223 protein-coding genes, 3 tRNA genes and 1 riboswitch (1 of these 227 cut by a window edge) are annotated in these 221,887 nt (G+C 62.9%); of the genes, 110 read left to right on the top strand and 116 right to left on the bottom strand.

Annotated features, from left to right (window positions below; all coding sequences use genetic code 11):
* On the bottom strand, nt 1–233 hold the beginning of the coding sequence (locus tag PGB28_RS06710) for an NAD+ synthase (protein ID WP_271420724.1). The gene continues 1,426 nt to the left of window position 1, outside the view; only the first 233 of its 1,659 coding nucleotides appear in the window; it begins with the start codon at nt 231–233; its stop codon lies off the left edge, out of view.
* Nucleotides 234–436: 203 nt separating this feature from the next.
* On the opposite strand from PGB28_RS06710, the gene PGB28_RS06705 reads away from it, so the two are divergent.
* Both PGB28_RS06705 and parA read left to right on the top strand, forming a co-directional pair.
* Entirely contained in the window at nt 437–1,885 is a 1,449-nt protein-coding gene (locus PGB28_RS06705; RefSeq protein ID WP_271420723.1) for an MORN repeat-containing protein, read from the top strand.
* A gap of 223 nt (nt 1,886–2,108) precedes the next feature.
* Complete coding sequence (gene parA, locus PGB28_RS06700) at nt 2,109–2,747, top strand: ParA family partition ATPase (RefSeq protein ID WP_271420722.1); 639 nt, start codon at nt 2,109–2,111, stop codon at nt 2,745–2,747.
* 44 nt (nt 2,748–2,791) lie between these two features.
* Here the strand turns inward: parA and PGB28_RS06695 are convergent, their stop codons facing one another.
* Nucleotides 2,792–4,318: a cryptochrome/photolyase family protein gene (locus PGB28_RS06695; protein WP_271420721.1), complete on the bottom strand. Its 1,527-nt coding sequence runs from the start codon at nt 4,316–4,318 to the stop codon at nt 2,792–2,794.
* On the bottom strand, nt 4,315–4,980 hold the full coding sequence (locus PGB28_RS06690; protein ID WP_271420720.1) for an SDR family NAD(P)-dependent oxidoreductase: 666 nt from the start codon (nt 4,978–4,980) through the stop codon (nt 4,315–4,317). The genes PGB28_RS06695 and PGB28_RS06690 overlap by 4 nt, the downstream gene beginning before the upstream one ends.
* A 287-nt stretch (nt 4,981–5,267) precedes the next feature.
* Here PGB28_RS06690 and PGB28_RS06685 point away from each other — a divergent pair, with 287 nt between their 5' ends.
* Nucleotides 5,268–6,857: a 2-isopropylmalate synthase gene (locus PGB28_RS06685; protein ID WP_271420719.1), complete on the top strand. Its 1,590-nt coding sequence runs from the start codon at nt 5,268–5,270 to the stop codon at nt 6,855–6,857.
* Between the two features lie 73 nt (nt 6,858–6,930).
* Entirely contained in the window at nt 6,931–7,203 is a 273-nt protein-coding gene (locus tag PGB28_RS06680) for a hypothetical protein (RefSeq protein ID WP_271420718.1), read from the top strand.
* A gap of 298 nt (nt 7,204–7,501) precedes the next feature.
* On the opposite strand, the gene PGB28_RS06675 is transcribed toward PGB28_RS06680, so the two are convergent.
* Both PGB28_RS06675 and PGB28_RS06670 read right to left on the bottom strand, forming a co-directional pair.
* The gene (locus tag PGB28_RS06675) at nt 7,502–8,062 is read right to left on the bottom strand and encodes a hypothetical protein (RefSeq protein WP_333908225.1); all 561 of its coding nucleotides are present in this window, start codon (nt 8,060–8,062) and stop codon (nt 7,502–7,504) included.
* An 18-nt stretch (nt 8,063–8,080) separates the two neighbouring features.
* Nucleotides 8,081–9,067 carry a 2-hydroxyacid dehydrogenase gene (locus PGB28_RS06670; protein WP_271420717.1) on the bottom strand — a complete coding sequence of 329 codons (987 nt, stop codon included), beginning with the start codon at nt 9,065–9,067 and terminating at the stop codon, nt 8,081–8,083.
* A gap of 139 nt (nt 9,068–9,206) precedes the next feature.
* On the opposite strand from PGB28_RS06670, the gene PGB28_RS06665 reads away from it, so the two are divergent.
* Nucleotides 9,207–9,692 carry an SH3 domain-containing protein gene (locus PGB28_RS06665; RefSeq protein ID WP_408636225.1) on the top strand — a complete coding sequence of 162 codons (486 nt, stop codon included), beginning with the start codon at nt 9,207–9,209 and terminating at the stop codon, nt 9,690–9,692.
* A 4-nt stretch (nt 9,693–9,696) separates the two neighbouring features.
* Here PGB28_RS06665 and PGB28_RS06660 read toward each other — a convergent pair whose 3' ends face one another.
* The 3 genes from PGB28_RS06660 to PGB28_RS06650 form a co-directional block, all read right to left on the bottom strand.
* Complete coding sequence (locus tag PGB28_RS06660; protein ID WP_271420716.1) at nt 9,697–10,596, bottom strand: inositol monophosphatase family protein; 900 nt, start codon at nt 10,594–10,596, stop codon at nt 9,697–9,699.
* 95 nt (nt 10,597–10,691) lie between these two features.
* Nucleotides 10,692–13,208 (bottom strand): ABC transporter permease, encoded by a 2,517-nt coding sequence (locus tag PGB28_RS06655; RefSeq protein ID WP_271420715.1) that lies wholly within the window; start codon nt 13,206–13,208, stop codon nt 10,692–10,694.
* Nucleotides 13,209–13,262: 54 nt separating this feature from the next.
* Nucleotides 13,263–13,955, bottom strand: coding sequence for an ABC transporter ATP-binding protein (locus PGB28_RS06650; RefSeq protein ID WP_271420714.1), 693 nt, complete (start codon nt 13,953–13,955; stop codon nt 13,263–13,265).
* A 17-nt stretch (nt 13,956–13,972) separates the two neighbouring features.
* Here PGB28_RS06650 and PGB28_RS06645 point away from each other — a divergent pair, with 17 nt between their 5' ends.
* Nucleotides 13,973–14,638, top strand: coding sequence for an arylesterase (locus PGB28_RS06645; RefSeq protein ID WP_271420713.1), 666 nt, complete (start codon nt 13,973–13,975; stop codon nt 14,636–14,638).
* Nucleotides 14,639–14,920: 282 nt separating this feature from the next.
* Here the strand turns inward: PGB28_RS06645 and PGB28_RS06640 are convergent, their stop codons facing one another.
* From PGB28_RS06640 to PGB28_RS06620, 5 genes are all read right to left on the bottom strand, one after another.
* Nucleotides 14,921–15,127 carry a cold-shock protein gene (locus tag PGB28_RS06640; protein ID WP_271420712.1) on the bottom strand — a complete coding sequence of 69 codons (207 nt, stop codon included), beginning with the start codon at nt 15,125–15,127 and terminating at the stop codon, nt 14,921–14,923.
* Nucleotides 15,128–15,323: 196 nt separating this feature from the next.
* Nucleotides 15,324–15,830 carry a histidine phosphatase family protein gene (locus tag PGB28_RS06635; protein WP_271420711.1) on the bottom strand — a complete coding sequence of 169 codons (507 nt, stop codon included), beginning with the start codon at nt 15,828–15,830 and terminating at the stop codon, nt 15,324–15,326.
* A gap of 59 nt (nt 15,831–15,889) precedes the next feature.
* Nucleotides 15,890–17,065, bottom strand: coding sequence for a geranylgeranyl reductase family protein (locus PGB28_RS06630; RefSeq protein ID WP_271420710.1), 1,176 nt, complete (start codon nt 17,063–17,065; stop codon nt 15,890–15,892).
* 80 nt (nt 17,066–17,145) lie between these two features.
* On the bottom strand, nt 17,146–17,703 hold the full coding sequence (locus PGB28_RS06625) for a L,D-transpeptidase (protein WP_271420709.1): 558 nt from the start codon (nt 17,701–17,703) through the stop codon (nt 17,146–17,148).
* Nucleotides 17,704–17,817: 114 nt separating this feature from the next.
* Complete coding sequence (locus tag PGB28_RS06620) at nt 17,818–18,036, bottom strand: hypothetical protein (protein WP_271420708.1); 219 nt, start codon at nt 18,034–18,036, stop codon at nt 17,818–17,820.
* A gap of 130 nt (nt 18,037–18,166) precedes the next feature.
* Here PGB28_RS06620 and trxC point away from each other — a divergent pair, with 130 nt between their 5' ends.
* Nucleotides 18,167–18,592, top strand: coding sequence for a thioredoxin TrxC (trxC, locus tag PGB28_RS06615; protein WP_271420707.1), 426 nt, complete (start codon nt 18,167–18,169; stop codon nt 18,590–18,592).
* 87 nt (nt 18,593–18,679) lie between these two features.
* Here the strand turns inward: trxC and PGB28_RS06610 are convergent, their stop codons facing one another.
* On the bottom strand, nt 18,680–18,886 hold the full coding sequence (locus PGB28_RS06610; RefSeq protein ID WP_054002685.1) for a cold-shock protein: 207 nt from the start codon (nt 18,884–18,886) through the stop codon (nt 18,680–18,682).
* Nucleotides 18,887–19,140: 254 nt separating this feature from the next.
* Here PGB28_RS06610 and PGB28_RS06605 point away from each other — a divergent pair, with 254 nt between their 5' ends.
* Together PGB28_RS06605 and PGB28_RS06600 are read left to right on the top strand one after the other, a co-directional pair.
* Nucleotides 19,141–20,250: a hypothetical protein gene (locus PGB28_RS06605; protein WP_271420706.1), complete on the top strand. Its 1,110-nt coding sequence runs from the start codon at nt 19,141–19,143 to the stop codon at nt 20,248–20,250.
* 66 nt (nt 20,251–20,316) lie between these two features.
* Complete coding sequence (locus PGB28_RS06600) at nt 20,317–20,793, top strand: DUF2938 domain-containing protein (RefSeq protein ID WP_271420705.1); 477 nt, start codon at nt 20,317–20,319, stop codon at nt 20,791–20,793.
* 32 nt (nt 20,794–20,825) lie between these two features.
* Here PGB28_RS06600 and PGB28_RS06595 read toward each other — a convergent pair whose 3' ends face one another.
* From PGB28_RS06595 to PGB28_RS06580, 4 genes are all read right to left on the bottom strand, one after another.
* The gene (locus PGB28_RS06595) at nt 20,826–21,302 is read right to left on the bottom strand and encodes a hypothetical protein (protein WP_271420704.1); all 477 of its coding nucleotides are present in this window, start codon (nt 21,300–21,302) and stop codon (nt 20,826–20,828) included.
* A 281-nt stretch (nt 21,303–21,583) separates the two neighbouring features.
* The gene (locus PGB28_RS06590; protein WP_271420703.1) at nt 21,584–21,955 is read right to left on the bottom strand and encodes a hypothetical protein; all 372 of its coding nucleotides are present in this window, start codon (nt 21,953–21,955) and stop codon (nt 21,584–21,586) included.
* A 58-nt stretch (nt 21,956–22,013) separates the two neighbouring features.
* Nucleotides 22,014–23,669: an energy-dependent translational throttle protein EttA gene (gene ettA / locus PGB28_RS06585; RefSeq protein ID WP_271420702.1), complete on the bottom strand. Its 1,656-nt coding sequence runs from the start codon at nt 23,667–23,669 to the stop codon at nt 22,014–22,016.
* Between the two features lie 74 nt (nt 23,670–23,743).
* Complete coding sequence (locus tag PGB28_RS06580; RefSeq protein ID WP_271420701.1) at nt 23,744–25,021, bottom strand: reverse transcriptase family protein; 1,278 nt, start codon at nt 25,019–25,021, stop codon at nt 23,744–23,746.
* A gap of 304 nt (nt 25,022–25,325) precedes the next feature.
* Between PGB28_RS06580 and PGB28_RS06575 the strand changes: the two genes are divergently transcribed.
* Both PGB28_RS06575 and PGB28_RS06570 read left to right on the top strand, forming a co-directional pair.
* The gene (locus PGB28_RS06575; RefSeq protein WP_271420700.1) at nt 25,326–26,222 is read left to right on the top strand and encodes an endonuclease/exonuclease/phosphatase family protein; all 897 of its coding nucleotides are present in this window, start codon (nt 25,326–25,328) and stop codon (nt 26,220–26,222) included.
* Between the two features lie 82 nt (nt 26,223–26,304).
* Entirely contained in the window at nt 26,305–26,904 is a 600-nt protein-coding gene (locus PGB28_RS06570) for a nicotinate-nucleotide adenylyltransferase (RefSeq protein WP_271420699.1), read from the top strand.
* On the opposite strand, the gene PGB28_RS06565 is transcribed toward PGB28_RS06570, so the two are convergent.
* Nucleotides 26,851–27,711: a DMT family transporter gene (locus PGB28_RS06565; RefSeq protein ID WP_271420698.1), complete on the bottom strand. Its 861-nt coding sequence runs from the start codon at nt 27,709–27,711 to the stop codon at nt 26,851–26,853. The two genes, PGB28_RS06570 and PGB28_RS06565, sit on opposite strands and share 54 nt — an antisense overlap.
* A 194-nt stretch (nt 27,712–27,905) precedes the next feature.
* Between PGB28_RS06565 and dacB the strand changes: the two genes are divergently transcribed.
* On the top strand, nt 27,906–29,408 hold the full coding sequence (gene dacB / locus PGB28_RS06560; protein WP_271420697.1) for a D-alanyl-D-alanine carboxypeptidase/D-alanyl-D-alanine endopeptidase: 1,503 nt from the start codon (nt 27,906–27,908) through the stop codon (nt 29,406–29,408).
* A 12-nt stretch (nt 29,409–29,420) separates the two neighbouring features.
* On the opposite strand, the gene PGB28_RS06555 is transcribed toward dacB, so the two are convergent.
* Entirely contained in the window at nt 29,421–29,849 is a 429-nt protein-coding gene (locus tag PGB28_RS06555; RefSeq protein WP_271420696.1) for a L,D-transpeptidase, read from the bottom strand.
* Nucleotides 29,850–29,991: 142 nt separating this feature from the next.
* Complete coding sequence (locus tag PGB28_RS06550; RefSeq protein ID WP_271420695.1) at nt 29,992–30,417, bottom strand: tellurite resistance TerB family protein; 426 nt, start codon at nt 30,415–30,417, stop codon at nt 29,992–29,994.
* Nucleotides 30,418–30,519: 102 nt separating this feature from the next.
* Here PGB28_RS06550 and PGB28_RS06545 point away from each other — a divergent pair, with 102 nt between their 5' ends.
* The 4 genes from PGB28_RS06545 to PGB28_RS06530 all read left to right on the top strand — a co-directional run bounded on the left by PGB28_RS06545 (nt 30,520) and on the right by PGB28_RS06530 (nt 35,714).
* Nucleotides 30,520–32,169, top strand: a complete 1,650-nt coding sequence (locus PGB28_RS06545; RefSeq protein ID WP_271420694.1) for a lysine--tRNA ligase — start codon at nt 30,520–30,522, stop codon at nt 32,167–32,169.
* A 125-nt stretch (nt 32,170–32,294) separates the two neighbouring features.
* Nucleotides 32,295–32,711 carry a DUF4864 domain-containing protein gene (locus tag PGB28_RS06540; protein ID WP_271420693.1) on the top strand — a complete coding sequence of 139 codons (417 nt, stop codon included), beginning with the start codon at nt 32,295–32,297 and terminating at the stop codon, nt 32,709–32,711.
* Between the two features lie 190 nt (nt 32,712–32,901).
* Nucleotides 32,902–35,187: a glycosyl hydrolase family 28-related protein gene (locus PGB28_RS06535; RefSeq protein ID WP_271420692.1), complete on the top strand. Its 2,286-nt coding sequence runs from the start codon at nt 32,902–32,904 to the stop codon at nt 35,185–35,187.
* Between the two features lie 41 nt (nt 35,188–35,228).
* The gene (locus PGB28_RS06530) at nt 35,229–35,714 is read left to right on the top strand and encodes a HugZ family pyridoxamine 5'-phosphate oxidase (RefSeq protein WP_271420691.1); all 486 of its coding nucleotides are present in this window, start codon (nt 35,229–35,231) and stop codon (nt 35,712–35,714) included.
* A 13-nt stretch (nt 35,715–35,727) separates the two neighbouring features.
* Here the strand turns inward: PGB28_RS06530 and PGB28_RS06525 are convergent, their stop codons facing one another.
* Complete coding sequence (locus tag PGB28_RS06525) at nt 35,728–37,146, bottom strand: COG3904 family protein (protein ID WP_271420690.1); 1,419 nt, start codon at nt 37,144–37,146, stop codon at nt 35,728–35,730.
* 50 nt (nt 37,147–37,196) lie between these two features.
* Nucleotides 37,197–37,859 (bottom strand): hypothetical protein, encoded by a 663-nt coding sequence (locus PGB28_RS06520; protein WP_271420689.1) that lies wholly within the window; start codon nt 37,857–37,859, stop codon nt 37,197–37,199.
* 146 nt (nt 37,860–38,005) lie between these two features.
* On the opposite strand from PGB28_RS06520, the gene PGB28_RS06515 reads away from it, so the two are divergent.
* From PGB28_RS06515 to PGB28_RS06500, 4 genes are all read left to right on the top strand, one after another.
* The gene (locus PGB28_RS06515) at nt 38,006–38,848 is read left to right on the top strand and encodes a DUF6206 family protein (RefSeq protein ID WP_271420688.1); all 843 of its coding nucleotides are present in this window, start codon (nt 38,006–38,008) and stop codon (nt 38,846–38,848) included.
* A gap of 18 nt (nt 38,849–38,866) precedes the next feature.
* A complete protein-coding gene (gene tmpT, locus PGB28_RS06510; RefSeq protein ID WP_271420687.1) occupies nt 38,867–39,505 on the top strand; it encodes a thiopurine S-methyltransferase in 639 nt (212 codons plus the stop codon).
* An 83-nt stretch (nt 39,506–39,588) separates the two neighbouring features.
* The gene (locus PGB28_RS06505) at nt 39,589–39,909 is read left to right on the top strand and encodes an antibiotic biosynthesis monooxygenase family protein (RefSeq protein WP_271420686.1); all 321 of its coding nucleotides are present in this window, start codon (nt 39,589–39,591) and stop codon (nt 39,907–39,909) included.
* Between the two features lie 30 nt (nt 39,910–39,939).
* Nucleotides 39,940–40,485: a hemerythrin domain-containing protein gene (locus PGB28_RS06500; protein ID WP_271420685.1), complete on the top strand. Its 546-nt coding sequence runs from the start codon at nt 39,940–39,942 to the stop codon at nt 40,483–40,485.
* Nucleotides 40,486–40,488: 3 nt separating this feature from the next.
* On the opposite strand, the gene PGB28_RS06495 is transcribed toward PGB28_RS06500, so the two are convergent.
* Nucleotides 40,489–40,869, bottom strand: a complete 381-nt coding sequence (locus tag PGB28_RS06495; protein WP_333908224.1) for a YbaN family protein — start codon at nt 40,867–40,869, stop codon at nt 40,489–40,491.
* 129 nt (nt 40,870–40,998) lie between these two features.
* On the opposite strand from PGB28_RS06495, the gene PGB28_RS06490 reads away from it, so the two are divergent.
* Nucleotides 40,999–42,192, top strand: a complete 1,194-nt coding sequence (locus PGB28_RS06490) for an alpha/beta fold hydrolase (protein ID WP_271420684.1) — start codon at nt 40,999–41,001, stop codon at nt 42,190–42,192.
* Between the two features lie 96 nt (nt 42,193–42,288).
* Here PGB28_RS06490 and PGB28_RS06485 read toward each other — a convergent pair whose 3' ends face one another.
* On the bottom strand, nt 42,289–42,708 hold the full coding sequence (locus PGB28_RS06485) for a hypothetical protein (protein ID WP_271420683.1): 420 nt from the start codon (nt 42,706–42,708) through the stop codon (nt 42,289–42,291).
* 93 nt (nt 42,709–42,801) lie between these two features.
* On the opposite strand from PGB28_RS06485, the gene PGB28_RS06480 reads away from it, so the two are divergent.
* Nucleotides 42,802–43,074: a DUF5665 domain-containing protein gene (locus PGB28_RS06480; protein WP_271420682.1), complete on the top strand. Its 273-nt coding sequence runs from the start codon at nt 42,802–42,804 to the stop codon at nt 43,072–43,074.
* Nucleotides 43,075–43,093: 19 nt separating this feature from the next.
* Here PGB28_RS06480 and PGB28_RS06475 read toward each other — a convergent pair whose 3' ends face one another.
* From PGB28_RS06475 to PGB28_RS06460, 4 genes are all read right to left on the bottom strand, one after another.
* Entirely contained in the window at nt 43,094–43,927 is an 834-nt protein-coding gene (locus PGB28_RS06475) for a 2OG-Fe(II) oxygenase (RefSeq protein WP_271420681.1), read from the bottom strand.
* Nucleotides 43,928–43,997: 70 nt separating this feature from the next.
* Nucleotides 43,998–44,378 (bottom strand): VOC family protein, encoded by a 381-nt coding sequence (locus PGB28_RS06470; protein ID WP_271420680.1) that lies wholly within the window; start codon nt 44,376–44,378, stop codon nt 43,998–44,000.
* A gap of 4 nt (nt 44,379–44,382) precedes the next feature.
* Nucleotides 44,383–45,159 carry a DUF6782 family putative metallopeptidase gene (locus tag PGB28_RS06465; protein WP_271420679.1) on the bottom strand — a complete coding sequence of 259 codons (777 nt, stop codon included), beginning with the start codon at nt 45,157–45,159 and terminating at the stop codon, nt 44,383–44,385.
* Nucleotides 45,146–45,439, bottom strand: a complete 294-nt coding sequence (locus tag PGB28_RS06460; RefSeq protein WP_271420678.1) for a DUF1330 domain-containing protein — start codon at nt 45,437–45,439, stop codon at nt 45,146–45,148. The genes PGB28_RS06465 and PGB28_RS06460 overlap by 14 nt, the downstream gene beginning before the upstream one ends.
* 170 nt (nt 45,440–45,609) lie before the next feature.
* Here PGB28_RS06460 and PGB28_RS06455 point away from each other — a divergent pair, with 170 nt between their 5' ends.
* Nucleotides 45,610–46,203: a rhodanese-like domain-containing protein gene (locus tag PGB28_RS06455; RefSeq protein ID WP_271420677.1), complete on the top strand. Its 594-nt coding sequence runs from the start codon at nt 45,610–45,612 to the stop codon at nt 46,201–46,203.
* 82 nt (nt 46,204–46,285) lie between these two features.
* Nucleotides 46,286–46,831, top strand: coding sequence for an REP-associated tyrosine transposase (locus PGB28_RS06450; protein WP_271420676.1), 546 nt, complete (start codon nt 46,286–46,288; stop codon nt 46,829–46,831).
* A gap of 54 nt (nt 46,832–46,885) precedes the next feature.
* On the opposite strand, the gene uvrB is transcribed toward PGB28_RS06450, so the two are convergent.
* Entirely contained in the window at nt 46,886–49,084 is a 2,199-nt protein-coding gene (gene uvrB / locus PGB28_RS06445; protein WP_271420675.1) for an excinuclease ABC subunit UvrB, read from the bottom strand.
* Nucleotides 49,085–49,557: 473 nt separating this feature from the next.
* Here uvrB and PGB28_RS06440 point away from each other — a divergent pair, with 473 nt between their 5' ends.
* From PGB28_RS06440 to PGB28_RS06405, 8 genes are all read left to right on the top strand, one after another.
* Nucleotides 49,558–49,869, top strand: a complete 312-nt coding sequence (locus tag PGB28_RS06440) for an ETC complex I subunit (protein ID WP_271420674.1) — start codon at nt 49,558–49,560, stop codon at nt 49,867–49,869.
* A gap of 20 nt (nt 49,870–49,889) precedes the next feature.
* Nucleotides 49,890–50,162: a GNAT family N-acetyltransferase gene (locus PGB28_RS06435; RefSeq protein ID WP_271420673.1), complete on the top strand. Its 273-nt coding sequence runs from the start codon at nt 49,890–49,892 to the stop codon at nt 50,160–50,162.
* A 41-nt stretch (nt 50,163–50,203) separates the two neighbouring features.
* Nucleotides 50,204–50,280: transfer RNA gene (locus PGB28_RS06430), tRNA-Arg, on the top strand.
* 477 nt (nt 50,281–50,757) lie between these two features.
* Nucleotides 50,758–54,693, top strand: coding sequence for an Ig-like domain-containing protein (locus tag PGB28_RS06425; protein WP_271420672.1), 3,936 nt, complete (start codon nt 50,758–50,760; stop codon nt 54,691–54,693).
* Between the two features lie 79 nt (nt 54,694–54,772).
* Nucleotides 54,773–56,122, top strand: a complete 1,350-nt coding sequence (locus PGB28_RS06420; protein ID WP_271420671.1) for a TolC family protein — start codon at nt 54,773–54,775, stop codon at nt 56,120–56,122.
* A 29-nt stretch (nt 56,123–56,151) separates the two neighbouring features.
* Entirely contained in the window at nt 56,152–58,341 is a 2,190-nt protein-coding gene (locus PGB28_RS06415) for an ATP-binding cassette domain-containing protein (protein WP_271420846.1), read from the top strand.
* Nucleotides 58,338–59,525 carry an HlyD family type I secretion periplasmic adaptor subunit gene (locus tag PGB28_RS06410; RefSeq protein ID WP_271420670.1) on the top strand — a complete coding sequence of 396 codons (1,188 nt, stop codon included), beginning with the start codon at nt 58,338–58,340 and terminating at the stop codon, nt 59,523–59,525. The genes PGB28_RS06415 and PGB28_RS06410 overlap by 4 nt, the downstream gene beginning before the upstream one ends.
* A 110-nt stretch (nt 59,526–59,635) precedes the next feature.
* Entirely contained in the window at nt 59,636–60,124 is a 489-nt protein-coding gene (locus PGB28_RS06405; protein WP_271420669.1) for an alkylphosphonate utilization protein, read from the top strand.
* A 3-nt stretch (nt 60,125–60,127) separates the two neighbouring features.
* Here the strand turns inward: PGB28_RS06405 and dtd are convergent, their stop codons facing one another.
* The 3 genes from dtd to PGB28_RS06390 form a co-directional block, all read right to left on the bottom strand.
* Nucleotides 60,128–60,571: a D-aminoacyl-tRNA deacylase gene (gene dtd / locus PGB28_RS06400; protein WP_271420668.1), complete on the bottom strand. Its 444-nt coding sequence runs from the start codon at nt 60,569–60,571 to the stop codon at nt 60,128–60,130.
* A complete protein-coding gene (locus PGB28_RS06395; protein ID WP_271420667.1) occupies nt 60,568–61,488 on the bottom strand; it encodes a carbohydrate kinase family protein in 921 nt (306 codons plus the stop codon). The genes dtd and PGB28_RS06395 overlap by 4 nt, the downstream gene beginning before the upstream one ends.
* Before the next feature lie 284 nt (nt 61,489–61,772).
* Nucleotides 61,773–62,900 carry a TFIIB-type zinc finger domain-containing protein gene (locus PGB28_RS06390; protein WP_271420666.1) on the bottom strand — a complete coding sequence of 376 codons (1,128 nt, stop codon included), beginning with the start codon at nt 62,898–62,900 and terminating at the stop codon, nt 61,773–61,775.
* A 187-nt stretch (nt 62,901–63,087) separates the two neighbouring features.
* Between PGB28_RS06390 and PGB28_RS06385 the strand changes: the two genes are divergently transcribed.
* The gene (locus tag PGB28_RS06385; protein ID WP_271420665.1) at nt 63,088–64,917 is read left to right on the top strand and encodes an AAA family ATPase; all 1,830 of its coding nucleotides are present in this window, start codon (nt 63,088–63,090) and stop codon (nt 64,915–64,917) included.
* 126 nt (nt 64,918–65,043) lie between these two features.
* On the opposite strand, the gene PGB28_RS06380 is transcribed toward PGB28_RS06385, so the two are convergent.
* The 7 genes from PGB28_RS06380 to PGB28_RS06350 all read right to left on the bottom strand — a co-directional run bounded on the left by PGB28_RS06380 (nt 65,044) and on the right by PGB28_RS06350 (nt 71,255).
* Nucleotides 65,044–66,168, bottom strand: coding sequence for an SPFH domain-containing protein (locus PGB28_RS06380; RefSeq protein WP_271420664.1), 1,125 nt, complete (start codon nt 66,166–66,168; stop codon nt 65,044–65,046).
* Nucleotides 66,169–66,190: 22 nt separating this feature from the next.
* The gene (locus PGB28_RS06375) at nt 66,191–67,126 is read right to left on the bottom strand and encodes a DUF2927 domain-containing protein (RefSeq protein WP_271420663.1); all 936 of its coding nucleotides are present in this window, start codon (nt 67,124–67,126) and stop codon (nt 66,191–66,193) included.
* Between the two features lie 28 nt (nt 67,127–67,154).
* Entirely contained in the window at nt 67,155–68,354 is a 1,200-nt protein-coding gene (locus PGB28_RS06370) for a toxic anion resistance protein (protein ID WP_271420662.1), read from the bottom strand.
* Nucleotides 68,355–68,388: 34 nt separating this feature from the next.
* Nucleotides 68,389–69,270: a 5-bromo-4-chloroindolyl phosphate hydrolysis family protein gene (locus tag PGB28_RS06365; RefSeq protein ID WP_271420661.1), complete on the bottom strand. Its 882-nt coding sequence runs from the start codon at nt 69,268–69,270 to the stop codon at nt 68,389–68,391.
* Nucleotides 69,270–69,458, bottom strand: a complete 189-nt coding sequence (locus tag PGB28_RS06360; RefSeq protein ID WP_271420660.1) for a hypothetical protein — start codon at nt 69,456–69,458, stop codon at nt 69,270–69,272. Before PGB28_RS06360 ends, PGB28_RS06365 begins: the two co-directional genes overlap by 1 nt.
* 55 nt (nt 69,459–69,513) lie before the next feature.
* Nucleotides 69,514–70,332: a TerC family protein gene (locus PGB28_RS06355; RefSeq protein ID WP_271420659.1), complete on the bottom strand. Its 819-nt coding sequence runs from the start codon at nt 70,330–70,332 to the stop codon at nt 69,514–69,516.
* Nucleotides 70,333–70,430: 98 nt separating this feature from the next.
* Nucleotides 70,431–71,255 carry a pseudouridine synthase gene (locus PGB28_RS06350; protein ID WP_271420658.1) on the bottom strand — a complete coding sequence of 275 codons (825 nt, stop codon included), beginning with the start codon at nt 71,253–71,255 and terminating at the stop codon, nt 70,431–70,433.
* A gap of 52 nt (nt 71,256–71,307) precedes the next feature.
* Here PGB28_RS06350 and PGB28_RS06345 point away from each other — a divergent pair, with 52 nt between their 5' ends.
* On the top strand, nt 71,308–71,757 hold the full coding sequence (locus PGB28_RS06345; protein WP_271420657.1) for a nucleoside deaminase: 450 nt from the start codon (nt 71,308–71,310) through the stop codon (nt 71,755–71,757).
* The gene (locus PGB28_RS06340; protein ID WP_271420656.1) at nt 71,754–72,293 is read left to right on the top strand and encodes an rRNA large subunit pseudouridine synthase E; all 540 of its coding nucleotides are present in this window, start codon (nt 71,754–71,756) and stop codon (nt 72,291–72,293) included. The genes PGB28_RS06345 and PGB28_RS06340 overlap by 4 nt, the downstream gene beginning before the upstream one ends.
* Nucleotides 72,294–72,344: 51 nt before the next feature.
* Here the strand turns inward: PGB28_RS06340 and PGB28_RS06335 are convergent, their stop codons facing one another.
* The 5 genes from PGB28_RS06335 to clpS form a co-directional block, all read right to left on the bottom strand.
* Complete coding sequence (locus PGB28_RS06335) at nt 72,345–73,253, bottom strand: AEC family transporter (protein WP_271420655.1); 909 nt, start codon at nt 73,251–73,253, stop codon at nt 72,345–72,347.
* Between the two features lie 6 nt (nt 73,254–73,259).
* Nucleotides 73,260–74,156 carry an oxygen-dependent coproporphyrinogen oxidase gene (hemF, locus tag PGB28_RS06330; protein WP_271420654.1) on the bottom strand — a complete coding sequence of 299 codons (897 nt, stop codon included), beginning with the start codon at nt 74,154–74,156 and terminating at the stop codon, nt 73,260–73,262.
* Nucleotides 74,157–74,225: 69 nt separating this feature from the next.
* Complete coding sequence (locus PGB28_RS06325; RefSeq protein WP_271420653.1) at nt 74,226–75,026, bottom strand: SDR family NAD(P)-dependent oxidoreductase; 801 nt, start codon at nt 75,024–75,026, stop codon at nt 74,226–74,228.
* A 23-nt stretch (nt 75,027–75,049) separates the two neighbouring features.
* Nucleotides 75,050–76,039, bottom strand: a complete 990-nt coding sequence (locus tag PGB28_RS06320) for a class I SAM-dependent methyltransferase (RefSeq protein WP_271420652.1) — start codon at nt 76,037–76,039, stop codon at nt 75,050–75,052.
* 19 nt (nt 76,040–76,058) lie between these two features.
* On the bottom strand, nt 76,059–76,400 hold the full coding sequence (clpS, locus tag PGB28_RS06315) for an ATP-dependent Clp protease adapter ClpS (RefSeq protein WP_408636221.1): 342 nt from the start codon (nt 76,398–76,400) through the stop codon (nt 76,059–76,061).
* 337 nt (nt 76,401–76,737) lie between these two features.
* Between clpS and PGB28_RS06310 the strand changes: the two genes are divergently transcribed.
* Nucleotides 76,738–78,249: a D-alanyl-D-alanine carboxypeptidase family protein gene (locus PGB28_RS06310; protein WP_271420651.1), complete on the top strand. Its 1,512-nt coding sequence runs from the start codon at nt 76,738–76,740 to the stop codon at nt 78,247–78,249.
* Nucleotides 78,250–78,643: 394 nt separating this feature from the next.
* Here the strand turns inward: PGB28_RS06310 and PGB28_RS06305 are convergent, their stop codons facing one another.
* Nucleotides 78,644–79,702, bottom strand: coding sequence for a quinone-dependent dihydroorotate dehydrogenase (locus PGB28_RS06305; protein ID WP_271420650.1), 1,059 nt, complete (start codon nt 79,700–79,702; stop codon nt 78,644–78,646).
* Nucleotides 79,699–80,037, bottom strand: a complete 339-nt coding sequence (locus PGB28_RS06300) for a DUF952 domain-containing protein (RefSeq protein ID WP_271420649.1) — start codon at nt 80,035–80,037, stop codon at nt 79,699–79,701. The genes PGB28_RS06305 and PGB28_RS06300 overlap by 4 nt, the downstream gene beginning before the upstream one ends.
* Nucleotides 80,038–80,223: 186 nt before the next feature.
* Between PGB28_RS06300 and PGB28_RS06295 the strand changes: the two genes are divergently transcribed.
* Nucleotides 80,224–81,783, top strand: a complete 1,560-nt coding sequence (locus tag PGB28_RS06295; RefSeq protein WP_271420648.1) for a bifunctional metallophosphatase/5'-nucleotidase — start codon at nt 80,224–80,226, stop codon at nt 81,781–81,783.
* Between the two features lie 59 nt (nt 81,784–81,842).
* Here the strand turns inward: PGB28_RS06295 and PGB28_RS06290 are convergent, their stop codons facing one another.
* Nucleotides 81,843–82,613 (bottom strand): hypothetical protein, encoded by a 771-nt coding sequence (locus tag PGB28_RS06290; RefSeq protein ID WP_271420647.1) that lies wholly within the window; start codon nt 82,611–82,613, stop codon nt 81,843–81,845.
* A gap of 116 nt (nt 82,614–82,729) precedes the next feature.
* Here PGB28_RS06290 and PGB28_RS06285 point away from each other — a divergent pair, with 116 nt between their 5' ends.
* Nucleotides 82,730–83,035 carry a DnaJ family domain-containing protein gene (locus PGB28_RS06285; protein ID WP_271420646.1) on the top strand — a complete coding sequence of 102 codons (306 nt, stop codon included), beginning with the start codon at nt 82,730–82,732 and terminating at the stop codon, nt 83,033–83,035.
* Here PGB28_RS06285 and PGB28_RS06280 read toward each other — a convergent pair.
* Nucleotides 83,026–83,607, bottom strand: a complete 582-nt coding sequence (locus tag PGB28_RS06280; RefSeq protein WP_271420645.1) for a flavodoxin family protein — start codon at nt 83,605–83,607, stop codon at nt 83,026–83,028. The two genes, PGB28_RS06285 and PGB28_RS06280, sit on opposite strands and share 10 nt — an antisense overlap.
* Nucleotides 83,608–83,655: 48 nt before the next feature.
* Here PGB28_RS06280 and PGB28_RS06275 point away from each other — a divergent pair, with 48 nt between their 5' ends.
* Nucleotides 83,656–84,852 (top strand): class I SAM-dependent methyltransferase, encoded by a 1,197-nt coding sequence (locus PGB28_RS06275; protein WP_271420644.1) that lies wholly within the window; start codon nt 83,656–83,658, stop codon nt 84,850–84,852.
* 4 nt (nt 84,853–84,856) lie between these two features.
* Nucleotides 84,857–85,516, top strand: a complete 660-nt coding sequence (locus PGB28_RS06270; RefSeq protein WP_271420643.1) for an SOS response-associated peptidase — start codon at nt 84,857–84,859, stop codon at nt 85,514–85,516.
* Nucleotides 85,517–85,637: 121 nt separating this feature from the next.
* Here PGB28_RS06270 and PGB28_RS06265 read toward each other — a convergent pair whose 3' ends face one another.
* Complete coding sequence (locus PGB28_RS06265; RefSeq protein ID WP_271420642.1) at nt 85,638–86,315, bottom strand: GntR family transcriptional regulator; 678 nt, start codon at nt 86,313–86,315, stop codon at nt 85,638–85,640.
* A gap of 104 nt (nt 86,316–86,419) precedes the next feature.
* On the opposite strand from PGB28_RS06265, the gene PGB28_RS06260 reads away from it, so the two are divergent.
* From PGB28_RS06260 to PGB28_RS06240, 5 genes are all read left to right on the top strand, one after another.
* Nucleotides 86,420–87,448 (top strand): AbrB family transcriptional regulator, encoded by a 1,029-nt coding sequence (locus PGB28_RS06260; protein ID WP_408636220.1) that lies wholly within the window; start codon nt 86,420–86,422, stop codon nt 87,446–87,448.
* A gap of 117 nt (nt 87,449–87,565) precedes the next feature.
* Nucleotides 87,566–87,639: transfer RNA gene (locus PGB28_RS06255), tRNA-Gly, on the top strand.
* Nucleotides 87,640–87,761: 122 nt separating this feature from the next.
* Complete coding sequence (locus PGB28_RS06250) at nt 87,762–89,801, top strand: caspase family protein (protein WP_271420640.1); 2,040 nt, start codon at nt 87,762–87,764, stop codon at nt 89,799–89,801.
* A 69-nt stretch (nt 89,802–89,870) separates the two neighbouring features.
* On the top strand, nt 89,871–91,664 hold the full coding sequence (locus PGB28_RS06245; RefSeq protein WP_271420639.1) for an ABC transporter transmembrane domain-containing protein: 1,794 nt from the start codon (nt 89,871–89,873) through the stop codon (nt 91,662–91,664).
* A gap of 134 nt (nt 91,665–91,798) precedes the next feature.
* Entirely contained in the window at nt 91,799–93,682 is a 1,884-nt protein-coding gene (locus PGB28_RS06240; protein WP_271420638.1) for an acyl-CoA synthetase, read from the top strand.
* Between the two features lie 212 nt (nt 93,683–93,894).
* On the opposite strand, the gene PGB28_RS06235 is transcribed toward PGB28_RS06240, so the two are convergent.
* The 4 genes from PGB28_RS06235 to PGB28_RS06220 form a co-directional block, all read right to left on the bottom strand.
* On the bottom strand, nt 93,895–94,269 hold the full coding sequence (locus PGB28_RS06235) for a DUF2237 family protein (RefSeq protein ID WP_271420637.1): 375 nt from the start codon (nt 94,267–94,269) through the stop codon (nt 93,895–93,897).
* 16 nt (nt 94,270–94,285) lie between these two features.
* Nucleotides 94,286–95,455, bottom strand: coding sequence for a serine hydrolase domain-containing protein (locus PGB28_RS06230; RefSeq protein ID WP_271420636.1), 1,170 nt, complete (start codon nt 95,453–95,455; stop codon nt 94,286–94,288).
* The gene (gene pth / locus PGB28_RS06225; RefSeq protein WP_271420635.1) at nt 95,455–96,138 is read right to left on the bottom strand and encodes an aminoacyl-tRNA hydrolase; all 684 of its coding nucleotides are present in this window, start codon (nt 96,136–96,138) and stop codon (nt 95,455–95,457) included. The genes PGB28_RS06230 and pth overlap by 1 nt, the downstream gene beginning before the upstream one ends.
* A 115-nt stretch (nt 96,139–96,253) precedes the next feature.
* Nucleotides 96,254–96,904, bottom strand: a complete 651-nt coding sequence (locus PGB28_RS06220; protein WP_271420634.1) for a 50S ribosomal protein L25/general stress protein Ctc — start codon at nt 96,902–96,904, stop codon at nt 96,254–96,256.
* Nucleotides 96,905–97,022: 118 nt separating this feature from the next.
* Between PGB28_RS06220 and PGB28_RS06215 the strand changes: the two genes are divergently transcribed.
* A complete protein-coding gene (locus PGB28_RS06215) occupies nt 97,023–98,222 on the top strand; it encodes an MFS transporter (RefSeq protein ID WP_271420633.1) in 1,200 nt (399 codons plus the stop codon).
* Nucleotides 98,212–98,892: a GNAT family N-acetyltransferase gene (locus PGB28_RS06210; protein WP_271420632.1), complete on the top strand. Its 681-nt coding sequence runs from the start codon at nt 98,212–98,214 to the stop codon at nt 98,890–98,892. The genes PGB28_RS06215 and PGB28_RS06210 overlap by 11 nt, the downstream gene beginning before the upstream one ends.
* Here the strand turns inward: PGB28_RS06210 and PGB28_RS06205 are convergent.
* Nucleotides 98,853–100,586, bottom strand: coding sequence for a di-heme-cytochrome C peroxidase (locus tag PGB28_RS06205; RefSeq protein WP_271420631.1), 1,734 nt, complete (start codon nt 100,584–100,586; stop codon nt 98,853–98,855). The two genes, PGB28_RS06210 and PGB28_RS06205, sit on opposite strands and share 40 nt — an antisense overlap.
* Nucleotides 100,587–100,725: 139 nt before the next feature.
* Complete coding sequence (locus tag PGB28_RS06200) at nt 100,726–101,892, bottom strand: alpha-hydroxy acid oxidase (RefSeq protein WP_271420630.1); 1,167 nt, start codon at nt 101,890–101,892, stop codon at nt 100,726–100,728.
* A gap of 138 nt (nt 101,893–102,030) precedes the next feature.
* Here PGB28_RS06200 and PGB28_RS06195 point away from each other — a divergent pair, with 138 nt between their 5' ends.
* Entirely contained in the window at nt 102,031–102,576 is a 546-nt protein-coding gene (locus PGB28_RS06195; protein ID WP_271420629.1) for a heme NO-binding domain-containing protein, read from the top strand.
* A gap of 5 nt (nt 102,577–102,581) precedes the next feature.
* Nucleotides 102,582–103,961: an ATP-binding protein gene (locus PGB28_RS06190; RefSeq protein ID WP_271420628.1), complete on the top strand. Its 1,380-nt coding sequence runs from the start codon at nt 102,582–102,584 to the stop codon at nt 103,959–103,961.
* Here PGB28_RS06190 and trpA read toward each other — a convergent pair.
* Entirely contained in the window at nt 103,949–104,740 is a 792-nt protein-coding gene (gene trpA / locus PGB28_RS06185; RefSeq protein WP_271420627.1) for a tryptophan synthase subunit alpha, read from the bottom strand. The genes PGB28_RS06190 and trpA overlap by 13 nt on opposite strands.
* 148 nt (nt 104,741–104,888) lie before the next feature.
* Between trpA and ychF the strand changes: the two genes are divergently transcribed.
* Nucleotides 104,889–105,986 carry a redox-regulated ATPase YchF gene (ychF, locus tag PGB28_RS06180; protein WP_271420626.1) on the top strand — a complete coding sequence of 366 codons (1,098 nt, stop codon included), beginning with the start codon at nt 104,889–104,891 and terminating at the stop codon, nt 105,984–105,986.
* Here ychF and PGB28_RS06175 read toward each other — a convergent pair.
* The gene (locus PGB28_RS06175) at nt 105,983–107,302 is read right to left on the bottom strand and encodes an aspartate aminotransferase family protein (protein ID WP_271420625.1); all 1,320 of its coding nucleotides are present in this window, start codon (nt 107,300–107,302) and stop codon (nt 105,983–105,985) included. The genes ychF and PGB28_RS06175 overlap by 4 nt on opposite strands.
* 115 nt (nt 107,303–107,417) lie before the next feature.
* On the opposite strand from PGB28_RS06175, the gene PGB28_RS06170 reads away from it, so the two are divergent.
* The 4 genes from PGB28_RS06170 (at nt 107,418) to PGB28_RS06155 (ending at nt 112,430) form a co-directional block, all read left to right on the top strand.
* Nucleotides 107,418–108,281, top strand: a complete 864-nt coding sequence (locus PGB28_RS06170; protein WP_271420624.1) for a MurR/RpiR family transcriptional regulator — start codon at nt 107,418–107,420, stop codon at nt 108,279–108,281.
* A 37-nt stretch (nt 108,282–108,318) separates the two neighbouring features.
* On the top strand, nt 108,319–109,287 hold the full coding sequence (locus tag PGB28_RS06165) for a TAXI family TRAP transporter solute-binding subunit (protein WP_271420623.1): 969 nt from the start codon (nt 108,319–108,321) through the stop codon (nt 109,285–109,287).
* Between the two features lie 102 nt (nt 109,288–109,389).
* Nucleotides 109,390–111,999 carry a TRAP transporter permease gene (locus tag PGB28_RS06160; RefSeq protein WP_271420622.1) on the top strand — a complete coding sequence of 870 codons (2,610 nt, stop codon included), beginning with the start codon at nt 109,390–109,392 and terminating at the stop codon, nt 111,997–111,999.
* Entirely contained in the window at nt 111,996–112,430 is a 435-nt protein-coding gene (locus PGB28_RS06155) for a universal stress protein (protein ID WP_271420621.1), read from the top strand. The genes PGB28_RS06160 and PGB28_RS06155 overlap by 4 nt, the downstream gene beginning before the upstream one ends.
* A gap of 122 nt (nt 112,431–112,552) precedes the next feature.
* On the opposite strand, the gene PGB28_RS06150 is transcribed toward PGB28_RS06155, so the two are convergent.
* Nucleotides 112,553–114,316 carry a PQQ-dependent methanol/ethanol family dehydrogenase gene (locus tag PGB28_RS06150; protein ID WP_271420620.1) on the bottom strand — a complete coding sequence of 588 codons (1,764 nt, stop codon included), beginning with the start codon at nt 114,314–114,316 and terminating at the stop codon, nt 112,553–112,555.
* A gap of 203 nt (nt 114,317–114,519) precedes the next feature.
* Here PGB28_RS06150 and PGB28_RS06145 point away from each other — a divergent pair, with 203 nt between their 5' ends.
* Nucleotides 114,520–115,062 (top strand): hypothetical protein, encoded by a 543-nt coding sequence (locus PGB28_RS06145; protein WP_271420619.1) that lies wholly within the window; start codon nt 114,520–114,522, stop codon nt 115,060–115,062.
* Nucleotides 115,063–115,279: 217 nt separating this feature from the next.
* Here the strand turns inward: PGB28_RS06145 and PGB28_RS06140 are convergent, their stop codons facing one another.
* A complete protein-coding gene (locus PGB28_RS06140) occupies nt 115,280–115,699 on the bottom strand; it encodes a c-type cytochrome (protein ID WP_271420618.1) in 420 nt (139 codons plus the stop codon).
* Between the two features lie 160 nt (nt 115,700–115,859).
* On the opposite strand from PGB28_RS06140, the gene PGB28_RS06135 reads away from it, so the two are divergent.
* Together PGB28_RS06135 and PGB28_RS06130 are read left to right on the top strand one after the other, a co-directional pair.
* A complete protein-coding gene (locus tag PGB28_RS06135; protein ID WP_271420617.1) occupies nt 115,860–116,834 on the top strand; it encodes an ABC transporter substrate-binding protein in 975 nt (324 codons plus the stop codon).
* Nucleotides 116,824–117,471 (top strand): ABC transporter ATP-binding protein, encoded by a 648-nt coding sequence (locus tag PGB28_RS06130; RefSeq protein ID WP_271420616.1) that lies wholly within the window; start codon nt 116,824–116,826, stop codon nt 117,469–117,471. Before PGB28_RS06135 ends, PGB28_RS06130 begins: the two co-directional genes overlap by 11 nt.
* On the opposite strand, the gene PGB28_RS06125 is transcribed toward PGB28_RS06130, so the two are convergent.
* From PGB28_RS06125 to cbiE, 7 genes are all read right to left on the bottom strand, one after another.
* Nucleotides 117,468–118,325, bottom strand: coding sequence for a DNA/RNA non-specific endonuclease (locus PGB28_RS06125; RefSeq protein ID WP_271420615.1), 858 nt, complete (start codon nt 118,323–118,325; stop codon nt 117,468–117,470). The two genes, PGB28_RS06130 and PGB28_RS06125, sit on opposite strands and share 4 nt — an antisense overlap.
* 400 nt (nt 118,326–118,725) lie before the next feature.
* The gene (gene cobF / locus PGB28_RS06120; protein WP_271420614.1) at nt 118,726–119,469 is read right to left on the bottom strand and encodes a precorrin-6A synthase (deacetylating); all 744 of its coding nucleotides are present in this window, start codon (nt 119,467–119,469) and stop codon (nt 118,726–118,728) included.
* A complete protein-coding gene (cobA, locus tag PGB28_RS06115) occupies nt 119,462–120,190 on the bottom strand; it encodes a uroporphyrinogen-III C-methyltransferase (protein WP_271420613.1) in 729 nt (242 codons plus the stop codon). Before cobA ends, cobF begins: the two co-directional genes overlap by 8 nt.
* Nucleotides 120,187–121,497, bottom strand: a complete 1,311-nt coding sequence (locus tag PGB28_RS06110; RefSeq protein WP_271420612.1) for a cobyrinate a,c-diamide synthase — start codon at nt 121,495–121,497, stop codon at nt 120,187–120,189. The genes cobA and PGB28_RS06110 overlap by 4 nt, the downstream gene beginning before the upstream one ends.
* 153 nt (nt 121,498–121,650) lie before the next feature.
* Nucleotides 121,651–122,451: a precorrin-4 C(11)-methyltransferase gene (gene cobM / locus PGB28_RS06105; RefSeq protein ID WP_271420611.1), complete on the bottom strand. Its 801-nt coding sequence runs from the start codon at nt 122,449–122,451 to the stop codon at nt 121,651–121,653.
* A complete protein-coding gene (locus PGB28_RS06100) occupies nt 122,448–122,840 on the bottom strand; it encodes a cobalamin biosynthesis protein (protein ID WP_271420844.1) in 393 nt (130 codons plus the stop codon). Before PGB28_RS06100 ends, cobM begins: the two co-directional genes overlap by 4 nt.
* On the bottom strand, nt 122,837–124,048 hold the full coding sequence (gene cbiE, locus PGB28_RS06095) for a precorrin-6y C5,15-methyltransferase (decarboxylating) subunit CbiE (RefSeq protein WP_271420610.1): 1,212 nt from the start codon (nt 124,046–124,048) through the stop codon (nt 122,837–122,839). The genes PGB28_RS06100 and cbiE overlap by 4 nt, the downstream gene beginning before the upstream one ends.
* Here cbiE and PGB28_RS06090 point away from each other — a divergent pair.
* A complete protein-coding gene (locus PGB28_RS06090) occupies nt 124,047–124,802 on the top strand; it encodes a cobalt-precorrin-6A reductase (RefSeq protein ID WP_271420609.1) in 756 nt (251 codons plus the stop codon). The genes cbiE and PGB28_RS06090 overlap by 2 nt on opposite strands.
* On the opposite strand, the gene cobJ is transcribed toward PGB28_RS06090, so the two are convergent.
* The 7 genes from cobJ to PGB28_RS06055 are packed head-to-tail and all read right to left on the bottom strand — an operon-like array spanning nt 124,775 to nt 132,918.
* The gene (cobJ, locus tag PGB28_RS06085) at nt 124,775–125,527 is read right to left on the bottom strand and encodes a precorrin-3B C(17)-methyltransferase (protein ID WP_271420608.1); all 753 of its coding nucleotides are present in this window, start codon (nt 125,525–125,527) and stop codon (nt 124,775–124,777) included. The genes PGB28_RS06090 and cobJ overlap by 28 nt on opposite strands.
* Nucleotides 125,524–126,255, bottom strand: a complete 732-nt coding sequence (gene cobI, locus PGB28_RS06080; protein WP_271420607.1) for a precorrin-2 C(20)-methyltransferase — start codon at nt 126,253–126,255, stop codon at nt 125,524–125,526. The genes cobJ and cobI overlap by 4 nt, the downstream gene beginning before the upstream one ends.
* Nucleotides 126,252–126,881 (bottom strand): precorrin-8X methylmutase, encoded by a 630-nt coding sequence (locus tag PGB28_RS06075; RefSeq protein ID WP_271420606.1) that lies wholly within the window; start codon nt 126,879–126,881, stop codon nt 126,252–126,254. Before PGB28_RS06075 ends, cobI begins: the two co-directional genes overlap by 4 nt.
* Before the next feature lie 5 nt (nt 126,882–126,886).
* The gene (locus tag PGB28_RS06070; protein ID WP_271420605.1) at nt 126,887–128,011 is read right to left on the bottom strand and encodes a cobalamin biosynthesis protein CobG; all 1,125 of its coding nucleotides are present in this window, start codon (nt 128,009–128,011) and stop codon (nt 126,887–126,889) included.
* Nucleotides 128,008–131,412, bottom strand: a complete 3,405-nt coding sequence (cobN, locus tag PGB28_RS06065; protein WP_271420604.1) for a cobaltochelatase subunit CobN — start codon at nt 131,410–131,412, stop codon at nt 128,008–128,010. Before cobN ends, PGB28_RS06070 begins: the two co-directional genes overlap by 4 nt.
* A 46-nt stretch (nt 131,413–131,458) precedes the next feature.
* Complete coding sequence (gene cobW / locus PGB28_RS06060; RefSeq protein ID WP_271420603.1) at nt 131,459–132,514, bottom strand: cobalamin biosynthesis protein CobW; 1,056 nt, start codon at nt 132,512–132,514, stop codon at nt 131,459–131,461.
* A complete protein-coding gene (locus PGB28_RS06055) occupies nt 132,511–132,918 on the bottom strand; it encodes a DUF1636 domain-containing protein (RefSeq protein WP_271420602.1) in 408 nt (135 codons plus the stop codon). The genes cobW and PGB28_RS06055 overlap by 4 nt, the downstream gene beginning before the upstream one ends.
* A 95-nt stretch (nt 132,919–133,013) precedes the next feature.
* A riboswitch (cobalamin riboswitch) is annotated at nt 133,014–133,222 on the bottom strand.
* 38 nt (nt 133,223–133,260) lie between these two features.
* On the opposite strand from PGB28_RS06055, the gene cobO reads away from it, so the two are divergent.
* The 4 genes from cobO to PGB28_RS06035 all read left to right on the top strand — a co-directional run bounded on the left by cobO (nt 133,261) and on the right by PGB28_RS06035 (nt 136,154).
* Nucleotides 133,261–133,884 (top strand): cob(I)yrinic acid a,c-diamide adenosyltransferase, encoded by a 624-nt coding sequence (cobO, locus tag PGB28_RS06050; RefSeq protein ID WP_271420601.1) that lies wholly within the window; start codon nt 133,261–133,263, stop codon nt 133,882–133,884.
* A 141-nt stretch (nt 133,885–134,025) separates the two neighbouring features.
* Nucleotides 134,026–134,364 carry a Lin0512 family protein gene (locus PGB28_RS06045; protein WP_271420600.1) on the top strand — a complete coding sequence of 113 codons (339 nt, stop codon included), beginning with the start codon at nt 134,026–134,028 and terminating at the stop codon, nt 134,362–134,364.
* Nucleotides 134,364–134,702 (top strand): Lin0512 family protein, encoded by a 339-nt coding sequence (locus PGB28_RS06040; protein ID WP_271420599.1) that lies wholly within the window; start codon nt 134,364–134,366, stop codon nt 134,700–134,702. Before PGB28_RS06045 ends, PGB28_RS06040 begins: the two co-directional genes overlap by 1 nt.
* A 3-nt stretch (nt 134,703–134,705) precedes the next feature.
* Complete coding sequence (locus PGB28_RS06035) at nt 134,706–136,154, top strand: cobyric acid synthase (protein ID WP_271420598.1); 1,449 nt, start codon at nt 134,706–134,708, stop codon at nt 136,152–136,154.
* 558 nt (nt 136,155–136,712) lie between these two features.
* Here PGB28_RS06035 and bluB read toward each other — a convergent pair.
* From bluB to PGB28_RS06015, 4 genes are read right to left on the bottom strand one after another with little or no spacing between them, the layout of a single operon-like run.
* A complete protein-coding gene (gene bluB / locus PGB28_RS06030; RefSeq protein ID WP_271420597.1) occupies nt 136,713–137,336 on the bottom strand; it encodes a 5,6-dimethylbenzimidazole synthase in 624 nt (207 codons plus the stop codon).
* Nucleotides 137,333–138,328, bottom strand: coding sequence for a threonine-phosphate decarboxylase CobD (cobD, locus tag PGB28_RS06025; RefSeq protein WP_271420596.1), 996 nt, complete (start codon nt 138,326–138,328; stop codon nt 137,333–137,335). The genes bluB and cobD overlap by 4 nt, the downstream gene beginning before the upstream one ends.
* Nucleotides 138,329–138,334: 6 nt before the next feature.
* Complete coding sequence (cbiB, locus tag PGB28_RS06020) at nt 138,335–139,273, bottom strand: adenosylcobinamide-phosphate synthase CbiB (RefSeq protein WP_271420595.1); 939 nt, start codon at nt 139,271–139,273, stop codon at nt 138,335–138,337.
* Nucleotides 139,270–140,064 (bottom strand): propanediol utilization protein, encoded by a 795-nt coding sequence (locus PGB28_RS06015; protein ID WP_271420594.1) that lies wholly within the window; start codon nt 140,062–140,064, stop codon nt 139,270–139,272. The genes cbiB and PGB28_RS06015 overlap by 4 nt, the downstream gene beginning before the upstream one ends.
* A gap of 44 nt (nt 140,065–140,108) precedes the next feature.
* On the opposite strand from PGB28_RS06015, the gene cobU reads away from it, so the two are divergent.
* Nucleotides 140,109–140,633 carry a bifunctional adenosylcobinamide kinase/adenosylcobinamide-phosphate guanylyltransferase gene (cobU, locus tag PGB28_RS06010; protein WP_271420593.1) on the top strand — a complete coding sequence of 175 codons (525 nt, stop codon included), beginning with the start codon at nt 140,109–140,111 and terminating at the stop codon, nt 140,631–140,633.
* Between the two features lie 12 nt (nt 140,634–140,645).
* On the opposite strand, the gene PGB28_RS06005 is transcribed toward cobU, so the two are convergent.
* On the bottom strand, nt 140,646–141,218 hold the full coding sequence (locus PGB28_RS06005) for a histidine phosphatase family protein (RefSeq protein WP_271420592.1): 573 nt from the start codon (nt 141,216–141,218) through the stop codon (nt 140,646–140,648).
* A 99-nt stretch (nt 141,219–141,317) separates the two neighbouring features.
* On the opposite strand from PGB28_RS06005, the gene cobT reads away from it, so the two are divergent.
* Nucleotides 141,318–142,343, top strand: coding sequence for a nicotinate-nucleotide--dimethylbenzimidazole phosphoribosyltransferase (gene cobT, locus PGB28_RS06000; protein WP_271420591.1), 1,026 nt, complete (start codon nt 141,318–141,320; stop codon nt 142,341–142,343).
* Nucleotides 142,340–143,098, top strand: coding sequence for an adenosylcobinamide-GDP ribazoletransferase (cobS, locus tag PGB28_RS05995; protein ID WP_271420590.1), 759 nt, complete (start codon nt 142,340–142,342; stop codon nt 143,096–143,098). Before cobT ends, cobS begins: the two co-directional genes overlap by 4 nt.
* A gap of 128 nt (nt 143,099–143,226) precedes the next feature.
* Here cobS and ureG read toward each other — a convergent pair whose 3' ends face one another.
* The 8 genes from ureG to PGB28_RS05955 all read right to left on the bottom strand — a co-directional run bounded on the left by ureG (nt 143,227) and on the right by PGB28_RS05955 (nt 148,593).
* Nucleotides 143,227–143,862 (bottom strand): urease accessory protein UreG, encoded by a 636-nt coding sequence (gene ureG, locus PGB28_RS05990; protein ID WP_271420589.1) that lies wholly within the window; start codon nt 143,860–143,862, stop codon nt 143,227–143,229.
* Nucleotides 143,859–144,497: an urease accessory protein UreF gene (locus tag PGB28_RS05985; RefSeq protein ID WP_271420588.1), complete on the bottom strand. Its 639-nt coding sequence runs from the start codon at nt 144,495–144,497 to the stop codon at nt 143,859–143,861. The genes ureG and PGB28_RS05985 overlap by 4 nt, the downstream gene beginning before the upstream one ends.
* Nucleotides 144,487–144,927, bottom strand: a complete 441-nt coding sequence (locus PGB28_RS05980) for an urease accessory protein UreE (RefSeq protein ID WP_271420587.1) — start codon at nt 144,925–144,927, stop codon at nt 144,487–144,489. Before PGB28_RS05980 ends, PGB28_RS05985 begins: the two co-directional genes overlap by 11 nt.
* Before the next feature lie 150 nt (nt 144,928–145,077).
* Nucleotides 145,078–146,838: an urease subunit alpha gene (ureC, locus tag PGB28_RS05975; RefSeq protein ID WP_271420586.1), complete on the bottom strand. Its 1,761-nt coding sequence runs from the start codon at nt 146,836–146,838 to the stop codon at nt 145,078–145,080.
* Nucleotides 146,813–147,145, bottom strand: coding sequence for an urease subunit beta (locus tag PGB28_RS05970; RefSeq protein WP_271420585.1), 333 nt, complete (start codon nt 147,143–147,145; stop codon nt 146,813–146,815). Before PGB28_RS05970 ends, ureC begins: the two co-directional genes overlap by 26 nt.
* Complete coding sequence (locus PGB28_RS05965) at nt 147,142–147,303, bottom strand: hypothetical protein (protein WP_271420584.1); 162 nt, start codon at nt 147,301–147,303, stop codon at nt 147,142–147,144. Before PGB28_RS05965 ends, PGB28_RS05970 begins: the two co-directional genes overlap by 4 nt.
* A gap of 39 nt (nt 147,304–147,342) precedes the next feature.
* On the bottom strand, nt 147,343–147,645 hold the full coding sequence (locus PGB28_RS05960) for an urease subunit gamma (protein WP_271420583.1): 303 nt from the start codon (nt 147,643–147,645) through the stop codon (nt 147,343–147,345).
* A 3-nt stretch (nt 147,646–147,648) separates the two neighbouring features.
* Nucleotides 147,649–148,593, bottom strand: coding sequence for an urease accessory protein UreD (locus PGB28_RS05955; protein WP_271420582.1), 945 nt, complete (start codon nt 148,591–148,593; stop codon nt 147,649–147,651).
* A gap of 285 nt (nt 148,594–148,878) precedes the next feature.
* Between PGB28_RS05955 and urtA the strand changes: the two genes are divergently transcribed.
* The 5 genes from urtA (at nt 148,879) to urtE (ending at nt 154,871) form a co-directional block, all read left to right on the top strand.
* Nucleotides 148,879–150,162: an urea ABC transporter substrate-binding protein gene (gene urtA / locus PGB28_RS05950; protein ID WP_408636218.1), complete on the top strand. Its 1,284-nt coding sequence runs from the start codon at nt 148,879–148,881 to the stop codon at nt 150,160–150,162.
* A gap of 72 nt (nt 150,163–150,234) precedes the next feature.
* Nucleotides 150,235–152,178 (top strand): urea ABC transporter permease subunit UrtB, encoded by a 1,944-nt coding sequence (gene urtB / locus PGB28_RS05945; protein ID WP_271420580.1) that lies wholly within the window; start codon nt 150,235–150,237, stop codon nt 152,176–152,178.
* Nucleotides 152,179–152,181: 3 nt separating this feature from the next.
* Nucleotides 152,182–153,432 carry an urea ABC transporter permease subunit UrtC gene (gene urtC, locus PGB28_RS05940; RefSeq protein WP_271420579.1) on the top strand — a complete coding sequence of 417 codons (1,251 nt, stop codon included), beginning with the start codon at nt 152,182–152,184 and terminating at the stop codon, nt 153,430–153,432.
* Nucleotides 153,429–154,169 carry an urea ABC transporter ATP-binding protein UrtD gene (gene urtD / locus PGB28_RS05935; RefSeq protein WP_271420578.1) on the top strand — a complete coding sequence of 247 codons (741 nt, stop codon included), beginning with the start codon at nt 153,429–153,431 and terminating at the stop codon, nt 154,167–154,169. The genes urtC and urtD overlap by 4 nt, the downstream gene beginning before the upstream one ends.
* Before the next feature lie 3 nt (nt 154,170–154,172).
* Complete coding sequence (gene urtE / locus PGB28_RS05930) at nt 154,173–154,871, top strand: urea ABC transporter ATP-binding subunit UrtE (protein ID WP_271420577.1); 699 nt, start codon at nt 154,173–154,175, stop codon at nt 154,869–154,871.
* Between the two features lie 134 nt (nt 154,872–155,005).
* On the opposite strand, the gene PGB28_RS05925 is transcribed toward urtE, so the two are convergent.
* The 5 genes from PGB28_RS05925 to PGB28_RS05905 all read right to left on the bottom strand — a co-directional run bounded on the left by PGB28_RS05925 (nt 155,006) and on the right by PGB28_RS05905 (nt 159,912).
* Nucleotides 155,006–155,080: transfer RNA gene (locus PGB28_RS05925), tRNA-Glu, on the bottom strand.
* A 138-nt stretch (nt 155,081–155,218) separates the two neighbouring features.
* Complete coding sequence (gene recJ / locus PGB28_RS05920; RefSeq protein WP_271420576.1) at nt 155,219–156,955, bottom strand: single-stranded-DNA-specific exonuclease RecJ; 1,737 nt, start codon at nt 156,953–156,955, stop codon at nt 155,219–155,221.
* 2 nt (nt 156,956–156,957) lie between these two features.
* Entirely contained in the window at nt 156,958–157,527 is a 570-nt protein-coding gene (locus PGB28_RS05915) for a cysteine hydrolase family protein (protein WP_271420575.1), read from the bottom strand.
* Nucleotides 157,524–158,489, bottom strand: a complete 966-nt coding sequence (gene glpX, locus PGB28_RS05910; RefSeq protein ID WP_271420574.1) for a class II fructose-bisphosphatase — start codon at nt 158,487–158,489, stop codon at nt 157,524–157,526. Before glpX ends, PGB28_RS05915 begins: the two co-directional genes overlap by 4 nt.
* Nucleotides 158,490–158,625: 136 nt before the next feature.
* Nucleotides 158,626–159,912: a homoserine dehydrogenase gene (locus PGB28_RS05905; RefSeq protein ID WP_271420573.1), complete on the bottom strand. Its 1,287-nt coding sequence runs from the start codon at nt 159,910–159,912 to the stop codon at nt 158,626–158,628.
* A gap of 245 nt (nt 159,913–160,157) precedes the next feature.
* On the opposite strand from PGB28_RS05905, the gene PGB28_RS05900 reads away from it, so the two are divergent.
* Nucleotides 160,158–160,646, top strand: a complete 489-nt coding sequence (locus tag PGB28_RS05900) for a GFA family protein (protein ID WP_271420572.1) — start codon at nt 160,158–160,160, stop codon at nt 160,644–160,646.
* A 30-nt stretch (nt 160,647–160,676) separates the two neighbouring features.
* On the opposite strand, the gene PGB28_RS05895 is transcribed toward PGB28_RS05900, so the two are convergent.
* The gene (locus PGB28_RS05895) at nt 160,677–160,967 is read right to left on the bottom strand and encodes a hypothetical protein (RefSeq protein ID WP_271420571.1); all 291 of its coding nucleotides are present in this window, start codon (nt 160,965–160,967) and stop codon (nt 160,677–160,679) included.
* 87 nt (nt 160,968–161,054) lie between these two features.
* On the opposite strand from PGB28_RS05895, the gene PGB28_RS05890 reads away from it, so the two are divergent.
* A complete protein-coding gene (locus PGB28_RS05890; RefSeq protein WP_271420570.1) occupies nt 161,055–161,642 on the top strand; it encodes a TetR/AcrR family transcriptional regulator in 588 nt (195 codons plus the stop codon).
* Between the two features lie 72 nt (nt 161,643–161,714).
* On the opposite strand, the gene PGB28_RS05885 is transcribed toward PGB28_RS05890, so the two are convergent.
* Entirely contained in the window at nt 161,715–162,731 is a 1,017-nt protein-coding gene (locus tag PGB28_RS05885) for an extracellular solute-binding protein (protein WP_271420569.1), read from the bottom strand.
* A gap of 127 nt (nt 162,732–162,858) precedes the next feature.
* Nucleotides 162,859–163,731 carry a LysR family transcriptional regulator ArgP gene (locus PGB28_RS05880; RefSeq protein ID WP_271420568.1) on the bottom strand — a complete coding sequence of 291 codons (873 nt, stop codon included), beginning with the start codon at nt 163,729–163,731 and terminating at the stop codon, nt 162,859–162,861.
* A gap of 91 nt (nt 163,732–163,822) precedes the next feature.
* Between PGB28_RS05880 and PGB28_RS05875 the strand changes: the two genes are divergently transcribed.
* Complete coding sequence (locus PGB28_RS05875) at nt 163,823–164,419, top strand: LysE/ArgO family amino acid transporter (RefSeq protein WP_271420567.1); 597 nt, start codon at nt 163,823–163,825, stop codon at nt 164,417–164,419.
* 39 nt (nt 164,420–164,458) lie between these two features.
* Nucleotides 164,459–165,361 carry a DMT family transporter gene (locus PGB28_RS05870; protein ID WP_271420566.1) on the top strand — a complete coding sequence of 301 codons (903 nt, stop codon included), beginning with the start codon at nt 164,459–164,461 and terminating at the stop codon, nt 165,359–165,361.
* On the opposite strand, the gene PGB28_RS05865 is transcribed toward PGB28_RS05870, so the two are convergent.
* Complete coding sequence (locus PGB28_RS05865; RefSeq protein ID WP_271420565.1) at nt 165,358–166,215, bottom strand: helix-turn-helix domain-containing protein; 858 nt, start codon at nt 166,213–166,215, stop codon at nt 165,358–165,360. The genes PGB28_RS05870 and PGB28_RS05865 overlap by 4 nt on opposite strands.
* A gap of 106 nt (nt 166,216–166,321) precedes the next feature.
* Between PGB28_RS05865 and PGB28_RS05860 the strand changes: the two genes are divergently transcribed.
* From PGB28_RS05860 to PGB28_RS05850, 3 genes are read left to right on the top strand one after another with little or no spacing between them, the layout of a single operon-like run.
* A complete protein-coding gene (locus PGB28_RS05860) occupies nt 166,322–166,525 on the top strand; it encodes a DUF2061 domain-containing protein (protein WP_271420564.1) in 204 nt (67 codons plus the stop codon).
* Nucleotides 166,518–167,411 carry a fatty acid desaturase gene (locus PGB28_RS05855; RefSeq protein ID WP_271420563.1) on the top strand — a complete coding sequence of 298 codons (894 nt, stop codon included), beginning with the start codon at nt 166,518–166,520 and terminating at the stop codon, nt 167,409–167,411. The genes PGB28_RS05860 and PGB28_RS05855 overlap by 8 nt, the downstream gene beginning before the upstream one ends.
* Nucleotides 167,412–167,431: 20 nt before the next feature.
* On the top strand, nt 167,432–168,331 hold the full coding sequence (locus tag PGB28_RS05850; protein ID WP_271420562.1) for a DMT family transporter: 900 nt from the start codon (nt 167,432–167,434) through the stop codon (nt 168,329–168,331).
* Nucleotides 168,332–168,340: 9 nt separating this feature from the next.
* Here PGB28_RS05850 and PGB28_RS05845 read toward each other — a convergent pair whose 3' ends face one another.
* Nucleotides 168,341–169,042, bottom strand: coding sequence for an NUDIX hydrolase (locus PGB28_RS05845; RefSeq protein WP_271420561.1), 702 nt, complete (start codon nt 169,040–169,042; stop codon nt 168,341–168,343).
* Between the two features lie 27 nt (nt 169,043–169,069).
* Complete coding sequence (locus PGB28_RS05840) at nt 169,070–169,543, bottom strand: DUF983 domain-containing protein (protein WP_271420560.1); 474 nt, start codon at nt 169,541–169,543, stop codon at nt 169,070–169,072.
* A 219-nt stretch (nt 169,544–169,762) separates the two neighbouring features.
* On the opposite strand from PGB28_RS05840, the gene PGB28_RS05835 reads away from it, so the two are divergent.
* From PGB28_RS05835 to PGB28_RS05820, 4 genes are all read left to right on the top strand, one after another.
* On the top strand, nt 169,763–170,335 hold the full coding sequence (locus PGB28_RS05835; protein ID WP_271420559.1) for an EF-hand domain-containing protein: 573 nt from the start codon (nt 169,763–169,765) through the stop codon (nt 170,333–170,335).
* A 134-nt stretch (nt 170,336–170,469) separates the two neighbouring features.
* Nucleotides 170,470–171,066, top strand: coding sequence for an RNA polymerase sigma factor (locus PGB28_RS05830; RefSeq protein WP_271420558.1), 597 nt, complete (start codon nt 170,470–170,472; stop codon nt 171,064–171,066).
* A complete protein-coding gene (locus PGB28_RS05825) occupies nt 171,053–171,442 on the top strand; it encodes a hypothetical protein (RefSeq protein ID WP_271420557.1) in 390 nt (129 codons plus the stop codon). Before PGB28_RS05830 ends, PGB28_RS05825 begins: the two co-directional genes overlap by 14 nt.
* A 2-nt stretch (nt 171,443–171,444) precedes the next feature.
* Nucleotides 171,445–171,960 (top strand): periplasmic heavy metal sensor, encoded by a 516-nt coding sequence (locus tag PGB28_RS05820; RefSeq protein ID WP_271420556.1) that lies wholly within the window; start codon nt 171,445–171,447, stop codon nt 171,958–171,960.
* Nucleotides 171,961–171,964: 4 nt separating this feature from the next.
* Here PGB28_RS05820 and PGB28_RS05815 read toward each other — a convergent pair whose 3' ends face one another.
* The gene (locus tag PGB28_RS05815; RefSeq protein WP_271420555.1) at nt 171,965–173,401 is read right to left on the bottom strand and encodes a diguanylate cyclase domain-containing protein; all 1,437 of its coding nucleotides are present in this window, start codon (nt 173,399–173,401) and stop codon (nt 171,965–171,967) included.
* A gap of 94 nt (nt 173,402–173,495) precedes the next feature.
* Here PGB28_RS05815 and PGB28_RS05810 point away from each other — a divergent pair, with 94 nt between their 5' ends.
* From PGB28_RS05810 to PGB28_RS05800, 3 genes are all read left to right on the top strand, one after another.
* Entirely contained in the window at nt 173,496–173,780 is a 285-nt protein-coding gene (locus PGB28_RS05810; RefSeq protein WP_271420554.1) for a DUF3572 domain-containing protein, read from the top strand.
* Nucleotides 173,777–174,469 carry an HAD family hydrolase gene (locus PGB28_RS05805; RefSeq protein WP_271420553.1) on the top strand — a complete coding sequence of 231 codons (693 nt, stop codon included), beginning with the start codon at nt 173,777–173,779 and terminating at the stop codon, nt 174,467–174,469. The genes PGB28_RS05810 and PGB28_RS05805 overlap by 4 nt, the downstream gene beginning before the upstream one ends.
* Nucleotides 174,470–174,716: 247 nt before the next feature.
* Complete coding sequence (locus PGB28_RS05800; RefSeq protein ID WP_271420552.1) at nt 174,717–176,279, top strand: trimethylamine methyltransferase family protein; 1,563 nt, start codon at nt 174,717–174,719, stop codon at nt 176,277–176,279.
* A gap of 73 nt (nt 176,280–176,352) precedes the next feature.
* Here the strand turns inward: PGB28_RS05800 and PGB28_RS05795 are convergent, their stop codons facing one another.
* Complete coding sequence (locus PGB28_RS05795) at nt 176,353–177,039, bottom strand: hypothetical protein (protein ID WP_271420551.1); 687 nt, start codon at nt 177,037–177,039, stop codon at nt 176,353–176,355.
* A gap of 123 nt (nt 177,040–177,162) precedes the next feature.
* On the opposite strand from PGB28_RS05795, the gene PGB28_RS05790 reads away from it, so the two are divergent.
* The 3 genes from PGB28_RS05790 (at nt 177,163) to PGB28_RS05780 (ending at nt 180,631) form a co-directional block, all read left to right on the top strand.
* On the top strand, nt 177,163–178,938 hold the full coding sequence (locus tag PGB28_RS05790) for a DUF4153 domain-containing protein (protein ID WP_271420550.1): 1,776 nt from the start codon (nt 177,163–177,165) through the stop codon (nt 178,936–178,938).
* A 65-nt stretch (nt 178,939–179,003) separates the two neighbouring features.
* Complete coding sequence (locus PGB28_RS05785; protein WP_271420549.1) at nt 179,004–179,600, top strand: heme NO-binding domain-containing protein; 597 nt, start codon at nt 179,004–179,006, stop codon at nt 179,598–179,600.
* A gap of 17 nt (nt 179,601–179,617) precedes the next feature.
* The gene (locus PGB28_RS05780) at nt 179,618–180,631 is read left to right on the top strand and encodes a diguanylate cyclase domain-containing protein (RefSeq protein WP_271420843.1); all 1,014 of its coding nucleotides are present in this window, start codon (nt 179,618–179,620) and stop codon (nt 180,629–180,631) included.
* A gap of 15 nt (nt 180,632–180,646) precedes the next feature.
* Here PGB28_RS05780 and PGB28_RS05775 read toward each other — a convergent pair whose 3' ends face one another.
* Complete coding sequence (locus PGB28_RS05775; protein WP_271420548.1) at nt 180,647–181,999, bottom strand: cytochrome-c peroxidase; 1,353 nt, start codon at nt 181,997–181,999, stop codon at nt 180,647–180,649.
* Here PGB28_RS05775 and PGB28_RS05770 point away from each other — a divergent pair.
* Nucleotides 181,998–182,459 (top strand): tetratricopeptide repeat protein, encoded by a 462-nt coding sequence (locus PGB28_RS05770; protein WP_271420547.1) that lies wholly within the window; start codon nt 181,998–182,000, stop codon nt 182,457–182,459. The two genes, PGB28_RS05775 and PGB28_RS05770, sit on opposite strands and share 2 nt — an antisense overlap.
* 36 nt (nt 182,460–182,495) lie before the next feature.
* On the opposite strand, the gene PGB28_RS05765 is transcribed toward PGB28_RS05770, so the two are convergent.
* On the bottom strand, nt 182,496–183,203 hold the full coding sequence (locus PGB28_RS05765; RefSeq protein ID WP_271420546.1) for a phytanoyl-CoA dioxygenase family protein: 708 nt from the start codon (nt 183,201–183,203) through the stop codon (nt 182,496–182,498).
* Between the two features lie 102 nt (nt 183,204–183,305).
* Here PGB28_RS05765 and PGB28_RS05760 point away from each other — a divergent pair, with 102 nt between their 5' ends.
* Together PGB28_RS05760 and PGB28_RS05755 are read left to right on the top strand one after the other, a co-directional pair.
* Nucleotides 183,306–184,157: a sugar phosphate isomerase family gene (locus tag PGB28_RS05760; protein WP_271420545.1), complete on the top strand. Its 852-nt coding sequence runs from the start codon at nt 183,306–183,308 to the stop codon at nt 184,155–184,157.
* A complete protein-coding gene (locus tag PGB28_RS05755) occupies nt 184,154–184,984 on the top strand; it encodes a ChbG/HpnK family deacetylase (RefSeq protein WP_271420544.1) in 831 nt (276 codons plus the stop codon). The genes PGB28_RS05760 and PGB28_RS05755 overlap by 4 nt, the downstream gene beginning before the upstream one ends.
* Before the next feature lie 70 nt (nt 184,985–185,054).
* Here the strand turns inward: PGB28_RS05755 and PGB28_RS05750 are convergent, their stop codons facing one another.
* From PGB28_RS05750 to PGB28_RS05740, 3 genes are read right to left on the bottom strand one after another with little or no spacing between them, the layout of a single operon-like run.
* Nucleotides 185,055–186,101, bottom strand: coding sequence for a TRAP transporter substrate-binding protein (locus PGB28_RS05750; protein WP_271420543.1), 1,047 nt, complete (start codon nt 186,099–186,101; stop codon nt 185,055–185,057).
* A gap of 38 nt (nt 186,102–186,139) precedes the next feature.
* Complete coding sequence (locus tag PGB28_RS05745; RefSeq protein WP_271420542.1) at nt 186,140–187,615, bottom strand: TRAP transporter large permease; 1,476 nt, start codon at nt 187,613–187,615, stop codon at nt 186,140–186,142.
* Between the two features lie 6 nt (nt 187,616–187,621).
* A complete protein-coding gene (locus PGB28_RS05740) occupies nt 187,622–188,200 on the bottom strand; it encodes a TRAP transporter small permease (RefSeq protein WP_271420541.1) in 579 nt (192 codons plus the stop codon).
* 210 nt (nt 188,201–188,410) lie between these two features.
* On the opposite strand from PGB28_RS05740, the gene PGB28_RS05735 reads away from it, so the two are divergent.
* From PGB28_RS05735 to PGB28_RS05680, 12 genes are all read left to right on the top strand, one after another.
* Nucleotides 188,411–189,175 (top strand): DeoR/GlpR family DNA-binding transcription regulator, encoded by a 765-nt coding sequence (locus PGB28_RS05735; protein ID WP_271420540.1) that lies wholly within the window; start codon nt 188,411–188,413, stop codon nt 189,173–189,175.
* Nucleotides 189,176–189,328: 153 nt separating this feature from the next.
* Nucleotides 189,329–190,234, top strand: a complete 906-nt coding sequence (locus tag PGB28_RS05730) for a carbohydrate kinase family protein (RefSeq protein WP_271420539.1) — start codon at nt 189,329–189,331, stop codon at nt 190,232–190,234.
* Nucleotides 190,231–191,262: a tagatose 1,6-diphosphate aldolase gene (locus tag PGB28_RS05725; protein WP_271420538.1), complete on the top strand. Its 1,032-nt coding sequence runs from the start codon at nt 190,231–190,233 to the stop codon at nt 191,260–191,262. Before PGB28_RS05730 ends, PGB28_RS05725 begins: the two co-directional genes overlap by 4 nt.
* A 3-nt stretch (nt 191,263–191,265) precedes the next feature.
* Nucleotides 191,266–192,642: an L-fucose/L-arabinose isomerase family protein gene (locus PGB28_RS05720; RefSeq protein WP_271420537.1), complete on the top strand. Its 1,377-nt coding sequence runs from the start codon at nt 191,266–191,268 to the stop codon at nt 192,640–192,642.
* Nucleotides 192,643–192,644: 2 nt separating this feature from the next.
* The gene (locus PGB28_RS05715; protein ID WP_271420536.1) at nt 192,645–193,721 is read left to right on the top strand and encodes a Gfo/Idh/MocA family protein; all 1,077 of its coding nucleotides are present in this window, start codon (nt 192,645–192,647) and stop codon (nt 193,719–193,721) included.
* A 9-nt stretch (nt 193,722–193,730) separates the two neighbouring features.
* The gene (locus tag PGB28_RS05710) at nt 193,731–195,182 is read left to right on the top strand and encodes an NAD-dependent succinate-semialdehyde dehydrogenase (RefSeq protein WP_271420535.1); all 1,452 of its coding nucleotides are present in this window, start codon (nt 193,731–193,733) and stop codon (nt 195,180–195,182) included.
* Nucleotides 195,179–196,099, top strand: coding sequence for a hydroxyacid dehydrogenase (locus tag PGB28_RS05705; RefSeq protein ID WP_271420534.1), 921 nt, complete (start codon nt 195,179–195,181; stop codon nt 196,097–196,099). The genes PGB28_RS05710 and PGB28_RS05705 overlap by 4 nt, the downstream gene beginning before the upstream one ends.
* Nucleotides 196,100–196,400: 301 nt before the next feature.
* A complete protein-coding gene (locus PGB28_RS05700) occupies nt 196,401–197,279 on the top strand; it encodes a LysR family transcriptional regulator (protein ID WP_271420533.1) in 879 nt (292 codons plus the stop codon).
* A 149-nt stretch (nt 197,280–197,428) separates the two neighbouring features.
* Nucleotides 197,429–198,880 (top strand): aldehyde dehydrogenase family protein, encoded by a 1,452-nt coding sequence (locus tag PGB28_RS05695; protein WP_271420532.1) that lies wholly within the window; start codon nt 197,429–197,431, stop codon nt 198,878–198,880.
* The gene (locus tag PGB28_RS05690; RefSeq protein WP_271420531.1) at nt 198,877–199,860 is read left to right on the top strand and encodes a membrane dipeptidase; all 984 of its coding nucleotides are present in this window, start codon (nt 198,877–198,879) and stop codon (nt 199,858–199,860) included. The genes PGB28_RS05695 and PGB28_RS05690 overlap by 4 nt, the downstream gene beginning before the upstream one ends.
* A 4-nt stretch (nt 199,861–199,864) precedes the next feature.
* Nucleotides 199,865–201,559, top strand: a complete 1,695-nt coding sequence (locus PGB28_RS05685; RefSeq protein WP_271420530.1) for a hypothetical protein — start codon at nt 199,865–199,867, stop codon at nt 201,557–201,559.
* Nucleotides 201,556–202,131 carry a DUF3726 domain-containing protein gene (locus PGB28_RS05680; RefSeq protein ID WP_271420529.1) on the top strand — a complete coding sequence of 192 codons (576 nt, stop codon included), beginning with the start codon at nt 201,556–201,558 and terminating at the stop codon, nt 202,129–202,131. Before PGB28_RS05685 ends, PGB28_RS05680 begins: the two co-directional genes overlap by 4 nt.
* A 47-nt stretch (nt 202,132–202,178) precedes the next feature.
* Here the strand turns inward: PGB28_RS05680 and PGB28_RS05675 are convergent, their stop codons facing one another.
* Nucleotides 202,179–203,375 (bottom strand): ROK family transcriptional regulator, encoded by a 1,197-nt coding sequence (locus PGB28_RS05675; protein ID WP_271420528.1) that lies wholly within the window; start codon nt 203,373–203,375, stop codon nt 202,179–202,181.
* A gap of 172 nt (nt 203,376–203,547) precedes the next feature.
* On the opposite strand from PGB28_RS05675, the gene PGB28_RS05670 reads away from it, so the two are divergent.
* The 3 genes from PGB28_RS05670 (at nt 203,548) to PGB28_RS05660 (ending at nt 206,504) form a co-directional block, all read left to right on the top strand.
* Nucleotides 203,548–204,567, top strand: a complete 1,020-nt coding sequence (locus PGB28_RS05670) for a sugar ABC transporter substrate-binding protein (RefSeq protein ID WP_271420527.1) — start codon at nt 203,548–203,550, stop codon at nt 204,565–204,567.
* A 105-nt stretch (nt 204,568–204,672) separates the two neighbouring features.
* Nucleotides 204,673–205,740, top strand: a complete 1,068-nt coding sequence (locus PGB28_RS05665) for an ABC transporter permease (protein WP_271420526.1) — start codon at nt 204,673–204,675, stop codon at nt 205,738–205,740.
* A complete protein-coding gene (locus tag PGB28_RS05660) occupies nt 205,740–206,504 on the top strand; it encodes an ATP-binding cassette domain-containing protein (protein ID WP_271420842.1) in 765 nt (254 codons plus the stop codon). The genes PGB28_RS05665 and PGB28_RS05660 overlap by 1 nt, the downstream gene beginning before the upstream one ends.
* A gap of 9 nt (nt 206,505–206,513) precedes the next feature.
* Here the strand turns inward: PGB28_RS05660 and PGB28_RS05655 are convergent, their stop codons facing one another.
* The 9 genes from PGB28_RS05655 to PGB28_RS05615 form a co-directional block, all read right to left on the bottom strand.
* Nucleotides 206,514–207,623 carry an NAD(P)/FAD-dependent oxidoreductase gene (locus PGB28_RS05655; RefSeq protein ID WP_271420525.1) on the bottom strand — a complete coding sequence of 370 codons (1,110 nt, stop codon included), beginning with the start codon at nt 207,621–207,623 and terminating at the stop codon, nt 206,514–206,516.
* Nucleotides 207,620–208,645 carry a histone deacetylase family protein gene (locus tag PGB28_RS05650; RefSeq protein WP_271420524.1) on the bottom strand — a complete coding sequence of 342 codons (1,026 nt, stop codon included), beginning with the start codon at nt 208,643–208,645 and terminating at the stop codon, nt 207,620–207,622. Before PGB28_RS05650 ends, PGB28_RS05655 begins: the two co-directional genes overlap by 4 nt.
* A gap of 3 nt (nt 208,646–208,648) precedes the next feature.
* Complete coding sequence (locus PGB28_RS05645; RefSeq protein ID WP_271420523.1) at nt 208,649–209,125, bottom strand: GNAT family N-acetyltransferase; 477 nt, start codon at nt 209,123–209,125, stop codon at nt 208,649–208,651.
* 1 nt (nt 209,126) lies between these two features.
* Entirely contained in the window at nt 209,127–210,053 is a 927-nt protein-coding gene (locus PGB28_RS05640; RefSeq protein WP_271420522.1) for a BKACE family enzyme, read from the bottom strand.
* Nucleotides 210,054–210,060: 7 nt separating this feature from the next.
* Entirely contained in the window at nt 210,061–211,401 is a 1,341-nt protein-coding gene (locus PGB28_RS05635; protein ID WP_271420521.1) for an aminotransferase family protein, read from the bottom strand.
* Nucleotides 211,398–212,471: an ABC transporter ATP-binding protein gene (locus PGB28_RS05630; protein WP_271420520.1), complete on the bottom strand. Its 1,074-nt coding sequence runs from the start codon at nt 212,469–212,471 to the stop codon at nt 211,398–211,400. Before PGB28_RS05630 ends, PGB28_RS05635 begins: the two co-directional genes overlap by 4 nt.
* A 67-nt stretch (nt 212,472–212,538) precedes the next feature.
* Nucleotides 212,539–213,708: an ABC transporter substrate-binding protein gene (locus tag PGB28_RS05625; RefSeq protein WP_271420519.1), complete on the bottom strand. Its 1,170-nt coding sequence runs from the start codon at nt 213,706–213,708 to the stop codon at nt 212,539–212,541.
* A gap of 25 nt (nt 213,709–213,733) precedes the next feature.
* Nucleotides 213,734–214,525: an ABC transporter permease gene (locus PGB28_RS05620; protein WP_271420518.1), complete on the bottom strand. Its 792-nt coding sequence runs from the start codon at nt 214,523–214,525 to the stop codon at nt 213,734–213,736.
* A 9-nt stretch (nt 214,526–214,534) separates the two neighbouring features.
* Complete coding sequence (locus PGB28_RS05615) at nt 214,535–215,407, bottom strand: ABC transporter permease (RefSeq protein WP_271420517.1); 873 nt, start codon at nt 215,405–215,407, stop codon at nt 214,535–214,537.
* An 88-nt stretch (nt 215,408–215,495) separates the two neighbouring features.
* On the opposite strand from PGB28_RS05615, the gene PGB28_RS05610 reads away from it, so the two are divergent.
* The gene (locus tag PGB28_RS05610; protein WP_271420516.1) at nt 215,496–216,461 is read left to right on the top strand and encodes a LysR family transcriptional regulator; all 966 of its coding nucleotides are present in this window, start codon (nt 215,496–215,498) and stop codon (nt 216,459–216,461) included.
* A gap of 211 nt (nt 216,462–216,672) precedes the next feature.
* Here the strand turns inward: PGB28_RS05610 and PGB28_RS05605 are convergent, their stop codons facing one another.
* Nucleotides 216,673–217,350 (bottom strand): cupin domain-containing protein, encoded by a 678-nt coding sequence (locus PGB28_RS05605; protein ID WP_271420515.1) that lies wholly within the window; start codon nt 217,348–217,350, stop codon nt 216,673–216,675.
* A 631-nt stretch (nt 217,351–217,981) separates the two neighbouring features.
* Here PGB28_RS05605 and PGB28_RS05600 point away from each other — a divergent pair.
* The 4 genes from PGB28_RS05600 to PGB28_RS05585 all read left to right on the top strand — a co-directional run bounded on the left by PGB28_RS05600 (nt 217,982) and on the right by PGB28_RS05585 (nt 221,452).
* Nucleotides 217,982–219,535 carry a sensor histidine kinase gene (locus PGB28_RS05600; protein ID WP_271420514.1) on the top strand — a complete coding sequence of 518 codons (1,554 nt, stop codon included), beginning with the start codon at nt 217,982–217,984 and terminating at the stop codon, nt 219,533–219,535.
* Nucleotides 219,532–220,140, top strand: coding sequence for a response regulator transcription factor (locus tag PGB28_RS05595; RefSeq protein ID WP_271420513.1), 609 nt, complete (start codon nt 219,532–219,534; stop codon nt 220,138–220,140). The genes PGB28_RS05600 and PGB28_RS05595 overlap by 4 nt, the downstream gene beginning before the upstream one ends.
* Before the next feature lie 89 nt (nt 220,141–220,229).
* Nucleotides 220,230–220,712, top strand: a complete 483-nt coding sequence (locus PGB28_RS05590; protein ID WP_271420512.1) for a GlcG/HbpS family heme-binding protein — start codon at nt 220,230–220,232, stop codon at nt 220,710–220,712.
* A 65-nt stretch (nt 220,713–220,777) separates the two neighbouring features.
* Nucleotides 220,778–221,452 carry an ankyrin repeat domain-containing protein gene (locus PGB28_RS05585; RefSeq protein WP_271420511.1) on the top strand — a complete coding sequence of 225 codons (675 nt, stop codon included), beginning with the start codon at nt 220,778–220,780 and terminating at the stop codon, nt 221,450–221,452.
* Nucleotides 221,453–221,887: the final 435 nt, after the last annotated feature.

Raw genomic sequence — 221,887 nt, 5'->3', positions numbered from 1 at the left:
GCGCAATCCCTGGCAAGCTGCTGTACCGCCTCGATGGCTGCGGTGTGAAAGGCCGGTTTCATCACAAGGTCCTGGGTGTTGTAGCCGGTGATGAACATCTCGGGCAGCGCAACAAGGTCTGTACCCGCGTCGCGCCCGGCCTCCCATGCCTTGCGCGCCAAAGCTGCATTGCCGGTGATGTCACCGACCGTGGGGTTGAGCTGCGCCAGCGTGATGCGGAATGTCTCGGCCATGTCCGTGCCCTTTTTGCCTTTCGCCCTGACTTAGCAGATCATGCGGCAGGGGGAAGGGCAGAGCGGCAAAGCGGCGCTCATTATGCTCCGTCAAGATGACATGTCCCGTCAGATCATGGGCTTGTCATCAAAAGGCATTGTCTGTGACCTTATGCTCCATTACCTTCGCTGCAAACGAGAACCCCGGGGGCACGATCAGCAGAATGAAGCACACAATGCGCATCCTTGGTCCCGCGCTCGCAATGGCGCTGGCCGCACCGGTTCTGGCACAGGATAGCGAAGTCCTGACCAAGCAATATGATGATGGCGGCGTCTATGAGGGCACGTTCGAAAACGGGCTCCAGCATGGCGAGGGGACCTACCGGCTTCCCAACGGGTACGAATATCAGGGCGAATGGGTCGAAGGCGAGATCAAGGGTGACGGCGTGGCACGCTTTCCCAATGGCTCGATCTACGAGGGCGAGTTCGCCAAGGGCAAGCCGCACGGACTTGGCAAGATCACCTTTACCGATGGCGGCACCTATGAGGGGTCGTGGGAAGACGGCCAGATCACCGGACAGGGCGTGGCGATTTACGCCAATGGCGTGCGCTATGAAGGCGCGTTCCGTAATGCGCTGCACCACGGGCGCGGCGTGATGACCAGCCCCGGCGGCTATGTCTATGACGGCGACTGGGTCAATGGCGTCAAGGATGGCAGCGCCACGATCACCTATCCCGACGGCTCGGTCTATGAGGGCCGGGTGGCCGACGGGTTGCGCCACGGCACCGGCAAGCTCGTGATGACCGATGGGCTTGTCTATGAGGGCAACTGGAGCGAGGGCCAGATCAACGGGCAGGGCACGCTGACTCAGCCCAATGGCGATGTCTATGAGGGCGATCTTGTCGCTGGCCGCCGCGAAGGGCAGGGCCGCGTGACTTATGCCAATGGCGACATTTATGAGGGTGAATTCCGCGACGACCAGCGCAATGGCACGGGCGTGTTCAACGGCGAGGACGGCTATCGCTATGAGGGCGACTGGGTCAATGGCAAGATCGAGGGCGTGGGCACAGTGACCTATCCCGATGGCTCGATCTATGTGGGCGAGTTCCGCGATGATCTGGCCCATGGCAAGGGTAATATCACCTATCCCGATGGCGCGACCTATGAGGGCGATTGGGTCGATGGGGTGATCGAAGGCGAAGGCCGCGCCACCTATCCCAACGGGCTGGTCTATGAGGGCGGGTTCAAGAACGCCCGCAACCACGGTTTCGGCATAATGACCTATACCGATGGCTATCGCTATGAGGGCGAGTGGGTCAACGGCCAGCGGCAGGGTAAAGGCACAGCGACCTATCCCGACGGCACGGTTTATATCGGTGAATTCCGCAACGGCCAGCGCGATGGGCAGGGCGAGATCTCCATGCCTGACGGATTCAAATATATCGGCGACTGGAAAAACGGCGAGATCAGCGGACAGGGCGTGGCGACCTATGCCAATGGCGATGTGTATGAAGGCACGTTCGTTGCGGGTAAACGGCAGGGCGAAGGCACCATGCGTTATTCAGAGGGTCAGCAGGCCACTGGGAACTGGAAAAACGGCGCGCTGGTTGAACCGACATCGGTGGTTGATCCAAATGCCGAAGAGCCAACCGAAGAAGCCCCTGCCGAATAGCAGGGGCGGAATCGCGTCAGCGGCTTAATACTCATGAAATCAAGTCCTTCACCCTCAAGCGGGGGGAGGGGTATGGCGCGGTACAGTGCGAGGTGCTGCGCTCAGCCAATCTGCACGTATTTTGCGCAGAGCCCCATCGCAACGCGACCCTTTCGCGAAATGCCGCCTTTACATCCCCCCGTTAGCATGCTGCGCTACGCGCGTATTCCGGGAGGCCTGCCAAATGAGCAGTCAAATCATCTGTGTGGCACAGCAAAAAGGTGGCGCGGGCAAGACAACGCTTGTCTCCAACCTTGCGATTGCGTTTCTGCAGGCCGGAAAAAGTGTCGCGCTGCTGGACACCGACCCCCAGGGCAGTCTTGGGAAATGGCTGGATGTTCGCGAGGAAGCTTTGGGCGTGAACGACAGGCTTCAGTTCGCAACGGCCACGGCATATGGGATTTCGCGCGCCATCCGGGGCTTCAGTGACAAAGCTGATATTATTCTGATCGATACCCCGCCCAAGGCGGACAGCGATGTGCGCTGGGTCTTGCGCGACTCCGATCTGGTGCTGGTGCCCGTATCTGTCAGTCAGGCAGATGTCTGGGCCACGCATGATCTTTTGGATCTGGCCGACCGCGCGGACAAGCCGACTTACCTGGTCATGAACCGCACCCGGGCAGGCACCCGCGTGGGCGAACAGGTGTCGAAATCGGTGGCTGAACTGGAGACAGCGAAACTGCAGGCCTCACTGGCCAACCGGGTGATCTATGCAGAAGCCCTGGGTAATGGTTTGGGCGTGTTGGAAGCGAAAAGCACCAAGTCAGCCAAGGACGAAGTGCGCGCGCTTGCAGATGAGGTGTTTGCACTTCTGGAGCCCTAGACCCCGGGCTGCACAGCCGTTGCTCGCGAGATCTCGCCCTTTTTCTAGACGATTTTCCCATCGCTCAAACGGGTCAGAAACGCCTCGGCCTCCTGCAAGACAGTTTCGCGCTTGTCCTCATCCATCCGGTCCCACGTGCGGTACATGTTGCCCATTCGGGGATTGCCTTCGAACCGATCGCGGTGCCGGTCGAGGAAATGCCAGTAAAGCAGGTTGAACGGACAGGCCCCGTCACCGGTTTTTGTCCCCACCTGATAGTGGCAATTCTTGCAGTAATCGGACATTCGGTTGAGATATGCACCGGAAGACACATAGGGCTTGGACGCGATGATCCCACCGTCAGCGAACTGGCTCATGCCCACCGTATTGGGTGCCTCGACCCATTCGAATGCATCGGCATAGACGCTGAGATACCATTCGTGCAATTCGGTGGGGTTCACCCCCGCCAGTAGCGCGAAATTGCCGGTGACCATGAGGCGTTGAATGTGGTGCGCATAGGCCTCTTCCCGTGTCTGTTCAACGGCTTTGGCGATGCAGTTCATCCGCGTTTCGCCGCCCCAATAGAGCCATGGCAGTTTGCGTTGATGGTTCAGCGCGTTGCGGCGGGCATAGTCGGGCCCTTCACGGAAATAGATCCCGCGCACATATTCGCGCCAGCCGATGATCTGGCGGATGAAGCCTTCGACCGCGTTCAGCGGCGCATCGCCCGCGCGATAGGCATCCTCGGCGGCATGACAGACCTCCAGCGGCTCCAGTAGCCCGATATTGAGATAGGGCGAGATCAGCGCGTGATAGAGAAAGCGATTGTCGTTGAGCATCGCGTCTTGATAGTCGCCGAATTTCGGCAGCGCGCCGGTGATGAAGTGGCTCAATGCACGGCGCGCCTGTGTTCGGTCGGTTGCGAAAGAAAAGGGGCGTAACGCCCCGAAATTGCTATCAAACCGCGCCTCAACCAAATCGAGAACCTCTTCGACCGCCGCGTCGGGCGTAAACTGAATCGGTCCGCCGAACTCCACGTCATCAGGGGCGGGTTTGCGGTTCTCGTGGTCGAAATTCCATTTGCCGCCCTCGGGCTGATCCTCGTCCATCAAAAGCCCGGTCTTGCGCCGCATCTCACGGTAGAAATACTCCATCCGAAGCGTCTTGCGCCCGCTGGCCCAGCGGCTGAAGTCCTCATGGCTGGCGAGAAACCGGTCATCCTCGATCTGCCGTATCTTCAGTGGCGCATCGTTCAGTGCCTCGATCAACCGCCATTCGCCCGGCTCGGTGGCGACCACCTCATCCGCGCCGGTCTCCTCCGCGCGGCGCAGCAATTCGCCAGGGATCGAACCGGCGTTTGCCGTATCGTCCAGCTGCGTATAGCGCACATCCCAGCCGTCATTGCGCAGTTCTCTGGCGAATTTGCGCATCGCGGCAAAGATCATCGCGATCTTCTTGGGGTGGTGGCCGACATAGCTGGCTTCCTCTGCGACCTCGGCCATGACCACGGTATCGCGGGATTTCTCGGCTGCTTTCAGGGCGGCGATATCCGGCGAAAGCTGATCCCCCAGCACAAGGATCAGGCGGCTCACCAGTCGATCTCCTTGCCTGCCCAGTCAAAGAACCCGCCAGAATCGGCAGATGTCAGATCGCTGATCACGCTCAGCAGGTTCTGTGCCGCCTCCCGCGCCGGGACCGAAGGGTGCCGCCCAAGGTATTTTTCCGTGAAGGGCGTCCGCACCGTTCCCGGATGCAGTGCCACGCAGATCGCCTGCTTGTGGGTGCGGCCAAGTTCTATCGCTGCGCTGTGCACGATCTGGTTCACCGCCGCCTTGGCCGTTCTGTAGGAATACCAACCGCCCAAACGGTTATCGCCGATGGAGCCCACCCGTGCAGACAGCACTGCCACGACCGCGCGCCGGTCACGCGGAATCAGAGGCCAGGCATGTTTCAGAACCATGGCCGGACCAATCGTGTTCAGCGCAAACTGATCGGCCATGGCGGCGGGGGTCAGATCGCGGATGGTCTTTTCCGGCTGCGCGCCCCGGACCTCCAGCGCACCGGTCGCGACCAGGATCAGGTCAAACGCCCCTTCAAGCGCGCCCAGATGATGTGCGACGCTGGTCTCTTCGGTCACGTCCAGCCCGCCGCCCGAGCGCGACAGCCCGACGACCTCAAATCCACGCTCCGTCAAAGCGGCGGCCACAGCCGATCCGATCCCGCCCGATGACCCAATGATAAGCGCGCGTTGCATGGTCTCTCCGTGTTGTTCACCCGGGACCTAGCGGTGTCCGCGATCGCTTCAACCGGAGATCAATGTCAAAAAACCCCGGCATCCCTACTTTTCATTCAGAATTTCACGCGTATAGTCAGGCGCATGATGACCTTGGGCCATATCGCATCCGCTACACGCGCCACCGGCGCGGTGCTTGCGCTTGGCCTGCTTCTCCTAAGCCGCCTCTGAGCGTGCCGTTCGGCGCGACCGCTCAGAGGAGGATTGTTCGCGCCCGGACATTCAGGAGAAATTGAAAGAGACCCGACATGACTGAACAGACCAAACCGACCGCGCCTGTCGACAAGGACCGAGTCGTCATTTTCGACACCACATTGCGCGATGGCGAACAAAGCCCCGGCGCGACCATGACCCATAACGAGAAGCTGGAGATTGCCGAGCTTCTGGACGACATGGGCGTCGACATTATCGAGGCCGGTTTCCCCATCGCCTCCGAGGGGGATTTCCGTGCTGTGTCCGAGATTGCCGAGCGCTCCAAGCAATCGGTGATCTGTGGGCTGGCCCGCGCGCAACTGCCCGATATCGACCGCTGCTGGGAAGCGGTGCGCAACTCGGAACGGCCGCGCATCCACACCTTCATCGGCACCTCGCCGCTGCACCGCGCCATTCCCAACCTGACACAGGACGAAATGGCCGACCGTATCCATGAAACGGTCACCCATGCGCGCAACCTGTGTGACAATGTGCAATGGTCACCGATGGACGCCACGCGCACCGAGTGGGATTATCTCTGCCGGGTGATCGAGATCGCGATCAAGGCGGGTGCCAGCACGATCAACATCCCCGACACCGTCGGTTATACCGAACCGAATGAATCCGCCGATCTGATCCGCCGGTTGATCGCAACCGTTCCGGGGGCCGATGAGGTTGTGTTTGCCACTCATTGCCACAATGACCTTGGCATGGCGACGGCCAATTCGCTGGCCGCCGTTCTGGGCGGCGCGCGCCAGATCGAATGCACGATCAACGGGTTGGGCGAACGCGCGGGCAACACCGCGCTGGAAGAGGTCGTCATGGCGCTCAAGGTGCGTGGCGATGTCATGCCGTTCTACACCAATATCGACACCAAGAAGATCATGCATATCTCGCGTCGCGTCTCGACCGTGTCGGGCTTTCCGGTGCAGTTCAACAAGGCCATCGTGGGCAAGAACGCATTCGCCCATGAAAGCGGCATCCATCAGGACGGGATGCTGAAAAATGCCGAAACCTTCGAGATTATGCGGCCTGAGGATGTGGGCATTGCCGGAACCTCGCTGCCGCTTGGCAAGCATTCGGGCCGCGCAGCGCTGCGCGCCAAGCTGGGCGAATTGGGCGTCGAGGTGGGCGACAACCAGCTCAAGGATATTTTCGTGCGGTTCAAGGAACTGGCCGACCGCAAGAAAGAGGTGTTTGACGATGACATCCTCGCGCTGGTCACTGCCACGACCGATGGCGGGGAAAAGCTGCAGCTGATCAATCTCAAGGTGGTCTGCGGCACCGGTGGCCCGGCCGAGGCGACGCTGGAAATGGAAGTCGACGGCAGGGACCACAGCGCCACCTGCCATGGCGACGGCCCGGTGGATGCCACGTTCAAGGCGGTGCGCGAGTTGCACCCCAACGCCGCGCGGCTGCAACTTTATCAGGTCCACGCCGTGACCGAAGGCACCGATGCGCAGGCCACGGTCAGCGTGCGTCTGGAAGAGGACGGCATGATCGCCACAGGGCAGTCAGCCGATACCGATACGGTGGTGGCCTCTGCCAAAGCGTATATTCAGGCGCTCAACCGTCTGGCCATCCGCCGCGAAAAGGTAGGTCCTGGGGCCGACAAGCGCGAGATCAGCTATAAAGAGCTGGGGTGAGTTACCGGACATATCTCCAGGCTAAAGGTGGCTTTAGCCTGGCAGTAAACCCGCAAAACACCGAGGATCTGAATTGGCGAACTGGCGTGACAACATCCTTGAAAAACTAGAACAGTACACGGGTTTCACCGTCGATGTGCACGAGGATAGCATTTCCGTCACGTGCCAAAATCCCGAAAGCTTTGACGTCTCCATTGTCGCCGATGGGGACGTCTATCAGGTGAACTTTGACGGCTGGCACGAACATTTTGATGCGGAGCAGGGCGCACTCAATTGCTTTGCTTTTGGTCTTTCCAAAGAATGCCGATTGAAGGTCGTTTCGCGCGGGCAAATGGATTGCAACTAGACTATGCAAGCTTGGAGCAACGGAAGCTGGGTTGACGTCTCCACCACAGGGCTGATCTTTTTCCTATTGGCGACGTTCTCGCGTGAGTTACTGTCGAAACGTCCTAAATAGAAAACCGAGCAAGAGTTAGTGTGAAGTTGTGCGTGCTGGCCGTGTGGCGTGATTTCTGACGTTCTCCGCAATTTGGGCCAACCGATGTGTTGCGCGAGCAGCCAGAATATCCGAACCCATGGCTAAGTTGAAAGGCAAGGCCGACTGACGCGCCCTTGCGCCAATTCCCCTAAGAAATTGTGTCTCATCACCTGCTCTCCCGCGCGCGCCTCTCCCTCCGGATGCGGAACACCTCCTCACGCGGGATCCAGTCATAGCGCGGGTCCTCAAGCGTGGGCACCCAGGTCAGATCACCCCCCTTGCGCCACGGGTCCAGCACGATGCCCTCATACATGCCGTCCCCCCGGGCGCTGATGATCACCGTGCTGTGCTCAAGGCGGATCCGGTCGAAATTGGCCACCGCGCGGTGCAGGGACAGCGTTTCGAACCCTTCCTGTTTCAACCGCTTCTCCAGATCATCGGCCCAGTGATAGCACAGTCCACGCGGCTTGATCCCGAGATTGACCTTGGTGTTATGGACCAGCGGGTGATCTTCGATCTCGTAGAGCACGGCCAGACGGGCGCTTTCGGAATAGGCCACCTGTGCGGCGCGCGCGGCCTCTTGCGGAGAGATGTTGCGACCAAGGCTCTGGATCGCCCATGCTAGGTCGTTGACCTTGTCAGGGCGCGGTGCCGTCGTTTGGGGCGCGGAACACGCGAACAGCCAGAGCGAAACCAGCAAGACAAGGCTGCGTTTCAACCACTGCACGGGTCACGCCCCCATCGCTTACAGCATCGACGGCACGACCTGGTCCGGTGGCCTGTGCCCGTCTTCAAATGTCTTGATATTGAGCAGTACTTTCTCGCCCATCTCAATCCGGCCTTCCACCGTGGCCGATCCCATATGCGGCAGAAGCACCACGTTTTTCAACTCGCGCAGGCGCGGGTTGATATCGGTGCCGTGTTCATAGACATCCAGCCCCGCCCCGGCAATCTCGCCCGCGCGCAGCATCCGGGTGAGCGCGTTTTCGTCGATCACCTCGCCGCGGGAGGTGTTCACGATCACCGCGCTGGGTTTCAAAAGCTTCAGCCGCCGCGCGTTCATCAGATGGAAGGTAGAGGGTGTGTGCGGGCAGTTCACGCTGATCACGTCCATCCGTGCCACCATCTGATCGAGGCTTTCCCAGTAGGTCGCTTCCAGCGCCTCTTCGGTTTCGGCACGGAGCCGCCGTCGGTTGTGGTAATGCACCTGCATGCCAAATGCGGTCGCGCGCCGTGCCACCGCCTGACCGATGCGACCCATGCCCAGAATGCCAAGGCGCCGTCCGGCGACGCGCCCGCCGAGAAGTGCTGTGGGCGCCCAGCCGTCCCAGTCCCCGGCCTGCATTCTGGCAAGCCCTTCGGGAATGCGCCGCGTCACGGCGAGGATCAGTGCCATGGTCATATCGGCAGTGTCATCGGTCACCACGCCGGGCGTGTTGGAGACAAGAACGCCGCGCTGCCGCGCGGTTGCCACGTCGATATGGTCGACCCCGGCCCCGTAATTGGCAATCAGCTTGAGCCGCTCGCCCGCCTGGCTGATCAGGCCCGCGTCAATTGCGTCCGTGACCGTGGGAACCAGAACATCATTGTCCTGCATCGCCGCGGCCAGCTCGTCGCGTGTCATCGGCGTGTCATCGTCGCGCAGGCGCACGTCGAACAGCTCTTTCATCCGGGTTTCGACCACCTCGGGCAAGCGTCGCGTCACAACAACACTCAGACGTTTTGATGGCATAATCACCGGCTCCTTCTTTCACAGACAGGCAGATGCTGGCACAGTGCATGACAGCACGCAGAGGCACAAGAACTTCGCGGCAAAAAGAAAAGCAGACAGGCAACCAAAGGTGACAGCGATGATGTCTCGCAGGCAGGCGATGGCGGCGTTGGCGGTTTCCGCCCTTCTTTCAGCAGGCAGTGCGCAGGCCTCGGAAACGCGCGGTCCGGTGACCAATCTGCCGCTGCCGCGCTTCGTGTCGATGAAGGCCAGCGAAGGCAATGTGCGGCGCGGGCCGTCGCTTAGCCATCGCATCGACTGGGTATTCAAACGCCGCGACATGCCGTTGGAAATCACGGCGGAATACGGCCATTGGCGCCGCGTCCGGGACCGCGAAGGGGCCGGGGGCTGGGTGCATTATTCGCTGTTGTCGGGCGCGCGTACGGTCATCGTCGAGGCGGAATTGCTTGAGCTGCATGTCCGCCCCAAGGAGGGCACGCAGGTCACCGCCAAGCTGGAAAGCGGCGTGATTGCCCGGCTTGGAGATTGTGATCTGGAATGGTGCCGTCTGACCTCGGGCGGCTACAAGGGCTGGGCGCGCAAATCCGCGCTGTGGGGCGTGCGCCCGGACGAAATCCGCGACTGAGGGATCAGTCTTCTTTCGTGTCCGCCTCGGGGTCCGCCTCGGTCTCGGTCAGGAAACCGAGTTTTGTGGCCACCGTGTTCCACGTTTCTTCATTGGCGGCCGAGAGCAGATAGCCGTCACGAATACTCGTCGAATATTCGCGCCCATCGAGAAACGCCACGTGCCCGCCTGCCTGTTGGCAGAGCAGCGTGCCCGCCGCGTGATCCCAGGGCGTCATTTTCGGCGATAGCACGAAATCGCAATGACCCTGTGCCAACAGTCGGTATTCATGTGCCGAACAGCGCAGCGCCGTGGGTTGGCCGATCTCGGGGTAGAGGGCGGCGACCTTGGGCTGGGTCTCGGCATCCATCAGCTTGAGGTGGATATAGCCGATCATCTGGTCCAGGGGCCGGGTTTCGCGGGTCACGAGGCTGCGGCGACGTCCGCGCGGGCCTTGCCAGAAGGACGGCGTGGCCTCGTCGGCGGTGACATAGTCATCATTGAGCGGATCATAGATCAGCCCATAGACCGGTTTGCCGAACCGGGTGACGGCAACCATGGTGCCAAAGACCGACAGCCCGTTGGCGAAATTCCACGTTCCATCGACCGGGTCGATGAGAAAGCCCATTTCGGCCTCGGCCAGCTTGTCGAGGATATCCGGATGCCGCGAAGCGGCTTCCTCTCCGACGATTACAGCAGAGGGAAAGGCCATCTGCAGCCCGCGCGTGATCATCGCCTCGGCCATTTCATCGGCATCGGTGACAAGGTCCAGCGCGCTGGTCTTTTCCGAGATATCCGTCGGATCAAGCGTGCGGAAGCGGGGCAGGATCTCAGAGCGGGCGGCGCGGCGGACGAGGTTGATGAGTGAGGTCTTCTGCGCGCGTGTCAACGGCGCGGAAATGGGCATGGGCAAATTGTCGGTCATAAGATGGCTCCGATTCCAAATGTCTTGGCAGGGATGTGCCAGCCGGGGCAGGGCGGTTCAAGGGAAGGATTGGCGCAGGCTTCCCCGTCCGGGGGTTACTCGCGCGCGCGCAGGACCCGTGCCGGACGCGCCGCCAGCGGACCCCATGCAAAGCCCAGCCCGGCGAAAAGCGTGGCCAATACCCCGCCTGTCACGATGGTCAGGGCGGACGCCCATTGCACGGCGAACTCGGCCTCCATGATGAAGGTCATCACCCCCCAGCCTCCTGCGATGCCAAATCCAAGAGCCACCAGTCCGGCGGCCGCCCCCAGAAGCCCGGAGCGCAAGGCAAAGCTTTGCAGGATGCGCGCGCGTCCGGCCCCCAGTGTTTTCAGCAGCGCGGCCTCGTAAGTGCGTGCGCCCACACCCGCCGCAGCCGCGCCGATCAGCACGAGGAACCCCGTGAGCAACGTGGCCGCAGCCCCCCAGGAGGTGGCGCTTGCGATCCCGCCAAGAAGCTCGGCCACCCGGTCCACCGCATCGCGCACGCGAATGGCGGTAATGTTGGGGAATTTCGCGGCCAGATCGCGCAGGATCACGGCTTCGGCCTCTTCTTCGGCATAGACGGTGGAGATGAAGGTATGCGGCGCCGCCTGCAGCGCGGCGGCGTTCATGGTCATGACAAAGCCGATGCCCGCGCTGGAGAAATCCACTTCGCGCAGGGAAGAAATGGTGGCGGTGATATCGCGGCCAAGGATGTTCACGGTGATCTCATCGCCGAGCGTCAGCCCGATCTCATCCGCCTCTTCCTGCGCAAAGCTGATCAGCGGCGGGCCGGAATAGTCCTCGGGCCACCATTCGCCGGCGGTGATTGTGGTGTTGTCCGGCATCTCGGCGGCATAGGTGATGCCACGGTCGCCGCGAATAACCCAGTGATCGCCTGCCACCTCGCGGGCGGGGGTGCCGTTGATTCGGGTGATCACACCGCGCAGCATCGGCGCGCTGTCCACGCGGCTGACCGCCGGGTCATTGTCCAGCCGCTCCATGAAGCCCGGCATCTGGTCTTTCTGGATATCGACGAAGAAATAGGATGGTGCCACATCAGGCAGTTCGGTCTGGATCGCGGAGCGCAGGTTGCCGTCGATCTGGCCTACAGCGGCCAGCACCGACAGGCCAAGTCCCAGCGAGAGCACAACCGAGGCCGCGCCTTCGCCCGGGCCGGAGATGGCTGAAAGCGCCCATCGCAGGGCCGGGCGGTGGCGCGCGGCGCGTTGGCCGCGTTTGGCAATGAAGCGAATGAGCAAGGCCGAGACAGCCAGTGCTGCCAGCGCCGTCACGATCCCGCCAGCGGTCCAGAGCGTCAGCCAGGTCGATCCGGAAAACAGCGCCGCCGTGGCCAGCAGGATGGCCGTCAGTGCCAGTGTCGCGAGGAGGTAGGGCCAGCGCGGCAAAAGGCGGCCCGCCCCCAGCGCATCGCGGAACAGGGTTGCGGGGCGGATGTCTTCGGTGCGGGCCAGCGGCCAGAGCGTGAAGATCAGCGCCGTCAGCGCGCCGTAGATCGCGGCCTCAAGCAGGGGGATGGGGTGGATGGCAAAGACCGCCGGTACCGGCAGGCTTGCCGAGATCAGCGGCGCCGCCAGCAGCGGCACCACCGCGCCAAGGATCAGACCCAATGTGATGCCGATCACGCTGAGCACGCCGATCTGCAGGAAATAGGTCAGGAAGATCACCCGCCGCGCCGCGCCCAATGTGCGCAGTGTGGCGATGACGGAGGTTTTGGAGGCCAGATAGGCCCGCACGGCCGCTGAGACGCCAACGCCGCCCACGGCAAGACCTGAAAGCCCCACGAGGATCAGGAAATTGCCCAGCCGGTCCACGAAACGCGCCACGCCGGGCGCACCATTGCGTGCGTCACGCCAGCGCCCGCCCACATCGGTAAAACGCCTCTCGGCCTCGCCCTCCAGCGCGTCCAGATCGGTGCCGGGCGGCAGGGTGATACGGTAATGGGTTTCAAACAGCGTACCGGGCTGCAACAGGCCCGAGCCGTCAAGCGCCTTGGTCCGGACCAATGTGCGCGGCCCAAGAGAAAAGCCACCGCCGGCATCGTCGGGTTCATGGGTCAGGACAGCGCTGAGCGTGAAGTCCTTGGAGCCAAGCCGGAACGTGTCGCCCGGGCTTAGCCCCAGCCGGTCGGCCAGTACCGGGGCCATGAGCGCGCCATTGCCTGCCAGCGCTTCATCCAGCGGCATGGCCGGTTCGATCTGAACCTCGCCCAGAAGCGGATAGGCATTGTCTACCGATTTGATCTGGGTGAGGCCACGTTCCGTGGTTCCGTCCCGGTCCACCACCGCCATGGAGCGGAAATCGGTGATCTCGGATACTTCGAGCGCGCGCTCTTCCAGCCATGCGCGCTCGTCAGCTTCGGCGAAACGATAAGTAAATCGTAGCTCTGCATCGCCGCCCAAGAGCCGCGCGCCCTCGGCCTCCAGTCCAGCCTGGATGGCGGTGCGCACCGATCCAACCCCGGCGATGGCGGAGACGCCAAGCGCAAGACAGGCGAGAAAAATGCGGAACCCGCGCAGGCCCCCGCGCAATTCGCGACGGGCGAAACGGGCGGCTGTTTTCAGGGCCATGGGCGTTCCTTCGGATCGGGGAGGGGCGGTGAGCAGGATTGCCCACGCTACGGGTTATTCAGCGGCGGCGCGGGCGGGGGCGTCGATGCGGCCATCGCGCAGGCGGATCACCTGATCGCAGCGCGCGGCGAGCGCATTGGAGTGGGTGACCAGAACCAACGTCGCCCCGTGCCGGTCGCGCAACCCGAAAAGCAGGTCCATGATCGCACTGCCATTGGTTTCGTCCAGATTGCCAGTGGGCTCATCCGCCAAAAGGATCGCCGGGCGCGGAGCCGAGGCGCGGGCCAGCGCGACGCGCTGTTGCTCGCCGCCTGACATCTGCGACGGGTAATGCCCCGTGCGATGGCCAAGGCCCACGGCTTCCAGTTCGGCCTCGGCGCGCTCGAACGCATCGCGATGACCGGCAAGCTCCAGCGGCGTCGCGACATTTTCAAGCGCGGTCATCGTCGGGATCAGGTGAAAGCTTTGGAACACCACGCCCATGTGATCGCGTCTGAACCGGGCCAGCGCATCTTCGTCCATGGCGCTCAGGTCCTGGCCCAGCGCGGTGATGGTGCCGCCGGTGGCGCGCTCCAGCCCGCCCATCAGCATCAACAGAGACGATTTGCCCGATCCGGACGGCCCGATCAGGCCAATCGACTGCCCCTTGGCCACGTCCAGCGTGATCCCGTGCAGGATCTCGACCCGTCCGGCATTGCCATCCAGCGCAAGATGCACATCTTTGAGAGAGAGGACAGGATCAGCCATAAGGAGCCTTTCGGGCAATGTTGCAGTTTTTCACATATGGGCGTGCAGGGCATTTCGGCAAGGCGCTGGCGTTGGTTTTCACCCTGACAGGTGCCGCACAGGCAGAGCAAGTCGATATTCTGGCGCTGGGCGACAGTCTGACCCAAGGCTACGGGCTGATGGACCATGAAGGCTTTGTCCCGCAGCTGCGGGAATGGCTGGAAGAGCGCGGGCACGAGGTGCGTGTGGTCAATGGTGGCGTGTCCGGCGACACGACCGCCGGAGGGCTGTCGCGCGTGGAATGGAGCCTCACGCCCGAGATCGACGCCATGATCGTGGCGCTGGGCGGCAATGACGTGCTGCGCGGTATTGCGCCCGAGGTGGCGCGCGCCAATCTCGACGGGATCATGAAAGTGGCCGAGGCGCAGGGGATCGAGGTGCTCTTGGTGGGCATGCAGGCACCGGGCAACTATGGCCCGGACTACAAGGCGGAATTTGACGCGATTTACCCCGAGCTGGCCGAAAGCTATGGTGCGCTACACGCGCCAAGCTTTTTCGAAGGGATCATGACCGAGGGGGAGGATATCGCGGCAGCCGGGGAGTTCATGCAGGATGACGGCATACATCCCAATGGCGAAGGTGTTGCCCGGATCGTTGATGCGCTGGGCCCCTATGTGGTGGAGTTGATCGGCCGGGTGGAGTGACGCAAGGGCCCTCGCAGGTTGCTTGAGCTTCCGTATGATCTCGAACGCCCGGGCTGTAATTCGATCAGAACAAGACAAATCCCGTCGCTGTCGAGTACATGAGCCTCAATGCTCAAATTCGCTATTGTACGTGTATTTCTCTCTGGTGATGTCGCGGCGTTAATTGCCGTCGCTTACACCCTGTCACTGAACGACGAAGACAAGGCGGTCGAACCGGACACCGTTATCAAAAAGCCCCGCCTGAACCAGACGGGGCTCTTGGTCTTCGATCGTACACCAATATCACGCCAGCGCGATATTCTCGGCGGCTTCGCGGCCGTCGCGGCCCGGTTTAATGTCGAAGGTCACTTTCTGATTGTCGGCCAGGCCGGTGAGGCCCGAACGCTCGACGGCGGAAATATGGACAAAGATGTCCTTGCTGCCGCCATCGGGCGCGATAAAGCCGTAGCCTTTGGTGGTGTTGAACCATTTGACGGTGCCAGTGGCCATGCGTCTACTCCTTTTATGTCCTGCCCACGGGATTGTGGCAGGCCGGCTTAGTCAGTGCAGATCGAGAGACTGAGCCGTGGGTAGGAGCAGTGGTCGATAGATAACTTCGCACCCAAAGATATGCGTAGGGGTATGGGGTATTTCAAGAAAAATCCGCACCCGGCGCGTGGGATTTGCGCCGGATGCAAAACGCCTGTTACGGCCCCCAGGAACGGCGGTCCACGCTCAGTGCGCCGTTGGCATCTGCGGTGATGATGAACAGATCCCCATATTCCAGCGGTGGCACGCCGGGCAGGTCCAGATCGTCCCAGATGCTTTGCAGATTGCCCTTGTTGCCGACCCAGATCACGGACTTGCCGCGGCTTCGGCGGGCGATGATCGGGGCGGGGCGCTCTTGCGGGATGCGCGTGATCTCCATCCCCCGGGCTGTGGCCAAGGGGGCTGCGGTGTCGAGATTGCGCTGGATGCCGGGGCTGTAGATTGTGTCGAGCGGGATGCCCTCCAGAGCCTCAGGCAATGCCGTGGCGCGGGCGATGCCCAAGGCGCTCAGATCAGAGCCGTCCCGGTCCGCATGGCGCACCATGATCAGGCGGGTTCCAGGAGCAAGCCGAACCGGCCCGCCCCCCATAAGGCCCGCGGTGCTGCCACAAGCGGCGAGACTGGCAAGGCCCGCGCCAAGAAACAAACGACGGGTCACAGTCATGGCAAAACCTTTCTTTTGAAATATCAGTGATCCGAGTGTCCCGGCCCGTTTCCCAAAGGTCAAGTATCGCTTTGGACGGTCTGTTTCAGCCCGCTCGCCCGGAGCAGATAACCGGGCAGGCGACGGAACAGGCGACGCATCAGGTCGCTGTATTCGATCTCTCCACCCAACAGGCGCATGTAGTCGTGGCGCAGGTGGCCCGATCCTCTGGCCGCGCGCACGAAGCCGCGTTGCAGCGGCCCCCAATAGATCAGCAGTCGCACCAGATTGGCATGGCGCATGGCCTGCGTGATCGGGCGCAGCCGGTGGCGATAGAGCATCAACGCCGCCCCCGGTTCATGCCGGGCCAGCGCGTCGCGCGCGGCAAGGGCCGCCTGTTGCCCGGATTTCATGGCATAGGCGATGCCTTCGCCCGTCACCGGGTCCACGAGCCAGGCCGCATCTCCGGCCAGCAGCACATTGGCCCTTCCGGGGCGTTTGCGGGCGCGGCCAAAGGGCAGGTATTGGCCTTTGATCCGCATGTCGGGAGCAATGTCGAACTCGGTCATGTAGGCGCGCATGATGGCTTTGAGATCGGGGTTGCGGCTATGCACCCCGCCCACGCCGACCGTGTGGCTTTCGGCTTTCGGAAAGGACCAGCCATAGCCCCATTCCGCCGCACCCATGTCGATGCGAAGAATGGCGTCCGGGTCCACCGGCGGTGCCTCGCATTCCAGCGCAAAGCCTACTTCTTCGGGGTCAAAGGGCCGTCCGAACAGCGCGCGCGCTGTCGGGCTGTTGATCCCGTCTGCGCCGATGACTACAGGCGCGCGCAGTTCCGTATCGTTCAGGACCACGCGCCCGGTCTCGGGGGCCATGTGGACAATGCGCTGGCCTGTAAAGTCTTGCGCCCCGGCCTCGGTTGCCAGGCGAAACAGGAGATCATCCAGAGTGAAACGCATGGTCAGATAGACCGGCGGGATATCCGCGATCACGCCCAGTTTTTCCCCGAACCCGTAAAGCGCGACAGCCGTCTTGCTGTCGAATTCCGGGGGGAGGTCGCGTTCGAAAATCTCGCGGAAATAGCGCGCCGCGCGTCCGGTAAAGCCGCCGCCGCAGAGCTTGTCGCGGGGAAAGCGCGCTTTGTCGACCAGAGCCGTGCGCAGCCCTTGGGCTGCCGCTGTGCGGGCGGCGGCGGACCCGGCAGGGCCCGCGCCAATCACGATCAGGTCAAAGTATTGGATGGCGGGCGTCATAACGCATCCCGTAGCAGAGAGGTCGGGACATGCAAGCCTCGGCAGGCGCTTGCCCGGGGCCAAGACCCCGGGACACAGGATCAGATTACCGTGACGGTGGTCCCGATCGGGATGCGGTTATACAGGTCGGTCACATGCTCATTTGCCATGCGGAAACAGCCATTGGACGCGGCTCGCCCGATGGAGCGCAGCGCATTGGTGCCGTGGATCCGCGCATAGGTGTCGCGCCCGTTCTGGAACAGGTAGAGCGCGCGTGCCCCCAGCGGATTGCCCGGGCCGCCCGGCTGGACATAGTCGTTATCCTTGAATTTACCGTAGAGATGCGGATCACGCTCGATCATCTCGTCGGTGGGGCGCCATGTGGGCCATTCCTTTTTGACCTGGATGACCGCGGTGCCGGAAAACTCCAGCCCGGCCTTGCCAACGGAAATGCCATAGCGCAGGGCCTTGCCCTGTTCCTCGATGAAATACAGGAACCGCGCCTTTTGCAGCACGACGATCTGTCCGGGAGCGAGGTCGGCGCGGACGCGGACGTATTGGGGGGTGAACTTCGGGTCCAGCTGGAACTGGGCGTTGGCCAGGGCGGGCATCGCCAGACCGGCGGCAGCAGTGCCGAGGAATGAACGGCGCGTGAACATTGGCAGAATCCTTCTCGTGAGCAGCGGTATGATGTTAAGATATAAGCGCGCCTCGAAGGAGTCAGGAATTCGTGACCTCTGCGGGCCTGTAGACTCTCTGCAACGATTGGAGTGTCAGGCGGTGTGCGCGTGATTTTCCGAAATCTGCGATGTGCGGGTTGCGTCACGCCCCGAGAGAATGGCCGCCAGCGTCATGACGATCAGCGGGAGAAACAGCCCGAGGCCCAGATACAGCAGAAACGCCTGCGATCCCGAAAGACCAAAGAGCAGCCAGCCAAAAACCCCGCCAAGGGTTCCCAAAAAGCTCCCGCCGATAAGTGCCGCCATTGCCATGACCGGTCTCCCCGTTCTCGTCTCACAAGGTCACAATTGAAGGTTAATGTGGCGTGAATGGGGCAAGGGTGGTGCATATTCCTGACGGATGCCTACATATGCGAAAAGGAATATGTAACGGAGAGCGCTGATGAGCGGCAAGAAACTGACCTGTCTGGACTGCGGGCAACTCAACCGCGTGCCTGCGGAGAAACTGGCCTCGGGGCCGAAATGCGGCACCTGCGGGGCGGGTCTGGTGACCGGCAAGGTGGCCGAGGTTGACCTTGCGACGCTGCAGAAGGCCGCGCGCAATGACGATCTGCCCCTGGTGGTGGATTTCTGGGCCCCTTGGTGTGGGCCATGTCGGATGATGGCGCCCGAATTCGCCAAGGCTGCAGGGCAGGTGGCGGGGCGCGCGCGGCTGGTCAAGCTGAATACCGAGGAACACCCGCAATCCGGTTCAGCCTATGGCATTCGCGGCATTCCCACGATGATCCGCTTTGACCGGGGGCGGGAAGCGGCCCGTCAGTCCGGCGCAATGCGCACCGAACAGATCGTCGGTTGGCTCGGGGTATAAGGGACGGAACGCCCATCCCGTTAAACGCAAAAGGCGCGCCGCAGGGGCGCGCCAATCAATCTTGTTCGACAGAAGCCGAAAGCGGGCTTATGCCAGCGCCAGGTTGGTCGCGCTTTCGCGACCGTCGCGGCCTGCTTCGATGTCGAAGGTCACTTTCTGGTTGTCGGCCAGACCGGTCAGGCCCGAACGCTCAACGGCGGAGATGTGGACGAAAACGTCCTTGGAGCCGCCATCGGGTGCGATGAAGCCGAAGCCTTTGGTGGTGTTGAACCATTTCACTGTGCCAGTGGCCATGTGAGTATTCCTTAGTTTTCATTGCCGTCCACACAATGCGACGGCCCGGCGAAGTCACGTCTGGATCGAAGACTGTGTGCCGGTAAGGGAAAACAGAAGGTCGAATAGAAGATCGTTAGCAGTGCCGCGTATGACAGAGGCGCGGCGCAATAGCAAGCGATCTGTGACCTGTGTCCTAGTCCGGAGACAGAAGGATGTGCCACGATCCCGGCGCAACTGTTACGTGTTCATGTCCCGTCCGAAAGGTGCTCTTCATGCGTTTTGTTACCCATTCCTTCCGATTGTCGCGAATTTGCTCCGGGATCATGCTGTCCCTTGCCTGGGCTTTCACACCCGCCGCGGGCCTGGCCGAAAGCATTGCGCCATCCTGCTCCGCCGCGGCGGATATGTTGAACACGCGTTTCATCACGGTGAAAGCCCTGCAATCCAACGACAACATTCCCGAAGATTCGGGCATCCTCGTGCACACGATTCACGGTCCGGGTGCCAATCCGGGAGCGGCCGGATACCTTGACTTTGGCGCATTGGACGCGCTGACGGCCAAGATGCAAACCGCCTGTACCAATCCGCAAAGCCAGTCCTGCAGGTCCTATCTCGACAAGACCTGTGGTGCGTATCTGAGCGAAGGCACGTTCCTGCCCTGGTGCGGGTCGAATCATGTGCCGAACAAACAGACACTGAGCGATGCGTCGTCCTGGACCTTTGTGCGGGCGGATACGGTGATTCAGGGGGCGCAGCCGGGTGTCGATGACGAGGTCGTCTGCGCGAAAGAGAGCGACTATGACAAACGCTACGGCCTGATCTTCAGCAACGGCTACATGAACCAGACGGTGAATGGCATAGAGAACCTTGGCTGCATGTACCCGATGGATGGCGATACCGGGTTTCGCAAGGATCAGGGCTGCGGCATCTCGGTGCGGGGATTTGCCAATCAAGGGCAAGCTGAAGCGCAATGCCCGCTGAGCGAGACGTCCGAAGACTACGAGAGTTATTTCGAAACGTTGATCGAGACCCGTGGGTCCGTGGCCGGGTCGCTGACCTGTTCTCTGGCCAAGTCGCAATTCAACACCTGGGTGGATGTGCGCAAACGTGTGGATCTGAGCAAGACGATCTGGCCGGTCAACGAATTCGTGCTGTGGAACTGGGACAGCTATACTGCGGATGATATCGCTCAGAACGGATTCCTCATCGGCATCTACTATCTGTCGGGCTGTGAACGCGCGCCCAATGCCCCCGGCGATCCTCAGGTCGCACAACGTATCGCGGGACTTTACAAGGATTGGACCGGCGTAGACCTGCCGGTTGTCAAGCTGGACAACGCAGCGATTCGCAACCGGACGGACACGCCATTCGCCTGCCAGTGATGCGCCACCTCTTGCCGCGAGGCCACAGACCGGTCAGGCTTGGCCCAAGTCAGAAGGGAACAGGGCATGGGCGAATTGATCTGGGCGGGCGTGTTGATGGGGCTTGGCGGTACTATGGCGATGGATATCTGGGCCGAGTTGCTGGCGCGTGGCTTTGGCCAGCCCCGGCCCAATTGGGGCAATGTCGGGCGCTGGTCGGCGCAGGTGCCGCGCGGACGGGTGTTCCACAACGATATCGCAGCGGTCGCGCCCGTGGCGGGTGAGGTCGGGATCGGCTGGGCCGTACATTACGGGGTCGGCGTACTCTATGGGGTCATCTGGGCGTTTCTGGCGGGCAGCGCCTGGTTGGCCGCGCCGACATTCCTGCCTGTATGGTTATTTGCGCTGGTGACGATCGCTGCTGGCTGGTTCTTGTTGCAGCCGGGGATGGGGCTGGGATGGGCTTTGTCGCAGACGCCGAACCCGTGGAAGGGCCGGGCGATGGGTCTTGTGGCGCATACGGTGTTCGGGTTGGGCATGTATGCGGTGGCTGTGATCGGGTGAGCGGCGCGCTTGTTTCGCGCCGCCCGCTGGTATCAGTTCATCGTCAGGTCACCAGTGACCATGTTGGTGTAGTCCGCGCCTTCGCCACCCGCGTCGAAATTGCCGCCCCCGCTGATAGAGGCCCATTTCCCGGTGCCGCCCTGCACCATCCAGTCGCCCAGCGTGCGCCCGTCGGCAGACATGCCCGTGGCCATCCACTTGACCACGGCCACATCGCCATCGCCATCGGTATAGTGGCACAGGCCCTCGCCAGATACGGCCCCCTTGTCGATCAGGACCGCCCCGAAACAGGGACCGGAGGCGGCGGCAAAAGGATTGTCAGGGTTTTCGGTCTCAAAACGCTCATACATGGACGTGGCATGCACGATCACGAGTGAGTCCGAGACGGGCATCGGCGTGGCTGTCGTGGTGCCATAACCAGTGCCATTGGCGCTGACCGTTTCGGAAAAGACCGGGCTGGCCAACAGAGCAAAGACCGCCGCGCTGGCGGAAATACGAATATGTGACATGAAAAACTCCTCCTGAATCTGTCCCTGGAAATGACGGGACGTGTGGGGAGTGTAGCACATTTCTACAATGGAATACGGGCGTCTTGCGAGACGCCCGGGATGACAGGGTCAAAGCGCGGCCCAATCGGTGAAACGCCATGTCTTGGGCGGTGTCGGTCCGGGGCGCGGCTGGGTCGGCGGGGTTTTGTCGGTTTGCTTGGTCATCGGATTGTCCTCCTGCCCTTTAATCTGGCGCAGGCGAGCGGTTCACGGTAGTCCGGGATTCCGGACGGGGGAAATCCTTACCTTTGGCTCACGAGCCACGCCGTTGCCGTGTAGAGCAGCGCCGCCAATGCCGCCGGTGCTGCGATCCAGCCCAGGTACCAAAGCTGGCCTGCTTGGGCATCATCGCCATAAGAGGCGGCGAATTCTCTGCCCCCGACCTGCGCCGCCCAGATGAAGAACCCGGACAGGACAGTAAAACCGAGGATGCGGAAAAACGCTGGCCCCGGCAGGAACCCGGCGGCAAAGGCTGTGGCGATCCCCAGCGCGCCGCCGATCAGCAGATTGGTCAGCGCCCATTGCGGATGCGCGCCGAACTGGGCGGGGGCGTTGGTGGCATAGGCGAGGGCCGCGACCAGCAGGGTGAGGAGAAGGGGAAGGGCTTGGCGCATGGGGGGCCTCGGCTTGCATCAGGTTTTCGGGTGCGCAATACATGCGCGCCCGACGGCATCACCGGCTGAACTTCTTATGCTTCAACCGCTTCGGCTCCAGCGCATCGGCCCCGAGGCGACGTTTCTTGTCTTCCTCGTAATCCTCGAAATTGCCCTGGAACCATTCCACATGCGCCTCACCCTCGAAGGCGAGGATATGGGTACAGATCCGGTCAAGGAAGAAACGGTCGTGCGAGATGACCACGGCGCAACCGGCGAAATCGACCAGCGCGTCTTCCAAGGCGCGCAGGGTTTCCACGTCCAGATCGTTGGTCGGTTCGTCGAGAAGCAGCACATTGCCGCCCTCTTTCAACAGCCGCGCCATGTGGACCCGGTTGCGTTCACCGCCGGAGAGCAGGCCGACTTTCTTCTGTTGATCGCCGCCCTTGAAGTTGAAGGAGGAGCAATAGGCGCGGGAATTGACCTGCGCGTCGCCCAATTGGATGATCTCGGCCCCGCCGGTGATCGCCTCCCAGACCGTGTCGTCCGGTTTCAGGTCATCGCGGGACTGGTCCACGTATGACAGATCGACGGTGTCGCCATAGGTCACCGAGCCCGCATCGGGCTGTTCCTGACCGGTGAGCATTTTGAACAGCGTCGATTTACCGGCGCCGTTCGGGCCGATCACGCCGACGATGCCGCCGGGGGGGAGGCTGAACGTCAGGTCTTCGATCAGGAGCTTGTCGCCCATGGCCTTTTTCAGGCCCTCGACCTCGATCACCTTGCCACCCAGGCGTGGGCCATTGGGGATGACGATCTGCGCGCGGGCGATTTTCTCGCGCTCGGACTGGTTGGCCATTTCCTCATACGCCTGAATCCGCGCCTTGGACTTGGCCTGGCGGGCTTTCTGGCCCTGCCGCATCCATTCCAATTCGCGCTCCAGCGTCTTTTGCTTGGCCTTGTCTTCGCGGGCTTCCTGCTGCAGGCGCTTGGCCTTCTGCTCCAGCCAGGCCGAATAGTTGCCCTCGTATGGGATGCCGCGGCCACGGTCCAACTCAAGGATCCAGCCGGTGATGTCATCGAGGAAGTAACGATCGTGGGTGACGATCAGAATCGTGCCCTTGTAGTCGATCAGGTGCTGTTGCAGCCAGGCGATGGTCTCGGCGTCCAGATGGTTGGTCGGCTCGTCGAGGAGCAGCATGTCGGGCGCTTCAAGCAGCAGCTTGCACAGCGCCACGCGGCGCTTTTCACCGCCCGAGAGCGAGGTGACGTTGGCATCATCGGGGGGGCAGCGCAGCGCCTCCATGGCGACGTCGATCTGTGAATCCAGATCCCAGAGGTTTTCGCTGTCAATCTGGTCCTGAAGCGCAGCCATTTCGTCGGCGGTTTCATCGGAATAGTTCATCGCCAACTCGTTGTACTTGTCGAGAATGGCTTTTTTCCCAGCGACACCGAGCATCACGTTGCCACGCACGTCGAGTGATGGGTCCAGTTCCGGCTCCTGCGGGAGATATCCAACCTTGGCGCCCTCGGCAGCCCAGGCTTCACCGGTGAAATCGGTGTCGAGCCCGGCCATGATCTTCATCAGGGTGGATTTACCGGCACCGTTGACACCGACCACACCGATTTTCACCCCGGGCAGGAAGGACAGGTGAATGTTCTCGAAACATTTCTTGCCGCCGGGATAGGTCTTGGAGACGCCCTGCATGTGGTAAACGTACTGGTAAGCGGCCATGTCTGTCCTCTGGGTGCTTGGAAAATCGGGTCAGAGCGTGTGATAGCCGAGGCGGCGGGCGGGAGCAATCGGGATCAGGGCCGGGAGAGGCGTTTGTCGAGCTGCGCGCGCAGGCGGGCGGCTTTGGCCGGATTCAGCGTCTCGACCCAGGCGATGCGGCCCATGAGGCGATGGAGCGTGTCGGTGCTGGCGTCCCGGGGCAATTGGTGGATCTCGGCCTTGAGCCGGTCGAAATCGCGACGGGGAAGGTTCAGGTGACGGTTGACCACGATGCCCGTGACGCGCTGCTGCTGGTAGGCCCGGCTGAGGCGGGTTTTGGCTGGGGCGAGCGCGAACCTCTCTTCCCGGACGATCTGCGGCACGGCGCGCAGGAGCGGCGGGCCGATATCGGCATCGCCGGAAAATGTCAGGTCGTCGGCGTAGCGGGAGTAAGTGGCGTCGAGACGGCGAGCCAGCCCCGCGAGGCGGCGGTCGAGCCCGAAGGCGCAGAGATTGGCCAGCGCGGGCGAGCTTGGCGCGCCTTGGGGCAGATGGCGGTTGGCGTAGCGCGGGTCGGCGTTGCGGCCGAGCTTTTGGCGGATATGTGACGGGGTACGCAGGGTGCAGAGACCGGTCAGGAGACGTGCGACATCCGCCGGGTAGCCCAACGTGCGGAACAGGCCGAAGACGCGGGGCGCGGTGATGGACGGGAAGAAGCTGCGCAGGTCGAAGCTCACCACCAGCGCCTCGCCGCAATGGCGGCTGGCGGCTTCGGCGCAACTGCGCCCGGGCGTGAACCCATAGGCGTGGGGGCTGGGCGGGACCGCGTCGAGAAGCCCATGCAGCAGGCGGCGCTGCAGGCGTTTGAGCAGCGGTTTGGGCTCTTCGATCAGCCGCAGCGTGCCGTCGCGCTTGGGGCGGGTGTGAAAGAGGTAATGTGGGGCGAAGGCGTTGTCCGTCCGGTTGGAGAGCCCTAGCTGATCGGCGAAGCGGGTGAGTTGATCAGGGGTGAGGCCCAGCCAGAAGGCGAGATCATCGGAGCTGGTCAGGGGCGGCAGGGCCGCGGTGGCGAAGGCATGGGCAGGCAGGAACTCCGCCGAGTCGCAGTCCGGCGCGGGCAGCACGCCGTGTTTCAGCGCGTATTTCAGCGGCAATTCGCATTCCGGGATCTCCCGGAGTGCCGCAGCGATGCGCGCAGCGGGAGGCCCGACCGGGGCCTTGAGCCGGTTGCAGAGTTGCAGCGCGATGGGGTGGGCCAGGCCGGCCAGTTCGGTGGGCAGGAGAGCGCGGAGCCGGGCGGCGAGCGCATCGGGGCGCCAGGGCTGTCGGGAGAGCGGATCGGCGAGGCGGTGGAAAAACTGCTCTGCCGTCATTGGGGGGCGGGTCGCCTTTCAACCGAACTCTGCTCTGCGCGACCGTGCCTGGGCAAGGCCCAGTGACGGTCGTGCGCCGAATGGTGCTGTTCTTATCTGACCGAGGGGAAGCCCCAGGGTATATGCGGTCGCCCGCGATGCTTGAACGGCGGCCCGTCCCTTGTGCGCATTGAACGGGTGGCGCGGCTGGGCGTCAACCGGGAATTGCACCAATACCTATGCGCTGGCTCACAGTCGGGGGCAGGCATGTCTGTCAGGCTGGGTGGGGTCGCGCGTTCTGCGGCGCAGATCGGGAAGCAACGCCATGCGCATCATAACCATACTATCCGCCATTTTTCTGGCCTTCACCGGCGGCGGTGTCATCGCCCAGGAGCCGCTGACCGTGATGAGCTATAATGTGTGCTGGCAATGCATGTCACCGGGACGCGCGGGGCTGGGTGGGCAGTGCCGCGATACGACGGTGAATGACGGCGGCGCGGCGCGTTCGGTGACCAGTTGTTCGCAGGCGATGGGCCGCGCGATTGACGGCTATGCGGAGCGCTACGATTTCATCGGCATGCAGGAAGCCAGCAACTGGCAAGACTTCCGGTTTCTCGCGCCAGAGACGATTGGCCGGATGCAGGCCATTACCCGGCCGCCTTCGGGGCATGAGGAGATGGTGATCTTTTACGATCCCGAGCGGTTTACCCATCGCTTCAGGTCGATCAATGGCGATATCGGGCGCGGGCGGCCGATCATGGTGAACCTGTTCACCGATCAGGAGGGCGGGGCCTATACCTTTGTGAATATCCATAATTGTCACGGTGGCTGTAGCCTGACCCGGCTGGAACAGGCGATTGACGATGCGCTGCGGGTGCTGGATGCGCCGGACTATGCCGAAGTCTCCGCCTTTGTCAGCCGCTCACGGATCATCTTGACCGGGGATTTCAACGAGGCCTCCTATCGCCGGACCGGGACCGGGCCGGTGACCTGGCGGCCCTTTGGCGATGCGGGGATCGGGACGGAGGCCGGGGTGCGCGATGCGCCGACGAGCTGCTGTTCGACCGTGATCCCGTGGAACTGCAGCGGGCTGGAGCCCTGGTGTCGGCCCGGCGACTACGTATTCGACAGCGCAGGGGCGGCAGTGCCCAGAGTGCCGGAGCGCTATGACGTGTCGGTGCCACAATCCGATCACAAGCCGGTCATCGCAGTGCTGCCCTGAGACGGGCCGCCCCGATTGACAAGTCCCGGCCAAAGCCCTGATATGCCTTGGGTTTGGCAGGGGCTTGGTGATGGGAGCAGGCATGGCGTATCGGGGACAGGTGATCGGCCTGCTGGGCGGCTCGTTTGATCCGCCGCATGAGGGCCATGTGCATATCACCCGCGAGGCGCTCAAACGCTTTGGGCTGGACCGGGTTTGGTGGCTGGTCAGCCCCGGCAATCCTCTCAAGGAAAACGGCCCCGCGCCGATGGCCGAGCGGATCGCGGCGGCGCGGGCGATCATGGATCATCCACGGGTGGAGATCAGCGATTTCGAGGCACGCGCAGGCACGCGGTATACCGCACAGACCATCAGGGCGCTGATGAAAACCTATCCGCAGGCGCGGTTCGTCTGGCTCATGGGGGCAGACAATCTGGTGCAATTTCCGCAGTGGCAGGATTGGCGCTGGATCATGGAGACCGTGCCGGTCGGCGTGCTGGCCCGTCCCGGCGATCGCATTCGCGCGCGCAATTCGAGGGCCGCGCGCATGTACCGCGCGGCGCGGATCAAGGGCAAGCGGTCGCATGAACTGGCCGGTGCGGAGGCACCCGCCTGGTGCTTTGTCAACGTGGCGATGCGCGACGACAGTTCAAGCGCGATCCGCGCGCAGGGCGGTTGGTCTTCCGGGGCGGAGGAGCGCTGAGGCGATGCCGCTGCCCAGGATCATGGCCAGCCCGGCCCAGGTCAGCATGTCGGGCAGGTCCCCAAAGATCATCCAGCCCAGCACCGTTGCCGCGACAAGCTGGAAATAGACCAGCGGGGCCAACCGGCTGGCCAGTTCGATGCGATAGGCGAGGATCAAAAGACCGTTGCCCAGCATCGAGCAGATGGCCGAGGCCAGTGTGAGCCACGCGATCTCAGCCGTCATTTCAGGGATATGGGGCAGGGCGAACGGTACCGTGACCACCGCGCTTAGCGCGAGTTGTGAAAACAACAGCACTCGGGGCGCGACCACACCACCCAGCCAGCGGGACGCGGTCAGGTAGGCGCCATAGAATGTTCCGGCCAGTACCGCGTATTCCAGCCCCGGCGCGGCCTCAAACCCCGGGCGAACCACCAGGAGAACGCCGCCAAAGCCAAGTCCCAGCAGAACCGTGCGGCGCAGGTCCAGCGGTTCACGCAGCAGTAAGATTGCCAAGACAGTCGAAATGGCCGGGCCGATGAAAAACGCGGCAAAGACATCGGCCAGTGGTGCCGTCTTCAAGGCAACCTGAATCGACACGATCCCGCCGGTCAGCATCAGGCCACGCAACCAGAGACGCCAGTCGGAATAGATGCGCCACCCGTCGCGCAGGACAAAGGGCAGCACGATCAATGCCCCGATCAGGAATCGCGAGGCGGCAATGAAGATCGGGGACGCCCCATGCACAGAGGACAGCAGCTTGCCTGCGCTGTCCCCGGCGGGGATGAACGACATGGCGATGAACATGATGGCCGCAGCTTTCCACATGCCGATCCCCTATGGCCTTAAAGGCGTGGGGACAAGATGCCATGGAATCAACGGGATTTGACCCGGTCTTGGCAAAGCGCTGTCGTAAATCCGTCAGAAAGCCATGCAAGACAGGATCAATTCAGCGTTATGTTCCCCCTGTTCAGGCATATGAGATGCTTGTTCCGGACCCAGACCTGCGGTTTAATCACGCCATGACCAAATCATTTTCGAGACGTTTTTTTCTTGGCTCGGCGCTGGGCGCAATTGCGAGCCCGGCTTTCGCCAACCCACCGGATGTATCGCTTCGGCCCGTCGCAAGACCGGGCAGCGCGAGCAAGGTTGTTCAGCCTGTTCCCAGTGCGGATGAACTGGTCCGCAAGGCGGGGCTTTCGGGTGACGTGGGCTATGCGGTGATGGACTTGAGCGAAGGTCGTATGCTGGAAGAGGGCAAGGCCGCTCTGGGATTGCCTCCGGCCAGTGTGGCCAAGGCGATGACGGCGCTTTATGCGCTTGATGCGCTGGGCGCGGGATACCGTTTTGCCACCTCGCTTCATGCCAAAGGCGCGATCAGCAATGGTATCCTGCAGGGCGATCTGATCCTTGCTGGGGGTGGTGACCCGACGTTGGACACGAATATGCTGGCCGATCTGGCCGCCGCGCTGAAACGCGCTGGTGTGCGCGAGGTGCGCGGCGATTTCCTTGTCTGGGGCGGCGCCCTGCCGTTCTCACGCGGGATCGACCCGGAACAGCCCGATCACGTGGGCTATAACCCGGCGGTGTCGGGTTTGAACCTGAACTATAATCGTGTGCATTTCGAATGGCGCAAATCCGGCAGTTCGTACACGGTCAGCATGGATGCGCGCAGCGAGAAATACCGACCCGATGTGCGCTTTGCCCGCATATCGGTCCAGAACCGCGACATCCCGGTCTATACCTATGCCGACGCGGGCGGGCGCGACAACTGGACCGTGGCGCGTGGTGCCTTAGGCAATGGCGGGGCGCGATGGCTGCCGGTGCGCAAGCCGGAAATCTATGCCGGCGAAGTGTTCCAGACCTTTGCGCGGTCGCATGGCATAACGCTCAAAACCGCGAAAGTGGCCAGGTCCGCGCCGGGTGGGGCGGCGATCGCGCAGGTCAGGAGCGAACCGCTTAGCGAAATTCTCAGGGGGATGCTCAAATATTCCACCAATCTTACCGCCGAAGTGGTGGGTATGGCGGCAACCCGAAAACGCACGGGCCGGGTGAGCGATATCGTTGCGTCAGCGCGGGAGATGAGCCAATGGGCGCAAAAGTCCTATGGGCTGGACGTCGGGACGCGGTTTGTCGATCACTCGGGTCTGGGCGACAAATCCCGGATCTCGGCGCGCGATATGGTGCTGGCGCTCAAGGCGGCGCGCGGGGCCGGGCCGATCCGGAGCTTGCTCAAAGAGATACCGATACGCGATGAAGACCGCCGCAAAATCCCCAATCATCCGGTCAAAGTGGACGCCAAGACGGGGACGTTGAATTTTGTATCGTCCCTGGCGGGCTACTGCACCGCGGAGGATGGGCGCGAGATGGCGTTTGCGATTTTCACCGCAGACATTCCGCGACGATCCGCATTGACGCGGGCGCAACGTGAACGTCCCGAAGGCGGGCGGGAGTGGAACCGCCGCTCGAAATTGTTGCAGCAAAGGTTGCTGCAACGCTGGGGGCGGGTTTTTGCCAATTCCTGAGCGTGTAACGCGTCAGTTGTGAATGACGACCTTCATGTTATCCAGCCCGACCTGTTTTGTCTTGGCGAACAGGATCGCGGCGTGATCAGGATGCAAGCGGACGCAACCGGCAGAGGCAGGACTGCCAAGGCGGCTGACCTGGTTGGTGCCGTGGATGGCGTAATGCCCGTTGAAAAAGATCGAAAACGGCATGGGCGCATTGTTGTAGCGGCTGGATTTATGGTGCCGTGACAGCCACTTGGCTGTCCAGGTGCCACGCGGTGTCACCTTGCCCCGGCGGGCGGTGGAGACGGCCCACTGATAGGTGGGTTTGCCGTTTTCGTAAACGGTCATGGTCTGGGACGAAATGTCGATCTTGGCCACGAGCGGTGCGGCAGATCCAATCACGGGCAGCGAAAACAGAACAAGTGCTGCGAGAAGGGTGAAGACATAACGCGTCATGTGAAATCCTCCGGGCAGAAAGCACAGGCAGAATAGCCTGCGCGTTCACTCTAGCAGAATTCCGCTTACCCGAGAGTAAGGGAATCCTGACCGCAAAGGGTTTTTCACGTTGGATTTTCGCCGAATTGAGCGAAAATACGGTTCAGGCGGGCATATGACGGGCGCGGGCGCTGCGTTCGATGGCGGCGGCATGAAGCCGGTCGATATTCAGCTCATAGCGAATCTCTTCCAGCAGGCGCAGTTCTGCCTCGCGCAGTTTGCCATCCGCCACGGCCACATCGCAGGACAGCGCATAGGCGGTCTCGAACAAACGTTCCGGCAGGTTGTCGCGGATCAGCCCGAACAATGCGTCCAGCCCATCCTCTTGTTCGAACAGGTCAAACACGGTTTGCGCGATCACGTTCATGCGGTCGATGTCGTAATCCGCGAAAACCGGCAGGTTGTTCACCGCGCTTTCGATCTTGACGAGTTCGGCGGTGCGCAGGTTTTCATCCGAGGCGGACACGGCAATCATCAGGCCGACAAGACAGTCCTGCGGGCTGAGTGAATGGGGGATTTCTTGGTTCATGGGGGTCTCCTGTTGCAGTGCAGAATATTGACCCCGCGCCCCGCCCGCAATAGGGAGAGCGGGTTCGCGCGCATGGGGCGTGCGGAAACTCGGAGAATACACATGTCTGATCTGCGCGACGCCGCAATGAGCTCGAAAGCCTGGCCTTTTGAAGAAGCGCGCCGGCTGCTCAAACGCTATGAAAAGGCACCGCCGGAAAAGGGGTATGTGTTGTTCGAGACGGGGTATGGCCCGTCGGGCCTGCCACATATCGGGACATTCGGCGAGGTCTTGCGCACCACGATGATCCGCCGCGCGTTTGAGGTGATCTCAGATATTCCGACCAAGCTGATCTGTTTCTCGGACGATCTGGACGGGATGCGCAAGGTGCCGGGCAATGTGCCGAACCAGGAAGAATTGGCCAAGCATCTGCAGAAGCCGCTGACATCCGTGCCTGACCCGTTTGGCACCCATGAGAGCTTTGGCCATCACAACAACGCCATGCTGCGCCGGTTCCTCGATACATTCGGGTTCGAATACGAGTTTTATTCGGCGCGTGAATTCTATCGCTCCGGGCAGTTTGACGAGATCCTGCTGCGCTGCGCGGAGAAATACGATGATCTCATGAAGATCATGCTGAAATCTTTGCGCGAAGAGCGTCAGCAGAGCTATTCGATCTTCCTGCCGCTGCATCCCGAAACGGGCCGGGTGCTCTATGTGCCGATGAAGCATGTGGATGGGGTGAAGGGCGAGATCACCTTTGACGACGAGGACGGCCGCGAATGGACGCTGCCGGTTACGGGCGGCAATGTGAAACTGCAATGGAAGCCGGATTTCGGCGCGCGCTGGGCGGCGCTGGGCGTGGATTTCGAGATGTATGGCAAGGAACATGCCACCAACGAGAAGATCTATGACGCGATCTGCCGGACGCTGGGGGAACGCCCGCCGAACCATTTCAGCTATGAGCTGTTCCTTGATGACAAGGGGCAGAAAATTTCCAAGTCGTCGGGCAATGGTATCTCGATCGACGAATGGCTGACCTATGCCTCGACCGAGAGTCTGAGCTATTTCATGTATCAAAAGCCGAAAACCGCCAAGCGGCTGTTCTTCGACGTGATCCCGCGTGCGGTGGATGAATACCACCAGCAGCTGCGCGCCTATGAGGGGCAGGACGCGGCGGGACGGGTCAACAACCCGGTGTTCCATATCCACAATGGCGATGTTCCGGTATCGGATATGGTTGTGACCTTCTCGATGCTCCTGAACCTCGCCAGCGCGTCCAGCGCCGAGGACAAGGCGGTGCTGTGGGGGTTCATCAACAAATACGCGCCGGATGCCACGGCCGAGACCCATCCCGGCATGGACGCGGCGGCGGAACATGCGGTGCGCTATTTCCAGGATTTCGTGAAACCGACCAAGACGTTCCGCGCGCCCACGGATCAGGAGCGCGCGGCGCTGGAGGATCTGGGCAAGGCGTTGAAGGATGCCGAATTCGCGCTTGATCTGATCGCACGCAAGAATGCGCTGGTCGGCAATGAGGATCCGCTGCCCGAAGTGGATTACGGTGACGAAGAGTTCCTGCAAAGCATCGTTTTTGCGGTGGGCAAGGTTCACGGGTTTGAGCCGCTGCGCGATTGGTTCACCGCGATTTACGAGGTGCTTTTGGGTGCGTCGCAAGGTCCCCGTTTTGGCGGTTTCGTGGCGCTTTACGGCGTCGCGGAAACCTGCGCCTTGATCGAAAAGGCGTTGGCGGGAGAGCTTTCTGTAGGGTGACCCCCGAGGGACGTCAGTAACGGATAATGGGGGCCGTCGCGCAAAACGCGGCGGCCCCCTTTGTTTGACGGGACGGGGCCGCGGGCTACCTCATATCCGTCAGCTTTTTTGCAAAGGTGGTTGTCATGCGCCATTTCTTGAGTGGACTGGTCATAACCCTGGCATTTGCCGCGACGGCGATGGCGCAGGAGGTCCAGCCCGAAAACAAGGACATCCAGAGCGTGATCCAGGGCCAGCTGGATGCCTTTCTGGCCGATGATGTGAGCACCGCATTTACATTTGCCGCGCCCAATATCAAAGGCATATTCGGCACGGCCGACAACTTTGGCCGCATGGTCGAAAATGGCTATCCCATGGTCTGGCGACCCGGCGATGTGCGGTTTCTGGAACTGCGCCGTTTCCCGGGAGGTCTGTTTCAGCGTGTTGAGATCATTGACCAATCGGGGCAAGCGCATTGGCTGGATTACCGTATGAGCCAGACGGAGAACGGCTGGCAGATCAGCGGTGTGCAGATTTTGCCGAAGCCGGATGTGTCGGTCTAGGTGAGGGGCCGGTGGGCAGAATTGCCCACCCTACGCCTGTGCACCGTACGGTCGTCTCAGCGCCGCTTAACCCTTTGTTGATACCTCTTTTCCGTCGGCGGGCTGATCCCGCTTTCTCGTGAGTTGACGACGACAGGCCGTCTGCGCCGCATGCAGCGCGTGGGGGTCAGCGATGTGGAAAGGGACCTTCATGAACAAGGCAATTACCGATGGCGTGGTGTTCATGCCGACGCCATTTGCGGATGGGCTGGATGTCTGGTCGAGCCAGAATGGCCGGCCGGGTGACGATACTTATGACGGGGCGGTGAACGCGGCCTTCGTGCCAGCCGACCAGGATTTCGGCGGTTGTCTGGAATTGCAGAAATCTCAATCGGTGCAAAAGTTGCGTTACATGGGCGAAACCCCGTGGTTGCCCGGGACCTATCTGCGCGTAACGGCGCGGGTCAAGGCGATCAGCGGCAACCTTCCATCGGTGCGTATTGCGGGGTATCCGGCGCAAGGCAATGGCGCGGTTGTGAGCGGGCTGACCCAGCAGGCACAGTCGGTGGCGCTGACCAGCTATGGGTCTGTCGTGGAGGTGTCAGCCATTTTTGGTCCCGGCGCGCGGAGCGGCGTGGACCTGCAATGGGGCACCGACCCGGTTTTTGCGCATCTGGGTCTGGACCTGACAGGGGCCAATGGCGGCATTGTCCGGATTGATGATCTGGTCGTCGAGGATGTGACCCATGTGTTTCATCGGGACATGATGTCCTGGGTGGATGTGCGCGACTATGGCGCTGTGGGCGATGGGGTGACGGACGATTCCGCCGCCTTTGAGGCGGCGGACAGCGCGGCGAACGGGCGGCGCGTTCTGGTGTCGGAAGGGACCTATTTCCTCGGCCAGAACGTCACGATCAATTCGCGGGTGCAGTTCGAGGGAACGGTGACGATGCCCGATAACCGCATCCTGTCGCTGACCAAGGATTTCCACCTTGGGCCTTATATTGACGCCTTTGGCAATGAGGAGTTGGGCTTCAAGAAAGCGTTCCAGTCGCTGCTGAACAATTCCGATCACGAGAGCCTTGATATGGGCGGGCGGCGCATTTCGATCAGCGGGCCCATCGACATGCAGGCCGCCGTGGCCAACAAGGACAATTACGCCCAACGCCGCCACATCGCCAATGGCCAGTTCTACGCCGAGGGCAGCACCGTCTGGGACCCCGAGGTCGTCACGTCTCAGGCGACCTATTCGGCGAGTGCGGACAAGACGCTGACCGGGGTGACGAATGTCGCGAATGTTCCGATCGGTGCATTGGTAGAGGGCAACGGTGTTGGGCGAGAGGTCTATGTCCGGGACAAAAACGTGGCGGCGGGCGAGATCACTTTGTCACAACCGCTGGGCGCGGCCACCGGAACGCAGGTCTTTACCTTTACCCGGTTCAAGTACCTGCTGGATTTCAGCGGGTTTGAAAAACTGTCTTCGTTCTCGATGTCGGATATCGAGTTCCAATGCAACAACAAGGCCAGCGGCATCATGCTGGCCAAGACCGGTGTCGTGTTCCAGGTGCGGGATTGCTATTTCACCCGCCCCAAGTATCGCGGCATCACATCGATCGGGTACGGCTGTCAGGGGCTGTTGGTGGATCATTGTCAGTTCATCAGTGCCGAGGGTGGTACGCCGTCACAGGACCGGGTGTCGATTGCGATCAATGCCAATGCCAATGACGTCAAAATCCGCAACAATCGCGCCAGCCAGTTCCGTCACTTCTGTATCCTGAGCGGGTCCAATTCGGTGATTTCCGGCAACCATTTCTTTCAGGGCGACGGGCAGGTCAACGGTGTGCGCCTTGCCGGTCTGGTGCTGGCGCTGCGGGCGTGCAACGCTACGGTGGTGGGCAACTATGTCGACAACTGCACCATTGAGTGGACCAATGAGCGCGAGGTGAACCCGGATTATACAGGCGGGTTCGGGTTTGCCGGATTGTCCATCACCAACAACGTGTTCCTGTGTGGTGACCTGCTGCCATCCTTCGGGTGGATCGTTGTCAAACCCTATGGCACCGGGCATTTCATCAACGGGCTCAATGTGACGGGCAATATGTTCCGTTGTGTGGATGGCAATATCGACCGGGTGGAAAAGGTCGATACCTCCTTTGCCGATCTGGACATGACGCGGATGAAGAAGGTCTATTTCTCCAACAACACCTTCAACAATATCGAGTACCGGACCGAGAACCCGGCGCTGGTGTCGCACAGCGAGAATACGGTTTCGTCCACCTGGCGGGTGGATGGGGCCAATTGGCTGGCATTTGGTGGGCGCGCGCGCGACGTGGTGTCGGTTGTGGCGACGCAGAAGATCGAGAATTCCAGCAACGTGGCGCAATGGGGCATGCCCTATGCCCGGCTCGAACAGGGGCCGAATGGCGACAAGGTCGACCTCGTGTGGGAAAACGCGGTGCGCGGGCAGGTCAATGTGCTGATGCGCATGGATACATAAAGGGAGTTGTCCGGAGCGCGCCGTGACACCATGGTGATGCCATGGCGACGTCTCCGGTTCAGATACCCGATGACAAGGCCCGCGGTCTGGCGCGGGCCTTGCTGCGTGACGCCCGGTTCGCGGCGCTTGCTGTGCGTGATCCTGAGGATGGGTGGCCTTCGGTGTCCCGCATCGCGCTGGCGATGACAAAGGATGGTCGTCCTATGTCGCTGATTTCGGACTTGTCGGCCCATGCAAGGGCCTTGCAAGTCAATCCCAGCGGTGCGCTGCTGGTCGGAGAGCCGGGTGAGAAGGGTGATCCGCTGACCCATCCCCGGCTCAGCCTCAAGGCACGGGCGCGGTTTGTCCGACACGGCGAGGCCGAACATGCGTCGCTGGCCGCAAGGTATCTGGAGCAGCGGCCCAAGGCGAAGCTGTATATCGGGTTTGGCGATTTCTCGATCGTGGTTTTTTCGCCGGTGTCCGGTCTGCTCAATGGCGGGTTTGGCAAGGCTTTTGCGTTGACGCCCGGCGATCTTCTCGACTGAGCGCTCTGTTTCCTCAGCGCAGGTACTTCGCGCTCATCCAGCCGGTCGTGCCATCGGGCAGTTTCATGTGCCACCACAACTCATTCGACCATTGGCAGGCGGAGACCCGGCGCAGGTCGGCGGGGCGAAGCGTGCCGCGTTGCGAGACATCGCAGGCAGAGATGCAGCGGGGTGCCGCTGTGAAATACCCCTGTCCACCGGGGGAGACCGAGGCATCGCGCCGGACCTCGCGCAGCACGGGCGCATCGAAATTAGGGGCGGCGCGCAGGGTTGCGAAGTTTTTCACGCCGCTCACGCGGTAGCTGTGGCGCAGGGGACGGCAGGTGACAGTGTCGGTGCGCAGGCGGCTGACGCCGTGATGCGGCCCCTGAAGGTCGCGAAGGCGCGTGCCCGCAGGCAGGCCCAGCAGTGGCGAAGGACGGAAGAAACTGCCACGGTTGTTAATGACGAAACCTGCGATTTCGCTCTGCGTCGGTGGGGTAGGGTCGTCGAAGCGGCCGGTGTCGTCGCTCACAAAGGGTTCTGCGATGACCTCGACCGATACTGCGGGCTCTGCGCCGCCTGTCCAGCGCACGTTGCACACATGCCATTGGCGGAACCCTTCGACCGTCCAGCCCAGGACAAAGGCGCGGGACCCTTTCGTATATCCCGGCTGCGGTGGCAAATCGTAAGTGGCAGTGTTGAGAACCTGATGCTGGTTATGGGCTGCGCTGAAACGCGCGGGATCGACCTTGGGGCTGACAAAGGCGCAGATCTGGCGCAGCCCGTCATCGGACAGACGCTCGGGGAGGGCGGCCACACCTTCGAGCGCGGCCCCAAGCTGGGCAAGTCGGGTCGTGGTGTCGATCTCGTAGAATGCATTGCCTTCGACGGCAAAGAAATCCAGCGCGAAATTCCGGGTGATGCGCAGTTCGTCGAGCCGGGAAAAGGTCAGCGCCGCGGAGCGCATCGCGATGGTAAAGGCGCGCTGCACCTCGGCGCGGTTAAAGCTGGCATCCGGCACGTCAAGCTGGGGCGCGTGAAAGCCCAGCCGCGCGGTGCTGTGCAGACTGCGATCGCGCATGTCGATCAGCGCATCTTCGAAATTCCGGGCCGACCCGCCCAGAAAGGCAATGGCGCAGGCGCTGAGGCAGCTTGCGTCGCGCGGCACATGGGCGGCGATGCCGGTGTCGCGCAGATGGCGTGCAATGGCCAGCCCTTCGACAAAACTGCCGCCGGGGCTGTCGAAACACAGGCGCGGGGTGTCGGTGACATATTGGCTGTATTCCGCATCCCCGGGAAGGATCGCGCGCAACCTGTCCGCGTCGCCGGGCTGGATCGGGCCGGTAGCGGTGACCATGCAGCCCTCGGGGTGATCGCCGTGCAACCGGAACTCCATGGCGGAGCTCAGGGTCGGCAGCAAGATCAGGGCGGCAAGCAACAGGCGCTTCATGGCCCCAGCATAGAAAGCCAGTGGCGTTATGGGAATGCTGAACCGGTGATTCAGAATTCCTGCCACAGCCCGAGTTTCAGGCCGGGCGCATTGCCGCGCGTCATGTCGAGCAATAGGCCCGCCTCAAGCGTCGCTCGACGCCATAGCGGGACCGCGACGCCCGGGGCAAAGCTGGCATAAATATCGCCGTCCGTTTCGGTGGCAAAGAGCTGCGCCATGGTCTTGAGCCCGTTGGGATGGGTCAGCCCGAGGGTCACGTCCAGCTTGCCTTGCCGGTAATCCATGCCACGTTCCTCGGACAACATGTCAACGCGCCCTTCGACGGTGATCCAGCCATTGCGTTCAAACAGGGTAAAGCCGCGCCCATATTGTAGGCCAAGCCCGACATATCCGGTATCGCCCGCCATTCCGGCGTTGAGTTCAAAGGCAAAGCGGTGCGGGTCGGTCTGGCTGAGCGGGACACGCAGGAAGGCGCGGGCGTCAATCTCGGCTGATGACCCGTGCCCTACATGCAGGCCGATGGTCAGGGAGCGGGACAGGCCATATTCGATGTAGGTGCTTGAGAAATAAGGCGTCTGCATCAGGTCCCGGTCAAGACGGAACCCGGACAGTTCAATGGAATTCGCGGTAAAGACCCGGCCCTTTTCACGCGGCCATGGTCCGGCATCGGCCAGTGTGGCAAGCAGACAGAACAGGCAGGCAAGGCGAAGCATGGGCATCCCCGAATGGGCAGGGCTTCAAGTTTCGGAAAGCTTGGTAAAGACCGGGTTAACGCGGGGGTGACTTGGGGGGACGCGGGGCAAGCTGGCCAAGCCCGGCGCGACGCGCTATAGCGCGCGGGCCAGCAAGGGAGCGCAAGATGACGGATCTGAATGCATTGGCGGAGGTGATCCGCGCCGACAGTGCAAGGCGGGGCACCACCGTGTCCAAGCTGGGTTATTTCTGCGCGCCTTTCCGTCCCGCCGATGGCCCGTTCTCCGACAAGGTGATCAAGGTCTATCAGGCGGTAGGCAACCGGGCCGTCATGGACCGGCTGGCGCGCTGCCATCACGATTACGTCGATGCGCTGACCCGTACCGGTGTGCCGGTGCCCGAGACCGCGTTTCACCTGTTGGAGATGGACGGCGCGCAGGTGCCCGTGATCGTACAGGACGCGCTGCCGCCCGAGACCATGATGCGCCCGCAGATGCAGGGCGCGCCGGTGGATGAGGCCGTTGCGTTGATGGAGGCGGCGGGGCAGGTCATCGCGCGCTTCTGGAACGCCGCTGAACAGTTCGACACGCGCATCGGCTTTCACCCCTCGATCCGCAACTTTGCCATTATCGGGGGCGAGGCGGTGTTTTTCGATACCTTCCCGCCGCTCATCCACTATTCGCGCGACGAGATGGGCAAGATGCTGCTGCTGTTCTCGGAAAGCCGTCTGATGCGCATGGTGGGACCACTGTTCAAGGCACGGGTCACCGGCATTCAGGACGAATGGTATTCCGCGCCGGAAACGCTTGTGGGGCTGGTTGGCTCGGCCTGCCGGTTGCGCCCCGACGATGCCGAGGCGTTCCTGAACTGGGGGCGGGACTTCGTGTCGCGCGAGATGCCGCGCTGGGAGGCCGAGGCGCTGCCAGAGTTGCAGGAGCCGCCGCGCCTGCCCGGCTACTGGACGGGGATGCGCAAGCTGTTGGGGCTTCAGGGCGAGCCGAACGTGTAAAACGGGGCAGAGGCGCAGATGGACAAGGCATTCTGGGACGAACGTTGGCGCGAGAACCGCATCGGCTTTCACAAGGCGGCGGCCAATCCGTTGCTCACCGGGTATTTTGATCGATTGCACCTGTCGCCGGGCGGGCGGGTTTTCGTCCCGCTTTGTGGCAAGAGCTTTGACTTGGACTGGCTCCTGTCCCGTGGACATGCGGTGGTGGGGATCGAGCTTTACGAACCGGCGGTTGCCGAAGTGTTTGACCGGCTGGGTTTGCGGCCCCGGATCGACGCCCTGTCCGGGCTGCGGCGCTACTCGGCCGACGAGCTGGTGATTTTCGCGGGCGATCTCTTTCACCTGACGTCGGAGCTTTTAGGCTCTGTTGATGCCGTTTACGACCGCGCGGCGCTGATCGCTTTGCCGCCTGACATGCGCGCGCGCTATGCGGCCCATGTGACCGCGATATGCGGGGCGGTGCCGCAACTGCTGATCACGCTCGACTATGATCAGAGCCTCACCGATGGCCCGCCTTTCTCGGTCCCCGGGGATGAGGTCCGGGCGCTTTACGGGGCGTCGCATTGGACCGAAAAGCTGCACGTGCAGCCCATCACGGGCTCTGTGGCCAAAAGTGCCAAGGGCGAGGAAACCCTCTGGTCCCTCAAACCGTTGTAAGCCGTTTCACGTTCGAGGGTGACAGGTTCAGGGGTGACAGGGCGCGGGCAGCTGCCTAAGCTTGACGCACAGGAGGAGTGCCCATGCCCAAGATCAGCCCCGACAATTCCTATCAGACCGTCATCACCACCTTTGAAATGACGCCGGGCACCTGTCAGGACCTGCTTGATGCGCTGACCGATGCCTATGAGAATTTCATCTCGAAACAACCCGGTTTCATTGCCGCCGGGCTGCATGTGAATGACGCTCAGACCCGGATCGCCAATTATTCGCAATGGGCCCGACGCGAGGATTTCATGGCCATGCTGCGCACCGAAGAGATGCGTGAACGCAACCGCGAGATCAATGAGCTGTGTCGGTCATTTGAGCCGGTGATGTACGAGGTCGCGGCAACTTTCGGTTGACGCGGCTGGCATCCGTGCCAGATGTCCGACATGGAAAAACTGACGCTTGAGACCCGAACCGGCCTGCCCGACGCGTTGCGCGTGCTTTTGGCCGAGTACCCGCGCGCCGATTGGCCCGCGCATGACAATTTCCACGGTCTCGTCAGCTTCTGGCTGGAGCGGCATCTGATGTTTCGCAAATTGCTGGAGGCTCTGGCCAGCGATTGCGAGGCGGTGATGGATGTACAGATGGACCCGCGCCAGCATGGGCAGAGGTTGCAGCGCTACGGCTCCATGCTGGTCAGCCAGTTGCACGGCCATCACCAGATCGAGGACATGCACTACTTTCCCAAGCTGGTGGGGATGGAGGCACGGCTTGAGCGTGGCTTTACCCTTTTGGATGCGGATCACCATGCGCTTGACGGGCTGCTGGCGCGCTTTACTGAAGCTGCGAATGGCGTCTTGCGGGGCGGTGAGCCGGGACGGTTCCACACCGAACTGAAGGGGTTTGCCCAGTTGATCGACCGGCACCTGGTGGATGAGGAAGAGTTGATCGTGCCGGTGATTCTGAAACACGGGGTCGGCGGGCTGGAATGAGTGTCAGTCGCCCGGCGGGGACGGGCGCGACAGGATGAATATGGCAACCCCGGTCAGGACGACAGCCTGAATGATCAGGATACGGGGGCTGAGCCCAAAGACCAGCCCGCCGACCAGCAGCACCACCATTGCTGTCAACGCCGTGATCTTGGCCCGGCGGGAGATAGCCCGGTATTCGCGCCAGTTCACGATGGGCGGGCCAAAGGTCGGATGTTCGACCAGCCAGTCATGCAGCGCGCGCGACGAGCGGGCAAAACAGAACGCGGCCAGCAGGAAAAACACCGTGGTTGGCAGGAGCGGAAGGACGATGCCCAGCACGCCCAAACCGATGGCCAGAAACCCAAGGGCGATCCAGACGCCACGGATAAGAAGAGACAGGGACATGAAGCTCAAGTTAGGCGGGCGCGGGCAAAAGGAAAACCGCTCCGGGTCTATTTCGGCGCGGCGTGTCCCGCTTGCCCTGACGCGGGGTCAGCGCGTAGGCTGTGTTCAGGCCCAAGGGGATTTGCGGCGATGAAGTATTCTTTTGCGGGATTGGAGCTGGATTGCGCGCGGTTCGTGCTGACGCGGGATGGCGCGGATATCCCGATAGAGCCGCAGGTCTTTGATATCCTGAAACTTCTGGCCGAACATGCCGGGGATGTGGTCAGTAAGGACCAGATGATCAACGAGGTCTGGGGCGGGCGGATCGTGTCGGACGCCACGGTCTCGGCGCGGATCAACGCGGCGCGCGCGGCGGTCGGTGATACGGGCAAGGATCAGGCGGTGATCCGCACCGTGCCGCGCCGGGGTTTCACGATGGTGGCGTCCGTGGACACGCCATCAGCCGATGCAACGCCCGAGGCGCTCCCGGCGCGCGAGATCCGCCAGACGATCCGCTATACGGCTGCCCCGGACGGCACCAGCATCGCGTGGTCGCGGGCGGGCAAGGGGCCGCCCGTGCTCTTTGCGTGGCATCACCTGTCGCATCTGGAACAGGACTGGGCCAGTGGTCTGGTGCGTGACGGGTTTCAGGATTTTGCCCGGCATCACGAAATGATCCGCTATGACATTCGCGGCGCGGGGCTGTCCGATCCGATCCGCCCTGATGACAGGCTGGATGCCCATGTCGCCGATATGCTGGCGGTGGCCGATGCCGCCGGGCTGGAGCGGTTTCCAATCGTGGGGTTGCTGCAGTCGGCGCCAGTCGCCATCCGGCTTGCGGCGCGCCATCCCGAACGGGTTTCGCGCCTCGTGCTGCATAATGGCTATGCGCGCGGCCGCGCCAAGCGGGAACAGGCCCCTCCCGATCCCGACAGTGACCCGTTTATCGCCCTGCTCAGAAGCGGCGGCTGGGGCGATCCGGAGAACGGTTTCATGCGGGCCTGGACCACCATGGTGCTGCCCATGGCGACGGCAGACGAGATCACCGAGTTGATCCGCCTGATCGCGCATTCCGGCTCGCCCGAAGAAGCGCTGATCCAGCGCAACCTGATCGACGTTCTGGATGTGACCGCAGATCTGGCGCAGGTACAGGCGCCCACATTGGTCATCCACGCGCGGCTGGGCGCGGTACATCCGGTGGCCGAAGGCCGGCGGCTCGCGGCGGGGATACCGGGCGCGGAGTTTCTGGAAGTGGACAGCTCCAACACGTTTTTCATGCCCAGCGATCCGGTATTTGAACGCGTGCAGGAGGCGACGCTGGAATTTCTGGCAGGGGACGGTTAGCGGCGGGCAGGACAAATTCTGTCGACAGAATTTGCAAATTCCTTGGAAGGAATTTGGGCACGGTATGTCGCATGTTTTGCCCGATGGCCGATTTGGTCACACGGAAGGTGTGCCGGGACAGTCGCGGAACGCCCTGACCGGGTCCGCCGCACCGCTCAGGTCGATCGGGACCGCCAGATCGCCGATCAGCGCTGTGGCCGTGTGGTTGAATTGCAGCCCGCTCAGCACATTGCCAAAGCCTCGGTCCGTCACGGTCAGGGTGGTGCCGTCGATCACATGGCGCGAGGTCGAGATGGTCAGCGGTGCCGCGCCCTCGAACCGGATCGCAAAGACCGGGGCAGTCGGCCAGCCGTCTGCGCGGGTGAGGTGGATGGCATAGAGCGTGCCGTCATAGGTGACCTCGGTCGCCACATTCCCGTCATTGCGCAGAATGCAGATCGGTGTTGGGGAAAACTCCCAGGCAATAGCGGGCGTGGCAAGCAAGGCCAGGAGGCAAAACAGGCGCATGAGGGACATTTAGCGTCTCTTGGCCATATTGCCAGCGGGTTGATCCGGCTCTGGTGGATCCGGCTCTGGCCCTTCGCCGAAGGCTGCGCTAGCCTCGCCCCCATGTCAGACGATCTCGTACAGGAAATCCGCGCTTTGCGTCAGGAAGTTGAGCGGCTCAACAATCACCGGTTTTTCCGGATACATGATAATTTCTGGAGCATGTTGGGGGCCGCGCTGGCGCGCGGGCTGATGATGGGGCTTGGGACTGTGGTGGGCGCGACGCTGCTTTTGTCCCTGCTGGTCTGGACCTTGGCGCAGATCGAATTCATTCCCATTGTCGGTGAATGGGCCAAGGAAATAGCCAACATCGTGCAGGGCGGTGGTGCGCAGTGAATGCGCACCCTACGGGACCTTAGAACCCCAGCCGTCTGAGTGGTCCGATAATCCGGCGGAACACAATCGGCGGCACCAGATCCTGCAGCAATTCCAGCCGCCGCACCTCTTTGTCCACCTGATCATGGGTGCCGGGGCGCGGGCGGAACAGTGTCGTGTGTGAGCGTTTCGTGCCGTCCCAGGTCGCGGTGTAATAATAGAGCGCCATCGACATACGCGGCTCTCCTCCGGGGTGGTTCACCGTTTCGGGGTTGCCATGCCAGGTATCCGAGCCGGTGTTGAAACAGCACATGCGGTTATATTCCGGCACGAAGCTGGCGACCTTTTCGGTCATATCGGTGTTCCAGACCTCGAAAGAGCCGCCATATTCCGCTTTCCACCCTTTGTTGAGGTAGATCAGGATATTGAGCCGGCGCTCAAGATTGAGCTTCTGATTGTGGTTGAAATCCGCGTGGATATCGAGATGCCCGCCATTGGCCACCACATGCACCCCGCCGCCGGCGAAATAAGGGTCGGGGATCAGCCCGTTGATGCCGGTCAGTTCCTCAAGAAACCGCACGAAAGGGCGGGAATTGAGCACGTAGAACAGGTTGCGGGTATAAGGCGGAAGGCGCTCGGGCAGGTATGAGGTTTTCAGCTTTTCCTGTGGCCGGTCAAAGGCGCTTTCCGCCTCGGGGAGCTGTTTCAGCTCTTCAATAACCTTGTCCAGAACCGTTTCGGGCAGGAAATCGGTAAAGGTGCCATAGGGATAGGGTATCGTGCCCTGATATTCCGCCGCCGCCGCCTTGCCCGCCGCCGCAGCAGCCTTGCTGTCGATCTCAAGCGTGTCGGGGTTCATTGGAATGACGGACATGGGGCGGGCACCTTGCACAAAGACGTTTGGCTGCGGATAGCAGCGGATTTAGGCAAAAATATGAAGGATTTTATGCCTCATCCGCGAGGTCGAAATCCACATGGATGTGATTGCCGTCCGGATCGTGGAAATTGACCTGAACGATGGTGATGCCGGGCACCGGATCGACGGAATAGGGGATATCGCGGGCATCAAGGCTGTTGGTGAAATCCTTCATGCCCGTGGCACGAAAAGAGAAATGCTCAAGCGTTAGATTGGGTGTGGTGGCGGGCTGATAGTCGATATCGACAAGGTGGATATAGGGCTGATCACCCAGATAAAGCCACGCGCCGCCAACCCTGAAATTCGGCCGCCATCCGGGATGAAGGCCAAGGATTTCGCCGTAAAAAGCGACCATCTCGTCAAGTTTGCTGGTGCGGATGTTCACGTGGTCAAAGGCTGTCAGGGGCATCGTGTCAATCTCCGGTTTCCGGTCGGTTACAGTCATAAGAGGTGCCATCGGGCAGCCGACAAAGGGAGCTGTAGAAAGACGGTCCAAGGCTTTCGTAGCGCGGCAGGAGATGGTCCCGTTCAAGCTGGTCAAGGTAATCGAGACAGGCCGAAACATAATAGGTCTGCCGTCGGATGGGGTCTTCGTACCAGGCATCAAAGGCGGTTGAAGCGGCTTGAGCGATGTCGCCCGTGTCGCGAAGGGCGGTGTCATAGGCTATTGCGATGTCGGCCTGCATTGGCCATCCGGCCAGCGCCTGCCACATCTCGTCATGACCGGTGTTGCGCATGAAATCAGCAACGACCAGCCCGGCAACGCTGGCATCAGCCTCCATCGCAAAGATGGCTTCGGCATAATCCGCCATGGCAAGATCCGTGCCGGGGCAGATACCCGTGGCGTATTGCGCCGCATGGCGCAGCTCATGCACAAGGATCGCTTGGGCAAGACCGACGGGCTGGCCTGCGCGCAGAACGATGCGGCGGGTGTCGGGTTCAAAATACCCCTGTGCCTCGCTGGGCCCGTGGAGCAGGCAGATTTCGGAGATATCGCTGGTGAGCCCGGCGTTCAGAGTGGGAAAACCCCGGAACACAGGTTCAAGCGCCGTGATCAGCTCTTTCAGATCCTTCGGTTCCGAAAACGGGGCTGCAGCGCAATCCATCCCCGTCTCGCCCATGGCCGGGGCCGCGAACACCACGGACAAGGCGCAGGCCAGCGCGCCGAGGTTGAGATCAGGCAATCCCATCGACCACCACAAGATTGGTGCGTGCGGTCCGATGCCGGATCTTTGCAAGCTCGACATAGTCGGGATCGCTGTGCCAGGCCTTCGCATGGGCGACACTGGGAAAGCGCATGATCACGGTGCGGGGCAGGGACCAGCTTCCCTCGATCACCTCGGTTGCAGCGCGGGAGGTGGCCAGAAGCTCGCCGCCATGGCGTTCGAAACTGGGCAGAAACCCGTCGAGATAGGCCTGGTAGGCGTCGGGGTCGTGGATGTCGAGCTGTCCGATGACATAGGCCGGCATGGGCGTCTCCTGACTCTGTGGGGAAAGCGTAGCAGGGGGGCGGAGATACGTCGAGTTTGGCCGAGGGTGCACACGCGGTGATTGCGCTGTCTGAAATCACATGTGAATACCAGTATGTGAATCATCAAAGGGCCGGGCCTCTGCCCGCCCGTCGTTGCAGGAGACAGGTTATGAAGCGTTTCGTTCTGGGGTTGGGGGCCGTCGTTCTGGGCGGGGCCGTGCAGGCGGCGGATGTACAGATCACCAAGGATATGGCGTCCGTCACGGTGGACACGCCGTCGGGCCCCGTCGAGATCATGCGGGAACAGGATACAAGCGCGGTGATCGAGGGCGATTTCGCCCGGATCGCGCGTCCCTGCCCTGAGTTTTGCATCCAGCCGATGACCCCGGCTGAGGGGGTGACGATGGTGGGTGAGTTGGAGGTTCTGGCGGCGTTACAGGACCCTGACACACTGGTCGTGGATGGCCGCGTGCGCCCGGATTGGGAGACCGGAACGATCCCCGGTTCGATCTCCATGCCCTATACGGAAATGGCCGACCGGCTGCATGAGCTGGGCTGCGAGCCGGATTTCGAGGGGTTCGACTGCGATGCGGAGGTGGTGCCGAACCTTGTGATGTTCTGCAACGGCCCGTGGTGCGGGCAATCCCCGGAGGCGATTCGCCGGATCATTGAGGCAGGCTATCCGGTGGAGAAGATCAGCTATTACCGCTGGGGCATGCAGGGCTGGCGGATGCTGGGGCTGACCGTGGCGGGCGGGTCCTGAGGCGACTGTAGGGTGGGCAGTTTTGCCCACCTTTCGCGGGGAATTAACCTGACATCAACCATGACCGGCCCAAAGTGCAGTCATGTCCTGCTATCGTCGCATACGCCTCCCCGGCGCCAGCTATTTCTTCACACTGGCGCTGGCGGAGCGGGGGGCCACAATTCTTGTGGATCACGTGGAAGAGCTGCGCCGCGCCTTTCACGCGACAATCCGAACTTTGCCCGTGCATTGCGACGCCATCGTCATCCTGCCGGACCACTTGCACGCAGTCTGGACGTTGCCGCCGGGGGACAGCGATTTTCCGGAGCGTTGGCGCAAGATCAAATACCGGTTTTCCCGGGCGGTTCGGTGGACGGTGGGCAGAACTGCCCACCCTACATATCGCTCCATAAGCAAACGGCGCAAACGCGAGGCCGGGATATGGCAGCGGCGCTATTGGGAGCATTGTATCCGGGATGCGGCGGATTACAGGGCCCATGTGGAGTATTGTTGGGGCAATCCTGTGAAACACGGATATGTCGCGCGAGCGGTGGATTGGCCCTATTCGTCGATCCATCGCGATATTCGCCTTGGGCAGGTCGATCCGGAATGGGCCGGGGCTTTGGTCGACGGGGAATTCGGGGAGTAGGGTGGGCAGTCCTGCCCACCATCCTTGCGCCAAAGGTGGGCAGGACTGCCCACCCTACGACGATTTTCGCCGACGCTTCACGCCGCCCCTTTGCCCCGGCCGTCCCGCCGTAGACCGCCCCTTGGATTTCACCGCCGCATCGGACGCCGCCTCCACCGCCGATTGCCGCGCCAGCGGGTCATCGGCGACGGCCAGATCCACCGCTTCCAGCCGCTTGATCTCGTCGCGCAGCCGCGCGGCTTCTTCGAATTCGAGGTTCTCTGCCGCCTTGCGCATATCGGTGCGCAGCCCCTCCAGCACCGCCTGAAGGTTCGACCCGGCCTGTTCGGCATCAATCACCGCCGTCACGCGGTTCATATCCACATCGCCCTTGTAGAGGCCGGCGAGGATATCCTCGACATTCTTCTTGACCGTTGCGGGCGTGATGCCGTGTTCCTCGTTATAAGCGATCTGCTTGGCGCGGCGGCGGTCGGTCTCGGCCAGCGCACGCTCCATCGAACCGGTCACCCGATCCGCATACATGATCACCCGGCCTTCGGCGTTCCGCGCGGCGCGGCCGATGGTTTGAACCAGCGAGGTTTCCGAGCGCAGGAAACCCTCTTTATCCGCATCCAGAATAGCCACCAGCCCGCATTCGGGAATATCCAGCCCCTCGCGCAACAGGTTGATGCCGATCAGCACGTCAAAGGCGCCGAGCCGCAAGTCGCGCAGGATTTCGATCCGTTCAATGGTGTCGATATCGGAATGCATGTAGCGCACCTTGATACCTTGCTCGTGCATATATTCGGTCAGGTCCTCGGCCATGCGTTTGGTCAGCGTGGTGCAGAGCGTGCGGAAGCCGTCCGCCGTGACCTTGCGCACCTCGTCCAAGAGGTCGTCCACCTGCATCTCCACGGGGCGGATTTCCACCTCGGGGTCCAGAAGGCCAGTGGGGCGGATCACCTGTTCGGTGAAGACGCCGCCGGTCTGCTCGATCTCCCATTTCGCAGGCGTGGCCGAGACAAAGACCGATTGTGGGCGCATGGCGTCCCATTCCTCGAATTTCAAGGGGCGGTTGTCCATACAGGAGGGCAGGCGGAAGCCATGTTCGGCCAGCGTGAATTTGCGGCGATAGTCGCCCCGGTACATGCCGCCGATCTGCGGCACGGAGACATGGCTTTCATCGGCAAAGACAATCGCATTGTCGGGGATGAATTCGAACAGGGTGGGGGGCGGCTCACCGGGGGCGCGGCCGGTGAGATAACGGGAATAGTTCTCGATCCCGTTGCAGACGCCGGTGGCCTCCAGCATCTCAAGATCGAAATTGGTGCGTTGCTCCAACCGTTGCGCTTCGAGCAGCTTGCCTTCGCCGACCAATTGATCAAGCCGCTGGCGTAACTCCTTTTTTATGCCGATGATCGCCTGCTGCATCGTCGGGCGGGGCGTCACGTAGTGGGAATTGGCGTAGATACGCACCTGTTCGAACGTGTCGGTTTTCTGCCCCGTGAGCGGGTCGAACTCGGTGATCGCCTCCAATTCCTCGCCGAAAAAGCTCAGCCGCCATGCCCGGTCATCAAGGTGGGCGGGCCAAACCTCCAGCACGTCACCGCGGACCCGGAACGAGCCGCGCTGGAACGCCTGATCATTGCGGCGGTATTGCTGGGCCACCAGATCGGCCATAATCTGGCGCTGGTCATACTCATGTCCCGACTTCAGATCCTGTGTCATCGCGCCATAGGTTTCGACCGAGCCGATACCGTAGATGCAGGAGACCGAGGCGACGATGATCACGTCGTCGCGTTCCAGAAGCGCCCGCGTGGCCGAGTGGCGCATGCGGTCGATCTGTTCGTTGATCTGGGATTCCTTCTCGATATAGGTGTCGGAACGCGCGACATAGGCCTCTGGCTGATAGTAATCGTAATAGCTGACGAAATACTCGACGGCGTTGTCGGGGAAGAAGCCCTTGAACTCGCCATAAAGCTGCGCCGCGAGCGTCTTGTTGGGGGCGAGGATGATGGCGGGGCGCTGGGTTTCCTCGATCACCTTGGCCATGGTGAAGGTCTTGCCCGTGCCGGTCGCGCCCAGAAGAACCTGATCGCGGTCACCGTCGTTGATGCCCTGGGTCAGCTCGGCAATTGCCGTGGGCTGGTCGCCGGCGGCGTTGAACTCGGTCTGCATGACGAAACGCTTGCCGCCTTCGAGTTTTTCGCGGGCGCGCACATCCGGTGCGGAGGCGTGCAGGACGGGCATGTGTTCGGGCGAATTGTTGTGCATGAATGGCTCCCCAGAGAGCGTCTACACTTGGGGAAATCGCGCTCTGTTTCAAGGGCAGGAGGCCCAACACCCTGACAGGTTATGTCGGGAGGTCTTTCATGACATCGAGACCGCGTGCGGGACCTGTCATATGCGTCAGTATGCCGCTTGATACGGAGCATGCCGATAAAACAGGGAAATACGCCTGTTTTTAAAGGCGCATTTGCCATGCATCATGTATTTTGTGCGAGGCGATTAAAAATGCGCCATCGCGCAATTTCATTTTCCGAATCCATGCCATCTGTGTCACAATACTGTTGCAAGCAGCGGGCTTGGTTGCTGTTGCGTCGCATTACCCACCCCTCGCTCCCCGCGATGTATGTGGTAGCCAAGCCCTGCTTGCGGCATCTCCGCAATTCTCAACCCCCGACGTCACGCCCTTGCGCGTGGCGTGGTTTTCCCGGATAACACGGTCAGATTCCGGAGGATTCATCATGCGCGCACGCATTTACAAACCGGCCCGTAACGCCATGCAGTCGGGCACCGCGAAAACCCGGCAATGGGTGCTGGAATTTGCGCCCTCGTCGCCGCGCGAAGTGGATCCGCTCATGGGCTGGACATCCAGCTCGGACACCCAGGCGCAGGTGCGGTTGAAATTCGACAGCAAAGAGGCCGCTCTGGACTATGCCAAGGATCATGGCATCGACGCGCAGGTGTTCGAGCCGAAGACCCGCAAGCCCAATATCCGCGCGCGCGGCTATGCCGAGAATTTTGCCGTCGACCGGCGCAGCCCCTGGACACATTGAAGGGTCCCGATATTTTTCGCGTGACCGATGGACCCCCCGAGGTGTCCGGACTTTTGCGGCACCATCACGCGTTGATGCGCGCCAGCAGTCCCGAGGAAAGCTGTCACGTTCTGACTGAGCATGAATTGATCGCTACCGGATGTACCGTGCTGGCCTGCAGGACCAGGGCGCGGATCGTCGGCGTTGGCGCGATCAAGGCGCTTGATGCGGATCATGCCGAGCTGAAAAGCATGCATTCCGCCGAAGAGGCGCGTGGCGCGGGCGTAAGGCGCGCGCTTTTGAATGCGCTTTGAGACTTGCCCCGCAGCGGCGGATTGGGCAGATAGAGTCCAGCGGTCCCTTAGCTCAACTGGATAGAGCAGCTGACTTCTAATCAGCAGGTTGAGGGTTCGAGTCCTTCAGGGATCGCCAGCCAGCTATGTCCCGCCAACGTTGCGCAGATGCCACAACCCCCTCTGCTTAAGGGGGCGTTGCCGGGTGTCTTGGCGAATATCCGGAAATCCGTGAGGCGCAATCTTGGCGTCGATGTGATGCGCTTCCGCGTCCTTGTTTTAATGGCGAAACGCAATTCGCGCCGCGTGAAAATCCAAAGCTGTCCACATCAGTTCTGCGGCGGATGTCACTGGATTCCCCGCGAAAAATGGCATTTTCAAGGAATTTAGACTTTTTTGGGGCGGGGAAATCGAGTATCCCGAAAACAATCAAAACGAAGCGGCCGCACAGAATGGCCGCATTGGGTAGAGCGGTGTAGTTATGAATGCGATAGATTATGTCGTCCGCACTCCTGCGGGCGTGGCTGGGCGTGATGTGGTACAGGCGGGCGCCGAGCAGACGACGATCATTATGTCGTCAGGGGCTGAAGTTTCCTTCAACTTGTCTCAATCTGATATGCGCGGATACAGCCGGGTTGGTGATGATCTGCACATGGTGCTGGCCGACGGGCGCATTATCGTCCTGGAGGGCTATTTCTCGGGGCAGGGCGAAGAGCCTCGGCTGTTCATCAGCTCCGATGGAACCCTGCACGAGGTTTTCTTTGCCGAAGGCAGTGACGGCGTCCTGTTTGCCGAATACGGCCAAAGCGCGGAATGGGGCAAATGGAGCCCGGATGATGCGCTGATCCATTACGGGCGCCCGGAAGTGGTGTCCGCGGAAACGGTTGCCGCCGGTGACAATGACGTGTCGATGCTGGCCGCGGGTCTTTTGGGCGGCGGTTCGATGCTTGGCGCTGCGGGCGCGGCGGGGGCCGCTGCGGTCGGCGCTGCTGTCGTTGGCGGCGGTGGCGGTGGCTCTGGTGGGTCTGGCGGTGGCGGCGATGACACGACGCCCGGTGGCGGTGACGATACCACCCCTGGCGGTGGCGGCGATGATACCGGACCGGGTGACGACACTGAACCGGGTGATGACACCGGGCCGGGCGACGATACCGGACCGGGCGACGATACCGGACCGGGCGACGACACTGGACCGGGTGATGATACCGGACCGGGCGATGACACTGGACCGGGTGATGACACTGGACCGGGTGATGACACTGGACCGGGTGATGATACCGGACCGGGCGACGATACAGGTCCCGGCGACGACACCGGACCGGGCGACGATACGGGGCCGGGTGACGATCCCTGGACCCAGCCGACCGTGGACGATACTGCCGTCACCATTGGCGGTGACGATGCGATCGAGGTGATCACCGTCACCGGCACCGGCGATCCCGGTGACGAGGTCAATGTGACCATTGGCGGTATCACCGTATCCACCATTATTGATGCGGATGGAAATTGGACCGCCACCTTTGAGGGCGCTGATTTCCCGGCGGACGGGTCTTATACCGCCAGCGTGACCGTGACGGATGGCACCAACACCGCCACCCTGACCGGGCCGGAGGTTCTGATCGACCTCACGCCGCCAAATGTCGACGTGACCGAAGGCACAGCCGAGGTTGGCGATCTCGTGAACCTTGAGGCGCATCCCGATGGTGTGACCGTAACTGGCACGGGCGAGGCGGGTGCATCCGTCTCGGTCACCATTGATGGCGTGACCCACGACACGGTTGTCGATGCAAACGGCGACTGGAGCGTCGATTTCTCCTCCTCCGAGATCGCGACCGGCGAATACACGACCGATGTCACGATTGTCACCGCCGATAGCTTTGGCAACACAACGACGATCACGCAGACGCTCGAAGTCGACACGGTTCCCAACGATCTCAGCATCGCAACCGCCGCTGTGGCCGGTGACGGCGTTGTCAACGATGCCGAGGCGGGCGGCGTAGTGACGATCACTGGCACCGCAACCCCGGGGGCCGATGTGGCCGTCACCGTTGCCGGCGTCACGACAAACGTTGTCGCGGATGCGTCCGGCAACTGGTCCTTCGATCTGGCCGCAGACAGCTTTGCGGATGCCGAATATGACGCCGAGATCACCGCCACCTCCGTCGATGCGGCGGGCAACGCAAGCTCGACCAGCGGCACGATCCGCGTCGACACGGTTGCCGAGATTGAGATCGTCAGCGGCCTGACCGGCTCGGGCGAGGTTCTCAACGAGCAGGAACTGTCGCAGGGCGTGACCCTGACCGGGACCACGCAGCCCGGCTCCACGGTCGAGGTGCAGGTGGGCGATGTATCCCATACGGCCACGGTCGATGCCAATGGCAACTGGAGCGTGACCTTTGCCGCGTCCGAGATCCCTGGCGGTACGCATACTCTGGAAGTCACGGCGACAGCCACCGATGCGGCGGGCAATACCAGCACCCAGACCGGTGATCTCAATATCGATACCGAGGGCTATGTCACCGTCAATGACGACACGGTTGAAACCGACGGTGTGGTCAATGCCGACGAGCGCAGCGATGGTGTGCAACTGACCGGGACGGCAGAGCCCGGATCGTCGGTGGCGGTCACCATGGCCGGTGTCACCGTCACGACCATCGCGGATGCGGATGGCAACTGGGTTGCGACATTCGCAGCCAGCGACGTGCCGACCGGCGAGACGGATATGGCCGTCAGCGTCACCGCAACGGATGCGGCGGGCAATGAAAGCACGACCACCGGATCGGTTGATGTGGACACATTGGTCAATGATCTCACCTCGACCAGCACCCCGGGCGGTGCGGATGGCGTGGTCAACGCCGAAGAGGCGGCGCAGGGTCTGGTTCTGACCGGGACGGTGGAACCGGGCAGCCAGCTGGTCGTCGATCTGGACGGTGTGAGCCGCACGGCCACCGTGGATGCCAATGGCAACTGGACCGTGAGCTTTGATGCGGCGGACCTGCCCAGTGGCGAGGTCACGGCGACAATGACCATGACCGCGACCGACGCGGCGGGCAACACGCGCGTCGAGACGCAGGATGTGGAATTCGACACGGTTGCGGGTACGCTGACCCTGTCCCCCGATCCCATCGAGGGCGATGACATCGTCAATGCCGAGGAAGCCGCCGATGGCGTGGTGATCTCGGGCACCTCCGATCCGGGGGCCGTGGTTACGGTGACGCTGGGCGGTGCCACGCGCACCGCGCTGACCGATGCCGATGGTAACTGGTCCACGACCTTTGCCCATGGCGAGATTCCACCCGGCACCTATGACGCTGATATCACGGCGCAAATCACAGATGCGGCGGGCAACACGCTTGAGGTCAGCGACACGGTCCATGTGGACACGCAAGTCGATAACTTTGCCATCAATGATGTGGCGGTGGGTGTCGACGATGTGATCAACGCCGACGAAGCCGCAGCAGGCGTTACCGTCACCGGTACGACCGAACCAGGGGCCACCGTCTTTGTCACCATCGAAGGCGTGACCCAGGAAGCCACGGTTGCCGCGGATGGCAGCTGGACTGCCCTGTTCCCCGATGGTTCCATTGCCGCCGGTGAATATGACACCACGGTTGAGGTCGTCAGCACCGATGTCGCGGGCAACGTCGCCACGACAAGTCAGGACGTGCGCGTCGACACCTTTGTGAACCAGATCGACGTAAGCGGCTCGTCGGCAGGTGCCGATGGGGTTGTGAACGCGGATGAGCTGTCATCGGGCAATGCGCTGACCCTGACCGGTATGGTCGAGGCGGGATCGTCGGTGGTGGTGCGCTTCAATGGCGCGGATTACACCGCGAGCGTTGCGCCGAACGGCAGCTGGACGCTCGATATCCCGTCGGCTGATGTGCCGCGCGGCGACTATGACGCGGTGTTCGAGGTCACGGCAACGGATGCGGCCGGCAATACCGACACGGTGACCGAGACCCTGCGCATCGATACCGAGGCACCGGAATCCCCCACCGTGGAAAGCTTCACCCGCGACGATGGCGGCCTGCGCGGCATCTCGACCGCTCTGGTCGATGATACGCAGGACATCCTGCAGGTGTCGGCGGGCGGTGTGATTTCGGATGTGCCCATGTCGGTGGTGGATGTTCCGGCGATTGGCGAGACGAACTATTACTTCTCGCAGAATGTACCGGATGGGTCCGACCTGATCGTGAGCGGCACGGATGACGCGGGCAACACGCGCTCGACCTATCTTGTGCTGGATGACGAGACGCCGGGAACGCATGTCGACATGAGCAACCCGGGACTGGGCGCGCATAATGTCGAGACCATCGACCTTGAGTTTGCGGAAGAGGCTGATCTGACCCTGACCGAAGAGGACATCATCGCCCTGTCGAGCGAGACCGATACAGTTACGGTTTACGGCGGTGCGGATGACAGCGTCACGATCACCGGCGCAACCCGCGTGGGCACCGTCACAAACGAAGATGGAGAAAGCTTTGTTGAATACAGCCTCGGCGATGCCACTGTGCTGGTCGACGAGGACATCACCACTGTGGTGATCTGAGCATAACGCCGAGTGGTGTCGCGGCCCTGCAAAGGCCGCGACATCCCCAATAATGATAAGCGCGAAAGGCGAAGCGCAAATGAGGCGGACAGCAAAACGGGCGGTACATTTCGCGGGCATGATCCCGGCGGCGCTGGTGCTTGCAGGTTGCATGGGCGCGGAGACCGGAGGGGACAACGCGGTGACCCGGTTCATGCAATCGGGACCCAGCGGGAAACTGATTCAGGACAGCGAAACACAGCCGCGCAAAACCGCGATGGCCAGGCGCGAAGCGGCGTCAGACGTTATCACGACATTGCAGAGCCGCCGTTCGGTGCTGCATCCCGAAGGGGCCTATGGCCGCGTGGCCGCTGCCGTGATGGCCAGCTCTGCGCGCACCGCCGAGGCCGAGCTGCGCGGCGCGCGGCTCCGGGCCGAAGCGGCGTCCAAGAACTGGCTGCCCCGTATCGGACCGAATATTTCCCTGAACTCTCTTGGCGAATTCGTGACCTCGCTGCTGATCGAACAGGTCTTGTTCGACAATGGCCGCAAAAAGGCCGAGCGCGACTACGCCGCGCATGACGTCGAACTGGCCGCCGTCGCGCTGTCCGAGGACAGCAACAACCGTGTGCATGACTCGCTGACCCTCTATCTCGCCGCCGAGGAAGGGCGCGAAAAGATCGCCGTGGCGGACAGGTCGCTGGAAGACATGAGCCATTTCGAATGGATCATGAACGAGCGGGTGAATGGCGGCGTCTCGGACCGCTCTGACCTCAATATCATTCGCCAGAAACTGGCCGAGATCCGCGCCGAACGCGACGCGGCGGCAGGGGAGCGCAAGGCCGCGCATGCGGAACTGGCGGCGATGGCCGGGCGTCCTCTGGATGGGTTGCACGGTGTGCCCGCGATGGATGTCAATGGGCGCGGGGCGGAACCGCTGTCGGTGCTCAAGGCGCAGGCCGAGCGCGACCGCACGGTGGCACAGGTGCGTATTGAACGCGCCTCCCACCTGCCGGGGCTCAGCGCCAGCGCGTCGGTCACCGGCGACGGCGTCGATTATGGTGCGGCGCTGAAAGCCGACCAGATGCTGGGGCTTGGCACCGTGTCCAGTCTCAAGGCCATCGAGGCCGCCAAGGAAGCGGCGGGCCGCAAGGTCACGCAGGCGAAGGAAGACGCCAATCGCCAGATCGCATCGCTGCGCGAACGCGAAAGCGCGCTGGCCATGCAACTGGTCGAGGCCAACAAGCTGGCCCGCGCGGCCAAACGCAACCTTGATCTGTTTCAGGCCCAGTACAAGGGCGGCGCGCGGCAGGTCATGGATGTGGTCGGCGTCTATGAGACATGGGCCAAGCAGACCCAGACCGCGCTGCGCCTGAAATACGACCTTGCCCGGGTCCAGATCGCGATTGCCCGTGATCTTGGCCTGCTGGCCGATGGGCGAGACGTGTGAGCAGCTGGCTGAAATCCATCGCGCCCCGCATGGCGGCGCAGGGCGGGCTGAGACCCGTCAAGGGCACGCCGCAACCTGCCAATGACCCTGTGCTGGTCTCCAAACGCGATCAGCGTGTGCATCGCCGTGCCGAGCTGGCCCGCACCTATGCCGGGCTGCTGGGCAGTGATGTGCTGGTCTCTGATCTGGAACAATCGCTGCTGCTCAATGCCGATGGCGAAGGGTTCGTGGACGCGGCCAGTCTGGCCGAGGCCATTGCGGCAACAGGGCTTTTGTCCGTCGTCGAGCCGGTGAAAAAGCTTGAAAGCAGCCTCTGGCCCGCGCTGGCGGAAATGACCAGCGGGCAATGGGTGCTGGTTCTGGCGCAAAATGGCGACACGCTGATCATCTATGACAGTTCACGCGCGGACAAGCGCGCCGAGGTCGACCTGTCTGAATTCCGCCCTTATTTCACCGGCCAGATCGTGCGCGCCGAGGCGAGCCTCTCTGAGGTGGAGCGCAGCCACGACACGGGCAGGCGCCGCAAGCATTGGTTCTGGGGGCAGTTCCCGAAATTCTCGCGCTATTTCGCCGAAGTGGCGTTGGGGTCGATGGTCGCCAACCTCCTGGCGGTGGCCGTGGCGTTATTTTCGCTTCAGGTCTATGACCGGGTGATCCCGCATCAGAGCCAGGCGACGTTGTGGGTTCTGGCGGCCGGCGCCGGGCTGGCGCTGCTTCTTGAAGCCGCGCTCAAGATCGCGCGGGCGCGGCTCATTGACGGGGCCGGACGGCAGATTGAATTGAAAGTCCAGAGCCTGCTGATGGACCGTATTCTGGGCATGCGCTCGGACCTGTCCGGGCGCTCGCCATCGCAGCTTTTCTCCTCTATGCGCGAGTTTGGCTCGGTGCGTGAGTTTTTCACCGCGTCCACCGTGGGGGCAGTGGCCGATATTCCCTTTGTTTTCATCTTCCTGCTCATCGTGGCTTCCATCGCGGGCAACGTGGTCTGGGTTCTGGTGCTGGGCGGCGTGCTGATGGTGCTGCCGTCGTTTTTCCTGCAACGCAAGATGATCCGTCTGACGCAGGAGATGCAGGGGGCCTCGACCAAATCCTCGCGGCTGTTGCACGAGGCGGTGTCGGAGCTTGATACGATCAAAACCCAGCGCGGCGAAGACCGGTTCCGCCGGGTGTGGCAGGAGCTGACCGCGCTGCAGGCGCTGAAATCCTCGGATCAACGCAGGCTGGCCTCGACCCTGACCTTCTGGAGCCAGGGCGTGCAGCAGGCCACCTATGTGGGCGCGGTGATCGCCGGGACCTACCTCGTGTTTCAGGGGCAGTTCACCGTGGGCTCGATCATCGCCACGGGCATCCTGACTGGTCGCACGCTCGCGCCGCTGACCCAACTTGCCGGGACCATGGCGCGCTGGGGCAATGTCAAAGCGGCGCTGGATGGGCTGGACGGCGTGGCCGGGGCCGAGCAGGACGAGGCCGAGGGCCGCAGCTACCTGCGTCGCGAAAAATTGCAGGGCGGCTATGAGCTGCGCGAAGTGACCTTCCGTTATGACGAGGACGCGGCGGCGGTGCTGGACATCTCTGGCATCGCGATCCTGCCGGGGCAGCATGTGGCGGTGCTGGGGGCCAACGGCTCGGGTAAATCCACGCTGTTGAAGCTGCTGACCGGGCTCTACGCGCCGCATACGGGCCGGGTGCTGATGGATGGCACGGATATGGGACAGATCGCGCCGCGCGATATTCGCCGCATGGTGGGGTATCTGGGGCAGGAGGTGCGGCTGTTTTCCGGCACGCTGCGCGACAACCTGAACCTCAACATGCTGGAGCAGGATGACGACCGGCTTTTTGATGCACTGGATTTCGCGGGGCTTGGGCAATTCGTGAAGACCCACCCCAAGGGGCTGGATCTGGAGATTCGCGACGGCGGGGCGGGCCTGTCGATTGGTCAGCGGCAATCCATCGGCTGGGCGCGGCTGTGGCTGCAGGACCCGGTGGTGTGCCTTTTGGATGAACCGACGGCGGCGCTGGACCAGACGCTTGAGAAAACGCTGATCTCGCGGCTGGAGCGCTGGCTTGAGGGGCGCACGGCGGTGATCGCCACGCACCGGGTGCCGATCCTGTCGCTGACCTCGCGCACCATCGTGCTGCAGAACGGGCGCATGGCGGTGGACGGACCGCGTGACAAGGTTCTCGAACATCTGACCAATGCGCGGGAGGTGCGCGGATGACAAGCGCCACGACAAACCTGGCCGGGCAATTGGGCAAATCCATGCGCGGGCCGTCGCTGACCGTTTGGCTCTGTGCGATCACGGTCTGGGTGTTCATCATCTGGGCGGCTTACGCGTGGATTGACGAGATCGTGCGCGCCGATGGCGAGATCATCTCGTCCTCGCGTCCGCAGATCATCCAGAACCTTGAGGGCGGCATTCTGGCTGATCTGCAGGTCAAGGAAGGTGATGAGGTGATGCGCGGTGATATCCTGGCGCGGCTGCACGGGACACAGTTCCAGTCGGCGGTGGATGACCTGCGCGACCAGATCACCGCGCTGGAAATACGGCGGTTGCGGATCGAGGCGGAGATGGCCGGGGCCGATGATTTTCGCGTGCCGCAGGCGCTTTTGGCGCGCACGCCAGATATCGTGGCCTCTGAGCGCGCGCTGCTGCTGGCGCGGCAGAGTGATTACGCGAGCCGCAAGAGCGGGGCCAAACAGGTCATGGACCAGTCCGCCAGCGAATTGCGGCTGATGGAGAATATGTTGGCCAAGGAGGTTGTCGCGCTGATCGAGGTGACCCGCGCGCGAAAGGCCCATGCGGATGCGCAGATCAAATATGATGAGGTGGTCACCCGGACCGAACTGGCCCGGGCCGAGGAGTATTCGGAGACGCTCAAGGAACTGGCGACGCTGAAACAGAACCTGACCGCGGCGCAGGACCAGCTCAATCGCACGGTGCTGCGCTCGCCCATGCATGGGGTGGTGAACAAGCTGCATGTGACGACGATTGGCGGGGTTGTGCGGCCCGGCGAGGAGATATTGCAGATCATTCCGCTGGATGAGGAACTGTTTGTCGAGGCGCGGGTGCCGCCCGAGGACATCGCCAATATCCGCCGCGGGCAGGAGGCGACGGTGAAACTGTCGGCGTATGATTATACGATCTATGGCACGCTCAAGGGCCGGGTGGATTTCATTTCCGCCGACACGTTCAAGGATGAGCGGGTGCGCGAGGCGGAGCAGGAACCGCATTACAAGGTCACGCTGCGGGTTGATATGGCCTCGATGACGGACCGGCAGGCGCGGATCGAGATCAGGCCGGGGATGCAGGCGCAGGTGGAATTGCATACAGGCGAGAAGACCGTGCTTCAGTACCTGATGAAACCGCTCTACAAGAGCCGCGAGGCGCTTCGGGAACCGTAGGCGTTTTCAGATTGAGCGCCTGCGGCGCGCTGGTTTGAGCCCCTGCGGGGCGCGTCTTGGGGCTCTGCCCCAAACCCCGAGGTATTTTCAAACAGAAGAAGGGGCAGGACATGACCTGTGATCTATGTGACGCGCCAGAGGCCGAAACGGTTGGCGATCTGGAGCTTTGTGCGAAATGCCGGGAGGGTGTTGAGGGTGCTGTCCAGGACGGCCCGCATTGGCAATGTCTGCATGGCGCGGTCTGGTCCGAGCGGCGTGAAGTCCAACTGGCGGCGGCGCAGGTCCTGATGAAGCTGGGCGTGCCTTGGGCGCTGGAGGTGCTGGAGATGGGTGCCTTGCCCGAGGATGTTTTGGCCGAGGCGCGCGGTGCGGGAGAGCCGGAGGTCGTACATCGCGACACCAACGGCGCGGTGCTGTCTGCGGGCGATACGGTTGTGTTGATCAAGGACCTGCCGGTCAAGGGCGCGGGGTTCACCGCCAAGCGGGGCACGGCAGTCCGGGGCATTTCTCTGGTGCCCGAGAATGCAGGGCATATCGAAGGCCGCGTGGACGGGCAGCGCATTGTGATCCTGACGGAGTTCGTCAAGAAGCAGGGGTGAGGATCACTCCGCAGTATCCAGCCAGATCGTGACCGGTCCGTCATTGATGAGCGAGACCTTCATATCGGCACCGAACTGGCCTGTTTCCACATTGAGGCCGTGGCCGCGCAACGCGTCAGCGAAGGCAAGGTAAAGCCTTTCACCATCGGCGGGCGGTGCGGCATGGGAAAATCCGGGGCGATTGCCGCGTTTGGTGTCGGCGGCCAGCGTGAACTGGCTGACCACCAGCGCGGCATTGCCCGCCTGGGTCACGTTCAGATTCATTTTGCCCGCGTCATCGGTGAAGATGCGCAGCTTGGCGATTTTTGCGGCGAGTTTTGTGGCCTCGGTTTCTGTGTCGCCCTGCATGGCGCAGATGAGGATCATCAGCCCGGGCCCGGTCTGGCCGATCACCGCACCATCGACACGGACGGCGGCCTCGGAGACCCGTTGCAGAAGCGCTCTCATGCCAGTTCTTCGGCCCAGGGCGGATTGGCGCCTGCGCGGCTCACCGTGACGGCGGCGGCGCGCATGCCAAGGGTGATGGCGGGGGCCAGCGCGTCGAGATCGGCGGCGGCAAACGTGCCCTTGGTGGCGAGCCCCGCCTGATGCAGCCCCGCAAGGAAACCGGCGTTGAACGTGTCGCCCGCGCCGACCGTATCCACCACTTCGACCTTGTTGGCGGGCAGGTTCCTTGTGCCATGGGCGCTGACCGCTGTGACGCCTTCGGCACCGCGGGTCATGAGCACCAGCTTGACCCCATGGGCGATCAGCGCATTGGGATCGGTGGTGCCGGTGATCCAGTCGAGATCCTCGTCCGAAACCTTGACCACATCGGCAAGCGCCAGCATGCGCTCCAGCCGGGCGCGATACCGGGCCTCGTCCCGGATGAAACCGGGGCGGATATTGGGATCGAGCATGATCAGGCGTTTGTCCGCCTCACGCGCGGCAAGCGCGGCAAAACTGTCGGCGCAGGGCTCCGAGACCAGCGAGATGCCACCAAAAAACAAGGTCGTGACGGTTTCGGGCAGGGCGGGCAGGTCATCTTCGGACAGCATGCGCCCGGCGGTGTTTTCGTCATAGAAGGCATAGGTTGCATGCCCGTCCCTGAGCGTGACAAAGGCCAGCGTGGTGGGCGCGTCGCTGCGCGGGGCTAGCCCGGCCTCGACGCGGGCTGCATTAAGGTCCTCTTCGAGCAATTGACCAAAGAGATCGCGGCTCAGCCCGCCGAAATATCCCGCAGGTGCCCCCAGACGGCCCAGCGCGATAGCGGTGTTATAGACCGCGCCGCCCGTATGGGGGGCAAAGGCCGACTCACCCTGTTCGGATATCCGCGGCAACATGTCGATCAAAGCTTCGCCACAGCACAAAATTTCGGCAGGCATGGTCAGTTATCCTTGGAATGTTTGCGGTAACATGCGCGGTTTTCCGTCCAGTCACAAGCCAGTTTAGCGGCAATTCGACCCGGTTTGGATATTCCGTAACGGATTTGCCGCTCTGATATGCTAGCTCAGACCACCGAAGATTGTGCCAATCGGTGGGAACCGGGAGCAATTGGCCCTTTCTGACCGGCGGTTTCCGGAAGATTGCGGCCAATAACTGCACTGTTTCACAACCATCGGATATGGTGGGGCTGGCGTGTCTTGTCCGATACGTCAGCCATCCGGGGCTATTGCTGCGACTGCGCCCAGAGATAGCCCACCGCTCCGGCCACAATCAGCCCCACAACTACGGCAAAGGCAATCTTCCATGCCGACCAAGGGCGTTCGCCCTGGACCCGCCCCGTGCGCCCGTTCACGACGAAACGATAGGATTTGCCGCGGTACTTATAAGCGGCCAGCCAGACCGGCAGCAGGATGTGCTTGAAGGTGATATCGCTGATATCGGTGTCGATATTGTGGATGCGCTGGCGGTCGCCGCCAATGTCGAATTTCACGTCCCGCTCGATCATGCGGTCCATGTAGTGGCGCGCCTCGGAGAAGCCCTCGGCCAGTTCCACCTGATAGCCCTCGGCGCGAAACCCAGCGAGGAATTCGGGCCGGTAGGGTTCCAGCGCCGACAGGTCCCAGGGTTCCAGGTTGTCGGTGTATTTCTTGGGCAGGGACCGGGATGCCAGCACCAGAACATCGTCAAAGAACCGCGCCACGCGCCCCGAAACGGAGCGCCAGCGGATTTTCTGGACCCTTTGCTGGGTGGCTTTGCCGTCGCGCATCACGGTGCGGGTCTCATAGTAAACCGTGCCGCGTTGGCCGGAATAGCGGGATTTCGTATCCGCATCAAAGGTCCAGTAGGGGACATAAATGCCCTCCATCTTGCGGCCCTTGCGCGCGTAGTCCTGCAATCCGTTGGGGGCGAACCACAGCTTGCCCAGCCAGTCGGTCATTGCTTTGTGGGCGTCACGTTCCTCCATCGCAAAGGGCAGCAATCCACGCGGCTTGATATGGCGGTGCGTCCCGGTGTCCACCACGACGGGTGTGGCGCAGAACGGGCATTCGCGTGCGTGGATATTGGCGTCGAACTCGACCTCGGCCGCGCAATTGGGGCATTTGGAAACACGGGTTTCCTCGATGTCTTCCGACGGCAGTTGGTTGGCGATGGCGCGGTCGAAATCCAATTCCTTCAGCGCCGCTCCGCCCCAGGGGCCGGTCTGAATGTCCGAGCGGTTGCCACAATGATCGCAGGTCAGCCCGCCGGTGCAGGGATCAAACCGGAAATCCGCGCCGCATTCATCGCAAGGAAAGCGATGTTCGGCTTCGGGGGTGTCGGGCAAGGGCGGGGGCGAAAACGGATCGGTCATGAAATATCATCAAACTTCTTTTGGTTCACATGCACCATAGGGCGGGCATGGATGTTGGAAAAGAGGCTCTGACCCTGCCTTTCACACCGGATGACAGATTGCCAATCGCAAAGTCATATGGTGAATATCGCATATATTCAGCGGTCATGGACAGTGTCCGGAGCAGCCAGCCAAGGGGGGCACAGTTTTGAATTCGCCACAGTTTGGTGAGACCCATGAACCACCCGTCTGGTTCGAAGAATTTGCCTCGTGTCAGGACTATGCGGATCATCTCGTTCTGTCCGGAAATATACGCGATGTCTTTCCCTGCCAGGTATCGGGACGCCTGGAATTCCGTGATATCGTCAACGCTATCGCCGAGCAGCTGCGCAGCCGGGGTGTCACGACCTGCTTGCGATATGATCCGATCGGGGGCCTTTGCGTTGTGGGTGCGCTCACCGAGGACCAGAACACGGCGCTTCGGGATGCGGGGATTGCGCTTGGCAAGCCGGAGATGGGATTGGCTGACCTGGCTGAGGCTCAGACCACGTTGGCGCGCCATCCCGAATGGGGCATGGCCCTGGTGGTGGACTATGCCTCGCATTTGCCGGACGCCGCGTCCGAGACGTGGGACGCCTTCTTTGTTCGCATCCACACTGCGACGCGCGAAATCGGCGCAGGCACCGGTTCCGCCGCGCAGGCGGCGCCGACTATTTGGCTGGCGGATGCGGTCACTGACCTGCCCGAGTGGTTCGTGTTCGGTAATGATCTGCTGCGCCAGATCCATGTAGGCCTGCCGAGTCTTGAAGACCGGTTTCTTTTCGCCGGCACCATGTCGGGCGCGCTGGAGGACAGCGCAGAGTATGATACCCGGACAAGTGCCGGGCATTTGCAGGAATTCGCACTACTCTGTGATGGCGAGACGCTTCTGGCCATGCGCTCCATCGTTCAGGTAGCGCGGGCGGATCAGATCCCGCTGGCACGCATCCGCGATGCGGTGCGCATTTACCGGACCGGGCTGCGCCGGAACCCGTGGAATTCCAAGGTTCTGTTCAACCGCGTGCGCAAGGCACGCGATTTGCTGCACCATCGGATCAAAGGGCAGGATGTGGCGCTGGACCAGACGCTGGATATTCTGGCCCGATCGATCATCGGGCTGTCAGGGTCGCAATCGGGGGCGCGTCTGAGCAAACCGCGCGGCGTGCTGTTTCTTGCCGGACCGACGGGTGTGGGCAAGACGGAACTGGCCAAGGCGATCACCGAATTGCTGTTCGGCGACGAGTCCGCTTGCCACCGGTTTGATATGTCGGAATTCATGGAGGAAAATTCGGTCTCTCGTCTGCTCGGCGCGCCACCGGGCCACCCGGGCCATGAGCGCGGAGGCGAGTTGGTGAACGCTGCCAATCATCGTCCCTTCAGCGTGTTCCTCTTCGACGAGGTGGAAAAGGCGCATCCGCGCATTCTGGATGTGTTTCTGCAAGTGCTGGACGAAGGACGGTTGACGGATTCGCGCGGGGCAACGGCCTATTTCTCCGAGGCGCTTATCGTGTTCACATCGAATATCGGAATGTCCTCGGGTTCCAGTAAAACCAATCTGGGGATGAATGTGCTGCCATCTGACAGCCACGCGGAATTGCAGAGCAAGATCTCCAGCGCCATTCATGAGCATTTCGTCTCGGAGCTTCGGCGCCCTGAATTGCTGAACCGGATCGGTCAGAATGTGGTGGTCTTCGACTTCTTGTCCACAGAGGCCACACAGCAGATTTTTGACGCCATGCTGCAGCGGGTTCTGGACACGGTGCGCGCCGAGCAGGGGATCACAATCGAGATTCCCGAGCCTGTGCGCGACCGGTTCAGGGGCTTGTGTACCTCGGGCTATTTCGAGGGCGGTCGTGGAATCGGAAACAGGATCGAGCGCTACGTGATAAACCCACTGTCGCGGCGGATTTTCGACGATGGCATCACAGTGGATTTCAGGGTGACCGAAGTGATCATCCGGGGCGAGAAAACGGATCTGGAGATCGAGATATCCAGCTAGTCAAAGCGTCTTGCCCGGCAAACGCCGCGAGCAAAGCATCACGCGCCCGATAGCGCGACATTGCACGTATCCGGTCGAGGCCGAACGCCCTGCAGAGCGATGGTCTCGCCGGTCGTCAGATGCGGTTCACATACCCGGCGGGGGGGGCGGCAGGATGGTGAAAAGCTGCGCCAGTTCCTGCACGTCCTCGGCCCGCATCCAGCCGTCCTGACCGGCGGTCCAGACATAGGTTTCGCGGGTGATTTCACCGGCCTGCGCCATGCGCCCCAGCTTGGCCTTGGAGAACGGGCCTTTGGTGGCGCCGTTTTCGGCGATGTGCCAGACATGTTCGACAGGTGGCGGGGGCGGCGGCGCGGCATGCGCGGCGGCGGGCGCACTATTCTGTGCGCCCCATGGCCCTTGATTTGCCATCTGGTTGGCCATCGCCATGCCCATCCCCATGCCAAGCCCGGCCCCCATGCCGCCGCCGCCGTTGGGATTGCTGGCGGCTTTGGTCATCGCCTCGGCGGCGGAATATTGCGTGAACTTGCCCAGATCGCCGGCCAGCCCCATCGACGTACGCTTGTCCAACGCTTCCTCGACCGCGGGCGGCAACGAAATATTCTCGATATAGAATTCCGGGATCGACAACCCGTAGCCCGCCACGATCTGGCTGATCTCGGCGGCGATCATCTTGCCCAGATCGGCGGTGTTGGCGGCCATGTCCAGAACGGGAATGCCAGAGCCTGCGATCACGCGTGAGAATTCCTGCACGATGATGTTGCGGATCTGAAAGCTGATCTCGTCCATGGTGAATTCACCATCGGTGCCGACGATCTCGGTCATGAAGAGCGCGGGGTCCTTCACCCGCACCGAATAGGTGCCATAGGCGCGGATGCGGGTGGGCCCGAACTCCGGATCGCGCAGCATGATCGGGTTCTTGGTGCCCCATTTCAGATCGGTGAAACGGGTCGTGTTGACGAAATAGATCTCGGATTTGAACGGGGATTTGAACCCGTGATCCCAGTGCTGCAGCGTCGTCATGATCGGCATGTTGTTGGTCTCAAGCATGTAGAGACCGGGGGTAAAGACATCTGCCAACTGCCCCTCATGCACAAACACCGCCGATTGCCCCTCGCGCACGGTCAGCTTGGCGCCGTACTTGATCTCATGGCCCTCTCGCTCAAAGCGCCAGACCATTGTGTCGCGCGTGTCATCCACCCAATGAATGACGTCGATAAACTGTCCGCTGAGAAAATCGAAAATACCCATTGGGTGTCTCTCCCTTGTTTCTTTAACTCGGCCCGCCCATCACCTCATCGGCGATGATTTCCACGATCGGCTCTGCCTGTGGCCAGGCCATGCCAACGCTCAGCCGACGGTCGTAAAGCATTTTGAGCAGCAATTCGTCATGGTTGGTCAATAGTGCAAACTCGTCGTCATCATTGAAGATCGACGGCCGCGCGCGCGGGCTGTCATTGGCAAGCCCAAGCCCCTGCGCCAGTTCCTCGTGAATGCAGGATTTGCGCATGAGCGACGGATGTTCTGCCCGGATCAGCGCGATGGCCTTGGCATATTCATGCCCGCCCGGTTCGCTGGAAAACGCGATGACAAGACAATGGATCGACCGCGGCAGGCTGCGGAAGATATCGAGCGCGTTTTCGTTGATATTGGGCACGATCCGCTGGATCCGTCCGGGCAGCGTGTCGCGGTCATCCTCGGACATGAACATCACGTGGTAGTTCGGGTTTGCGTCGCTCATCGTGATCGGATGGCCCGTCAGACGTGCCAGTCGCGCAACATAGCGGCGCACTTCGCCGGTGTCCGTGGCGCGCTGCTCGTCGGACACGCTTGCGCCGAATTCCACGGTCATGCGCACCGGCACTTCCCAGCGTTTCAACCGGCTCTTGCCGCCAAAGGAGGAGCGCAAGCCGGTGCCGCGTTCGTATTCGTCGTAAAACGCGATGCGTTCGAAATTGTCGATCAGCATGCGGCGGCTGAACTGCGTATCGGGTCCGCCGCCATCGGTGCGCATCAGGCCTTGTGCGACCAGCTGCGCCTCGACGCGGGTATAGTAATTGGCCAGTTCCCGGCTGCGCTCGGACGGTCCCGAGGGCGCAGGTAGCGCGGCGGGCGTCGGGCGCAGGTTGCCCGGCCGTTCCGGGGGCACGGGGACCGGTTCGACAAACAGATTGCAGGCGCTCAGCGCAAGAGCGCTGAGGGCAAGCATGGAGGTGAACCGGACCCTGCGCATGGTCTCAGTTGGCCGGAACAGAGGTGGCGGCGATATCGCCTGTGCCGGTTTTGCGCGCCTTGGCCGAAGCAAGCGTGTCGCGCAGTTCCTTTTCCATTTTCTTGAGCTCTTCCTCGGCCGCCGCGCGCCGGGCCTTGCCCTCGTCCGCGATCTGGAGGCTTTCCTCGATGGTGCCGATCAGGTCGGCATTGGCCTGTTTGACCGCTTCGATGTCGAACACGCCGCGCTCCATTTCCTCGCGGATCATCTTGTTCGATTCCCGCAGGTTCTTGGCGTTCGCGGTCAGAAGCTCGTTGGTCAGATCGTTGGCATCGCGCACGGCGGCGGCTGCTTCGGCGGAGCGTTGGATGGTCACGGCCTGTGCCAGCTGGGTTTCCCAAAGTGGCACGGTGTTGACCAGCGTCGAGTTGATCTTGGTGACCAGCGATTTGTCGTTTTCCTGCACCAGACGGATCGAGGGCAGCGATTGCATCGTGACCTGCCGCGTCAGCTTGAGATCATGCACCCGGCGTTCCAGATCGTCACGCGCGGCGCGCAGGTCGCGCAATTCCTGCGCCTTCATCACCTGATCGCCCTCGGCGGCAGCCTGCACCTCGGCCTCCTTGGCGGGGATGTCATTCTCGTCCAGTTCTTTGAGCTTTTCCTCGCCCGCCGCGATATAAAGCGCCAGCTCGTCGTAGAAATTCAGCGTCTTTTCATAAAGCAGGTCGAGCGATTTGATGTCCTTGAGTAGCTTGTGTTCATGCTCCAGAAGATTGTCCGTCACGCGGTCGATCTGGCCCTGCACCTCTTCGAACCGCGCGGTGAACTTGGCAAAGGGTGCGGCGCGGCCCAACAGTTTTTCCCACCAGGTCCGTTCGCGGCGCACGTCCAGTTCCGAGACCGAAAAGCCCCGGATCGTCGTGACGATACCACGCAAGCTGTCACCGGCAGGGCCCACATCCTTGTTGCGCACATCGGTCAGCATGGCCTGCGAGATTTCCTGCAATTCGGCCTGTGCGGCAGAGCCGAAGGAAACGATGGAATTGGTGTCGCCCATGTCGATCTCGTCCATGCGCTGACGGATCTCTTCGCCCACTTCGGGGCTGGCCTCGGACAGGGGCACAATTGCCGTGGCCTTGCCGGGTTCTGGCAGGATCACCGCGTTTACCTCTTCAACCATGGCCAATGCCTGTTCGGCCTTTTCTCGTACTTGTTGCGACATGGGTATACCCTTCCCCGTTTCAAAAATTTCCGGCTCAGTCGAGCCTGACACCCTCGCGTTGCAGACGGTCCCGCAACACATCAATTTCCACCGCCAGATCGGAATTGCTGTCTTTCAGCAGTTTCCTTGTCTTGGCGGTATAGTTTTCTTCCAGATCGGTGAGCAGCATCATGTAATCCGATTTGGCGCCCGCATCGCGATCGCGGGCATAGATATCGGCGAACTTGATCGTCGCGTCGCGCGCACCCATCAGATAGACACCCAGATAGCGGCGCGCGGCGGTCAGGTCGCGCGGGTCTTCCTCGACCGTGCGGAGCATCTCGCGCACCTGTTGCTGGAACCGTTCCACACGGGCTTCAAGCCGCGGGTCCTGTGCCCGGCGGATCGCGCCCATCATGGATTGCAGATGCGCTTCGGCCTCGTCCACGACGCGGGCGACGCGGTCCTGCTGGAATTCGTCCACGCCTTCGAGAGACTTGTTCTTCAGCGGGTCGATGCCAAAGGCGGTCATGTGCAGCGCGGCACCGATCACGGCGTATAGCCCCGAGGCCGTCAGCCCCATATCGCCGGACAAGCTAGCCAGCACGGTGCCCGCGCCCACCAGAAGCGAGCCCAGCATCTTGCGCGGCAGGGCCGGGCGACGCGCCACCTTGCGGGCGTGATAGGCGGCCTCGGCCTTGAGCCCTTCGCGTGTGAGCCATGCGGCCAGCGTCCAGGTGCCCGCCCCGGCAAGGCCAAGCGCCAATGCCTCGGGACCACCGCCGAAAGACGTGAAGGCAAGGATCAGGCCCGGAACGAAGAGCAGGTTGGACCGTGCGCCAGTGGGGCTGACCTGCGCCTGAAACGGGCGCGGGTCCACGTTGTCTGCCTCGACCTTGCCGGTCGGGCTATAGGTGCCGCCGTAGCGTTTTGCCATCACTCAGCCCCCAGAAACCCGGTGGCTACACCGGTCATCACAGCAAAGAGGCACAGATAAGCCACCTTTTGCACATTGTTGAGCTTGCCCTCGCGTGCGCCATCGCCCGAAGACCAGACGGCCACCGCAATCGCGCCGACGGCGACGACCACCGCCACCAATGCCAAAAGCATGATCAATCTTGCCATTCGGGGCCCCTCTCGCTCCGCTTGTGTTCAAGATAGGCGATGCGCTCGCGCTCCGCTAGTGCCGCGCCGCAGTGCGACGCTCGGCGTTGAGCTTGCGGGCATAGCCGGATTGGATGATTTCCACCGCGACCAGCACCAGAACACTGAAATAGAAGGTCGTCTTGGACATCGGCACGATTTCATAGCCGAAAACGCGCAGCGCCAGCTCCGGATCATGCATGGCATGCGCGGCCGCCTGACCGGATTCGCCCAAGAGCACCACGCCGACAATCAGCAGGATGAACAGGCCCAGCACCTCGTACATGCGGTTTTTCTCAAGAAACCGCGTCACCCCATCGGCCAGCGCCAGCATGGCCAACCCCGACAGGATGATCGCAAAGGCGAGGATCGGGAAAACATCGGTGATGGCGATGGCCGACAGGACCGAGTCGAAGGAAAAGATCAGGTTCATCGTTACGATCAGCATGATCACCTGCGCGGCGGATTTGCCTGATTTGCCTTCAACATCCGTGTTCAAATGCTCAATGGACAGCATGTGACCGATTTCCTTCACCGCCGTGTGGATGATGAAGATACCACCAATGATAAAGACCAGCGTGGCAAAATTGACCCCGCCGGTCAGCACGCCCTCCCAGTTCAGGACCACGAACGGTTCGGCCAGAGCGTCGATCAGTTGCACCATGGTGAACAGCAGGATCACCCGCAGCACCACGGCAATGATGATGCCCCAGAAGCGCACCGCCTTTTGCTGCGCCACGGGGGCGCGTTGGCTTTCGATCGAGATGTAGAGCAAGTTATCGAAACCCAGAACCGCTTGCAGGAAACAGAGCATGAGCAGGTTGCCCATATTCTCGATGGTCAAAAGGTCGGCCATGGTACTGAAATCCCCCTGAAAAAATACCGCTGCACCTGCTTAACGCAGGTTTTCACGAAAGAACAACGACAGGCAGGGGGAAAATGGCGAAGCTTTGCTCAGGGCCTGGGTTTGCGGCGGGTGCGCTGCGGTTTTGGGCGGTCCTTCTTCGCCGCGTCCGGTTTCGCACCATCCAGACCCAACTGGTCGCGCATCACCTTGGAGCGTACCTCTTCCACCGCGCCCGCCTTGAGCTGGCCCAGCTGGAACGGGCCATAGGAGACCCGGATCAGCCGGTTCACCGAAAGCCCGATGCTTTCCATGGCGCGGCGAATCTCGCGGTTCTTGCCCTCGCGCAGCCCCACGGTGAGCCAGGCATTGGCCCCCTGTTGTCGGTCGAGCGAGACGATCATCGGCTGATAATCGGTTCCGTCCACATGGGTGCCCTTGCGCAGGGGCTCCAGCATCTCGTCGCTGGGGCGGCCCTTGACGCGCACCCGGTAGCGGCGCAGCCAGCCGGTCGAGGGCAGTTCAAGCTTGCGCTTGATGCCGCCGTCATTGGTCAAAAGCAGCAGACCCTCGGAATTGAGGTCGAGCCGTCCCACGCTCATCACGCGCGGCATATCCTCGGGCAGGTCGTCAAAGATCGTTGCGCGGCCCTGTTCGTCCTTGTGGGTGGTCACGAGGCCGGTGGGCTTGTGATAAAGCCAAAGCCGGGGCGGTTCCGGCGCATCCAGCGGCTTGCCGTCGACGGTGATCTTGTCCTTGTCGGTGACATTGAGCGCGGCGCGGGTGATCTGTTCGCCGTTCACGCTCACGCGGCCCGCCTCGATCATGCGTTCCGCTTCGCGGCGCGAGGCAACGCCCGCGCGGGCCAGCACCTTGGCGATACGGTCGCCGTCTGGTGTTTTGGTTTGGGCTTTGGGGGGCGTTTTCTGAACCATGCCCCGTGCCTTAGAGCGTTGATCAACGCCGCGCAAGCAGGCAAGAGGGGGCATGGTGTTTCGATCTCATATGGAATTGGCGCTGGAAGAGGCGCGCGCCGCTGCCGCGCGTGGTGAGGTTCCGGTGGGGGCTGTGATTGTTGCGCCCTCGGGTGAGGTGGTGGCACAGGCGGGCAACCGGACGCGCGAGTTGAGCGATCCCACGGCCCATGCCGAGGTACTGGCGATCCGCGCGGCCTGCGCGGCGCTCGGCTCCGAGCGGCTGGTGGGGCATGATCTCTACGTCACTTTGGAGCCCTGCGCGATCTGCGCTGGCACGATTGCGGCGGCGCGCATCGCGCGGGTGTATTATGGCGCGGCGGACCCGAAATCGGGCGGCGTGGCGCATGGCGCGCGGGTGTTTTCGCACCCGCAGGCGCATCACATGCCCGAGGTCTATGACGGCATCCGGGCGGAGGAGGCGGAAGCGCTGCTCAAAGACTTCTTTGCGGGGCGCCGATGAGCCGGGTGATCCTGTTTCACAAGCCGTTTGGCGTGCTCTCGCAATTTACCGATGAGGGTTCGGGTCATCCGACCTTGGCGGAGTATATCGACGTGCCGGGGGTCTACGCGGCCGGTCGGCTGGACCGGGACAGCGAGGGGCTTCTGGTTCTGACCGATGATGGCCGGTTGCAGCATCGCATCGCCCATCCTAAATCGAAACAGCCCAAGACCTATTGGGTGCAGGTCGAACGCGTCCCCGATGAGGCCGCGCTGGAGGCGTTGCGGCGCGGCGTGACGCTCAAGGATGGCAGGACACGGCCCGCGAAAGTGAAACGTATCGACGCGCCCAGCCCGCTGTTCCCGCGCGATCCGCCGGTGCGGTTTCGCAAATCGGTGCCTGACTCCTGGCTGGAAATGGTGATCACTGAGGGTAAAAACCGGCAGGTGCGGCGCATGACGGCGCATGTGGGGCATCCGACTTTGCGGCTGATCCGCGCGCAAGTGGGTGAGTGGCACTTGGGCGGCTTGCGTCCGGGTGAGTGGAGGGACGCGTGACATTGGGGGCTCTGCCCCCAAACCCCCGAGGTATTTTCAAACAGAAGAAGTTCAGGCGAGGAGCGCCAATGTGCCGAGCGTCAGCACGTTGGTGTAGACCATGACCTGCGCAATCTTGTCCGTCTGCACGCCATGCAGCAGCGCGAGGCTGAGCGACATGGCCCCGGCGGGGCCTGCGGCGGCTAGCAGGAAGAGATCATGCGCGGGGTCATTGTCGGTCAAGACATACAGCCCGAGGGCAACGGCAGCCGGGAATAAAAACAGCTTGATCAGGGTAAAGCTGACCACCGCGCCATCGGGCCGGAAGGAGGTGGCCGACAGGATCACGCCAAGGGCAAAGAGCGCCATGGGGGCGGCCGCCGCGCCGTTGAACTGGGTGAAGGTCTCGACCGGGCCGGGCAGGGTGAACCCTGCCAACGAGACGATGACACCGATCACGATGGCAATCAGCATCGGCGTGCGGGCAAAGCTGCGCAGGATGGCACCGGGCGAGACGCGGCCCGCCTCCATCAGTTGCATGGCGATCATGGCCGCGCCGAAAGTCACCGTCGCGTCCCATGTCACGATGGTGGTCACCGGCAGCACGTTTTCCGTGCCGTAGAGCAGAACCGAGAGCGGCAGGATATAGAGTGCGTTATTGGCAAAGACCGCCCCAAAGGCGATCAGCACCGATTCCCGGGGCCCGATGCCAAACAGCTTGCGCGCCAGCAGAAAGCCAAGTGAGAAGATCGCCGCCTGCGCGCCCGCGTAGATCAGCACCGGGACCAACGCGAAATCGCGGATCGGGGCATGGGCGATCACGCCGAACACCATGAGCGGCAGGAAAATCGTCATGACCACGCGGTTGATCATCCGCGCGTCCGTATCGCTGACAAAGCCTGCGCGGCCCATCACAAAACCCAGTGCCATGATGGCAAAGACCGGCAGGATCGGGTCTTGCAGGACGGTGAGGGTTTCCACCGGGGATCAGACCCACTTGGCCATGGGCGGCAGGGACATCAGCACGGCATTGGCGTCATGGCCTGTGGCGAGGCCAAACTTGGTGCCGCGGTCATAGACAAGGTTGTATTCCGCATAGAGGCCGCGATGGACCAGTTGCGTGTCCTTGTCGGCCTCGGAGAATGCCTGCACCCGGCGCTTTTCCACCAGCGGCGTGAAGGCGGGCAGGAAGGCGCGGCCGATATCCTGGGTCAGGGCGAAATCGGCCTCCCAATCGCCGGAGCAGCGGTCATCCATGAAGATGCCGCCGACGCCCCGGGCGCGGTTGCGGTGGGGGATGTAGAAATATTCGTCCGCCCATGCCTTGAGGCGCGGATATTCGTCCTCCCCATGCGGATCGAGATGGGATTTCTGGACGGCGTGGAAATGCGCCGTGTCTTCGTCATATTCGATGCAGGGGTTCAGGTCCGAGCCGCCGCCGAACCACCACGCATGCGGGGTCCAGAACATGCGCGTGTTCATATGGACCGCCGGGACATGCGGGTTGCGCATATGCGCCACAAGCGAGATGCCCGACGCCCAGAAGCGCGGGTCGTCCTTCATGCCCGGAATGCCCTTGCGTGCGGCCATGGCGTTTTGCGCGGCCTCGCCCAGCTGGCCATAGACCTCGGAGACATTGACGCCGACCTTTTCGAACACGCGGCCCCCGCGCATCACGCTCATCAACCCGCCGCCCGCGTCCGAACCGTCATCAGAGGCGCGTTTGGTTTCCGTCACCTCGAAACGGCCCGGCTCCATATCGGTAAACGGGCCTTCGGAATGGCTGTCTTCAAGCGCTTCAAAGCTTGCCACGATTTCATCCCGGAGCGCGCGGAACCATGCGGCGGCGCGGGTTTTCTCAGTGGTGAAATCGGTTTGGGTCATGGGGCGCTCCTCAACTCTGGTGCCCCGATCTAACCTGTCCCGGGGGCAGAGCCAAGCGCCGGACGCGCGTCAATGTGCCGGTGCGGTTACCGGGTCCAGCAGCGTCCGCCCGCCATCGACGGTCATGATCTGGCCCGTGACAAAACCAGCCCCCTCGGAGGCCAGCCATTGCACCGCCTCGGCCAGTTCCCGGGGCGAGGCAATCCGGCCCAGCGGCGTGTTGTGCTCGATCTCTTCACGATAATCCCGGTTTTCCTTGAGCGCGCCCTTGAGACTGGCCGACATGACCGAGCCAAAGGCGACCGCGTTGACCCGAATGCGATGCGGGGCCAGCGCCACCGCCATGGAGCGGGTCATCTGGTCCAGCGCGGCATTGGAAACGGAATAGCCCAACAGTTCCGGCTGGGTGCGCCGTGCCGCGATGGAGGAAATATTGACGATGGCGCCAAGCTGCCCCTCTTCCTGGCCCTCACCCTGTTTGATCATCCGATTGGCGACAAGCTGGGTCAGCCGGAGCGACGCCATGAGGTTCTGCTCCAGCAGCGTTTCAATCGACTGATCGTCAGGGTCCAGAGGGTCCGAGGGCAGCATCTGGCGGCTGCCATTGACGAGGATATCCACCCGGTCAAAGGCGTCGATGGTGGCGGACAGCAGGTTGGCAATGGTCAGCTTTTCGCGCAGATCGCCCGCAAAATAGCGTGCCGGGCTGTCATCGGCGGTTTCTCCGATCTCGTCGGCCAGCCGCGCCTCGTCCATATCCGCGAACATCACGTTTGCGCCCCGGTCGAGGAAATGCCGCCCAACGGCCAGCCCGATCCCGTTGGCCGCACCGGTGACGATGGCGGTCTTGCCTTCGATAGAGAAACCCATGTCTCGCTCCTGATTCCCTGCCGTTACCCTAGCGATGCGCGGGCCTTGCCGCGAGTGGGGCGTTGCCCAGCCAGGATTTTGAATCTTTTGTCGCCGCCAATCTCGTCGGTTTTGGCAAAACACGCGGCCAGTGTCGCCTCGTAGGGGAGATGCCTGTTTGCGACCAGAACAAGCTGCCCCGAGGGTTTGAGCAGCCTTGCGGCATTGGTGATGAAGCGCTGGCCCAGATCCGGCGCGCCCTTGCGGCCCTGGTGAAAGGGCGGGTTCATGATCACGCAATCCAGCGGCTCCGGCGCTTTCCATGTTGTGGCATCAGCCCAGTGGAACACGGCACGCGGATCATCGATATTGGCGCGGGCGCAGTCCAGAGCCGCTGCGTCGCTTTCCACGAGATGCAGGTTCTGGATGTCCGGGTTGCGCAGGATCTGAGCGGCGAGATAGCCCCAGCCCGCCCCCAGATCGGCCACGGTTGCACCGGGTTTGGCGGGCAGATGCTGTGCCAGAAGCGCCGAGGCCGGGTCGATCCCGTCGGCAGAGAATACACCGGGCACGGTCTGAAACCCGTCCACCGATTGCGGGGCTGCGCGCCAGTCGTCAAAAGCGGGGTGCGATGCGAACCAGAAGGCGCGCCCATGCGCCTTGGTCATCTGTCCGGCGATATCCACCCGCGCCCGGCAGGCTTTGAACAGCGGGTCCACGCCGTCGGTCTTTTGCCCGTCGACAAGGATGAGCCCATCGGGGCAGGCTGCGACCGCTTCGGCAATCAGCGCCTGCGCCAGCGCCTTGGCGCGGGGCACGACCACGATTGCGGTGGCAAGCGGAGGGGTTGGCGCGCGCTGACAGGCGAACCCAGGAAAGGCGTCCTGCGTGGTGATGTGGCGGGTGATGATCTGCACCCGGTCAGCGGGTAGAGCGCTCAGGTCGGTCTCAGCTGTCGGTTCAAACACCGCGATGCCGCCCGTGTCGGGCAGCGCAAGTTCGCCAAGGGCGAGGGACAATCGGGACACAGCCATGATAGTCAGGCGCGGGCGCCTATTCCTTTTCCATGGTGCATTGCAGCGGGTGCTGGTGACGGCGGGCAAAATCCATCACTTGCCCCACCTTGGTCTCTGCAATCTCGTGGCTGAAGACGCCGACGACGGCCACGCCCTTCTTGTGCACGGTCAGCATGATTTCAAAGGCCTGTGCATGATTGAGGCCAAAGAACCGCTCCAGCACGTGGACCACAAACTCCATGGGCGTGTAGTCGTCATTGAGCAGGAGCACCTTGTAAAGCGGGGGGCGCTTGGTCTTGGCACGGGTTTTGACGGCGACGCCGGTATCGGTGTCGTCCTCGTCATTCGCCATGGCGACGGTGCGAATTCTGCTGGTCATATCGCTGCTATTGGTCAAAGCGTGCGTTTTTCCGTTCCCGTGTTGAGAGTCTATATAACGCCCCTAGCCATGGTGAAAAGAGGGTGCAGTTGGAGGGGGCTCAAAATTGACCGACCCGGTCGGTGTTTGTCTTGCGAGTCGCCGCCACATTCCTGCCACAATCGCCGGTCTTGGGGGCTGTTTGCCACAAGCCGCAATATGTGGCGTCCGAGAATGCGAAGCTAACGGGAAATTCCTTTAAAAATGGGGGTTTGAAGGGGGAAGCTGATATGATAAGGTAACCTTAATAATAAGCTGACCAGAATACTGGCAGCACGAGGCAGAAGGCAGTGTAATCGTGAAGGTCCGGAACGTGGAGTCCGCCCGCTGGGGCGTATTGATATTGGCGCTCCTGTGGCTCTGTGTGGTTGTCCCGCTCAGCGCCGCTGCAGCCCCCTATGCAGCAATGGTGATGGATGCCCGATCGGGCAAGGTGCTGCATTCCGAGAACGCCAATACCCGCCTTCATCCTGCATCCCTGACAAAGATGATGACGCTCTATATCGTGTTCGAGGCGGTTCAGCGTGGCGAATTGACGATGGACACCTATGTACGCGTGTCGAAAAAAGCGGCGAGCGAGCCGCCGTCGAAGCTGGGCCTGCGTGCGGGGCAAAAGATCAAGATGCGCTATCTCGTGCGCGCCGCCGCCGTGAAGTCCGCCAATGATGCCGCGACCGCGATTGCCGAGGCAATCTCCGGCTCCGAGGCCGCCTTTGCCCGCCGCATGAACCGCACCGCCAAGTCGATGGGGATGACCCGGACCACGTTCAAGAATGCGCATGGCCTGACCCAGTCGGGCCATCTCAGCACGGCACGCGACATGACGATCCTGGGCCGTCACATGATCTATGATTACCCGATGTATTATAACCTGTTCTCGCGCCAGACGGCGGATGCCGGGGTGCGCGAGGTGTCGCATACGAACCGCCGCCTGCTGCAAAGCTACAAAGGCGCGGATGGGATCAAGACAGGCTATACCCGCGCTGCCGGTTTCAACCTCGTGGCCTCCGCCGAGCGGGGCCGGGAACGTGTGATCGCCACTGTGTTTGGTGGGCGTTCGACCACGACGCGCAATGCGCGGGTTGCCGAATTGCTGGACCTGGGTTTCCAGCGCGCGCCGACGCGGGTGGCGCTGTCGCGACCGAAGAAGCCTCGTTATCAGGGGAATCGCGGGCTCTTTGACGGTGATACGCAGGTGGCCGCCGCTTCGACCGCCCCGGTGCCAAGCTCGGGTGGCAGCCGCCCGGCAGCGGGCAAGACGATTGCAGTGAAGCTTGCCGTGACCCAGAGCCTCCGCCCTCGCTCACGTCCGGCCAGGGATGTGCCGAAAGAGGTGATTGTCGCACTGCAGGAAGATATCAACGATGCGGTGACTGAGGCGGTGGAAGCCGAACTTGCACTGGCCTCGTTGTTCGAGGGTGGCACTGTCGCAGAGGCCCCCAAGACCACACCCCGCCCTGCGGCGCGACCCGAGGCGCTTGTTCTGGCCAGCACCGCCGCTCCGGCCAAGACGCCCGATCCGGTGATCCGCGAGCAGGTGCAGGAAATCATTACTCGCGTCTCGACTTCGGGCGGGCGGCATTGGGGCATCAATGTCGGACGCTACGGGTCTCAATTCGCGGCGGAAAAGGTGCTCTTGAAAACCGCGCTGAACGAGTTGGCTACGCTGGATGGGGCCCTGCGCAAAGTGGTCAAGCGCAAGACCGGCTATGACGCGAATTTCATGGGGCTGACGCGGGAAACCGCCGATCTGGCCTGTCGCAGATTGCAGGCGCGCAATGTGACCTGTTTCATGATCGGACCATCCTGACCACGAAATGGCATCTCAGGCTGTGTGCAAACCTGTGAATAAGTCGATAGCCTGCAAAGTATCAGATATTTGCATCTGAATATTGATGCGATTTGATTGCCTGCGGTTCTGCCCTTCCGACCATCGAGGCATGGCTGTTCGGACGGCATGAAAAGGTTTGTCTGGATTGTCTCTTTCAGACATTTTGCAGCGAGTTATCCTCAGCGATCCCGCAATACTTCAAGATTCCGAAGATTAGCGAACGTTACCCACAGGATGACTTTGGGTCATTTCCGGCTGCATGTGCATTTGGGCAAAAACCGCTGACCGCTGTGGCAATGGCTAAGATGCATGTGGTTGGAATGACTCGGGAAATTCCCCCATCAACCGCGCGAAGCCTTTTTGAATCAGCGCGTTATATCCAGTCTTTCACGCTTTTTCCGACCGCGTCCGACACGGTTTCAAACCCGTCCCGCGCCAGCAATTTGTCGAGCCCGGTCACGATCTCCTGCACGAGCGAAAGGCCGCCAAACACCATCGCGGTGTAGAGTTGTACCGCCGACGCACCCGCGCGGATCTTGGCATAGGCCTGTTCGGCCGATCCGATCCCGCCAACCCCGATCAGGGGCATGTCACCACCGGTCAGATCGTAGAGGCGGGCGAGCACACGGGTTGAAGGCTCAAACAGCGGCGCGCCGGACAGCCCGCCCTGTTGCCCCTTGTGTTCCGACGTCAAGCCGTCGCGGGAAAGCGTTGTGTTCGTGGCTATAATTCCACTTATCCCCACGGTGCCCGAAACCTCGGCAATCTCGGCCAGAGCTGCATCGTCCAGATCGGGAGCGATCTTGAGGAAAACCGGGATCTCCCGGTCCAGACCCGCACGTGCCTCCATCACACCACCCAGCAGCGCCATGAGCGCATCGCGCCCCTGAAGATCGCGCAGCTTCTCGGTATTGGGCGAGGACACATTCACCGTGGCGAAATCGACGAAAGGACCACAATGGGCCAGCACGCGGGCGAAATCGGCGGCGCGGTCTTCGCTTGTCTTGTTGGCACCGAGGTTCAGCCCGATCACCGCGTCACGGGGCCGGGTTTTCAGCCGGTCTGCAATGGCCTCCATCCCGTCATTGTTGAACCCGAAGCGGTTGATCGCCGCGCGGTCCTCGGTCAGCCGGAACAGGCGCGGCTTGGGGTTGCCCGGCTGGGGTAGGGGCGTGGCGGCCCCCACCTCGATAAAGCCGAATCCCGCCCGGGAAAGGCCAAGAAGTGCGGTGGCATTCTTGTCAAACCCGGCGGCCAGCCCGACCGGATTGGGCAAGCGCAGCCCGGCGACCTCGGTGCGCAGCCGCTCAGAAGTCAGAAGCCCCGGCGACGGAGCCACACCAAGTTGCAGCGCCTTGATCGCCAGCCCATGGGCGGTTTCGGGGTCGGTCCGGTAAAGTGCGCTGAGCCCGATCTTTTCCAGAAAATTCATCCGAAATTCTCCGGAAATACATGTCCGTCCGGACCAAGCGGCAGCGGTTGGCACCATGTGACATGTGCCAGTGTCAGAGGGCCGTAGTAATGTGGAAACTCCGCCCCGCCCCGGGACACTTCCCATTTGAGCGCATCACCCATGCGGTCGGTGTCCAGTTCGGCAAGAAACAGCCCGACTTCGCCGGCAAAGTGCTTTGCGGCGGTTTCGCGGGCTTGCTCAGCGGTGGAAAAGTGGATGTACCCGTCGGCCACATCCACCGGCGCGCCCGCGGTTTCGCCCTTGAGCTTCAGCGCTGCCCATTCATTGGCGCGCATTATCTTGTAAATCAGCATGGGCGCTTGTTGCCGCCTGAACCGCCCATGGTCAAGCCCAATGCTCTGTCACGCTCCTGTTGCACGGCGCGGTTAATCGGCAGGCGATGCGCTGCCGTCTGGTGGACTTCTCCTCGGGTAATCTTTGACTCGTGCCCGAACCCGTTGCAGCATCTGCACCATAACAACCGACAGAGAGGACTAAGAATGTCTGTTCGCCTTTTGACAAGCGCGGCTGCCCTTGCACTTTCCACAAGCGTGGCCAGCGCCGATTATTCGCTGACAATTCTTCATACCAACGATTTCCACGCCCGTTTCGAGCCGATCAGCAAATATGACAGCGGCTGCTCGGTCGAGGATGATGCCGCGGGCAAATGCTTTGGTGGTTCCGCGCGTCTGGTCACGGCGGTGAACGAGGCCAAAAAGCGCTCGAACAACTGGATCCTCGTGGATGGCGGTGACCAGTTCCAGGGCACGCTGTTCTACACCTATTACAAGGGCAAGCTGGCCGCCGAGATGATGAACCTCATGGGTTACACGGCGATGACCGTGGGCAACCATGAGTTTGATGACGGCCCCGAAGTGCTGCGCGGGTTCATGGATGCGGTGGAATTCCCGGTCCTGATGTCGAACGCCGATGTGAGCCGCGAGCCGCTTTTGGCCGATGTGCTGAAGAAAAGCACCGTGATCGAACAGGGCGGCGAAAAGATCGGGCTGATCGGTCTGACCCCTCAGAACACCGATGAGCTGGCCAGCCCCGGCCCCAACATCATCTTTACCGATCCGTCCGACGCGGTGCAGGCCGAGGTTGACGCGCTGACAGAGATGGGCGTGAACAAGATCATCGTGCTCAGCCATTCGGGCTATGCCGTGGATCAGCGGGTTGCCGCGAACACCACCGGCGTTGACGTGATCGTGGGTGGGCATTCCAACACCTATCTCGCCAATAATGACGACAATGCTGACGGGCCTTACCCGACGGTGGTCAATGGCGTGCAGATCGTGCAGGCCTATGCCTATGGCAAATACTTGGGCGAGTTGAATGTCACCTTTGACGATGCGGGCAACGTGACCGAGGCCACCGGCGATCCGCTTCTGGTGGATGCGGCGATCCTGGCCAATGAAGAGGTGGCGGCGCGCATCAAGGAAGCGGCCAAACCGCTGGACGAGATTCGCAACAAGGTGGTGGCCAGCGCCGCCGAGGCGATCGAGGGCGACCGTTCGGTCTGTCGCGCGGTGGAATGCCCGATGGGCAATCTGGTGGCCGATGCCATGCTTGCACGGGTCAGGGACCAGGGCATCGAAGTGGCGATTGCCAATGGCGGCGGGTTGCGCGCATCCATTGATGCGGGTGACGTGACCATGGGCGAGGTGCTGACCGTGCTGCCGTTCCAGAACACGCTGGCCACCTTCCAGGTGACCGGTGAAACGCTGGTTGCGGCGCTGGAAAACGGTGTAAGCGAAATCGAAGAGGGCGGCGGCCGCTTTCCGCAGGTGGCGGGGATGAGCTTTGTTGTTGATCCCGCCGCAGAGCCGGGCAGCCGCGTCTCCGGCGTGATGGTTGGTGGCGCGCCGGTGGAAATGGACCGTGTCTATGGCGTGGTGTCCAACAACTTCGTGCGCAATGGCGGGGACGGTTACAAGATGTTCCGCGATGCGATGAACGCCTATGACTACGGCCCGGACCTTGCCGATGTGACGGCGGAGTATCTGGCCGAAAACGCGCCTTACCAGCCCTATACGGACGGTCGTATCACGATGAAATAATTCCGGGTTCACCCTGTGGTCAGGCCCCCGGACTTCCGGGGGCCATTCTCTTTCCTGGTTCAGGGATGGAACACATCCCGGATATACATCGGAATGCTGACGATGGCCTGAACCTCTTCGCTCCCGTTGAGAAGCGGCGACAAGCCCTTGAGATTGCTGGAATAAGACAGCTCTCCATTCAACGGCTTGCCGAGGGCCTCACTGGAGACAAGCTCTGCAAGCTGTTGATAGGTCTGAGAGACGGCGAAATCCGGATCAGCGGCAGAAAAGGCCGCCGATTTGCCCAGGCTCCAGCCGGGTGTGCCCATTTCGTAACTGAGCGACAGGGTCAGCGCAGTGTCGCCTTCGCTCACCGTCCAACTCTCGGAGGCACTGCGCGCCGTGCCGCTGGTGCCACTCAGGCCGCGCTCGCGCTGCACCTGTGCGGTGATGGTATTGCCATAAGGGTTGGCGTCGGGATCATCTGTATAGACCACAAGCACGAATTGCCGGATGCCCTTGCCGCCCGTTTCCTTGCCAAGGCCGAGAATGGCGGCGGTGGTCCGGGTGGCGGGATCTGCGGGTTTGCCTTCGGTGTCCAGCACCAGATGCGCATCCAGCAGCGCAAGGATCGCGTTGGACCCGGTCATTGGCCCCTTGGGATAGGGGATCGCCACCCAACCCGCGGGCATCATGTCAGTCACCGCGTCAGCGTCGGTTTTGATCCCGACCAGTAGGCGGCTTTCGATGACCGATCCCATCGGGGTTTCGGCTTGGGCAGAAAACGGCAACAGGGTAAGGCACAGGGCCAGCGCAAGGCTGGCGAAATATGACAGGTGTCTGCGTGTCATGGTCACTCCTCCCTTGGAAAGGACGGTAGTCTAGCGCCGTTGAGACGGGTGGGGTTTGATCTGGCGCAAGTCGCGCGGGTCTTGCGGTGCCGGGCAGGCTGGGTCACTCTTGGGGCATGGACCATCCGCTCATCGACCTGATCAATGCGCGCATCCGCGAGGCGGAAGAGGCGGGCGCGTTCGACAACCTGCCGGGCGCGGGCAAACCCCTGCCACCCGAGGATGATCCGGAAAACGCGCTGCTCAATCGGTTGGTCAAGGAGAATGGCGGCGTGCCGGAGTTTGTCAGCCTGAGCCGGGAACTGGCCCGACTGCGTGAAGAACTGCGCGACACCGGGGACCGGACCCGGCGGCAGGATATTCTCAAGGACATGTCTATGATGGAGGCGCGGATCGAACTGGCCCGCAAGGCTTATCGCTGACCCCAGCGGTCTGCCGCCGCCGCGATGCGCTTGCCAAAGCGTCGTGCGGTTTCCAGATCATGCGCTTCGATCAACCGGCTTTTGTCGCGCGAGGATGTGGCCATCAGCCCCAGCCAGCTGCCATCACGGTTGATGCCCACCTGCTTTGGCTTGACCGGCGCGCCAATGGCGGCCTGTCCGACCCAGATCATGCCCATCTGCGCGGAATAGACCGCCATGCGCTGCAGCGCTGCCAGCTTGTCCCCCGATCCATGGGTGGCCACGGTAAAGCCCGCGGCGATCTTGTCGGTCCAGCCATGGCTGTCCCAGCGCGATGCCGCGTCTTCGAGAAACATGTCGAAGCGCGCGGCGGTGGATCCCATGTAGGTGGGCGCGCCAAAGACAATCGCGGGCGCTGCATCCAGCGCGTCCCAGTCCTCGGATGTCATCTCTGTCACGTCGATCAATCTCGGCGCGCCGATGCCCGCGGCGATGCCCTGTGCCAGCCGCGCCGTGTGCCCCGCGCCGGTGAAATAGGGCAGGCAGATCGGGGCCGGTTCTAATGGAACCGGTTCCAAGGGGTCTTGTGTCATGGCCAAAGACTGGGGCAAACCCGGGACAGGAGCAAGCGGGGAAAGACGATGGTCTCGGTCAAGCAACAATACGAAGCCTTCCCCTATCCCGAACGCGACCCCGAGGATGAGCGCACGCGTTTGATCACCGGTTCGCCTTCGCATCCGGTGGAGATGGATCATTACCTGTTCGGGGGGGCGCGGGACTGGTCGCAGCCGCTGCGCGTCTTGGTGGCGGGCGGTGGTACAGGGGATGGGTTGATCCAGTTGGGCCATTACCTGAAGCTGACCGGCAAACCGCATGAGATCACCTATGTCGATCTGTCCGAAGCCTCGCGCGCGGTGGCCGAGGCACGGGCCCGGGTGCGGGGGCTGACGGAGATTTCCTTTCACACCGGCTCCCTGCTGGATGCGGCCGAGTATGGGCAATTCGATTACATCGACTGTTGCGGCGTGCTGCACCACCTGCCGGACCCAGATGCCGGGTTTCGCGCGCTGCGCGCGGCGCTGGCCCCGGGCGGTGGGCTGGGCTTCATGGTCTATGCCCCGTATGGCCGCTCGGGTGTCTATCCGTTGCAAGAGGCGTTTGGCGCGCTCTTTGCCGATCTGCCCGCGAAGAAACGGCTCAAATCGGCCAAGGCGGCCTTTGAAAAGCTGCCAGAGGGGCACCCGTTCAAGCGCAACCCGCATTTGGGCGATCATCGCGCTTCGGATGCGGGGTTCTATGACCTGCTGCTGCACGGGCAGGATCGGGCCTATGACGTGGCATCGCTGGTGGAGGTGCTGGAGCGCACGGGCTGGGCGCTGTCCTCTTTCACCACGCCGCTGATGTATGATCCGTCGCGCTTTGCCGATGTGCCAAAAGATATGGACCCCGTGACGCGCATGGCGCTGGCGGAAAAGCTTTGTGGCACGATCCGGGTGCACATTGCCTATGCTGTGGCCGAGGGAGAAGAGCGGGGGCGCATCGCCGATCCCCGGAACCCGGACCTCGTGCCGCATCTCATTGGCGTGGCCCCGGCGGCATTGGCCAAAGCGGTGGCAGAGGGCCGACCGATCCCGGTCAAACAAGGGGGCGAGACGATCCCGCTGCGTCTCCCGCGTGAGGCGGCACCGCTTCTGGGGCGGGTCACGGGCAAGAACAGCTTGCGTGAGATCGCCGGGGCCAACGGTATGGACGGGGACCGCTTTGCCGCGCTCTGGACCCCAGCGACGCGCGATCTGACGGGATGGGGCTTGCTTCTTTATTCGTCCTTCCTACGCTAGGGGCATGTGTGGACGTTTCGCAGTCACCTTGCCCCCCGATGCGATGGCGCAGCTTTTCGCGGCGACGCCGGCCAATGACCTTCCGGATGTGCCCAATTACAATGTCTGCCCCACCACACAGATCCATGTGATCCGGGCCGGTGAGGGACAGCGCCACCTGCAATCCATGCGCTGGGGGTTCCTGCCGCATTGGTACAAAACGCCCACCGATGGCCCGCTGCTGATCAATGCCCGGGCCGAGACGATTGCCGAGAAACCGGCGTTTCGCGCGGCCTGTCGCGAGCGGCGCTGCCTGATCCCGGCGACGGGGTTCTATGAATGGACCAAGGATGGCGAAGGCAAGCGCCTGCCATGGTATATCCACCGCTCTGACGGCGCGCCGCTGGCCTTTGCGGCAGTCTGGCAGGATTGGGCGCGCGGCGAAGAGGCGTTCCGGACCTGTGCCATCGTGACGACCGGGGCGAATGACCGGATGCGCCAGATCCATCACCGTATGCCGGTCATTCTTGAGCCAAGGGACTGGGCCTTGTGGCTGGGCGAAGAGGGTAAAGGGGCCGCAACGCTGATGCGGGCGGCCAATGAGGACGTGCTGGAATTTTACCGGGTTGATCCCAAGGTGAATTCCAATCGCGCCCGGGGCGAGGACTTGATCGCGCCGATCTGAACGCGTAGCCCCCGGATGCCGATGCCTGCCTTTTACGGTTTTGGTATCAGAGGGGCGGGCGGCAGCACGGTCTGTTCCATGGGCTTTGAGGACGGTCAGTATGTGAGCGCTGTCGGGCCGGTCACAGCAGGTCTCCGTCATGGCTCTGGCCCGACAGCGCCCGCAAGGCGCGCACACGGACCCGCTGTGCCGCCTCGATATGGGCGCGCATGGCGGTTTCGGCGCAGGCTCCATCGCGCGCCTTGATCGCGTCGAGAACGCGGGCATGTTCGCGGACGGCCTTCTCGGCGCGGTCGGATTGCGTCAATGTCGAGGGACCAAGGATCAGCAGCGATTTTTGCAGCGCCTGAATGGAGCGGGTTAGAAAACGGTTGCGCGCCGCTTCCAGAAGAGCGCTGTGAAACCGGCGATTGAGCTGGAAAGCCTCGGGCACATTTCCCAGCGCGCCAAGCTGTTGGTTCATGTCTAGGAGTTCTACGATTTCGATATCCGACGCGGCGCGCGCGGCCAGACGCGCGGCGGTGCCTTCCAGAACGGCGCGCATTTCATAGAGCTCCATGACCTCGGCATAGTCCAGCCTGCGGATGCTTGCCCCCTGACGCGGCACATGGGTGACGATACCGTCGGCCTCCATCTGGCGGATCGCTTCGCGCACCGGCGTGCGCGACATACCCAACCGCTCCGCCAGTTCCGTTTCGCGCAGCCGGTCGCCGGGGTGCAACCTGCCTGCACGCAGGTCTGACATGAGCCGCGCATAGGCGGCGTTCCCCTGTGGGGTGCTGTCATTATCTGCGGTCATGGGGATCTCCGGAAACATCTTGTATCCAAATGGATACAATCGTAGACCTAAAGCGTCAAGACACGTGGGAGGCGGGTTTGCGCGTATCTGTTCCTGAAACGACCTTGGTCCGCCGTGGCCTGACGTTTCTTCTGGCAAGCGCCGGGGGAGGGCTGTTTTGGGTGCTTGGCCTGCCATTACCCTTCCTGTTTGGTCCAATGGCCTTCTGTCTGGCCGCTGCGCTGGCGCATCTGCCGATCACCGGATTCGGGCAGGTGTCCGTCGCGGCGCGGACAATCCTTGGGGTGGCGGTGGGCGCGTCCATCACTCCGGACGTTATCGCGGAATTGCCGCGTATGGCGCTGTCCGTGGCGCTGATCCCGGTTTTTATCGCGCTTATCGCGCTGGTTGGCGTTCCGTTTTTCCGCAGGCTCTGGGGCTTCGACGCGCCCACCGCTTATTACGCGGCGATGCCGGGTGGCTTGCAGGACATGGTGATTTTCGGCACCGAAGCGGGGGGCAATCCACGCGCGCTGTCGCTGATCCATGCGACGCGGGTTCTGATCATCGTCACGCTGGCACCGTTCATCCTGAGCCAGTTCTATGGCGCGGCGCTGACCAACCCGATTGGCGATCCCGCGGCAAGCCTGCCATGGCATGAGATGGCGATCATGGTCGTCGCGGCCTGGGTCGGCTGGAAGGGCGGAGTGCGGCTGGGCCTGTTCGGCGCGTCGATCCTTGGCCCGATGATCGTGACGGCGGCGCTGTCGCTCACCGACGTGATCCATTCGCGCCCACCGGCCGAGGCCATCGTCGTGGCGCAGTTTTTCATCGGCTGCGGAATCGGGGTGCATTTTCTGGGCGTGACATGGAAAGAAGTCACGCGCGTGGTGGCGGCAGGCGTGGCCTATGTGCTGGTGCTGGCCACTCTGGCGGCAGGATTCACGGGGCTGGTGACCGCCTTGGGCCTGGGCGATCCGGTGCCCGTCTTCCTTGCCTTCGCGCCGGGCGGACAGGCCGAGATGACCGTTCTGGCCATCGTCACCGGGGCGGACCTTGGGTTCGTGATCACCCACCATCTGACGCGCATCGTCATCGTGATCGTCGGCGCGCCGGTGGTGGCGCGGATCATCGCCCGTGGGCGCCCGGGTTGATCATGTGGATCGGTACGCCCGGAGATGAAAACCCGGCGACGAATGGCAGAAGCCCAACCCTTCGGGAGAACGTGCTTGACCCCGAAAACGCCATATCCTATCACCCGTTTCTGCCGAGCGGGCGTTGTGTAATGGTAAGACCTCAGCCTTCCAAGCTGATGATACGGGTTCGATTCCCGTCGCCCGCTCCAGATTTCCTTTACCGAATGATCCGTTAACGATCCCTGCGGCGGCATTGGGCTCGGATATGACCTTTGCGTTTGTCCCGAGCATAATCTGGACAAACCCGGTTCGCTGGGTCAGATTTCGGCGTATGAAATTTCATATATTTGCCGCCGTTTTCATTGCCCTTTCTGCGCTTCCCGCTGTCGCCGCGAAACAGGCGCTTGTGATTGGCAACGCCGCCTATACCTCACTGGATCCGTTGCAGAACACGATCCCCGATGCCCAAGGCTATCGCGCGGCGTTCGAGGCGCTGGGATACGCCGTCCAGTATCACACTGATCTGGACGAGTTGGCGCTGGAAGAGGCGGTGATCTCATTTGTGGACGGGATCGAGCCGGGGGACGAGGTTGCCTTTGTCTTTTCCGGCCATGGCTGGAGCGCGGAGGGGATCAATTACCTGATTCCCACGGACGCGCCGAAACAGGGGTCTGAACGGCTTCTGGCGCGGCGGTCCCTGCCGTTACAGAACGGGGTCAACGGCGTGCTGGACGATATCGAGGCGCAGGGCGCGGCGCTGAGCCTGGCCATCATCGACGCCTGCCGCGACAACCCGTTCGAGGGCAAGGGCACACGGTCGGTGGGGCGCACGCGCGGGCTCAGCCGGATCGAGCCGATGCAGGGCTCTTTCGTGATCTATTCCGCAGGCGCGGGGCAGACGGCGCTGGACAGGCTGCGCGGGGACGGGGCGGATCAGAGATATTCGGTTTTTACCCGGCATTTCCTGCCACTGCTGACCTCGGACATGTATCTGGAGGATGCGGTGATCGTGGCGCAGGAACAGACCGCGCGCGCCGCGCGGCAGGACGATCACCTGCAGATCCCGGCCGTCTATCGCCAGAAGCTGGGCAAGACCTGTCTGAGCGGGGCCTGCAGCGATCAGGTGGTGCCCGCCGTGGCGCAGGAGCCTGCGCCCTATGACGGGTCGGGCTGGTTTACCGATATTCCCGACAATGACATCGTCTCCCTCATGTCCCAGAGCTATGTCGCCGGGCATCCGGACCTGCATGCGTTCATGTATTACAAGCGCGACAAGAGCGGCCGCCGCGGGGTTGCGCAACATATGCTGGCAACGCTGGAGCGCGACGGGACCCCGCGCTGGGCCATCGCGGTCGAGGGCGGGCGGGCGGTTGCGATGCGAGATGGGTTTGTTGTCTTATCGGATGAGGGCTTTCAGCTGTTTGACGCGGATGGGCGGTCCACGGGCAGGCGCGGCTACAAGGGCTGGAAACGCGTGGTCGTTCAGGATGCGCGCGTCGCCCCCGATGGTCGGTTGCTGGTGTTTGCCAGCCAGCGGGAATGGGGAACGCCGGATGTGCGCGCACCCGATGCGGGGTTGTTTGAACTGGATATCAACACTGGCGCATTGAGCGAAATCTATACCGTTGCTCCGGATGACTGGACCAAGGCAGACGGCCTTGAGCGCCGCCGTTTCATTCTGGGGATGATAGGACCGGACGGCAATTCCGCGGTTCTGGTCAAGAACCTTGCGACCAAAGTCACCGAGGTCAAGGAGACGGATGGCGGGACCCGGTGGGACTATGAGGATATCAGCAATGTCTCGACCGTGGAATTCCGCGACGCGTCTGGCGGGATCACCGGGACTGTGCCCTATGCCGGAAATCCCTTTCAGGCCGAAGTGAGACAGAAATTATTTGCCTCGCATCTTGCGTCTGTCTCACGCACGAAGGGCGCTTTCGGAGAGCCTCAGATCCTTACCGCAACGGGGGCGAGGACCCTGCCGGGAGTGCTTCCGGAGGCACCGCTGTGTTCGGACGCGTTCCGCTATCAGTGGCAGCCGGTCTGGTTTGGGTTGGGCGAAGACGCAAGCTATGTAACCACGGCGACCCGGACACACCCGAATGGGGAACTGTTGATGGTGTCGAATGAGACAAATGATATCCTTGGTCGCGTGGCGTTGCCCGGGCATGACGAGGATACGTGCTACTGGAGGTCATTATTGGGCGAGTTCAAGGGCTTCTCCTATGATCCGACCATTTATGAGCTTGATGACGGTAGTCTTTTGATGCTGCGCTGGGGCGGGCAGTTGCTGATGGGGGACCGCCCGTGGCCCGAGGACGCTTCGGCGCGGGTTCAGGTCCTGCACATCCCGGCTCCGACGAAAGACTGACGCGACCGCACGCCGCTTGCCCCCAAGGCCCGGTTTCCGTAAACCACTCCGGAACAGACGGAGACGCGCATGCCCAGAGGAATTGGGAAACCCCAGGAAGAGCGGGAAAAGTCGAAACAGATCGGATCGCTGCGCGCGCTCTGGCCGTTCCTGCGGCCCTATCGGGGGCTGATGGTGGCGTCGGTTCTGGCGCTCATTCTGACGGCCTGTGTGTCACTGACATTGCCGCTGGCGGTGCGCCGCGTGGTGGATAATTTCAACACCTCCGATGGCGCGCTGCTGGATCTCTATTTTACCGCCGCATTGGTCATTGCCGGGCTTCTGGCGATTGGTACGGCGCTGCGTTACGCGCTGGTCACGCGGCTGGGCGAACAGGTGGTCACCGATATCCGCAAGGCGGTGTTTGACCGGGTGCTGGGTCTGTCGCCCGCATTCTACGAGAAAATCATGACCGGCGAGGTGGTGAGCCGGATCACCACCGACACCACGCTGATCCTCTCGGTGATCGGCTCTTCCATCTCCATCGCGCTGCGTAACCTATTGATTTTCCTGGGTGGCATGGTGCTGATGCTGGCCACGTCACCCAAGCTGACGGGGCTGGTCCTGCTGATCGTGCCTGCGGTTATCATTCCGATCATGACGCTGGGGCGGCGTTTGCGGGTGCTGAGCCGGGAGAATCAGGACTGGATCGCGGCGTCGTCGGGCAACGCCTCCGAAAGCCTGGGCGCGGTGCAGACGGTGCAGGCCTTTACTCATGAGCTGCTGACCCGCCGCGCCTTTGGCGAGGTAACGGACAAATCGCTGGTTGCCGCCAAGAAGCGGATCACCACGCGGGCGGTGATGACGGCCATCGTGATCCTGCTGGTCTTCACCGGTGTCGTGGGCGTGCTCTGGATCGGCGCGCGGGATGTGCGCGCGGGCGAGATGAGCGCCGGGACATTGGTGCAGTTCGTGATCTACGCGGTCATGGTGGCGGGCTCTGTCGCCGCGCTGTCCGAAATCTTTGGCGAGCTGCAGCGCGCGGCGGGTGCGACCGAGCGGCTGGTGGAACTGCTCCATGCCGAGGACGCGGTGACCGATCCCGTCGAACCATTGCCGTTGCCTGCGAATGTGACCGGGGCAATCGCGTTTGAAGATGTGGAATTTGCTTATCCGCAGCGCCCGGACGTGTCTGCGCTGGATGGGGTGAGCCTGAATATTGCGCCGGGTGAAACCGTGGCTCTGGTCGGCCCTTCGGGTGCAGGCAAGACCACGATCATCCAGCTGCTGCTGCGGTTTTATGATCCGGCCTCGGGGCGGATCACGCTGGACGGGGTGGATATCGCCGCCATGCGCCGGGACGTGTTCCGCCAGTCCATCGCGCTGGTGCCGCAGGACCCGATGATCTTTGCCGCTTCGGCGCGCGACAATATCCGCTTTGGTCGTCCCGATGCGTCGGACACCGAAATTGAGGCTGCCGCGCGGGCCGCTGCCGCGCATGAGTTCATCGCCGCGCTGCCCGATGGATATGACAGCTTCCTCGGCGAACGTGGCGTGATGCTCTCGGGCGGGCAGAAACAGCGCATTGCGATTGCCCGCGCCATCCTGCGGGATGCGCCGGTCCTGCTGCTGGACGAGGCGACAAGCGCGCTGGATGCCGAAAGCGAACGCGCGGTGCAGGCGGCTGTCGATGCGCTGGCCGAGGATCGCACGACGATCATCGTCGCGCATCGTCTGGCTACGGTGAAAAAGGCCGACCGTATCGTTGTGATGGATCAGGGTCGCATCGTTGCCATGGGGCCGCATGATGAATTGGTGGCGCAGGGCGGGCTCTATGCGCGGCTGGCACGGTTGCAGTTCACCGACGGGATCGCAGCAGAGTAATTCCGGGCCCGCGTTTTGCGACGCGGCGTCTTATTGCGCTCTCTCCCTGCGTCACTCTTGCGCGGTGGCGCAAAGCCACGCATCCTGTCGCGCAATGCAAGGCCCCGGAAAGCGGGCTCAGGGAGGAGATGTTCATGAGTTTTGCGTCCATGGAAGACCGCAATGCCATTGAAAACGAAATGCCTTGGGAGGCGCGCGACGTTCCGGTCACGCTGCATGGCATGCTGGCGCGCACCGCCGGACGTTTCCCGGACCGGCCCGCGATCAGCTACCAGATCACCTCGGGCCCGACGGACAAGGCCGAGACGCTGAGCTGGCGGGAGTTGCACGAAAAATCCTGTCAGGCGGCCAACCTGTTCCGTTCGCTCAAGATCGGACCCACGGATGTGGTGGCCTATATCCTGCCCAACTGTAACGAGACGGTCGTCACGCTTTTGGGCGGCGCGATGGCCGGGATCGTGAACCCGATCAACCCGCTGTTGGAAGCTGAACAGATCGGTGCCATCCTGCGCGAGACCAACGCCAAGGTTGTTGTCACGCTCAAGGCGTTCCCCAAGACCGACATCGCCCAGAAAGTGGCCGAGGCCGTGCGCCATGCGCCGCCTGTGCACACGGTGCTCGAGATCGACCTCAACCGCTATCTGACCCCGCCTAAAAGCTGGATTGTGCCGCTCATTCGCCCGAAGAACCCGGGCAACCATCATGCGGATGTGAAAAGCTTCCATTCCGAGTTGAAAAAGCACAACACCACGCTGGATTTCGAGGATGCGCAGGAGGACCGGGTCGGGGCCTATTTCCACACCGGCGGCACCACCGGCATGCCCAAGGTGGCGCAGCATCTCTATTCCGGCATGATCTATAATGGCTGGCTGGGCGATACGCTGCTGTTCACCGAAGAGGACAATATCATCTGTCCGCTGCCGCTGTTCCATGTCTTTGCCTGCCACGTGATCCTGATGGCGGCGCTGAGTTCCGGCGCGCATGTGGTGTTCCCCACGCCCGCAGGTTATCGCGGCGAGGGGGTATTCGACAATTTCTGGAAACTGATCGAGCGCTGGAAAATCTCGTTCATCATCACCGTGCCCACCGCAATTTCCGCGCTGATGCAGCGCAAGGTGGATGCGGATATCTCGACCGTGAAAAACGCGTTTTCCGGCTCTGCCCCCCTGCCGCTGGAGCTGTTCAAACGGTTCGAGGCGGCGTCGGGCGTGCAGATCGTTGAGGGCTATGGCCTGACCGAGGCGACCTGTCTTGTGTCCTGCAACCCGATTGAGGGGCAGAAAAAGGTGGGTTCCATCGGCATCCCCTTCCCCTATACCGATGTGAAGATCATCAAGCAGGCGGGCAACGGGGCCGAAGAATGCGCCGTGGACGAGGTGGGCGAGATCTGTGTCGCCAATCCCGGCGTCTACGCGGGCAATACCTATACCGAAGCCGAGAAAAACCGCGATCTGTTCTACCATGACCGCTACCTGCGCACCGGCGATCTTGGGCGCGTGGACAGCGACGGCTATCTGTGGATCACCGGACGGGCCAAGGACCTGATCATTCGCGGCGGCCACAATATCGACCCGGCGGATATTGAAGAGGCGCTGCTGGCCCATCCGGCGGTGGCCTTTGCCGGGGCGATCGGTCAGCCCGATGCGCATTCGGGGGAATTGCCCTGTGCCTTTGTGGAACTGGTGGATGGCGGCTCGGTAACCGAGGAAGAGCTACTGGAGCATTGCAAGGTCCATGTGCATGAGCGCGCGGCCCATCCCAAGCATATGACCATCCTTGATGAACTGCCCAAAACCGCCGTTGGCAAGGTTTTCAAGCCGGACCTGCGCAAACACGCCATCACCCGGGTCTATAACGCGGCGCTCGATGAGCGCGGGGTCAATGCCTATGTGGCCGAGGTGATCGACGACAAGAAGCGCGGACTTGTGGCGCGGATCGCCAAGTCAGGTACCGCGCGGGAAGAGGATGTGACCCATGTGCTGGGGGCCTATACACGTCCCTGGGAATGGGCGGAGTAGGCAACGATTTATTTTGAATAAATCGGACCGAAATCTTGTGAAGATTTCGTGTAGCTGGGCGCGCATCGATGCGGCGAGGCGTTTTGCGGCGATGTGGCGCGTCGCAACTTTCTTGCCTCCGGCGGGGATATTTCAGAGCCAAAGAAGGACCGGGTTGCGCTAAAGCATGTCGCGCAAAAGTGGGAACCGGTTTTGCGCTCCTCCGACACGCTCTAGGTCGTGTGGGCGTTCTGCTTCAGAACCTCCAGCGGGACGATGTCTAGCGCGGCTTTGTGCGTGGCCCCGAGATCAACCCGCGGCGCGCAGCCTTCGTCATGGGCCTGCAGGAAGCGCGCGGCGCAGAGGCACCAGTGATCGCCGGGTTTCAGCCCGGGGAACTGGAACTCGGGCCGAGGTGTCGAGAGGTCATTGCCGACATATTTCGAATAGGCGAGGAATTCCGCCGTCATCACCGCGCAGACTGTGTGGCTGCCCTGATCGGCCGCGCAGGTGTTGCAATGCCCGTCACGGAAAAAACCGGTGAGCGGATCGGTGGAGCAGGGCGCAAGCGCGCCGCCCAGCACATTCACAGACGGGTCTTTTTCCATGGTCGGTCTCCGGTGATCAGTTTTTTAAAGATGTAGCGATCCTGCGGAACATCTCAACATTTTGATCATCCACCCCGTCATCGCGGAACTGCCGGTCGGCGGCATTCACAGCGATCACCACGTCGCGGGCGCGGTCGATATAGACATATTGGCCATAGATGCCACGCGCCATGACCTCGCCCTCTGACGCGCCTTTGGGGATCCACCATTGATAGCCATAGCCCAGCTTGCCGGGTTTCGTGGGGGCGCTGGGCGCAGTGGAGGCGGCGATCCAGTCGGCGGGCACGATCTGTTGCCCGTTCAGGCGGCCGTCCTGTGCCACCATCAGCCCCATCCGCGCATAATCCCGCGTGGTCAGGTTCAGACCGCCCAGCACAAAGGCCACGCCTTCGCCATCGGTGAGATAGTAGGGCTCGGCCTCAAGCCCCATGGGCTTGATGATGCGCTCGGAGAGCAGGTCCGCGATATCCCGCCCGGTCGCGCCCCGGATCACCATGCCCAGCACATGGGTGTCAATCGAGGTATAAGCCCAGTTCCCGCCCGGGGTGGCCTCGGTCTCGGTCAACCCGGCGGCGAACCCGTCCATCGTGCCCCCCAGCGCCAGCACCCGGCCCATGCGGTTGATATCGGAATTGTAGTCGAGATAGTCCTCGTCGAATTCCACACCGCTGGTCATCTGCAGCACATTGAGGATCGAGGCCCCGTCATAGGCCCCGCCTTTGAGCGCCGGGGCGTATTTCGTGACTGGATCGTCCAGCGCGGCGATGTCGCCATCTGCCAGAACGAGCCCAAAGAGCATGGACAGGTAGCTCTTGGCCATCGACCACGAGATGCGCCGGTCCTCGGCAGTGGTGCCTTGGTAGTAGCTTTCATGCACAATCTGCCCGTTGTGCAAGACCACCAGTGCGGTGACCGCGCGCGTCTTGATCCACCCCATGGTGCCGTCGGGCAAAGCCATCTCTGGCCCGTGGGGCAGGGCGCTGACCCGCCCGTTCCCGCGCGGCACGGGGCGGTGCAGGAACAGCCGGTCCATGTTGGAGAAATTGGCAACGATCCGGTCAGCGTCAAACAGCGTGTTGACGGCGAGCAGGCGGGTGATTTCCTCGCGTTTGACAAAGGCCACGGCGGCAATGGCCAGTCCCAGTACCAACGTGACGCGCAAACTCCATTTGATCCAGCCAGGCATCAGCGAAACTTGTCCATGAGTTTCTGCATCGGGCTGCGCGTGTCCTCTTGCGGGGGTGGGGGGCTGTCTGTGGCTTTGGTCGCCGGATTTGCCTTGGCCGTGGTCGAGCTGCGCGGCGGCGCGACCTTGAGCGCCACGGCATTGAGGAATTTGCCGCTGTCACCCGCGGCCAGATCCGCCGCGCCATTGGCGATCCCGTCCATCAGAGGCCCTAGCCAGTCCTCATCCGCGCGCGGGAAATCATGCAGCACATAGCCCGACACGGCATCCTTGTGGCCCGGATGGCCGATGCCAAGGCGCACGCGCTGATAGGCCTCGCCGATATGCCCATGGATCGAGCGCAGCCCGTTATGGCCCGCATGACCGCCACCCTGTTTCACGCGGCACTTGCCGGGGGCAAGGTCCAGTTCGTCGTGAAAGACGGTGATGTCGTCCGGCTCCAGCTTGTAAAAGCGCATGGCGTCACCGACTGATTGGCCGGAGCGGTTCATGAAGGTTTCGGGTTTCAGAAGCAGCACCTTTTCGCGCCCAAGCATGCCCTCGGCGATCTTGCCCTGAAATTTGGATTTCCACGGGGAAAACCCGTGATCCTCGGCAATGCGGTCGAGCGCCATAAAGCCGATATTGTGCCGGTTGCGGGCGTATTTGCTGCCCGGATTGCCGAGGCCGACAAAGATCTGCATGGCGCGCTCCCATTTCCAATTCAGCGTCTTTGTGCCTTGGATCGGGCCAACGCTTCAATGCAAAAAGCCCCGGGAGGGTATCCCGGGGCTTTGAGATTTCAGCGTTGCGCGAAAATCAATCTTCGGCTTGCTCGGTGGCCGGGACCTCATCGGCGGCCGCCTCTTCGCCCTCATCCTCGTCTTCCGCAGCCTTGAGGCCGGACGGTGCCGAGATGTTGGCGATCACGAAGTCGCGGTCGATGGTCGGCTTGGTGCCTGTGGGCAGCGTGATGTCGGTGATCGTCACGGTGTCGCCGATATCCAGACCCGACAGGTCGACGGTCAGCTTTTCCGGGATGTCACCCGCAGTTACAACCAGTTCCACCTCGGGGCGAACTGCGGTCAGAACGCCGCCTTTCTTGATGCCGGGGGCCTCTTCTTCGTTGATGAACTCAACCGGGATGAAGAGGTTGATCTTGGTGGTGCGGCGCAGGCGCATCAGGTCCAGATGCGTCGGCAGGTCCTTGACCACGTCGCGCTGCACATCGCGGCAGATCACGCGCACATCGTCATGACCGTCGACCTTGAGGTTGAACAGGGTCGACTTGAAGCGGCCTGCTTTCAGTTTCTTCAGCAGTTCATTGAACGGGATCTGGATCGGAAGCGGGTCAACGTCGCCACCAAAAACGATGCCCGGAACCATACCGGCGCGACGCGCCTGACGAGCGGCGCCCTTGCCTGTCCCCGTGCGTTCCTGGGCGTTAAGATCTGGGATCTCACCAGCCATGTCTGTTCTCCTAAGCTAAGGCGGGGACCCTCCAAGGCTGTATCCCCGCGTGAAGCCGCGCGTATAGACCGGAATGTGTCGATTTGAAAGAGCCTTTCTGCGCGCCCCTGTACGGCTTTTGTCGATTGCCAACGCGCGGGCGTCGTGGCACGGCTTGGCGATGATTTCCAGTGACGATATCCGCGCCGCACGTGCGCCGCTGGCCTGTTTTGCCACGATTGGCATGGTCTGGGGGGCTTTTGCCGCGCAGGTGCCGGTGATCAAGGCACAGATCGGGGCGTCGGACGGGGTGTTTGGGTTGTCGCTGCTGGTGGCGTCTTTTGGCGCGGTTGGTGCGATGTGGACAGCGCCGCGCATGGATGGCTGGCTGGGGCGGTGGACCCTGCCGGTACTGGCGCTGGTGCTGGGATTTGCCTTTGTGGTGCCGTCACTTGCGGGGGCGCCGGTGGCGTTCACGCTGGGCATGTTGTGCTGCACATGCAGTGCCGGCACGCTCGATGTGGTGATGAATGCGCGGGTCTCTTCGGTCGAGGCGCGGCGCCGTCGACCGCTGATGAATTTTGCCCATGGGCTGTTCTCGCTGGCCTATGGGCTGTCGGCGCTTTTGGTCGGGCTGTTGCGCGAAGCCGGGTTTTCGCCTTTGACGGTCTTTGCGCTGCTGGGCGTGCTCAATCTTGTTTTGGTGCGCGAGGCGCTGCGCGATCACGGTGAGCCGCTCGATGAAGATGACGTGTCACACACCGATGCCGCGCCGGGGCTTCTGATCGTAGCCGGGATGGTGATTCTCATTGCTTTCATGGCGGAGCAGGCCACCGAAGGCTGGTCGGCGCTGCATATCGAACGCAGCCTTGGGGGTGGCGCGGCCGAGGGGGCGATGGGGCCCGCTTTGCTGGGGTTGACCATGGCGGCGGGGCGGTTCGGCGGTCAGGCGCTGGTCAAATCCTTCTCCGAAATTGCCGTGCTGGCGGTGGCCGCCGTGCTGTCGGCCGCGGGTGCATTCATGGCGGCCATGGCCGAGGGGTTGTTTCTGGCCTATGCCGGGTTTGCGGTTCTGGGACTGGGCGTGTCCGTGGTGGCGCCGATGGCGTTTTCGTTCGTCGGACGCCATGTGAGCAACCGGGCGCGCACGGCGGCCATCGCACGTATATCGGTGATCGGCTATGCCGGGTTCTTCATTGGCCCGCCCATTATGGGGTTTGTCTCCGAAGGGTTCGGTCTGAGCACATCCTTTGCGGTGATGGGGGTGGCGCTGTTGCTTGTCACCTTTATTCTTGCGCCGATGCTGGCGTCACATCAGGGGAGATCACATGCTGAGTAACGGCTTTCACGACGTGCCACCGGGCAAGGTGGCGGCAGTGGTCACGCATCTGGAGATGCGCGCACGCCCCGACGCGCGGCCCGCGCCAGAGGCCGCCGCATGGCCCATTCGCCGGGTCGAGGCACCCTCGCTGGACTGGTACCGCGACTTGTTCCTGCGCGTGGGCGGGCAGGACTGGCTGTGGTTCTCCCGCATGGGCATGGGGGACGCAACGCTCTCTTCGATCCTCTCGGACCCCAACGTACATGTTTATGCGGTGGAAAAGGACGGTCAGGCAGAGGGATTGCTGGAACTGGATTTCCGCGAACCGGGGGACTGTGAACTGGCCTATTTTGGGCTGACCCCGGCGCTGGTCGGGCAGGGGGTGGGGCGCGCTTTGATGAATTTCGCGACAGACGCCGCATGGTCCGCCCCGATCCGCCGCTTTCATGTGCATACCTGCACGCTCGACAGCCCGCAGGCGCTTGGGTTTTACATCCGGTCTGGATTTACGCCGTATCGTCAGCAAATCGAGATTGCCGAAGACCCCCGTCTAACCGGGGATCTGCCGATGGAGGCCGGGCCGCATGTGCCGCTGTTCCTTCCGTCAGCGGTGCCCCCGGGATCAAAGCCCCGGGGGGCCGAAACGGCTCAGATCGACTTGAGATATTCCAGCAGAGCCTTCTTCTGATCTGCCGACAGATCCGTGCCGTATTCATGCCCGCAGCGTGAATTGCCCGAGGTGAGATCATCGCAGCCGGTGGTTTCGATCACATGGTCGAACGCGGTTTGTTCAGTGGACATGCCGACCTTGTCGATGTCGTAATTCGGCCCGGGCGTGAAGCTGGCCGGGCGGTTCTCGGATTTCTCCAGCAGATCGGCCAGTGTCGGGACAGAGCCGTTATGCAGGTATGGCGCGGCGGCCCAGATCCCGTGCAACACGCGGGATTCGTATTTGCAGCCCTCTGCCGGTCCCACATCCTTGGGCGCGGCGTCGTCGGTGACCGGGAAGGCCCCGCGCAGGTCGTCGAACTCGTTCAGGAAGTCGTTGTTGGCATCCGGCGAGGCCACGTCACGCGCTGCGGCCAGCTTGTCATCGCTGAGAAACGAGGTGGAATGCTGGATGATCGCGCCCAGAACCGAGGTGGCCAGCACCTCGAATGCCGGAGCCTCTGCGCCCAGCGGCTTTTCGATCAGCGGGATGGACGCCCCTTCGAGCACGCCGGTTTTCACCACGCGCGTCAGGATCTGGCATTCGCGCACATCCGTGCCCGCATCAAGGATCGGCGTGGCCCATGTGGAATGGAAGAGCGAGCGGAACTCCCCCGTCTTGACGCCGTGACAATCCACGCAGCCGCCGTTTTCCTCGGACAGATTGAAAATCTCTTCGCCCTGCTTTGCGAGGTCCCGGTTGATCTCCCACGGCCATTTCGGCGCGCCGATATCCCAGATCCAGTCTTCGAGCTCTTTGAGCCCTTCGAAATTCGCCGAGTTGACCGAGATATAGTCGCGATTGAAAAACAGCCCCGATTTGGGCTGGGGGTGGAACTCGCCAAAGACGCCGTAAACCTCGCCCAGATTGCGCGACAGGCCCAGAAGCTCATTGCCGTTCTCGGCAAAGCCCGGCCATTGCGTATAGTCCTGACGCGCGGCGTTCCACAGGAACGGGTAGCGCGTGGGGGCATCGGCCACGGCGATATTGTCGGCGATGATGTAGTCGTCGCTCTCCTCGCCCAGATCGAGCCCCGCCAATCGGTTGAAAATCATCGACACCGCGTCAAGCCGCGCAGGCCCCCAGGCCGGATCGGGCAGGGAGCGGGTGATCAGCGTGTGATAGCGGTTCGCCCAGACCTCCAGATCGGCCTTGAGCGCGTTGATCTGGGTCTCGCTGGCGTTGGAGCCTAGAACGCCTGTGGCGAAGTCTTCGAACGTGGTCTCATCGCTCAGCAGCGCCTGTGTCGCGTCGTCCAGATCTTTGAGAAAACTCTGAAAATCCACGATCCCCGGGCCGCCATCCAGCCGGTAGGGCGTGCCACTCACCTCGATCTGCCTTGTGTGGCAGGCGGCGCAGGTCATGCCCACCGCTTCCACATTTCCGTAGGTGTTCGTGGTAAAGCCCACTGGCAGGTCGGCCTCGCCATGATGGGGTAGAGGGAGATAGCCGTAACGCGCCAGCGCGTCATGCAGGAAGGGCTGGCCATCGGGTGCCTTCAGCGCCCGCATCCAGGCGATCGGCATGATGCGCGAGCCCTGATCCTGTGTGTAGAACTGGTCGCGCAGGGACGGGGTCCAGTCGGCCCCCTGATCGACAAAGACGGTCTGCGCGGCAATCGGTGCGCTCAGGCAGGTGGACAGGGCAAAGGCGGCGAGGATGCGGGCGGACATGGCTGGCTCCTGTTGGTGTGAACCAGCCCAGTATACACCCTATGCGAGTGTTTTGTGTGATTTATCTCACTTTTAGAAGAGTCCGGCTGGCGGGCGCTAGTTTGGACACTGGCGGGCATCCGCGCGCCAGTGTTCGATTTCACGCTTGCCAACGGCCTTCGAAATCCTCGGGCACCAGCAGGATATTGCGGTCCACATCCTTCAGGTCGCGTTTGCCGCAGAGCGCCATGGAGGTATCCAGCTCCTTATGGATCACTTCCAGTGCCTTGGTCACGCCCGCTTCGCCCATAGCCCCCAGACCATAGACAAAGGCCCGTCCGATCATGACGCCCTTGGCCCCCATCGCAATGGCCTTGAGCACGTCCTGCCCCGAGCGGATGCCGCTGTCGAGATGCACCTCGAGCCGGTCGCCCACGGCGTCGAGGATGGGCTTGAGCATGCGGATGGAACTCAGTGCACCGTCCAGCTGCCGCCCGCCGTGGTTGGACACAATGATCGCATCGGCCCCCAGATCGGCGGCTTTCACAGCATCCTCAGGGTCCAGAATACCCTTGAGGATCACCTTGCCGCCCCACATGTCCATGAGTTGTTTGACCCGGTCCCAATCCAGCGCATGGTCGAATTTCTCGGCGGTCCAGGAGGACAGCGACGCCGGATCTGTGATCCCCTCTACATGGCCCACCACATTGCGGAAGGTACGCCGCTTGGTGCCCAGCATGCCCAGACCCCAGCGCCATTTGGTCGACAGGTTGATCATATTGGCCAGCGTCGGTTTCGGCGGGGCGGAGAGCCCGTTTTTCAGGTCCTTGTGCCGCTGGCCGAGGATCTGCAGGTCCAGCGTGATGACCAGCGCCGAACAGCCTGCGTCCTTGGCCCTGTTGATCAGACGACGCATGTAGTCGTCATCGGTGAGCGTGTAGACCTGAAACCAGAACGGGGCCGAGGTGTGTTCCGCCACATCCTCGATGGAACAGATCGACAAGGTCGAAAGCGTGAAGGGTACTCCGAATTTCTCCGCGGCCTTGGCGGCGAGAATTTCGCCATCGGCATGCTGCATCCCTGTCATGCCTACTGGCGCAAGCGCCACGGGCATCGACACGTCCTGACCGACCATCTGGCCCGCGGTGGTGCGGTTGGTCATGTCCACCGCCACGCGCTGGCGCAGACGGATCTTGTCGAAGTCCGAGATGTTTTCGCGGAAGGTCTGTTCCGTCCAGCTGCCCGATTCGCAGTAGTCGTAGAACATTTTCGGCGCGCGCGCTTTATACAGGCGCTTGAGGTCTTCGATGCAGGTGATCACAGGCATAGGGCGACTCTTTCGGTGAATTGGTAAAAAAGCTTTACCAATATTGCGGTTTGTCCGCAAGCCTCACGATTGCGGCACTTAAGCGCTGCTTTACTTCTCTGGGCTATGCCGGGGGTACGCAAGCAAAGGAGCGGGCCGATGAAGGGCATGGTTTTCACCGAATTGCTGAGCATGGCAGAGGCTGTCATCGGCGAAGATGCGGTGGACGACATTCTTGATACGCTCGATCTGGACAGTGACGGGGCCTACAGCGCCGTGGGCAATTATCCCTGTGCGGAACTGCTCAGGATCGTCGATGCGATCAGCGCCCATACCACTGTTCCGGTGCCGGAACTGGAACGGCAGTTCGGGCAGTGGATTCACGGCAGGTTCGTCGAAACATATCCGGCGTTCTTCAAGGACAAGCCCAATGTTCTGGCCATGCTGGACGCGATCGAGAACGAGGTGCATGTCGAGGTGCGCAAGCTTTATCCCGATGCTGAATTGCCCACCTTCGAGACCAAGTGGCAGGGCGAACGCGCGCTCAGGATGACCTATCGCTCGGATCGGCCGCTGGTGCCCTTCTGCCATGGCATGATCGAGGCGTGTATCGCCCATTTCGGTGACCCGGCCGAGGTCACGGTGACCCAGATCGGCGACGAGGCGGGCAAGGCGGCGGAATTCCAGGTCCGGCTGACGGGGTAAGCAGGATGGCGGGCGAGCCGATTGCTCTGGCCGAAGGTCCGGTATCGCGGCGGCGGTACAATCGCGAGAGGCGCGCCCGCGAAGAGGCCGAGCGCCTGCTGGATCAGAAAAGCCGCGAACTGTTCGAGGCCAATGAGGCGCTCAAGGCTCAAGCCGCCTCGCTTGAGGATCAGGTGCGGACCCGCACCGCCGCTCTGGACCGTGCCAAGCGGCAGGCGGAGCAGGCAAGCGAGGCCAAGACCGCCTTTCTTGCTATGATGAGCCATGAAATCCGAACGCCGCTCAACGGTGTCATGGGCATGGCCGACGCGTTGCGCGACAGCGGCCTGACCGAGGCGCAGATGGAATTGCTGGACGTGATGAGCTCGTCCGGGCAAGCGCTTTTGTCAATCATCAATGACATACTGGACCTGACCAAGATCGAAGCCCAGCAGATGGAAATCGAGGCGATCGAGTTCGACCTCGTGGAGCTTCTGGACGCGGTGACACGGCTCTACGCGCTCAGCGCGGCGGACAAGGGGCTCGGGTTCGAGGTGCAGATTGACCTTGGTGGACGAAGGCGCATCGTCTCCGATCCCACCCGCCTGCGACAGGTGATCTCGAACCTGCTTTCCAACGCGATCAAGTTCACCGAAACCGGCGGGGTTGGGTTGCATGTCCGTCTTTCGGATGAAAAGCCGATGCAGCTTGCGCTTGCCGTATCAGACAGCGGTCCGGGCGTGCCCGAGGGCAAGCAGGAACGACTGTTTCAGCCTTTTTCACAGGTCGATGCCTCGGTCACGCGCCGCCATGGTGGCACCGGGCTGGGCCTGTCGATTGCACGCAAGATGTGCCGCCTGATGGGCGGCGATCTGAGTTTTACACCCGGCGTTCCCCGGGGATCAACCTTTACGGCCAGGGTCGAGGTGGCAGCGGGGCAGTCAAAACCGTGCAGCCCACCCGTTGCGCTTCCCGAGGCAGAGGCGGTGCTGATGGCGCGGGCATGGCGGATTCTGGTGGCGGAGGACAACAAGACCAATCGCCTCGTTCTGCATCACCTGCTCAAGAAATACAGCCTGAGCATCACCATGGTCGAGAACGGCGCCGAGGCAGTTGCAGCATGGCGGTGCGGCAGCTTTGACCTTATCCTCATGGATGTGAACATGCCGGTCATGGGCGGGTTGGAAGCGGTGGCGCTGATCCGTGCCGCAGAGATGGACCGCGCGTCAGAGCAGCGCGTCCCGATCATTGCCCTGACCGCAAATGCGATGACCCATCAGGTCGAGGAATACCTGCGGTGCGGTGTCGATGGCCATGTCGCCAAGCCGGTGAAACGCGAGCGGCTGGTGCAATGCATGGCACAGCTGTTGACCGCTGGCGATCTCGGGCGCGCTCAGGCGGAATGAGCCCCGTCCGCCAGCGATTTGACGAAGCTCAACACCTCGTCCGGGGAAGATCCGTCCCCGAGTTTCTTGACGATGGCCGAGCCCACAACGCAGCCATCCGCGACCGAGGCAATGGCCTGCGCCTTGTCCGGGGAATTGACGCCAAAGCCCACGATGATCGGCAGGTTGGTCGCGGCCTTGATCCGCGCCACCTCGGGGCCGACATCGGTTGCACTTGCTTCGGCGGCGCCGGTGATGCCGGTGATCGACACGTAATAGACAAAGCCGCTGGTGTTCTGCAGCACCTTGGGCAGGCGTTTGTCATCGGTGGTGGGGGTGGCCAGACGAATGAAGTTCATCCCCGCGGCCTGAGCCGGGATGCAGAGCTCTTCATCCTCTTCGGGGGGCAGGTCCACGACGATCAGCCCGTCGATCCCGGCCTCTTTCGCCTGCACCAGAAAGGTATCAACGCCGCGCGAATAAATCGGGTTATAATAGCCCATCAGCACGATGGGCGTCGTGTCGTCCCCTTCGCGAAACCGGCGGGCAATCTCCAGCGTCCGGTCCAGCGTCATGCCCCCCTCCAACGCGCGCTGCCCGGCCAACTGAATGGTCGGGCCGTCGGCCATCGGGTCGGTAAAGGGCAGGCCCAGTTCGATCACATCCACACCCGCGCCGGGCAGCCCTTTGACGACCTCGAGCGAGGTGTCGAAATCCGGATCGCCCGCCATGACATAGGCGACAAAGGCTTTCTTGTTCTCGGCTTTCAGCGCGGCGAATTTGGCGTCGATGCGGGTCATGTGGGCGTCCTTTGAACTGGCCTTCGAAACGGCTCTGCCCGATTTGCCCAATTTGCGCGCCAAAGGCAATGGGGCGTGGGCCATGGATGCTTGCACTTGGCCCCCGCGCGAACTAGGGAAGCGGCAGATTTTGCGAAGGGATGCCGCCATGGGTTTCAAGATGGGGATTGTGGGTCTGCCGAATGTGGGCAAGTCCACGCTGTTCAACGCGCTGACCAAGACGGCTGCGGCGCAGGCGGCGAATTTTCCGTTCTGCACCATTGAGCCCAATGTCGGCGAGGTCGCCGTGCCCGATCCGCGGCTGGACAAGCTTGCGGCCATCGCCCAGTCGAAACAGATCATCCCGGCGCGAATGACCTTTGTGGATATCGCGGGCCTTGTGAAAGGTGCGTCCAAGGGCGAAGGGCTGGGCAACCAGTTCCTGGCCAATATCCGCGAGGTGGATGCCATCGCCCATGTGCTGCGCTGTTTTGAAGACGGTGATGTGACCCATGTGGAGGGCCGCGTTGATCCCGTGGCCGATGCCGAGGTGATCGAAACCGAACTGATGCTCGCCGATCTCGAAAGCATCGAAAAGCGCCGCGCGGGTCTGGTGCGCAAGCTCAAGGGCAATGACAAGGAAGCGGCGCAGCAGGATCGTCTGCTTGCCGCTGCACAGGCCATGCTGGAAGAGGGCAAGCCCGCGCGTCTGGTCGAGGTGGATGCCGAGGACCGCAAGGCATGGAAAAACCTGCAACTGCTGACCTCCAAGAAGATCCTCTATGTCTGCAATGTCGATGAGGGCAGCGCGGCAGAGGGCAATGAACATTCCGCCCGCGTTGCCGAAATGGCGGCAGAGCAGGGGGCTGGGTCCGTGGTCATTTCAGCCCAAATCGAAGAAGAGATCAGCCAGCTGGACGCCGAAGAGGCCGAGATGTTCCTGTCAGAAATGGGCCTGGAAGAGGCCGGGCTCGACCGGTTGATCAAGGCGGGTTACGCGCTTTTGCATCTTGAGACCTATTTCACCGTCGGCCCGAAAGAGGCGCGCGCCTGGACCATTCGCGAAGGCACCATGGCCCCGCAGGCCGCAGGCGTGATTCATGGCGATTTCGAAAAGGGCTTCATCCGCGCCGAGACCATCGCCTATGACGATTTCATCGCCAATAACGGTGAACAGGGTGCCAAGGAAGCGGGCAAGATGCGCGCCGAGGGCAAGTCCTACATGGTCAAGGACGGCGACGTGTTGCACTTCCTGTTCAACAACTAAAGCGTTTCTGACAGGCTTTTCGACAATTTGCCGATCAGCTCGTCAATCTGGGCCTCGGTACAGATAAAAGGCGGTGCCAACAGCACGTGATCGCCGCGCCGCCCGTCAATCGTGCCGTTCATCGGATAGCAGATCAGCCCGTTTTTCATCGCGTTGGCCTTGAGTCGCGCGGCGATTTTCAGGTCGGGATCAAAAGGCTCTTTCGTGTCACGCTCGGCCACGAATTCCAGTGCGCGGAACATACCGCGCCCCCGGATGTCGCCGACATGCGGATGCTGGCCGAACTCGGCGGCAAGCGCGTCGGCGAAATACGCCCCGATACGTGCGGCGCGATCCGTCAGCCCGCCGGTCGTCAGCTTGGTCACCACCGCATTCGCCGCCGCACAGGCGACAGGATGACCCAGATAGGTATGCCCGTGCTGAAAGAACCCGGTGCCGGATTCAATCGCGCCGTAGATTTCGCCCGAACACAGCATCGCCCCGATGGGCTGGTATCCCGCGCCCAGCCCCTTGGCGATGGTGATGATATCAGGGCGCACCCCGTCCTGTTCGCAGGCAAAGAACGTACCGGTGCGGCTCATACCGCACATCACCTCGTCGAGGATCAGCAGCACGCCATACCGGTCACAGATCTCGCGGATGCGTTTGAAATATCCCGGCACCGCGGGCACCGCGCCCGCCGTGGCCCCGACCACCGGTTCGGCCAGAAATCCGATCACCGTGTCGGGGCCGACGCGCAGCAATTCCGCTTCCAGTTCGTCGGCGACGCGCTGGCCGTACTCCTCAAGGCTCTCACCCTCCGCGCGGTCCCGGTATTCGTAGCAGGGCGCGATATGGCTGGCCGAGACCATGACCGGATCGAACGGCGCGCGCCTCCACATGTTGCCGCCGGTGCCAAGCGCGCCCAGCGTATTGCCGTGGTAGCTTTGGCGGCGCGCGATAAACCGGGTGCGTTCGGGCTGGCCAATTTCCAGCATGTATTGCCGGGCCAGTTTAAGCGCCGATTCGACTGCCTCGGACCCGCCGGACACCAGATAGACCCGCTCGATTCCCTCGGGGGCGTGGGCCACCAGACGGTCTGCCAACGCCTCGGCAGGGGCTGACGTAAGGAAACCCGTATGGGCAAAATCCAGCGAATCAAGCTGTGACTTGATCGCGGAAATCACGTCCGGATCACTATGGCCAAGGCAGGACACAGCCGCGCCACCAGAGCCGTCCAGGTAAGATTTCCCAGTTGAATCATAAAGGTAAATGCCTTCGCCCCGAACGGCGACGGGCATGGTGCCCTTGGTGTGGCGGGGGAAAACATGAGACATGTGGCACCCTCACAGCGGTGTTTCTGATCTCAATGAAACAGATGAAGCAACCGTTGACAACGAATGAAACAAAACGGACAGTTCGGGGGTGCGGTGAGCGACCGGGGGGTATCGTTTGAGTTCGACGTTCGAAGTTCGGCTGGCAGAGCGCTATGGTGACCTGAGCGGGGCACTGCGGCAGGCTGCGGACTACCTGACCGAAAACCCTGTCGATCTTGCCACGCGGACGCTGCGCACCGTGTCGCGCGACAGCGGCATTTCACCGGCGGCCTTTTCGCGACTGGCGCGGGCCTTGGGCTATTCCGATATCGAGGAATTGCGCGAAGAGGTGCGCACCAAGATCGGCCAGCGGGTGAACAATTTCGCCGAACGGGCGGAACGTTTGCACAGTGACCCCAAGAACCAGAACGCCGGCTTTGTCGATGCGCATCTGGCGGCCTGTCAAAGCAATCTGCGCAGCTTCACCGATGATCTGGACCGGGCCATGCTGGACCGCGCGGTGGACCATATCGCGGCGGCGCGCAAAGTTTTGTTGCTGGGCGCGCTGGGGTCGACGGGCGTGGTGGAGTACCTGTCCTACATGGCCAATTTCTGCACCGACACCTGGTCGATGGCCAGCCGCATGGGGGCGTCGCTGGGCGGCGGGATCGTGGGGCTGGGGGCGCAGGATGTGCTTCTGATCGTGACCAAGCCGCCGTTTGCGGGCCGCGCGATCCGGGCCGCGAAAATGGCGCAGGAACAGGGCGTGTTTGTCATTGTCATCACCGACACGCTGAGTTGTCCGGCACTAAAGCACGCATCGGCGCATTTCATCGTGCCCACCGACAGCCCGCATTTCTTCTCGTCCTATGTCGTTACGATTTTCCTCGTCGAGTCCCTGATTGGCGTGTTGGTGAGCCGCTCCGGCCCCGCCGCGCGGGCAAGGATAGCCGAGGTCGAAAGCGCAAATCGGGTGCTGGCCGAAGTCTGGGACCTTTGAGCATCACAACCAACAACCAACCAAGAGGGAGAACAAAATGTTCAACAAACTGAAACTCACAGCCGCCTTTGCGGTGTCGGCCACGATGATGGCGCCGATGGCCCATGCCGAAGAGTTCATCACCATCGGCACCGGCGGTGTGACGGGTGTGTATTACCCGACCGGCGGCGCGATCTGCCGTCTGGTGAACAAGGGCCGCCGCGATCATGGCGTGCGCTGCTCGGTCGAATCCACCGGTGGCTCGGTCTACAACATCAACACCATTCGTGAAGGTGAGCTTGAGTTTGGCGTGGCGCAGTCCGACTGGCAGTACCACGCCTATAACGGCTCGTCGCGCTTTGAAGAGGCGGGCCCGTTCGAGGGCCTGCGCGCTGTGTTCTCGGTGCATCCGGAACCCTTTACCGTGGTGGCCCGCGCGGATAGTGGCATCACCAACTTCGAGGACCTCAAGGGCAAGCGCGTCAATATCGGCAACCCCGGCTCCGGCCAGCGCGGCACGATGGAAGTGCTCATTGAAGCGCTGGGCTGGACCACCGATGATTTCGCTCTGGCGACCGAGTTGAAGGCGGCGGAGCAATCCGCGGCGCTTTGCGACAACCAGATCGACGCCATGGTCTATACCGTTGGCCACCCCTCCGGCTCCATTCAGGAAGCGACGACAGCCTGTGATTCCGTGCTGGTGAACGTGACCGGTGAAGCGGTGGACAAGCTGATCTCGGAGAACTCGTTCTACCGTTCGGCCACCATCCCCGGCGGCATGTATCGCGGCAATGACAGCGACACCACGACCTTTGGTGTGGGCGCGACGTTCGTGACATCGGCGGATGTCTCTGAGGATGTGGTCTATACGCTGGTGAGCGCGGTCTTTGACAATATCGAGGACTTCAAAGGCCTGCACCCGGCTTTTGGCGTGCTCAAGCCGGAAGAAATGGCCACCGCAGGTTTGTCCGCTCCGCTGCATGATGGCGCGGCCAAATACTACAAGGAAAAAGGCCTGATCGACTGATCATTGCCTTGTGATGTGGCCGGGGGCGGGTGACTGCCCCCGGTTTGCCCGTACGGAACCAAAACCATGTAAGGCGCCGGGAAAACGGCAGCAGGGGGTCAGATGTCCGATTCAAACAAACGCGCGTTAAGCGAAGAAGAACTTCAGGAACTGGTCGCCGCCAGCGACAGCGGGGCGCGCAGCCCGGTCGGCGCGGTCGGCACGTTCATTGCCGCTGTCGCGCTGATCTGGTCGGTGTTTCAGGTTTTGCTGGCCTCGCCGGTCGCGCCCTATATCCTGCCCGGCGATTTGATCAACAATTCGCGCCAGATCCATCTGGCCTTTGCGATTTTCCTGGCCGCCATGGCCTATCCGTTGTTCAAATCCAGCCCGCGTGACCGCATTCCTTATTACGATTGGGCGTTGGGCATCGGCGGCGCGTTTCTCGCGCTTTATGGCTATTTCTTCTACGAAAAGATCGTCGGCAATGGCGGGCTGGCGGATGCCACCGACGCCTATTTTGCGCTGGCCGGTCTGATCCTTTTGTTCATTTCTGCTTACCGCGTTCTGGGTCCTGTCATGGTGATCCTTGCGGTGGTCTTCCTGTTTTACGTCTTCTTCGGCTCGTCCGAGGCTGTGCCGGACCAGATCCGCTGGGCCGGGGCCAGCCTGCGCAAGGCGATGAGCCATATGTGGATCACCTCCGAGGGCGTGTTCGGCATCGCGCTGGGTGTGTCGACGAAATTCGTCTTCCTCTTCGTGCTGTTTGGCGCGCTGCTGGATAAGGCGGGTGCCGGCAACTATTTCATCAAGATGGCGTTCGGCGCGCTTGGCCACCTGCGTGGCGGCCCGGCCAAGGCGGCTGTGGTCGGCTCTGCCGCTACCGGTCTGATTTCGGGCTCGTCCATCGCCAATGTGGTCACCACCGGCACCTTTACCATCCCGCTCATGAAACGGGTGGGTTTCTCGGCGGAAAAGGCGGGCTCGGTCGAGGTTGCGTCCTCTGTGAACGGTCAGATCATGCCGCCGGTGATGGGGGCAGCAGCGTTCCTCATGGTGGAATATGTGGGCATCTCCTATGTCGAGGTGATCACCCATGCCTTCCTGCCCGCGGTGATTTCCTACATTGCGCTGGTCTATATCGTTCACCTTGAAGCGGTGAAAAACAACATGCCGACGCTCGGCAACCGGGTCGTGTCCATGGGGCGCACCATCGGCGGGATGTTCGCGTTCTTCGCGGGCTTCGCACTATTGTGCTATGCCACCCAGTTCCCGGTCAGTTGGATCGTGGCGCTGGTGCCGAACGGCTCGGGCTGGATCCTTGGCGCGCTTTTGTTCGCGATCTACGTGGGGCTCGTCTATCTCGCGGCGCAATCGCCGGATCTGGAGCCGGACGACCCCAATGCGGAAGAGGTCGAGCTGCCGGTAGTGGCCGAGATCTACAAGACCGGTCTTTATTATCTGCTGCCGATCATCGTGCTGGTCTATTTCCTGATGATCGAACGCAAATCGCCGGGTCTGTCGGCGTTCTGGGCGACCTTCCTGCTGTTTGGCATCCTGCTCACGCAAAAGATGCTCAAAGCGATGTTCCGAGGCGAGGTGAACGCCGTGAACCGGCTGCGTGACGGGGGCGTGGACCTGATCGAAGGTATGATCGACGGGGCGCGCAACATGATCGGGATCGGTCTGGCCACAGCCACCGCCGGGATCATTGTGGGTACCGTGTCGCTGACCGGGATCGGTCAGGTGATGGCCGATTTCGTCGAGTTTCTGTCGGGCGGCAACCTGATCCTGATGCTGATCTTCGTGGCGATCCTGTCGCTGATCCTTGGCATGGGGCTGCCGACCACGGCGAACTATATTGTTGTGTCCTCGCTTATGGTGGCTGTGGTGGTCGAACTGGGCGCGCAATCGGGGCTGATCGTTCCGCTGATCGCGGTGCATCTCTTCGTGTTCTATTTCGGGATCATGGCGGATGTGACGCCGCCGGTGGGTCTCGCCTCCTTCGCGGCGGCGGCCGTTTCTGGGGGCGACGCGATCCGCACGGGGTTCACGGCGTTCTTCTATAGCCTGCGGACCGTGGCGCTGCCGTTTGTGTTCATCTTCAACACGGATCTGCTCTTGATCGATGTGACATGGGTGCAGGGCATCATCGTCTTCATCGTGGCGACCGTGGGCATCCTTGTGTTCACCGCAGCGACCATGGGCTGGTTCCTGACCAGGAACCGCATCTGGGAAACCGTGGCCATGCTGCTGATTGCCTTCGCGCTGTTCCGGCCCGGCTTCTTCATGAACCAGATCCAGCCGCCGTTCGAAAACATCGCACCCGCCGCATTCAGCGAAGCGCTGGGTAATGCGAAACCGGGCAGCGAATTGCGGGTGGTGATCTCGGGCCCCGATTTCGACACTTTGGAGATCAAGGATGTGACCGTTCCGCTCACCGTGCCGGATGCCGAAGGATCGCAGGCGCGGCTGGATGCGCTGGGCTTTATCCTTGTGCCCGAGGGCGAGGTGATGCGTCTGGATGAGCCAATGTTTGGTAGAGACCTGGGCGATGCGCTATCCAGCTTTGATTTCTACGCCGACGACCCGGTGCAGATCGCAAGCGTGCAAGCCACGGCGGACCAGATGCCCAAGGAGCTGATCTTTATCCCGGCGCTGCTTTTGCTGGCCCTTATCGCGTTCCTGCAAAGGCGGCGCGCTCAACCCATCCTCCAAGGAGAACCGGCATGACGCTTTCCGTAGTCCTCTGTGCCATCGACACCAACCGCCCCGAGGAAGAAACCCATGTGCTGCAGGCCGCCCAGCGGCTGGCGGCAATGGACGGGGCACAGCTTGACGTGATCACGGTTGTGCCCGATTTCGGAGCGACGGTGGTGGGCGCGTACTTTCAGGACCATCACGTGCGTTCGGCGCGCGATGGTGCGGCCAAGGCGCTGAGCGATTTTGCGGAAAAGGTGTTGGGGGCTGAAGCCAACGCAAAAATCCGGCATATCGTAGCGGTTGGCAGTGTCTATGAAGAGGTGCTGAAGGCGGCGAAAGTCTCGGAGGCCGACCTGATTGTCATTGGTGCGCATCGTCCGGATCTCAAGGACTACCTGCTCGGACCGAATGCGGCGCGGGTGGTGCGCCATTCCGATTGTTCAGTCTATGTGGTGAGGTAGAAAACGATTACTTCAAAAGAAATCGTTCCGAAATCTTTTGAAGATTTCGTTTTTGCCTTCCCCGGAAACGAAAAACGCGCCCCAAATTCGGGGCGCGTTTCACATTTTCAACGGCGTGCAGCTTACTCCATGGACGCCAGCTGCTTGGGCAGTTTGAATGTCCAGATCATGCCACCCTGGTTGAGGTAGTTGACCTTCTTGGCCACTTCACCACCCCAGAGCGGAACCGCGCCACCCCAGCCGGATGCGATGGCTACATATTGCTCGCCGTCCATCTCCCAGGTGATGGGCTGACCAACGATGCCCGAGCCGGTCTGGAAGGACCACAGCTTTTCACCGGTTTCGTCATCCAGAGCGATGAACTCGCCCTCGGGGGTGCCAAAGAACACCAGACCGCCAGCGGTGGTCATCACGCCCGACCACAGCGGAGCGTCGTTCTTGTATTCCCACTTCCATTCGCCGGTATCGGGGTCAATCGCCTTGAGCGTACCGATATGGTCTTCGTAGTTCGGCTTGATGGTAAAGCCCGCACCGAGATAGGCCGCACCTTTCTTGTAGGTGATCGGCTCGTTCCAGATATCCATGCCCCATTCGTTGGAGGGAACATAGAAGTTGCCGGTGCGCTGCGAGAACGCCATCGGCATCCAGTTCTTGCCACCTAGGAAAGAGGGCGAGGCAAAGATCACGTCGCCTTTCTTGCCGTCGGCAGCCGCTGTCGGATCGCCGGGACGGTTGTCTTCGTTAAAGATCGGGCGACCGTTCTCATCGAGACCCGAGGCCCAGGAGATATCCTTGACGAACGGAACGCCGCGGACGAATGCGCCGTCTTCACGGTTCAGAACATAGAAGAAACCGTTCCGGTCAGCGGTTGCATACCGCATCTCGCCAGCGCGGTTGGTGTAGGCCACGACCTCGTTCACACCGTCATAGTCCCAGCCCTCACGCGGGGTGGTCTGGAAGTGCCACTTGATCTCGCCGGTGGACGGGTCGATGCCGATACGGCTTGCGGCGTAGAGGTTGTCGCCCTTGCCAGTGTTGTCCTGACCTGCATCGCGCAGCCAGGAGTTCCAGGGCGCCGGGTTGCCCGCGCCAAAGACCAGCGTGTCTGTGTCAGCGTCATAGGAGCCACCGAGCCAGGTCGCACCACCGCCGGTTTTCCACATGTCGCCCGGCCAGGTCGCGTTGAGCGTGCCGGTCATGGTGGACGGTTCGCCGTTCAGCTCACCCATATGGCCTTCGATCACCGGACGTTTCCACACCAGATCACCGGTTTCAGCGTCGCGCGCTTCCACCGCGCCCACGATGCCGAACTCGCCGCCGGAGTTGCCGGTCACGACCAGCCCGTTCACGATCAGGGGGGCCGCCGTGTAGGAATAGCCCGCCTTGTAATCGTCGATCTTCTTGCGCCAGACAACGTCGCCGGTGTCCTTATTCAGCGCGACGATGCGGGCATCGAGCGTGCCAAAATAGATGTTGTCGCCATAGATCGCCGCACCGCGGTTGATCACGTCGCAGCAGGGCAGGATGCCTTCGGGCAGACGTGCGTCGTACTGCCAGAGTTCCTTGCCGGTCATGACGTCGATGGCATAGACGCGGCTGTAGGAGCCGGTGATATACATGACACCGTCATGCACCAGCGGTTGCGTTTCCTGACCACGCTGCTTCTCGCCGCCCATGGAGAAAGCCCATGCGGGGACGAGGTTTTTCACGTTGTCCTTGTTCAGTGTTTCCAGCGGCGAATAACGCTGCAGGTGACGGCCCATGCCGTTCGTCAGCACGTCGCCGGCGCTGGCCTGGTCATTGGCCAGATCGGCCTCGGTCACTTCAGCGTGTGCCACGCCTGCGGCCAGAATGGCAGCCGTCACGGCGGTGATAAACCGGTTCATTGGGGTCCTCCCGTTTGTCCTCTCCCAGCGTCACACGCCGACAGGGGAGTCGGGTTTTGACGCATGGCCGGATTATTGTGAGATTGCTTGGCGACCGGTATTGAACATTGGTCGTAAGACCCTGAACTGCTTGACAGCAGTGTGAACAGGACGGTTCGCTGGCTGCGCTAAAGTGACTGAAATACGTCTCGGGAGGGTTTGAGGTGACACGCATAAACGCTCTGGGCGCGGCGATACTTGCGCCAATGATCATATCCGGCGCGTCTCAAGCATCGGACCGGGAAATGCGGGCCTTTCTCGAAGATGCGACGGGCGCGCGCATTCACGTCGCGGATATCATCATGCAACCGGACGGGCAGTATGAGCTGTCCTATGTGGACGCGCCATTCGGTGATTATTTCCTGTCCATGCGGCCGTTCCGGTGCATTGCGGGCAACGAAAAGCATTGGTGCCATCTGCCTTACCCATATGAAAACCGCCGCAATGTTGCGGCTGATCCCACCGATCTGGAATATGATTTCCTGTTCATCTGGAAAGATGCCACCGAGTACGGGATCGACACCTGGAACGGCGTCTACTACCAGCTCGAACCGGAGGGCGAGGGATGGCGCGGGGCGCTGAACGAGATCGACATGGATATTCTCGCTGTTCCGCCGGAGGCGGGAAATTTCCGGCCTGTGCAGGCCAAACATCTTGAACCGGGCGATCCCCAAGGCCATTGGCTGCCTTGGCTGGTGATCGAGTAATCGAGCAAATGAACAACGGGCTACGCCCTGAAACCCAGGTTTCAAGGCGTAGCCAGCCGTCTCAGAATTGGAGCGCGGTGTCCGCAGGGAAGGAGGCGGACACCGCAATGAGGAAGGGACACCAAGAAACTGGTGGCCCCTCCCGTGAAATCAAGTCAGCTGGGCGCAAAAAAAAACGCCGGATGATCGTGGCGGATTGCGTGTCATCCCGCCGTTGTCAGTCGTTCAGCTTCTCCGTGGGCTCGGCCATGTTGTCGGCCGTGATGCTTTCGAGATAGGCAAGGATGAAGTCCTGCACCGTGCGGTCGGCAATGCCCACATGGCGCATTTTGGTCCCGGGCATGAAGCCTGCATTGTCCTCCATCCACGCACGCAGCGCGGCGGGGGTCCAGACGATACCGGACGCCTCAAGTGCGATGGAATAATCGTAATCCTGGACCGATCCCGCGGCACGTCCCACGATATTGGTCAGCGGCGGACCATAGGAGTCGTCGGACGCATTGTCCGCGTGGCAACGGTGGCATTCCTTGTCGAACAGCTTTTGACCGGCTTCGATCTTGATATCGTCAAATGCATCGGCAAATGCCGCGCCTGATGTGAATACGAGTGCGCAGGCGGCGAGAAGTTTGTGGGCCATGACAGGTCTCCGTTGGAATTTCGCGCCAATTGTCGCAAAGGGTGCGTTGGGCCACCTTGATGCAGGACAAAAATCATCCTTTGGTCGTATCCATGCTTTGGTCGTAGTTTGCGAGCGCACCGGTATTGATACAGTCGGCCCAGATTTGGGAGGATCAGATATGACATTCGTGAAAGCACTTGTCGGTGGCGTGGTCGCCGTGACGCTGAGCGCGACCGCGGCTCTTGCCGACACACCGGTTCTGCGCGCGGCGGTGCTCAAGTTCGGCACGGTCAACTGGGAGCTGGACGTGATCAAGCGTCGCGGGCTGGACGCGGCCAACGGGTTCACGCTGGACGTGCAGGGCGTGGCAGGCGGTTCGGCGGCGCAGGTGGCCTTTCAGGGCGGTGAAACGGACGTGATCGTGTCGGACTGGCTCTGGGTTGCGCGGCAGCGTGCAGCAGGCAAGGACTATGTCTTTATCCCCTATTCCAAGGCGGTCGGCGGCGTGATGGTCCCGGCGGACAGCGCCGCGAAGACGTTGGCGGACCTGGACGGCGGCAAGATCGGCATCGCGGGTGGCCCATTGGATAAATCCTGGCTGATCTTGCAGGCCTATGCTGCGCAGGAACATGGCATGGACCTCAAGGCGCAGACCGAACAGGTGTTTGGCGCGCCGCCGTTGATCTTCAAGACCGCGCTGGGCGGCGAATTGGCGGGGGCAATTAACTTCTGGCACTTCATGGCCAAGATGGAAGCCGGCGGCATGCGCAAGCTGATCGACGTGGCCGTCGCCGCCGAAGCGCTGGGACTGGACCCGGAAACGCCGCTTCTGGGCTATGTGGTCAAGGGCGAGATGCTGCGCGACAATCCCGAGCTGGTGCAGGGGCTGGCGGCTGCATCGCGCGGGGCCAAGGAGATCCTGGCTACGGATGACGCCGAATGGGAGGCGCTCCGCGGCCGCATGAAACCCAAGGACGAGGCGGAGTTTCAGGCGCTTGTCGCCGGGTTCCGCGCGGGCATTCCGGCGGCGGGTCCGGTGGACGAGGCCGCAGCGGGCAAGATGCTCAAACTGATGGCCGAACTGGGCGGTGAAGAGCTGATTGGCAAGGCCACCGAATTGCCCGAAGGTGTGTTCTTTCAGGATGGCAGCTGACGGGTCGGCATACAGGATGGCGATGATGCAGGGGCAGGGCGCGAATGTTCTGTCCCTGCATCTGCGTGGCTGGTCCGTGTCGGGCCGCGCCGTGCTGGGCGAGATCGCGCTGTCGCTCGGGCCGGGCGAAACCGTGGCGCTGGTTGGGCCATCCGGCATCGGCAAGACATCGCTTTTGCGCATCATCGCCGGGCTTGAGCCGGGATATGACGGTCAATGCACCGTCTCGGGCCGTCTGGCGATGGTGTTTCAGGAACCAACGCTGCTGCCCTGGAAGACGCTGACACAGAACCTGTGCCTCACTGCGCGATGCTCTGAGCGCGAGGCCGAGACATGGCTTGCCCGCGTTGGTCTGGCTGGACGCGGAGCAGATGTGCCCGGGCAATTGTCACTGGGCCAGCAACGGCGCCTGTCTCTGGCTCGCGCCTTTGCGGCGGAACCGGCGCTGCTCTTGCTCGATGAGCCCTTTGTCTCGCTCGACCCGGCGCTCGCAGATGAAATGATGAGCGTATTCGAGACCCTTCGGGAAGGCTCCGGTGTCGCGACCTTGCTCGTAACCCATGTCGAGGCCGAGGCGAAACGCCTGTCAGATCGGGTGATCCGTCTGGCCGGATCACCGGCGCGGATTGTCGGCTAGCCCGTTTCGCGCGCCAGCGCGGCCAACAACCTGTTGGGCGCAGGTGGCGGCGCTGCGGTCCGGCCGCCGACCCCCGGCGCGCGCAGAACGGTGCGCGGTGCGCTTTGCCATCCGGGCATGAAACGCAGCCCCGTGGCGGCCTCCACATCCTCCAGATCAACCAGGAAATCGGTTAGCGGCGCCCCTGCCGCCACATCCTGCGGGATCATGAAACAGGCGATGGTCTGGTTGCCGGGACGGTCCCACGGGTAACGATGCGGGTCGATGGTGATGCAGAAAAACGCGTCGGCAATCGGCACCTGCTTGCCGTCTGAGCGGGTGATGAGCGCGGGATTGTCGCCAAAGACCGGGCCGACAATGGCCCAGACATGGTCACGCTGGCCGGGCATGTCCTCGATATCGCGAATCGCGTTTTCCAGCCGAAGCCATGCGCCACGATTCAGCCCGCGTGCCTGCGGGCACATGTTGGACATGAAAAACGTTTCCATCTGGGCAAGCCGCCCGAATTGCACATTGATCACCTCGTTGGGGACCATATGCCCAACATCATAGGACACGCCGTTCAGGCTGCCGAAGGTGCTGTTGTCCAGGCGCTCTGTATCAGGCAGGCGGGTATCCGCATAATACAGATGCGGTCGGTCGAAATCGGCGGTGTTGTCGGCCTTGGCCACCCGATAAGCCGACCAGAGCGGTTGCAGGCGCGACGGCGCGTAGCCCACGGCATAGCCATGGTTCACCAGAATCTGCACCGGATGATTCGAATCGGTGTTCTTCGGAGCCCCCTTGAACAGGAAGATATCGATCAGATGCGCCAGCGCGCGGCTGTCGGCGTGAATCGAGGAGAAATCGTCCATAGTGAGAACTCCGATGGAAGGGATACAATCAATGGGGGAAAATTAACCAGAAAACCCCTTGATTTCAAAGCAACTTGGTGAACGTGACCTGAAAAATCACGAAACATCCCGGCAAAATCACAGTGAAATCACGACGCTTGATTAACCTTGGGTCATCTCTTGTCCTGGCACGGTTGCCACGGCAGTCACGAAGTGAAGACCTGTTTTTTTCATCCCCGGCCGCGTGTATTTGGCCTGTACCATTCCATTGACCCCGGAGCGGAGCATTGACCGTTTCGATATGGGTCAAGTCTTCCCGGGGTAAGGGATCTGACGGTTTGAGTGGCCGTTTGCTTTGGTCCGTCATGTTCAACTCCCGAACATGGCGGACCTTTTGCGTTCAGCGCAGGGCACAGTGGTGTCAGCCCGCCTCAATGCGCTGCAACAGATATGTGTCCATGATCCAGCCATGGCGCTCCCGCGCGGCGGCGCGGGTGTCGATAATCTCCTGCGCGACGTCCCGGGCAGGCCCCTGAACAAGAATCTGGTCCGGGCTGCCCAGATAGGCCCCCCACCAGATATGCAGGTGGGTCAGGTCCAGACCGGTAAAACTGGTCTCGCCGTCCAGCATGACCACGATAGTATCGCTGCCCTCTGGCCATCCCTCATCGCGCAGGCGTCGCCCGGTTGTGATCGTAACCGGCCCGTTGACCGTGTTGAGCGGGATGGCATGGGCGGCGGTCAGCGCCTGAATGGCGGTGATCCCCGGCACCACGCGCAGCTGTGGCGCGGGCGACAGCCGCCGCGCAATGCGGATCGTGCTGTCATAGAGCGATGGATCGCCCCAGACCAGCAGCGCCACCGGCCCGGTGACGCCGGCCTTGGTAAGCGCGTCCTGCCAGCGTCTGGCAATCTCGTCATGCCAGGCCTCGACCCGCTCCAGATAAGGCAGGGCAGGGTCCCGCACCGGATAGTCGAACGGCAGCACCACCGCCGTGCTGCCCGAGGCCGCAAGAATGGCATGGCGCAGATCGGCCAGTTCTTCCTTGCCCGCGCCTTTGTGTGGCACAAGGATCGCCGCCGCATCGCGCAGCGCGGCCTGCCCCTCAAGCGTGATGTGGCCCGGGCTTCCCGTACCAATTCCGATGAGCCAGAGGTCAGTCACAGCTGCTCTCCGCCAGGGGGCCATAGAGGATCAAAGCGGGCTTGTCGCTGATCTCTTGGGACAGAGCTTCGGCCAGAGAGGCCATTGTATGCCGGGTGATGTGCTGCGCGGGCGTGCTGACCCCTTCGGCAAGAATCGCGGGCGTGTCACCGGGCAGGCCATGGTCCATCAGCAGCGCCAGAAGTTTGGGAAAGGTGCGTTTGCCCATGAAAACGACTGTGGAGGCGGTGGCATCGGCCAGCGCGGCGAGGTTCATGTCCTCGGGCAGTTGGCCGGTCACGTCATGGCCTGTGACAAACTGCACCCGCCGCGCCGTGAGCCGCCGTGTGAGCGGGATGCCCGCCGCCGCCGCCGCCGCACAGGCGGACGGCACGCCGGGGATGATCTCATAGTCGATGCCCGCGTCGCGCAGGGCGGTCAGTTCCTCTTCCAGCCGTCCGAAAATGCCGCCATCGCCGGATTTCAGCCGCACGATGCGCCCGCCCTCCTGTGCGTAATCCACCAGCAAACGGCTGACATGGTGCTGCTTGGGAGACGGACGCCCGGCGCGTTTGCCCACGCCCACAAGATCCGCGCCGGGGCGCGCATGGCTCAGGATCGGGCCCGAGGACAGGTCGTCGAACAGCACCGCATCAGCGCATTTGAGCCGGTCCACCGCCTTGAGTGTGAGCAGCTCGGGATCGCCGGGGCCGGAGCCTACGAAGCTGACGAAACCACTCATGGCGCTGGCTCCTCTGCGGTGATGAGGTGAAAGAAGGTGCCGGTGACGTGGCCCTTGTGAGAGCCGGTCTCCGGCACGGGGTTGCCATCGGCGTCCATCACGCGGGCCAGCGGCGCGTCGGGTTGGTCGAGGATGGTGGAATAGTGGAACTCATGACCGCGCAGCGCCGCACCGGGGGCATGGCCGGGCAGCGGTGCATCCAGCAGAGCACGGCGATAGCCGAGGTGGAATTTGCGCTTCTCGTAAGAGGTCACGAGGCCCAGCAGTCCGGCCATTTCGTGCCGCGTGCCGTCCTTGTCGATCAGCGCCGCACCCAGCGCCATGTAGCCGCCGCATTCGCCATGCACGGGCCTGGTCTCGGCATGTTTGCGCAGGCCCTTCAGGTAAGTCTGTGCAGCGGCAAGCGTGCCCGCATGCAGTTCGGGATAGCCGCCGGGAAGCCAGACAAGATCAGCGTCGGGGACCGGGGCTTCATCGGCGAGCGGTGAGAAGGGCAGGATCTCGGCCCCGGCCGCGCGCCAGCCTTCGAGCAGGTGCGGATAGGTGAAGGAAAACGCCGCGTCGCGGGCCAGCGCGATGCGCTGCGCCGGGGGGGTGGGCAGGGGCGCAGCGGCGGGCAGCGGCAGGCCAGTGGCGCAGGCGCGGATAGCGTCGAGATCGACATTTTCGCGCAGGAAGGCCGCATAGCCCGCGATGGCGGCGTCGAGGTCGGGGTGTTCCACCGCTTGAATGAGGCCCAGATGCCGCTCGGGCAGGGCCAGGTCGCCGCGCCGGGGCAGGCTTCCCAGCACCTTGATCCCGGCCTTCTCCATGCCCAGCCGGGTCAGCCGCTCATGCCGGGGCGAGGCAACGCGGTTCAGGATCACGCCCGCAAAAGGCAGGTCGGGGTTATAGGCTTTGAAGCCCAGCGCCGTAGCGGCCGCCGATTGCGCCTGTCCCCCCACATCGACCACCAGTACCACGGGCCAGCCCATGCGCTGCGCGGTCTCGGCGGAGGAGCCAAAACCCGACTGGCCGCGCGTGGCGACCCCGTCGTAGAGCCCCATGGACCCTTCGCCGATACAGATATCAGCGCCCGCGGCCTGCGCGGTGACGGCGTTCAGAAGGGTTTCGCCCATGGCCCATGTGTCGAGGTTGAAGGACGCACGACCACAGGCGGCGACGTGAAAGGCCGGGTCGATGTAGTCCGGCCCGGATTTAAAGGGCTGCACGGTCAGCCCGTCCTCGGACAGGGCGCGCAAAAGGCCCAGCATCACGGTGGTCTTGCCCGTCCTCGAGGACGGGGCGGAGATCATCAGGCCGGTCATCTGCTCTGCCCTCGCTTGCAGTGTCTGTCACTGGTGTCAAAGCGCCCGCCCGGCGGGACGCCGGGCAGCCCCCGACCGCCCCCCCGGGCGGGGGCTTCACCCCCACCCGCGGTCGGGGTCAGCCCGGCTCTGAAGTCGTCTGATTGCATCCTGTCAGCCATTTTCGCTCTCCGGGGTCCAGGAGGCCCAGGGGCTGTCCGCCGTTTGCGGACGGTAGCGGCGGTCGTAATCCACCGCGTAGAGACAGCTTTCGTCAAACCCCTCACCCGCCAGCGCTGGCCCGACAAGGATCAGCGCGGTGCGGGTGATGCCGTCATCCAGCTTGCCCGCGATATCGCCCAGCGTGCCACGGATGATCCGCTCATCCGGCCAGCTCGCGCGGAACACAACGGCGACCGGGCACTCGGCACCATAGGCGGGGGAAAGGTCCGCGACCACGCGGTCGATATTCTGGATCGACAGGTGAATGGCCAGCGTCGCGCCGGTGGCGGCAAAGTTGGTCAGCGTCTCGCCCTCGGGCATCGAGGACGCACGCCCCGGCGTCCGGGTCAGCACCACCGATTGCGCCAGCCCCGGCAAGGTCAGCTCTGCGCCGAGCGAGGCGGCGGCGGCGGCGAAAGAGGGCACGCCGGGGGTGACCGAGACGGGAATGCCCATCTCGCGCAACCGGCGCATCTGCTCGCCCATGGCGGACCAGACCGAGAGGTCGCCGGAATGCAGCCGCGCGACATCGTGGCCTGCCTCATGGGCGGTTTGGATCTCACCCATGATCTGGTCAAGGTTCATGGGGGCGGTGTTGATGATCGTTGCGCCATTGGGGCAATGGTCCAGGATCGCCTCGGGGACCAGCGACCCGGCATAGAGGCAGACCGGGCAGGACGCGATGATGTCGCGCCCGCGCAGCGTGAGAAGATCGGGCGCGCCGGGGCCTGCGCCGATGAAATGGACGGTCATGAGGCGTCTCCTGTTGGGGTGGATTGCGCCGCGGATTGGGCCATGGATTGGGCAAGGGCGCAGGTGGCCATGCGGTCGGATGAGTTTACGCGCGGGGCAAGAAGCCGCGCGCCGGGGCCTGCGGCGGCGAGTGCACAGGCCTCTGCGACCGAGCCTGTCTGACGCGCAGCAAGCGAATGATTAGAGTGGGTTAGGGTTTCAATCTCATGCAATGCATCAGGATTAACGCTTATGATAGGATGGTCGGCGGCAAAGCGCAGAAACGCGTCCGTTGCGGCCTTGTCGGCCAGCGTGGCGAAGCGGTCGGCCTGACCGCCCGCGCGGGTAAACGCGTCGCGCAGGCTCTCGGGGGTCGCCCCGGAGCGGAAGCCAAACCCGGCGACGATCATAGCGTTACGCTCCATTGCACGATGGGATAGGCCGCTTTCCAGCCGCGTTTCGGACCCAGCGGCGCGGCGCTGGACAGTTCCGCGCGGAGCAGCTCGCCACCCAGTTGCGCATGGGCGTTGATCAGCAGCGCCTCAGACTCCAGCGTCACGGCATTGGCGACAAGCCGGGTGCCGGGGGAGAGATTGGCGGTCAGCCAGTCGAGCAGGGCCTGCGAAAGCCCACCGCCGATAAACACCGCATCCGGAGCGGGCAGGTCGGCCAAAGCCTCGGGGGCCTGACCTGTGATCACATCCAACCGGTCCACGCCCAGCCGGTCGGCATTGGCGCGGATATTGACGGCGCGGCTCTCGAGCGGCTCGATGGTGGTGCAGCGCAGCGTTGGGTGGCTGAGCAGCCATTCGATACCGATAGAGCCGGAGCCGCCGCCGATATCCCAGAGATGTTCGAAAGGTTGGGGCGCCAGCGCCGAGAGGGTCAGCGCGCGGACCGGGCGTTTGGTCATCTGCCCGTCGCTCTGGAACCAGTCATCGGCGCGGCCGGAGGCAAGCGGCAGGGCAGCGCCGTCCCCTGCAACCTCGATAGCGGCGCAGACCGGGTGTTGGAAAGCGGTGTCGGGCAGGGCGTTGGCCCTGGCCTTTGTGATGCGTTCGCGGGGACCGCCAAACGCTTCCAGCACGGTCAGGGCAGAGGGCCCAAAGCCTTCGCTTGCGAGGTAGTCGGCAAGCTGGCGCACCGCAGCGCCGTCGCGGAGCAAGACGATGAGTTTTTGTCCCACGGCCAGCGCGGGTCGCAAACGGGTAAGCGGCGCGGCGTGCAGCCCGAAACAGGGCGTCGCCTCCAGCGGCCAGCCCATGCGCGCGGCGGCCAGCGAAAAGGTCGAGGCGCCGGGAAAGGCGTGCCATTCGTCGGGGGACAGGCGCCTGGCCAGCGTGGTGCCCGCGCCGAACCAGAACGGATCACCTGAGGCCAGCGCCACCACGCGCGACGGTTTGAGCGCGAGCAGTTGCTCCACCCCATTGGCAAAGGGCACGGGCCATGCGATGCGCTTGGCTTTGAGATCGGGCAGAAGGTCCAGATGCCGGGGCGGGCCCATGACGATTTCCGCCTCCGCCAGCGCGGATCGGCTTGCAGGCGACAGCCCGTCCGGTCCATCTTCGCCCAGACCGATGATGGTGAGCCACGGCAATTCTTTGGGAGCCTCAGACATGACCCACAACCTGCTCGTTCTGGGCGGCACGACAGAGGCGACGGCGCTGTGCCGACGGCTGGCCGAGGACGGCATCGCCGGGACGATCTCCTTTGCCGGTCGGGTGGAGCGCCCGGTGCGCCAGCCCCTGCCGCAGCGGGTGGGCGGCTTTGGCGGCGTGGCGGGGTTGGTAACTTATCTGAAAGAAGCGGGTGTTACCCATGTGGTCGATGCGACTCATCCCTTTGCCGCACAGATGAGCGCACATGCCGTCGCCGCCTGTCAGGAGGCGGGTGTGCCTCTGATTGCGTTGACCCGCGCGCCCTGGGCCGCGCAGGAGGGCGATCAATGGCAGCATGTGCCGGATATTGCGGGCGCAGTGGCGGCGCTGGACCGGCCTGCCAGCCGCGTCATGCTGGCCGTGGGGCGCATGCATCTGGCCGAATTCGCGCCCAATCCGCAGCATGTCTACCTGTTGCGGTTGGTGGACCCGCCGAAAGAAGATTTGCCCTTTCCCGACTGCCATGTGGTCGTGGACCGGGGGCCGTTCAGCGAGGATGGCGATCTGGCGCTGATGCGCGAGCACGGGATCGAGCTGGTCGTGAGCAAGAACGCGGGCGGCACCGGTGCGGCGGCCAAGATCAGCGCAGCCCGCAAGCTGGGCCTGCCGGTGATCATGATCGACCGGCCCGCCATCCCGCCGCGCGCCGAGGCGCATGGGGTGGATGAGGTGCTGCGCTGGCTGGATCATGGGGCGACCGACCGCGGCGTGTAGATGATCGGCGCGCCATCGCGGGGGATGATCCGCGTGGTGGAAGAGCCGACGATCACCATGGTACGCATATCGGCCATCTCTGGCGTGCAGCGCGACAGAGGCACGACCTTGATCTCTTCCTCTGGTGTCGAGACCGCGCGGGCAAAGATCACCGGGCGGTCGTCGCCGCAGGCGTCCTTCAGAATATCCAGCGTCTTTTCAAAGCCCTCCGGGCGGGACTTGGAACGTGGGTTATAGAAAGCCATGGCAAAATCGGCCTCTGCGGCAAGGCGCAGGCGCTTTTCGATCAAGCCCCAGGGCTTGAGATTGTCGCTCAGGTTGATGGCACAGAAATCATGGCCCAACGGCGCGCCCGCCCGGGCGGCGGCGGCCAGCATGGCCGTAATGCCGGGCAGAACGCGGATATCCAGATTGCGCCAGTGGTCGGGGCCGGCCTCTACCGCTTCGAACACCGCTGCCGCCATGGCAAAGACGCCGGGATCGCCCGACGAGACGACAACGACGCGCTTGCCCTCGGACGCCATCTCCAGCGCATGACGCGACCGGTCGATCTCGACCCGGTTGTCCGAGGCATGCAGCGTCAGGCCGGGGCGTTCCGCAACGCGGGCCACATACGGGATATAGCCCACCACATCCGTGGCCTGCGCCAGCGCATCGCGCACCTCGGGCGTGACGAGCGCCTCTGAGCCGGGACCAAGCCCGGCGATCAGGACCGAGCCGCTCATGGTCTGCGCCCCTGTCCATGCACGACGATGATCGAGAAATAGGGCGTGACCTTGCCCTCCGCCTCGGAAAGCTTCTGCACCGTCTGCCCCGGCATGGCGGCGAACTCCACCAGCCAGGCGCGGTCATATTTGCCCGCCTTGCGCAAAGCCCCACGCACCTTGTCGATATTGCGCCCGATCTTCATCACGATGAGCGCGTCGGAGCGGGTCATATGCGCCACCATCTCATCCTCGGGCAGGGTGCCCATCACGGTTGAGAGCACGTCGTCCCCCCAGGTGATCGGCGCGCCGGTGGCGGTCCAGGCGGCGGACATGCCGGTGATGGCGGGGACGACATCGACCGGGACATTGCCGTTGAGCCGCGTATAGAGATGCATGAAGGAGCCATAGAAAAACGGATCGCCTTCGCACAGCACGACCACATCCTCGCCCTTTTCCGCCAAGCTGCGCAGATGGGCGGTACAGTCGGCATAAAATCCCGACAGGATCTCGTTATAGCGCGGATCGGTGAGCGGGATTTCCGTGGTGACGGGGTACTCCATGGGGAATTCCACCGCCGTCTCGGGGATCATCCCGTTCACGATCTGGCGCGCCTGTCCCTTGCGGCCCGCCTTGCGGAAGAACGCCACATGGCGCGCGCCCCGCAACAGCCGGTCGGCCTTGACCGTCATCAGATCCGGATCGCCGGGGCCGAGGCCGAGGCCGTAGATTGTGCCGGGCGCGGTCATTCGGCGCGGCTCGCGATGGCATTGATGGCCGCCACGGTGATGGCGGAGCCGCCCAACCGCCCCTGCACGATGCAGGATGGCACCGGCTGCGCCTCCCACAGCGCGTCCTTGCTTTCCACCGCGCCGACAAAGCCCACCGGGCAGCCGATGATCGCGGCGGGGCGGGGGCAGTCAGGATCCTCCAGCATGTTGAGCAGGTGAAACAGCGCCGTGGGCGCATTGCCGATGGCCACCAGCGCGCCATCGAGATGCGGCCGCCACAGCTCCAGCGCGGCAGCGGAGCGGGTGTTGCCCATTTCGCGGGCCAGATCGTGGATGCCTTCGGCATGCAAGGTGCAGATCACCTCGTTATCTGCGGGCAGGCGGGGGCGCGTCACGCCCTCGGACACCATGCGCGCGTCACACAGGATCGGCGCGCCGGCTTCCAACGCAGCGCGTGCAGCCTGTGCAAAGCCCGGGGAGAAGCGGATATGCTCTTCCAGCCCCACCATTCCGGCGGCATGGATCATGCGCACGGCGATCTGTTCCTCATCCTTTTCAAAGCGGGCAAGGTCAGCCTCGGCCCGGATTGTGGCAAAGGACTGGCGGTAGATGGCGGCGCCATCGGTTTCGTATTCATAGGGCATGGCGGTTACAGATCGGCTCCGGCAAGGATGGTGTCGGGGGTCAGCCCGGTCAGGGTCGGGGCATCCCACGGGTGCCCGTTTTTCACAAGGTCAAATGCGCCGTCGCGGCCCGTGAGCGTCATGTCGGCGGGGCTGCGGCGGGCGCAGGATTTGGCGCAGCCCGAGACATGCAGGCTGCCATTGATGCGCGGGGCCAGTTCACGGGCGAGGGCCCGCGTCTCGACGCTGGCCTGCGGGCAGAAGGGCGCTCCGGGGCAGGCGTCGGTGGTGAGCAGCGGGTCATCGGGCGCGGTGATGAAATCGCTCTGCGGCATCGAGATCCCTTCGAGCAGGAAGAGCCGCCAAGGCGTGACGCGCAGGGCGGGGGCTTCGGTCTCTTGCAGCAGGGAATGCAGCGCGGCGGCGTCAATCTGGCCAAAGGGCGCGCCGAGCATCGGGCCAAGCGCGGTGTCGCCGGGGCCGGGGCGTGGCCCGCGCGGGCGGGGTGCCGTGCTGGCCCATTCTTCGGGCAGGTCGTGCCGGGCAAGCACGCTGGTCATGCGGCGGCGGGTCTCGCTGCGATGGGTATCGAACCACTCGGCCAGTTCGAGCAGCGCGTCCATCGCCGTGTCTTCCGTCATGGGGCGGCCACGGGCGCAGCCATCAGCGCGCAGGATGATCCCGTCGGCCGAACGCTCAAAGCGGAAATCGGCGCTGTCCTCGACCAGCACAGGCGCGGGGCCGGTATCCACCGCAAACCCCACCTTGGCGGGCATGTCCGGCAGGTTGGACAGGCTGTTCAGGATGGCACGGGCCAGTCGCGCGCTTTTGTCACCGCGCTGCCAGAGGGGTGTCATCAGGATATTCCGGCGGCTCTCCAGTGCTGGATCTGCATCCAGCAGGTCAAGCGCGTTGAGCGCCTGCAGGAGCGGTTCATGCGCGTCCTCGGCCACGCCGCGAATTTGCAGATTGGCGCGGTTGGTGAGGTCGATGAACCCGCTGCCAAAGCGCTGCGCCAGATCGCAGAGGCCAAGCGCCTGTTCGGCGCTGAGCCGGGCGAGCCGGGGTCGGATGCGCACCACCAGCCCGTCGCCGGACATCATCGGGCGATAGGCACCTGGGCACCATCCCTTGATCTCGGGATCGCTCATGTCCCTGTCTCCAGTCCCGCGAGTATCGAATTGCGCCGCGTCTGCCAGAGCCCGGCCTCCAGCAGCGCATTGAAGCGGTCGCGCATCGCGGCCAGCGCCTCGGGGTTTTGCTCTTGCAGAAAGGCTTCCACCTCGGCGTCACCCAGCGTGGCGTCATGGTAGAGATCGAAGAGATGCGGGCTGACCGCCGCCGCAAGATGCGCGAAGGCCGCCATATGGTCCAGCGTGGCGGCAATCTCTGCCGCGCCGCGGAAACCATGCGCCTGCATCCCCTTGATCCAATTGGGATTGGCGGCACGGGCCTGGACCACGCGGGCGATCTCCTCGGGCAGGGCGCGGGCGCGGGGGCGCGCGGGATCGGTGCTGTCGAGATGATAGAGCGCGGCCTTGCCGCCGGTGATGGACTGCGCGGCGGCGAACCCGCCCTCATGCGCGGCATAGTCCGCAGCCAGCAGCAGATCGGTTTCCGGCAGGTCCTGAAGATGAACAAAGCTGTCGGCCTCGGCCACGCGGGCGCGTATTCCCTGATCATGCCGGGTGGCGGCCTCGCCATCCAGCGCCCAGGCGGAGGCAGCAAGCCAGGCTTCGCCCGCGCGGGCCCGACCTTCGGCGCTGTAATCCTCGATCATATGCCCCATGCCGAGACCAAAACTGCCCGGTGCCGGGCCATAAACGCGCGCAAGGTCCTGCTTGCCCGCGTAAGGGTTCCAGTCCGGGGCTTCATCGCGATCCGCTAGGGCGCGGACGGCTTGGGAAAACAGTGCCGACAGGGTGGGGAACACATCACGGAACAACCCGGAGACCCGGAGTGTCACGTCGATACGCGGGCGATCCAGTTCGGCAATGGGCAGAACCTCGATGCCGCTCACCCGTTCCGAACCCTTGTCCCAGACCGGGCGCACACCCAGCAGGTGCAGCGCCATGGCGAATTCCTCGCCCGCGGTGCGCATGGTCGCCGAGCCCCAGAGATCGACGATCAGCCCTTTGGGCCAGTCGCCCTCGTCCTGCAAATGGCGGCGCACCAGTTCCTCGGCCAGCGTCACGCCCTGCGCATAGGCCGCGCGGGTGGGGACGGAACGGGGATCGGTGGTGTAGATATTGCGCCCTGTGGGCAACACGTCGGAACGCCCGCGATAGGGCGAGCCGGAGGGGCCAGCGGCAATGCGCTTGCCGTCCAGCGCGTCGAGCAGCAACCGGCGTTCCGCCTCGACCGAGGCACGCCTGTCGAAGCCGGGCTGATTTTTCGACGAAAAATCGACGGCACGGCCCCAGATATGCAGACCCTCGCCGAACTGGCTTTCCTTGATGTCACAGACAAAGCGGTCGATCCGGGTGATCGCTTCGGCGGTGCTGCTGGCGCGGTCCAGCCCCAGATCCTGTTCCACCCCAAGGCTCTGCGCCTCCGTGCGGATGTCCGCTTGCAGCCGGTCGCGGCGCTTCGGGTCCAGCCCGTCGGCATTGGAGAACTCGTCCAGCAACGCCTCCAGCCGCGCCAGCCTGTCGGGCGTCTCGGACGCGCGCAGCGGCGGCGGGATATGGCCCAGCGTGACCGCGCCGATGCGCCGCTTGGCCTGCGCGGCCTCGCCGGGGTCATTCACGATGAACGGGTAGATCACCGGCAGGGTCCCGGTCAGCGCCTCGGGCCAGCATGCGCCCGAAAGCGCCACGGATTTCCCCGGCAGCCATTCCAGCGTGCCATGCGCGCCGATATGGATCAGCGCATCGGCCCGGCTTTGCAGCCAGAGGTAAAAGGCGACATAGGCATGGCACGGGGTGCGCGACAGGTCATGATAGTCGTCGTCGCGGGTCTCTGGCGTGCCGCGTTCGGGCTGTAGCGCCACAAGCGCATGACCGAGCTGACAGGCGGCAAAGCGGAATGCGCCATCTTCCGCCTCCTGCGCCGGTTCGCCCCATACTTCGGCCAGGTCATCGCGCAGCACCTTCGGCAGTTGCGCCAGCGCGGCGCGATAGTCTTCCAGCGGCCATGTCACATCGCGGGCAAGCAGCGCCTGCTCCAGCGCCTCCGGCGCCTCTGGGATCGCATAGCCCGCCTCGCGCAGATCGCCCAGAATGGCCCGGGCCGAGGCGGGCGCGTCCAACCCCACCGCATGACCCATGTTCCAGTCCTTGCCGGGATAGGTGGACAGGATCAGCGCAGGGCACCGGTCGCAGGCAGGGCGCTGTGCCAGCGCCAGCCAACCACAGACGCGGCTGACAATCGCCTCGATCCGCTCCGGCTCAGCCCGGTGGGCATAACGCGCAAACTGCAGATCGGGATCGCGTTCGCCCGGCTCCTTGAACGATGCCACGCCCCCCATGATCCGTCCGTCCACCTCGGGCAGCACCACATGCATGGCCAGATCGGCGGGCGACAGCCCGCGCTCGGCCCCGGCCCAGGCCTCGCGGGTCGAAGTGGCCAATGCGACCTGAAACACTGGCACGCCGCCCGCATCGAGTGGCGAGGCACCGCCCTCGCCCTTGCCGGAAAAGGCGGTGGCGTTGACAATCGCGTCGGGGGCAAAGGCCGCCACCTGCCGCGCCAGCCAGCCCGTGGCATCGGGCGCTTTCAAAGACGGCGCAAACAGCGCCTGCACCACATGTCCGCGCGCCTCAAAGGCGCGGATCAGCGCATCGACAGGCTCCAGATCGGCCGCCACCAGATAGGACCGGTAAAAGCTCAGGAGAATTCTGCTCTTCTTCTGTTCAGAAATACCTTCGGGGGGGAGGCCGCAGGCCGGGGGGGGTGAGGCGGAACGAGCGAAGCCTCCACTGGAGGGTTCGCCCGCCGAACGCCCCCCTGCAACATTCGACAAACACGCAACGGCGGGGCAGATTACCCCCTGCTCTGGTGACCACGCCCCCACCACCGGCAGGGTCTTGGCCCCGCGCACCGGTCCGGCGTAAAGCCCCGCCGCCAGCGCCATCTGCGCCAGCGCCGCCTGCGCGGCGACCACGCCGCCGGTATCGCACAGATGCTGCAAGCGGCGCAGGGTCGAGACGGGGAGGGTGGAATGCGCATCCAGTCGCGGATCGGCGCGGCCATCGGCGGGCAATACGGCCAGCGCAATCCCCTTGGTCTCGGCCAGCGCCTTGACCTGTTGCAGCCCGTAGGCCCAGTAAGGCACCCCGCCGATCAGCCGGATCAGGATGCCCTCGGCCCCCGCCAGCGTCCGTTCCACATAGGTATCGACAGACAGCGGATGTTTCAGCGCCGCCAGATTGGCCAGGCGTAGGGTGGGCAGTTTGCCCACCGTTCCCCCGCCACGCCGCCAGGCCTCGGCAAAAGCACCGAGGTCAGAGTCGGAAAACGACAACACAACCAACTCCCCCGGGCTCTGGCCCAGATCGGTGGGGGTCTCGGTTTCCTCTAACCCGTGGCTTTCGCGAAAGATGACATGCATTGGCGGGATCCGGGGAGAAGGTGGGCAGAAATGCCCACCCTGCGGGTTATTCTGCGGCCTGCGCCGTGGCACCCAGCGCGGCGTGGATCACGTCGGCGCGGATATCGTCGTGTTCGGCGATGACGACAAGACGGCCCTGCCGCGCCTCACCCGCGTTCCACGGGCGGTCATACTGGTGACGCACCCGCGCGCCCACCGCCTGCACCAGAAGACGCATGGGTTTGCCCGCGACGCTGGCATAGCCTTTGATGCGCAGGATGTTGTGCTCGCGCGCCAGCCCTTCGATGGCGCTGACCAGTTGGGCGGGGTCGGCCAGTTCCGGAATGTCCACGACGATTGACTCGAAATCGTCGTGATCGTGGTCATGGGGTTCATCATGGTGGCTGGGCCGTGCGTCCATGTCATCCTCTGCCGCCGCTTCCAGTCCGAGGATCACGCGCGGGTCCACCTCGCCCTCGGCGACTTCCACGACGGGCAGCGGGCGGGGGGCCTCGGCGGCGATGATCTCTTTTGCCTTGGCCACACCCTCGGGACCGGCCAGGTCGGGCTTGGTCAAAAGGATGATATCGGCGCAGGAGATTTGATCCTCGAAGACCTCCGAGAGCGGCGTTTCATGGTCGATGGACTCGTCGGCGAGGCGCTGGGCGTCTACCGCCGCCACGTTGGGCGCGAAACGGCCCGCCGCCACGGCCTCGGCATCGGCCAGCGCGATCACCCCGTCCACCGTCACGGCAGAGCGGATATCGGGCCAGTCAAACGCCTTGAGCAGCGGTTTGGGAAGCGCCAGGCCCGAGGTCTCAATGAGGATATGATCGGGGCGCGGATCGAGCGCCATGAGCGCCTGAATGGTCGGGATGAAATCATCGGCCACGGTGCAGCAGATGCAGCCATTGGCCAGTTCCATGATGTTTTCCGCCGGGCAATCGGGGATCGCGCAGCTTTTGAGGATCTCGCCATCGACGCCCACATCGCCGAATTCATTGACCACCACGGCCAGCCGCTTGCCGCCGGGATTCTGCATCAGATGGCGGATCAGCGTGGTCTTGCCGGAGCCGAGAAAGCCGGTGATCACGGTGACGGGGAGCTTGGCGAGATCGGTCATTGTTGGTCAGCCTCCGGGGCGGTGTCGAGTGTCATGGGGGGAATGCGGGCCACGCAATTGCGCTTGAAATGTTCGGGCCGTTCGCGCCACGGGATCAGCCCGTCCCCTGTGGCGTGATAGCGCGCGGCCCCGTCGAGAATCACGTCTGGATGCGACACTTCATCGACATTGCCGTACACATAGGTCCAGCGGTCGCCGCCGCGCAGCGCCACGGTGCAGCCGTGATCGCAGTTTTGCAGGCATTCGACCGCGGTGATGCGGACGCCCTCGGGCATCTCGCGCGCGCTCAACTCGTCATAAAGCCTTTGGCCGGGGCGGCGGTCATCCTCGGGGATGTCCTGCCCCTTGCGGCATTTGACGCAGATCAGCAGTTCGGTCGCTGCCGCGTGATGCGTGTCTTTCATGTCCTCGTCCCATCCTTGGGGCGCGGGGAGGATGGCGGGAAATGCCCCTCTTGTCGAAGGGCTTCGATCCCGACACCGGAACACCCCGTCCGGTTGCAAGTCGTCTCGTGCTGGCAGGTCTCCCGGCTTGCGGATGTCAGGGTGGTCTGTCCCTGTCGGCGGCCCGGCCTTCCCGACATTGCGCGTCAGTGGCGTGGGGCGACCTCTCCGGTCACGGTCGCGGGGGCGGCTGTGCTTGTCGCTTCTCGCGTGGCACATTCCCTTTTCACCTGTTTACACAGGCACCAGCAGGATGGCAGATGCACTGAAAGCCTTTCACGAGTCAAGCGCAAGGACAGCCCCATGAGCAACGAGACGACGCAAGACGAGAACACCCGCCACGCCGAGAAGATGAAGAAGATCAAGGCCGCGCGCGACCGGATGATGGAGACCAAGACCGAAGAGAAAGGTCTCATCATGGTGCATACCGGCTCGGGCAAGGGCAAATCCTCGTCAGGGTTCGGGATGATCATGCGCTGTATTTCGCATGGCATGCCCTGTGCCGTGGTGCAATTCATCAAGGGCAACTGGGACACCGGGGAAAAGACATTTCTGCGGGAACGCTTTGCCGAGGAATGCCGGTTCTTCGTTTCGGGCGAGGGGTTTACCTGGGAAACGCAGGACCGTGAGCGCGACATTGCGGCGGCGCAGAATGGCTGGCGGATTGCAAAAGAGCAGATTTTGGACCCGGAGGTGCAGTTCGTGCTGCTGGACGAGATCAATATCGCGCTGCGCTACGATTACCTCGATATCGACGAAGTGGTGGACTTCCTGCTCCATGAAAAGCCGCGCATGACCCATGTCTGCCTGACCGGGCGCAACGCCAAGCCGGAACTGATCGAGGCCGCCGATCTGGTGACCGAGATGACGCTGGTCAAGCATCCGTTCCGCGATGGGGTCAAGGCGCAGAAGGGGGTGGAATTTTGAGCGTCTGGTTTCGCCGCGCTGGCGCGCGTCGACCGTTTGGGGGGCCAGCCCCCCAAACCCCCCGGGATATTTTCGAGCCAAAGAAGGACCGGGTTGGGACATGTGGACAGGTTGCGCCTTGAGTGGTGAGGGGGAAGTTCTGTGAAACGTTTGTTGACAGAGTTCGGCATGGGCACATCGCTGCGCCGTCAGGACTATACCGAAGCGGCGGTGCGGGCGGTGCGCGACGCGCTGTGGCACAATTCGATCAATCTGGCCGAGCTGTTTGGCAAGGACAAGACGGACATGCGGATCACCGTGGATGTTGGCGTTCAACAGCCCGACAAGGTTGATGCAGAGGTGGTCGCAGGCGTCTTCCCCTATGGTCAGGTCCGTGTGACCGTCACCCATGGCGGGCTGGACGTGCCGCGCCCGGATGGGGATGGCAACCCAACCGTGATGGCCAATGTGGCGATCTCCGTCGCTTTGGAGGGTGTGTGATGCAGCGTTTCATCATCGAGATGGGCATGGGCAATGATCTGCACGGTCAGGACTATACCAAAGCCGCCGGGCGGGCCATCGAGGACGCTTTGCGCCATTCCTCGATTCCGATGTTCGGTGCGCTGGGGCTGAGCCATGACGAGATGCAGGTGAAGGTGACGGTGGCCGTGGCCGACCCCGATGCCGTGGATTGCGCGGCTTTGGCCGAACGCCTGCCACGGGGGCGGGTTGAGGTGCGGGCCGTCAGGGGCGGGCTGAACGTGACCAATCCCGATACCGGCGAGGTGACGGTGGTGGCGCAGGCGGCGGTGGAAGCGTTTCTGCCCAAGCAGGGCTAACCCATGAGCCGCGCACTGATGATCCAGGGCACCGGCTCGAATGTCGGAAAATCCATGCTCGTGGCGGGGCTGTGCCGTGCGGCGGTGCGGCGCGGGCTGTCGGTGGCGCCGTTCAAGCCGCAAAACATGTCCAACAATGCCGCCGTGACGGTGGATGGTGGCGAAATAGGCCGTGCGCAGGCCTTGCAGGCGCGGGCCTGCGGGCTGGACCCGCATACGGATATGAACCCGGTCCTGCTCAAGCCGGAAACCGATGTGGGTGCGCAGGTGGTGGTACAGGGCAGGCGGCATACCACCGCCCGCGCACGGGACTATGCGCGGCTCAAGCCCACCCTGATGGGGGCTGTTCTGGAGAGTTTTGGGCGGCTCAAGGCGGCGCATGATCTGGTGATCGTCGAAGGCGCGGGCAGCCCGGCCGAGGTCAACCTGCGCCCCGGAGACATCGCCAATATGGGCTTTGCCGAGGCCGCGGATGTGCCTGTGATCCTGTGCGGGGATATCGACCGGGGCGGGGTGATTGCCCAGATCGTCGGCACGCAGGCGGTGATGGATAGGGGCGACGCTGCGCGTGTGAAGGGCTTCCTGATCAACAAGTTTCGCGGCGATCCAAGCCTTTTCGATGACGGCTATGCCATGATTGAGCAGCGCACCGGTTGGCCCGGCTTTGGTGTCGCGCCGTGGTTTGTCGAGGCGTGGAAGCTGCCCGCCGAGGACGCGCTGGATATCGGTGCACCGGTGCGCGCGGGCGGGTTTCACATTGTCTGCCTGCGGCTCAGCCGGATTGCCAATTTCGACGATATCGACCCGTTGGCACAGGAACCCGGCGTGCGGCTGACCATGCTGGGGCCGGGGCAGGCGGTGCCTGCGGATGCGGATCTGGTGATCCTCCCGGGGTCCAAATCCACGCGCGGCGATCTCGACTATCTGCGCGCGCAGGGCTGGGACATCGACATTCTGGCGCATCACCGTCGGGGCGGGCATGTGCTGGGCATCTGTGGTGGTTACCAGATGCTGGGTCGCGTGGTGGCCGACCCCGACGGGATCGAAGGCGCACCGGGCGAGACGCCGGGGCTGGGGCTTCTGGATGTCGAAACACGCATGGGCGGCGACAAACACCTTACGCAGGTGCGCGCGCAACATGTGGCCAGCGGCGAGGCGTTTTCCGGCTACGAGATCCATATCGGTCAGACCGAGGGACCGGACCGGGCGCGGCCCTTTGCGCAGGTGGACGGGCGGGCCGAAGGGGCCATGTCGGGCGACGGACGCGTGGCGGGCAGCTACCTGCACGGCATGTTTGCCGAGGACGGGTTCCGCCGTGCCTGGCTCGGCGGGTTCGGCGCCAAGGTCTCGGATACGGGATATGATGCCGCCGTCGAGGCCACCCTGGATGCGCTGGCCGATCATCTTGAGACCCATCTGGACGTGGCGGGATTGCTGGGCGTGGCGCGGTAGCGGACTGCATCTGACACAGGCTGGCTGTGTGGGCGCGGGCAAACGGCCGGGCGGCAGGCTGTTCCGGCGGGAGCCTCGCATGACGGGTGTCGGGCCGGAGCGGACATGACTGGTCGGCGCGTTGGGCGGGAAGCTGAAGATCGCTGCAGCGCGCCCCAATGTCGGCAGTTGGGACGGAATTGCCATTGCGCGAGCCGCTCATTGACGGGCCTCGGTGCGGCGATCCTGCGTTTGTGGGGCAGAGCTTTATGCCTGCAAAATCCGAAAAAGGTCAGATCAATGCGCTTGCAGCAGCCAAATGGCCGTGCCGGGGGGCGGTCGCCATTGGAGCGCCATTGGTCCGAGCGACAATGGCGACGCGATGCGCGGCGGGCTTCGCCCTTGACTCCGCGCAAGGGATGTCCGCACCGGGCTCTAAACCGGCATTGGCCGCACACACCAGGAACGTCCACTCAGGGCCTTTCACGCAACTTTTCACCCGCCCCTCCCTGCCGCTCGGACATCGCAGGCGCGTCAATTGCAATGGGCAAGCCTGTCTCGCGATTCAAACACCAGAGCCTAGCGGATCACCCAACGCGTGCTCTTGTTCCTTTGCCAGCCTTTCCGGTGCAGCAAGGGGGTGTCATCATCAAACTCCGGGTACCCCACGCAGAGATAGGCCGTGAAGCGCCACGTGTCCGGCACCCCGAACAGGCGGCACATCGCCTCCGGGTCGATGATTGACAACATGCCAACGCCGATATTGCGCGCCCGCGCCATCAGCCAAAGCGCGTGGATCGCCATGGCCGTGGAGTGTTCCAGCGTTTGCGGCATGGTGCGGCGGCCCAGCCCGCGCCCCTCGTCCGGGGCGGTTTCGGTAAAGATGGCCAGATGCTCTGGCGCCTGATCCAACCCGGCGAGTTTGAGGCGCAGGTATTCTGCGCGGTCGCGGTCGTCATAGGTTTTGGCCGCCGCCCCGTTGCAGCGTTCGAAATCCGCGCGCACCCGGGCACGCAACCCTGGGTCACGGACCTGCAGCACGCGCCACGGGCGGGCATTGCCGACTGAAGGGGTGCAGTCCATGGCAGCGCGCAGGTGGTCCAGCTCAGCCTCGGGCAGCGGATCGGGGCGGAAATGGCGCATGTCGCGACGCCATGTCAGAATGTCCTGCAAGGCGGTCTGATGGGTTTCGGTCAGTTTCATGCAAGCTCTGACAGGGCGCGGTCCAGCCGCAGCCAATCCGTCTCGGGTCCGGCCAGGCCCAGTCGCAGCCAGGTTCGGGAATAAGGGAAGATGCGCGACCAGATGTGATGACGCGCCAGATGCGTCTGCGCGGCGGTGGCATCGCCGGTTTCATAGGTCCGAAACAGCGGCGTCCCGCCCACCAGCGACCAGCCCGCGCGCGTGGCCAGCGCATCCAGCCGCGCGGCATCGCGTGTCAGCCGCGCGCGTGTCGCCTGCGTCCAGTCCCGGTCTTCAAGCGCCGCGCATCCCGTGACAATTGCGGGTCCGTTCACCGCCCATGGCCCGGCCAATGTGCGGATCCGGTCGATATGGGCGCGTGATCCCAGCGCGAAGCCAAGTCTGAGCCCCGCCAGCCCGTAGAATTTCCCAAAGGAACGCAGAACCAGAATATTGCGATGATCGCTCAGCTTGGGGGCCAGCGACAGGTCGGAGCAGGGGTCGGCAAAGCTTTCATCGACCACCAGAAGATCGACCGCGCCTGCAAGCTCCGTCAACGCGCCGGGTGCCCAGCATTGCCCGTCGGGGTTGTTGGGATTGACCACCACGGCCAGCGCCGCGCCCCTCAGCGCCTCGAAACGATCAACGGTCGTGACATCCCATCCCTGCGCCGTAAGTGCGGCGGCATGCTCGTTATAAGTGGGGCCAAGCACCCGCGCGTCGCGTCCGTTTCCAATCCGCGGCACTAGCTGGATGGCTGCCTGTGCACCAGCCAGCGCGACAATCTCTGCCGTGGTGCCATAGGCTCGGGAGGCGGCGTCCTCCAGGGCCTTGACGGCATCGTTCGTCGGCAATGTGGACCAGGCGTGGGGCGGGATTTCGGGCACCGGGTAGGGCAGGGGATTGATCCCGGTGGACAGGTCGATCCAATCCATGCGGGACCCGCCAAAGGCTGCAATCGCCGCGTCAAGATTGCCACCGTGATCGCGCGTGGTTTGGGGCTTTTGAGTCATGCGGCCTTAGAACAAGGAAAGCGCCAGAAGCGCAAGCGCCAGACACGCCATGGCGCGACGGTAAAGCGACAAGGCGCGGCTCAGGTCCTGCGGCGTGGGATCGGGCATTCCGGCGTTCAACCAGGGGTCTTCGACCCGTTCTGTACCATAGATGCGCGGTCCGGACAGGCGAATGCCCAATGCGCCCGCCATCGCCCCCTCGGGCCAGCCCGCATTGGGCGAGCGGTGTTGGCCCGCGTCGCGCAGCATGACGCGCAGCGCGCGGGGCATGTGGCGGAGGGCTGCCAATGCAAACACCCCCCCGGTCAGCCGGGCGGGAACCAGATTGACCAGATCGTCAAGCCGCGCGGCGACTTTACCGAACTGCTCATAGCGGTCATTGCGGTGCCCGATCATCGAATCGAGCGTGTTGATCGCCTTGTAGGTGGCAATGCCGGGCAGGCCCGCCACGACCCCCCAGAACACCGGCGCGACGATGCCGTCAGATGTGTTCTCGGCCAGGCTTTCGGTGGCGGCGCGGGCAATCGCGGGCGTGTCAAGCTGCGCCGGATCGCGCCCGACGATCATCGACACCGCATGGCGCGCGCCGGGCAGATCACCCTGTATGAGCGGGCGCGCCACGGCGGCCACATGGTCATGCATCGCGCGGGTGGCGATCAGGGGCCAGGCGAGCGCTCCGCCAATCAGCCAGCCAAGCGGCCCGTCCGGCAGGGCCCATTGAAGGGCCACCGAAGGGATCAGGGCGGCCAGAATGCTGAGCACGGTACAGGTCGTTCCGGTCAAGAACCGTCTCTGGCCGGTCCCGGTATTCAACCGCGTCTCCAGCCACGAGATCACCGCCCCCAGCCATGTCACCGGATGGCCGATCCGGGCAAACAGCGCGCGTGGCCAGCCGATGCAGAGATCAATGACAAACCCCACCAGCATCATGGCTGCAAAACTCATGCCGCGCCCCCGGTGGCAAAGCGGATCACGTTGCGAAGCCCAGCCGCGCGCAGCCGGTCGCCCGCGTCGTCGGGCGCCGTGCCGGGCGCAAAGATCAATGCGCGGGCCGAGCCGGTATGCGCGCGCGCGTGCCCCAGGGCTCCAAGCGAGGCGGCAAGTTCGGGCATCGGGTCCTCCGGGCCGCGCAGCGCGGTGCAGCGCGCGGCGGACAGGCTGGCAACGCCTGCCGCCATGGCCAGATCACCCTGTGATGTCGCGGCTTTCCAGTCGTCGACCAGGTCGCCAATATCGGGAAAATGCGTATCGGCAGGATCGGTGCGTTGTGATGGTCCCCAAAGCCCGCCCACCACCTCGCAGGCCGGGGGTGGGGACATCTGGTATAAGACGGTGCCGACGCGTGATGCCCAGAGCAGCCGGTCTGCCGCATCGAACATCAGCGGATCGCTGGCACCCTCGGTGGCCAGACAGGCGCGGGCCAGCGCCTCGTCCGACCCGTCAAACCCCGCCCCACGCGCCGCGGCGACAAGACAGGCGGTCGAAGCCCCCGCACCCGCGCCCAGCGGGATGTCACAGGCCACCGCGGGCCAGGGGGACGTGATGCCAAGCGCATCCCGAAACGTCTCAAGCTGAGACGTTGAAAACAGCTCGGTCACGTGCAGGCCGTGGCCCGCCACACGCACGCTCATCACCGGACAGGCCATGGTGACCAGTGCCACAGGCCCGTCCGGGCCGATCCGGCCCTGCAGCCATTCACCGAAATGGCCCTGAACGATGATCCCGGGTCTGTGCACGTTGCGCTTTCCTTTTCCTCGGTGACCTGCTTTTTCATGGCCCCATGGAAAAGTCGATACTCATCACCGGTGGCGCGCGCTCTGGCAAGTCAGCGTTCGCCGAAAAAATGGCGCTGAGCGTCTCGGGGCGGGCGGTCTATATCGCCACGTCCGAAGTCTATGACGACGAAATGGCTGCGCGGGTCGCGGCGCACAGGGCGCGGCGCGGGCCGGAATGGTCTGACATTCACGCGCCGCTGGACTTGGTGGATGCGCTGACGCACAGCGATGGCGGCGACCCGCGTCTGGTGGATTGCCTGACGCTGTGGCTGACCAATCTGATGCTGGGCGGGGCGGATTGGCGGGCCGAGGGGCAGCGTCTGGTGGACGCGCTGCCCGCGCAACGCGCGCCTGTGGTGTTTGTCACCAACGAGGTCGGCATGGGCATCGTGCCGGAGAACAAGCTTGCCCGCGAGTTTCGCGATGCGGCGGGATGGCTGAACCAGACCGTGGCCGGGGTTTGTGACGAGCTCTGGCTCTGCGTGTCGGGCTATCCGATACAGGTCAAACCGGGGGCCTCGCCGGTCTGAACCTGCCAGTCGCTACGCCGTTTCATTCACGCTGCGAATGATAAGCGTGCCATCGGACAGCATGCCAAGCCGGGTGATGGACAGTGGCGCAATCTCAAAGGCCAGCGCCGCCGCCTGTGCCTCCAGCGCCAGCCCCAGCGCCGCGCGGATAGTCCCGGCATGGGCGATGATCACCGCCGACCCACCCTGCGACGCCGAGTTCAGCGCCGGGGCAACGCGGGCGCAGAGATCGTCAAAGCTTTCGCCATTCTCAGGGCGATAGGCCGCCAGTGCCGCGCGCGACAATGGCCCCAGATCGGGCAGGTCGGCATAGGGGCGATCTTCCCAATCGCCCAGATCCTGTTCCCAGAAAGCCGCCTCCGGTGTGCCCGCCGCATCGGGCCAGATCGCCTGCAGGGTCTGAACACAGCGGCGCGCCGGGCTGTGCAGAACGCGGCCGGGCGGGCCAAGGCGGGCGCGCATCGCCTCAAACCGCGCCGCGTCGCTGCAATCCGCGTCGACATCGCGCCGCCCATAGGCGCGGCCATCGCTTTTGACAGGCGCATGGCGGATCAGGGTCAATTCGGTCGGTTGCGGGCCCGTCATGGCCGGTTTCCCTCTTTCACACTGACCCGATATCTGCTTTTTCTGCCGCCCAAGAGCAAGCCCCGGGCTTGCGCCGCAGATATCAGAGAAAGACCTCGCATGGCCCATACTCCCTTTCACCTGACCGATTTGTCCGATCTTGTTGGGCTTGCGCCGACGCTGCCCGTGCTGGACGCTGCGGCGCGTGATGCTGCAACCGCCCGTCAGACCACGCTGACCAAGCCGCCGGGATCTCTGGGCCGGCTTGAGGCGCTGGCGATCTTCATGGCGGGCTGGCGCGGGGCGGAAAAGCCGGTGATCAAGCGGGCGCAGGCGCTGGTTTTCGCGGGCAATCACGGCATCTGCGCGCAAGGGGTGAACCCCTATCCGCAGGAAGTCACCGCTCAGATGGTCGGCAATTTTCAGGCCGGCGGCGCGGCGATCAATCAGCTGTGCCGGGCCAATGGGGCCGAGCTTTCGGTTGTGGCGCTGGATCTTGAAACGCCGACCGCCGATTTCACCACAGGTCCCGCCATGACCGAGGCCGAAACGCTGGAGGCGCTCAATCGCGGGGCCGCCGCTGTCGATCCGACGGCCGATGTGCTGATCCTCGGTGAAATGGGGATCGGCAATTCCACGGTTGCGGCGGCGCTGGCGGCGGCTGTGTTTGGTGGCGATGTGGCGGAGTGGGTCGGGCCGGGCACCGGATCGGACAGTGACGGCATCGCGCGCAAGGTGGATGCGATTGCCCGTGGCCTCGCGCTGCACGCGGACGAATTGAACGATGGTGGCGCGGTGCTGGCGGCGCTGGGCGGTCGGGAACAGGCGGCGATCTGTGGTGCGGTGCTTGCGGCCCGCGCGGCCCGTATCCCGGTCATTCTGGACGGGTTCATCTGTACTGCCGCCACCGCGCCGCTTCATCACGTCGATCCTGACCTGCTCGCGCATTGCCTTGTCGGCCACCTGAGCGCCGAGCCGGGGCATCGCCGTCTGCTGGATGACATGGGCAAGGAGCCGGTCCTGTCCTTTGACATGCGTCTGGGCGAAGGGTCCGGTGCCGCCCTCGCGCTGGGCGTTCTGCGCGCGGCGCTGGAATGCCACAACGGCATGGCCACCTTTGCCGAGGCGGGGGTCTCCGACGCATGAACCTGCGCGCGCGTCTTGCCGAGCTGCAAATCGCGGTGATGCTGCTGACGCGGCTGCCTGCGGGGCGGATCGGTGGCGACGCGCCCGCAATGGCGGCAACGGTCTGGGCCTGGCCCCTGGTGGGGGCGCTGGTCGGCGCGATTGCAGGTGCGGTGTATTATGCGGCCTGGTTGCTGGGCTTGCCGTCCCTCGTCGCGGTTTTGATGGCGATCTGCGCGCTGGCACTGGCCACTGGTGCCATGCATGAGGACGGCCTGGCCGATCTGGCCGACGGGTTCGGCGGCGGTCCGGACAAGGAGCGTAAGCTCGAGATCATGCGCGACAGCCGCATCGGCACCTATGGGGTGCTGGCGCTTGTCCTGTCCGTGGCGCTGCGCGTGTCACTCATCGCGGCGCTGCCTGATCCCGGCATTGCCATTGCGGGCCTTGTCGCCATGGCGATGGCAAGCCGCGCCGGCATGGCGCTGTGGCTTTGGGCGCTTCCACCAGCGCGCGACAATGGGCTGGGGCGCAGCGCGGGCGGCGTCTCGGCACTGGCGCTTGCCATCGCGCTGATGCTCGGACAGGCGGGTGGGCTCATCCTCGGCGGAGTTCTCTGGTTGCCCATCGGTGCCGCCGTGCTGGCCGGTGGCGGGTTCATCGCGCTGCTCGCCAAACGCCAGATCGGCGGCCAGACCGGCGATGTACTTGGCGCCAGCCAGCAGAGTGGCGAGATCGCCGGGCTTTTGGCTCTGAGCGTCTTCGTAGCCACCTGACCTCGCCCCGCATCTTCTTCTGTTTGAAAATACCTCGGGGGCTGAGGCGCGCCCGGAGATTGATCCGGGGGATCAATCTCAGCGCCGAAGGGTCGGAGACCTGCACGAAGCGACGGGGGTAGAGCCCCCTAAACCTGTTCCAACGCAGGCATCTGCAAACCGGCCGTGTCACAGATTGCCGATACAACCTCTTGCACGCCGTCCCCTTTGCGCAGCGCAGTAAACACAAAAGGTCGTCCCGACCGCATCCGCGTCGCATCACGCTCCATGACCTCCAGAGAGGCCCCGACATGGGGGGCAAGATCGGTCTTGTTGATAATGAGCAGGTCCGAACGGGTGATCGCCGGCCCGCCCTTGCGCGGGATTTCCTCGCCCGCCGCCACGTCGATCACGTAAAGCGTCAGGTCCGCCAGTTCCGGGCTGAACGTGGCCGACAGGTTGTCGCCGCCCGACTCGATCAGTACGATTTCCACGTCCGGGTGCCGTTCCACCATCTCGGCCACGGCGGCGAGGTTGATCGAGGCATCCTCACGGATCGCCGTATGCGGGCAGCCGCCGGTTTCCACCCCGATCACGCGGGAGCCCGGCAGGATCTGCATGCGCATCAGCGCCTCGGCGTCTTCCTGCGTGTAGATGTCATTGGTGATCACGCCGATGGAAAAGTGATCCTTGAGAGCCTCGGCCAGCCGGGCAGTGAGCGTGGTCTTGCCCGCGCCAACCGGTCCGCCGATGCCGATACGAAGAGGGCCGTTCATTTTGGTCATGACTGAAAAAGCCTTGGTTCGAGGGTTTCATGTTTCATTGCCGCGATGTCCGACAGGAACGCGTTGGACCAGAGCGCACCACCGCGTGCTTCCTCTGCGGTCTGCCCGCAAATTGGGCTGAGCCGCGCCAGCACCGCCTGAGCCTCGGTCTGGCCCAGCGGCATGAGACGCTGGGCGGCTGAGACGAGATTGCAGCAGAAGCTTTGCAGATAAAGCGTGATGGTGGTGTCGAGCGGCAGGTCCACGAGTTTTGCCGCCCGGCCCAACGCTACCGGCATAAGCAGGTCGGGCAGGTCGAGTTCCCACACTTCGCGCGTCACCCGGGCAAAGGCCGCGCCCTGCCGCTCCGCCTCGCGCAGCCGTTCGCGCGACGGGGCAAAGGCGCGGGCCTCGGCGTCGATTGCACAAAGCGCCTCGTCGCCCTCGGCCTCAAAAGCTCGCGCGATCCAGATCGCCTCGCCCCGGCCCGAGCCATCGCAAAGCACATCAAAAAGCCAGTCATAAAGGCTGTTCCCGTCCCGCACCCAGCGCTCGGCCACCGCCTGTTCCAGCCCGTGCGACCAGACGAAGGCCCCGGTCGGATAGGCCGGAGACAGCCATTGTGTGAGCGTCAGAAGACGGGGGTCAATGGGCATGAGAATGGGTCCGTCCATGACCATAGGCCCCGCCCTCGGGGGTGAAAGGTTCGACCACATCGGTCAGCTCCGCCCCCAGCTTCTCCAGCATGTCGCGGATCACGTGATCGCGCTGGATCAGCAGGCGGTCCGCTTCGATCTGACAGGGCATGTGGCGGTTGCCGATATGCCAGGCCAGCCGCAACAGATGCGCGCCCTTCACTTCGGTCAGCGGCTCGGCCGCGGCCACGATGGCAATACAACGCGCATCGTCGAGCCTCAGCGCATCGCCGTGATTGAGCGATGTGGTCTGCTCCAGATCGACGACAAAGCTTTCGCCGGTTTCGGTGGTCAGTTTGCTGCGACGCAGGAAACGGTCCTCATAGGTCAGGGTGACGCGATCTGTCGTTTCGCCATGATGGTGGCGCAGGATTTCCTGGGAGATGTTCATTTCAAATCCTCTGTCATGACGGTGGAACGCAGCGCTGAGCGTCCGACCGGGTGGGCGCGGAACGCGCCCGCCATTGGGCGGGCGGACGCGTGCCCGATACTGGCGTATCGGGCGGGGTAGGGGGCCAGAACGGCGCTGCCATCCGACCCCTCAAAACAGGAAATACCGCTGTGCCATCGGCAGTTCCTCGGCCGGCTGGCAGGTCAGCAATTCGCCATCGGCGCGCACCTCGTAGGTCTCGGGATGCACCTCGATCTGCGGCAGATGGGTGTTCAGCTTCAGATCACGCTTGCCGATCTCGCGGGTGTTCTGCACCGCCAGCGTCTGTTTCGCCAGCCCCAGCGCATCACCGATCCCCTCGGCCTGCGCTGCGGCGCTGACAAAGGTGACGGCGGAATGTTCCACCGAGCGGCCATAGGCTCCGAACATGGGCCGCGAATAGACTGGCTGCGGCGTGGGGATGGACGCGTTCGGATCGCCCATCTGGGCCATCGCAATCGTTCCGCCCAAAAGCACCATCTCCGGCTTCACCCCGAAAAACGCCGGGTTCCACAGCACCAGATCGGCGCGCTTGCCCACTTCGATCGAGCCAATCTCTTGGCTGATCCCATGCGCAATCGCCGGGTTGATGGTGTATTTGGCGATGTAACGGCGCACGCGCATATTGTCGTTATCGCCGGTCTCCTCCGGCAACCGCCCGCGCTGCTTCTTCATCTTGTCGGCGGTTTGCCAGGTGCGGATCAGCACCTCACCCACCCGGCCCATCGCCTGACTGTCCGACGCGATGATCGAAAACGCGCCCATGTCATGCAGGATATCCTCCGCCGCAATCGTCTCGCGTCGGATACGGCTTTCGGCAAAGGCCACATCCTCGGGGATCGACTTGTCCAGATGGTGGCAAACCATAAGCATATCGAGATGCTCTTCGATCGTGTTCACGGTAAATGGCCGCGTCGGGTTGGTGGAGGAGGGCAGCACATTCGCATCGCCGCAGATCTTGATGATATCCGGCGCATGGCCGCCGCCCGCGCCCTCGGTATGGAAGGCGTGGATGGTCCGACCCTTCATCGCCGCGACGGTATTCTCCACGAAACCGCTTTCATTGAGCGTATCGGTATGGATCATCACCTGCACATCCATGGCATCCGCCACCGACAGGCAGCAATCAATCGCGCCCGGCGTCGTGCCCCAATCCTCGTGCAGCTTGAGCGCACAGGCCCCGGCCTTGACCTGTTCCTCCAGCGCGGCAGGCAACGAGGCATTGCCCTTGCCCGCAAAGGCCAGGTTCATCGGAAAGGCATCCGCCGCCTGCAGCATCCGCCCGATATGCCAGGGCCCCGGCGTGCAGGTGGTGGCCAGCGTGCCATGCGCTGGGCCGGTGCCGCCGCCCAGCATGGTGGTCAGCCCGGAATGCAGCGCATCCTCGATCTGCTGCGGGCAGATGAAATGGATATGGCTGTCAAAACCCCCGGCGGTGAGGATACGGCCCTCGCCTGCAATCGCCTCGGTCCCGGGGCCGACGATTATATCCACGCCGGGCTGCGTATCCGGGTTACCCGCCTTGCCGATCCCCACGATGCGGCCGTCTTTCAACCCCACATCGGCCTTGATGATCCCGGTATAGTCCACGATCAGCGCATTGGTGATCACGGTATCCACCGCGCCGCCCGCGCGTGTGACCTGAGACTGGCCCATGCCGTCGCGGATCACCTTGCCGCCGCCGAACTTGACCTCTTCGCCGTAAACCAACTCGCGATGGCCGGTCTCGCTGAACTGCGCCGCGGTGGCGCGCTCCACGATCAGGTCCTGTTCGACCTCGATGATCAGGTCCGTATCCGCCAGCCGCACCCGGTCGCCGACGGTGGGGCCGAACATGGCGGCATAGTCACTCCGTGCGATCTTGCCAGGCATTCTGGAGCTCTCCCATGATATGTTGGTTAAAGCCGTAGATGTGCCGCCGCCCCATATAGGGCACCAAGGTCACCTCGCGCCGCTGACCCGGTTCAAAGCGCACGGCGGTGCCTGCCGGAATGTCCAGCCGCATCCCCAGCGCGGTATGCCGGTCAAAGTCCAGCGCCGGGTTGGCCTCGGCAAAATGGTAATGCGACCCCACTTGCACGGGGCGGTCGCCGGTATTGGCCACCATGACCCGCCGTGCGGTCCGCCCCGCATTAAGCGTCAGCATGCCCTCCGCCGGAAGGAGCTCTCCGGGGATCATTTGCGCACCCAGATCGCCGCCGCCAGGGCAATCAACCCCAGCGCCAGAGCAACGGTGAGCCAGTCACCGGAGCCATGCGGGTGCAGATGCGCCCCGGAATGGGCGAGGGCAGGCGTGGCGGAAACAGCGGCCATCAGGCCCAGAATCTTGGGTGTCATCGCTCTTTGTCCTTCTTCTCTTTTTCAAATAGGCAAAATTCAACGGATCGGGTTGTGCACCGTCACCAGCTTGGTGCCATCGGGAAAGGTCGCCTCGACCTGTACCTCGTGGATCATCTCGGGGATGCCTTCCATGCATTGATCGCGGCTGATGACCTGCGCCCCAGCCTCCATCATGTCGGCCACGCTGCGCCCGTCGCGCGCGCCCTCGACCACCGCATCGGTGATCAACGCAATGGCCTCGGGGTGGTTCAGCTTCACGCCGCGTTCCAGCCGCTTGCGCGCCACTTGGGCGGCCATTGCCACCAACAGCTTGTCCTTTTCTCGGGGGGTCAGGTTCATGTTTCAAAGTCTCCAGGAAACGGGAAGCGTGTCATCCGACAACAGGTCCAGTACGGGCAGCAGGTGCTGGCGCAGCGCGTGGCTGTCTTCGGCCAGCAGGCGAAGGGTCAGAACATCGGCGGCCAGCAGGCTCGCGCCGCCGGTCTCGGGCATCATGTCCCGAATGCGCGGCAACAGCGCCTCGGCGCGCGGATCGACAAAGAGCAGGCTCGCCATGGCCTTTGCGCCACTCGCCACGGCGGGACGGGCGAGCCGCGCTGTGATATCGCCGCTCAGCCGGGTTGCATCGCGATAAAGCTGCCGCCCGGCGCGGCGCACGGTGATATCGTCATGGAATGCACCGGAGGTCACGACCTCGCCCATGGCGACCCGGCCAAAAATGACCGGTTCCACCATGAGGAGGCGGGAGGACAGGGTCAGGTCGATCTCAAGCGTTCGCCTCAGTGCGCAGCCCTCATAGAGGATAAGCTCCTGCGGCAGCCAGTGGAGCAGCGCCTCGTCTCCCACCGTGATCCGGCTGCAGACCTGTCCCGGTGATCCGTCCAGGGACCGATAGGCGCGCTCCGCCGCTTGCGTGGTCAGGCTGAGCGCTGCACCGACGCCGACCCCGGCCTCAAGCGCCAGCCTGTCGCCGCCGGTCACGCCGCCGGAGGTGTTGATCAGGATCGATTGCAGCATGTCGCCCGTGCGCGGGAACAGCGCCTTGTAAGAGCCCGACTGGCGCAGCCCGTCGATGACGCTGCGCGGACCCAGCCGTTTGGCGGACAGGGTGACCGTGCCACGGGTCCGGGGCTGGACCGGGGTGGCGGCAATCGGCGTATCGGGGCTCAGAAGGGTGATGGCGGGTCTCCGCAGAAAGCTGTGTTCTGCAGCGCTTTGAGCATGAGCGCTTAAAAGATGGCCAGATTCGCCAGCCCATCTGTGCTGAGACTCGGGTCGTGAGATCAATTATTGGGCATTGTGCGCAGTTAATGCTTAACGATTAGGCAATTGTCTGGAAAATTCGTTAATTCAGGTCGTCTGAATTGATCCCTACGCCGCAATGCAGAATTTCTGAGCCTGCCCATGCCAACCCGGGGGGACCCAATCGGCAACAGGGTGTGTGACGACCGAATTGAATTGGCCTTCGCTCCGGCCGCCACACGATTTGCAACACTTATGTTGCGGGGATGGACCCTAGGCTCAGGCGCAGTGCTGCGCAATGCCGGGACGCCTCGCGGGAGACAAAGAGATATGACCCGTTTCACAAAAACCATGACTAGTATCGCAGCGCTTGGCATGTTTGCCGCCGCGCCCGCCTTTGCCGCCGATTGCCCGATCAAGGTGGGTGTGCTGCATTCGCTGTCCGGTACTATGGCGATTTCCGAGACCACGCTGAAAGACACGATGGAAATGCTGGTCGAGCAGCAAAACGCCAAGGGCGGCGTGCTGGGCTGTGAGCTTGAGGCGGTTGTCGTCGATCCGGCCTCGGACTGGCCGCTCTTTGCCGAGAAAGCCCGCGAGCTTCTGACCGTGCATGAAGTCGACGTGATCTTTGGCAACTGGACCTCCGTGTCGCGGAAATCCGTCTTGCCGGTGATCGAAGAACTCAACGGCCTGCTGTTCTACCCGGTGCAGTATGAGGGCGAGGAAAGCTCCAAGAACGTGTTCTACACCGGTGCCGCCCCCAACCAGCAGGCGATCCCGGCCACGGATTACTTCCTTGAGGAACTGGGCGTCGAGAAATTCGCGCTTCTGGGCACCGACTATGTCTATCCCCGCACCACCAACAACATCCTTGAAAGCTATCTGAAATCCAAGGGTATCGCCGAAGAGGACATCTTTGTGAACTACACGCCCTTTGGTCATTCCGACTGGGCCACTATCGTGGCGGACGTCGTGGCGCTGGGCGAAGATGGCAAGCAGGTGGGCGTGATCTCGACCATCAATGGCGACGCCAATATCGGCTTCTACAAGGAACTGGCGGCTGCGGGCGTGTCTGCGGACGATATCCCGGTTGTGGCGTTCTCCGTGGGTGAAGAAGAGCTGTCGGGTCTCGACACCTCGAACCTCGTCGGCCATCTCGCGGCGTGGAACTACTTCCAATCGGCTGAAACTGACGCCAATGCCGAATTCATCGCCACTTGGAAGGCCCGCATGGGCGAAGAGCGCGTGACCAATGACCCGATGGAAGCCCACTATATCGGCTTCAACATGTGGGTGAACGCGGTCACCGATGCCGAGACCACCGATGTCGATGCCGTGCGTGACGCCATGTATGGCCAGACCTTCCCGAACCTGACCGGCGGCACTGCCGAGATGCTGGTAAACCATCACCTGTCCAAGCCGGTCCTGATCGGTGAAATTCAGGCCGATGGCCAGTTCGACATCATCTCCCAAACTTCGGAAGTGCCGGGTGATGCCTGGACCGACTTCCTGCCGGAATCGGCAGTGCTCAAATCCGATTGGAAAGAGCTGGGTTGCGGGATGTACAACACCGAAACCGAAAGCTGCGTGCAGATCAAATCCAACTACTGATCCGCGACTGACAGACCGGGGTCCGCGGTTTCGCGGGCCCCATCCCCCAAAGTTTTTGAATGAAAGCCGGTCATGCTCCGTGTGCTCTTCACGGTCCTGATGCTCTTGTGCCTGCCGGTGGCGGGTCTGGCCCAGGATCTCCAATCGCTTCTTCAGGTCCACAAGGACGAGATTGCCAAGCCCAAGCGGAAATCCGTGGGCCCGGTGCTGGATGCGCTGGTGGCCTCGGGTCATCCGGCCCTGTCGCAATTCCTGCAAAACTGGCAGGAAAAAGAGGTCTATCAGCGCACTGGTGATGAGATGTTCTTTTACGTTCAGGAAAGCGGCGATGCGCTGACTCTTCTGGATATCGAGACCCGAGAAATTGTCACAGAAGGCGTCGCCGAGGACGCGATGGCGCAGATCAAGCCCAATGGCGGCGTGCGCAAGGCCATTGGCGAGGCGCTGGTACAGTTCCAGCTCTCGGACCCTGATCCGGCCCGCCGCGCCGATGCGCTGGACGCCATTTCCCGCAATCTCGATGCGTCCCAGCTTGAGCCGCTCAAACGCTCTATCGAAGGCGAAACCGGACCCTCCCTGCGCCTGCGCAAGGAGCGGCTGGCGAATTACCTGGTTGCGCGGTTTGGCAAGACGACCGGGGACCGCGTGACAGCGATTGAAAACCTGTCCGATGATCTGAGCGTCGATGGCCGCGCCGTGCTGTCGCAGATCCTGCGCACCAAACTGGTGGCGACGCAGGAGCCGACCGACAGCATGAACCTCGCGCGGATTGTGACTCCGGGCGAGGACGAAGAGCTGAGTGTACACGCCGCCTATGAAATCCTCGTGGACGAGGCGGGACTTCCCCCGATTGTGACGCAAGAGGACGTGCTGGCCATCATCGGGGCCAATGTGGACGGGGGTCGCGCGGGCGGTATCGCGCTGGCCGCCATGGACAATTGGGACATGCGGTATCGTGCCTATGACGCGCTGGCCGAACAGGGTGTTGCCCCGCCACGCGCTACTGATGTCCCGGCGCTGGTGTCCGAATGGACCTTTGCCGAGGTTTATGACGAGAAAGACAGCGACGTGACCGATGCGGCCAAGGCGACGCAGGAGACGGTCGAAACCCGCGTTGCGATGAGCCAGGCCGCTGACCTTGGTCTGGACGCCATTTCACTCGCCTCGATCTATTTTCTAGCGGCCATCGGCCTTGCCATCACCTTTGGCGTGATGGGGGTCATCAATATGGCCCATGGCGAGTTCATCATGATGGGTGCCTACACCGGATATGTGGTGCAGCTCTTCATCCCCGATTACACGCTCTCGCTCATTGTAGCGCTGCCGCTGGCCTTTGCCGTGACCTTCGGCGCAGGCGTGGCGATGGAGCGGCTGGTGATCCGCTGGCTTTATCACCGCCCGCTTGAGACGCTTCTGGCCACCTTCGGCATCTCCATCGCGCTGCAACAGCTGGCCAAGAACATCTTTGGCACACAGGCACGCCCGCTCACCTCGCCGGGCTGGCTTGATGGGGCCTGGGTGATCAATGACGTGATCCAGATCGCCTATATCCGCATCGCGATCTTTGTGCTGGCGGTGCTGTTCCTTGGCCTGCTGCTCTTCATCCTCAAGAAAACCCGGCTGGGACTTGAGGTCCGTGCGGTCACCCAAAATCCGCGCATGGCGTCCTCCATGGGGATCAACCCCGACAAGATCAACATGCTGACCTTTGGTCTGGGCTCCGGCATCGCGGGCATCGCCGGTGTGGCCATCGGGCTTTACGCTAAAGTCACCTCCGAGATGGGCTCGGACTATATCGTGCAGAGCTTCATGACCGTGGTTGTGGGCGGTGTCGGCAATGTCTGGGGCACGCTGGCGGGGGCGGGCATGATCGGCACGCTGCAGAAATGGATCGAATGGCTGAACCCGTCCAACACGCTGGCGGCCCAGACCTACATGATCCTCTTCATCATCCTTTTCATCCAGTTCCGGCCCAAGGGCATCGTCGCCCTCAAAGGCCGCGCGGCGGGGGATTAATCCATGAGTGACGCAAGCCTGTCCAAGGAAACGATTTCTTCAAAAGAAATCGGTCCGAAATCTTCAAAAGATTTCGCGACCACGCCCAAACGCCGGTCCTTTATCGCGCAAAATCCCTCGGTCCTGTGGTTCCTGCTGGCGCTCGCCGCATTTACCCTCGGCGTTACGCTCCTGTCCGAGGCCGCGGGCAGCGCCGTGATCTCAACTTCTTTCGTCAAGACACTGGGCAAGACGCTCTGCCTCTGCCTCGTGGCCATCGCCATGGATGTGGTCTGGGGCTATTGCGGCATCCTGAGCCTCGGCCATTTCGCCTTTTTCGGCATCGGTGGATACGCGGTGGGGATGTGGCTCATGTATGCGCGGACCGAGGCCATCGTAGCCGAGAACCTCGCAGGTCAGATCATCCCGCCCACGCAGGCCGAGATCAGCGATGCCATCGCCAGCCAGATTTTCGGTGTGGTCGGCGCCTCGGAATTCCCGCTGATCTGGGGGTTTTCCCATTCGCTCATTCTGCAGCTTGCCATGGTCATCCTGATCCCGGGGCTGCTCGCGTTGGTCTTTGGCTGGCTGGCCTTTCGCTCCCGCGTGACCGGCGTCTACCTGTCGATCCTGACGCAGGCGATGACGCTGGCGCTGGCGCTCTACCTGTTCCAGAACGACAGCGGGTTGCGCGGCAACAATGGTCTCTCGGGCCTGCAGAACATCCCCGGCTTTGAACAGGTGCCGCAGGCGCAGATCTCCATCGCCTTCTTCTGGGCCTCGGCGCTGGCGCTGGGGCTGGGCTATGTGCTCTTTGCCTGGGTGCTGCGCGGCAAGTTCGGCAGCGTGATCCGCGCGATCCGGGATGACGAAGCGCGGGTGCGCTTCCTTGGCTATCACGTGGAAAGCTACAAGCTCTTTATCTTCACCCTGACCGCCGTGATCGCGGCGATTGCCGGTGCGCTGTATTACCCGCAGGCGGGCATCATCAACCCGGGCGAAGTGGCCCCCATCGCCTCGATCTACCTTGCGGTCTGGGTCGCCATCGGCGGGCGTGGACGGCTGTACGGCGCGGTGATCGGTGCCGCATTCGTGTCGCTCTTGTCCAGCTGGTTCACCGGCGGCGGCGTGCCTGCCATCGACCTTGGTTTCTACACGATCCAATGGACCGATTGGTGGCTAGTGCTTCTCGGCTTTTCCTTTGTCGCCGTCACCCTGTTCCTGCCCGGGGGCATCAGCAGCCTGTTTGACCGGCTCGTGAGGAAAGAGACATGAGCACGCTTCTTGAACTTTCTGGCGTCTCCGTCACCTTTGACGGCTTCCGCGCCATCAACAACCTGTCCTTCCAGATCGGCGAGCCGGAATTGCGCGCCATCATCGGTCCCAACGGCGCGGGCAAGACCACCTTCATGGATATCGTGACGGGAAAGACCAAACCGGATGAGGGCCGTGTGCTCTGGGGGGACAAGGGGATCTCGCTCATTGGTCTGAGCGAAAGCCGCATTTCGCGCGAAGGGATCGGGCGGAAATTCCAGAAACCCACCGTGTTCGAGGCGCAATCGGTGCGCGATAACCTTGCCATGGCGCTGCGCAACCCGCGCGGGCCGCTGGATGTGCTGTTTTATCGCAAATCCGCCCAGGGTGCCGCCCGGATCGAAGCGGTAGCGGAGCAGATCGGGCTGACGGATGCGTTGGAGCGCACAGCCGGTGAGCTGAGCCATGGCCAGAAACAATGGCTGGAAATCGGTATGCTGCTGGCGCAGGAACCGCGGCTTTTGCTGGTGGATGAACCGGCGGCGGGCATGACCCCGGCGGAACGGGAGAAAACCACCGACATCCTTGTCGAGGCCGCGAAAACCCGCGCTGTCGTCGTGGTGGAACACGACATGGAGTTCGTGCGGCGGCTGAATTGCAAGGTCACGGTGCTGAACGAGGGCTCGGTTCTGGCCGAAGGCTCGCTGGATCACGTGACGAAAAACCCCGACGTCATCGACGTCTACCTTGGGCGCTGAGATATGTTGAGAATCAATGACCTGACCCTGCATTACGGGCACTCGCAAATCCTCTACGATATCTCGCTGGAGGCGCAGGCCGGGGCCGTGACCTGTCTCATGGGCACCAATGGCGTGGGCAAGACCAGCCTGCTCAAGGCAATCTCGGGCACTCATGCGCGATCCGGGGGCGAGATGATGCTGGACGGACAGTCCGTGCCCCGCACCGCGCCTGCCCATGCGCTGGCGCGGATGGGTGTCGGCTATGTTCCGCAGGGGCGCGATGTGTTCCCGCTGATGACCGTGCGTGAGAATCTTGAGACCGGCTATGCCTGTCTCGACCGGTCCGAGCGTATGGTGCCGGACGAAATTTATGAGCTGTTCCCCGTGCTGGCCGAAATGAAGGGCCGACGCGGTGGCGACCTCTCCGGCGGGCAGCAGCAACAGCTGGCCATTGGCCGGGCGCTGGTGACCAAGCCCAAGCTTTTGCTGCTGGATGAACCGACCGAGGGCATCCAGCCCAATATCATCAAGCAGATCGGCGACGTGATCGCATACCTGCGCGACCGGGGCGACATGGCGATCCTGCTGGTCGAGCAATTCTTTGATTTCGCTTATGATCTGGGTGATCACTTCGTGGCGCTGACACGCGGGACCGTGACCCATAATGCCCCGCGCGCAGAGACGGGACGCGAAGAGCTGCTGTCGCGCGTGTCGGTGTGAGTGGGCGCACGGGCAAGAGACGTCAAATATATATCAGGGAGACGCGGTTAGGTTGCATGCTTCGCCGTCCAAACGGGCGACGCGAACTTCACCATCCACTTGCGATGGATCATGGATCAAACTGCGAGGAAAAGTGGCAGCCCGTAGGGGAATCGAACCCCTCTTTCCAGGTTGAAAACCTGGCGTCCTAACCGATAGACGAACGGGCCAGCGCCGTGGCGTGAGGCGGGTTCTAGGCAAACAGGCGGTGGGGTGCAAGAGAAAAAATGCAGAAAAATTCACGCCGATGCAGATTCTTTTTGTGCCGGAGAACCGGGCCTATGCAACCCGCTTGATCGGGCCGGTTTTCAGGCCTCCGCCGCATCATCAAGGCGCAGTTGCACCTTGGTGCGCCCGCCCCATGTGTTGGTATCGAGCTTGCCCGCCAGATGGAATCGCTTGCCGCCGTGTTGCTCCAGCGCAGTGCCCAGCGGGCCGTCATAGGCGCCAAAGGCAATGGCGTCGATGGGTGCGCTCAGCCCGTCGGAAAAGCTCAGTTTGAGGTGGCTTTCGCCGACGCGTTTCGCGAATCTGATCTGCATGTCCGGAAAGGCAAAGCGCGGGGCAGGGGCCGAGGCGCCGTAGGGCCCGGCCTCTTCCAGTTGCGCGACAAGTTCCGGTGTCGCCGCGCCGGGCATCAGCGCCCCGTCAAGGCGCAGGTCCGCCGGGCCAGCCTCGCCCGCGCCCTGTTTGGCGAGCAATTCGCTCAGGCGCTCCATGGCGGCGTCCAGCTGGTCCCGGGCCACGGTCAAGCCAGCAGCCATCTTGTGCCCGCCGCCTTTGATCAGCAGCCCCTCGGCGGCCAGCCGCTGGATGGACGCGCCAAGGTCCACGCCTGTGACCGACCGGCCCGAGCCTTTGCCCTCGTCCTCCTCAAGCCCGATCACGATGGCAGGGCGGTTGGTCAACTCTTTCAGACGCGAGGCAACGATGCCCACCACACCCGGATGCCATCCTTCGCCCGCCGCCCAGACCAGCGGCGTATCCAGGCCCCGCGCCTCGGCCTGATCCAGCGCGGCGGCGCGCACGGCGGCTTCGACCTCGCGCCGTTCGCGGTTCAACTCGTCCAGCCGTTCGGCGATGGACTGCGCCTCTGCCGGGTCATGGGTGGACAGGAGGCGCGCGCCCAGATCGGCCTTGCCGATGCGCCCGCCCGCATTGACGCGTGGCCCCAGCACATAGCCCAGATGATAGGAGGTCGGCGCGGTGTCCAGCTTGGCCACATCTGCCAGCGCCACCAGACCGGGACGGGCGCGCCGGGCCATGATCTTCAGCCCCTGCCGCACCAGTGCCCGGTTCACCCCGATCAGCGGGGCCACATCGGCCACCGTGGCCAGCCCGACCAGATCGAGCATGGACATCAGGTCCGGGCCGGTTTTGCCCGCCTCGCGCAATTGCCGACCGGCCTCGACCAGCGCGAGGAATACCACAGCCGCAGCGCAGAGATGGGCAAGCGCGCCATCCTCGTCCTGGCGGTTGGGGTTCACCACGGCCAGCGCGGGGGGCAGGGTTTCGCCGCCGAGGTGGTGATCCAGCACGATCACATCCGCGCCCCTGGCGGCGGCGATCGGGCCATGGGACTGCGTCCCGCAATCGACGCAGATGATCAGGTCATGATCGCGCGCTAACGCTTCCATCGCCGGTTCATTGGGGCCATAGCCCTCGTCGATCCGGTCGGGCACATAGAGCGTTGCATCGCGTCCCAAAGCCCGCAGCCACGTGATCAGCAGGGCCGCCGACGATCCGCCATCCACGTCGTAATCGGCAAAAATCGCGATGCGCTCCTTGCGTGCGACCGCCCGGAGCAGGCGGGTGGCGGCCGTTTCCATGTCGCGCAGGCAGCGCGGGTCGGGCAGCAGGTCGCGCAGCTTGGGATCGAGAAAGGCCGGGGCGTCCTGCGCGCTGACCTGACGCCGGGCCAGCACCAGCACAAGGGCCCGGGGCAGCCCCGTGGCCTGCTCCAATGCGTCGGCCTGCCGCTCTGTCTCAAGCCCTGGCCCGATCCAGCGGCGGCCTGTCAGCGATGTCTCAACGTTGAGGAACATGCTCAGCCGGTCTCCGCAATGAGATCGGCGCTGGCCCGCGCGGTGACAAATTCGCCATGCAGATGCGCGATGGCCACATCATGGATCACCTCGGGCGAAAGCGCATCCGCATCGGATTTCCAGCCCATCGACGCATTTGCGTAAAACGCCGCGCAGGCATCATGCGCCAACGTCACGTCAAATCCCAGATTGGCCGACATGCGACAGGAGGTGGAGACGCAATGCGGCGTGGTCAGGCCGCAGATGATCAGGCGCGTGAGGCCCTTCGCGCGCAGGTCCGCCTCCAGCCCGGTGCCGATGAAGGCAGAATTCACGGATTTCTCATAAATCGGTTCACCCCCGGAAGGTTCCAGCCCGGGCAGGAACGCAGTGCCGCCGGTATCAGGCCCCAAAGGCGAGCCCGGCTCTGAGCTGATATGGCGGACATGAAACACCGGCAGGCCCGCGTCGCGGCAGGCCTCCAACAGGGACTGCGCATTGCGCTCTGCATCCGGATTGTTTCGCGCGCCCCAGACCGGGCTTTGAAACCCGGTCTGAAAATCAATCAGGATCAGCGCGCGATCCGCGCTCATTTCGTCGGGTTGCGATAGGTCATGCGCCGGACCGAGCCGGTCTTGGAGCGCATCAGCAGCGTCTCGGTGGTGACATAGCCCACCTCGCGCTTGATCCCGGGCAGGAGCGAGCCGCCGGTCACGCCGGTGGCGGCAAAGATCACGTGGTCGGTCACCATGTCATCGCGGGTATAGATGCGGTCGAGATCGGTGATTCCGGCCTTGGCGGCGCGGCCGCGCTCGTCATCATTGCGGAAGGTCAGACGGCCCTGCATCTGCCCGCCCATGCATTTCAGAGCGGCAGCGGCCAGCACGCCTTCGGGCGCGCCGCCGCGGCCCATATACATGTCGATGTCGGTCACATCCGGTTCGGCGCAATGCATGACACCGGCCACGTCGCCATCGGTGATCAGCCGGATCGCCGCACCGGTCGAACGGACCTCGGCGATCATCTCCTGATGGCGGGGGCGTTCGAGGATGCAGACGGTGATATCCTTGGGCTCACAACCCTTTTCCGTGGCCAGCGCCGAAACCCGCGTGGCGGGCGGCATGTCCAGCGTCACGATGCCTTCGGGATAGCCAGGGCCAATGGCCAGCTTGTCCATGTAGACATCCGGCGCATGCAGCATCGAGCCGCGCGGACCCATGGCGATCACGGTCAGCGCATTGGGCATGTCCTTGGCGGTCAGCGTCGTGCCTTCCAGCGGGTCAAGCGCGATGTCCACGCCGGGACCGTTGCCGGTACCCACCTCTTCGCCGATGAACAGCATGGGCGCTTCGTCGCGCTCGCCTTCGCCAATGACCACGACACCGGCGATATCCAGAAGGTTGAGCTGTTCACGCATGGCGTTCACGGCGGCCTGGTCCGCGGCCTTCTCGTCCCCGCGCCCGATCAGGTCGGCGCTGGCAATCGCGGCCTGTTCGGCAACACGGGCCAGCCCGAGGGAAAGCATGCGGTCATTGAAATCGAGCGTTTTGGACATCAGGTCATCCTTCAAGAAAAGCGTTTGACCCGTCCTAGCCCTTAGCAGTGGGGCGCTGCAAGGCAGATAGCGCTACCTTCGGCACCGCCCGACGGCGGATCGCGTGGTTGTAGGCTGACACCGGAGTGATGCCGTCTCAGACCTCTTCAATGCGCAGCGACACCGGATCGCCCAGCATGACGCCGGTTTCGCGCATGGCGATCACCGCCTCGTTCAGCGCTGTGCGGCGGGTCTTGTGCGTCACGATCAGCACCGGTGCGGCGGTGTCGGCATGGCCGTATTGGCGCATCCGGTCGATGGAGATGCCCGAGGCGCCAAGCGCGGTGGCAATCTTGGCCAGAGCGCCGGGTTTGTCCTCAAGCGTCATGCGGATGTAATAGGGCGCGGGCGCGGCGCTTTGGGCCGGTTTGGTTTCCACCAGCGTTGCCGCGGGCTGGCCAAAGGTGCTCAGCCGTGTGCCGCGTGCGATGTCCAGCACATCGCCCATCACCGCGCTGGCGGTCGGGCCTTCGCCCGCGCCGGGGCCGCGCAGTACGATCTGTTCCACCGCGTCGCCTTCGATTACCACCATATTGGTGCCGCCCTCAAGCTGACCCAGCGGCGAGGCGGCGGGCACAAGGCAGGGCGACATGCGCTGCTCCAACCCGCGACCGGTCATCTGCGCCACGCCCAGAAGCTTGATGCGGTAGCCCATATCGGCGGCGGCGTGTATATCTTCAATGGAGATCTGGCCGATGCCTTCCAACTCGACACCGTCGAAATGAACCTGCGTGCCAAAGGCGATGGAGGACAGCAGCGACAGTTTATGCCCGGCGTCGATGCCGCCCACGTCCAGATTGGGATCGGCCTCCAGATAGCCAAGTTGGTTGGCCTCTTCAAAGACCTCCTCATAGGGCAGACCGGCATTTTCCATGCGGGTCAGGATGTAGTTGCAGGTGCCGTTCATCACGCCCAGAACGCGGGTGATTTCATTGCCCGCCAGCCCCTCGGTCAGGGATTTGATCACCGGGATGCCGCCCGCGACCGCCGCCTCAAAGCGCAGCACGCGACCATTGGCCTCGGCGAGTTCGGCCAGCGCCTGACCATGCAGGGCGAGCATCGCCTTGTTCGCAGTCACCACGTCCTTGCCCGCCTTGAGCGCGGCCTCGGTCGCGGCCTTGGCCGGGCCGTCGCTGCCACCCATCAGTTCGACAAACACGTCCACATCGTCGCGCGTTGCCAGTGCCACGGGATCGTCTTCCCACGCGTAAGAGGACAGGTTCACGCCCCGGTCCTTGTCGCGGGTGCGCGCGGACACGGCGCTGATCTCGATCTTGCAGCCGGTGCGTGCCTCAAGCAGCGCGGCTTTCTGGCGGATGATTTTCACGGTTCCGGTCCCGACCGTCCCCAGCCCGGCAATTCCAAGGCGCAAAACTGTGGTCATGATCGGGTCCTCCGGTTCGGGCATCAGTTCCGCCGCGATGTACGCGCAACGAGAGGTGGGTGCAATGTCCGTAAGGGTGGCCGGAGCCCGAAAAACCTTGGCTGCATGAGAAAAGGGCACAGTCACACAGCAATATCGTCAGTTGGCCGGGAGCCCTGGCACCGTGTTGGCAGAATTGTGCGAATATTACGGTGGCAGTATGCTGTTCAGAGCAAGGATGTCAGACCCTAGGAAAGGATTGGGACATGTCGACCGGGTACAAGGGGCGTTGTCTTTGTGGCAATGTGGAATATGACACCGGGCAGGATCCGCTTTGGGTCACCGTCTGTTACTGCCGGTTTTGCCAGCGAGCGACAGGCTCTGACAGAATGATCGAGCCGATTTTCGAGCGCGACGGCTTTTCATTCACCAAGGGCACTCCGGCTGTATATACGCTGCCGTCGGAGGGCAGCGGCCAAGACGTGAACGTGCATTTTTGCGCCGATTGCGGCACAAAGCTGGCGCTGACCTTTGCGCGCTGGCCGGATCGGCTGGGCGTTTATATCGGGACGCTGGACGATCCCGGTGCGATTTCGGTCACGCCCGAAAACAGCAAGCACATCTTCCTGTCCGAAGCACGGCAGGGAACCATTGTCCCGCCGGGTTTCAAGTTTTTTGAACGGCATGCGGCGGAAAACGACGGCACCCCGATCGAACCGACCATTCTGCAAAAGCCCTACGTCGTGGGTGGCTAAGCGCGGTCTTCGGATCAGTGCGCCAGTGGCTCAGCGCACGCCGCGTGCCATGCGCGCACGTGTCTGCCGGTCAATCACCGGGCCACTCAAACGGGCGGCGCGGGCGCGCAGCGCGGCGACACGGTCCAGAACCGCGGCCTGAAGATCAAGCGTTGCAGAGCTGGCCGGAATACCGCGCAGTTCATCCACGGTCAGCAGCCGGGGATAGGCCGCATCGGCCACGCCGGGGCCTTCGGCATCGTCGAGGGCCGGGAACTGCGTGCAGGCGCCAAGACATACACAAATGAAAAGCCTGTTGATCCGCATGGTCCGTTCCGTCACATTCCGGATACCCTCATGCCGTACTCCGCGCGCAAGAGCAAGGATTGCCGATTGAACTGAACGTATGTTCAGTTTTAAACTGCCGCCATGGCGCGTACCGCAGGTTCACATTCCGATATTACCGGCCCCCGTGTCCGCGAGGCGGCGCTGCGGCTTTTTGCGCGCCACGGCTTTGCCGCCGTCTCCATGCGCCAGATCGCGGGCGAGGTGGGGGTGCAGGCGGGGGCACTTTACAACTACACGCCGGACAAGCAGAGCCTTTTGTTCTCGCTGCTCAAAGGGCATATGGACGAGCTTCTGGCGGCTTGGACCGCTGAAAAGTCCGCGGGCGACCCGGCGGCGCGGCTGGAACAATTCACCCGGTTTCACATCCGCTTCAATGTCGAACGCCCCGAGGCGATCTTCATCTCCTACATGGAACTGCGCAATCTGAGCCCCGAGAATTTCGAAGTGGTCGAAGCCCTGCGCCGCGCCTATGAGAACGAATTGGAAGCCATCCTGCATGACGGGGTCACGGCGGGGCAGTTGGAAGTGCCCGATACCAAGATTGCGACGCTGGCGGTGATTGCCATGCTGACCGGGGTCAATACCTGGTATCGTGCCGGTGGGCGGCTGTCGCTGGCAGAGGTGGAACAGATTTACTGGGACATGGTGCGCCGGGCGGTCGGCGGCTGACATCGGTCATGTTCAATAGAAAACACCCCATCGATGGATCGACGGGGTGTTCGTGTGTTTTGGAAGGACGCGTTACTTCCAGCCAACCTCGTTGAAGATTTTCTGCGCCTCGGGCACGTTCTTGGCCACGGCAGAGAGGTCCACGTCATCGGGCTTGAACATGCCAAGCTGCGCGACGGAGGGCGACAGGCTCACACCCGGAACCGCCGGGTATTCGTCATTGCCGGCCGAGAAATACTGCTGTGCCTGATCCGAGGCGAGGTATTCGAGGAACTTGATGGCGTTCTCCTTGTTCGGCGCATGCGCGGCCACGCCGCCGCCCGACAGGTTCATATGCGCTCCTTCACCATCCTGGGCCGGGAAAACCCAGCCGATATTGGCCATCGCCTCGTCGTCCAACCCGCTGACATCGGTGCGGATGGCGCGGGCGAAGTAATAGGTGTTGGAGATCGAGATATCGCATTCGCCCGAGACCAGACCGCGCAGTTGGTCGGTGTCGCCGCCCTGCGGGTCACGGGCGAAATTGTCGACCACGCCCTGCGCCCAGGCCTTGGCGGCCTCGGCCCCGTGGTTTTCGATCACGGCGGACAGTAGCGTTTGGGAATAGACATTGGTCGACGAGCGGTGACAGACCATGCCCTTGTAGGCCGGATCGGCCAGATCGACATAGGATTTCGGCGGGTTTTCCACATCCGTCTTGTCGTAAAAAATGATGCGCGCACGCTGCGAGAAGCCGAACCACTGGTTGTCGGCGTCCTGCAGGTAAGCGGGGATGCGATCTTCGAGCACGGCACTGTCGATGGCCTGCAGCACGCCCGCGTCCTTGGCGCGTTCCAGACGCGAGGTGTCCACGGTCAGCAGGATATCGGCGGGCGAGTTCTGGCCCTCGGCCTGCATACGCGCGACCAACTCGTCGGCATTGCCTTCGATACGGTTGATGGTGATGCCGGTCATCTCTTCGAAATCCGAATAGAGCCGTTCATCGGTGTCGTAGTGACGCGAGGAATAGAGGTTCAGTTCTCCGTCAGCCAGCGCTGCGGTGCCCGCAATCGAGAGGGCGAGGATCGAGGTCATTGCCTTGATGGGCATGGAAGACTCCGCTGTTCATGTTTCTGATAATTTTTGTCAGTAATTGAGTCGCGAAGGGTTCGCAAGTAATTTCCGACAAAAGAAATCGGGTTTTCCGCCAATGCGCGGATCGCTGCGTATGCAGCCTTTAGATAAGGTGGTCGCTGGCTGCGCGCCGCATGGCCCTTGTCAGCGCCTCCAGCGCCGGGGCCACCGCGCGGCGGACCTGCCAATACAGCGGAGTGTCCATCGGCAGGTCGCGATGAAACGCCACGAGAGCGCCCCGGGCAATATCGTCCCGGACCATGATCTCAGGGTTCAGCCCCCATCCAAGACCGCGCCTTGCCGCTTCGACAAAACCTTGCGGTGATGGCAGGTCATGACAGGGCGGCAGGAGCCTGCGCCCGGTCAGCTGATGCAGCCAGTCATGTTGCAGCCTGTCCTTTTGACTGAAACGCAGCATTGGCGCTTGTGTCAGCGCCTCCGGCGTGACGCCGTCGGGAAAGTGCAGGGCAATGTAGTCCGGGCTGGCGGTTGCAAGGTAACGCAGCGTGCCAAGCGGATGGCAATCGCAGCCCTGAATGGGGTGGGCATGATCGGTGATCGCGGCGCTGACTTCGCCCCGGCGCAGCCAGTCGGCGGAATGGGCCTGATCATCCACGACAATTTCGTACAGAAGGTCCGTGACCTGGGCCAGGGCAGGGATCACAAAGGTCGCCAGACTGTCCGCCGTGACCGCCAGCCGTACCTTGCCGGGCTCTACGCCAAGCGACAGGTCGCGGGCCAGATCGGCCTCGAGCAGCGAGAGTTCGGTGGCATGACGTGCCAGCCGCGCCCCGGCCTCGGTCGCACGTGCAGGGCTGGAGCGGATGATCAGCGTGGTGCCGACCCGGTCCTCCAGCGCGCGGATGCGCTGGGAAATGGCGGACGGGGTCACGTGAAGCGCGGCGGCGGCATGGTCGAAACTGCCGTGACGCAGGACGGCCACCAAAGCGGCCAGTTGAGAGGGGTCAAGCTGCATTAGGAAAACTTAATCAAGTACAGTTCATTTAACTAGGCTTTTGCGGTGACAATGATTAGCCATCCCGGACACAGATCGGAGAAGACACATCATGCAGGCCGCACTTGCCGGATACGCGCTGAGCTTTTCGCTCATCCTCGCCATCGGTGCGCAGAATGCCTTTGTCCTTCGGCAGGGGCTGCGCGGGGTGCATGTGCTGCCCGTGGTGCTGTTTTGCGGGCTGTGCGACGCGGTGCTGATCACCGCAGGCGTCGCAGGCTTTGGCGCGCTGGCCAAGGCCGCGCCATGGTTCGGGCCGCTGATGCGCTGGGGCGGGGCGGCGTTCCTTTTGTGGTACGGGTTTGAGAATTTCCGCGCCGCGTGGCGCGGTGGGGCGGCGCTGGACGAGACGGGGCAGGCGGTGCAAAGCCTGAAAAAAGCGCTCATGACGCTGGCCGCGCTGACCTTTCTCAACCCGCATGTCTATCTCGATACGGTTGTGCTGATCGGTTCGATCTCGGCGCAATATGACAACCGGCTTGCCTTTGGCATCGGTGCGGTGAGCGCTTCGGTCAGTTTCTTTTTCCTGCTGGGCTATGGCGCACGGTTGTTCAGACCGGTCTTTACCTCTCCCCGCGCGTGGCAAGGGCTGGATGTCATTGTCGGGCTGACCATGTGGGCAATTGCGCTGAAACTAATTCTCGGCTGACCCTTGTCCCCGGCGGCGATCCCGGTCTTGATGCGGCCCATGGAGAAAGCGCAAAGCTCACCGGCCCTTGGGGTCTTCTGGATGATCGTGACGGGGTTTTGCTTTGTCGCGGTGACGGCGCTGGTGAAGTTTCTCGATAATGCCATCCCGGCCGCCGAGGCGGCGTTCCTGCGCTATGTCCTGGGGCTGGTGTTCCTGTTGCCGATGCTGAAATCGCTCATGGCGGTGCGATTGACGCCGAAGCAATGGAAGCTTTTCGGTCTGCGCGGCGTGGCGCATACGCTGGGCGTGATCCTGTGGTTTTATGCCATGACGCGCATTCCCATCGCCGAGGTTACGGCGATGAACTATCTCAACCCGATCTATGTCACCGTGGCTGCGGCGGTATTTCTCAAGGAACGACTGGCCGCGCGGCGCATATTGGCGATCTGCGCTGCTCTGATCGGGGCGCTGATCATCCTGCGCCCGGGATTCCGCGAGGTGAATAGCGGGCATCTCGCGATGCTGGGCACGGCGCTTCTTTTTGCCTGTTCCTACTTGACGGCCAAGCTGCTGGCGGATGAGGTCCCGGCCTCGCTGGTGGTCGCCATGCTGTCGATCACGGTGACCATCGGGCTGGCGCCCTTTGCCTTTGCCGTCTGGGTGACGCCGGATCTGCATGCATTGTTTATCTGTTTCGGGGTCGCCTGTTTCGCCACCGCGGGCCATTACACGATGACGCTGGCATTCCGGTCCGCGCCGCTCACCGTGACCCAGCCCGTCACCTTCCTGCAACTGGTCTGGGCGGTGTCGCTGGGGGCGTTGGTGTTCGGCGAGCCGGCGGATATCTGGGTGATCCTTGGCGGGCTTTTGATCATGGCGTCGGTGGTGTTCATCACCCTGCGCGAGGCGCAGTTGAAGCGTCGCCGCGTGACCCCGGCGGTCAACGAACCCAAGACCTAAAGCGCGCTGCGCAGGCTGCGGATATGCTCCGGCAGGTCGCGGGCCGAGACGCTGGCCTCGCGCACCAGATTGTCGAAATGCGCGGTGATGGCCTGCACGCGCTCCGTGTCACGAAAAGCAAGGTAGTTGCGCCCCAGATAGATCACGGCAAGCAGAGGGCCAAATATCGTGACCGGGGCGGAGAACAAACGCCGTGCATCAAAGAGATAGAGCCGCAGGCGCGGATAGAGCTGCGTGCTGAGCGCCTCCAGCCGCTCCATCTGGACGGCGCGGATGTCGCGCGGCAGGTCGCGATAATACCCGGTGCCCGCCGCACAGCTTTGCAACTCGTAAAGCGGCAGGGCAATTTCATAGTCAGAGCTTGAAGCGCGCATCCACTCCAGCCGCTCCTCCGAGGCGGTGATCGCCTGTGCGGTGGTGCGGCCAAGATGCGGGGAATATTCCCAGTCCAGCATATCGCGGGTCTTGAGCATGTCGGGCAGGCCAGCGGGCACATGCCGGATCTTGTAACCTTCGGCCTCGCGGTGCCAGGCAAAGATCTGTTCATCCACCAGCGCGCGGGGGGCTTCGGTCAAGGTCAGCGCATTGGCCATGATGCGCGCGGCGCTTTCGGGGCGCTCCGACAGGCCCAGAAGCCAGTCGGCCGATACGCCAAGCGCACGGGCGCATTCCGCCACCACCTGCGCATTGGGCAGACGGGCTCCGGTGCCGGAGAGAAGCTGTGAGATCGTGGAGCGGTCCACGCCGATGTCGCGCGCCAGCGCGCTTTGGTTGGAGCCCGCGTTTTGCAGGGCTTGCACCAACCGCTCGCGAAACAGCGTCGCTCGGGCGCGTTTGTCGGTTTTTATGCTCATGTGGTGAATAAAATCACAAGTGCAGAGATTTGTTAATTACATTCGGAATTCTGCACCTCACGCCCCCGTGATAGCCCGGTGCCATCCACACACTTCAGGAGGGCATATGGAAACGCGGCAGCGCACGCTGGTAAAGGGAATGATCTGGATCGCTTTGGGCTTGGTGACGATGAGCCTTGTAGGGCTTCTTTTCACCGGGTCCGTGGCGGTTGGGGGCACCATGGCGTTGGTCAATTCGGCCATAGGGTTCGTGTCCTATGTGCTTTATGAACGCGTCTGGTCCGGGGTGCGCTGGGGGCGGCATGTCTGAGCGCGCGCGGGTCGAATGGCCGACTCTGGGTCTGGTCCTTGTGGTCTATGTGATATGGGGGGCGGCGCTTGTCTGGTTGCCCGTCTGGCTGGCGGTGCCAGTTCTGGCGCTGGCCATCGCGCTGCATTCGTCGCTCTGCCACGAGGTGCTGCATGGCCATCCCACGCGGAACCCGTGGTTCAATGCGGCGCTGGTCTTTCCGGCGCTGGGGCTGTGCGTGCCATATCTGCGCTTCAAGGACACGCATCTGGACCATCATCAGGACAGCCGCCTGACCGATCCTTATGACGATCCGGAAAGCAATTACCTCGACCCGGCGGTGTGGCGCGCGCTGCCGCACTGGCGCAAGCTGCTGCACCGGGTGAACAACACACTGGCGGGGCGGCTGACGCTGGGGCCGCTGATGGGACAGATCGCCTTCATGGCGGCGGATTGGCGTCTGATCCGCGCGGGGGACCGCCGCGCGCTTTGGGGCTGGGTGGCGCATATCCCGGCCATGGCGCTGGTGCTGGTGCTTGTGGCGCTTTCGCCGCTGCCGCTCTGGGCCTATTTCATCGCGGTCTATGCGGCGATGGCCATCCTGCGTATCCGCACCTTCCTTGAGCATCAGGCGCATGAAAAGGCGCGCGGGCGCACGGTGATCATCGAGGACCGGGGGCCGCTGGCGTTCCTGTTCCTGAACAACAACCTGCATGTCGTTCACCACATCCACCCGCGTGTGCCGTGGTACGGGCTGCCCCGGCTCTACCGGCAGAACCGCGACCGTTACCTGCGCCAGAACGAAGACTATCGCTACCGGTCCTATGCCGAGATTTTCCGGCGGTATTTCCTGTCCGCCAAGGATCCGGTGCCGCATCCGCTTTATGAGGACTGGACGGCCCGCTGAAATCCGCGCAAGAGGCGTGGATGGAATTGTGGATCATCGTCACGCTTGCGGCCGCGTTCTTTCAGACGCTGCGCTTCATGTTGCAAAAGCACCTCAGTGGCGTGTCGCTGTCGGCGGCTGGCGCAACATTTGCGCGCTTTCTCTATTCCGCGCCGCTGGTGGGGGTGGGGCTGCTGGCCTATCTGGCGCTCTCGGGAACGGTGGCTCCGGCCATCGCGCCCGGCTTTTGGCCCTATGCCATTGCGGGCGGGCTGAGCCAGATCCTCGCCACGATCTGTGTTGTGGCGCTGTTCAAATCGCGCAATTTCGCCGTTGGCATCACCTTCAAGAAGACCGAGGTGATCCAGACCGTGTTCGTGGGCCTGCTCATCCTCGGCGAAGGTGTCTCGAGCCTGGGATTTGCCGCCATCCTGCTGGGGCTGATCGGGGTTCTCGTGCTCTCGGGCGCGCCGGAGACCGCGTTTTCGCTGCGGGGATTGTGGAACCGTGCCACCGCGCTGGGGCTGACCTCGGGGCTGTTCTTTGCCATCTCCGGCGTGACCTATCGGGGTGCCACGCTGGAAGTGGCCAGTGACGAACCGCTGTTGCGGGCCGGGATGGCGCTGGCCATCGTCACGGCGATGCAGACCGGGATCATGATCGCCTGGCTTGCAGCGCGCGAACCCGGTGAGATCAGCCGCGTGCTGTCGGCATGGCGCGTGGCGGGGCTTGTCGGGATAACCTCGATGCTGGGCTCGTTCTGCTGGTTCACCGCCTTCACGCTGCAAAACGCGGCTTATGTGAATGCGCTGGGGCAGGTGGAACTGCTGTTCTCGATCATGGCGACGGTCTTCGTGTTCCGCGAAAAGATCACACCGCGCGAAGTCGCGGGTATCGTTCTGCTGGCCGGGTCAATCCTGACGCTGGTGCTGGTGGCCTGACCGTCCGGCTCAGTCCACCATCGGGTGCCCGCGCAGGCGCAGGAACAGGCTTTCTTCGTCATCATTGCGAAAGAACGGCACGGAAGCGGGCGGTGCCATGTCATGGGCGCGTGCGGCCACCTCGGCCAGGACGACCTCGGTGATAAAGGGCATGTCGAGCGCGCGGATCTCGTCCAGCGCCACCCATTGCAGGTGGCTCAACTCATCGCAAGCGGCAGAGAAATCGTCCGGATCGGTGGCCAGATCGCCCGCGTCGACAAGGAAAAACCGCGCGTCAAAGCGGCGCGGGCGTCCCGGGGGTGTGATGGCGCGAAAGACGAATTGCAGCGGGGCGGCATCGGGCACAAGCCCCTTTTGTGCGAACCCGGCCCAATCGTCTGGGGCCGGGTCCGGCCAATCACCGGGCTGACCGAGGATTTGACCCGTCTCTTCCCACAGTTCGCGGATCGCAGCCGCGCCAAGCGCGTGGGACAGGTCATCCGCGCTGTCTTCTTTCAAGCGGTCGGCGCAGGGGGCGGGGATGGGGCGGGCCAGCGGGATAGCCGCATCGGCTGCATCCACTGCGCCGCCCGGAAACACGAACTTGTTGGGCATGAACGCCGCCTTGGCCCCACGCTGCCCCATGAGGATACGGGGACGCGTTTCCCGATCGCGCAGCACGATCACCGTTGCGGCGTCACGAATGGCGGTTTTGTCGATCATCTGGGTCATGCTGCCCTTTCCCCGGGCAGTGCGCCCTTATTTCTTTCGTCCGAACCCATACATCCGGCGGGCCCATTGGAACCCGACGATGGCCCCCTTGAGCCGGGGCAGAAGATAGAGCGACAGCGCGATGGTGCCAACGGCAAAGATGGTAAACAGCACCAGCGGTTCGGGACGCCAGTTGACGAACACCACATGCAGCAGCGGTGCCATGATATGCCCGACGATCAGGATCGTGAGATAGGCCGGGCCATCATCGGCGCGATGGTGGTGCAGTTCTTCGCGGCAGACCGGGCAGGTGTCACGCACCTTGAGATACCCGGACAACAACGGGCCGGAGCCACAGTTCGGGCATTTTCTTCGCCAACCTTTCCATACGGTTGGCCATGTCTCACGTGCGTCATCCTCCGACCGGTCTGCAAATCCGTCGGGGGCATCGGCTGCATCCGCAATGGGACCGACGATCGTCGATTTCACCCGACGCAGCTCGTCCGGGGGTTGGGTATTCATAAGATCCTCACTCGCTCATGGTCAGGGTAGCGACAAATGAAGGCGAGACCTAGGCAATTCACCCCCCTTGCGTCCCGATGCCGCGTGAGCGCTCACAGCAGCGTGAACAAAAAATCGAAGAATGCGCGACGGAACTATGAGAGCCGCCCGTTTCAGTCTCAGATCACGGCGAAAAACCAATTGGCCGGGTCCGGAACAGGAAACCGAAAGGAAACCGAAATGAGCAAGACACGTAGCACAGTGATCGGCGCTGGCCTGATGGCCGCCATTGTCCTGACTTTGCCCGCGACCAGTGCCATGGCGCGCGGAGGTCCAAGCGGCGGCTTTGGCCCTGCCATGCTTGAGTTCATTGATCTCGATGCCAATGGCGATGGCCAGTTGAGCACGGATGAAATGGCCAACATGGCACAGGCGCATTTTGCCAAGGTGGATGCAAATGGCGACGGCGAACTGAGCGCGGATGAATTGCAGGCCGCCGCAGCAGAACGGCAGGCCCGGCGCGTTGCCCGGATGATCGAGACTCTGGACAGCGACGGCAATGGCACGCTGAGTGCCGAGGAGATGGAAGCCGCCAGGGACATGCGTGGCGGACATGGCCAGCGCGCGGGCAAGGACGGCGAGGGGCACAAGAAGCGCTGGGGCTGGGGCAAGAGCAACGAAGAGCGTCGTGAGGCCCGCATAGAGCGCATGTTCGACCGGATCGATGCCGATGGCGATGGAGCGATCTCGGAGGCCGAATATGATGAGGCCCGGGCGCATATGATGAAGCGCCGCGGCGGACGTTACGAATAACGGGGTCCCTTGGCCGGGCATACCCGCTTGGGTTGCCCGGCACCCGGTCACGCGCCTCACAGGTCGACAGGTGGGGCGCGTGCACAGACCGGATCGCAGTTTCAAATCTCGGGAAACGGGTCTAGGCCATACGGATGACGCATATGCCGCTGGATGCACAGGACGAGATAAGCGACGAGGCGCTGTTGGTGCGTTATGCCAATGGTGACCCGGCGGCCGCGCGCCAGTTGACGCTGCGGCTGACGCCGCGCGTCTTTGGGCAGGCCTTTCGCATGTTGTCCGACCGCGCCGAGGCGGAGGATGTGACTCAGGAGGCCCTATTGCGGCTGTGGAAGATCGCTCCGGACTGGCGGCAGGGCGAGGCGCAGGTCAGCACTTGGCTCTGGCGGGTGGTGGCCAATCTGGCCACCGACCGGCTTCGCAAACGGCGCAGGGTGGCCCCGCTGGAAGATGCGGGCGAACCGACGGATGAGCGTGCCAGCGCCGCCGCCCAGATGCAGACCAGCGCCCGGCGAACCGCGCTGAGCGAGGCCCTGGCCGAGCTGCCGGAGCGACAAAGACAGGCGGTGGAACTGCGCCATATCGAAGGCTTGGGCAATCCCGAGATCGCCGCCATACTGAATATTAGCGTTGAGGCTGTCGAAAGCCTGACCGCGCGCGGCAAACGGGCCCTGGCCCGGGCGCTGGAGAGCCGAAAGGCAGAATTGGGGTATACCGATGACGACGCATGACAGGAAAGCCGAAAGGGATGACGCGTTTCTGGATGCGTTGTTTGACGAGGAAAAAGCCGCGCGAAATGCCGCGCCCGAAGTCTCTCTGCAGTTGATGGCCCGTATCCTTGCCGATGCGGAAGCAGTGCAGGACGGCTTTGCCCCGCCGCCGGCGCAGGCACCCCGTCCGAAACGGCCCGGCTACTTCCGGCAGATCAGCACCGCGTTGGGCGGTTGGCCCGCTTTTGCGGGTCTGGCGACGGCCTCGGTCTGTGGCCTGTGGCTGGGGGTCAACCCGCCGGAAGGGCTGAGCGATATGGCGTCGCTTTATGTGACGGGCGGGGAGACGTTGCTGGACCCGATCTCGGGCTTTGATCTTGATCTGGGAGAGGGATGACCATGACCGACACGCCGACTTCTGCGCCGGAGCCCAATGGACGCCCCCGTATGTCCCGGGGCATCCGGATCGTGCTGTTCCTGTCGCTGGCGCTTAACCTTGTGGTGGTGGGTATCGTGGCCGGGGTCATTTTCCGGGGCGGGCCGGATGGACACCCGCCAAAACATGTACGCGACGCGGTCGCGCCCTATACGGCGGCGCTTGACCGTGGGGAGCGGCGTGAGATCGGGCGGCGCATCTATCGCAGCCTGCGCACCGAAGGGTCGCGCGATGCGCTGCGCGAAGCGATGCGGGCCGAATATGCTGAGGCGCTGACATTGCTCAAGGCGGACAGTTTTGACGCCGACGCCTTTGCCGCCGTGATCGCGCGGCAGACCGCGCGCGCCGCCGACCGGCAGAAAATCGGTCAGCGTGAATTGGTGCGTCATCTGTCCGAGATGACGGCGGACGAGCGCCGTGCCTATGCCGCGCGGGTAGCAGAGGCGCTGGAGCGGTTTGGCCGGCGGGCGCGTCGCTGAGCCTTCAGGCGGCAGGGCGATCCAGTTCGACCTGATTGCGCCCATGGGCTTTTGCGGCGTAAAGCGCCTGATCCGCGCGGGCCAACAGCGCTTCTGCGACAGCGGCATCGGTTGCGGACGCGATGGACCTGCCGTCCGGAGCGGAGGGCGTGATCGTGCCCTGTTCAAGCGTCACGCCGATGGAAATCGTCACGCCAATCGGCTCTGAACGTCCGGGCACCGCAAAACGGGCATCGGCAATGGCCGCGCGCAGCCGGTGGGCGGTGGCCTGGGCTGCGCGCCCGGTGACGTCGGGCATCACGATCAGGAACTCCTCACCGCCGATCCGCGCCACAAGGTCGACCGGACGCAGGCAGGATGTCATGCGACTGGATACCTCGCACAGCACCGCATCCCCGGCGGCATGGCCGTAGCGGTCATTGATCTGTTTGAAATGGTCAAGATCGGCCACCATGACGGCAAAGCTGCGCGCGCTGCGCCGGGCCCGGTCGGCCACGCGGGCCAGATGGGGCAGGGCAAAACGCCGGTTGTGCAGCCCGGTCAACGGGTCCGTGACGGCCGCCCGCAGCCCGTCCTGCAGCGTATCGCGCAATTCGTCCGCCCGGTGTTTGCGCCGTACAAGTCGATCCAGCCGCAGGGCGATCTCGTCGCGGCTGGTGCCCCGTTTCACAACGTCATCCGCCCCGAGATCAAGCGCGCTTGCGGTGCTGATCCGGTCGCCGGGCGGGGCCACGACAAGCACGCCCGCCCGACGGGTCGGATCCCATGTCCGCAAATCCGGCAGGACCTGCAACTCCTTGCTTGCGGTGTCTTGTGTCAGGACCAGAAGGAACGCATCGGGCGTTGCATGCATGCGGACCGGATCGGTGGCGCGGCGCAGAAAATCCTGTGTCGCGTGCAGTTCGATCTTGTGGGGCAGGATGCGGCGCAGCGCCTGCACTTCCTGGGCGGCGGTGCCGCGATCCGCCGCGATCACGGCAATACGTCCCGGCACATCAAAGGGCCGGGTCTCTGCCTCGGACAGGCCAAGGGTGCGATGGGTTTCTTCGCGCAATTGCATTTCCGCGGCAGCGTCCCGACCGCGCTGCAGCGAGCGCAGGCGCGCCAGAAGCACCGCATCGTCGCAGGGTTTGCTGACAACATCATCGGCTCCGGCCTGCAATGCGGCCAACCGTGCGCGGCTGTCAGCATCGCTGGTCAGGATGACAATGGCCGCCTGCCGTGTCCGTGGATCGGATTTCAGCGTCTGGCACAGGTCTGCACCGGTCATGTCCCTCAGCGACCCGACGATGATGACCGAGGGCTTGGATTGCCGCGCGCTTTGCACGGCCTCGGCACCGCTGCTGGCCTGAGCAACACTGTAAAACGCTGATGCCAGCTTGACCTTGAGCACGATGCGATTGGTGGCCACCGCATCCACGATGAGGATATGTCTGGTCACGGGTGTTACCTCGGTACTTGCTGAAGCCGCGGATTCAGTCTTTGTTGAAAACGGTTAACAAAGTCTTTCGAGGCGAGCGGGAAGGAACGCGCACATGTCATACGAGCGGGACTCCGCCGAAACATTGGGATTGCAGGCGCTCGCGTGGCTTGTGGGGCAGGAAGGCTTGATCGGCGTCTTCCTTGGCGCTTCCGGGGCCAGCGAATCCGATCTGCGTGATCGGGCGGGTGACGCGGAATTTCTGGGCTCGGTTCTGGATTTTATCCTGATGGATGATGAATGGGTGGTCAGTTTCTGTGACAGCCAGCAGATTCCCTATGACCGGGTGATGATGGCGCGCGCGGCGCTGCCCGGCGGGGAACAGGTGCATTGGACATGAGCGTTGCAGGCATCGTTTTCGACAAGGACGGCACCTTGTTCGACTTTGGAGCCACCTGGGATGCCTGGGCGGCGTCGGTGATTTCGGATTTGTCCGGCGGCGATGTCGCTCTGGCCCGCCGCATTGCCGATGCCACGCGCTATGATCTTGAGGTCGGGGCGTTCCGGCCCGACAGCCCTGTCATCGCGGGCACCAACCGCGAGGCGGCGGAATGCGTGGCCAGCGCACTGCCCGACCGTCCGGTGGAGGAGATCGAACATTACCTGATGATCACCTCCTGCAGCGCGCCCCTGCGCGAGGCTGTGCCGCTCGTGCCCTATCTGGCGGCGCTTGCGGCGCGCGGGCTGAAGCTGGGCGTAGTGACCAATGACACAGAGCGGGGCGCGCATGCGCATCTCGATGCGGTGGGCGCGCGGCAGGGCTTTGATTTTGTCGCAGGCTTCGACAGCGGATACGGCATGAAGCCCGGCCCCGGCCCGCTTCTTGCCTTTGCCGAGGCGGTGGGGCTGTCGCCGAAAAATGTCGTCATGGTGGGTGACAGCACCCATGACCTGATCTCTGGCAGACGCGCGGGGATGCGTACCATTGGTGTTCTGACCGGGCCTGCAGGGGCGGACGAGCTTGCGCCGCTGGCCGATGCGGTGCTGCCGGACATCGGCCATATCCCGGACTGGCTGGACCGGCTGTGAGCCGCGGGGCATGTCGGGTCCAGAGCTCCCGCATTTCGCGGGCACGCGGGCGCCCACTGGCCTGGATGATAGCTTGATCCGGGGGCAGGGCGGGCGCAGGTGCTCGGTCAGGCAGTCACAGCCCCGCCGCGCCAATCTGCGGAAATCGCCGCATCAGCGATGAAATGCGACACATGGTGTCGCGTTTTCACAGGCGAGTCGCTCGCTTCGCAGTGAATCTGATCCCTAGCCAATATGGGAGGTCATCATGGCTGAAGCAGCGGTCAAGACACGCAAACGCGGCGGCGGACGCCGTGGCAACGCGGCGCGGCGGGGCGGGGCGGTTATCGAACAGATGCCATGGAACCCGCCGGTCAATATCGACCGCCCGACCGAGCCGCTGACCGAAGAGGGTGTGCAGGCGATCCATGAGGGCGCGATGCGCATCCTCGAAGAGATCGGGGTCGATTTCCTCAATGCCGAGGCGCTGGACATCCTGCGCGAGGCAGGATGCACCATCGACGGGCAGAATGTGCGCATGGGCCGCGATTTCGTCATGGAGATGATCGGCAAGGCACCCTCGAGTTTTACGCTCACCCCGCGCAACCCGGAGCGTCAGATCACCGTGGGCGGCAATAACCTGCTCTTTGGCAATGTCTCTTCTCCGCCCAACTACTGGGATATGGAATTGGGCCGCAAGGTGCCGGGCACGCGCGAGATGTGCCGCAACCTGTTGAAGTTGACGCAGTATTTCAACTGCATCCATTTCGCGGGTGGATACCCGGTGGAGCCGGTGGACCTGCATGCCAGCGTGCGCCATCTCGATGTGCTCTATGACAAACTCACGCTGGGCGACAAGGTGGTGCATGCCTACAGCCTTGGCCGCGAGCGGGTCGAGGATGTGATGGAGATGGTGCGCATCGCGGGCGGGCTGAGCCACGAGGAATTCGACGCCAGCCCACGCATGTATACCAATATCAACTCCACCTCGCCGCTTAAACATGACGAACCGATGATCGACGGCTGGCTGCGCTGTGCGCGGCGCGGGCAGGGCTGTATCGTGACGCCCTTCACGCTGGCGGGTGCCATGGCCCCGGTGACCATGGCGGGGGCGGTGGCCCAGTCGCTGGCCGAGGGGCTCTGTGCGATTGCGCTGGCGCAATATGTGAACCCGGGCACGCCCTGTGTGATCGGCACCTTTACCTCGAACGTGGATATGAAGAGCGGCGCGCCGGCGTTCGGGACACCGGAATATATGCGCGCGACGCAGATGACCGGGCAACTGGCGCGGTTCTACGGGTTGCCGATGCGAAGCTCTGGCGTCTGCGCGGCCAATGTGCCGGATGGGCAGGCGATGTGGGAGACGTCCAATTCGCTCTGGGCGGCGGTGCAGTCGGGGACGAATATCGTCTACCACGCCGCCGGATGGCTGGAGGGCGGGCTGATCGCCAGCCCTGAGAAATTCATCATGGATTGCGAGGTTCTGCAGCAGATCCAGCGTTATATGGACCCGGTGGTGACCGCGACGGGACCGGATGAGATCGCCTTTGACGCGATCAAGGAGGTCGGCAATGACGGCCATTTCTTTGGCATTCAGCACACCCAGGACCGCTATACGACGGCGTTCTATCAGCCGTTCCTGAGCGACTGGAAGAATTATGAGGGCTGGGAAGCCGCCGGCGCCGTCTGGACGCCCGAGCGCGCGCATACGCTGTTCAAACAGATCATCAACGAGTTCGAGGCACCGCCGATGGACGAGGGCATCCGAGAGGAGCTGGAGGCGTTCGTCGCCAAGCGCAAGGAAGAGGGCGGCGCGCCGACGGATTTCTGAGAGGGTGGTGGGCCTTGAAGGCGCATCCTCCAAGCCGAGCTTTAGAAACGACTCGACGCGGTCACCGTGTTCATCACGGATGCTCAAAATCAAAATAGATCGATCCGTCCATGATCTGACCGGCATAGGCGCAGGGATCGGGGCGTTGGCTGAAATGGGTCCAGGCTTTGGCGGCGAATTTATTTGGGGCCATCATCAGGAACATCGCGTTGATCTCGTCCCGTGCCACGCGGCGGTCTAGGCCGGAGACCTCTTCAAAACGGCTGCGCAGATCGTCGGGCAGCCCGCGCAGCTGCAACGCATAAGCGAGGTATTCGCTTGTTGCGAGGCAGGCGTCGAACGGGCAGGGCACGATGTCATAGGCGGCATGCACAAGCTCATGGGCGATGACACTTTCGAAATAGGCGTCGTCGGGCAGGACGGAAAATACGCCTGTGCTGTCGCGCAGGTCGGACATGGCAGAGGGTGTCAGAACCTCGATCCGATCCTCGCCGCAATGATACAGCCCGACGCAATTGGCCGTCAGACTGTCACGCATCGCGATCTCGACCGGCCGGTTCAGGGGAACATTGCAATCCGCTTGAATGGCCAGTGACCGATCCGCGATGCGGCAGATGCGTTGGGCCAGCGCGTCGCTTTCGGCCTGCACTTTTATCAGGGCATTGTCACAGGTCAGCGGCTCTGCCGGCAACTGGCCCGCATGACCGGCAAGAGCTGCGATACAGGCCGCAAGGCGGCAGAGATTGTTCGGAATGCCCATGATCAAATATCCTAACGGGTTATGTCCGTGATGCAATTGTGGCGGCTCCCGCCCCACGTGGATTTTGGGCTGGTCATCGCGCCTTGTGCTGTTCAAACTCGGGCGAGATTTCCGGAGGCCCAGATGAGCACGCAGGATACGACAACCGCCGTCAACCGGGCGGCCATGGCACTGGTCGGCGCAATTGCCGGTACCGCAGGGTGGTTCTTTGCCGACATGGCCGAGGAGGTCATTACCCAGCCGCGCCTGTTCCTGTTCAGCGTGACCGCGGTGATGGGGTTCTTTGCTGTCCTGCTGGGGCTCAAGGGGCCGTTGGGATGGGCGCGGGCGGCACTTGGCGCGGCGGGACTGGCGGCGCTGGCGGCGGGGCTGCTTGTCTGGGCGTCTCTGCGCTTTGATGGGCTGGAGACGTTTTTTGACAGCCCCTTGCCCTTTATCGCCTTGTTCCTGCTGGGGTTTATCGGCACACCGTTTGTCTCTGCCGGGTTGCAGGCCCCGGGTGGGACGCTTGACTATCCGCGCCTGTTCGATACCGCCTGGTCGATCCTTGTCCGGTATCTGGCGGGCTGGCTGTTCGTGGCGGTTGTCTGGGGGATCGTGTTCCTGTCGGATGCGCTGCTGGGGCTGGTCGGCATCACGCTGATCGAAGACCTGATCGAGATCGACCCGGTGCCTTTTGCGCTGACCGGTCTGTTCCTTGGGCTGGCGCTGGCAATCATGCACGAGTTGCGCGCCTATATATCGCCCTTTCTGGTGCTGCGCCTGTTCCGCATCCTCCTGCCTGCGGTCGTGCTGGTGGTCGGGATATTCCTGATTGCCTTGCCCCTGCGCGGGTTCGGTTCACTGTTTGGCGGGTTTTCCATCGCGGCCACGCTGATGGCGGTGGCAATTGCCGCGATCACCCTGATCACATCGGCCATTGACCGTTCGGATGACGAGGCCGCGCAGGCCATGATCATGACCGGCGCCGCGCGCATCATGGCGGTGATGCTGGTGCCGCTCTGTGTCGCTGCGGGCTGGGCCGTCTGGCTTCGTGTGGGACAATATGGCTGGACGCCCGAACGGGTTGCGGCGGCGCTGTCGGCGGCTGTGCTGACCATATACGCGCTGGCCTATGCGGCTGCCGTGTTGCGCGCGGGATGGGGCGCACGGATCAGGACGATCAACCTTTGGATGGCCCTGGGTGTATTGGCGCTTTCCGCCCTGTGGCTGACGCCGTTGATCCACGCCGAGTCCATCACCACCCGGTCACAGATCTCACGGTTCGAGGACGGTCGCCTGCCCGTTCATGACCTGCCGCTGTGGGAAATGCGCGAGGATTGGGGCCATGCCGGGGCCGGGGGGCTTGCGCGATTGCGCAAGATTGCTGAACTGGGAACGCATGAGGCAGCGGATGAATTGCAGGCGCGTCTGGCACGGCTTGATGCGGCGGAAACCCGGTATGCCTTTGAGGCCGTGGACGAGGCTCCGCCGTCGGATCAGGTGGTCGATGCCATTCTGGACAACCTGCGGGTTCTTCCCGAGGGCCAGAGCGTGGCCCGGAGCGAGATCGAGGGCTTGCCCGCCCGGGTGCTTGATACAATGCGGCGCGGCTGTGAGATCGAAGGGGATGCAGGGCCGGGATGTGTCCTGATCCTGTCGGATCTGAAACCGTTTGTTGAGGGCGAAGAAGGCGTGTTGATCCTGCGCGGGCATGCGCAGGATTCGATCGAGGTCATGGGGGTGGCAAGAGGTCCGGAGGGTCTGGTGATACAAAGGACCCTGTTTTCGGATATCAGCGGTGCGTCCCTGCGCGGTCAGGATACGGCGCTGCTGGAGGCGCTGTTGGCCGGTGATATTTCCATCGAGCCGAGCGGGATCAACGTGATTTCCATCGGTGGGATTTCGATTCTTCCATAGGATTTTAGATATTCGGCAAACCTTAAGCTCTGTGGCGTTACCTTGCGCCAAAGGAGTGAGTGTCGATGCACGGTCTGATCAACAGGGCGATCCAATGTTTTTACCGCGATACCTATGGGCAGGGGGCCTGGGCCGAACTGGTGCGCAGGCTTGATCTGGAATTCTCGGAATTCGAACCGATGCTGGAGTATGAGACCGACGTGACGCTGCGGGTGCTGGACGACATGGCCGGGGCACTGGAAAAGGACCGCGCGGTCGTTCTGGAAGACATTGGCACCTATCTGGTGTCGCACCCCAATGTCGAAGCGCTGCGGCGATTGCTGCGGTTTTCCGGGGTCACGTTTCTGGAGTTCCTGCATTCGCTGGACGATCTGCCGGATCGCGCGCGGCTCGCGGTCGAGGATCTGGAATTGCCTGTGTTGGAATTGCGCGAACATGGCCCGAACCGTTTCACGCTGTATTGCACCTGGGATCAACCGGGGTTTGGTCATGTTCTGGTGGGGGTGTTGCGGACCATGGCGGATGATTACGGGGCGCTGGTCTTTCTCGATCACACCGGCACGGATCACGGGGTCGAGACGGTCGATATCACGCTTTTTGAGGCGTCCTTTGCCGAGGGGCGTCACTTTGATCTTGCCGCGGATCGGGAGCGTGCCTCGTGACCGAAAATCTCAATCACATGCTGGACCAGCTTTGTCCAATGCATCTGGTACTGGACCGCACCGGGCATATCACCCATGTCGGACCGACGCTGGCCAAGCTGCGACCGGATACGGTCTTGTTGGAGAGGCGGTTCCTCGAAGTGTTCGAATTGCGCCGACCGCGCGCCATTGTGGGCATGACAGAGCTTGTGGCGCAGGCGGGGACCAAACTGCATCTGCGGTTCCGTGATCCGCCCACCACCGATCTCAAGGGAATCCTCGTCCTGCCCGGGGACGCCGAAGGTGGCGCAGTGGTCAACCTGTCCTTCGGCATTTCGGTCGTGGATGCGGTGCGTGACTATGCGCTGACCTCGGCGGATTTCGCGGCGACCGACCTGACCATCGAAATGCTGTATCTGGTCGAGGCAAAATCGGCCGCGATGGAGGCGTCGCGCAAGCTGAACCTGCGCCTGCAGGGGGCCAAGATCGCGGCCGAGGAACAGGCATTCACCGACACCCTGACCGGGCTGAAGAACCGCCGGGCCATGGATCATGTGCTGGCCCGCGCGGTCGAGGCGCGCGCGCGCTTTGCACTGATGCATCTGGACCTCGATTTCTTCAAGGCGGTCAATGACACGATGGGCCATGCGGCGGGCGACCATGTCTTGCAACAGGTGGCCCGCGTCATGGTCGAGGAAACCCGGTCGGACGATACCGTTGCGCGGGTGGGGGGCGATGAATTCATGCTGCTGCTCACCGGCAAGCTCACCCGCCAGGTGCTGGAACGGATATCCGCGCGCTTGATCGAACGGCTTGAGGAACCGATCCCGTTTGGCGCCCAGACATGCAACATTTCGGCCAGTATCGGTGTGGTGCTGAGCACCGCCTATGACGATATTCCCGATGTGGCCCGGCTGCAGGAAGATGCGGATATTGCGCTTTATGCGTCCAAGCATAAGGGGCGGGCCTGTTTCACCTTTTACGACCCGGCCCTGCGCGCCGCGGCGTTCGAGGCCGGAGCGCTGGGCAGTCAGGACACCGCCCACCGCTGACCACGCGTCGGCGGATCAGCTGTCCTGTTGATCCACAGGCAGGCCGCTGGGCACTGTTTCGGGTGAGCCAAGCCGCCCCTTGCGCGCGTTTGGATCGGTCAGCGCGTGCAGGAAGGCCACAAGATCGGCGACCTCGGACACGCTCAACCCGACCGGCTCGATGTCAACCCGGGCCATCAGGCGGGCCATCTCGCGGCTGTCCTGCCAGATGTTGAAGTCACTGGCGGCAAAACCCGGATCATCGGCCAGGACAAGCTGACCCCGGTCCCAGGTCTCAAGGCTGCCGGATGGATCGAGGTGGTGGCGCACCATGCCCTCCAGCGTCGCAAAGGCACCGTTATGCCCGTAAGGCGCGGTCAATGCCACATTGCGCAGCGACGGCGTCCGGAACCGATAGGCATCTTCGAGCAGGTCGGTTTCGCTCATCCGGCCCACATCGCGTGCCATCAGGTCAAAGAGGCGCACGCGACCGGGGCCAAAGGGCGGCAGGGCGAGCGCATGAAAGCCCTGATCTGTCAGCAAAGGCCCGGAGTGGCAGCTGGCGCAGTTCGCTTTTCCGTAGAAGAGCTGGAGCCCGCGTGTCTGGGACGGGTTCAACGCGGTTGCGTCGCCGTTGAGATAATCATCAAAGGGGCTGGCGTAGCTCTGCCATTCGCTATTCTGGAAATCGTCCAGCGCATTGCCCAGATGCGCGGCAGTGATGTCGGCGGCGCTGTCGATATCGTCGAAAGCGGCTTTGAAGAGGGCCACGTAATCAGGATTGGCCTGAAGGCGCGTCACGACCACCGGCCAGACCTGATCAATCCGGCGGTTGGCCGCGGCGGCAAGGTCATTCTCATCGGGGGATCCGGCCATCTCGACCTTGGAGGTCAGCGGGATCAGCGATTGAGCGGCGAGCACGCTTTGCAGCCCCGGCGGCAGCCATTCCTCCACCGGGGTGTTGAAGCCCACGCCATAGCTGTCCGCGTCGGTGACGCGGCCGTCGTGGAACATGACCGAGACGGATTTATGCCCGAGATTGAACAGCGCGGGCGCGTTGCGGGGCACGCGTTTGAGCGGGCGGTTGGCGTCCTGCCGGATACGGCGTGTGGGGCCGATCCCGACGCCGCCTTCGCCGACGCCAAGCGACAGCCCGTCGGATGTTCCGAATTCCGGATGGTGACAGGTTGCACAGGAGATGTTGCGGTTGCCCGAGAGCAGTTTATCGTAGAACAGCAATTGCCCCAGCGCGGCGCGTCTCGTGTCGAAGGGGCGGAAATCATCGGCGGTGATCGGGGTGGGCAGGGGCCTTTCTCCGGCCATCAGTGGGCCGCCGGACAGGAGGGAAAGCGCCGTGACAAGGTTTGTGAAAAGCGTCCTGATCATCATGGTTCTGACTATTGCGCCGGTGGCCGGTTTTGCCAATAGCGCGTTGGAGGAAGCGCGCGATTTGATGGAGGCGGATCGCTATGAGGAGGCACTGGCGGCGCTGCACCCGCTGGCGCGTTCGGGCAATGCGGATGCCGAGGAGCTGATCGGTGTGCATTACGCGTTGGGGCTGGGGGTGGAGCAGGACTACCAACGCGCGTTCGAATGGTATCTGCGCTCCTCGCTCAAGGGCCATCCCGGCGCGCAATCCGGCATCGCGTGGTATTACGAGGTCGGGCTGGGGATGCCCGCCCCTGACCTTGTGCGCGCCTATATGTGGTACACGCTGTCGGCCATGGGGGGTGACGTGGATGCGGCGATCTCGCAGGAAGAGGTGATCAAGAAAATGACCCAGGAGCAGATCGACAAAGCCCATGTGCTGGTCAAGGACTACCAGGGCTGGATGTATCCGTTCCGGTGATTTGATCAGGGGTGCGGTGGGCAGGAATTGCCCACCCTACGAGACGGGTTTGGCGTAGCGTTTCGGTTTGCCGGTCGCGGGGTCAATGATCACTTCGGGCGAATACTGTGCGATGAAGGCGCGCCGGGGCGCATGGGTGGTGTTTTCGCCGGAGCGGTGCAGGGTCAGGCTTGAAAAGGCCACCACCGACCCGGCGGGGCATTCCACAGGCGTCCCCGGAGCGTCGCCGGAATAGCCGTTCAGCTCGTTGCTATCCTCGAGCCATTCATGCGGATCGAGATGCCCGTCGCGCCGCAGGTCGCGCGGCAGCAGGTAAACGCAGCCATTCTCGACAGTCGTGTCGTCGAGCGCGATCCAGATCGTGACATAGGGCCTGTGATCGAAGCCGACATAGGCACCGTCCTGATGCCAGGCGAAACTGGCCCCCTTGCGCGGGCCTTTCACCACGAATTGCTCGTTGAAGAGATAGGCGGATCCGCCCAGCAGATCGGCGGCCAGCCGCGCGGGCGTGCCGTTCAGCAAACAGGCTTCAAGCTCGGGAAATTCTTCGTGCCGATGTGACAGAAAACGCCGCCGCTGGCCAAGGCCGATGGTGTGTTTGCCGTGTCCGCCGTCCACGGCGGGTTCGGCCAGCAGCGTTTCGCAGACATTGCGCATCAGGGAGAGTTCTTCGGCGGTGAGCGTGGCACCATCGGCCACGTAGCCTTGCTGCGTAAACTGCGTCTGCGAGGATTGGTTCGGCATGATGCATTCCTTTTCGGGGCAGTGTGCGGGTGCGGGACACAGTTTGCATTGTCTTTTTCGCCCGGCAAAGAGATGATTTGCGACAGAGGATGGGAGGTCAGGATGTATCACGATTTGGACGCTCAGACGCGCAGCGCGCTGCAAATGCCTTCGGAGGCACTGCGCGCGGGGCTTGGTGCGCGGGCAGAGATATTTGCCGACAATGAAGCCATGATCTCTGCACTGGCCGATCACATCCTTGGCGACTATCGCGCCGCGTTGAAGGCGGGGCGCGACCGGGTGGGCATGATCGTGCCGGTGGGACCGGTCGGGCAGTATCCGCTTGTGGTACGGCGTGCGCAGGAGCAGGGAATATCGCTGGACCGGCTGACGCTGTTTGTGATGGACGAATACCTCACGGATGATGGCGCGTGGATTTCCGAAGATGACCCACTGAGCTTTCGGGCGCATATGCGGCGCAACCTCTTGGACCATCTGCCTGAGGAGTTGCGGCCCGAGGTGGTGGTGCCAAATCCGGGCGATCCGGCAGCGGTCGGGCGACGGATCGCGGAGATCGGCGGGCTGGATGTGAGCTATGCGGGTGTGGGCATCACCGGGCATCTGGCCTTTAATGAGCCGATGCCGGGATGCGAAAATGCAGCGTATTTCGCGGATCTGCCCACGCGGGTGGTGCCGCTTTTGCCCGAGACGCGGCTGATCAATTCGGTGACAGCGGCGCGGGGCAATGTGGCGCGCATTCCGCGCATGGCGGTCACGGTGGGAATGCGGGAGATTTTGCAGGCGAAGCGGCTGCGCATCTTCATGAACCGGCATTGGCAATGCGCGGCGATCCGGCGGCTGGCCTTTGGCCCGGTCACGGCGGGTTTTCCGGCCTCATTGGCGCAGACGCATGACAATTGGTCGCTGCATCTGGTGGAGGAGGTTCTGGAAGCACCGGAGCCGGTTCTGGCATGAGGGTCTTGTCGCATGTGGACGATGTGGGCGTCAGCCCGGGATCGGTGATCGCGTGGGCCGCGCTGCGCCGGGCGGGGGTCGTGCGGTCGGCCTCGCTGATGGTGCCTTGCGCCTGGTACCCGATGGCGCGGGATGATGTGCTGGCCAATCCCGATCAGGATATGGGCGTGCATATCACGCTGACCTCCGAGTGGTCCTCCTATCGCTGGCGACCTCTGATCGGGGCGCGCGGCGGGCTGGTGGACAGCGAGGGTTATATGCATCGCAGGCCCGAGATGGTTCTGGCCGAGGCAGATGAGGGCGCGGTCGCGGAAGAGATCGAAGCGCAGATCCAGCAGGTCCTGGCGGACGGGATCCGGCCAACCCATCTTGATGCGCATATGGGAACGGCGCTTTTGCCGCCTTTCGTCTGGGCGCTGATCGGCGCAGGGCGTCGTCATGGGATTCCGGTGCTGTGCGCCCGCGATATGGGGCCGTTGGTGGATATCGTGAAACTGCCCGGGTTCGATGCAGGCTATCTGCGTGAAGTGGAAGCCGAAGTGAGCGCGGCAGGGTGGCCCGTCTTTGACCGGTTCCTGATCGAGTTTTGCCCCGATGACGTGGAGGCGGCGGAGCACTATGCCCGGGTCGTGTCCGAGGGCGCGCCGGGAGGTCTGAATTACCTCGCCATGCATGCCGATACGGGCGAGGGGTTGCAGCATTTTGCGCCGCATCACGAGGTCCCGCGACGCAAGGAATATGAACTGTTTTCGGAGCCCGGGTCCCGGGCGGTGTTTGGGGCCGGAGAGATCGTCGATTGGCGGGATCTGTCGGAGCAACGCAGCTGACGCGGTCTTTTTTCGACAAAAAAAGACCCCGGCGCGAACCGGGGTCTTTCCTGTCACAGGGGCGTAAGGATCACTCCGCCGCCATCATGTTCAGCTTGTCGATCTCTGCCTCGGCTTCTGCGGCCGCGGCGACCATGGCGTCGAACACCTCTTCGCCACCGTCCACATTGGCCTTGAACCAGTCATAGACCGGGGCCGCGGCTTCCTTGAACATCTCTTTTTCCTCGGGAGTGGGCACATAGATCGTGCCACCACCGGCGACAAAGTCCTGATAGGCCTGGATCGATTTGCGCTTGGGCGAGGCGAATGTCGCCTGTTGCAGCGCGTAGAAACCGTCATTCACCACCCGCTTCATGTCATCGGGCAGAGCCATATAGGCGTCGTTGTTCATCCACCACAGCGCGCCCATATAGGCGTGGCCGTCCAGCGTGACATATTGCAGGCCCGCATCGGGGAATTTCATGCCCATGATGTCGGTGATTCCGTTCTTGGACCCTTCGACCACGCCGGTTTGCAGCGAGGTGAAGAGTTCAGGCCACGGGATCGGGGTGGGTGCGGCCCCCAGTGCCTTGACCAACTCCTGCGGCAGGTCGGCGACCACGGTGCGGATCTTCATGCCTTCCATGTCGGACGGCTTCTGGATCGTCTTTTGCGTATTGGCAAAGTTGCGCCAGCCGCCAGTGTTGCCGATGGTCATCAGCCGGATCGTGCCGCCCGAGCTTTCCAGAGCCTTTTTGCGCAGCAGGTCAGTAAACTCACCCCGCAGCACGGTTTCCGCAACCCGGTCGTCGCGCAGCAGATAGGGCAGGTCGAAGATCTGCACATAGGGGAAGATGCCCGCAGCACCGCCCGAGGTGGAAATGTAGACGTCGATCGAGCCGTCGGCGATGCCTTGCAGACATTCCGCGCCGTTTGCGCAAAGCTGCGTCCCGGCAAAGATTTCGACCTCGATGGCCCCGTTGGACGCGGCCTCGACATAGTCCTTGAAGACCACGATGCCGTCATAATCTTCGTCATTCACGTTCGATCCCACGACCGCGCGGATATTGTAATCCGCCGCCATGGCCGGCACGGCAAGCGCCGCGGCGGCAAGGGTTGAGAGCAGTTTTTTGATCATGTTGACCTCCCTATTTTGTGCTCATGTGATGGGCCGCCTCATCTGAGGAAGCCGAAGTAACCCGGAACCGCCAGCGAAATCGGCGGCACGAATGTAATCAGGAAAATCACCACCACTTCGATCAGCAGGAAGGGCAGGATTGCCTTGGCGATGGTTTCCACCTTTTCGCCGCTCACCGCGCTGGCGACAAACAGCACCAGCCCCATGGGTGGCGTGGCCAGCCCCACGGTGAGGTTCACGCTCATGATGATGGCGAAATGCACCGGGTGCACGCCCAGTTCGATGAAGATGGGCGCAAGGATCGGCCCAAGGATGATGATCGCCGGACCCGCATCAAGAAACATGCCCACGATGAACAGCAGGATGTTGATCAGGAAAAGCAGGATCAGCGGATTTTCCGTCAGCCCGATGACAAAGGCCGCGAGCTGTTCGGGCAGGTGCGACAGGCCCACCACCGCCTTGAACGCCATGGCCGCGCCCACCAGCATGAGCACCACGGCGGATGTCATGGCGGCGCGGGAAAACACCTGCGGGATGTCGCGGAGTTTCATCGAGCGCAGGATGAAGAGCGAGATAAAGAGCGCATAGCCTGCCGCCACCGCCGAGGCCTCGGTAGGGGTGAACACCCCGCCCAGAATGCCGCCAAGGATCAGGATCGGCGTCTGCAGGGGCAGCATCGCCCGTTTGCAGACGATGCGGAAATCATGGCTCACCGCACGGCGGAACATCCAGAGCGACAGATGTGCCGCCACAAGCGAGGCCCCCATGGCGGTGAACAGCGTCCCGGTCCCGGCCTCGTCAGGCAGGGGGAGCAGGACGTAGATCAACAGCCCGACATTCAACCGCGCCAGCACAAAGCTCAGCCAGTATTCCATTGCGCCGATCGTCTGGTCCTTGAGCACCACGCGTTTTGCGGCGGGAAGCTCGTATTTATCGGCCAGCACGCGCACCATGATCATAAGGCCCACACCGACAAGGATGCCCGGCACGATCCCCGCAAGAAACAGCGCGGCGACACTTTCGCCCATCACATAGGCATAGATGATCATGATGCCCGAGGGGGGGATGATCGGGCCGATGACCGATGAGGCGGCGGTGATTGCGGCGGCGAATTTGCGGGAATAGCCCTCTTTCTCCATCGCCGGGATCAGCATGGAGCCCAGCGCCGAGGTGTCCGCCACCGCAGAGCCGGACAGACCTGCAAACAGGATCGAGGACAGGATATTGACCTGCGCCAGACCGCCGCGCAGGTGGCCCATGAGGGCCTGGCTGAACTCCACCAACCGCATCGTGATGCCGCCGCGGTTCATCAATTCGCCCGCCAGCATGAAAAACGGGATCGCCATCAGCGGGAAGCTGTCGATACCGTTGTAGATGTTGCGATACAGCAGGTTCCAGTCACGCGTGGCGTCGGTGAGATATAGCATGATGCCCGGACCGGCGAGCATGGCGAAAAACACCGGCATACCCACCAGAAGGAACACGAGGAAGAGGGGGAGAAACCAGACCAGCATGATAGTTTACTCCGCCGACATCACAACCTGATCCGGGACGTCGCCATAATCGACCTCCGGATCAAAGAGCATGTGCAGGTTTTTCAGGATCATTTCGACATTCACCACCGCCATGGCGACAAAGCCCACGTAAAGCGACATATACATCCAGGCGAGCTTGACCCGGACGCTTTCGCCGCCGATCAGATCGAGCGGCAGTCGCAGCGATGAGGAATTGAACAGCCAGCCGGATTTGATGTGCTTCAGCCCCAGCTGCAGCGCCACGGTCAGAACCGCCATGGCCACCACCAGGAGGAAGAGGTTGAAGACCAGCCCGACGCGCCGCCCCATCATCTCGCGGAACATGTCGATGGAAACGAAACCGCCCCAGCGATAGGCCGAAGGTGCCATCAGCCCGGTCATCCAGAGCATCAGAAACCGCGCGGCTTCGTCCGGCCAGGGCAGGGCATTGTTCAGCACATAGCGGAAGAACACCTGCGTCAGGATCACCAGCACCATAATGCCAATGGCGATGGTCGCCAGCCAGCGTCCCAGCCGCAGCGCAAGCGTGATGACCCGCTCCAGCGGTTTGATTACGAGATGCACAGGGGGTCCCTCATGCGTGTCTCCTCCCATGTTGCGACGGTCTTCTGCGCCATCGTCCGGCTTTGATCCTGTGACATGGCGGGCCATCGCGCAAGCCAAGCCTGCGCTGAGACGGGATATTATGGCGGGAAGCAAGGTGCTGGATTTTCGCATGACTGGGGTTGTGCTGCCCGGAATCTTTCGTTTTTATCGAAATACGAAAGGTACGGTATGGCAAGGCAAACCGAACAGCGGCGATTGGCTATTCTTGATCTCCTGACGCAACGGGGCCGGGCCTCGGTCGATGAGATTGCCGCGACGCTTGGCATGACGCCCCAGACCATACGCAGCGATCTTGCCGCGCTGGCGCGGGACAGCAAGGTGATGCGCTACCATGGCGGCGCGTCGCTGCTCGCCGGGGTGGAGTACACGAATTACGAGGCGCGCCGCGCCATCGCTGCCGAACAAAAGGCGCGGATCGGAGCGGCTTGTGCGCGGCTGATCCCGGATAATGTCGCCGTCATGATCAATTCAGGCACGACAACGGCGGCGGTCGCGGGGGCGCTGCGCGAGCATTCAGGGCTGCGCGTCGTGACGGATTCTGTAAGTATTGCCAATGATATGCGCGATTTTCTGGGGGCCGAGGTCATGGTGCCCGGTGGCCGCGTGCGCGGCTCTGACGGGGCGATCGTGGGCCAGCAGGCGGTGGAATTCATCGCCCAGTTCCGCCCCGATTTCGCGGTGATCGGCGCGGCGGGGATCGCCCGGGACGGGGCGCTTCTGGATTATGACATGGCGCAGGTTGCCGTCGCGCGGGCGATGATCGCCCATGCGCGCAACGTGATCCTGTGTGCGGACAGTTCCAAGTTCGACAGGCCTGCGCCCTTGCGCATAGCCGGGCTTGAGGATGTCACGACGCTTGTCACCGATGGCATGGTCTCCGAGGTGCTGCGCCAAATGTGCCAGGCCGCACGCGTGCGGGTGATCGACGCCTAGTTTCACGTTTTTCATTTCTGAAAAAAATCGAAAAAACGCGGCAATTTCACCGGCTACCCCTTGGATGATGCCGGCCAACGGGCGAAAATCATGCCATGGGATGTGGGCCGGTCAAGAGCCACACCGACACAGGGATCAGGGAGGACAGCGCGCATGGCCCCGCAAATGGGTCCAGAGAGCGGCCAGGTGCTCGTCATCGGCGTCGCGGTTGTGGATTACGTGTTCTACATGGACCGTTTTCCGCAGGCGGCCGAGAAATATCGTGCACATGACGCCTGGGTCGTTGGCGGCGGGTGTGGTGCCAATGCCGCCGTGGCCATCGCGCGGCTGGGCGGCGCGGCGCATCTGTCGGCCCGGCTGGGCGCGGATGCCACGGCCGGGATGATTCTCGCCGATCTGCGGGCCGAGGGGGTGGACGTGTCGCTTTGCGACCAAAGCGGTGCGCGGTCTTCCTGCTCTTCGATTCTCATCGACGCGGCGGGGGAGCGCCAGATCGTGAATTTCCGGGGGGCGGGCCTGACCGAAGAGGTGGATCATATCGCCGGTGCTCCTGCGGTGGGCGCGGTGCTTGCCGATACGCGCTGGAGCAAAGGCGCGATTGCGGCAATGGAGCTGGCACAGGCCCGTGGCGTTCCCGGCGTGCTGGATGTCGAGGCCGGGGCGGACCCCGCGGTGCTTGGCCCCGCGACCCATGCCGCCTTTTCCCTGCAAGGTCTGGCCGATCTTGTCCCCGGTGATCCCGATGCGGCACTGGCGCGGGTGGTGGCCGATCACGGCGGCTGGGCCTGTGTGACGCTGGGCGCGGACGGCGTGCTTTGGCGTGACGCATCCGGCGAAGGCCATGTCCCTTCTCCGCGCGTTGACGTGTTGGACACGCTGGGCGCGGGCGACGTCTGGCACGGTGCCTTTGCACTGCGCCTGTCCGAGGGCGCCTCCGAGACCGAGGCCATCCGCTTTGCCAATGCGGTGGCCGCGTTGAAATGTACCCGACCCGGCGGCAGGGCAGGCACGCCCGACCGCGCCGAGACGCAAGATTTCCTGAAAGGATGGACGGTATGAACATCACCCTGACCCCCGGCAAGCTCTGGGGCCTGCGTCGCATGGCCGACGCGCGCGGCATCTACAAGATGACCGCCGTGGATCAGCGCCCGCCGATCAAGACCCCGATTGCCAAACATCTGGGTGTCGATCAGGCCCCCTGGGATCAGGTGGCGCGGTTCAAGCGGATGCTGGTGGAGGAATTGCAGGGGCCATCGACGGCTATGCTGCTTGATCCGCATTATGCCATCCCGCATGCGGTGGATGTGTTGTCACCCACCAAGGGGCTGATCGTGACGCTGGAGGATTCGGTGTTTCGCGAAACTGGCGGCGGGCGGCTGTCGGATTCCATCGACGACTGGTCCGTGGCCAAGATCAAGCGCATGGGCGGCGACGCGGTCAAGGTGCTGGCCTGGTATCGCCCGGATGCCAGCGACGAGGTCTGTCAGGCGCAGAAGGATTATGTGAAGCGCGTGGGCGAGGATTGCGCCAAACACGACATTCCGTTCCTGTTTGAGCTTCTGGTCTATCCCTTGGCGGGTGATGCGGACCAGACCAAGGATTACGTGGAGATGTCGGGCAAGCGCACCGATGATGTGCTGGGCTCCGTCGAAGAGTTCGCCCATCCTGACTATGGCGTGGATGTTTTCAAACTGGAAAGCCCGGTCGCGGCCAAGGATTGTGACGGCTCCGAGGCGGTGCAACAGGCCTTTGACGAGATGGGGCGGCTGGCCGGGCGGCCCTGGGTCATGCTGTCGGCGGGGGCGGGCAAGCCCGAGTTCAAATCGGTGCTGGAACACGCCTTTGCCGCCGGGGCCAGCGGTTTTCTGGCGGGGCGCGCGATCTGGCTGGATGCGTTTACCCATTATCCCGATTGGGACGCAATTGGGACGGAACTGCGCGGCGGATCGCTGGAGTACATGGGCGAGATTTCGCGGCTTGCCGATGATCACGCGACGCCATGGAACCTGCATCCCTGTTACGGGGCCGCGGGTGCCGGGTTCAGCCCGGCGGATGCGTCTTTCCGCCACGGCTATGAGGAGGCGTAAGCCATGAAGCTGGGGATCTTACCGCTGGGGCGGCCCACCTTTGACGTGCCCTTTGCCCAAGAGAAACTGGCCGCGATGCTGGCCGCGCTGGATGCAACGGGGGAAGAGATCGTCGGGCCTCGGGACCTGCTCTTCGACGCGGCGGCGACGGAGGCCGCGATTTCACAGCTGCAGGGCGCGGGCGTCGATCAGGTGCTGCTATGCCAAGTCACCTTTACCGATGCCTCCATGACGGTGGCGGCGGCCAATGCCTTTGACGTGCCGCTGTCGATCTGGGCGGTGCCGGAACCGCGCATTGGCGGGCGGCTCAGGTTGAATTCCTTCTGTGGGTTGAACCTTGCCTCACACGCGCTCGGCCTGGCCGGGCGGCAATTCGGCTGGCTTTATGCCGACCCGGAGGGGGACGTTGCCGATGATCTGCGCCGGTTGCTGGATGGCGAGCGGGGCTCGGGGCGGCTCGACGCGGAACCGGACGGCATGGTGACCGAACGTGCCGAAGCCATTGCCGGACGTATCCGGGGCAAACGCGTGGCTCGGATCGGCGCGCATCCGGACGGGTTCGATACCTGCGCCTATGATGCCGGGGAGCTGAAAACGCTGGCCGGGGTCGAGGTGGACGCGCTGGAGTTGGAAGACCTTTTTGAGGCGGGCCGGGCGGCAGAGCCGGAGGCGGTCGCGCTGCTGCGCAAACAGGTGAATGCCGAGGGGCTGGAGGATGTGGACCAGACCGAGCTTGACCGTTCGCTGCGGCTCAAGCTGGGGCTGGACGCGATCCGCGCCAAGGGTGGCTATGACGCCTTTGCCATCCGCTGCTGGCCCGAGACCTTTACCGAATATGGCGGCGCGGTTTGTGGCCCTGTCTCGATGATGGGCGAGGCACGCGTGCCCTGCGCCTGCGAGGCGGATGTTTATGGCGCGCTTACACAGATGGTGTTGCAGGAGGCCTCGGGCGAGGCAGTGTTCCTCACCGATCTGGTGGACATGGACGCAGACGACAATTCCGGCGTGGTCTGGCATTGCGGGCAGGCACCGCTCTCGATGCTGGGCGAGGACGACGCGGCGCTGGCCACGATCCACACCAATCGCAAGATGCCGCTCTTGTATGAGTTTGCGCTGAAACCGGGGCGTGTGACCTTCTGCCGGATCAGCCAGGCCTTTGGCAAACCCAAGATGGTGCTGGCGGGCGGCGAGATGCTGGCGCGGGATAAAAGCTTTACCGGCACCTCCGGCGTTGTGCGGTTCGACCGTGCGGCGGGCGAGGTTCTGGACGATGTGATCGCCTCCGGGCTGGAGCATCACATGGCGCTGGCTTACGGCGAACACCGCCCGGTCCTGCGCGAGATTGCGGCGGCGCTGGGCCTGCCGGTTCTGGAGTTGTGAACATGCGATATGGCTTGGTGGGCGCCGGGATGATGGCGCAGGAGCATATGCGGAATCTGGCACTGATCCCCGGGGCCGAGGTCACGGCGTTGGCCGATCCGGACGAGGGGATGCGCACGCTTTCGGCGGGGATGGCGCCGGGGGCGCGGGCGTTCAGCGATTACAAGGAAATGCTGTCGGCCGATCTGTGCGACGCTTACCTGATCGCCGGGCCGAATGATCTGCACCACGCGATGATGATCGACGTGATGGCCACCGGCAAGCCGATCCTGTGCGAAAAGCCGCTCTGCACAACCTCCGCCGATTGCCGTGACCTGATCGCGCGGGCCGAGGGGCGGGACGCGCCGATCTGGGTGGCGATGGAATACCGCTTCATGCCGCCCGCGCAGCGGCTACTGGCCGAGGTGCGGGGCGGCACGATTGGCACGCCGCGCATGTTTGCTATCCGAGAACATCGCTTTCCGTTCCTGCCCAAGGTGGGCGACTGGAACCGGTTCAGCGCGCGCACCGGCGGCACGCTGGTGGAGAAATGCTGCCATTTCTGGGACCTGATGCGGCTGGTGCTGCAAAGCGATCCGGTCCGCGTCTATGCCTCGGCCGCGATGGATGTGAACCATCTGGACGAGCGTTATGGCGGGGAAACCCCGGATATCATCGACAACGCTTTTGCTGTTGTGGATTTTGCCAGCGGCGCGCGGGCGATGCTGGACCTGTGCATGTTCGCCGAAGGCTCCTATTGGCAGGAGCTTTTGACCGTGACAGGGGAAAAGGCCCGCATCGAAGCGCGGGTTCCCGGCCCGGCGCGGTTCTCCGCAGATGGCAGCGAACGCCATGCCGAGATCGTGCTGTCCGACCGGGCCAGCAAGCGCGAGACCACCGAGGTGATCGAGGTGGACGAAAATATTCTGCAGGCGGGCGATCATCATGGCTCGACCTTCTTCCAACACCAGAAATTCCATGATTTGATCAAATCCGGAAAAGGCACCCCCGAGGTGAGTCTGCAGGACGGGCTGTGGTCCGTTCTGGTCGGGGAGGCCGCAGAGCAATCGGCGCGCGAAACCCGCGCCATCGAGATTTAGGGGAGCGAAATGAGCGATTTTTCCGGATATCTGTGCGAGGGCAATCTGGTTGCCGGTCAGTGGATTGGTGCGGACAGCGGCGAGACCATCGACGTGACCAACCCGGCCACGGGCGAAAAGCTGGGCACCGTGCCGAACTGTGGCGCGGTCGAGACGAAGCGCGCGATTGATGCGGCGCACGCGGCGTTCAAGAGCTTTTCGCAGACCGATCTGAACACCCGCGTTGGCCTGCTGCATCGCTTGCGCGAGGCGCTTTTGGACAATCAGGAAGCGCTGGCGCAGTTGCTCACTGCCGAACAGGGCAAACCGCTGGCCGAGGCACGCGGCGAGATCGGCATTGGCGCGGCCTATGTGCAATGGTTCGCCGAGGAAATCCGCCGCGCCAAGGGCGAGATCGTGCCCGCGCCGACGGGCGACCGGCGGCTCTTGGTGACGCGCCATCCGGTGGGTGTGGTCGGTATGATCACGCCATGGAATTTCCCCTCGTCGATGCTGGCGCGCAAGATTGCGCCCGCGCTCGCGGCGGGCTGTACCGTGGTGGCGAAACCGGCCACGGCAACGCCCTATTCCGGGCTGGCCTGGGCGAAACTGTGTGAAGAGGCGGGCTATCCGTCCGGCACGGTCAATATCCTCACCGGGTCGGCGCGCGGCATTGGCGGCGCGATCATGGAAGACGCGCGCGTGCGCAAGGTGACCTTTACCGGCTCCACCGAGGTGGGCAAGGAGCTAATCCGGCAAAGTGCCGACACGGTCAAGAAAGTGTCCATGGAACTGGGCGGTAACGCGCCATTCATCGTTTTCGATGATGCCGATATCGACGCCGCTATTCAGGGCGCGATGGTATCTAAATACCGCAACATGGGCCAGACCTGTGTCTGCGCCAACCGCATCTATGTGCAGGCCGGTATCCACGATGCCTTTGTCGAGAAACTGACCGCCGCGACCGCCGCGCTCAAGGTGGGCAACGGCACCGAGGACGGCGTCGAACAAGGCCCGATGATCGACATGGATGCGGTGGAAAAGGTCGAGCAATTCATCACCGACGCGACCGAGAAAGGCGGCAAAGTGGTGCAGGGCGGCAAACGCCACGCGCTGGGCCAGACCTTCTTTGAACCCACGGTTGTGACAGGGGCCACGCAAGACATGGCCTTCGCCACCGAGGAGATCTTTGGCCCGCTCTCGCCGGTGTTCAAATTCGACAGCGAAGAGCAGGTGGTCGAGATGGCCAATGCCACTGATTTCGGCCTTTGCGCCTATGTCTACACACGCGATCTGGGCCGGGTGTTTCGGCTCAATGATGCTTTGGAATACGGCATGATTGGCGTGAATTCCGGGCTGATCACCACGGTTGAGGCCCCCTTTGGCGGGGTCAAGGAAAGCGGCATGGGCAAGGAGGGCGGCAGCCAGGGGCTCGATGATTATCTCGACACCAAATACGTTGCCGTGGCCGGGATAAAATGATCCTGATCACCGAATTCATGGATGCGGCGGCGGTCGCGTCGCTGGAGGAGCAGTTCGGGGCGGTCTATCGCCCCGATCTGGCCGAGACCCAAGCGGCGATTCCGGCGCTTCTGGCGGACAAAAAAGCGCTGATCGTGCGCAACCGCACTCAGGTCACGGCGGAACTGCTCGATGCCGCGCCGGGGCTGGCCTGTGTGGGGCGGCTGGGCGTTGGGTTGGATAATATCGACCAACCCGCCTGCGCTGCGCGGGATGTCACCGTCTATCCCGCCACCGGGGCCAATAACCTGAGCGTGGCGGAATATGTGATCGCGACCGCGATGATGCTTTTGCGCGGGGCCTATCAGCGCAATGATCAGATGCTGGCAGGCGACTGGCCGCGCGGTCCGGCCTCGGGGCGCGAGATCGCGGGCAAGGTGCTGGGGCTTGTGGGCTTTGGCGCGATCGCACGCGACACGGCGGCGCTGGCCCGTGGACTGGGGATGGAGATCATTGGCTATGATCCGTTCCTGCCCGAAGACCATCCGGCATGGGACGGCGCAACGCGGGCCGAGCTGCCTGATCTCTTGGCGCAATCGGATGTGGTGAGCCTGCATGTGCCGCTGACCGACGGCACCCGCCATATCATCGGGGCCGAGGCGCTGGCAGGGATGAAAGACGACGCCATCCTGATCAACGCGGCGCGCGGCGGCGTGGTGGATGAGGCCGCCTTGGCCGTGGCGCTCAAGGCCGGGACGCTGGGCGGCGCGGCGCTGGACGTGTTCGAGACCGAGCCTTTGACGGCGGAGGCGCGCGCGCGCTTTGCGGATGTTCCCAACCTTGTCCTGTCTCCGCATATCGGCGGTGTTACGGTGGAAAGCAATACCCGGGTCAGTGCAATGATCGCCGAGGTCGTGGCGCGCCATCTTTCGCGCTGAACCGACGGCTTGGGCTCCGGCAGTCAAATACCGTAACCCGGCAGTATTAATAACCGGTCCTTTGTCCAGTTTTGGGGCAAAGGAGATGTTCGCCAAGGCGATGCGCCTTCGGGCATCCCGCACCCGGTCCAGCGGTCGAACCGCGTGCCGACACTCCGGCATGAACGGGAGACGCAGGCAGCGGATGCGCTGAAAAAGGAGTATCGATCCTTTCGGGACCGGCGTGAATCTCTTGGACGTATCGCGCTTTTCAGTTTAGCTCTGAAGTAAGGTTCTCTGCTTAAGGAATGCTGAAGCCTTTATGGCCATCAAGATCGAAATGCTGCGCTGCTTCCGGGCCGTCGTGGAGCACGGCTCACTGGCTGAGGCGGCGGACAGTCTTGGGCGCACGTCCTCGGCCGTGTCGATGATGCTCAAGCAATTCGAGGGCCATATCGGCGCGCCCTTGTTTGAGACCGCCCGCAAATCACGGCTGACTCCGCTGGGGCGGGCCATCCATGCCGAAGCCCGGCGCGGCGTGGAGCAGTTCGACAGAACCCTACACACGATCGAAGCGCTGTCCAAGGCGCAGCTGGGCTATGTTCGGGTGGCGGTGACCCCATCGCTGGGGCAGACGGTTTTACCCGACGTTTTACAGCGGTTTCTGCGCGACCATCCGGACGTGCATGTGGATGTTCGGGATATGGATTCCGCCGCCGTGCAAGCCGAGATCACCAATGAACGGGCCGATATTGGCATGGCAGGCGCCGGGGCGCTGGCGGGGTTCGACTGTACCCGGCTCTTTGCCGACCGTTTTGGCGTGGTCTGTCGCGCCGATCACCCGTTGGCTCGCAACTGGGACGAACTGGGCTGGGCCGATCTGGCGGGAGAGAATTTTATCGCCAACGGGTTATGCGACCAGATTGCCGATCCGGCATTTGCCCCTATCCTCGACAACGCCCGGATGAATGTGCGCAACACCGCGTCGCTTCTGGGACTGGTCAAGGCCGGGGTGGGCATTACTCTGTTGCCCCGTTTGGTGATGCTGCCGGAATTCACTGACCTTGCCTTTCTTCCGCTGGCCGACAGTGACGCGCAGCGCGAGGTCTGGCTGATCACCCAGCCGCGCCAGACCATGACCCCGGCAGCGCGGGCCTTGGCCGGGGCCATTCGGGAGGTGCGGGTTTCCGGGACGGGGTGACATGCTGGCGGGGATGGGAGCATTCGCCAACGCTTAAACTTCAAACTTCAGTTTTTCTGAAGCAAGTTCAATTATTTTGCGTTTGCCTTGAGCATTTTGCTGTGACCTCATGTGCCGCGAACAGCGCGCGCAGAAATGAGGCCAGCACCATGTCCGAGACCAAGCTCAACTATATCGCCGGGGAGTGGGTGGCAGGGGCGTCTGAGATCGAGAACCGCAACCCGTCCGACATCACCGACCTGATTGGGCTTTACGCGCAGGCCAGCGCCGATCAACTGAATGACGCGCTGGACGCGGCTGCGCGGGCGCAAGCGGAATGGGCCGCCTATGGCATGGAGCGCAAGCAGGCGGTGCTGATGAATATCGGCAATGAGCTGATGGCGCGGGCCGAGGAACTGGGCACGCTACTGAGCCGCGAAGAGGGCAAGCCGCTGGCCGAGGGCAAGGGCGAGGTGTATCGCGCCGGGCAATTCTTTACCTATTACGCCGCCGAATGCCTGCGCCAGTTGGGCGAGAATGCCGACAGCGTGCGCCCGAATATCGAGGTGGATGTGCGCCGCGAACCGGTGGGCGTGGTGGCCGTGATCAGCCCATGGAACTTTCCCACTGCGACCGCCAGCTGGAAGATCGCCCCCGCACTGGCCTATGGCAATGCGGTGATCTGGAAACCAGCCAATATGACGCCCGCATCGGCCCATGCGCTGACCGAGATCATCAGTCGCCAGGACATGCCAAAGGGGCTTTTCAACCTTGTCATGGGATCGGGGGGCAGCATTGGTCAGGCGCTGGTGGAAAGCCCGCGCGTCAACGCTATTTCATTCACAGGATCGGTGCCCGTCGGGCGTGGGATTGCCGCGGCGGCCGTGCAGAATTTCACCAAGATCCAGATGGAGATGGGGTCCAAGAATGCACTTGCGGTGATGGACGACGCCGATCTCGACCTTGCCGTGACATTGGCGCTGGGCGGGGCCTTTGGCGGGACGGGGCAGAAATGCACCGCATCGTCGCGGCTGATCGTGCATGAGGGCATCCATGACGCCTTTGTCGACAAGCTGGTGGCAGGCGCGCAGGCGATGAAAGTGGGTCACGCGCTGGGCGAGGGGATCCAGATAGGCCCGGTGGTCAGCCAGCAGCAGTTGGACGAAAACCTCGCCTATGTCGCGCTGGGCACATCCGAAGGGGCCGAACTGGCCTGTGGCGGCGCGCGGCTGAGCATGGAGCATGACGGGTTCTACATGTCGCCCGGCGTGTTCCTGAACACCACGAACGCCATGCGCATCAACCGCGAAGAGATGTTCGCGCCGCTGACCAGCGTGATCAAGGTGGGCAGCTATGATGAGGCATTGGCCACTGTCAACGATACGCATTTCGGCCTGACCTCGGGCATCGTGACCCGCTCGCTCGCCCGCGCCACGCATTTCCGGCGCAATGCGCGCACCGGTGTCGTCACCGTGAACCTGCCCACCGCCGGGACCGATTATCACGTCCCCTTTGGCGGACGCGGCGACAGCTCTTATGGGCCGCGCGAACAGGGGCGCGCGGCGGCGGAGTTCTACACCACGGTCAAGACCGCCTATATCAGCGCGGGGGACCCGGCGTGAGCTATCGTATCGACTGTCTGCAATATGCCAACTGGTCGGAAAAGATCTTTCGCCAGATGCGCGAGGGCGGCGTGGATGCGGTGCATGTGACCATCGCCTATCACGAAAACTTCCGCGAAACCGTGCTCAATATCGAGGCGTGGAACCGCTGGTTCGAGCAATACCCGGACCTGATCTTTCACGGGGAATGGGCCAGCGATGTGGACCGTGCGCGCGAAACTGGGCGCACGGCGATCTTTTTCGGGTTTCAGAACCCCAGCCCCATTGAGGATGATATCGGGCTGGTCGAGGTGCTGCACAAGCTGGGCGCGCGGTTCATGCAGCTGAGCTATAACAACCAGTCGCTGCTGGCGACGGGATGTTACGAGGCCGAAGACCCCGGCATCACCAGAATGGGCAAACAGGTCATCAAGGAAATGAATCGGGTTGGTATAGTGGTGGACATGAGCCATTCCGCTGATCGCTCCACCATCGAGGCCGCCGATTTATCAGAGAGGCCCATCGCCATCACTCACGCGAACCTTCATTCATGGCAGCCCGCCTTGCGCAACAAGCGCGACGACGTGGTGCGCGCCGTGGTGGAGAACGGCGGCATGATGGGCTTCTCGCTTTATCCCCATCATCTCAAGGGCAAGTCCAGTTGCACGGTCGAGAGCTTTTGCGAGATGATCGCCACCGCCGCAGACCGGTTTGGTGTCGCGCATTTTGGCATCGGGTCCGACCTGTGCCAGGATCAGCCCGACAGCGTGGTGGAGTGGATGCGCGTGGGCCGCTGGTCGAAAGAGATCGACTATGGCGAAGGATCGGCCAGCGCGCCGGGCTTTCCGCCGCAGCCCGAATGGTTCCGCGACAACCGCGATTTCGGTAATATCGAGGACGGATTGCGGGCAAAGGGGTTTTCCGAGGAGGAGATCGCGGGGCTGATGGGCGATAACTGGCACCGGTTCTTTGCCGGGAATTTCGGGCCGCAAGGGGAATGACGGCATGGCAGATGCAGGGATGACAGTTGCGCCGCGCGCGCCGGAGGTGGTGATGAAACTGGCCCGCATGGGGTCGTTTCACCAGACCCGGTTGAGCTTCATGCGTATCCTGCTGCGCCGTCTCAAGGCCGAAAACTGGCGCTTTGATGCGCCGGTCTTTGACATCGACATGCGCGGGCAGGGGGTGGCGGTCTACGCGGCGCATGGGCCAGAGCGCAGCTATTCGCTCATCGCCTTTGCCAATGATCTGCCGCCCGAGAAACGCTCGGACCGGGTGATTGCCACGGAATGGGACGCGACATTCACGCTGTTTGACGGGGGGCCGGAACAGGCGGATATCGAGCGGCTGCGCGCCAATGTGCCCCTGCAGGAGGCGGGGCGGATCAGTGAACGTGAGCTGTCGCTCAGCCGGGCCAACCGCTCGGTTCGGCTGTGGGATCATGTGGTGGATCGGCTGGCATCGGGGCAGCAACCGGACGTCGGGATGGTGGAGCAGGTGGGCTACCTGATGCGCACCACCGCCGTTTACGGCTCCGGCAAATTCGGCGCGGCGGATCGCGAGATGGTGATGGACCGGCCCGAATTTCAGGCCCCGTTTCAGGTCGAGATGCTGAGCGTCTTTCTCACCCGCGCCTTTGTCATGGACCTGGTCGAACACATGGCGCGTTTGCGTGCGCCAGAGACGGCCGTTCCGCTGGACCCGGCCCTGCGCCGCCGGTTCGGGATCGGCAATTCTACCGGGCTGGGCATGGCGCCTTTCCTGATTAATCACCCGGTGTTGCTCAACAACTGGATGGCGGTGCGCGAAGAGGCGCTGGCGCGGGTACGCAGCCAGACCGCGACAGACGCCGCGACGGTCGCAAGCTTTACCGCCCATATCGCCCGCGCTCAGGAAAACACGCGGCTCTGGCGCTCGGAGCACCCGGCGCAGGTCCGGAAGCTGGCCGACCTGCGCGGTGACCTTGATGCCTTGGCCGAGCACGCGGCACGGATGGACTGGACCGCCCCCATGCCATGGGACCGGCTGTGGCGCTGGGCCGAGGAGGCGTTGGGGCTCGAAGGGCAGGAGGCGCTGCTGTCGCTGATGCTGGAGCCGCATGGCGCGCTGGTGGACGGGCTGGAATGCTGTCTGGCCGCCGATGAGGCCGCCCATCGCCGCATTGATGGTACGGTGAGCGTCGCGCGGATGCGCGAGCGCGTCGAAGCGATCTATGACTGGGCTTTGCGCATCGACTGGACTCGCCCCGAGACGCATGCACGCGTCTGGTACACCTCCGAGGAAAAGCTGGAACCCCGGCTTGAGGATGACGCGACCGGCGAGGTTGCGGCCTATGCGCTGCCGCTTTGTCCGGGGCGTGACGCCGCGTTGCTGCGTGCGGATTTGCAACGCGCGGATGCGGATGAGACGCTGGCCGCCTTCCTCATGCGCCACCCCGAACACCGCCATATCGCGCGCCGCGCCCAGATTGCGGCGCGTTTCCCCTATGCCGAGATCCGCGACAACACCATCGCCGCCAATATGCTGCCCATCGACCTGTTGCGCGCCAAGCTCTCCTGTTTCGGGGCGACCCATTTCGATCCGCGCTCTGACCGCTGGGTGCGTATCAACATGTTTCGCGGCGCGCCCTTCCCCGGTGATCTGGTGGCGGGCGAGGCGGATGACTGGATGGCACCCGCCCTGCAGGAGCAGTCCCGGTGAGTTGGTCGCTGGTGGAAACCGAGGCGCTGGCGCGCAAGGCCGCGCGTGGGGGCGGCTATAGCTGGGGACAGGCCGAAGACGCGGGCGCGGCAGTGCGCTGGCTGGAGGCGCGGGGTCTGCCGGGGGCGGCGGCGCTGGCGGACCTGTTGGAGATGCCGGGCGACGCCGGGAGCTGTCCCATCGCTCTAGGCACCAGCCTGTGTGACCGGGGCGAACCGCCTGCACCGATGACAATCGCCGAAATGCGCGCGCCAGTGCTGCTCGTGCCGTTCCTCGTCTGGGTCGCGAAGCCAGACGACATGTATCTTGCGGCCTCGCTGGGGGCGGCGCGGATCATTCTTGGTCCGGACGGGGTCTGGCTGGATGATGTACACCGCCTTCCAGAGCGGGCCGGGGTGCAGATTTCCGGGGCGAAAAGGCCTGCCGCACCCCCGATTGCCATCAGGGACCGGTGCTCATGCGGCGCAGACGTCATGGAAGCGCTTGACCGGTTCGCGCTACGCACCTACGCGCCGGCAACGGAACGAAGCCGTCTGGCCGGGGCGGGCGCGGGGTTGTCGGACAACGATTGATTGTGGATTGTCAGGGCTGCAAGCGGTTGGGCCAACGGTGGGCCGCATTACTCAAGCATGAATTTTCGGGCCAGAGGCAAGCTTGCGGCACCCAGTGATCTTGCCCGTCTGCCAATCGTCCCCTGACTGATTTCAGGCGCGGTCAGCCCGGACAGGTTCCGTTGCTGAAGCTCCTTATCAATTCTCGCGACGATCTCCGCGCGCAATGGCTCGGGGAGTTGTCCGTCCACAATGACGCGTGGAAAATCGATGATGGAAACCGTGCCCAGTACGGTTGTGGCCAGCGCCGGGATCGCTTCGTTCAGCCAGTCATCGACAATGTCCCGGTTGATATTCCAGGTGTCCGGGCTGTCCCACAATGCCGAGACATCGCCATGCGCCTCTGCCTGACGCCGCTCCAGCCCGATCAGCGAGGCGACATCGACCAGCTGGCGGGTCACGCCACGGGAATCGATGACCGGAAATGGCCCGATCGCACCTGCATTGCCGCGACTGCCTTCATAGACCGCACCATTCAGAACAATGCCGCCGCCGACGAAGTAACCGATGTAGAAATACAGGAAATCCGGCGGCAGATCAGACGTGCCGAATACAAGCTCGGCACCGCAGGCGCTTGTCGCGTCATTGCCAAGATAGACCGGAAAGTCGAACATCTTTTCGACTTCCGCACGCAGGTCAAAGTCTTTCCATGTGGCCATCTCCCTGGGGTCGATCCCGATGGTTTCCGCCCATTCCCACAGGAAGTAGGGGATTGCTATTCCCATGCCTGAAACCCGGTGCCGAAGATCGCCGGGCAATTCATCCAGCATTCCGGCGGTCGCGCTTTGGACAAAGGCGAGCGTCTCGGCAGGTGTGGGAAAGCGATAGGTGCGGCTGTCATGGGCGCGCACCTGCCCGACGAAATCGACAAGTGTCAGTTCGGCAGAGCGCCGCCCGACCTTGAGCCCGAGAAACAAAGCCCCTTCGGGATTCAACTGCATCGGCACAGAGGGTTGGCCGATCTTACCGCGCAGCTTTTCGCCGCGCACGATAAGCCCGTCGGCTTCCAGTGCCCGCATGATGACCGAAACCGTCTGGGCCGACAGACCCGTTATCCGTGCAATTTTGGCTTTGGGGAGCGCGCCGTGCCGACGTAGAATCGTCAGAACGAGCCGTTCGTTATGCGCACGCATGCCGCTTTGGTTTGAGCCTGATGACCCAAATTCTGTAGCGATCTCAGTATGATCCGGTTCAATTCCGGCCATGCGGCAACTCCTCCCTGAAACACAGGATGGGGTTCGGCGACCTTGCTTGTCAATATTAAATCACTGTGAATTACTTATTGACGGGAACGTAGAATCGCCGTTAGGCTGAGTGTGAGCACGTGACATGCGTGCGGGGGTCGATGACGGACCCACATTGTCTAGGGAGGACACCATGAACAAACTACTGACTGCATCTGCACTGGCGCTTGTCGCATCCACGGGGGCATCGCTGGCGGCCGGGCACGGCACAAGCGCTTGCCTGATCACCAAGACCGATACCAACCCGTTCTTCGTCAAGATGCGCGAAGGCGCGGCGGCCAAGGCCGAAGAGCTGGGCATCACCCTGAAAAGCTACGCGGGCAAGATCGACGGCGACAACGAAGCACAGGTGGCAGCGATCGAAACCTGCATTGCCGATGGCGCATCCGGTATCCTGCTGACTGCGTCCGACACTGCGGCCATCGTCCCGTCCGTGCAGCAAGCGCGTGATGCGGGTCTTCTGGTCATCGCGCTGGACACGCCGCTTGACCCGATTGACGCGGCCAACGCCACCTTTGCGACCGACAACTTCCTTGCCGGTGAACTGATCGGCCAATACGCGGCGGCCAAGCTGGGCGATGCCGCGGCGGACGCCAAGATCGCGATGCTGGATCTGGCCATCAGCCAGCCGACCGTGGGCGTTCTGCGCGACCAGGGCTTCCTGACCGGCTTTGGCATCGACACCGTTGATGTCAACAAGTGGGGTGACGAAACCGACGAGCGCATCATCTGCAACGAAGTGACCTCCGGTAACGAAGAGGGCGGGCGCACGGCGATGGAAAACTGCCTTGCCAGTGATCCGATGATCAACGTGGTCTACACGATCAATGAGCCGGCCGCGGCAGGGGCCTATGAGGCGCTGAAATCCATCGGTCGCGAAAACGACGTGCTGATCGTGTCGGTCGATGGCGGTTGCCCCGGTGTGCAGAACGTCGCCGATGGCGTGATCGGTGCGACCTCGCAGCAATACCCGCTGCTCATGGCATCGCTGGGCATCGAGGCGATTGCGCAATTCGCCAAGGACGGAACCCTGCCTGAAAACACCCCCGGCAAGAACTTCCTCGACACTGGCGTGTCGCTGGTTGCCGGTGAAGCGGTCGATGGCGTCGAAAGCATCGACGTGACCAAGGGCAAAGAGCTCTGCTGGGGCTGATCTGGTCTCGTCTCGAGATCTGATGCAAACTCAGGAGCGGGGTGGGTCACGGCCCACCCCAATTTGTAAGGGCCCCACGCACGGGGCCGACCGGGAGGAGCCGGAATGTCACAAGCGGACAATTATGAAGCAGCCGCCAAAGGGGCGGCGGAATCGGTTGCGGAGTTTCACGAAGAGGATAGGGGTTGGACCGGGCGGTTGCAGCACGCATTGCATGTGACGCCCGCGCTGGTCCCGTTGATCGTGCTGGTTTTTGCGATTGCCTTGTTTGGCATTTTGCTGGGCACCAAGTTCTTTTCACCCTTCGCGCTGACACTGATCCTGCAACAGGTGCAGATCGTGGGCGTTCTGGCGGCGGCCCAGACCCTGATCATCCTGACGGCTGGGATCGACCTGTCGGTTGGGGCGGTGGCAGTGTTCTGTACCGTGATCATGGGGCAATTCACCTTTCGCTACGGCATCCCAGCGCCAATTTCGGTCGGTATCGGCCTTGCGGCGGGCACGGCTCTTGGGGCGATCAGCGGCTGGCTGGTCAGCCGGGTCAAGCTTCCGCCGTTCATCGTGACGCTCGGCATGTGGCAGATCGTGCTGGCGGCGAACTACCTCTATTCCGCCAATGAAACGATCCGCAGCCAGGACATCGCCGAACAGGGGCCGTTCCTGCAATTCCTCGGCACCAAGCTGCAATTTGGCGGCGCGACCTTTACCCTGGGCGTGGTGTTGATGGTCCTGCTTGTGCTGGTGCTGGCCTATGCGCTGCGCTCGACCTCATGGGGGCGGCATGTCTATGCGGTGGGCGATGACCCGGAGGCGGCCGAGCTTGCCGGCGTCGATGTGCACAAGACGTTGATGTCCGTTTACATGGTGGCCGGTTTCATCTGTGGGCTGGCGGCATGGGTGATGATCGGGCGCTTCAGCTCTGTCTCGCCTTCGGCCTCGACCGGCGTGGTGGGCAATATTCAGGCGATTACCGCGGTGGTGATTGGCGGCATCTCGCTCTTTGGCGGGCGTGGCTCAATCCTTGGAGCGTTGTTTGGCGCACTGATCGTCGGGGTGTTTGAACTTGGCCTGCGTATGGCGGGCGCTGACCCGCAATGGACCTTCATGCTGATCGGTATGCTGATTATCGGCGCCGTGACGGTGGACCAATGGATCAGAAAGGTAACAGCGTGATGGAACCGATCCTCTCTGCAAAGAACCTGGTCAAGCGCTACGGCCGCGTGACCGCGCTCGATCACTGTGATTTTGAGCTTTATCCCGGTGAGATTCTGGGCGTCATTGGCGACAATGGCGCGGGGAAATCCACCCTGATCAAGGCGCTGTGCGGCGCGGTGATCCCGGATGAGGGCGAGGTGTTTCTCGATGGCAAGAAAGTGTCGTTTTCTTCGCCCATCGAGGCCCGGTCCCACGGTATCGAAACCGTGTACCAGACCCTTGCCATGAGCCCGGCACTCTCCATCGCGGACAACATGTTCATGGGGCGCGAGATCCGCAAACCCGGGATCCTGGGGCAGGTGTTCCGCCAGTTGGACAAAAAGGAAATGCAGCGCTTCGCCCGCGAAAAACTGTCTGAACTGGGTCTGATGACGATCCAGAACATCAATCAGGCGGTCGAAACGCTCTCTGGCGGTCAGCGTCAGGGGGTGGCGGTGGCACGCGCCGCGGCTTTTGGGTCCAAGGTGATCATCCTTGACGAGCCGACCGCTGCGCTGGGTGTCAAGGAAAGCCGCCGGGTGCTGGAGCTGATTCAGGACGTGCGTTCGCGGGGTATCCCGATCATCCTGATCAGCCACAACATGCCGCATGTGTTCGAGGTCTGTGACCGCATTCACGTGCACCGGCTGGGGCGGCGTCTGACCGTGATCAACCCCAAGGATTACGACATGTCCGATGCGGTGGCCTTTATGACCGGGGCCAAGGAACCAAAGGCCGCCTGAGGGCGCGCCTCATGATCCCGGCGCGGTGAAACGCGCCGGGTCAATCGCCCGGAGCAGCGTGTCGGGAACGTTCGGGGTGCGGCCAAGGCACAGCGCTGCCGAAAGCTCTGCAAGCGCTGGCGCGGTCTGCACGCCATATCCCCCCTGACCGGCCAGCCAGAAAAACCCGGGCGCGTCAGGATCGACCCCGCAGACCGGGCTCCGGTCCGGCGCAAAGGTGCGCAGCCCGGCCCAGCTATGGGTCGGCCGCACAATGGGAATGTCGACCATCTGCTCAAAGCGGTAGAGCCCTTCGGCAATGACCATATCGTCGGGCCAGGCATCCTGTGGATCAACCGGGTCTTCCTCGGCGGGTGAGATCATCAACCCGGTGGCTTCGGGCTTGGCGTACCAATCCTCGCTGGCCGAGGCAAAGAGCGGCCAGTTGCGGTAATCCCCAAGGTGCTCCGGCATCGGCATGATGACGGCGGAACGGCGCATGGGCTGCAAACCGATCCGGCGCAGCCCGGCCAGCGCCGCAATCTCATCCGCCCAGGCCCCGGCGGCGTTGACCACGATCCCCGCGTCATAGACCCCGCCGGGGGTCTCCACGCGCCATCCCGTGCCCTGCCGGTCGATGCGCTGCACCGGGGCTCCGGTCTCGACCCGACCGCCGCGTGATTTCAACAGTTTCACGCAGCCCTGCAACAGAAGATCCACGTCGATTCCAAGCGCGAGGTCTTCGAAAGTGGCTGCAACGATTTTCTCTTGTCGCAGGACCGGCACCATTTTCACGGCCTCCTCCGGCGTCAGCCGCTCCACCCCTGTGGCCCCGTCCAGATAAGCCTCCAGCGCGGGCAGGGTGTCGGCCGTGGCGACCTGTAATTCGCCTTTCGGCGACAGGACCGTTTCGCCCAGAAGCGCGCCATTCAGCGCCGGATAGGCCAGCGCGTTCAGCGCGCGCAGCGTGGCGTTGCCGTAATTCAGCAGGAACACCGCCGCCGACCGCCCGGTGGCGTGATGCCCGACATGCGGCTCCGCCTCCAGCACGGTGACATCCGCGTCGCGGGCCAGCGCCGCCGCCGCGCTGATCCCGGCGATACCGCCACCAATCACGAGGATATCGGTTGTGGTGTTCATGCGGTCCCCTGCGCGCCCGACAGGAAGCTGGTCAGGTTGCCCGCAAGCGCGTCGGACAGGTATCCGCCCTCCTGCACATAAAGCGTTGGCAGGCCAAGCGCGGCAATTGCTGCGGCAATCCGGGCAAACCCGGCGGTGGTGATCGCAAGCCCCTGAAACGGATCGTCCTCATGCGCGTCCAGCCCAAGCGCCACCACCACCGATGTTGCCCCGAAGGCGGTGATGCGCTCCAGCGCCTGATCCAGCGTTTTGAGATAGGCGTCGTCCCCGGTGCCGCGCGCCAGCGGCAGGTTGAGGTTCGCGCCCAGCCCCGCGCCTTTGCCGCGCTCCTGCGCATGGCCCCAGAAGAACGGGTAAAACCGCGCCGGGTCGGCATGGATCGACACGGTCAGGATATCGGCGCGGTCATAGAACATGCCTTGCGTGCCATTGCCGTGATGCACATCCACATCGAGGATCGCGGGGCGGTGACCGGCGGCGCGCAGCCGTTCCGCCGCGATGCCGGAATTGTTGAGGAAACAGAACCCCCCGGCCAGATCGCTGAACGCATGATGCCCCGGCGGGCGGGACAGCACGTAACAGGCCTGCTCGCCGCCGATAATCGCATCCGCACCCGCGATGGCCGATTGCGCCGACCAATAGGCCGCCTCCCATGTGTGCTCGGCAATGGGACAGGCGGTGTCGGCCTGATGATACCCGGCCTGACCCACGGCGGATTTCGGATAGCCGTCGCTGCGGTTGGCGGGGTGGACATTGGGGATCACCTCGTCCCCCGCGCCTTCGATCCGCCGCCAGCGGGTGTAGATATTGCGCAGGAAGCTCAGGTATTCGGCTGTGTGCACCGCCGCGATGGGGCCAAGCCCGGCGTCGGCGGGTGTCTCGAACACACAGCCCGCGGCAACCGCTCCGGATGTCAGCCGCGCGATGCGCTCGGGCTGTTCGGGGCAGGGCAGCTGCACCCCGTTGGCCATGAAATGCTTGGGGTCATGTTTCCACTGACGGTCGTCGAAATAGGCTTTCATCACTCACCTGTTGAATTGGTCGAAGGCTTCGCCGGAAAGCTGAAGCACCAGCTCATCGGATTTTTCCACGAAACCGAGCCGGGTGTAAAAGCTCCGTGCCCGGTCGTTCGTCCGGTAACTCACCAGCCGCAGGAACCGCGCGTCCCAGAGCTGCCGCGCGCGCGCCGCGACATGGGCCAAAAGCGCGGGGCCAAGCGCCTGCCCGCGCGCCGCCTCGGCCACCCAAAGGTCCGACACATAGACCCCAGTGCGCCCGGCGGCGGTGGACGTGACAGGGGCATAGAGCGTCGCGCCCAGCACTGCGTCAGCCTCGCCCATGGCCAAAGCGCCGAAGCAGGCGGCATGCGGGCCGAAGAGCGCGGCGGCAAGCGTGTCACTGTCCATTCGGTAGGGATCGTCCAGATCCCTTGCCAACTGCCGAAGCGCCACTTCCAGCTTTGGCACTGTGTCCGGCGTGGCGTCATAAACCTGCAATGTCATCTCAGACCGCCACCTGATCCGCGCCCTTGAGGCCCAGCATGTCGCGCGCCTCGGACGGGGTGGCCACCGTGCGTCCCATGCCTTCGACGATCTCGCGGATCTGGGTCACCTGTTCCGCATTGGAACGCGCCAGCACCCCGCGCGAGATCATCAGATTGTCCTCAAGCCCCACGCGCACATGCCCGCCCAGCTCGGCGGCGCGGGTGGCCATGGGGATCTGATAGCGCCCGGCGGCCAGCACCGAGAACATGTAATCCTCCCCAAACAGCTTGTCCGCAAGAGCGATCAGATGGTCGAGCGTGTCCGGGTCCGGCCCCATTCCGCCCAGAACGCCAAATACGAACTGGATGAATATCGGTGTCTGTACCATGCCGCGATCGACGAAATGTTTCAGCATGTAGAGATGGCTGATGTCGTAGCATTCGAACTCGAACCGCGCGCCGCGCTCCTGTCCCATGAGACGCAGGATTTGCGCGATGTCGCGTGGCGTGTTCTTGAACACCAGATCATCGGTGCCGCGCAGAAACGGTTCCTCCCAGTCGAACAGCCAGTCGCGCGGTTTCTCGGCCATGGGGTAGAGCGCGAAATTCATCGTGCCCATATTGAGCGAACACATCTCCGGGCAAAAGCGCAGCGCCGCCTGCAACCGGTCCTCAAGGTTCATGATCGCACTGCCGCCGGTGGACAGGTTGATCACCGCATCGCAGTCCGCCGCGATACGGGGCAGGAAGGCCGCGAAATGAGCCACGTCCGATGACGGGCGGCCATCGTCGGGATCGCGCGCATGCAGGTGCAGGATCGTCGCCCCGGCGCGGGCGGCCTCGACGGCTTGCCGCGCGATATCGGCGGGTTTCCACGGCAGGTAGGGCGACATGGAAGGGGTGTGGATGGACCCGGTGATCGCGCAGCTGATGATCGTTTTCTCCATCACCGCCTCATGCCGTTTGCAGCAGGTCCGAGGGTAGCTCGGCCATGAACTGGGACAGCGACAGGTCCAGCAACCCGATGATCTCTTCGATCTGCGGCTCTGACACGATCATCGGCGGACAGACAAGGAAATGATCCCCCGACAGCCCCCCGCGGGTGCGGCGGGAATAGATGATCAGCCCGTTCTCATAGGCGATCTCGACCAGCCGGTCGAACGCCTTCAGCCCGGCGGGCAGCGGGGCCTTGCTCTGGCGGTCGGCCATCAGCTCAAAGGCCAGGAGCAGCCCCTTGCCGCGCACATCGCCGATGATCGGGTAGCGCTGCATCAGGTCACCCAGCCGCGATTTGAGAAGCGTGCCCATGCGGGTGGTGTTCTCCATCAGCCCGCCCGTCTCGATCTCGTCAATCACCTCCAGCCCGGCGGCACAGGCCAGCGGGTTGCCCGCATAGGTATGGCCATGGATGAAGCCGCCCGCATCCAGCACCGCCTCGACCATGTCATCGCGGGCGATCATCGCGCCCAGCGGCACGTAGCCGCCGCCAAACCCCTTGGACAGACAGATCAGATCCGGCGTCACGTCCCAATGCTCGGCCCCGAAAAACCGTCCGGTGCGCCCTCCGCCGGTCATCACCTCGTCATGGATCAGGAGCACGCCGTAGTGGTCACAGATCTGGCGGATGCGCTGCATGTAGCCCGCCGGTGGCACCAGCGCCCCGGTTGAGGCCCCGCCTATAGGCTCAACGATAAACGCCAGCACGGTTTGCGGGCCTTCCTCAAGGATCTTGTCCTCCAGCATCTGCGCGTAATGCGCGCCGGTGGCCGGATCATCCGGGTCCAGCCCGTCCAGATAGGCACGGGGTGCCGGGATCTTGGGCATGGCATGCATCATCGGATCAAAGGGCGCGGTCATGGGCGCGTAGCCGGTGACCGACAGCGCGCCCAGCGTCGCCCCGTGATAGGACGGCGAGCGCGAGATGACCTTGTAGCGTTGCGCCTGACCTTGGGTGATCGCGTATTGCCGGGCCAGTTTCATGGCGCTTTCGGTGGCTTCCGATCCGCCCGAGACAAAGAACACCCGGCCCAGCCCCTCGGGGGCGAGCGATGCGGCGCGCTCGGCCAGCGCTTCGGAGCTTTCGGTTTCGAAATGCAGCCGATAGCCAAAGGTGGAACTGTCCATCTGCCGCTTCATCGCGTCCAGAACACGCGGGTTGGAATGGCCGATATTGCTGACCATCGCGCCGGAGGAGCCGTCGATATAGCGTTTGCCGGTCACATCCCACATGTAGATGCCTTCGGCCCGGTCAAGTTTCGGGCGCGGCAGGCGGGTCTGGTAGAACAAGCGGCTCATGCCGGACCGCCGACGGGCAGGGCGGCGCAGGCATCGGGGTTCATGGACAAGGCCACGGTTTCCCCCGCCCCAAAGGGCGCGCCGTCGATCATGTTCATCGCCTGCAATTGGGTATCGCCCACGCGCAGGAAATAGCGCGCAAGCTGGCCCTGATAATCCACCGCCTCGACCTTTGCCGCGACGCCATCGCTGCCCTTTGGGCCAAGCGTCAGCTTCTCGGCGCGCACCATCAGCTTGGCGTCGTTTGATTGGCCCAGCGTGGCGGCATGGGACAGAGGGACGGGGGTTTGCCCGAATTCGGCAGTCTCCAGCACCACATGCGTGGCGTCCCGGTTGATCACCCGCGCCTGCAACAGGTTGGCCGCGCCAAGAAACCCGGCCACGAATTCCGAGGCAGGGGTGTTGTAGACCTCTTCGGGGGTGCCCACCTGTTCGATGCGACCCGCGCTCATCACGATGATCTTGTCGGACATGGCCAGCGCCTCGGACTGGTCATGGGTGACAAAGATCGAGGTCACGCCGATGCGATCCTGAATTGTTTTCAACTCAACGCGCATCTCTTCGCGCAGATTGGCATCGAGCGCCGAAAGCGGCTCATCCAGGAGCAGCACATCAGGTTCGATCACGATGGCCCGGGCCAGCGCGATGCGTTGCTGCTGCCCGCCCGACAACTGGCTGGGATAGCGGTCCTCGACACCGGGCAGGCGCACGATGTCCAGCGCTTCGGTCACCTTGCGCGCCATCTCGGATTTCGGCACGTCGCGGTATTTCAGGCCAAAGGCGATGTTTTCGCCGATCGTGCGATGGGGAAACAACGCGTAGTTCTGGAACACGAGGCCCAGATTGCGTTTGTGGATCGGCACGTCATTGATGCGGTTTCCGCCAATTTCGATATCGCCGCTGGTGGGTTTCTCCAGCCCCGAGACCATGCGCAGGATCGTTGTCTTGCCGCAGCCCGAGGGGCCAAGCAGGGTGGTGAAGGAGCCTTCTTCAAACACCACATCCGCGCCATGTACGGCGACGACCGGGCCAAATTGCTTCCTGACCGATTTCAGTTCCACACGCGCCATCAGCGAGTTCCGTTTCTAATTCTTGAGGGGACGGGCCGTAGTGACACGGCCCGCCAGATTGAGAGGGTCAACCGCCTTTTTGCACGCGGTTCCACTGTTTGCCCTGTTCCTTCTCATGCGGGTTCCAGGCCGCTGGATCGCGGAACACCAGACCCTCAAGCTTGCCGGTCGGATCAAAGGCGGGCAGGTTCGCCACCTCTGCGGGCATGTCCACCTTGGTCGGGTCGAGCGACGGCGGGTATTTCTGGCCGACGGCCACCGCGATGGCGGTTTCGGGATCGAGCATGAAGTTCAAAAGCGCCTCGGCCTCTTCCATGGGCGAGCCCTTCATGACGAACATGGTCTCCATCCAGGCCAGCCCGTTGGGCGGGTCCATATAGGCGATGGGATGGCCCTGTGCCTGAAGCGCGGCGACGCGACCGGACCATGCTTCGGTCACGTAAATCTCGCCCTTGGCCAGAAGGTCCATGAGTTCCGCGCCGGAGGACCAGTATTTCAGCACCAGGTCGCGATGTTCGCGCGCCTTGTCCCAGACTGCATCCCAGTCCTGAATGTTGTTCGGGTCCTGGCCCGATTGCAGCGCGCCATACCACGCCCGGTTGGCCCAATCGCCGCCCCAGCCGCCGATCTTGCCCTTGAGCGAGGGATCGAGCAGCAGGTTCGCCCCCATCTCCTTGGCCTTTTCATGCGACACGTGCTCGGTGTTATAGGCGATGCCGGTGGTGCCATAGTCATAGGGTACAGCCGACAGCCCGTCGGGGGTGATCTTGCGGAAGGGCTCGATCATCGCCTCCATGACATTGGCCATGTTGGGGATGTTGTCGAGATTCAGCTGCACGTGATAGCCGTTGTCGACCCAGCGCTTGTACCAGGTGATGCCCGAGCTATGCAGGATGTTGTGGCCATCGGTGTTGCCCGCCGCCTTGACCTTGGTCAGCACCTCGTTTTCGCCGCCGAAGGTGGCGTCGATCACCTTGTTGCCGGTGGCGGCCTCATAGGGATCAAAGGCGTTCTTGCGCAGCGCCTCGGACACGACACCGCCCCAGCCTTCGAAATGCAGCTCGGTGCCCATGGCGCGGGCTTGCGTGGCCATGGTGGACATGATCCCGCCCGAAAGCCCGGCGGTCAGCCCGGCAGAGCCCAGCAGGCCAACGAAGGTGCGGCGATCCACATCGCCATTGCCCACCGCCTCGCGCAGGCGGGCGTAGCGCGTCACGCTGTCATATTTCTTGGTCATTGGTCGTCTCCCATGTTGTTTTTGATCATACTTTGCGGCGTGAAAAGTACCGGGCCAGTCCGCCCGCCAATAGCGGAAGGCCCACGGTGATGCAGATCATCACGAAACCCAGAGCGTTGATCTCCGGGCTGACGGAATTGCGCAGCATGCCAAAGATCTGCGTCGGCACCGTCTCCATCCCCGAGGGCCGCCAGAAGATCGTGGCGGTGATGTTGTCAAAGGAGATGGTGAAGGCGAACAGGGCACCCGCGAAGACCGCAGGCATCAAAAGCGGCAGGGTGATCTGGAAAAAGGTCTGCACCGGGCTTGCCCCCAGTGAGCGCGCGGCTTCCTCGTAGTCGCGGCGAATACCGATCAGCCGCGCCTGCACCACCAGCACGACAAAGGGCAGGGCAATGATCGAATGCCCGATCAGCAGCAGGCCGAAACTGCGCGGCATATGCAGCCAGCGCAAAAAGATCAGCAGCCCCACCGCCAGCACCGTTTCCGGCACCAGCACCGGAGAGATCAGGAAGGTGGTGATCCATTGCTTGCCGCGGAACTGGTAGCGCACCAGCGCCATGCTGGCCAACACGCCCAACGTCGTGGCGATCAGCGCCGTCAACATCCCCAGCGTGACCGAGGTGCGCAGCGCGCGGATGATCGCCTCGTTCTCGGCCAGTTCATAGAACCAGCGCAGCGAAAAGCCTTCGATGGGAAATCCGCCGAATTGCGAATTGTTGAAGGCCAGGATCAGCACCACGACGATGGGTGCGAACATGAAGCCATAGACCAGAACGGTATAGGTTTTCAGCAATCTCCAGACACGTGATGACATGGCGCGCCCCTATCCGAATGCCTTGGCCAGCTGGTTCATGCCCATCAACCGGCTGTAAAGGATCACGACAGAGCCCAACAGGATCAGCAGCGCAAAGGACAGCGTCGCGCCCATGGGCCAGTTCAACTCGGTCACCACGGCGTCATAGACCAGATTGCCGAACAGGAAATCGCTGGGTCCGCCAAGGATCAGCGGGGTCACATAGCTGCCCCCGGTGAGCACGAAAACCAGCAGTGATCCGGCCGCCAGACCGGGCAGCGACAGCGGCAGCGTGACCTCGCGAAAGGCCTGCCACGGGGTTGCCCCCAGCGTGCGCGCGGCGGGCTCGAGGTTGCGGTCGATGCCTTCGAGGCTGACATAGACGTTGAGGATCATGTAGGGCAGGAAGACGTGGATAAAGCCCACGATCACCGTGAATTCGGTATACATCAGCTGCACCTGCAGATCGCCCAGCCCCAGCAGGTTCATCAACCCGTTCAGCGCGCCCTGATTGCCGAAAATGTGGATCCAGCTCAGCGTGCGGATGATGAAGCTGATCCAGAAGGGCAGGATCAAGAGCAGCAAAAGCAGCCATTTGTGACGGTAGCGGGTCATCGCGATCACATAGGCCGGGATGTAACCCAGCACCGCCGCCAGCACCGTGACGATCACCGACAGGCGCAGGGTCTTCCAGATCGCCGTGTGGTAATAGCCGTCGGTCAACAGTTCCATCCAGTTGCCGAACTGGAAGGCGGGCACATCGACGGCCAGGTCGATATTTTCGTAAAAGGAATAGACGAGGATGAACGCCATCGGGATCACCACCAGCACGGTGATGAACACCAGCGCAGGTGACAAAAGCAGCCACGGGCGGCGGTCGATCGAATGGCTCTGATCCGGCAACAGGAATCCCCCTTGTTGGGAAAAGCATTGCATGTGGAGGGCGGATTGGAGAAATTGATAGGTTAAATGAACTGGATTGATTTCATTAATGTCTGTCGATACCGATACCAAATTCGTCTTTCAGCTCGACTGGAACCTGCTGCGCACCTTCCTTGTGATTGCCGAGGAACAAAGCATTACGCTGGCCGCGCACAGGTTGTTGCGGGGCCAGCCCTCGGTCAGTCTCGCGCTCAAGCGGTTGGAGACGGAACTGGGTTGCCGTCTGGTGGACCGGGGACATGGGATGTTCCGGCTCACGGCGGCGGGGCGCAGGCTTTATGCGGAATGCAGCGACATGTTCGGCGGGGTCGGGCGGCTTCCCGATGCGGTGCGCGAATCCGCGGCTGAGATTTCGGGAGAGATCAACATCGCGCTGGCCAGCCATGTGGTGACGCCGCTCTTTGACCAGCAACTGACCGCGATCAGCCGGACCCACCCCAAGATACGTGTCCGCATCCGCATCGACACCAGCGTCAAGGTTGTGCAGGCCGTGCGCGAACGGCGCGCAAGTTTCGGCATCTGTCTGGTGAACCGGAAATTCCCGGATGTGGACTATGATCTCATGTACCGCGAATATTTCGGCTTTTATTGCGGCCCATCGCATCCGCTTTATGGACGTGACGACCTGAGCATGGCGGATTTGCGGGACTTTCCTGCCGTGTCCTTTGACACCGAGGATATCAACGATGCGCTGCGCCCCGTGGCGCTGCTGCGCAGCAAATGGGGGCTGGACTACGACATTGTGGGCCGGTCGTCCCAGCTTGAGGAAGTGCGGCGCATGATCCAGTGCGGGATGGGTATCGGCTCGCTCCCGATCCATGTGACGGAACGGGATGTCGACAACGGGCTGCTCTGGCGGTTGCCGCCCTATGAAGACCCGCCCGAGGTGGATGTGTTTCTTGTCACCAATTCCGGCAAACGGCTGAACAGGGCCGAGGCGCTGATGATCGACCGTTTGAAACGGGCGATTGCAGAGACTCCGCTGACCGAACGGACCTATGATGGTGCGATGTGACCGGGCGGCGCGTTTCGCCGCCGCTGCAGACCGCTGAGAGCGGGTGCCCTTTGCCATGCCAGGGGAGCATGGTCAGGCCGGATTCCGCATCATTCGGCCCAGTCCGACCGGCCAAAATCCGATCGCCAGGACATGACCGCCATGCTGCAGCCCGGCCTGCGTCAGACCCGGTCCGTCCCCGGCAACGATTGCAAGCGGTTTGGCCATTTGCCTAACTTATGTCGGGCGCGGTGGGCGGTTCGGCGAGATGTCCGGACTTCACCCAAAGGCGCGCACCCTCTGCTCCTGCCACGGCATCGAGTGCCATACCCGGCGGCAAGCGTAACCACGCATGTTTTTCGAAACATTCTCCCCCCTCGACAAAGCTACCTTCGATGACCAGAGCTTCAAATCCGTCGTGATCGGGATCGACCACATGGGTTTCGGCGTCCCACAGTTCGATCCGCACGCGCTCGCGCGAATCTTCGAAGAGCGCAATCTCCGAGACGCCGTCGCGCAGCGGCTTGGGGTCCAGCGATGTGGTGTCAATGGTGACCTGCCGACGATCGTTCATATCGAACTGCCAGAGTTTTACAAAGATCGTCGCGCCAGGCGCAGAGCTTGGCGTGTGTGAGGATGTCGGCGGATTGCGGACATAGGTGCCAACCGGGAAATCTCCGTGCTCATCCTGAAACACACCGTCGAGCACAAGGTACTCTTCGCCGCCGGTATGAGTATGAGCCGAGAAGGCACTGCCCGGCGCGTAGCGCACGATGCTTGTGGCACGTGCCACTTCGTCACCAATACGGTCCAGCATGCGGCGCTCAACGCCAGGCATCGGTGAAGGAATCCATGGTTCCCGTTCCGAATGTACAGCGGCACGTTTTTCAAAATCTGCGTTGAATTTCATCAAAGGGGTCCTTTTCAAACGGGCTGATGGCTGACCTTCATTTCTCAACGGCGGACGGGAACCTCGATCAGAAGTCAGCTCACGGTACAAGGTATGAATACTTCGAACACGCTTTTCCCGACCGAAGGCGCTCAGGTGAGAACCCTTGCCGGGTGGAGACCCGAGCGCAAGAGCGACGTCGCGTGTAAGGGCATTTCGCAGGCCCCGAAAAGCTGGATCGGTTGTCTGCGCCGATCCCGTGAGGTTACGTTGCCAGACGCGCTTTGCACGTTGATCTAGCCCCTGTGCCGTGCGCTGCAATCCACGAACAGCCGGATTGTTCGTCGTCCGACACGCGCATCAAGTCAGGCGTGCCTGTGGCCTGATCGGAACAAGCTGGTTGGTCAACCTCAAGGCCGTGGTTCCTCCCGACGTCCAGCGTCGTGACGTCGACGGCCCTTTCCTGCAGTTTGGCACCTGGTCGAGATAATGCGGCCGCAAACCGCTTTCCGGACATTCATATGGGTACGATCCAGATTTGCTAATCGCTCCAGCTCTGTAATCCTACGGATTTCAAAACAGCGCCCGGTAGTTATGATTGTCTCGAATTCGCGATGCCTGAAGAGGCATCCCTCGCAGCGGAACCGCACACGTGTCAGAGAGAACGCCAAGAGCACGAGACATCCTTCGCCGATCCCTTGCTCCGGGGATTGTCTGGCCGCTCGTTTGCGTGCTTGCGCTTGGGCTCCTCGCCGGTCTTGAGCGCAACGCGCGGCTGGCCGACCTGACGGCGCAGAGCGATCGCCTTCATGCGGTCGCCTCGCAACGCGTCGACCAACATGATGCGCATTTGACGGCCCTGTCGGCTATTGCGGTTGCTGGTGCGGAGCAGCGCCCGGATCTCTTCCACGAGGTTGCTGGCGCGGTCATGCGGTTCTACCCCCGGATCATCGGTATTTTCCTCATTCCGCTGGACGGGGAGGACGGCGTGCTGGAGATCGGTATCCGCGAAGCCGATCTCCGTGAACTCATCCGCGACGCTGCAGAACGCTCGGCCGGTGCCCCGGTGCTGAAACGCTATCCCTCCGACCGTCCGGCCTACCTGATCGTCAAACGAAGCCCGAATTCCGATGCGGCGCGCTACGGGCTCGCGCTTGTGATCGACGCTGCGGCGCTGCTCGATGGAGATTCCGACTATTGGATGCGGGCAGAGGCGACGCGCTGGCTGGCGCTTCCTGACGGCACTCCATTGATTGGTGTCAAGGAAGACTCGCGTACACCACAGTTTACCCGCGCTCTGTCGAGTGGCACGCAGCCGCTTGAATTCAAGACGGCGATCCGCATGACGGTTGCGGACATTCTGCCTCCGGGTCGGGTGGCCCTTGTCTTGGCTGTGATCGTATTGGCCGCCGCGGCCATGCGCGTGATAGGTCGGCAACGCGCCAAGGTCCGCGCCGCAGAAGCGCGCGCCGAATTGAGCGGACTTGAGACCCGTCTCAGCCACGCATCCCGGGTGAACGCGCTCGGCGAGATGGCCAGCGGCATGGCGCATGAACTGACCCAGCCACTGACGGCGATCCTGGCGCAGGCGCAGGCGGCCCGGCGCCTGGCCGCGCGGGGCGACACAGAGCGCGTGGCGGACGTTCTCGAAAAGGTTATCGGGCAAACTCGGCGGGCAGGAGCGATCCTCGAGCGCCTACGGACCTGGACGCGCCCACGGGAGCGTCATGCCGAACCCGTCGATGTCAGGGACTGCATCCACGTCGCGGAAACCCTTCTGGCCGGACAGGCCCGCGAGCTTGGCGCGCGGCTGACCCTGACGCTGCCGCCGACGCCTCTGACGGTAGAAGGCGACCGGGTGGAACTGGAGCAGGTTCTGTTCAACCTGATGCGAAACGCGGTGGACGCGGTGGCAGAGAGCGCGGACCCGGGCGCGCGCGAGGTTGTGGTTGAAGCGTCGCATGATGGCGCGATGGTAGTGATCGACGTGAGCGACACCGGACCCGGCATCCGGCCGGATGTGCGGGATCGGCTGTTCACGCCATTCGTGACGACACGGGAAAGCGGAACGGGGCTCGGCCTCGCGCTCAGTCATCGTCTGGTCGAAAGGGCTGGCGGCGATCTGACATTGGTCGAGACCCGCGAGGGCGCCCGGTTCCGGATCAGCTTGCCTCTGGCCAGCGCCGCCGGGGAGGCCGCGGAATGACCGCGCCGGTCTATCTCGTCGACGACGATGCGGCGGTCCGGGATGCGCTCTCGCTGCTTCTCTCGACCGTGGGGATCGATGTCAGGGCCTTCGCCGGTCCCGAGGACTTCCTGTCGGCTCTGCCAAAGCTCGAACCGGGCTGCCTGATCCTTGATATCCGGATGCCGGCGATTTCGGGGCTGAAGTTGCAGGAACGACTGACTGCAAGCGGCGTGGACTGGCCGACCGTCGTGATTTCCGGGCACGGCGATATCGAGGCCTGCCGCAAGGCGTTCCGCAACGGCGCCATCGACTTTCTCTCGAAACCGGTGGACGAACAGGATCTCATCGACGCCATTCAGAAGGGACAGGCGGCATTGGGGCGCGCCGCCGAAGCCGCCGCGGAGCGCCGGGAAACACTGGAACTTCTGGCCGGTCTGACGCCACGCGAACGGGAAGTGCTGTCGCTCGTGGCACGCGGCTTCGCAACCCGCGAAATCGCCGGAGCACTGGATGTCTCGCCCCGGACGGTGGAAAGCCATCGTGCGGCGATCGGAGCCAAGCTCGGCACGACCTCCGCAGCTGAGATGACGCGTCTCTGGATCGAGGCCGAGAGCGCTCCGTAGTTCTACGGAAATGTCAGGCCGGCCTACGAATGGGGCGGGGTCCCGCCATGGCGTAGGTATCTCCCAGTCACCCACAAAGGAGAACCGACATGCTCAGAACAACCGCTCTTCTCGCCGCCCTCGCCGCTCCCGTGGCGGCGCAGGCGCAGGACCTGCCCACCAGCCCCTATCTGCCGCTCGCCATGACGAGCGACGCCGCGAATGCGGCCCTCGCGGCCTGTGCCGCTGAAGGCCACAACGTCAGCGTCGCAATCGTTGCCCGCGACGGCAACACCAAGGTGCTTCTGAAGGCCGACAATTCCGGCCCGCATACGGCGTCCAGCGCGACCGGAAAGGCTTTCACCTCGGCCGGTCTCGGTCGGGACACTGCCGGGCTTGCCGAATTTATTTCCGGCAACACGGCAAACAACGGCCTGCGCGACATGGACCCGCGTCTCGTGATCCAGGCCGGCGGCCTTCCGATCCGGATCGGTGGCGCGCTGGTGGGCGGCATCGGCGTCGGCGGGGCACCGTCAGGTGCGATCGACGCGGATTGCGCCCGTGTCGGTCTCGACGCGATCGGTGCTGAATGAAACAAACGGGGGCCGCACGAGAGGCGCGGCCCCGCCCTCTTGAACAGCCTGAGAAAGGCGAAACCATGCGACGTTTTTCCCTTATTGCCCTGCTCATCGGTCTTGCCGGTCCGGTCATGGCGCAAACCGCCCCCTCGCGGAGCGAAGTTGCGGCATATGAAGGCCTCTTCCGGGCCGCCCATGAGGGCGATGTCGACGAGGTCGCCCGGTTGGTTGCGCAAGGCGCTGACGTGGATGCCCGCGACTCCAGAGGCCGGACGCCTGCTCATGTCGCGGCCTTCGCCTCCGAGGACGAGGCGCTACGCGCCCTCGCCGAGGCCGGAGCCGACATGAACGCGCTCGAACACCGGGCCTATGATGTGGTGACGATCGCCGCCGTGGCGGATGATCCCGATCTGATGTCGCTCGCCATCGAGTTGGGGAACGATCCGGGCCTCGTGACGAGTCCCTATCTCGGCACCGCGCTGATCGCCGCGGCCCATCTGGGGCATGTCGAGGTCGTGCGGCGCCTCATCGACGCTGGCGCGCCGCTCGACCACATCAACAACCTGCACTGGACCGCCGTTATGGAAGCCGTCGTTCTGGGCGATGGTGGCCCAGATCACCAGGCGGTGCTCGACGCGCTTCTGTCCGCCGGCGCCGACCGGTCTCTGGCCGACCGCGATGGCGTCACGCCGCTTGAACATGCCGAGGCGCGTGGCTTCACCGAAATGGCTGAGCGGCTCAGAAGAAAGGATTGACATGCTCACGTTATGGAAGCTGTTTCCGACTTTCCTGAGCCGTTGCAGCCACGGCCCATACCGGACATTAAGCAGATATGGTCGATACTGCAGTGCAGCTCACCCTAGTCGGCCAATCGTCCCAGCTGCCAAGTCATTTTGCCGCCCGATAACTGCTCAGCGTGACTCAGCGGTTGTGCAAACCGTCAGGGCCAGCGGCCGCCTGTGTCGGACAAGCAGGCCGGACACACGACCGCATCTTGCCGTTGCTCAAATCAACTCAGCAAAGTCTTGCTATGGCGGAACCATCCCTACAGGATTTTCGCCGCACTTGCGAAATGAGCTACCCCCTGAAATTCGGACACTGACGTAAGCTACGATTTGTTGTCTGCTGGTCTTCGACGATAAGGAGATTAGAGATGTCGAAACGGAAGAACCATTCGCCGGAGTTCAAGG

The organism is Primorskyibacter aestuariivivens, assembly GCF_028023675.1.
GTDB lineage: Bacteria > Pseudomonadota > Alphaproteobacteria > Rhodobacterales > Rhodobacteraceae > Marinovum > Marinovum aestuariivivens.
The sequence above is the reverse complement of the archived record's forward strand: the minus strand, read 5'-3'. Positions and strand labels throughout refer to the sequence as shown.

What these genes read in the sequence shown, in the direction of transcription:
- PGB28_RS06705 (WP_271420723.1), top strand. Translation starts at nt 437, where the DNA reads ATGAAGCACACAATGCGCATCCTTGGTCCCGCGCTCGCAATGGCGCTG.
- parA (WP_271420722.1), top strand. Translation starts at nt 2,109, where the DNA reads ATGAGCAGTCAAATCATCTGTGTGGCACAGCAAAAAGGTGGCGCGGGC.
- PGB28_RS06690 (WP_271420720.1), bottom strand. Translation starts at nt 4,980, where the DNA reads ATGCAACGCGCGCTTATCATTGGGTCATCGGGCGGGATCGGATCGGCT.
- PGB28_RS06685 (WP_271420719.1), top strand. Translation starts at nt 5,268, where the DNA reads ATGACTGAACAGACCAAACCGACCGCGCCTGTCGACAAGGACCGAGTC.
- PGB28_RS06670 (WP_271420717.1), bottom strand. Translation starts at nt 9,067, where the DNA reads ATGCCATCAAAACGTCTGAGTGTTGTTGTGACGCGACGCTTGCCCGAG.
- PGB28_RS06665 (WP_408636225.1), top strand. Translation starts at nt 9,207, where the DNA reads ATGGCGGCGTTGGCGGTTTCCGCCCTTCTTTCAGCAGGCAGTGCGCAG.
- PGB28_RS06660 (WP_271420716.1), bottom strand. Translation starts at nt 10,596, where the DNA reads ATGACCGACAATTTGCCCATGCCCATTTCCGCGCCGTTGACACGCGCG.
- PGB28_RS06655 (WP_271420715.1), bottom strand. Translation starts at nt 13,208, where the DNA reads ATGGCCCTGAAAACAGCCGCCCGTTTCGCCCGTCGCGAATTGCGCGGG.
- PGB28_RS06650 (WP_271420714.1), bottom strand. Translation starts at nt 13,955, where the DNA reads ATGGCTGATCCTGTCCTCTCTCTCAAAGATGTGCATCTTGCGCTGGAT.
- PGB28_RS06645 (WP_271420713.1), top strand. Translation starts at nt 13,973, where the DNA reads ATGTTGCAGTTTTTCACATATGGGCGTGCAGGGCATTTCGGCAAGGCG.
- PGB28_RS06640 (WP_271420712.1), bottom strand. Translation starts at nt 15,127, where the DNA reads ATGGCCACTGGCACCGTCAAATGGTTCAACACCACCAAAGGCTACGGC.
- PGB28_RS06635 (WP_271420711.1), bottom strand. Translation starts at nt 15,830, where the DNA reads ATGACTGTGACCCGTCGTTTGTTTCTTGGCGCGGGCCTTGCCAGTCTC.
- PGB28_RS06630 (WP_271420710.1), bottom strand. Translation starts at nt 17,065, where the DNA reads ATGACGCCCGCCATCCAATACTTTGACCTGATCGTGATTGGCGCGGGC.
- PGB28_RS06625 (WP_271420709.1), bottom strand. Translation starts at nt 17,703, where the DNA reads ATGTTCACGCGCCGTTCATTCCTCGGCACTGCTGCCGCCGGTCTGGCG.
- PGB28_RS06620 (WP_271420708.1), bottom strand. Translation starts at nt 18,036, where the DNA reads ATGGCAATGGCGGCACTTATCGGCGGGAGCTTTTTGGGAACCCTTGGC.
- trxC (WP_271420707.1), top strand. Translation starts at nt 18,167, where the DNA reads ATGAGCGGCAAGAAACTGACCTGTCTGGACTGCGGGCAACTCAACCGC.
- PGB28_RS06610 (WP_054002685.1), bottom strand. Translation starts at nt 18,886, where the DNA reads ATGGCCACTGGCACAGTGAAATGGTTCAACACCACCAAAGGCTTCGGC.
- PGB28_RS06605 (WP_271420706.1), top strand. Translation starts at nt 19,141, where the DNA reads ATGCGTTTTGTTACCCATTCCTTCCGATTGTCGCGAATTTGCTCCGGG.
- PGB28_RS06600 (WP_271420705.1), top strand. Translation starts at nt 20,317, where the DNA reads ATGGGCGAATTGATCTGGGCGGGCGTGTTGATGGGGCTTGGCGGTACT.
- PGB28_RS06595 (WP_271420704.1), bottom strand. Translation starts at nt 21,302, where the DNA reads ATGTCACATATTCGTATTTCCGCCAGCGCGGCGGTCTTTGCTCTGTTG.
- PGB28_RS06590 (WP_271420703.1), bottom strand. Translation starts at nt 21,955, where the DNA reads ATGCGCCAAGCCCTTCCCCTTCTCCTCACCCTGCTGGTCGCGGCCCTC.
- ettA (WP_271420702.1), bottom strand. Translation starts at nt 23,669, where the DNA reads ATGGCCGCTTACCAGTACGTTTACCACATGCAGGGCGTCTCCAAGACC.
- PGB28_RS06580 (WP_271420701.1), bottom strand. Translation starts at nt 25,021, where the DNA reads ATGACGGCAGAGCAGTTTTTCCACCGCCTCGCCGATCCGCTCTCCCGA.
- PGB28_RS06575 (WP_271420700.1), top strand. Translation starts at nt 25,326, where the DNA reads ATGCGCATCATAACCATACTATCCGCCATTTTTCTGGCCTTCACCGGC.
- PGB28_RS06570 (WP_271420699.1), top strand. Translation starts at nt 26,305, where the DNA reads ATGGCGTATCGGGGACAGGTGATCGGCCTGCTGGGCGGCTCGTTTGAT.
- PGB28_RS06565 (WP_271420698.1), bottom strand. Translation starts at nt 27,711, where the DNA reads ATGTGGAAAGCTGCGGCCATCATGTTCATCGCCATGTCGTTCATCCCC.
- dacB (WP_271420697.1), top strand. Translation starts at nt 27,906, where the DNA reads ATGACCAAATCATTTTCGAGACGTTTTTTTCTTGGCTCGGCGCTGGGC.
- PGB28_RS06555 (WP_271420696.1), bottom strand. Translation starts at nt 29,849, where the DNA reads ATGACGCGTTATGTCTTCACCCTTCTCGCAGCACTTGTTCTGTTTTCG.
- PGB28_RS06550 (WP_271420695.1), bottom strand. Translation starts at nt 30,417, where the DNA reads ATGAACCAAGAAATCCCCCATTCACTCAGCCCGCAGGACTGTCTTGTC.
- PGB28_RS06545 (WP_271420694.1), top strand. Translation starts at nt 30,520, where the DNA reads ATGTCTGATCTGCGCGACGCCGCAATGAGCTCGAAAGCCTGGCCTTTT.
- PGB28_RS06540 (WP_271420693.1), top strand. Translation starts at nt 32,295, where the DNA reads ATGCGCCATTTCTTGAGTGGACTGGTCATAACCCTGGCATTTGCCGCG.
- PGB28_RS06535 (WP_271420692.1), top strand. Translation starts at nt 32,902, where the DNA reads ATGAACAAGGCAATTACCGATGGCGTGGTGTTCATGCCGACGCCATTT.
- PGB28_RS06530 (WP_271420691.1), top strand. Translation starts at nt 35,229, where the DNA reads ATGGCGACGTCTCCGGTTCAGATACCCGATGACAAGGCCCGCGGTCTG.
- PGB28_RS06525 (WP_271420690.1), bottom strand. Translation starts at nt 37,146, where the DNA reads ATGAAGCGCCTGTTGCTTGCCGCCCTGATCTTGCTGCCGACCCTGAGC.
- PGB28_RS06520 (WP_271420689.1), bottom strand. Translation starts at nt 37,859, where the DNA reads ATGCTTCGCCTTGCCTGCCTGTTCTGTCTGCTTGCCACACTGGCCGAT.
- PGB28_RS06515 (WP_271420688.1), top strand. Translation starts at nt 38,006, where the DNA reads ATGACGGATCTGAATGCATTGGCGGAGGTGATCCGCGCCGACAGTGCA.
- tmpT (WP_271420687.1), top strand. Translation starts at nt 38,867, where the DNA reads ATGGACAAGGCATTCTGGGACGAACGTTGGCGCGAGAACCGCATCGGC.
- PGB28_RS06505 (WP_271420686.1), top strand. Translation starts at nt 39,589, where the DNA reads ATGCCCAAGATCAGCCCCGACAATTCCTATCAGACCGTCATCACCACC.
- PGB28_RS06500 (WP_271420685.1), top strand. Translation starts at nt 39,940, where the DNA reads ATGGAAAAACTGACGCTTGAGACCCGAACCGGCCTGCCCGACGCGTTG.
- PGB28_RS06495 (WP_333908224.1), bottom strand. Translation starts at nt 40,869, where the DNA reads ATGTCCCTGTCTCTTCTTATCCGTGGCGTCTGGATCGCCCTTGGGTTT.
- PGB28_RS06490 (WP_271420684.1), top strand. Translation starts at nt 40,999, where the DNA reads ATGAAGTATTCTTTTGCGGGATTGGAGCTGGATTGCGCGCGGTTCGTG.
- PGB28_RS06485 (WP_271420683.1), bottom strand. Translation starts at nt 42,708, where the DNA reads ATGTCCCTCATGCGCCTGTTTTGCCTCCTGGCCTTGCTTGCCACGCCC.
- PGB28_RS06480 (WP_271420682.1), top strand. Translation starts at nt 42,802, where the DNA reads ATGTCAGACGATCTCGTACAGGAAATCCGCGCTTTGCGTCAGGAAGTT.
- PGB28_RS06475 (WP_271420681.1), bottom strand. Translation starts at nt 43,927, where the DNA reads ATGTCCGTCATTCCAATGAACCCCGACACGCTTGAGATCGACAGCAAG.
- PGB28_RS06470 (WP_271420680.1), bottom strand. Translation starts at nt 44,378, where the DNA reads ATGCCCCTGACAGCCTTTGACCACGTGAACATCCGCACCAGCAAACTT.
- PGB28_RS06465 (WP_271420679.1), bottom strand. Translation starts at nt 45,159, where the DNA reads ATGGGATTGCCTGATCTCAACCTCGGCGCGCTGGCCTGCGCCTTGTCC.
- PGB28_RS06460 (WP_271420678.1), bottom strand. Translation starts at nt 45,439, where the DNA reads ATGCCGGCCTATGTCATCGGACAGCTCGACATCCACGACCCCGACGCC.
- PGB28_RS06455 (WP_271420677.1), top strand. Translation starts at nt 45,610, where the DNA reads ATGAAGCGTTTCGTTCTGGGGTTGGGGGCCGTCGTTCTGGGCGGGGCC.
- PGB28_RS06450 (WP_271420676.1), top strand. Translation starts at nt 46,286, where the DNA reads ATGTCCTGCTATCGTCGCATACGCCTCCCCGGCGCCAGCTATTTCTTC.
- uvrB (WP_271420675.1), bottom strand. Translation starts at nt 49,084, where the DNA reads ATGCACAACAATTCGCCCGAACACATGCCCGTCCTGCACGCCTCCGCA.
- PGB28_RS06440 (WP_271420674.1), top strand. Translation starts at nt 49,558, where the DNA reads ATGCGCGCACGCATTTACAAACCGGCCCGTAACGCCATGCAGTCGGGC.
- PGB28_RS06425 (WP_271420672.1), top strand. Translation starts at nt 50,758, where the DNA reads ATGCGCGGATACAGCCGGGTTGGTGATGATCTGCACATGGTGCTGGCC.
- PGB28_RS06420 (WP_271420671.1), top strand. Translation starts at nt 54,773, where the DNA reads ATGAGGCGGACAGCAAAACGGGCGGTACATTTCGCGGGCATGATCCCG.
- PGB28_RS06415 (WP_271420846.1), top strand. Translation starts at nt 56,152, where the DNA reads ATGGCGGCGCAGGGCGGGCTGAGACCCGTCAAGGGCACGCCGCAACCT.
- PGB28_RS06410 (WP_271420670.1), top strand. Translation starts at nt 58,338, where the DNA reads ATGACAAGCGCCACGACAAACCTGGCCGGGCAATTGGGCAAATCCATG.
- PGB28_RS06405 (WP_271420669.1), top strand. Translation starts at nt 59,636, where the DNA reads ATGACCTGTGATCTATGTGACGCGCCAGAGGCCGAAACGGTTGGCGAT.
- dtd (WP_271420668.1), bottom strand. Translation starts at nt 60,571, where the DNA reads ATGAGAGCGCTTCTGCAACGGGTCTCCGAGGCCGCCGTCCGTGTCGAT.
- PGB28_RS06395 (WP_271420667.1), bottom strand. Translation starts at nt 61,488, where the DNA reads ATGCCTGCCGAAATTTTGTGCTGTGGCGAAGCTTTGATCGACATGTTG.
- PGB28_RS06390 (WP_271420666.1), bottom strand. Translation starts at nt 62,900, where the DNA reads ATGACCGATCCGTTTTCGCCCCCGCCCTTGCCCGACACCCCCGAAGCC.
- PGB28_RS06380 (WP_271420664.1), bottom strand. Translation starts at nt 66,168, where the DNA reads ATGGGTATTTTCGATTTTCTCAGCGGACAGTTTATCGACGTCATTCAT.
- PGB28_RS06375 (WP_271420663.1), bottom strand. Translation starts at nt 67,126, where the DNA reads ATGCTTGCCCTCAGCGCTCTTGCGCTGAGCGCCTGCAATCTGTTTGTC.
- PGB28_RS06370 (WP_271420662.1), bottom strand. Translation starts at nt 68,354, where the DNA reads ATGTCGCAACAAGTACGAGAAAAGGCCGAACAGGCATTGGCCATGGTT.
- PGB28_RS06365 (WP_271420661.1), bottom strand. Translation starts at nt 69,270, where the DNA reads ATGGCAAAACGCTACGGCGGCACCTATAGCCCGACCGGCAAGGTCGAG.
- PGB28_RS06360 (WP_271420660.1), bottom strand. Translation starts at nt 69,458, where the DNA reads ATGGCAAGATTGATCATGCTTTTGGCATTGGTGGCGGTGGTCGTCGCC.
- PGB28_RS06355 (WP_271420659.1), bottom strand. Translation starts at nt 70,332, where the DNA reads ATGGCCGACCTTTTGACCATCGAGAATATGGGCAACCTGCTCATGCTC.
- PGB28_RS06350 (WP_271420658.1), bottom strand. Translation starts at nt 71,255, where the DNA reads ATGGTTCAGAAAACGCCCCCCAAAGCCCAAACCAAAACACCAGACGGC.
- PGB28_RS06345 (WP_271420657.1), top strand. Translation starts at nt 71,308, where the DNA reads ATGGTGTTTCGATCTCATATGGAATTGGCGCTGGAAGAGGCGCGCGCC.
- PGB28_RS06340 (WP_271420656.1), top strand. Translation starts at nt 71,754, where the DNA reads ATGAGCCGGGTGATCCTGTTTCACAAGCCGTTTGGCGTGCTCTCGCAA.
- hemF (WP_271420654.1), bottom strand. Translation starts at nt 74,156, where the DNA reads ATGACCCAAACCGATTTCACCACTGAGAAAACCCGCGCCGCCGCATGG.
- PGB28_RS06325 (WP_271420653.1), bottom strand. Translation starts at nt 75,026, where the DNA reads ATGGGTTTCTCTATCGAAGGCAAGACCGCCATCGTCACCGGTGCGGCC.
- PGB28_RS06320 (WP_271420652.1), bottom strand. Translation starts at nt 76,039, where the DNA reads ATGGCTGTGTCCCGATTGTCCCTCGCCCTTGGCGAACTTGCGCTGCCC.
- clpS (WP_408636221.1), bottom strand. Translation starts at nt 76,400, where the DNA reads ATGACCAGCAGAATTCGCACCGTCGCCATGGCGAATGACGAGGACGAC.
- PGB28_RS06305 (WP_271420650.1), bottom strand. Translation starts at nt 79,702, where the DNA reads ATGAATTTTCTGGAAAAGATCGGGCTCAGCGCACTTTACCGGACCGAC.
- PGB28_RS06300 (WP_271420649.1), bottom strand. Translation starts at nt 80,037, where the DNA reads ATGCTGATTTACAAGATAATGCGCGCCAATGAATGGGCAGCGCTGAAG.
- PGB28_RS06295 (WP_271420648.1), top strand. Translation starts at nt 80,224, where the DNA reads ATGTCTGTTCGCCTTTTGACAAGCGCGGCTGCCCTTGCACTTTCCACA.
- PGB28_RS06290 (WP_271420647.1), bottom strand. Translation starts at nt 82,613, where the DNA reads ATGACACGCAGACACCTGTCATATTTCGCCAGCCTTGCGCTGGCCCTG.
- PGB28_RS06285 (WP_271420646.1), top strand. Translation starts at nt 82,730, where the DNA reads ATGGACCATCCGCTCATCGACCTGATCAATGCGCGCATCCGCGAGGCG.
- PGB28_RS06280 (WP_271420645.1), bottom strand. Translation starts at nt 83,607, where the DNA reads ATGACACAAGACCCCTTGGAACCGGTTCCATTAGAACCGGCCCCGATC.
- PGB28_RS06275 (WP_271420644.1), top strand. Translation starts at nt 83,656, where the DNA reads ATGGTCTCGGTCAAGCAACAATACGAAGCCTTCCCCTATCCCGAACGC.
- PGB28_RS06270 (WP_271420643.1), top strand. Translation starts at nt 84,857, where the DNA reads ATGTGTGGACGTTTCGCAGTCACCTTGCCCCCCGATGCGATGGCGCAG.
- PGB28_RS06265 (WP_271420642.1), bottom strand. Translation starts at nt 86,315, where the DNA reads ATGACCGCAGATAATGACAGCACCCCACAGGGGAACGCCGCCTATGCG.
- PGB28_RS06250 (WP_271420640.1), top strand. Translation starts at nt 87,762, where the DNA reads ATGAAATTTCATATATTTGCCGCCGTTTTCATTGCCCTTTCTGCGCTT.
- PGB28_RS06245 (WP_271420639.1), top strand. Translation starts at nt 89,871, where the DNA reads ATGCCCAGAGGAATTGGGAAACCCCAGGAAGAGCGGGAAAAGTCGAAA.
- PGB28_RS06240 (WP_271420638.1), top strand. Translation starts at nt 91,799, where the DNA reads ATGAGTTTTGCGTCCATGGAAGACCGCAATGCCATTGAAAACGAAATG.
- PGB28_RS06235 (WP_271420637.1), bottom strand. Translation starts at nt 94,269, where the DNA reads ATGGAAAAAGACCCGTCTGTGAATGTGCTGGGCGGCGCGCTTGCGCCC.
- PGB28_RS06230 (WP_271420636.1), bottom strand. Translation starts at nt 95,455, where the DNA reads ATGCCTGGCTGGATCAAATGGAGTTTGCGCGTCACGTTGGTACTGGGA.
- pth (WP_271420635.1), bottom strand. Translation starts at nt 96,138, where the DNA reads ATGCAGATCTTTGTCGGCCTCGGCAATCCGGGCAGCAAATACGCCCGC.
- PGB28_RS06220 (WP_271420634.1), bottom strand. Translation starts at nt 96,904, where the DNA reads ATGGCTGGTGAGATCCCAGATCTTAACGCCCAGGAACGCACGGGGACA.
- PGB28_RS06210 (WP_271420632.1), top strand. Translation starts at nt 98,212, where the DNA reads ATGCTGAGTAACGGCTTTCACGACGTGCCACCGGGCAAGGTGGCGGCA.
- PGB28_RS06205 (WP_271420631.1), bottom strand. Translation starts at nt 100,586, where the DNA reads ATGTCCGCCCGCATCCTCGCCGCCTTTGCCCTGTCCACCTGCCTGAGC.
- PGB28_RS06200 (WP_271420630.1), bottom strand. Translation starts at nt 101,892, where the DNA reads ATGCCTGTGATCACCTGCATCGAAGACCTCAAGCGCCTGTATAAAGCG.
- PGB28_RS06195 (WP_271420629.1), top strand. Translation starts at nt 102,031, where the DNA reads ATGAAGGGCATGGTTTTCACCGAATTGCTGAGCATGGCAGAGGCTGTC.
- PGB28_RS06190 (WP_271420628.1), top strand. Translation starts at nt 102,582, where the DNA reads ATGGCGGGCGAGCCGATTGCTCTGGCCGAAGGTCCGGTATCGCGGCGG.
- trpA (WP_271420627.1), bottom strand. Translation starts at nt 104,740, where the DNA reads ATGACCCGCATCGACGCCAAATTCGCCGCGCTGAAAGCCGAGAACAAG.
- ychF (WP_271420626.1), top strand. Translation starts at nt 104,889, where the DNA reads ATGGGTTTCAAGATGGGGATTGTGGGTCTGCCGAATGTGGGCAAGTCC.
- PGB28_RS06175 (WP_271420625.1), bottom strand. Translation starts at nt 107,302, where the DNA reads ATGTCTCATGTTTTCCCCCGCCACACCAAGGGCACCATGCCCGTCGCC.
- PGB28_RS06165 (WP_271420623.1), top strand. Translation starts at nt 108,319, where the DNA reads ATGTTCAACAAACTGAAACTCACAGCCGCCTTTGCGGTGTCGGCCACG.
- PGB28_RS06160 (WP_271420622.1), top strand. Translation starts at nt 109,390, where the DNA reads ATGTCCGATTCAAACAAACGCGCGTTAAGCGAAGAAGAACTTCAGGAA.
- PGB28_RS06155 (WP_271420621.1), top strand. Translation starts at nt 111,996, where the DNA reads ATGACGCTTTCCGTAGTCCTCTGTGCCATCGACACCAACCGCCCCGAG.
- PGB28_RS06150 (WP_271420620.1), bottom strand. Translation starts at nt 114,316, where the DNA reads ATGAACCGGTTTATCACCGCCGTGACGGCTGCCATTCTGGCCGCAGGC.
- PGB28_RS06140 (WP_271420618.1), bottom strand. Translation starts at nt 115,699, where the DNA reads ATGGCCCACAAACTTCTCGCCGCCTGCGCACTCGTATTCACATCAGGC.
- PGB28_RS06135 (WP_271420617.1), top strand. Translation starts at nt 115,860, where the DNA reads ATGACATTCGTGAAAGCACTTGTCGGTGGCGTGGTCGCCGTGACGCTG.
- PGB28_RS06130 (WP_271420616.1), top strand. Translation starts at nt 116,824, where the DNA reads ATGGCAGCTGACGGGTCGGCATACAGGATGGCGATGATGCAGGGGCAG.
- PGB28_RS06125 (WP_271420615.1), bottom strand. Translation starts at nt 118,325, where the DNA reads ATGGACGATTTCTCCTCGATTCACGCCGACAGCCGCGCGCTGGCGCAT.
- cobA (WP_271420613.1), bottom strand. Translation starts at nt 120,190, where the DNA reads ATGAGTGGTTTCGTCAGCTTCGTAGGCTCCGGCCCCGGCGATCCCGAG.
- PGB28_RS06110 (WP_271420612.1), bottom strand. Translation starts at nt 121,497, where the DNA reads ATGACCGGCCTGATGATCTCCGCCCCGTCCTCGAGGACGGGCAAGACC.
- cobM (WP_271420611.1), bottom strand. Translation starts at nt 122,451, where the DNA reads ATGACCGTCCATTTCATCGGCGCAGGCCCCGGCGCGCCCGATCTTCTC.
- PGB28_RS06100 (WP_271420844.1), bottom strand. Translation starts at nt 122,840, where the DNA reads ATGATCGTCGCCGGGTTTGGCTTCCGCTCCGGGGCGACCCCCGAGAGC.
- PGB28_RS06090 (WP_271420609.1), top strand. Translation starts at nt 124,047, where the DNA reads ATGACCCACAACCTGCTCGTTCTGGGCGGCACGACAGAGGCGACGGCG.
- cbiE (WP_271420610.1), bottom strand. Translation starts at nt 124,048, where the DNA reads ATGTCTGAGGCTCCCAAAGAATTGCCGTGGCTCACCATCATCGGTCTG.
- cobJ (WP_271420608.1), bottom strand. Translation starts at nt 125,527, where the DNA reads ATGAGCGGCTCGGTCCTGATCGCCGGGCTTGGTCCCGGCTCAGAGGCG.
- cobI (WP_271420607.1), bottom strand. Translation starts at nt 126,255, where the DNA reads ATGACCGCGCCCGGCACAATCTACGGCCTCGGCCTCGGCCCCGGCGAT.
- PGB28_RS06075 (WP_271420606.1), bottom strand. Translation starts at nt 126,881, where the DNA reads ATGCCCTATGAATACGAAACCGATGGCGCCGCCATCTACCGCCAGTCC.
- PGB28_RS06070 (WP_271420605.1), bottom strand. Translation starts at nt 128,011, where the DNA reads ATGAGCGATCCCGAGATCAAGGGATGGTGCCCAGGTGCCTATCGCCCG.
- cobN (WP_271420604.1), bottom strand. Translation starts at nt 131,412, where the DNA reads ATGCATGTCATCTTTCGCGAAAGCCACGGGTTAGAGGAAACCGAGACC.
- cobW (WP_271420603.1), bottom strand. Translation starts at nt 132,514, where the DNA reads ATGACCGATCTCGCCAAGCTCCCCGTCACCGTGATCACCGGCTTTCTC.
- PGB28_RS06055 (WP_271420602.1), bottom strand. Translation starts at nt 132,918, where the DNA reads ATGAAAGACACGCATCACGCGGCAGCGACCGAACTGCTGATCTGCGTC.
- cobO (WP_271420601.1), top strand. Translation starts at nt 133,261, where the DNA reads ATGAGCAACGAGACGACGCAAGACGAGAACACCCGCCACGCCGAGAAG.
- PGB28_RS06040 (WP_271420599.1), top strand. Translation starts at nt 134,364, where the DNA reads ATGCAGCGTTTCATCATCGAGATGGGCATGGGCAATGATCTGCACGGT.
- PGB28_RS06035 (WP_271420598.1), top strand. Translation starts at nt 134,706, where the DNA reads ATGAGCCGCGCACTGATGATCCAGGGCACCGGCTCGAATGTCGGAAAA.
- bluB (WP_271420597.1), bottom strand. Translation starts at nt 137,336, where the DNA reads ATGAAACTGACCGAAACCCATCAGACCGCCTTGCAGGACATTCTGACA.
- cobD (WP_271420596.1), bottom strand. Translation starts at nt 138,328, where the DNA reads ATGACTCAAAAGCCCCAAACCACGCGCGATCACGGTGGCAATCTTGAC.
- cbiB (WP_271420595.1), bottom strand. Translation starts at nt 139,273, where the DNA reads ATGAGTTTTGCAGCCATGATGCTGGTGGGGTTTGTCATTGATCTCTGC.
- cobU (WP_271420593.1), top strand. Translation starts at nt 140,109, where the DNA reads ATGGAAAAGTCGATACTCATCACCGGTGGCGCGCGCTCTGGCAAGTCA.
- PGB28_RS06005 (WP_271420592.1), bottom strand. Translation starts at nt 141,218, where the DNA reads ATGACGGGCCCGCAACCGACCGAATTGACCCTGATCCGCCATGCGCCT.
- cobT (WP_271420591.1), top strand. Translation starts at nt 141,318, where the DNA reads ATGGCCCATACTCCCTTTCACCTGACCGATTTGTCCGATCTTGTTGGG.
- cobS (WP_271420590.1), top strand. Translation starts at nt 142,340, where the DNA reads ATGAACCTGCGCGCGCGTCTTGCCGAGCTGCAAATCGCGGTGATGCTG.
- ureG (WP_271420589.1), bottom strand. Translation starts at nt 143,862, where the DNA reads ATGACCAAAATGAACGGCCCTCTTCGTATCGGCATCGGCGGACCGGTT.
- PGB28_RS05985 (WP_271420588.1), bottom strand. Translation starts at nt 144,497, where the DNA reads ATGCCCATTGACCCCCGTCTTCTGACGCTCACACAATGGCTGTCTCCG.
- PGB28_RS05980 (WP_271420587.1), bottom strand. Translation starts at nt 144,927, where the DNA reads ATGAACATCTCCCAGGAAATCCTGCGCCACCATCATGGCGAAACGACA.
- ureC (WP_271420586.1), bottom strand. Translation starts at nt 146,838, where the DNA reads ATGCCTGGCAAGATCGCACGGAGTGACTATGCCGCCATGTTCGGCCCC.
- PGB28_RS05970 (WP_271420585.1), bottom strand. Translation starts at nt 147,145, where the DNA reads ATGATCCCCGGAGAGCTCCTTCCGGCGGAGGGCATGCTGACGCTTAAT.
- PGB28_RS05965 (WP_271420584.1), bottom strand. Translation starts at nt 147,303, where the DNA reads ATGACACCCAAGATTCTGGGCCTGATGGCCGCTGTTTCCGCCACGCCT.
- PGB28_RS05960 (WP_271420583.1), bottom strand. Translation starts at nt 147,645, where the DNA reads ATGAACCTGACCCCCCGAGAAAAGGACAAGCTGTTGGTGGCAATGGCC.
- urtA (WP_408636218.1), top strand. Translation starts at nt 148,879, where the DNA reads ATGACCCGTTTCACAAAAACCATGACTAGTATCGCAGCGCTTGGCATG.
- urtB (WP_271420580.1), top strand. Translation starts at nt 150,235, where the DNA reads ATGCTCCGTGTGCTCTTCACGGTCCTGATGCTCTTGTGCCTGCCGGTG.
- urtC (WP_271420579.1), top strand. Translation starts at nt 152,182, where the DNA reads ATGAGTGACGCAAGCCTGTCCAAGGAAACGATTTCTTCAAAAGAAATC.
- urtD (WP_271420578.1), top strand. Translation starts at nt 153,429, where the DNA reads ATGAGCACGCTTCTTGAACTTTCTGGCGTCTCCGTCACCTTTGACGGC.
- urtE (WP_271420577.1), top strand. Translation starts at nt 154,173, where the DNA reads ATGTTGAGAATCAATGACCTGACCCTGCATTACGGGCACTCGCAAATC.
- recJ (WP_271420576.1), bottom strand. Translation starts at nt 156,955, where the DNA reads ATGTTCCTCAACGTTGAGACATCGCTGACAGGCCGCCGCTGGATCGGG.
- PGB28_RS05915 (WP_271420575.1), bottom strand. Translation starts at nt 157,527, where the DNA reads ATGAGCGCGGATCGCGCGCTGATCCTGATTGATTTTCAGACCGGGTTT.
- glpX (WP_271420574.1), bottom strand. Translation starts at nt 158,489, where the DNA reads ATGTCCAAAACGCTCGATTTCAATGACCGCATGCTTTCCCTCGGGCTG.
- PGB28_RS05905 (WP_271420573.1), bottom strand. Translation starts at nt 159,912, where the DNA reads ATGACCACAGTTTTGCGCCTTGGAATTGCCGGGCTGGGGACGGTCGGG.
- PGB28_RS05900 (WP_271420572.1), top strand. Translation starts at nt 160,158, where the DNA reads ATGTCGACCGGGTACAAGGGGCGTTGTCTTTGTGGCAATGTGGAATAT.
- PGB28_RS05890 (WP_271420570.1), top strand. Translation starts at nt 161,055, where the DNA reads ATGGCGCGTACCGCAGGTTCACATTCCGATATTACCGGCCCCCGTGTC.
- PGB28_RS05885 (WP_271420569.1), bottom strand. Translation starts at nt 162,731, where the DNA reads ATGCCCATCAAGGCAATGACCTCGATCCTCGCCCTCTCGATTGCGGGC.
- PGB28_RS05880 (WP_271420568.1), bottom strand. Translation starts at nt 163,731, where the DNA reads ATGCAGCTTGACCCCTCTCAACTGGCCGCTTTGGTGGCCGTCCTGCGT.
- PGB28_RS05875 (WP_271420567.1), top strand. Translation starts at nt 163,823, where the DNA reads ATGCAGGCCGCACTTGCCGGATACGCGCTGAGCTTTTCGCTCATCCTC.
- PGB28_RS05870 (WP_271420566.1), top strand. Translation starts at nt 164,459, where the DNA reads ATGGAGAAAGCGCAAAGCTCACCGGCCCTTGGGGTCTTCTGGATGATC.
- PGB28_RS05865 (WP_271420565.1), bottom strand. Translation starts at nt 166,215, where the DNA reads ATGAGCATAAAAACCGACAAACGCGCCCGAGCGACGCTGTTTCGCGAG.
- PGB28_RS05860 (WP_271420564.1), top strand. Translation starts at nt 166,322, where the DNA reads ATGGAAACGCGGCAGCGCACGCTGGTAAAGGGAATGATCTGGATCGCT.
- PGB28_RS05855 (WP_271420563.1), top strand. Translation starts at nt 166,518, where the DNA reads ATGTCTGAGCGCGCGCGGGTCGAATGGCCGACTCTGGGTCTGGTCCTT.
- PGB28_RS05850 (WP_271420562.1), top strand. Translation starts at nt 167,432, where the DNA reads ATGGAATTGTGGATCATCGTCACGCTTGCGGCCGCGTTCTTTCAGACG.
- PGB28_RS05845 (WP_271420561.1), bottom strand. Translation starts at nt 169,042, where the DNA reads ATGACCCAGATGATCGACAAAACCGCCATTCGTGACGCCGCAACGGTG.
- PGB28_RS05840 (WP_271420560.1), bottom strand. Translation starts at nt 169,543, where the DNA reads ATGAATACCCAACCCCCGGACGAGCTGCGTCGGGTGAAATCGACGATC.
- PGB28_RS05835 (WP_271420559.1), top strand. Translation starts at nt 169,763, where the DNA reads ATGAGCAAGACACGTAGCACAGTGATCGGCGCTGGCCTGATGGCCGCC.
- PGB28_RS05830 (WP_271420558.1), top strand. Translation starts at nt 170,470, where the DNA reads ATGACGCATATGCCGCTGGATGCACAGGACGAGATAAGCGACGAGGCG.
- PGB28_RS05825 (WP_271420557.1), top strand. Translation starts at nt 171,053, where the DNA reads ATGACGACGCATGACAGGAAAGCCGAAAGGGATGACGCGTTTCTGGAT.
- PGB28_RS05820 (WP_271420556.1), top strand. Translation starts at nt 171,445, where the DNA reads ATGACCGACACGCCGACTTCTGCGCCGGAGCCCAATGGACGCCCCCGT.
- PGB28_RS05810 (WP_271420554.1), top strand. Translation starts at nt 173,496, where the DNA reads ATGTCATACGAGCGGGACTCCGCCGAAACATTGGGATTGCAGGCGCTC.
- PGB28_RS05805 (WP_271420553.1), top strand. Translation starts at nt 173,777, where the DNA reads ATGAGCGTTGCAGGCATCGTTTTCGACAAGGACGGCACCTTGTTCGAC.
- PGB28_RS05800 (WP_271420552.1), top strand. Translation starts at nt 174,717, where the DNA reads ATGGCTGAAGCAGCGGTCAAGACACGCAAACGCGGCGGCGGACGCCGT.
- PGB28_RS05795 (WP_271420551.1), bottom strand. Translation starts at nt 177,039, where the DNA reads ATGGGCATTCCGAACAATCTCTGCCGCCTTGCGGCCTGTATCGCAGCT.
- PGB28_RS05790 (WP_271420550.1), top strand. Translation starts at nt 177,163, where the DNA reads ATGAGCACGCAGGATACGACAACCGCCGTCAACCGGGCGGCCATGGCA.
- PGB28_RS05785 (WP_271420549.1), top strand. Translation starts at nt 179,004, where the DNA reads ATGCACGGTCTGATCAACAGGGCGATCCAATGTTTTTACCGCGATACC.
- PGB28_RS05780 (WP_271420843.1), top strand. Translation starts at nt 179,618, where the DNA reads ATGCTGGACCAGCTTTGTCCAATGCATCTGGTACTGGACCGCACCGGG.
- PGB28_RS05770 (WP_271420547.1), top strand. Translation starts at nt 181,998, where the DNA reads ATGGTTCTGACTATTGCGCCGGTGGCCGGTTTTGCCAATAGCGCGTTG.
- PGB28_RS05775 (WP_271420548.1), bottom strand. Translation starts at nt 181,999, where the DNA reads ATGATGATCAGGACGCTTTTCACAAACCTTGTCACGGCGCTTTCCCTC.
- PGB28_RS05765 (WP_271420546.1), bottom strand. Translation starts at nt 183,203, where the DNA reads ATGCCGAACCAATCCTCGCAGACGCAGTTTACGCAGCAAGGCTACGTG.
- PGB28_RS05760 (WP_271420545.1), top strand. Translation starts at nt 183,306, where the DNA reads ATGTATCACGATTTGGACGCTCAGACGCGCAGCGCGCTGCAAATGCCT.
- PGB28_RS05755 (WP_271420544.1), top strand. Translation starts at nt 184,154, where the DNA reads ATGAGGGTCTTGTCGCATGTGGACGATGTGGGCGTCAGCCCGGGATCG.
- PGB28_RS05750 (WP_271420543.1), bottom strand. Translation starts at nt 186,101, where the DNA reads ATGATCAAAAAACTGCTCTCAACCCTTGCCGCCGCGGCGCTTGCCGTG.
- PGB28_RS05745 (WP_271420542.1), bottom strand. Translation starts at nt 187,615, where the DNA reads ATGCTGGTCTGGTTTCTCCCCCTCTTCCTCGTGTTCCTTCTGGTGGGT.
- PGB28_RS05735 (WP_271420540.1), top strand. Translation starts at nt 188,411, where the DNA reads ATGGCAAGGCAAACCGAACAGCGGCGATTGGCTATTCTTGATCTCCTG.
- PGB28_RS05730 (WP_271420539.1), top strand. Translation starts at nt 189,329, where the DNA reads ATGGCCCCGCAAATGGGTCCAGAGAGCGGCCAGGTGCTCGTCATCGGC.
- PGB28_RS05725 (WP_271420538.1), top strand. Translation starts at nt 190,231, where the DNA reads ATGAACATCACCCTGACCCCCGGCAAGCTCTGGGGCCTGCGTCGCATG.
- PGB28_RS05720 (WP_271420537.1), top strand. Translation starts at nt 191,266, where the DNA reads ATGAAGCTGGGGATCTTACCGCTGGGGCGGCCCACCTTTGACGTGCCC.
- PGB28_RS05715 (WP_271420536.1), top strand. Translation starts at nt 192,645, where the DNA reads ATGCGATATGGCTTGGTGGGCGCCGGGATGATGGCGCAGGAGCATATG.
- PGB28_RS05710 (WP_271420535.1), top strand. Translation starts at nt 193,731, where the DNA reads ATGAGCGATTTTTCCGGATATCTGTGCGAGGGCAATCTGGTTGCCGGT.
- PGB28_RS05705 (WP_271420534.1), top strand. Translation starts at nt 195,179, where the DNA reads ATGATCCTGATCACCGAATTCATGGATGCGGCGGCGGTCGCGTCGCTG.
- PGB28_RS05700 (WP_271420533.1), top strand. Translation starts at nt 196,401, where the DNA reads ATGGCCATCAAGATCGAAATGCTGCGCTGCTTCCGGGCCGTCGTGGAG.
- PGB28_RS05695 (WP_271420532.1), top strand. Translation starts at nt 197,429, where the DNA reads ATGTCCGAGACCAAGCTCAACTATATCGCCGGGGAGTGGGTGGCAGGG.
- PGB28_RS05685 (WP_271420530.1), top strand. Translation starts at nt 199,865, where the DNA reads ATGGCAGATGCAGGGATGACAGTTGCGCCGCGCGCGCCGGAGGTGGTG.
- PGB28_RS05675 (WP_271420528.1), bottom strand. Translation starts at nt 203,375, where the DNA reads ATGGCCGGAATTGAACCGGATCATACTGAGATCGCTACAGAATTTGGG.
- PGB28_RS05670 (WP_271420527.1), top strand. Translation starts at nt 203,548, where the DNA reads ATGAACAAACTACTGACTGCATCTGCACTGGCGCTTGTCGCATCCACG.
- PGB28_RS05665 (WP_271420526.1), top strand. Translation starts at nt 204,673, where the DNA reads ATGTCACAAGCGGACAATTATGAAGCAGCCGCCAAAGGGGCGGCGGAA.
- PGB28_RS05660 (WP_271420842.1), top strand. Translation starts at nt 205,740, where the DNA reads ATGGAACCGATCCTCTCTGCAAAGAACCTGGTCAAGCGCTACGGCCGC.
- PGB28_RS05655 (WP_271420525.1), bottom strand. Translation starts at nt 207,623, where the DNA reads ATGAACACCACAACCGATATCCTCGTGATTGGTGGCGGTATCGCCGGG.
- PGB28_RS05650 (WP_271420524.1), bottom strand. Translation starts at nt 208,645, where the DNA reads ATGAAAGCCTATTTCGACGACCGTCAGTGGAAACATGACCCCAAGCAT.
- PGB28_RS05645 (WP_271420523.1), bottom strand. Translation starts at nt 209,125, where the DNA reads ATGACATTGCAGGTTTATGACGCCACGCCGGACACAGTGCCAAAGCTG.
- PGB28_RS05640 (WP_271420522.1), bottom strand. Translation starts at nt 210,053, where the DNA reads ATGGAGAAAACGATCATCAGCTGCGCGATCACCGGGTCCATCCACACC.
- PGB28_RS05635 (WP_271420521.1), bottom strand. Translation starts at nt 211,401, where the DNA reads ATGAGCCGCTTGTTCTACCAGACCCGCCTGCCGCGCCCGAAACTTGAC.
- PGB28_RS05630 (WP_271420520.1), bottom strand. Translation starts at nt 212,471, where the DNA reads ATGGCGCGTGTGGAACTGAAATCGGTCAGGAAGCAATTTGGCCCGGTC.
- PGB28_RS05625 (WP_271420519.1), bottom strand. Translation starts at nt 213,708, where the DNA reads ATGACCAAGAAATATGACAGCGTGACGCGCTACGCCCGCCTGCGCGAG.
- PGB28_RS05620 (WP_271420518.1), bottom strand. Translation starts at nt 214,525, where the DNA reads ATGTCATCACGTGTCTGGAGATTGCTGAAAACCTATACCGTTCTGGTC.
- PGB28_RS05610 (WP_271420516.1), top strand. Translation starts at nt 215,496, where the DNA reads ATGTCTGTCGATACCGATACCAAATTCGTCTTTCAGCTCGACTGGAAC.
- PGB28_RS05605 (WP_271420515.1), bottom strand. Translation starts at nt 217,350, where the DNA reads ATGAAATTCAACGCAGATTTTGAAAAACGTGCCGCTGTACATTCGGAA.
- PGB28_RS05595 (WP_271420513.1), top strand. Translation starts at nt 219,532, where the DNA reads ATGACCGCGCCGGTCTATCTCGTCGACGACGATGCGGCGGTCCGGGAT.
- PGB28_RS05590 (WP_271420512.1), top strand. Translation starts at nt 220,230, where the DNA reads ATGCTCAGAACAACCGCTCTTCTCGCCGCCCTCGCCGCTCCCGTGGCG.
- PGB28_RS05585 (WP_271420511.1), top strand. Translation starts at nt 220,778, where the DNA reads ATGCGACGTTTTTCCCTTATTGCCCTGCTCATCGGTCTTGCCGGTCCG.